The 228607-nt window shown below is 57.6% G+C and carries 214 protein-coding genes, 2 tRNA genes and 1 riboswitch (2 of these 217 cut by a window edge); of the genes, 119 read left to right on the top strand and 97 right to left on the bottom strand.

Annotation, left to right across the window (positions count from 1 at the left end; genetic code table 11):
- Positions 1-737, bottom strand: the 5' portion of a protein-coding gene (locus ACHZCJ_RS00585) for a TonB-dependent receptor domain-containing protein (RefSeq protein ID WP_321322967.1). It extends 1780 nt beyond the left edge of the window; only the first 737 of its 2517 coding nucleotides appear in the window; the start codon lies at positions 735-737; the stop codon falls past the left edge of the window.
- A gap of 366 nt (positions 738-1103) precedes the next feature.
- On the opposite strand from ACHZCJ_RS00585, the gene ACHZCJ_RS00590 reads away from it, so the two are divergent.
- A complete protein-coding gene (locus tag ACHZCJ_RS00590) occupies positions 1104-1478 on the top strand; it encodes a hypothetical protein (protein ID WP_321322969.1) in 375 nt (124 codons plus the stop codon).
- Positions 1479-1632: 154 nt separating this feature from the next.
- Complete coding sequence (locus tag ACHZCJ_RS00595) at positions 1633-1791, top strand: hypothetical protein (protein WP_321322971.1); 159 nt, start codon at positions 1633-1635, stop codon at positions 1789-1791.
- 48 nt (positions 1792-1839) lie between these two features.
- Here ACHZCJ_RS00595 and ACHZCJ_RS00600 read toward each other — a convergent pair whose 3' ends face one another.
- From ACHZCJ_RS00600 to hemW, 3 genes are all read right to left on the bottom strand, one after another.
- A complete protein-coding gene (locus tag ACHZCJ_RS00600; protein WP_321322972.1) occupies positions 1840-2772 on the bottom strand; it encodes a tyrosine recombinase XerC in 933 nt (310 codons plus the stop codon).
- A 406-nt stretch (positions 2773-3178) separates the two neighbouring features.
- On the bottom strand, positions 3179-4966 hold the full coding sequence (locus ACHZCJ_RS00605; protein WP_321322974.1) for a long-chain-acyl-CoA synthetase: 1788 nt from the start codon (positions 4964-4966) through the stop codon (positions 3179-3181).
- 86 nt (positions 4967-5052) lie between these two features.
- Entirely contained in the window at positions 5053-6240 is a 1188-nt protein-coding gene (hemW, locus tag ACHZCJ_RS00610; protein WP_321322975.1) for a radical SAM family heme chaperone HemW, read from the bottom strand.
- Here hemW and ACHZCJ_RS00615 point away from each other — a divergent pair.
- Complete coding sequence (locus ACHZCJ_RS00615) at positions 6235-6870, top strand: CAP domain-containing protein (RefSeq protein WP_321322976.1); 636 nt, start codon at positions 6235-6237, stop codon at positions 6868-6870. The two genes, hemW and ACHZCJ_RS00615, sit on opposite strands and share 6 nt — an antisense overlap.
- A gap of 73 nt (positions 6871-6943) precedes the next feature.
- Here the strand turns inward: ACHZCJ_RS00615 and rdgB are convergent, their stop codons facing one another.
- Both rdgB and rph read right to left on the bottom strand, forming a co-directional pair.
- Positions 6944-7570, bottom strand: coding sequence for an RdgB/HAM1 family non-canonical purine NTP pyrophosphatase (rdgB, locus tag ACHZCJ_RS00620; protein WP_321322978.1), 627 nt, complete (start codon positions 7568-7570; stop codon positions 6944-6946).
- A 111-nt stretch (positions 7571-7681) separates the two neighbouring features.
- Positions 7682-8395 carry a ribonuclease PH gene (gene rph, locus ACHZCJ_RS00625; protein ID WP_321322980.1) on the bottom strand — a complete coding sequence of 238 codons (714 nt, stop codon included), beginning with the start codon at positions 8393-8395 and terminating at the stop codon, positions 7682-7684.
- 49 nt (positions 8396-8444) lie between these two features.
- Between rph and ACHZCJ_RS00630 the strand changes: the two genes are divergently transcribed.
- From ACHZCJ_RS00630 to grpE, 3 genes are all read left to right on the top strand, one after another.
- Positions 8445-9041 carry a hypothetical protein gene (locus tag ACHZCJ_RS00630; protein ID WP_321322982.1) on the top strand — a complete coding sequence of 199 codons (597 nt, stop codon included), beginning with the start codon at positions 8445-8447 and terminating at the stop codon, positions 9039-9041.
- Positions 9042-9127: 86 nt separating this feature from the next.
- The gene (gene hrcA, locus ACHZCJ_RS00635) at positions 9128-10177 is read left to right on the top strand and encodes a heat-inducible transcriptional repressor HrcA (RefSeq protein ID WP_321322985.1); all 1050 of its coding nucleotides are present in this window, start codon (positions 9128-9130) and stop codon (positions 10175-10177) included.
- 23 nt (positions 10178-10200) lie between these two features.
- Positions 10201-10791, top strand: coding sequence for a nucleotide exchange factor GrpE (gene grpE / locus ACHZCJ_RS00640; protein WP_159643742.1), 591 nt, complete (start codon positions 10201-10203; stop codon positions 10789-10791).
- A 143-nt stretch (positions 10792-10934) separates the two neighbouring features.
- On the opposite strand, the gene ACHZCJ_RS00645 is transcribed toward grpE, so the two are convergent.
- The 3 genes from ACHZCJ_RS00645 to ACHZCJ_RS00655 form a co-directional block, all read right to left on the bottom strand.
- Entirely contained in the window at positions 10935-11477 is a 543-nt protein-coding gene (locus ACHZCJ_RS00645; RefSeq protein ID WP_321322989.1) for a hypothetical protein, read from the bottom strand.
- A 174-nt stretch (positions 11478-11651) separates the two neighbouring features.
- A complete protein-coding gene (locus ACHZCJ_RS00650; RefSeq protein ID WP_321322992.1) occupies positions 11652-12440 on the bottom strand; it encodes an SDR family oxidoreductase in 789 nt (262 codons plus the stop codon).
- Positions 12441-12530: 90 nt separating this feature from the next.
- Positions 12531-13658 carry a serine hydrolase domain-containing protein gene (locus tag ACHZCJ_RS00655; RefSeq protein WP_321322995.1) on the bottom strand — a complete coding sequence of 376 codons (1128 nt, stop codon included), beginning with the start codon at positions 13656-13658 and terminating at the stop codon, positions 12531-12533.
- A 227-nt stretch (positions 13659-13885) separates the two neighbouring features.
- Between ACHZCJ_RS00655 and ACHZCJ_RS00660 the strand changes: the two genes are divergently transcribed.
- Complete coding sequence (locus tag ACHZCJ_RS00660; protein WP_321322997.1) at positions 13886-14479, top strand: PadR family transcriptional regulator; 594 nt, start codon at positions 13886-13888, stop codon at positions 14477-14479.
- A gap of 174 nt (positions 14480-14653) precedes the next feature.
- On the opposite strand, the gene ACHZCJ_RS00665 is transcribed toward ACHZCJ_RS00660, so the two are convergent.
- Both ACHZCJ_RS00665 and ACHZCJ_RS00670 read right to left on the bottom strand, forming a co-directional pair.
- Entirely contained in the window at positions 14654-16009 is a 1356-nt protein-coding gene (locus tag ACHZCJ_RS00665) for a GntP family permease (protein WP_321323000.1), read from the bottom strand.
- A gap of 99 nt (positions 16010-16108) precedes the next feature.
- Positions 16109-17269 carry an indoleamine 2,3-dioxygenase gene (locus tag ACHZCJ_RS00670; protein WP_321323002.1) on the bottom strand — a complete coding sequence of 387 codons (1161 nt, stop codon included), beginning with the start codon at positions 17267-17269 and terminating at the stop codon, positions 16109-16111.
- Between the two features lie 216 nt (positions 17270-17485).
- On the opposite strand from ACHZCJ_RS00670, the gene ACHZCJ_RS00675 reads away from it, so the two are divergent.
- From ACHZCJ_RS00675 to ACHZCJ_RS00685, 3 genes are all read left to right on the top strand, one after another.
- On the top strand, positions 17486-17776 hold the full coding sequence (locus ACHZCJ_RS00675; protein WP_321323003.1) for a YMGG-like glycine zipper-containing protein: 291 nt from the start codon (positions 17486-17488) through the stop codon (positions 17774-17776).
- 69 nt (positions 17777-17845) lie between these two features.
- Positions 17846-19234 (top strand): MATE family efflux transporter, encoded by a 1389-nt coding sequence (locus ACHZCJ_RS00680; RefSeq protein WP_321323005.1) that lies wholly within the window; start codon positions 17846-17848, stop codon positions 19232-19234.
- 143 nt (positions 19235-19377) lie between these two features.
- Positions 19378-20058: an OmpW family protein gene (locus ACHZCJ_RS00685; RefSeq protein WP_159643724.1), complete on the top strand. Its 681-nt coding sequence runs from the start codon at positions 19378-19380 to the stop codon at positions 20056-20058.
- 69 nt (positions 20059-20127) lie between these two features.
- On the opposite strand, the gene ACHZCJ_RS00690 is transcribed toward ACHZCJ_RS00685, so the two are convergent.
- The gene (locus ACHZCJ_RS00690; protein WP_321323008.1) at positions 20128-20583 is read right to left on the bottom strand and encodes a vgr related protein; all 456 of its coding nucleotides are present in this window, start codon (positions 20581-20583) and stop codon (positions 20128-20130) included.
- Between the two features lie 9 nt (positions 20584-20592).
- Positions 20593-21045: a copper chaperone PCu(A)C gene (locus tag ACHZCJ_RS00695; RefSeq protein WP_321323010.1), complete on the bottom strand. Its 453-nt coding sequence runs from the start codon at positions 21043-21045 to the stop codon at positions 20593-20595.
- A 193-nt stretch (positions 21046-21238) separates the two neighbouring features.
- Here ACHZCJ_RS00695 and dnaK point away from each other — a divergent pair, with 193 nt between their 5' ends.
- Together dnaK and dnaJ are read left to right on the top strand one after the other, a co-directional pair.
- A complete protein-coding gene (gene dnaK, locus ACHZCJ_RS00700; protein WP_321323012.1) occupies positions 21239-23182 on the top strand; it encodes a molecular chaperone DnaK in 1944 nt (647 codons plus the stop codon).
- Positions 23183-23287: 105 nt separating this feature from the next.
- Positions 23288-24442, top strand: a complete 1155-nt coding sequence (gene dnaJ, locus ACHZCJ_RS00705) for a molecular chaperone DnaJ (protein ID WP_159647937.1) — start codon at positions 23288-23290, stop codon at positions 24440-24442.
- Between the two features lie 74 nt (positions 24443-24516).
- On the opposite strand, the gene ACHZCJ_RS00710 is transcribed toward dnaJ, so the two are convergent.
- Positions 24517-24921, bottom strand: coding sequence for a hypothetical protein (locus ACHZCJ_RS00710; RefSeq protein ID WP_159643716.1), 405 nt, complete (start codon positions 24919-24921; stop codon positions 24517-24519).
- A 275-nt stretch (positions 24922-25196) separates the two neighbouring features.
- On the opposite strand from ACHZCJ_RS00710, the gene ACHZCJ_RS00715 reads away from it, so the two are divergent.
- Entirely contained in the window at positions 25197-25913 is a 717-nt protein-coding gene (locus tag ACHZCJ_RS00715) for a helix-turn-helix transcriptional regulator (protein ID WP_268893897.1), read from the top strand.
- Positions 25914-26208: 295 nt separating this feature from the next.
- Here ACHZCJ_RS00715 and ACHZCJ_RS00720 read toward each other — a convergent pair whose 3' ends face one another.
- The gene (locus ACHZCJ_RS00720; protein ID WP_321323016.1) at positions 26209-26490 is read right to left on the bottom strand and encodes a hypothetical protein; all 282 of its coding nucleotides are present in this window, start codon (positions 26488-26490) and stop codon (positions 26209-26211) included.
- 235 nt (positions 26491-26725) lie between these two features.
- On the opposite strand from ACHZCJ_RS00720, the gene ACHZCJ_RS00725 reads away from it, so the two are divergent.
- On the top strand, positions 26726-27331 hold the full coding sequence (locus ACHZCJ_RS00725; RefSeq protein WP_321323018.1) for a DUF6445 family protein: 606 nt from the start codon (positions 26726-26728) through the stop codon (positions 27329-27331).
- Between the two features lie 134 nt (positions 27332-27465).
- Positions 27466-28413, top strand: a complete 948-nt coding sequence (locus tag ACHZCJ_RS00730) for an MBL fold metallo-hydrolase (protein ID WP_321323020.1) — start codon at positions 27466-27468, stop codon at positions 28411-28413.
- On the opposite strand, the gene ACHZCJ_RS00735 is transcribed toward ACHZCJ_RS00730, so the two are convergent.
- Positions 28414-30765: a patatin-like protein gene (locus ACHZCJ_RS00735; protein WP_159643708.1), complete on the bottom strand. Its 2352-nt coding sequence runs from the start codon at positions 30763-30765 to the stop codon at positions 28414-28416.
- Between the two features lie 174 nt (positions 30766-30939).
- On the opposite strand from ACHZCJ_RS00735, the gene radA reads away from it, so the two are divergent.
- The 4 genes from radA to ACHZCJ_RS00755 are packed head-to-tail and all read left to right on the top strand — an operon-like array spanning position 30940 to position 35045.
- Complete coding sequence (gene radA / locus ACHZCJ_RS00740; RefSeq protein WP_159643706.1) at positions 30940-32304, top strand: DNA repair protein RadA; 1365 nt, start codon at positions 30940-30942, stop codon at positions 32302-32304.
- Between the two features lie 9 nt (positions 32305-32313).
- On the top strand, positions 32314-32838 hold the full coding sequence (locus tag ACHZCJ_RS00745) for a CvpA family protein (protein ID WP_321323025.1): 525 nt from the start codon (positions 32314-32316) through the stop codon (positions 32836-32838).
- Positions 32835-33275, top strand: coding sequence for an iron-sulfur cluster assembly scaffold protein (locus ACHZCJ_RS00750; protein WP_321323027.1), 441 nt, complete (start codon positions 32835-32837; stop codon positions 33273-33275). Before ACHZCJ_RS00745 ends, ACHZCJ_RS00750 begins: the two co-directional genes overlap by 4 nt.
- A gap of 3 nt (positions 33276-33278) precedes the next feature.
- Complete coding sequence (locus tag ACHZCJ_RS00755) at positions 33279-35045, top strand: monovalent cation:proton antiporter-2 (CPA2) family protein (protein WP_321323028.1); 1767 nt, start codon at positions 33279-33281, stop codon at positions 35043-35045.
- A gap of 21 nt (positions 35046-35066) precedes the next feature.
- On the opposite strand, the gene aroB is transcribed toward ACHZCJ_RS00755, so the two are convergent.
- Both aroB and ACHZCJ_RS00765 read right to left on the bottom strand, forming a co-directional pair.
- Positions 35067-36167, bottom strand: a complete 1101-nt coding sequence (gene aroB, locus ACHZCJ_RS00760) for a 3-dehydroquinate synthase (protein WP_321323031.1) — start codon at positions 36165-36167, stop codon at positions 35067-35069.
- Positions 36164-36784, bottom strand: a complete 621-nt coding sequence (locus ACHZCJ_RS00765; protein WP_321323032.1) for a shikimate kinase — start codon at positions 36782-36784, stop codon at positions 36164-36166. Before ACHZCJ_RS00765 ends, aroB begins: the two co-directional genes overlap by 4 nt.
- 49 nt (positions 36785-36833) lie before the next feature.
- Between ACHZCJ_RS00765 and ACHZCJ_RS00770 the strand changes: the two genes are divergently transcribed.
- The 5 genes from ACHZCJ_RS00770 to ACHZCJ_RS00790 all read left to right on the top strand — a co-directional run bounded on the left by ACHZCJ_RS00770 (position 36834) and on the right by ACHZCJ_RS00790 (position 42355).
- The gene (locus tag ACHZCJ_RS00770) at positions 36834-36965 is read left to right on the top strand and encodes a hypothetical protein (protein ID WP_268893896.1); all 132 of its coding nucleotides are present in this window, start codon (positions 36834-36836) and stop codon (positions 36963-36965) included.
- A gap of 274 nt (positions 36966-37239) precedes the next feature.
- Complete coding sequence (locus ACHZCJ_RS00775; RefSeq protein ID WP_321323036.1) at positions 37240-38829, top strand: hypothetical protein; 1590 nt, start codon at positions 37240-37242, stop codon at positions 38827-38829.
- A 39-nt stretch (positions 38830-38868) separates the two neighbouring features.
- A complete protein-coding gene (locus tag ACHZCJ_RS00780; protein WP_321323038.1) occupies positions 38869-39765 on the top strand; it encodes a tyrosine recombinase in 897 nt (298 codons plus the stop codon).
- Between the two features lie 31 nt (positions 39766-39796).
- Positions 39797-40744 carry an acetyl-CoA carboxylase carboxyltransferase subunit alpha gene (locus ACHZCJ_RS00785; RefSeq protein WP_159643692.1) on the top strand — a complete coding sequence of 316 codons (948 nt, stop codon included), beginning with the start codon at positions 39797-39799 and terminating at the stop codon, positions 40742-40744.
- Between the two features lie 111 nt (positions 40745-40855).
- A complete protein-coding gene (locus ACHZCJ_RS00790; RefSeq protein ID WP_321323042.1) occupies positions 40856-42355 on the top strand; it encodes a M48 family metalloprotease in 1500 nt (499 codons plus the stop codon).
- 66 nt (positions 42356-42421) lie between these two features.
- Here ACHZCJ_RS00790 and ACHZCJ_RS00795 read toward each other — a convergent pair whose 3' ends face one another.
- Positions 42422-42586 (bottom strand): Flp family type IVb pilin, encoded by a 165-nt coding sequence (locus ACHZCJ_RS00795; protein WP_159643688.1) that lies wholly within the window; start codon positions 42584-42586, stop codon positions 42422-42424.
- 112 nt (positions 42587-42698) lie between these two features.
- Positions 42699-42872 (bottom strand): Flp family type IVb pilin, encoded by a 174-nt coding sequence (locus ACHZCJ_RS00800; protein ID WP_159643686.1) that lies wholly within the window; start codon positions 42870-42872, stop codon positions 42699-42701.
- 92 nt (positions 42873-42964) lie between these two features.
- Here ACHZCJ_RS00800 and mutT point away from each other — a divergent pair, with 92 nt between their 5' ends.
- Positions 42965-43387, top strand: a complete 423-nt coding sequence (gene mutT / locus ACHZCJ_RS00805; protein WP_159643684.1) for an 8-oxo-dGTP diphosphatase MutT — start codon at positions 42965-42967, stop codon at positions 43385-43387.
- On the opposite strand, the gene ACHZCJ_RS00810 is transcribed toward mutT, so the two are convergent.
- The gene (locus tag ACHZCJ_RS00810; RefSeq protein WP_321323046.1) at positions 43384-44262 is read right to left on the bottom strand and encodes a methyltransferase domain-containing protein; all 879 of its coding nucleotides are present in this window, start codon (positions 44260-44262) and stop codon (positions 43384-43386) included. The two genes, mutT and ACHZCJ_RS00810, sit on opposite strands and share 4 nt — an antisense overlap.
- 40 nt (positions 44263-44302) lie before the next feature.
- On the opposite strand from ACHZCJ_RS00810, the gene ACHZCJ_RS00815 reads away from it, so the two are divergent.
- The 5 genes from ACHZCJ_RS00815 to ACHZCJ_RS00835 all read left to right on the top strand — a co-directional run bounded on the left by ACHZCJ_RS00815 (position 44303) and on the right by ACHZCJ_RS00835 (position 46831).
- Positions 44303-45040 carry a ComF family protein gene (locus ACHZCJ_RS00815; RefSeq protein ID WP_321323049.1) on the top strand — a complete coding sequence of 246 codons (738 nt, stop codon included), beginning with the start codon at positions 44303-44305 and terminating at the stop codon, positions 45038-45040.
- Between the two features lie 78 nt (positions 45041-45118).
- Complete coding sequence (gene grxC, locus ACHZCJ_RS00820) at positions 45119-45376, top strand: glutaredoxin 3 (RefSeq protein ID WP_159643678.1); 258 nt, start codon at positions 45119-45121, stop codon at positions 45374-45376.
- Between the two features lie 6 nt (positions 45377-45382).
- Positions 45383-46216: a carbon-nitrogen hydrolase family protein gene (locus ACHZCJ_RS00825; RefSeq protein WP_321323052.1), complete on the top strand. Its 834-nt coding sequence runs from the start codon at positions 45383-45385 to the stop codon at positions 46214-46216.
- Positions 46213-46710: a DUF1178 family protein gene (locus ACHZCJ_RS00830; protein ID WP_321323054.1), complete on the top strand. Its 498-nt coding sequence runs from the start codon at positions 46213-46215 to the stop codon at positions 46708-46710. Before ACHZCJ_RS00825 ends, ACHZCJ_RS00830 begins: the two co-directional genes overlap by 4 nt.
- 44 nt (positions 46711-46754) lie before the next feature.
- Positions 46755-46831 (top strand) — tRNA-Arg (locus ACHZCJ_RS00835).
- Between the two features lie 37 nt (positions 46832-46868).
- Here ACHZCJ_RS00835 and ACHZCJ_RS00840 read toward each other — a convergent pair.
- Positions 46869-47987 carry a helix-turn-helix transcriptional regulator gene (locus tag ACHZCJ_RS00840; RefSeq protein ID WP_394699994.1) on the bottom strand — a complete coding sequence of 373 codons (1119 nt, stop codon included), beginning with the start codon at positions 47985-47987 and terminating at the stop codon, positions 46869-46871.
- A gap of 65 nt (positions 47988-48052) precedes the next feature.
- Here ACHZCJ_RS00840 and cysD point away from each other — a divergent pair, with 65 nt between their 5' ends.
- From cysD to ACHZCJ_RS00855, 3 genes are read left to right on the top strand one after another with little or no spacing between them, the layout of a single operon-like run.
- Complete coding sequence (cysD, locus tag ACHZCJ_RS00845; protein WP_159643670.1) at positions 48053-48967, top strand: sulfate adenylyltransferase subunit CysD; 915 nt, start codon at positions 48053-48055, stop codon at positions 48965-48967.
- Complete coding sequence (cysN, locus tag ACHZCJ_RS00850) at positions 48967-50892, top strand: sulfate adenylyltransferase subunit CysN (RefSeq protein ID WP_321323058.1); 1926 nt, start codon at positions 48967-48969, stop codon at positions 50890-50892. The genes cysD and cysN overlap by 1 nt, the downstream gene beginning before the upstream one ends.
- An 8-nt stretch (positions 50893-50900) precedes the next feature.
- A complete protein-coding gene (locus tag ACHZCJ_RS00855; protein ID WP_321323060.1) occupies positions 50901-51632 on the top strand; it encodes a 3'(2'),5'-bisphosphate nucleotidase CysQ in 732 nt (243 codons plus the stop codon).
- Between the two features lie 103 nt (positions 51633-51735).
- Here ACHZCJ_RS00855 and ACHZCJ_RS00860 read toward each other — a convergent pair whose 3' ends face one another.
- The gene (locus ACHZCJ_RS00860) at positions 51736-52521 is read right to left on the bottom strand and encodes a response regulator (protein ID WP_321323062.1); all 786 of its coding nucleotides are present in this window, start codon (positions 52519-52521) and stop codon (positions 51736-51738) included.
- A gap of 416 nt (positions 52522-52937) precedes the next feature.
- Here ACHZCJ_RS00860 and ACHZCJ_RS00865 point away from each other — a divergent pair, with 416 nt between their 5' ends.
- The 7 genes from ACHZCJ_RS00865 to ACHZCJ_RS00895 all read left to right on the top strand — a co-directional run bounded on the left by ACHZCJ_RS00865 (position 52938) and on the right by ACHZCJ_RS00895 (position 57996).
- A complete protein-coding gene (locus tag ACHZCJ_RS00865; protein ID WP_159643662.1) occupies positions 52938-53327 on the top strand; it encodes a PleD family two-component system response regulator in 390 nt (129 codons plus the stop codon).
- A 62-nt stretch (positions 53328-53389) separates the two neighbouring features.
- Positions 53390-55609 (top strand): CHASE domain-containing protein, encoded by a 2220-nt coding sequence (locus tag ACHZCJ_RS00870; RefSeq protein ID WP_159643660.1) that lies wholly within the window; start codon positions 53390-53392, stop codon positions 55607-55609.
- Positions 55609-55896 carry a hypothetical protein gene (locus tag ACHZCJ_RS00875; RefSeq protein ID WP_321323065.1) on the top strand — a complete coding sequence of 96 codons (288 nt, stop codon included), beginning with the start codon at positions 55609-55611 and terminating at the stop codon, positions 55894-55896. The genes ACHZCJ_RS00870 and ACHZCJ_RS00875 overlap by 1 nt, the downstream gene beginning before the upstream one ends.
- A gap of 126 nt (positions 55897-56022) precedes the next feature.
- Positions 56023-56538 (top strand): helix-turn-helix transcriptional regulator, encoded by a 516-nt coding sequence (locus ACHZCJ_RS00880; protein WP_321323068.1) that lies wholly within the window; start codon positions 56023-56025, stop codon positions 56536-56538.
- Between the two features lie 63 nt (positions 56539-56601).
- A complete protein-coding gene (locus ACHZCJ_RS00885; protein WP_159643654.1) occupies positions 56602-56940 on the top strand; it encodes a hypothetical protein in 339 nt (112 codons plus the stop codon).
- Positions 56941-57028: 88 nt separating this feature from the next.
- The gene (locus tag ACHZCJ_RS00890) at positions 57029-57424 is read left to right on the top strand and encodes a hypothetical protein (RefSeq protein ID WP_321323071.1); all 396 of its coding nucleotides are present in this window, start codon (positions 57029-57031) and stop codon (positions 57422-57424) included.
- Positions 57370-57996, top strand: coding sequence for a RadC family protein (locus ACHZCJ_RS00895; protein ID WP_394699996.1), 627 nt, complete (start codon positions 57370-57372; stop codon positions 57994-57996). Before ACHZCJ_RS00890 ends, ACHZCJ_RS00895 begins: the two co-directional genes overlap by 55 nt.
- Before the next feature lie 985 nt (positions 57997-58981).
- On the opposite strand, the gene ACHZCJ_RS00900 is transcribed toward ACHZCJ_RS00895, so the two are convergent.
- The gene (locus ACHZCJ_RS00900; protein WP_321323077.1) at positions 58982-59128 is read right to left on the bottom strand and encodes a hypothetical protein; all 147 of its coding nucleotides are present in this window, start codon (positions 59126-59128) and stop codon (positions 58982-58984) included.
- A gap of 868 nt (positions 59129-59996) precedes the next feature.
- On the opposite strand from ACHZCJ_RS00900, the gene ACHZCJ_RS00905 reads away from it, so the two are divergent.
- The 4 genes from ACHZCJ_RS00905 (at position 59997) to ACHZCJ_RS00920 (ending at position 64195) form a co-directional block, all read left to right on the top strand.
- Positions 59997-60269, top strand: a complete 273-nt coding sequence (locus tag ACHZCJ_RS00905; RefSeq protein WP_321323079.1) for a flagellar biosynthesis anti-sigma factor FlgM — start codon at positions 59997-59999, stop codon at positions 60267-60269.
- Between the two features lie 683 nt (positions 60270-60952).
- Positions 60953-62266: an FHIPEP family type III secretion protein gene (locus tag ACHZCJ_RS00910; protein WP_321323081.1), complete on the top strand. Its 1314-nt coding sequence runs from the start codon at positions 60953-60955 to the stop codon at positions 62264-62266.
- A gap of 18 nt (positions 62267-62284) precedes the next feature.
- Positions 62285-63004, top strand: a complete 720-nt coding sequence (locus tag ACHZCJ_RS00915; RefSeq protein ID WP_159643640.1) for a sigma-70 family RNA polymerase sigma factor — start codon at positions 62285-62287, stop codon at positions 63002-63004.
- 789 nt (positions 63005-63793) lie between these two features.
- Positions 63794-64195, top strand: a complete 402-nt coding sequence (locus ACHZCJ_RS00920; RefSeq protein WP_321323083.1) for a hypothetical protein — start codon at positions 63794-63796, stop codon at positions 64193-64195.
- Between the two features lie 10 nt (positions 64196-64205).
- Here ACHZCJ_RS00920 and ACHZCJ_RS00925 read toward each other — a convergent pair whose 3' ends face one another.
- Together ACHZCJ_RS00925 and ACHZCJ_RS00930 are read right to left on the bottom strand one after the other, a co-directional pair.
- Positions 64206-65306: a sigma-54 dependent transcriptional regulator gene (locus ACHZCJ_RS00925; RefSeq protein ID WP_321323085.1), complete on the bottom strand. Its 1101-nt coding sequence runs from the start codon at positions 65304-65306 to the stop codon at positions 64206-64208.
- Between the two features lie 235 nt (positions 65307-65541).
- Positions 65542-65988: a helix-turn-helix domain-containing protein gene (locus tag ACHZCJ_RS00930; RefSeq protein ID WP_321323087.1), complete on the bottom strand. Its 447-nt coding sequence runs from the start codon at positions 65986-65988 to the stop codon at positions 65542-65544.
- 526 nt (positions 65989-66514) lie between these two features.
- Here ACHZCJ_RS00930 and ACHZCJ_RS00935 point away from each other — a divergent pair.
- A complete protein-coding gene (locus ACHZCJ_RS00935) occupies positions 66515-67591 on the top strand; it encodes a diguanylate cyclase (protein ID WP_321323089.1) in 1077 nt (358 codons plus the stop codon).
- Between the two features lie 96 nt (positions 67592-67687).
- Positions 67688-68530 (top strand): class II aldolase/adducin family protein, encoded by an 843-nt coding sequence (locus tag ACHZCJ_RS00940; RefSeq protein ID WP_321323092.1) that lies wholly within the window; start codon positions 67688-67690, stop codon positions 68528-68530.
- Between the two features lie 24 nt (positions 68531-68554).
- Here the strand turns inward: ACHZCJ_RS00940 and ACHZCJ_RS00945 are convergent, their stop codons facing one another.
- The 4 genes from ACHZCJ_RS00945 to ACHZCJ_RS00960 form a co-directional block, all read right to left on the bottom strand.
- Complete coding sequence (locus ACHZCJ_RS00945; protein ID WP_321323094.1) at positions 68555-69181, bottom strand: DUF6969 family protein; 627 nt, start codon at positions 69179-69181, stop codon at positions 68555-68557.
- Positions 69182-69198: 17 nt separating this feature from the next.
- The gene (locus tag ACHZCJ_RS00950; RefSeq protein ID WP_159643616.1) at positions 69199-69456 is read right to left on the bottom strand and encodes a hypothetical protein; all 258 of its coding nucleotides are present in this window, start codon (positions 69454-69456) and stop codon (positions 69199-69201) included.
- A 172-nt stretch (positions 69457-69628) separates the two neighbouring features.
- Positions 69629-70042 (bottom strand): holin family protein, encoded by a 414-nt coding sequence (locus tag ACHZCJ_RS00955; RefSeq protein WP_159643614.1) that lies wholly within the window; start codon positions 70040-70042, stop codon positions 69629-69631.
- A 114-nt stretch (positions 70043-70156) separates the two neighbouring features.
- Positions 70157-70708 (bottom strand): glycosyl hydrolase 108 family protein, encoded by a 552-nt coding sequence (locus ACHZCJ_RS00960; RefSeq protein ID WP_321323098.1) that lies wholly within the window; start codon positions 70706-70708, stop codon positions 70157-70159.
- A gap of 189 nt (positions 70709-70897) precedes the next feature.
- Between ACHZCJ_RS00960 and ACHZCJ_RS00965 the strand changes: the two genes are divergently transcribed.
- From ACHZCJ_RS00965 to ACHZCJ_RS00990, 6 genes are all read left to right on the top strand, one after another.
- Positions 70898-71257, top strand: a complete 360-nt coding sequence (locus ACHZCJ_RS00965; RefSeq protein WP_159643612.1) for a hypothetical protein — start codon at positions 70898-70900, stop codon at positions 71255-71257.
- 28 nt (positions 71258-71285) lie between these two features.
- A complete protein-coding gene (locus ACHZCJ_RS00970) occupies positions 71286-71921 on the top strand; it encodes a hypothetical protein (RefSeq protein ID WP_321323100.1) in 636 nt (211 codons plus the stop codon).
- The gene (locus tag ACHZCJ_RS00975) at positions 71918-72505 is read left to right on the top strand and encodes an NAD(P)H-dependent oxidoreductase (protein WP_159643608.1); all 588 of its coding nucleotides are present in this window, start codon (positions 71918-71920) and stop codon (positions 72503-72505) included. The genes ACHZCJ_RS00970 and ACHZCJ_RS00975 overlap by 4 nt, the downstream gene beginning before the upstream one ends.
- 110 nt (positions 72506-72615) lie before the next feature.
- A complete protein-coding gene (locus ACHZCJ_RS00980; protein ID WP_159643606.1) occupies positions 72616-73428 on the top strand; it encodes a universal stress protein in 813 nt (270 codons plus the stop codon).
- Positions 73429-73544: 116 nt separating this feature from the next.
- Positions 73545-75068, top strand: a complete 1524-nt coding sequence (locus ACHZCJ_RS00985) for a PAS domain S-box protein (RefSeq protein WP_159643604.1) — start codon at positions 73545-73547, stop codon at positions 75066-75068.
- The gene (locus ACHZCJ_RS00990; RefSeq protein WP_159647934.1) at positions 75058-75696 is read left to right on the top strand and encodes a response regulator transcription factor; all 639 of its coding nucleotides are present in this window, start codon (positions 75058-75060) and stop codon (positions 75694-75696) included. The genes ACHZCJ_RS00985 and ACHZCJ_RS00990 overlap by 11 nt, the downstream gene beginning before the upstream one ends.
- A gap of 2 nt (positions 75697-75698) precedes the next feature.
- Here the strand turns inward: ACHZCJ_RS00990 and ACHZCJ_RS00995 are convergent, their stop codons facing one another.
- From ACHZCJ_RS00995 to ggt, 12 genes are all read right to left on the bottom strand, one after another.
- On the bottom strand, positions 75699-75932 hold the full coding sequence (locus ACHZCJ_RS00995; protein ID WP_321323106.1) for a hypothetical protein: 234 nt from the start codon (positions 75930-75932) through the stop codon (positions 75699-75701).
- A complete protein-coding gene (gene ccoS, locus ACHZCJ_RS01000) occupies positions 75929-76081 on the bottom strand; it encodes a cbb3-type cytochrome oxidase assembly protein CcoS (RefSeq protein WP_159643599.1) in 153 nt (50 codons plus the stop codon). The genes ACHZCJ_RS00995 and ccoS overlap by 4 nt, the downstream gene beginning before the upstream one ends.
- On the bottom strand, positions 76078-78201 hold the full coding sequence (locus ACHZCJ_RS01005) for a heavy metal translocating P-type ATPase (protein WP_321323109.1): 2124 nt from the start codon (positions 78199-78201) through the stop codon (positions 76078-76080). Before ACHZCJ_RS01005 ends, ccoS begins: the two co-directional genes overlap by 4 nt.
- Positions 78198-78674, bottom strand: coding sequence for a FixH family protein (locus ACHZCJ_RS01010; RefSeq protein WP_321323112.1), 477 nt, complete (start codon positions 78672-78674; stop codon positions 78198-78200). The genes ACHZCJ_RS01005 and ACHZCJ_RS01010 overlap by 4 nt, the downstream gene beginning before the upstream one ends.
- A complete protein-coding gene (gene ccoG / locus ACHZCJ_RS01015; RefSeq protein ID WP_321323115.1) occupies positions 78671-80128 on the bottom strand; it encodes a cytochrome c oxidase accessory protein CcoG in 1458 nt (485 codons plus the stop codon). Before ccoG ends, ACHZCJ_RS01010 begins: the two co-directional genes overlap by 4 nt.
- On the bottom strand, positions 80115-81050 hold the full coding sequence (gene ccoP / locus ACHZCJ_RS01020; RefSeq protein WP_321323119.1) for a cytochrome-c oxidase, cbb3-type subunit III: 936 nt from the start codon (positions 81048-81050) through the stop codon (positions 80115-80117). Before ccoP ends, ccoG begins: the two co-directional genes overlap by 14 nt.
- The gene (locus tag ACHZCJ_RS01025) at positions 81043-81204 is read right to left on the bottom strand and encodes a cbb3-type cytochrome c oxidase subunit 3 (RefSeq protein WP_159643588.1); all 162 of its coding nucleotides are present in this window, start codon (positions 81202-81204) and stop codon (positions 81043-81045) included. Before ACHZCJ_RS01025 ends, ccoP begins: the two co-directional genes overlap by 8 nt.
- On the bottom strand, positions 81201-81935 hold the full coding sequence (gene ccoO, locus ACHZCJ_RS01030; protein WP_159643586.1) for a cytochrome-c oxidase, cbb3-type subunit II: 735 nt from the start codon (positions 81933-81935) through the stop codon (positions 81201-81203). Before ccoO ends, ACHZCJ_RS01025 begins: the two co-directional genes overlap by 4 nt.
- A 13-nt stretch (positions 81936-81948) precedes the next feature.
- On the bottom strand, positions 81949-83607 hold the full coding sequence (gene ccoN, locus ACHZCJ_RS01035) for a cytochrome-c oxidase, cbb3-type subunit I (RefSeq protein ID WP_321323124.1): 1659 nt from the start codon (positions 83605-83607) through the stop codon (positions 81949-81951).
- A 99-nt stretch (positions 83608-83706) separates the two neighbouring features.
- Positions 83707-84402 (bottom strand): endonuclease/exonuclease/phosphatase family protein, encoded by a 696-nt coding sequence (locus tag ACHZCJ_RS01040; RefSeq protein WP_321323126.1) that lies wholly within the window; start codon positions 84400-84402, stop codon positions 83707-83709.
- A gap of 18 nt (positions 84403-84420) precedes the next feature.
- Complete coding sequence (locus ACHZCJ_RS01045; RefSeq protein WP_159643580.1) at positions 84421-84966, bottom strand: DsrE family protein; 546 nt, start codon at positions 84964-84966, stop codon at positions 84421-84423.
- Positions 84967-85012: 46 nt separating this feature from the next.
- Complete coding sequence (gene ggt / locus ACHZCJ_RS01050) at positions 85013-86803, bottom strand: gamma-glutamyltransferase (protein WP_321323128.1); 1791 nt, start codon at positions 86801-86803, stop codon at positions 85013-85015.
- Positions 86804-87036: 233 nt separating this feature from the next.
- On the opposite strand from ggt, the gene ACHZCJ_RS01055 reads away from it, so the two are divergent.
- Together ACHZCJ_RS01055 and ACHZCJ_RS01060 are read left to right on the top strand one after the other, a co-directional pair.
- On the top strand, positions 87037-87729 hold the full coding sequence (locus tag ACHZCJ_RS01055) for a sulfotransferase (protein WP_321323130.1): 693 nt from the start codon (positions 87037-87039) through the stop codon (positions 87727-87729).
- A 349-nt stretch (positions 87730-88078) separates the two neighbouring features.
- Positions 88079-89452: a DEAD/DEAH box helicase gene (locus tag ACHZCJ_RS01060; protein ID WP_321323132.1), complete on the top strand. Its 1374-nt coding sequence runs from the start codon at positions 88079-88081 to the stop codon at positions 89450-89452.
- Between the two features lies 1 nt (position 89453).
- Here the strand turns inward: ACHZCJ_RS01060 and ACHZCJ_RS01065 are convergent, their stop codons facing one another.
- The 3 genes from ACHZCJ_RS01065 to ACHZCJ_RS01075 form a co-directional block, all read right to left on the bottom strand.
- Positions 89454-90623: a CaiB/BaiF CoA-transferase family protein gene (locus ACHZCJ_RS01065; RefSeq protein ID WP_321323134.1), complete on the bottom strand. Its 1170-nt coding sequence runs from the start codon at positions 90621-90623 to the stop codon at positions 89454-89456.
- A 12-nt stretch (positions 90624-90635) separates the two neighbouring features.
- Positions 90636-92090, bottom strand: a complete 1455-nt coding sequence (locus ACHZCJ_RS01070) for a coniferyl aldehyde dehydrogenase (protein WP_159643556.1) — start codon at positions 92088-92090, stop codon at positions 90636-90638.
- A gap of 98 nt (positions 92091-92188) precedes the next feature.
- Positions 92189-93067 (bottom strand): CoA ester lyase, encoded by an 879-nt coding sequence (locus ACHZCJ_RS01075; RefSeq protein ID WP_159643554.1) that lies wholly within the window; start codon positions 93065-93067, stop codon positions 92189-92191.
- 146 nt (positions 93068-93213) lie between these two features.
- Here ACHZCJ_RS01075 and ACHZCJ_RS01080 point away from each other — a divergent pair, with 146 nt between their 5' ends.
- The 5 genes from ACHZCJ_RS01080 to ACHZCJ_RS01100 are packed head-to-tail and all read left to right on the top strand — an operon-like array spanning position 93214 to position 98770.
- The gene (locus ACHZCJ_RS01080; protein ID WP_321323137.1) at positions 93214-94230 is read left to right on the top strand and encodes a glycosyltransferase family 2 protein; all 1017 of its coding nucleotides are present in this window, start codon (positions 93214-93216) and stop codon (positions 94228-94230) included.
- A gap of 1 nt (position 94231) precedes the next feature.
- Positions 94232-95131, top strand: coding sequence for a hypothetical protein (locus ACHZCJ_RS01085; protein WP_321323139.1), 900 nt, complete (start codon positions 94232-94234; stop codon positions 95129-95131).
- Positions 95124-96032: a sulfotransferase domain-containing protein gene (locus ACHZCJ_RS01090; protein ID WP_321323141.1), complete on the top strand. Its 909-nt coding sequence runs from the start codon at positions 95124-95126 to the stop codon at positions 96030-96032. Before ACHZCJ_RS01085 ends, ACHZCJ_RS01090 begins: the two co-directional genes overlap by 8 nt.
- A 36-nt stretch (positions 96033-96068) precedes the next feature.
- Complete coding sequence (locus ACHZCJ_RS01095; RefSeq protein WP_321323143.1) at positions 96069-97715, top strand: hypothetical protein; 1647 nt, start codon at positions 96069-96071, stop codon at positions 97713-97715.
- 2 nt (positions 97716-97717) lie between these two features.
- Entirely contained in the window at positions 97718-98770 is a 1053-nt protein-coding gene (locus tag ACHZCJ_RS01100; protein WP_321323146.1) for a glycosyltransferase family 4 protein, read from the top strand.
- A 9-nt stretch (positions 98771-98779) separates the two neighbouring features.
- Here the strand turns inward: ACHZCJ_RS01100 and wecC are convergent, their stop codons facing one another.
- Both wecC and wecB read right to left on the bottom strand, forming a co-directional pair.
- Complete coding sequence (gene wecC / locus ACHZCJ_RS01105) at positions 98780-100078, bottom strand: UDP-N-acetyl-D-mannosamine dehydrogenase (RefSeq protein ID WP_321323148.1); 1299 nt, start codon at positions 100076-100078, stop codon at positions 98780-98782.
- A gap of 103 nt (positions 100079-100181) precedes the next feature.
- The gene (gene wecB / locus ACHZCJ_RS01110) at positions 100182-101312 is read right to left on the bottom strand and encodes a non-hydrolyzing UDP-N-acetylglucosamine 2-epimerase (RefSeq protein WP_321323150.1); all 1131 of its coding nucleotides are present in this window, start codon (positions 101310-101312) and stop codon (positions 100182-100184) included.
- A 110-nt stretch (positions 101313-101422) separates the two neighbouring features.
- Between wecB and ACHZCJ_RS01115 the strand changes: the two genes are divergently transcribed.
- Entirely contained in the window at positions 101423-101764 is a 342-nt protein-coding gene (locus tag ACHZCJ_RS01115) for a hypothetical protein (RefSeq protein WP_394699997.1), read from the top strand.
- Between the two features lie 34 nt (positions 101765-101798).
- Here ACHZCJ_RS01115 and ACHZCJ_RS01120 read toward each other — a convergent pair whose 3' ends face one another.
- Together ACHZCJ_RS01120 and ACHZCJ_RS01125 are read right to left on the bottom strand one after the other, a co-directional pair.
- Positions 101799-102866 (bottom strand): mannose-1-phosphate guanylyltransferase/mannose-6-phosphate isomerase, encoded by a 1068-nt coding sequence (locus ACHZCJ_RS01120; RefSeq protein ID WP_321324956.1) that lies wholly within the window; start codon positions 102864-102866, stop codon positions 101799-101801.
- Between the two features lie 10 nt (positions 102867-102876).
- Positions 102877-103680: a class I mannose-6-phosphate isomerase gene (locus ACHZCJ_RS01125; protein WP_321323154.1), complete on the bottom strand. Its 804-nt coding sequence runs from the start codon at positions 103678-103680 to the stop codon at positions 102877-102879.
- Positions 103681-104008: 328 nt separating this feature from the next.
- Here ACHZCJ_RS01125 and ACHZCJ_RS01130 point away from each other — a divergent pair, with 328 nt between their 5' ends.
- Positions 104009-105934, top strand: a complete 1926-nt coding sequence (locus ACHZCJ_RS01130; protein ID WP_321323156.1) for a nucleoside-diphosphate sugar epimerase/dehydratase — start codon at positions 104009-104011, stop codon at positions 105932-105934.
- Positions 105935-105982: 48 nt separating this feature from the next.
- Here ACHZCJ_RS01130 and ACHZCJ_RS01135 read toward each other — a convergent pair whose 3' ends face one another.
- Complete coding sequence (locus ACHZCJ_RS01135) at positions 105983-106840, bottom strand: LD-carboxypeptidase (protein ID WP_321323158.1); 858 nt, start codon at positions 106838-106840, stop codon at positions 105983-105985.
- A gap of 34 nt (positions 106841-106874) precedes the next feature.
- On the opposite strand from ACHZCJ_RS01135, the gene ACHZCJ_RS01140 reads away from it, so the two are divergent.
- The 3 genes from ACHZCJ_RS01140 (at position 106875) to ACHZCJ_RS01150 (ending at position 110927) form a co-directional block, all read left to right on the top strand.
- Positions 106875-108272 carry a glutamate ligase domain-containing protein gene (locus ACHZCJ_RS01140; protein WP_321323160.1) on the top strand — a complete coding sequence of 466 codons (1398 nt, stop codon included), beginning with the start codon at positions 106875-106877 and terminating at the stop codon, positions 108270-108272.
- Positions 108273-109382: 1110 nt separating this feature from the next.
- Entirely contained in the window at positions 109383-109997 is a 615-nt protein-coding gene (locus tag ACHZCJ_RS01145) for a hypothetical protein (RefSeq protein ID WP_394699998.1), read from the top strand.
- Between the two features lie 9 nt (positions 109998-110006).
- The gene (locus ACHZCJ_RS01150; protein ID WP_268893895.1) at positions 110007-110927 is read left to right on the top strand and encodes a PilZ domain-containing protein; all 921 of its coding nucleotides are present in this window, start codon (positions 110007-110009) and stop codon (positions 110925-110927) included.
- A 24-nt stretch (positions 110928-110951) separates the two neighbouring features.
- Here ACHZCJ_RS01150 and ACHZCJ_RS01155 read toward each other — a convergent pair whose 3' ends face one another.
- Positions 110952-112550 (bottom strand): winged helix-turn-helix domain-containing protein, encoded by a 1599-nt coding sequence (locus ACHZCJ_RS01155; RefSeq protein WP_321323166.1) that lies wholly within the window; start codon positions 112548-112550, stop codon positions 110952-110954.
- A gap of 228 nt (positions 112551-112778) precedes the next feature.
- Here ACHZCJ_RS01155 and ACHZCJ_RS01160 point away from each other — a divergent pair, with 228 nt between their 5' ends.
- The 3 genes from ACHZCJ_RS01160 (at position 112779) to ACHZCJ_RS01170 (ending at position 116983) form a co-directional block, all read left to right on the top strand.
- Positions 112779-114431: a tetratricopeptide repeat protein gene (locus ACHZCJ_RS01160; protein ID WP_394699999.1), complete on the top strand. Its 1653-nt coding sequence runs from the start codon at positions 112779-112781 to the stop codon at positions 114429-114431.
- A 202-nt stretch (positions 114432-114633) separates the two neighbouring features.
- The gene (locus ACHZCJ_RS01165) at positions 114634-115143 is read left to right on the top strand and encodes a PAS domain-containing protein (protein WP_321323170.1); all 510 of its coding nucleotides are present in this window, start codon (positions 114634-114636) and stop codon (positions 115141-115143) included.
- Between the two features lie 214 nt (positions 115144-115357).
- Positions 115358-116983, top strand: a complete 1626-nt coding sequence (locus tag ACHZCJ_RS01170; protein WP_321323172.1) for a hypothetical protein — start codon at positions 115358-115360, stop codon at positions 116981-116983.
- Positions 116984-117046: 63 nt separating this feature from the next.
- On the opposite strand, the gene ACHZCJ_RS01175 is transcribed toward ACHZCJ_RS01170, so the two are convergent.
- From ACHZCJ_RS01175 to ACHZCJ_RS01190, 4 genes are all read right to left on the bottom strand, one after another.
- Complete coding sequence (locus ACHZCJ_RS01175) at positions 117047-117859, bottom strand: universal stress protein (protein ID WP_321323175.1); 813 nt, start codon at positions 117857-117859, stop codon at positions 117047-117049.
- A 68-nt stretch (positions 117860-117927) separates the two neighbouring features.
- On the bottom strand, positions 117928-118716 hold the full coding sequence (gene lptB / locus ACHZCJ_RS01180; protein ID WP_321323177.1) for an LPS export ABC transporter ATP-binding protein: 789 nt from the start codon (positions 118714-118716) through the stop codon (positions 117928-117930).
- A 151-nt stretch (positions 118717-118867) separates the two neighbouring features.
- The gene (locus ACHZCJ_RS01185; RefSeq protein WP_321323179.1) at positions 118868-120166 is read right to left on the bottom strand and encodes an acetyl-CoA hydrolase/transferase C-terminal domain-containing protein; all 1299 of its coding nucleotides are present in this window, start codon (positions 120164-120166) and stop codon (positions 118868-118870) included.
- A gap of 90 nt (positions 120167-120256) precedes the next feature.
- Complete coding sequence (locus tag ACHZCJ_RS01190; protein WP_159643512.1) at positions 120257-120700, bottom strand: host attachment protein; 444 nt, start codon at positions 120698-120700, stop codon at positions 120257-120259.
- A gap of 181 nt (positions 120701-120881) precedes the next feature.
- Here ACHZCJ_RS01190 and ACHZCJ_RS01195 point away from each other — a divergent pair, with 181 nt between their 5' ends.
- On the top strand, positions 120882-121478 hold the full coding sequence (locus ACHZCJ_RS01195; protein ID WP_321323182.1) for a CC0125/CC1285 family lipoprotein: 597 nt from the start codon (positions 120882-120884) through the stop codon (positions 121476-121478).
- Between the two features lie 145 nt (positions 121479-121623).
- Here the strand turns inward: ACHZCJ_RS01195 and ACHZCJ_RS01200 are convergent, their stop codons facing one another.
- Positions 121624-122265, bottom strand: coding sequence for a murein L,D-transpeptidase catalytic domain family protein (locus ACHZCJ_RS01200; RefSeq protein WP_159643508.1), 642 nt, complete (start codon positions 122263-122265; stop codon positions 121624-121626).
- An 87-nt stretch (positions 122266-122352) separates the two neighbouring features.
- On the opposite strand from ACHZCJ_RS01200, the gene ACHZCJ_RS01205 reads away from it, so the two are divergent.
- The 4 genes from ACHZCJ_RS01205 (at position 122353) to ACHZCJ_RS01220 (ending at position 129878) form a co-directional block, all read left to right on the top strand.
- Entirely contained in the window at positions 122353-123522 is a 1170-nt protein-coding gene (locus tag ACHZCJ_RS01205; protein WP_321323186.1) for a L,D-transpeptidase family protein, read from the top strand.
- Between the two features lie 214 nt (positions 123523-123736).
- The gene (locus tag ACHZCJ_RS01210; protein WP_321323188.1) at positions 123737-125062 is read left to right on the top strand and encodes a tetratricopeptide repeat protein; all 1326 of its coding nucleotides are present in this window, start codon (positions 123737-123739) and stop codon (positions 125060-125062) included.
- 29 nt (positions 125063-125091) lie between these two features.
- The gene (locus ACHZCJ_RS01215) at positions 125092-128796 is read left to right on the top strand and encodes a hypothetical protein (protein ID WP_321323190.1); all 3705 of its coding nucleotides are present in this window, start codon (positions 125092-125094) and stop codon (positions 128794-128796) included.
- Between the two features lie 182 nt (positions 128797-128978).
- Positions 128979-129878, top strand: a complete 900-nt coding sequence (locus tag ACHZCJ_RS01220; protein WP_321323192.1) for an SH3 domain-containing protein — start codon at positions 128979-128981, stop codon at positions 129876-129878.
- Between the two features lie 75 nt (positions 129879-129953).
- Here ACHZCJ_RS01220 and ACHZCJ_RS01225 read toward each other — a convergent pair whose 3' ends face one another.
- A complete protein-coding gene (locus tag ACHZCJ_RS01225) occupies positions 129954-132851 on the bottom strand; it encodes a CHAT domain-containing tetratricopeptide repeat protein (protein WP_321323194.1) in 2898 nt (965 codons plus the stop codon).
- Between the two features lie 215 nt (positions 132852-133066).
- Here ACHZCJ_RS01225 and ACHZCJ_RS01230 point away from each other — a divergent pair, with 215 nt between their 5' ends.
- The 3 genes from ACHZCJ_RS01230 to ACHZCJ_RS01240 all read left to right on the top strand — a co-directional run bounded on the left by ACHZCJ_RS01230 (position 133067) and on the right by ACHZCJ_RS01240 (position 135718).
- On the top strand, positions 133067-133750 hold the full coding sequence (locus ACHZCJ_RS01230) for a response regulator transcription factor (RefSeq protein WP_159643496.1): 684 nt from the start codon (positions 133067-133069) through the stop codon (positions 133748-133750).
- Between the two features lie 2 nt (positions 133751-133752).
- Entirely contained in the window at positions 133753-135090 is a 1338-nt protein-coding gene (locus ACHZCJ_RS01235) for a HAMP domain-containing sensor histidine kinase (protein WP_321323196.1), read from the top strand.
- A 76-nt stretch (positions 135091-135166) separates the two neighbouring features.
- Positions 135167-135718 (top strand): hypothetical protein, encoded by a 552-nt coding sequence (locus ACHZCJ_RS01240; protein WP_321323198.1) that lies wholly within the window; start codon positions 135167-135169, stop codon positions 135716-135718.
- 6 nt (positions 135719-135724) lie between these two features.
- Here ACHZCJ_RS01240 and ACHZCJ_RS01245 read toward each other — a convergent pair whose 3' ends face one another.
- On the bottom strand, positions 135725-137164 hold the full coding sequence (locus ACHZCJ_RS01245; RefSeq protein ID WP_321323200.1) for a sigma-54 dependent transcriptional regulator: 1440 nt from the start codon (positions 137162-137164) through the stop codon (positions 135725-135727).
- 4 nt (positions 137165-137168) lie between these two features.
- Complete coding sequence (locus ACHZCJ_RS01250; RefSeq protein ID WP_159643490.1) at positions 137169-137699, bottom strand: heme NO-binding domain-containing protein; 531 nt, start codon at positions 137697-137699, stop codon at positions 137169-137171.
- A gap of 268 nt (positions 137700-137967) precedes the next feature.
- Between ACHZCJ_RS01250 and ACHZCJ_RS01255 the strand changes: the two genes are divergently transcribed.
- Genes ACHZCJ_RS01255 through ACHZCJ_RS01265 form a run of 3 tightly spaced genes read left to right on the top strand, consistent with a single transcriptional unit; the run spans position 137968 to position 141802 of the window.
- Complete coding sequence (locus ACHZCJ_RS01255) at positions 137968-139152, top strand: polysaccharide biosynthesis/export family protein (RefSeq protein ID WP_321323202.1); 1185 nt, start codon at positions 137968-137970, stop codon at positions 139150-139152.
- 2 nt (positions 139153-139154) lie between these two features.
- Complete coding sequence (locus ACHZCJ_RS01260; RefSeq protein ID WP_321323204.1) at positions 139155-140567, top strand: hypothetical protein; 1413 nt, start codon at positions 139155-139157, stop codon at positions 140565-140567.
- A complete protein-coding gene (locus ACHZCJ_RS01265; RefSeq protein ID WP_321323206.1) occupies positions 140522-141802 on the top strand; it encodes an O-antigen ligase family protein in 1281 nt (426 codons plus the stop codon). The genes ACHZCJ_RS01260 and ACHZCJ_RS01265 overlap by 46 nt, the downstream gene beginning before the upstream one ends.
- Positions 141803-142111: 309 nt before the next feature.
- On the opposite strand, the gene ACHZCJ_RS01270 is transcribed toward ACHZCJ_RS01265, so the two are convergent.
- The 4 genes from ACHZCJ_RS01270 to ACHZCJ_RS01285 are packed head-to-tail and all read right to left on the bottom strand — an operon-like array spanning position 142112 to position 146345.
- A complete protein-coding gene (locus tag ACHZCJ_RS01270) occupies positions 142112-143137 on the bottom strand; it encodes a glycosyltransferase family 4 protein (RefSeq protein WP_321323209.1) in 1026 nt (341 codons plus the stop codon).
- Complete coding sequence (locus ACHZCJ_RS01275) at positions 143134-144126, bottom strand: glycosyltransferase family 2 protein (RefSeq protein ID WP_321323211.1); 993 nt, start codon at positions 144124-144126, stop codon at positions 143134-143136. Before ACHZCJ_RS01275 ends, ACHZCJ_RS01270 begins: the two co-directional genes overlap by 4 nt.
- Positions 144127-144153: 27 nt before the next feature.
- Complete coding sequence (locus ACHZCJ_RS01280) at positions 144154-145083, bottom strand: glycosyltransferase family 2 protein (RefSeq protein WP_159643478.1); 930 nt, start codon at positions 145081-145083, stop codon at positions 144154-144156.
- Positions 145080-146345 (bottom strand): oligosaccharide flippase family protein, encoded by a 1266-nt coding sequence (locus ACHZCJ_RS01285; protein WP_321323214.1) that lies wholly within the window; start codon positions 146343-146345, stop codon positions 145080-145082. Before ACHZCJ_RS01285 ends, ACHZCJ_RS01280 begins: the two co-directional genes overlap by 4 nt.
- A gap of 282 nt (positions 146346-146627) precedes the next feature.
- Between ACHZCJ_RS01285 and ACHZCJ_RS01290 the strand changes: the two genes are divergently transcribed.
- Entirely contained in the window at positions 146628-148088 is a 1461-nt protein-coding gene (locus ACHZCJ_RS01290) for a WecB/TagA/CpsF family glycosyltransferase (RefSeq protein ID WP_321323216.1), read from the top strand.
- Between the two features lie 10 nt (positions 148089-148098).
- Here the strand turns inward: ACHZCJ_RS01290 and ACHZCJ_RS01295 are convergent, their stop codons facing one another.
- Positions 148099-150393, bottom strand: a complete 2295-nt coding sequence (locus ACHZCJ_RS01295; protein ID WP_321323218.1) for an ATP-binding protein — start codon at positions 150391-150393, stop codon at positions 148099-148101.
- A gap of 629 nt (positions 150394-151022) precedes the next feature.
- Between ACHZCJ_RS01295 and ACHZCJ_RS01300 the strand changes: the two genes are divergently transcribed.
- The 6 genes from ACHZCJ_RS01300 (at position 151023) to ACHZCJ_RS01325 (ending at position 162974) form a co-directional block, all read left to right on the top strand.
- Positions 151023-153215 carry a BamA/TamA family outer membrane protein gene (locus ACHZCJ_RS01300; protein ID WP_321323220.1) on the top strand — a complete coding sequence of 731 codons (2193 nt, stop codon included), beginning with the start codon at positions 151023-151025 and terminating at the stop codon, positions 153213-153215.
- Positions 153215-157429 carry a translocation/assembly module TamB domain-containing protein gene (locus tag ACHZCJ_RS01305; RefSeq protein ID WP_321323222.1) on the top strand — a complete coding sequence of 1405 codons (4215 nt, stop codon included), beginning with the start codon at positions 153215-153217 and terminating at the stop codon, positions 157427-157429. Before ACHZCJ_RS01300 ends, ACHZCJ_RS01305 begins: the two co-directional genes overlap by 1 nt.
- On the top strand, positions 157429-157647 hold the full coding sequence (locus ACHZCJ_RS01310; RefSeq protein WP_159643464.1) for a hypothetical protein: 219 nt from the start codon (positions 157429-157431) through the stop codon (positions 157645-157647). Before ACHZCJ_RS01305 ends, ACHZCJ_RS01310 begins: the two co-directional genes overlap by 1 nt.
- Positions 157644-158765 carry a YihY/virulence factor BrkB family protein gene (locus ACHZCJ_RS01315; RefSeq protein ID WP_321323225.1) on the top strand — a complete coding sequence of 374 codons (1122 nt, stop codon included), beginning with the start codon at positions 157644-157646 and terminating at the stop codon, positions 158763-158765. Before ACHZCJ_RS01310 ends, ACHZCJ_RS01315 begins: the two co-directional genes overlap by 4 nt.
- Positions 158766-159154: 389 nt before the next feature.
- Complete coding sequence (locus ACHZCJ_RS01320; RefSeq protein WP_321323227.1) at positions 159155-161353, top strand: TonB-dependent receptor domain-containing protein; 2199 nt, start codon at positions 159155-159157, stop codon at positions 161351-161353.
- 310 nt (positions 161354-161663) lie between these two features.
- Positions 161664-162974: a M24 family metallopeptidase gene (locus tag ACHZCJ_RS01325; RefSeq protein WP_321323229.1), complete on the top strand. Its 1311-nt coding sequence runs from the start codon at positions 161664-161666 to the stop codon at positions 162972-162974.
- Positions 162975-163240: 266 nt separating this feature from the next.
- Here ACHZCJ_RS01325 and ACHZCJ_RS01330 read toward each other — a convergent pair whose 3' ends face one another.
- The 3 genes from ACHZCJ_RS01330 to folK form a co-directional block, all read right to left on the bottom strand.
- On the bottom strand, positions 163241-165202 hold the full coding sequence (locus tag ACHZCJ_RS01330) for an acyltransferase family protein (RefSeq protein WP_394700001.1): 1962 nt from the start codon (positions 165200-165202) through the stop codon (positions 163241-163243).
- A gap of 622 nt (positions 165203-165824) precedes the next feature.
- A tRNA-Lys gene (locus ACHZCJ_RS01335) sits at positions 165825-165900 on the bottom strand.
- Positions 165901-165945: 45 nt separating this feature from the next.
- Positions 165946-166491: a 2-amino-4-hydroxy-6-hydroxymethyldihydropteridine diphosphokinase gene (gene folK / locus ACHZCJ_RS01340; protein WP_159643456.1), complete on the bottom strand. Its 546-nt coding sequence runs from the start codon at positions 166489-166491 to the stop codon at positions 165946-165948.
- A 117-nt stretch (positions 166492-166608) separates the two neighbouring features.
- On the opposite strand from folK, the gene ACHZCJ_RS01345 reads away from it, so the two are divergent.
- The 4 genes from ACHZCJ_RS01345 to ACHZCJ_RS01360 all read left to right on the top strand — a co-directional run bounded on the left by ACHZCJ_RS01345 (position 166609) and on the right by ACHZCJ_RS01360 (position 169551).
- A complete protein-coding gene (locus tag ACHZCJ_RS01345; RefSeq protein ID WP_321323232.1) occupies positions 166609-167160 on the top strand; it encodes a superoxide dismutase family protein in 552 nt (183 codons plus the stop codon).
- A 40-nt stretch (positions 167161-167200) separates the two neighbouring features.
- Positions 167201-167665, top strand: a complete 465-nt coding sequence (locus tag ACHZCJ_RS01350) for a low molecular weight protein-tyrosine-phosphatase (RefSeq protein WP_159643454.1) — start codon at positions 167201-167203, stop codon at positions 167663-167665.
- A 256-nt stretch (positions 167666-167921) separates the two neighbouring features.
- On the top strand, positions 167922-168656 hold the full coding sequence (locus tag ACHZCJ_RS01355) for a Bax inhibitor-1/YccA family protein (RefSeq protein ID WP_321323234.1): 735 nt from the start codon (positions 167922-167924) through the stop codon (positions 168654-168656).
- A 157-nt stretch (positions 168657-168813) separates the two neighbouring features.
- A complete protein-coding gene (locus ACHZCJ_RS01360; protein WP_321323236.1) occupies positions 168814-169551 on the top strand; it encodes a hypothetical protein in 738 nt (245 codons plus the stop codon).
- Positions 169552-169627: 76 nt separating this feature from the next.
- On the opposite strand, the gene ACHZCJ_RS01365 is transcribed toward ACHZCJ_RS01360, so the two are convergent.
- Positions 169628-170245: a glutathione S-transferase family protein gene (locus tag ACHZCJ_RS01365; protein WP_321323238.1), complete on the bottom strand. Its 618-nt coding sequence runs from the start codon at positions 170243-170245 to the stop codon at positions 169628-169630.
- Between the two features lie 62 nt (positions 170246-170307).
- Between ACHZCJ_RS01365 and ACHZCJ_RS01370 the strand changes: the two genes are divergently transcribed.
- Positions 170308-170652, top strand: a complete 345-nt coding sequence (locus tag ACHZCJ_RS01370) for an EthD domain-containing protein (RefSeq protein ID WP_321323240.1) — start codon at positions 170308-170310, stop codon at positions 170650-170652.
- Positions 170653-170800: 148 nt separating this feature from the next.
- Positions 170801-173623 (top strand): DUF3857 domain-containing protein, encoded by a 2823-nt coding sequence (locus tag ACHZCJ_RS01375; protein ID WP_321323242.1) that lies wholly within the window; start codon positions 170801-170803, stop codon positions 173621-173623.
- Positions 173624-173788: 165 nt separating this feature from the next.
- Here the strand turns inward: ACHZCJ_RS01375 and clpA are convergent, their stop codons facing one another.
- Together clpA and ACHZCJ_RS01385 are read right to left on the bottom strand one after the other, a co-directional pair.
- Positions 173789-176107 carry an ATP-dependent Clp protease ATP-binding subunit ClpA gene (clpA, locus tag ACHZCJ_RS01380; protein ID WP_321323245.1) on the bottom strand — a complete coding sequence of 773 codons (2319 nt, stop codon included), beginning with the start codon at positions 176105-176107 and terminating at the stop codon, positions 173789-173791.
- A 268-nt stretch (positions 176108-176375) separates the two neighbouring features.
- Positions 176376-176573 carry a DUF1192 domain-containing protein gene (locus ACHZCJ_RS01385; RefSeq protein WP_159643440.1) on the bottom strand — a complete coding sequence of 66 codons (198 nt, stop codon included), beginning with the start codon at positions 176571-176573 and terminating at the stop codon, positions 176376-176378.
- A 130-nt stretch (positions 176574-176703) separates the two neighbouring features.
- Here ACHZCJ_RS01385 and ACHZCJ_RS01390 point away from each other — a divergent pair, with 130 nt between their 5' ends.
- The 6 genes from ACHZCJ_RS01390 to ACHZCJ_RS01415 all read left to right on the top strand — a co-directional run bounded on the left by ACHZCJ_RS01390 (position 176704) and on the right by ACHZCJ_RS01415 (position 182334).
- Complete coding sequence (locus tag ACHZCJ_RS01390; RefSeq protein WP_321323247.1) at positions 176704-177684, top strand: NAD(P)H-quinone oxidoreductase; 981 nt, start codon at positions 176704-176706, stop codon at positions 177682-177684.
- Between the two features lie 25 nt (positions 177685-177709).
- Positions 177710-178129 carry an NUDIX hydrolase gene (locus ACHZCJ_RS01395; RefSeq protein WP_321323249.1) on the top strand — a complete coding sequence of 140 codons (420 nt, stop codon included), beginning with the start codon at positions 177710-177712 and terminating at the stop codon, positions 178127-178129.
- A gap of 94 nt (positions 178130-178223) precedes the next feature.
- Positions 178224-179141, top strand: coding sequence for a UDP-2,3-diacylglucosamine diphosphatase (locus tag ACHZCJ_RS01400; protein WP_321323251.1), 918 nt, complete (start codon positions 178224-178226; stop codon positions 179139-179141).
- Positions 179138-180202, top strand: a complete 1065-nt coding sequence (locus ACHZCJ_RS01405; RefSeq protein WP_321323253.1) for a glycosyltransferase family 1 protein — start codon at positions 179138-179140, stop codon at positions 180200-180202. Before ACHZCJ_RS01400 ends, ACHZCJ_RS01405 begins: the two co-directional genes overlap by 4 nt.
- A gap of 153 nt (positions 180203-180355) precedes the next feature.
- Positions 180356-181039, top strand: coding sequence for a DUF1013 domain-containing protein (locus ACHZCJ_RS01410; RefSeq protein WP_159647928.1), 684 nt, complete (start codon positions 180356-180358; stop codon positions 181037-181039).
- 176 nt (positions 181040-181215) lie between these two features.
- Complete coding sequence (locus tag ACHZCJ_RS01415; RefSeq protein ID WP_159643430.1) at positions 181216-182334, top strand: MBL fold metallo-hydrolase; 1119 nt, start codon at positions 181216-181218, stop codon at positions 182332-182334.
- Here ACHZCJ_RS01415 and ACHZCJ_RS01420 read toward each other — a convergent pair.
- Positions 182331-183617, bottom strand: a complete 1287-nt coding sequence (locus tag ACHZCJ_RS01420) for a TCR/Tet family MFS transporter (protein ID WP_321323256.1) — start codon at positions 183615-183617, stop codon at positions 182331-182333. The genes ACHZCJ_RS01415 and ACHZCJ_RS01420 overlap by 4 nt on opposite strands.
- A gap of 97 nt (positions 183618-183714) precedes the next feature.
- Here ACHZCJ_RS01420 and ACHZCJ_RS01425 point away from each other — a divergent pair, with 97 nt between their 5' ends.
- Positions 183715-185394 (top strand): long-chain fatty acid--CoA ligase, encoded by a 1680-nt coding sequence (locus ACHZCJ_RS01425; protein WP_321323258.1) that lies wholly within the window; start codon positions 183715-183717, stop codon positions 185392-185394.
- 21 nt (positions 185395-185415) lie between these two features.
- Here the strand turns inward: ACHZCJ_RS01425 and ACHZCJ_RS01430 are convergent, their stop codons facing one another.
- Positions 185416-186576 carry a diguanylate cyclase domain-containing protein gene (locus ACHZCJ_RS01430; RefSeq protein ID WP_321323260.1) on the bottom strand — a complete coding sequence of 387 codons (1161 nt, stop codon included), beginning with the start codon at positions 186574-186576 and terminating at the stop codon, positions 185416-185418.
- Positions 186577-186742: 166 nt separating this feature from the next.
- On the opposite strand from ACHZCJ_RS01430, the gene ACHZCJ_RS01435 reads away from it, so the two are divergent.
- Positions 186743-188722 carry a lipoxygenase family protein gene (locus ACHZCJ_RS01435; protein ID WP_321323262.1) on the top strand — a complete coding sequence of 660 codons (1980 nt, stop codon included), beginning with the start codon at positions 186743-186745 and terminating at the stop codon, positions 188720-188722.
- A gap of 51 nt (positions 188723-188773) precedes the next feature.
- Here the strand turns inward: ACHZCJ_RS01435 and ACHZCJ_RS01440 are convergent, their stop codons facing one another.
- Positions 188774-190066, bottom strand: a complete 1293-nt coding sequence (locus ACHZCJ_RS01440) for an NADH:flavin oxidoreductase/NADH oxidase family protein (RefSeq protein WP_321323263.1) — start codon at positions 190064-190066, stop codon at positions 188774-188776.
- 228 nt (positions 190067-190294) lie between these two features.
- Between ACHZCJ_RS01440 and ACHZCJ_RS01445 the strand changes: the two genes are divergently transcribed.
- From ACHZCJ_RS01445 to ACHZCJ_RS01455, 3 genes are all read left to right on the top strand, one after another.
- Positions 190295-190687 (top strand): hypothetical protein, encoded by a 393-nt coding sequence (locus tag ACHZCJ_RS01445; protein WP_321323265.1) that lies wholly within the window; start codon positions 190295-190297, stop codon positions 190685-190687.
- 87 nt (positions 190688-190774) lie between these two features.
- Positions 190775-192121, top strand: a complete 1347-nt coding sequence (locus ACHZCJ_RS01450) for a metallopeptidase TldD-related protein (protein WP_321323267.1) — start codon at positions 190775-190777, stop codon at positions 192119-192121.
- Between the two features lie 85 nt (positions 192122-192206).
- Entirely contained in the window at positions 192207-192995 is a 789-nt protein-coding gene (locus ACHZCJ_RS01455; protein ID WP_321323269.1) for a 3'(2'),5'-bisphosphate nucleotidase CysQ, read from the top strand.
- Here ACHZCJ_RS01455 and ACHZCJ_RS01460 read toward each other — a convergent pair.
- The 3 genes from ACHZCJ_RS01460 to crtY are packed head-to-tail and all read right to left on the bottom strand — an operon-like array spanning position 192992 to position 196630.
- Entirely contained in the window at positions 192992-193927 is a 936-nt protein-coding gene (locus tag ACHZCJ_RS01460; RefSeq protein WP_321323271.1) for a phytoene/squalene synthase family protein, read from the bottom strand. The two genes, ACHZCJ_RS01455 and ACHZCJ_RS01460, sit on opposite strands and share 4 nt — an antisense overlap.
- Positions 193928-193932: 5 nt before the next feature.
- A complete protein-coding gene (locus tag ACHZCJ_RS01465) occupies positions 193933-195444 on the bottom strand; it encodes a phytoene desaturase (protein ID WP_321323273.1) in 1512 nt (503 codons plus the stop codon).
- 13 nt (positions 195445-195457) lie between these two features.
- Complete coding sequence (crtY, locus tag ACHZCJ_RS01470; protein ID WP_321323275.1) at positions 195458-196630, bottom strand: lycopene beta-cyclase CrtY; 1173 nt, start codon at positions 196628-196630, stop codon at positions 195458-195460.
- Between the two features lie 110 nt (positions 196631-196740).
- On the opposite strand from crtY, the gene ACHZCJ_RS01475 reads away from it, so the two are divergent.
- From ACHZCJ_RS01475 to ACHZCJ_RS01490, 4 genes are all read left to right on the top strand, one after another.
- Entirely contained in the window at positions 196741-197505 is a 765-nt protein-coding gene (locus ACHZCJ_RS01475) for a sterol desaturase family protein (RefSeq protein ID WP_321323277.1), read from the top strand.
- Positions 197477-197905, top strand: a complete 429-nt coding sequence (locus ACHZCJ_RS01480; RefSeq protein ID WP_159643406.1) for a DUF2141 domain-containing protein — start codon at positions 197477-197479, stop codon at positions 197903-197905. The genes ACHZCJ_RS01475 and ACHZCJ_RS01480 overlap by 29 nt, the downstream gene beginning before the upstream one ends.
- Positions 197906-197975: 70 nt before the next feature.
- A complete protein-coding gene (locus ACHZCJ_RS01485; protein WP_321323279.1) occupies positions 197976-198686 on the top strand; it encodes an HD domain-containing phosphohydrolase in 711 nt (236 codons plus the stop codon).
- A gap of 96 nt (positions 198687-198782) precedes the next feature.
- Positions 198783-199649 (top strand): MipA/OmpV family protein, encoded by an 867-nt coding sequence (locus tag ACHZCJ_RS01490; protein WP_321323281.1) that lies wholly within the window; start codon positions 198783-198785, stop codon positions 199647-199649.
- A gap of 40 nt (positions 199650-199689) precedes the next feature.
- Here the strand turns inward: ACHZCJ_RS01490 and ACHZCJ_RS01495 are convergent, their stop codons facing one another.
- Both ACHZCJ_RS01495 and ACHZCJ_RS01500 read right to left on the bottom strand, forming a co-directional pair.
- Positions 199690-201486 carry a flotillin domain-containing protein gene (locus ACHZCJ_RS01495; protein ID WP_321323284.1) on the bottom strand — a complete coding sequence of 599 codons (1797 nt, stop codon included), beginning with the start codon at positions 201484-201486 and terminating at the stop codon, positions 199690-199692.
- A 90-nt stretch (positions 201487-201576) separates the two neighbouring features.
- Positions 201577-202203 carry a YqiJ family protein gene (locus ACHZCJ_RS01500; RefSeq protein WP_394700002.1) on the bottom strand — a complete coding sequence of 209 codons (627 nt, stop codon included), beginning with the start codon at positions 202201-202203 and terminating at the stop codon, positions 201577-201579.
- Between the two features lie 142 nt (positions 202204-202345).
- A riboswitch (TPP riboswitch) is annotated at positions 202346-202464 on the top strand.
- A 46-nt stretch (positions 202465-202510) separates the two neighbouring features.
- On the opposite strand from ACHZCJ_RS01500, the gene ACHZCJ_RS01505 reads away from it, so the two are divergent.
- From ACHZCJ_RS01505 to ACHZCJ_RS01520, 4 genes are all read left to right on the top strand, one after another.
- Positions 202511-202915 carry a hypothetical protein gene (locus ACHZCJ_RS01505; RefSeq protein ID WP_321323288.1) on the top strand — a complete coding sequence of 135 codons (405 nt, stop codon included), beginning with the start codon at positions 202511-202513 and terminating at the stop codon, positions 202913-202915.
- A 22-nt stretch (positions 202916-202937) separates the two neighbouring features.
- Positions 202938-204848, top strand: coding sequence for a phosphomethylpyrimidine synthase ThiC (thiC, locus tag ACHZCJ_RS01510; RefSeq protein ID WP_321323290.1), 1911 nt, complete (start codon positions 202938-202940; stop codon positions 204846-204848).
- Positions 204845-205315 carry a hypothetical protein gene (locus ACHZCJ_RS01515; RefSeq protein ID WP_394700003.1) on the top strand — a complete coding sequence of 157 codons (471 nt, stop codon included), beginning with the start codon at positions 204845-204847 and terminating at the stop codon, positions 205313-205315. Before thiC ends, ACHZCJ_RS01515 begins: the two co-directional genes overlap by 4 nt.
- A 275-nt stretch (positions 205316-205590) precedes the next feature.
- A complete protein-coding gene (locus ACHZCJ_RS01520; protein ID WP_321323294.1) occupies positions 205591-206043 on the top strand; it encodes a Rid family hydrolase in 453 nt (150 codons plus the stop codon).
- Positions 206044-206417: 374 nt separating this feature from the next.
- On the opposite strand, the gene ACHZCJ_RS01525 is transcribed toward ACHZCJ_RS01520, so the two are convergent.
- Positions 206418-206588, bottom strand: a complete 171-nt coding sequence (locus ACHZCJ_RS01525) for a CsbD family protein (RefSeq protein ID WP_159643391.1) — start codon at positions 206586-206588, stop codon at positions 206418-206420.
- Positions 206589-206838: 250 nt separating this feature from the next.
- Here ACHZCJ_RS01525 and ACHZCJ_RS01530 point away from each other — a divergent pair, with 250 nt between their 5' ends.
- Positions 206839-207654 carry a transcriptional regulator gene (locus ACHZCJ_RS01530; RefSeq protein ID WP_321323297.1) on the top strand — a complete coding sequence of 272 codons (816 nt, stop codon included), beginning with the start codon at positions 206839-206841 and terminating at the stop codon, positions 207652-207654.
- Between the two features lie 256 nt (positions 207655-207910).
- Here ACHZCJ_RS01530 and ACHZCJ_RS01535 read toward each other — a convergent pair whose 3' ends face one another.
- Positions 207911-208354, bottom strand: coding sequence for a GFA family protein (locus ACHZCJ_RS01535; protein WP_321323299.1), 444 nt, complete (start codon positions 208352-208354; stop codon positions 207911-207913).
- A 365-nt stretch (positions 208355-208719) separates the two neighbouring features.
- Between ACHZCJ_RS01535 and ACHZCJ_RS01540 the strand changes: the two genes are divergently transcribed.
- Together ACHZCJ_RS01540 and ACHZCJ_RS01545 are read left to right on the top strand one after the other, a co-directional pair.
- Complete coding sequence (locus ACHZCJ_RS01540) at positions 208720-209202, top strand: anthrone oxygenase family protein (RefSeq protein WP_321323301.1); 483 nt, start codon at positions 208720-208722, stop codon at positions 209200-209202.
- Positions 209199-209810 (top strand): N-acetyltransferase, encoded by a 612-nt coding sequence (locus ACHZCJ_RS01545; RefSeq protein ID WP_321323302.1) that lies wholly within the window; start codon positions 209199-209201, stop codon positions 209808-209810. Before ACHZCJ_RS01540 ends, ACHZCJ_RS01545 begins: the two co-directional genes overlap by 4 nt.
- On the opposite strand, the gene ACHZCJ_RS01550 is transcribed toward ACHZCJ_RS01545, so the two are convergent.
- The 5 genes from ACHZCJ_RS01550 to ACHZCJ_RS01570 all read right to left on the bottom strand — a co-directional run bounded on the left by ACHZCJ_RS01550 (position 209734) and on the right by ACHZCJ_RS01570 (position 215007).
- Complete coding sequence (locus ACHZCJ_RS01550) at positions 209734-210162, bottom strand: cupin domain-containing protein (protein ID WP_321323304.1); 429 nt, start codon at positions 210160-210162, stop codon at positions 209734-209736. The two genes, ACHZCJ_RS01545 and ACHZCJ_RS01550, sit on opposite strands and share 77 nt — an antisense overlap.
- On the bottom strand, positions 210159-210596 hold the full coding sequence (locus ACHZCJ_RS01555; RefSeq protein ID WP_321323306.1) for a hypothetical protein: 438 nt from the start codon (positions 210594-210596) through the stop codon (positions 210159-210161). Before ACHZCJ_RS01555 ends, ACHZCJ_RS01550 begins: the two co-directional genes overlap by 4 nt.
- A gap of 1 nt (position 210597) precedes the next feature.
- Positions 210598-212055, bottom strand: coding sequence for a S41 family peptidase (locus ACHZCJ_RS01560; RefSeq protein ID WP_321323308.1), 1458 nt, complete (start codon positions 212053-212055; stop codon positions 210598-210600).
- 199 nt (positions 212056-212254) lie between these two features.
- Positions 212255-213847, bottom strand: coding sequence for an isocitrate lyase (locus ACHZCJ_RS01565; RefSeq protein ID WP_159643375.1), 1593 nt, complete (start codon positions 213845-213847; stop codon positions 212255-212257).
- A gap of 278 nt (positions 213848-214125) precedes the next feature.
- Positions 214126-215007, bottom strand: a complete 882-nt coding sequence (locus tag ACHZCJ_RS01570) for a DUF4238 domain-containing protein (protein ID WP_321323311.1) — start codon at positions 215005-215007, stop codon at positions 214126-214128.
- A 280-nt stretch (positions 215008-215287) separates the two neighbouring features.
- On the opposite strand from ACHZCJ_RS01570, the gene ACHZCJ_RS01575 reads away from it, so the two are divergent.
- Positions 215288-216067, top strand: a complete 780-nt coding sequence (locus ACHZCJ_RS01575) for a hypothetical protein (protein WP_321323314.1) — start codon at positions 215288-215290, stop codon at positions 216065-216067.
- Positions 216068-216170: 103 nt separating this feature from the next.
- Here ACHZCJ_RS01575 and ACHZCJ_RS01580 read toward each other — a convergent pair whose 3' ends face one another.
- The 5 genes from ACHZCJ_RS01580 to ACHZCJ_RS01600 all read right to left on the bottom strand — a co-directional run bounded on the left by ACHZCJ_RS01580 (position 216171) and on the right by ACHZCJ_RS01600 (position 219755).
- Positions 216171-217964, bottom strand: coding sequence for an SLC13 family permease (locus ACHZCJ_RS01580; protein WP_321323316.1), 1794 nt, complete (start codon positions 217962-217964; stop codon positions 216171-216173).
- A gap of 246 nt (positions 217965-218210) precedes the next feature.
- Complete coding sequence (locus ACHZCJ_RS01585) at positions 218211-218405, bottom strand: hypothetical protein (RefSeq protein WP_159643363.1); 195 nt, start codon at positions 218403-218405, stop codon at positions 218211-218213.
- A gap of 27 nt (positions 218406-218432) precedes the next feature.
- Positions 218433-218870 (bottom strand): DoxX family protein, encoded by a 438-nt coding sequence (locus ACHZCJ_RS01590; protein WP_321323319.1) that lies wholly within the window; start codon positions 218868-218870, stop codon positions 218433-218435.
- Entirely contained in the window at positions 218870-219295 is a 426-nt protein-coding gene (locus tag ACHZCJ_RS01595) for an ion channel (protein WP_159643361.1), read from the bottom strand. Before ACHZCJ_RS01595 ends, ACHZCJ_RS01590 begins: the two co-directional genes overlap by 1 nt.
- 4 nt (positions 219296-219299) lie before the next feature.
- A complete protein-coding gene (locus tag ACHZCJ_RS01600; RefSeq protein ID WP_321323322.1) occupies positions 219300-219755 on the bottom strand; it encodes a hypothetical protein in 456 nt (151 codons plus the stop codon).
- A 424-nt stretch (positions 219756-220179) separates the two neighbouring features.
- Here ACHZCJ_RS01600 and ACHZCJ_RS01605 point away from each other — a divergent pair, with 424 nt between their 5' ends.
- On the top strand, positions 220180-220386 hold the full coding sequence (locus ACHZCJ_RS01605) for a cold-shock protein (RefSeq protein ID WP_089132154.1): 207 nt from the start codon (positions 220180-220182) through the stop codon (positions 220384-220386).
- A 77-nt stretch (positions 220387-220463) separates the two neighbouring features.
- Here the strand turns inward: ACHZCJ_RS01605 and ACHZCJ_RS01610 are convergent, their stop codons facing one another.
- The gene (locus ACHZCJ_RS01610; protein ID WP_321323325.1) at positions 220464-221612 is read right to left on the bottom strand and encodes a cupin domain-containing protein; all 1149 of its coding nucleotides are present in this window, start codon (positions 221610-221612) and stop codon (positions 220464-220466) included.
- 130 nt (positions 221613-221742) lie between these two features.
- On the opposite strand from ACHZCJ_RS01610, the gene ACHZCJ_RS01615 reads away from it, so the two are divergent.
- Both ACHZCJ_RS01615 and ACHZCJ_RS01620 read left to right on the top strand, forming a co-directional pair.
- The gene (locus tag ACHZCJ_RS01615; protein ID WP_321323327.1) at positions 221743-222288 is read left to right on the top strand and encodes a pseudouridine synthase; all 546 of its coding nucleotides are present in this window, start codon (positions 221743-221745) and stop codon (positions 222286-222288) included.
- A gap of 58 nt (positions 222289-222346) precedes the next feature.
- Positions 222347-223312, top strand: coding sequence for an alpha/beta hydrolase (locus tag ACHZCJ_RS01620; protein WP_321323329.1), 966 nt, complete (start codon positions 222347-222349; stop codon positions 223310-223312).
- A 24-nt stretch (positions 223313-223336) separates the two neighbouring features.
- On the opposite strand, the gene ung is transcribed toward ACHZCJ_RS01620, so the two are convergent.
- Positions 223337-224041, bottom strand: coding sequence for a uracil-DNA glycosylase (ung, locus tag ACHZCJ_RS01625; RefSeq protein WP_321323332.1), 705 nt, complete (start codon positions 224039-224041; stop codon positions 223337-223339).
- Positions 224042-224174: 133 nt separating this feature from the next.
- Here ung and ACHZCJ_RS01630 point away from each other — a divergent pair, with 133 nt between their 5' ends.
- Positions 224175-225308 (top strand): beta-ketoacyl-ACP synthase III, encoded by a 1134-nt coding sequence (locus ACHZCJ_RS01630; RefSeq protein WP_321323334.1) that lies wholly within the window; start codon positions 224175-224177, stop codon positions 225306-225308.
- 15 nt (positions 225309-225323) lie between these two features.
- Positions 225324-225728 (top strand): GFA family protein, encoded by a 405-nt coding sequence (locus tag ACHZCJ_RS01635; protein WP_159643349.1) that lies wholly within the window; start codon positions 225324-225326, stop codon positions 225726-225728.
- Between the two features lie 154 nt (positions 225729-225882).
- On the opposite strand, the gene ACHZCJ_RS01640 is transcribed toward ACHZCJ_RS01635, so the two are convergent.
- The 5 genes in view from ACHZCJ_RS01640 to ACHZCJ_RS01660 are tightly spaced (at most 15 nt apart) and all read right to left on the bottom strand, a layout consistent with a single transcriptional unit that may run on beyond the window.
- Positions 225883-226284: a VOC family protein gene (locus ACHZCJ_RS01640; protein WP_159643347.1), complete on the bottom strand. Its 402-nt coding sequence runs from the start codon at positions 226282-226284 to the stop codon at positions 225883-225885.
- 1 nt (position 226285) lies between these two features.
- On the bottom strand, positions 226286-227062 hold the full coding sequence (locus ACHZCJ_RS01645; protein ID WP_321323337.1) for an enoyl-CoA hydratase: 777 nt from the start codon (positions 227060-227062) through the stop codon (positions 226286-226288).
- Positions 227062-227886 carry an SDR family NAD(P)-dependent oxidoreductase gene (locus ACHZCJ_RS01650; protein ID WP_321323339.1) on the bottom strand — a complete coding sequence of 275 codons (825 nt, stop codon included), beginning with the start codon at positions 227884-227886 and terminating at the stop codon, positions 227062-227064. Before ACHZCJ_RS01650 ends, ACHZCJ_RS01645 begins: the two co-directional genes overlap by 1 nt.
- Entirely contained in the window at positions 227883-228275 is a 393-nt protein-coding gene (locus tag ACHZCJ_RS01655) for a hypothetical protein (protein WP_321323341.1), read from the bottom strand. Before ACHZCJ_RS01655 ends, ACHZCJ_RS01650 begins: the two co-directional genes overlap by 4 nt.
- Positions 228276-228290: 15 nt before the next feature.
- A protein-coding gene (locus tag ACHZCJ_RS01660) for a DUF3297 family protein (protein WP_321323343.1) crosses the window boundary here: on the bottom strand, positions 228291-228607 show its 3' portion. 1 nt of this gene lie beyond the right edge of the window; only the last 317 of its 318 coding nucleotides appear in the window; its start codon straddles the right edge of the window (only 2 of its three bases are visible, at positions 228606-228607); its stop codon occupies positions 228291-228293.

Below are 228607 nucleotides of genomic sequence, written 5' to 3' on the forward strand. Positions count from 1 at the left end.
TTTTTCAGCGCCTTGCCACTGTCGGCGAAAACCGAGGGCGTGCCGGCTTCCAGTTCGACATATTTGTCGATATTCTGATATTGCGCTGCGACGCGAATGCCGAGCGTGTCGCTCACCGGACCGGAAATATAGCCGCCGACCGTATAGCCTTCTTCCTCAAATTCGTAAGAGGCCTTGCCACCGACTTCCCAGTCCGCGGTCGGATTGGCGGAGCGAACCGAGAATACCCCGGCCGATGCGCTTTTGCCGAAGAACAGCGATTGCGGGCCCTTCAGGACATCGATCTGCTCGACATCGAAAAAGGAAGCCTGAACCAGTCGCATGGTGCTCATCGAGACGCCGTCGAAATCAAATGCCACGGCTGAGTCAAAGGCGGCGGAAATATTGGTTGTGCCTACGCCGCGCAGGCTGATCTGGCCGCCCGCCCCCGAACCGCCGACCTGGACATTCAGCGCCGGAATGCGGCTCACCACATCGGCGACTTCATTGACCTGGAATTTGTCGAGCGTGTCGCCACCGATCGAGGTGACCGTGACCGGCGTTTCCTGAAGCGTTTCATTCTGCTTGCGCGCCGTGACGATGATGATGTTGCTGCCGGCGTTATCCTCGACGGAATCCTGCGCCAGTACCGGCGTGCCCATGCCGGCTGTGCCGATGGCAATTGCCGAGCCCATCAGCGCGGCTTTGATTGATTTTCGTGTATAGATGGATTCGTTGTAACGTACTTTCCTGTTCATTTCAGACTCCTCACCTGGTGCAGAAAAAAACAATGATTGTTTCAGCGCTCATATTCATTTTTTTATAGAATTATGGGTGCTAATCTGCCCGTCGATCATGCGTGACGATACGGAAATCGCTACTGGCTAAAGAATTAGGCGCTATCGGAAAAGCGGCGGCTCGCCGTGAATTATAGCTATTCATTATGATAGGGTTTCTGATAATCCGCAGCGCCGGATCGGACCACTCAAGGCGGCGCAGCGATCTACCCTGTCCCTAGGTACATATTGTTGTCCATGCCGGCCATATATATCGCCACAGTCTAGCGGGATGTTTGGCTGGCGCGAACGCCACCAATCACTCCATCACAGAAACGGGGGAGGCATATGCGCTTTACCGATATTGCGAACGATCTTCTGGCCATGGCGGCAAAACGGCACCAGTTATTTGGCGACGAAATCTCCGACCTCGGAGAGGACACCTGGCTGGTGATGCTGACCCTGTATGCGGCGGGGGATAAGGCTCCCGTGGTGCGGGAATCGGCGCTGTCCGAAGCGATGCGCTTTCCGACCAATCTCGACCGGATTCTCTCCGTACTGGCGGGGCACGATCTGGTGACCGGCAATATCTCCGAAACCGGAGCAGACCGCAGCTTCAGAATAACCGACAAGGCGGTTTCGACGATCGAGATGGTGCTGGATGTCGCGGATAAACCGGCCCCGGCGGCAGTTGAAAATGAAGCTGGTACCGAAAGAGCCTGACCAGACTATCGGAAGTTTCTTCGTGGTTTTACAATATATAACATGTAAATTTTGACATTTTGCTTATGAAGTCTCACTATGTATCAGGGTAGTGATTTGTGAGTTTCAGGCTTCATAACCATTGATATTCGTATCAATAGCAAAAGTGTTCGGGATGAAAAACGAAGATCAACTGTCCGGCTTCATTCAGGTACTCAACGATGTGCTCGTCCAGCTGGATGAAATGCAGTTGAGCGTTCCTGCAGTGAAGGTTGCCGAGGCGATTGATGTGCTGACGCACGTTAGCCAGACCAGCGCTCGCGATGACGGCTGACAGCGGTTCAGTGACGTTACGCTGACAGCGTTGACCGCATCCTGACAATCACTCCGCCCTGGGATGGGCATTTTGGTAGACATCCAGCAAATGCGCCGCATCGACGGCGGTATAGACCTGCGTTGAACTGAGACTGGCGTGACCCAGCAATTCCTGCAGGCTGCGCAAATCCGCGCCACCAGCCAGCAGATGGGTCGCGAAACTGTGGCGCAGCGCATGCGGTGTGGTGGTGTCGGCAATGCCGAGCCTGGTCCTTGCCTGCTGCACCACGCGCCGGATCATATTGGGCGACAACGGCCCGCCACGCTTGCCACGGAACAGGGGTGATCCGCTGATATCATCATGCTTGCAGCGGGCAAAATCGGCAGCAATCGGATAGGGACACAGATCGATATAATGTTCGATCGCCTCGCGCACTTGCGGGAGCAGGGGCACGATTCTGGTCTTGCCGCGCTTGCCGGTGACTCGCAGGGTATCGGACAGGGGCAGGGCGTCTCCGGTGAGGCCCAGGGCTTCGCTGATCCGCAGGCCGGAGCCATAAAGCAGCAGCAGCACCGCCCAGTCACGGGCGCCGACCCAGTCGCTGCTGGCGCCGTCCTGCACGTCTGCGGCAATCGCCAATATATCATCGGGCGACGCGGGCCGCGGTACGCCGCGCTTGACCTTGGGACCCTTTATCTTCGGTATCTGTGCTTCGTCGCCGCCGACATGTTTCAGAAAGGCCCGCAAGGCCGACAATTCCCGCGCGGCGCTATTATTGGTCAGGCCGTCGCCTCTGCGGTGGGTGAGATAGGCGCGTATATCCGCCTGCGTCACCGCCTTGACCTCGTCTGCGGCCACACCGCCGCCGATATGGTCCATCAGAAAGGCGGTGAAACGCTCGGCCGTCGTCACATAGGCCCGCACCGTATGCTGCGACCGCCGCCGGTCATCGCGAAGATGGGCGGAGAAGGCATCGATGAGAGCGGCGGCGCTGTCCATGCGGGGAATCTAGCAGACCCGGAATCAATCTCCAAACATCCTCTCCCATAGGGAGAGGATTACCGTGCGCATTCAGGTCCCGTCATTGCGAGCGTAGCGAAGCAATCCAGAGCGGTGCGCGCCGCTCTGGATTGCTTCGTCGCATCCGCTCCTCGCAATGACGGCGAGGTCGGAGGCAGACATTTTCAAATGATTGTCCTGATTCGTATCCCTGCGCAGGCAGGGATCCATCTCCCGGATGATGATCTTGGCGCGAGTTGGAGATGGACCCCTGCCTGCGCAGGGGCACCAGACATCCTCTCCCTATGGGAGAGAATGAACGCAATGTGCTCCGCACGGGATGCGGAGCTCTGGCGGCAAGACCTGCACCGCCGAAAAACTCCGCATCAAGTGCGGAGCACACGCTTTATAACCGATATTCACCCGACAATATCTTCGCATGTTCCGCCTTGGTCAGCGCGGCATAGCCCTCTTCATCCGGTTTGCAGAACCAGATCGGGTCATCGATCGCGTTGACATCAAAGCCTTCCTTGACCAGCTCGACCTTGCGATATTTGAACGTGCCGGTGGTCTGCGCTTCCGGTTCGATCCGGATGAACAGGGGCACCGCATAAGGCGGCATTTCCCGGGCCAGAAAGGCGCGCAGGCCGGATATGTCGAAATCATTCGCCACCGTCAGCGAGGCCATGCCGGCGCGGCCATCGGTGCCGGAGACCTCGACGCCATAGACATTGGCGGTCTTGATCCCGGGATATTGCGACAGCACTTCGGACACTTCATTGGTCGCGACATTCTCGCCCTTCCAGCGGAACGTGTCGCCGATCCGGTCCTTGAAATAGATATAGCCGGACCGGTCGCGGCTCATCAGGTCGCCGGAGCGGAACCAGGCATCGCCTTTCTCGAACACGTCGCGGAGGATTTTCTTTTCGGTCGCTTCCTTGTCCTGATAGCCGGAAAAATCGGACGGGCTGTCCTTGAAAATGCGCCCGATCAGCTCGCCCGGCTCGTCCCAGTCTGCTTGGATGCAGAAGCCGTCCTCGCCGCGCACCGGCTGTTCCTCGGCTATGTCGAATTTGACGATCCTGGTATCGCCGAACTGCTTCTCCAGATATTTCGGGATCCGGCCGACCGCGCCAATCTTGCCGTCAAAGTTCATCAGGAAGATATTGCCCTCGGTCGAACCATAGATTTCGAGCAGCTTGGGGACCTGGAACCGGTCGACAAATTGCTGCCAGATGTCCGCCCGTAGGCCGTTTCCGATACCGACACGCACCTTGTGGGCGCTCTGTTTGGGATGGTCCGGCTGGTTGAGCAGATAGCGGCACAGCTCACCGATATAGACGACCACCGTCGCGCCATAGTCGGCGGCGTCATCCCAATATTGCGAAGCGGAGAATTTGCGCCGCAATATCGCCGATGCGCCGCTGAGCAAGGCGCCGCCCATGCCGATGAAACCGCCGGTCACATGGTAGAGTGGCAGGGTGATATAGATGCGGTCTTCCGGTGTCAGCGGGCAGGTCGAGATGGCAATGCGGAAGCTGCGCCGGGCGCGGGCGTGGGAAATGCGTGCTGCCTTGGGCAGTCCGGTGGTGCCCGATGTATAGACATAGAGGAAAAGATCCTTGCCGGTCATATGCGCGCGATGGCGTTTGTCCGGCCGATCGGCGGGCAGGGCGGCCAAGGCGCTGTTGAGGTCCTCACCAACCTCGCCGTCCCAGTCCCACAGTACCGGCGATCCTTCCAGCTGGGCAGCAATATGCGACACCCGCGACGCCAGATCCGCGGTGGTGATCACCGCCCTGGTCTCTACGATATTCAGGCAATGGGCCAAGCCGGCGCCTTCCAGATTGCTGTTGATCAGCGCGGTGACGATCCCGACCTTGGACAGGCCGAACCAGGTGGCGACAAAATCGGGTGCATTTTCCATGAACAGGGCGACTGTGTCACCCGCCCGATAACCCTGCGCCAGCGCCCAGTGCGCGATCCGGTTGGCGCGCTCCTCGAACGCCGCATAGGTCACGGTGTTGCCTTCGAAATGAAAGGCAATATTACCCGGAAACCGGTCGATTGTGGCTTCGATATCGTCGGTGATCAGGATCGGCGCGTCAGCATCGATATCCTTGACCAGAGCCATCACATTTTTCAGCGACCGCGTGAATTGGATCTCGCGCTTGATGACGCTGAATATTCCCATGGCATCTCTCTCCACATTTTTGTGGAGTGTGACAGCTATGCAGACAATATTCAACGCTCATGGGCGATAGAAAATCACATGTGATTTCAGATGTCTGCGATAATCTTTGGCAGGAGTGCATCAAGCAGCGGCATGCCCCTGGGCGATATCGTCAACCGCTCTTCTGCGGCGTCGAGCAAGCCCAGACCGGCGAGTTGGTGAATGGCTGCATCATCGACCAACTGCGCCACCGTCAGTCCGGTCTTGTCTGCCAGCGCGGCCAGATCGACTCCCTCGGCGAGGCGCAGCCCCATCATCAGCGCTTCCACCGCCCGCGTCTCCGGCGACAGCGGCTGTTCGACCTTCAGGCCGTTGCCGTTGCGCTCCACGGCCGACAGAAAATTCTCCGGCTTCTTGTGCCGCTCGGTTGCGCTGTCCAGCCGCCGCCCGTGCGCGCCGGGACCGATGCCGACATAATCCTCATAGCGCCAGTAGGTCAGATTGTGGCGGCTTTCCTGACCGGGTTTTGCATGATTGCTGATCTCGTAGGCGGGCAGGCCGGCTGCGGTCATGATGCTGCGGTTGAGTTCGAACAGATCGGCGCAATGGTCATCGTCGGCCGGGACCAGCTTGCCGGTGCGCACCAAAGTCTCGAACCGCGTTCCCGGCTCGATGGTCAGCTGATAGAGCGAGAGATGCCCGGTGCCGAAGGACAGCGCGCGCTCGAGCTCTTTCTGCCAGTCGTCCAGTGACTGTCCGGGGCGGGCGTAGATCAGATCAAAGCTGACCCGGTCGAACGCCTGTTGCGCGGTATCCAGCGCGGCCAGCCCTTCGCTGACATCATGGGCGCGACCCAGAAACGCGAGCGTCTGGTCCTCCAGCGATTGCAGGCCCAGCGACACCCGATTGACGCCCGCCCCGGCAAGGTCATGGAAGTTCGCCGCCTCGACCGAAGACGGATTGGCTTCCAGCGTGATTTCGATATCGTCGGCAAAGCCCCAATGGCTTTCCGCCGCGGCGATCAGCGTCTCGACCAGCGCGGGCGGCATCAGCGAAGGCGTGCCGCCACCAAAGAAGATGCTCGACAGCTTGCGTCCGGGCGCCAGCGCCGCTTCATGCGCCATATCGGCGAGCAGCGCGGCTTGCCAGACGGCTATATCCACCCGCTCGCGGACATGGCTGTTGAAGTCGCAATAGGGGCATTTGGAGACGCAGAACGGCCAGTGGATGTAGAGCGCCAGCGGTCCCGTAACGGACTTGTTAACGTCTGGCTCTCTATGGTGCGGATCATGCATAAGTTTCGCGCCCTTAGCCCTATCTTCGCGATCGCGCCACTATTTGCGGCCTGTTCCGCCATTCCGCCGCAAATTCCCTATCAGGAAATAGCGGTGGAAACGCCTGTGCAGGCCCCGCCGAAGCCGCGCGCGATGGAATATCGGCCACCGCGCGCCATGCCGGCCCCGGCAAGATGGGCCACCGGTCCACTGCAGAATGTGATGATGCGCGCGCATAACCAGACGCGGGAGAGGGTCGGTGCGCCTCATTTGCAGTGGAGCGACGAACTGGCGCAGGATGCTGCCGTCTACGCACGCTCAATGGCCCGGACCAACAGATTCGGCCATGACAGCCAGACTGGCAGGCGCGAACGGCAGGGCGAAAATCTCTGGATGGGGACGCGGAACGCCTATGGCCATGTCGACATGGTCGGCTCATGGGTCGAGGAGGATCGCTATTTCAAACCGGGGCGCTTCCCCGACAACAGCACCACCGGCAACTGGAGCGATATCGGCCATTATACCCAGATCATCTGGCCGACAACGCGACGGGTCGGATGCGCCATGGCGAGCAGCGCGCATTGGGATTATCTGGTCTGTCGCTATAGTCCCGCCGGCAATGTGATGGGCCGGGACCCGTTGCGGGGGTAGAACCATGTTCTCCGCATGTGATGCGGAGCCCTATCGGCGCCCCGTTCCGCATCACGTGCGGAGCACAGTCCGTTCAGAAACAGCTCTCGACCAGTTTCCGGAACGCGTCCGCCCGGTGGCTCATTGCCTGTTTCTGCGCCGGATCGAGTTCGGCAAACGTCTCGTCAAAGCCGACCGGTTGAAACACCGGATCATAGCCAAATCCCAGTTTGCCGCGTGGCGGCCAGACGAGATTGCCCTGAACGCGGCCTTCAAACACTTCCGAATGCCCGTCGGGCCAGGCCAGCGCCAAAGTGCAGGCAAAATAGGCGCTGCGGTCGACGTCCGGGCCTTGTTCGGCCAGCTTTCCCTCGACTTTGCCCATCGCCATATACCAGTCGCGGCCGGGCTCGCCTTCAAACCATTGCCGCTCGGCCCAGTCGGCGGTGTAGACCCCCGGCTTGCCGCCGAGCGCCGCGACGCACAGCCCGCTGTCATCGGCCAGCGCCACGCAATTCGCCCCCTCCGCGCTCGCGCGTGCCTTGAGCAGCGCGTTTTCGGCGAAGGTCGTTCCGGTTTCTTCCGGTTCGGGCAGATCCAGATCGCCCGCCGACACCGGCTCGATGCCATAAGGCTCCAGCAACGCCCGGATCTCGCGGACCTTGCCCTGATTGTGGCTGGCGATGACGAGGCGTCCGGGGGTGAGTTTGCGGTGGGTCATGAGTTTCTAACATTTTCGTCATCCTGAACTCGTTTCAGGACCTCCAACGTCTGTGCGCGCTCTCAAGGGGTCCTGAAACAAGTTCAGGATGACGACTATTTCCTCTAAATCCTAGCCGACCGCCTTGTCCTGCGCTTCGAAAATCCGGTCACAACCGATCTTCGCCAGCCGCATCAGCCGCATCAGGCCTTCGTCGTCAAAAGTCTGACCCTCGGCAGTCGCCTGCGCCTCGGCGATATTGCCGTCGCCGGTCAGCACGAAATTGGCGTCGGCGCCGGCGTTGCTGTCCTCGTCATAGTCAAGGTCGAGCACCGGCGTGCCGTCAAAAATGCCGCAGCTGATCGCGGCGATTTTCTGTTCGATCGGATCTTCGCTGATCAGCTTCATATCGAGCAGACCGTTAACCGCGAGGCGCAGCGCCACCCAGGCGCCGCTGATCGAAGCTGTGCGGGTACCGCCATCCGCCTGTATGACGTCGCAATCGACGGTGATCTGGCGTTCGCCCAGCTTCTTCATGTCGACGACTGCGCGGAGAGAGCGCCCGATCAGCCGCTGGATTTCCTGCGTCCGGCCGCTCTGCTTGCCGCGCGCCGCTTCGCGCGAATTTCGGGTATTGGTCGCCCGCGGCAGCATCGAATATTCGCCGGTGACCCAGCCTTCGCCCTTGCCGCGCAGCCATGGCGGAATGCGCTCTTCGATACTGGCGGTGCAGATCACCTTGGTATCGCCAAAGCTGATCAGGCAGCTTCCTTCGGCATGTTTGGTAAATTCGGTTTCGATGGAAATGGCGCGCATTTCGTCCGGCGCACGGCCCGATGGTCGCATGATTGATTCTCCTGTGGCTTTGAAGGGGGGTGGTAGCTAGATTGTTTGAATGAGCCAACTGAATTTCTTGCGGATCAAAATATGCGCGAAAATTGCCTTGTCAGCATGCGTTTTGATAGCATTCTCATCATGTGCGAAATCGGTATATAATCCACATATGGGCAAAGCAGAGCAAATTTTTGTGGCTGCAGGATCACCATGGGCTGGGGTAAGCGAGCAAGAATGGTCTAAAAACCCTTATAAGGGCAGTCTTTTTGAAGGCAACGAGGGTGCCGACCACCGCCCAGCTATGGGACAGCGCGCTCAAATCGAACTGAGCTCAGCCGAGTTCACTGCTATCGAGAAAAGTTTACGTCTTCTGGAAATCAGAGCCTTTCCGGCAAGTGCATTAGTGCAGCAGCTTTCAGGCGATTGGACTATGGGTTTCGACTGCAAATATGCGACCACGGACAACGCGAATTTGAATGTGATATGGGAGTATCCTAATGGTGAAAAACGCTATGCGATCTATTATCTGGGTTGCCAAAACTCTCTTTCAGAAAAACTCAGGGTTTCATATTTTGGGTTAGTCAAAAAATTAAGACAGAATATTGAGTCGAATCAGTGGGTTGAATCTGAAGAAAGATTTGAAGAATCGGTGGAATAGCCGACCATTCCATAAGACAAATATGCTGCACAGCAGCTCTCAATTGCGCGCTGGAAACCTCCCGACAATTCACCTATCTATAACCCATGACCACCACCCCGATCACCGAAATGACCACGCGGGCGCAGGATATTTTCCGCGTCGTGGTGGAATCCTATCTCGACACCGGCGCGCCGGTCGGGTCGCGGACCATATCGAAGGCGCCGGGGCTGGAGCTTTCCCCCGCCTCGATCCGCAATGTCATGCAGGATCTTGAGGAGCTGGGCCTACTCGCCGCGCCGCACACCAGCGCCGGGCGGATGCCGACCGAACTCGGCCTGCGGCTGTTTGTCGACGGCATGATGCAGGCGGCTGCCCCCTCGCAGCAGGAGCGCGACGCGATCGAGCGGCAGATCACCGAACAGGGGCCGGTTGAGGACGCCCTGCGCGCCACGACCTCGATCTTGTCCGGCCTGTCCTCCTGCGCCGGTCTGGTGCTGGTGCCAAAGCGCGAGCCGTTGCTCAAACAATTCAGTTTCGTCAAACTGTCCGAGGGGCAGGGGCTGGCGATCCTCGTGTCACAGGACGGCGCGGTCGAAAACCGTGTGCTTGACCTGCCGCCCGGCGTTTCGGAATCGGCGCTGGTCGAGGCGGGCAATTATCTCACCGCCCGCTACGGCGGGCAATCCCTGTCGCAGGCGCTGGTCCAGCTCGACCGGGAAATCAGTGCCGGCGAGCTGGCGATCGACAAGGCGTCGGAAGAGCTGGTCAAGGCCGGCATGGTGACCTGGAGCCGCGATCCCTCTGACCGGCCGGTGCTGATCGTGCGTGGACAGGCCAACCTGTTGCAAGACAATAGCGCGCTCGAGGATCTCGACCGGGTGCGGCGGCTGCTCGACGAGCTGGAGGGCAAGCAGGAAATCGCGCGTCTGCTCGACAATGCCCGCGACGCCGAAGCCGCGAAAATATTTATCGGCGCGGAGAATAAATTATTCTCCCTTTCCGGTTCATCTGTGATAGCGGCGCCCTACAAGGACAGCGACGGACAGGTGGTCGGCGTGGTTGGCGTAATCGGCCCGACAAGGTTGAATTACGCGCGCGTCGTACCCATGGTAGACTTTACCGCGCAGAGCCTGTCGCGTTTGTTGACCAAATGATAGAAATTAGAGTGATTTAGAACATGAGCGATACCAAGCAGAATCCCGGACAAAATGATGCCGATGCCGCCGCCGAACTGGAAGGCGTGCCGGAGTCGATGAAAGAGGGCGGGGAAGCGGAAGCCTCCCAGCCGGAAAATGCCGACAACCGTATCGAAGCTCTGGAGAATGAACTGGCCGAAGCCCAGCAGGCGGTGCTCTACGCCCAGGCGGAAACCCAGAATGTCCGACGCCGTCTGGAAAAGGACGCGCAGGACGCCCGCGCCTATGCCGCGACGGGCTTTGCCCGCGACATGCTCTCGGTCATGGACAATATGAACCGCGCCCTCGAAGCCATTCCCGCCGAAGTCAAGGACGAGGAAAAGTGGAAGGGCCTGATCAACGGCATCGAGGCCACTGGCCGCGAGCTGCAGTCCGTGTTCGAGAAAAACGGCATCAAGCGGGTCGCCTCGGTCGGCCTGCCGCTTGATCCCAACCAGCATCAGGCGATGGTCGAAATTCCGACCGACGATGAAGAACCCGGCACGATCGTGCAGGAAATGCAGGCCGGTTACATGATCAAGGACCGGCTGCTGCGGCCGGCATTTGTGGGCGTGGCGAAGAAGCCGGAGTAGTCCGCCGGCTGCACGCGTCTCTTTAGCCTGGTTGCCTGACTTTCGCGCACGAGGGCCAAACCGCCAATATTTTCCTATCAGGAACCGTCATGCCAGCGGAGGCTGGCATCCGGCCCGCCTGTATGTCTCTTGCTACCTTGAGATTAGATCCCCGCCTTCGCTGGGGTGACGGAGGTCTTCGCCGGCTGAGATGTGCAAGATGGTTTGAGGCCGATGTCCAGCATCGTCAGTTCGTTCTCCGCTTTTGCGATACCGATCCGAACATTTCTCAAGTCATCCATCGATATAGCTGTTATTTTGCGGACTGGAGGCTGGCAGATTTGGGCAGCATTTTCGAATAAGATAATGATTTCATATCCCCGCGTTGCCCAACTCATCTCGGAGTGCGCAATTTCGGATCTAAACTGAGCGAACGGTCTGAATGCGGTCAAGCGCACCTTCATCTTTTTAGCGAGCTTCGATGGATTTTCGTCTTGATCGAGCAGTTTTTCCATCTGATCGATTTTTTGAGAAAGCATCATTGCCGGTTTTTGGAACAGTGAAATCTGATTGAACAGCCATCGCTCCACAGATGCGCATTCAGCGATAATCTTGCTATGCAGAATATGTGCCTCATCCATATTGAATGTGGTTGAAATGCTGCTGATTTCCCGATCCGCTTCGATGTCTATGGACATTTCATTCATCGTCCATCTCTAGCGCAAATCATTGAAAAAATTCTAAACAACAGCGATGAAATACACATCCGTCATGTCAGTGCCAGCCGGTAACCGGCCCGCCCGCGACAATGTCGTCCAGCCGCAGCCCACACCGGGAAATACATCGTCTCGACGCGCGCGAATTAACCGCGCGGACCGCAGCTAGAAAATCGAATTGCCCATGCCGCCATCGACCACCAGACTCTGTCCGGTCGCATAGCCCGCCATCTCGCTGCAGAACATTGCGACAAACATGCCCATATCTTCCGCGTCGCCAAAGCGCCCGACCGGGATTCGGACCTGTTTGACAAATTTCGCGACCTCCTCGTCATAGCTGGTGCCATTGGCTTCGGCCTGGCTGTCGAACATATCCCTGATCCCGTCCGTGTGATGCATGCCGGGCAGGATATTGTTGATCGTCACCCCATGTTTCGCAACCTGCTTCGCCACCGCAACCGTGTAGTTGACCAGAGCGGCGCGTGGTGGTCCGGACAATACGCGCATCGCGGCCGGATATTTGGCCGCGCCGGTGGCGATATTGACAATCCGGCCCCATTTGCGCTCGACCATGCCGTCGATCACCGATTTGATAAACTCCACCGGGCTGAGCAGGGTCAGCGACAGCGCTTCTTCCCATTCCGCGCGGCCAACCGTGCGGAAATCGCCGGAGAAAGGGGGAGGGGAGCAGGTGGCGACCAAGATATCCGGGCTGGGACAGATGGAGAGGATAGTCTCGCGGCCTTCATCGCTGCTGTGATCGGCGACAATCGGCGTGATATTGGCACCGGTTTCGCGGGCGAGCTCTTCGCAGGTCTGAAGCAGTCGCTCTTCGCCGCGGGCGGTGACGAATAATTCGGTCTTTTCTCTGGCCAGTGCCAGAACCGCCCCGCGACCCAATCCGGCGCTCCCGCCATTGACCAGCGCAATTTTGCCCGCAATTCCCAGATCCATATCGGCCTCTATCCTGAAAGGTTGAACGGCTGTTCTAGCGGGATCGTCGCGCCGTGCCGACTAGCCATTATGGGAAACGCCAGCCTCTGGCTAAGCCATCGACATATACATGGCCGCCGCCAGCCCGAAGCCTCTCGGATCGCCAAGCAGGCCGGATTCCATCTTGTTCATGACATAGGAGAAGCACAGGCCTGCGTCCTGGTCGATGATCACCGACGATCCGCCATAGCCGCCCCAGAAAGCGGTGTTGGCATTGGGGCTGATCGGCGTGGCCGGGTTGTTCAGCCCATAGCCCATGCCGAAGGTCAGCGGCAGGCCAAGCACCAGATCCACGCCTTCGGTCTGTTTGTCGAAGATCCGCTTGGTTCCGGCTTCCGACAGGATGGTCTTGCCGAAGGCCTGGCCGCCGTTGGCCATCGCCGTCTGGGCGCGGACGATGCTGCGGGCATTGCCCTGGCCATTGGCCGCGGGAATTTCCGCCGCGCGCCAGGCGCGCTTTCTCGGCTCGGTGGCGTCGACGCCGGGATTGGCGAAGGTGCGGCCGGCGATCGAATCGGGGCTGGGGGCAGGGCCGCTCTTCGGCGGAACGAGATTGGTGATGCGCGCGTCGAGCGATTCATCCGCGCCGATATGGAAATCCGCGCCGGTTGGCTCGGCGATTTCCTGACGGAAGAAATTGCCGATCGTCTGGCCGGTGACCCGGCGGACGATTTCGCCGATCAGATGGCCCTGGGTGAGGGCGTGATAGCCCGATTGCGTGCCCGGTTGCCACCATGGTTCCTGATTCGCCAATGAGGATGTCATCCAGTCCCAATCATAAAGCGCGTCGCCCTCGACCTTGTCGTCCATGCCGGACAGGCCGGCACTATGGGAGAGAAAATGCCGGACTTCGACGTCTTCCTTGCCATTCTGGGCAAAGTCCGGCCAATATGTGCCGGCTTTTGCATATAAATCGACCTCGCCGCGATCGGCGAGCAGCAGCAGCGACATGGCCGCCATCGTCTTGGTGCTCGACCAGACATTGACCAGCGTGTCTTCCCGCCATTCTTCGGTGCGCGCCTCGTCAAGATGGCCACCCCAGAGATCGACGACAAATTCGCCGTTCAGCGTGATCGCCACCGAGGCGCCGAGATCGTCATGTTCGCTGAAATTCTTTTCAAAGGCCGCTTTGACCGGCGCAAAGCGCGGGTCGCAGGTGCCGTATATCGGGGCTGTCATTCTTCTCTCCATCCAGACTTTAACTGTTTGATTAACAGCTTGGGAGTGCGAGTCCAGTATCTTTGGGCCGGACAGGGTAGGCCGCGGGACGAAAGATTCCGCGAGATTTTCCGGCATATTCTCAAACAGTTGGAAATTTTTCGTCGTAACGCGCTTGTAAAGAGCTTATTAAGATATATCTTTAAAATATCTTAGAAAGGATGAAAGACCAGAATATGAGACATGGAATGAAATTTGGACCCGGCGGTGGCCGCGGTCGGGGCCGGGGACATGGTCGCGGGCCCGGCGGACCGGCCGGCGAGAAATTCGCACGGGCCTTTGCGCAGGCTGCCTTTGAAGGGGCCAGGGGCAAAAGACGCGCCCGGATGTTCCGGCGCGGCGAACTGAAGCTGCTGGCGCTGCATCTGATCGCCGAGGAACCGCGGCACGGTTATGATCTGATCCGTCAGATCGAGGATCTGACCGGCGGCCATTATGCGCCCAGCCCGGGGATCGTCTATCCGACGCTGACCCTGATGGCGGAAATGGACCTGATTGACGAAAAGGTCGATGGCGACGGCAAGAAGATCTACTCGATCACCGAAGCGGGTTCCGCCCGTCTGGACGAGGAAGCGGCCCATATCGAGGAAATTCTGGCTCGGCTGGAAGGCGTATCGAAAATGGGCGAGGCCAGCGATGGCGCGTCCGTGCGCCGCGCGATGCACAATCTGAAAAGCGCGATCCGCATCCGGCTGGCCGAAGAGGAAAAGGGATCGGACAAGATCCTGGACGTCACCGCGATCATCGACGAGGCCGCGAGCAAAATCGAGCGGTTGAAATAGAAATTCTCTCCGGACAATAGGCGTAATAAATTATATAAAACAAATAATAATGAGGGATAGTTAAGGTAAAATATTAACTATCCTTCTCGTTTGCCCGCAAGGCGCGACATGCTTCCAATTCTTCCAGTCGTCGACGGATTTTGGACTACGCGGCGGTAAAGGGCCGGCTGAGCGCTAGAAGATCCCGAACAGGATGACCGCCATGATCGTCCCGATTACCGGTATCACCACGGTCAGCGCGCCCACCGCGCCATAGGCATCCTTATGGGTTTCCCCGCAAACCGCGCGGATCGTGGTTACGACATAGCCATTATGCGGCAGGCTATCGAGCGCGCCGGAGGAAATGGCGACGACGCGGTGCAGCTCGTCGGGCTGCGCGCCGACATCGATATAATGGGGCGCGATCAGGGGCAGGGCGATCGACTGCCCGCCCGATGCCGAACCGGTGAGTCCGGCGATCACGGTAACGGCAATGGCCGCGCCAATCAGCGGGCTGCCCGGAATATTCTGCACCAGAATGAGCGCTTCCTGAAAGGCTGGTGATAGCTTGGCAACGGAGCCAAATCCTACCACGGCACAAGTATTGGTGATCGCCACCACCGCGCTGGTCGCGCCGCGCGAAAAGGCTTCCGGCATCGATCCGAGCTTCTGGTAGCCAACGGTCAGCGCGACCACCGCGCCGGATCCCAAAGCCGCCACCAGCGCCCATTTGTCCAGCGATTGTTGCGGCAGGATCGCCGAGAGCGGCCCCATATCCTGCGGATATTGGAAGATCAGAAAGATCGCCAGCACCGCGACCAGCGGCAGGATGCAGAGCAGGGGCGCAGGCAGATCGCTATAGTCGCTGTTCTGGTCATCCGTTTCGCGGCCGACAAAATGCTCGCCCTTGGCGACGGCGCGCTTGACCATATGGTTGAGCCAATATTGCCCGGTAACCGCCATGAACAGCGCGATCACCAGGCTGACCTGCCAGCCGGCATAAGCAGTGGTGCCGAGATATTCCATCGGGATCAGATTCTGGATTTCCGGGCTGCCAGCGCTGGTCATGGTAAAGGTCACCGATCCAAAGGCCAGCGCCGCCGGGATGAAGCGCCGCGGCAGATCCGCCTCGCGAAACAGATGCACCGCCAGCGAATAGACGCTGAACGAGACGATGAACACGCTGACCCCGCCATAGGTAAGGATCGCGCAGGCCGCGACCACGGCAAGCACCGCATGTTTGATCCCGATCTTCTCGATCACCCAGTGGGCGACGCTGGCGGCCGCGCCGCTGGCCCCCATGATCTCGCCGAATATCGCGCCGAGCAGGAACATGAAGAACCAGCTTTTAAAGAAGCCGACGAAGCCGTCCATATAGGCCGTCGCGAAATCAGGAGCGCCTGCAGCGGCCAGCGGTGGCAGCCAGGCAATGCCGCTGGTGAGCGCGACAAGTGCGGCGGCAACCGGCCCGGCGATCAGGATATTCACTCCCCGCACCGTCATCCAGATGAGCAGCGCCAGTCCGCCGATTAGACCGATTGTCGATAGCATGAACATCCCCCCGAAACTTGAGCGCTGCCTAATGGCAGAGGCCAGGCCCGGCGCGCAACTGCTAAAACCACCATCTCTAATGGACGGGCGCCGCCCTTATCAGATCAATTGCGCCCGGTTCTCGTCGCGGTGTTTCTTCAGATATTTCATAAACGGTGTGCCACCGGTGCCGACCTCGGGATCATTGCCTTTGCCGTTTGACGCCTGCTTGTTGATATAGCTTGCGGCATATTCGAGATGCCGCGTGCGGAAGCGCGCAACCTGCTCGACGCTGGCGTTGAAAGCCTTTCTGAGCGCCGTATCATCCCTGGCAATGGCAAATTCCCGCAACCGGCTCTGTGCGCGCAGATCCTCGATAAACCGCCGGTGCGGGACCGGCCGATAGGCGTGCAGTTCGTCGAGAAAACTGCGCAGCGGGTCATTGCCGTGTTGCACCTGGAACAAGGCGTCCATGCTCGGGACGATCGAGCTTTGCGATCCGGTCTGGCCGCGAAACGACTGGCCCTTGCCCTGATATTTATCGACGCCTTCGTAGATCAGGCCGTCGGGCAGCGCGGGATTATTGGCCCAGCCGTGGATATAGGGCCGCACCCGCTGATAATAGATATAGGGATCGCAGCGGTCCGGCATCCGGTCGAAGATCGCGTTTACCGCGTCCCAGTGGCAGTCCATCTCCTCGAGCAATGCTGTCGTTCTGGCAGTGTCTTTCGCACGGGCGGCTTCGACCAGATCGCAGGCAAGGCCGAGAAGCGGGCCGGCCGCTGCCTCGATTGCTACATGGATCAGGACGAACCAGTTCTCATCCGCTCCGCCGAAGAAATTCTGCACCATATAGACATTGTCGAGTGTGATCGGACCGTTGCGGTCCAGCCGCGCCCAATTGTCGAGCACATAGCCGCTATAGGGCAGCAACGGCGCCTGATCGAGCCGGTCGGCCAGCGCCACCATCGGCCGGGCGAGATTGGCGGGCAGGGCGGTCGGCGGCTCGCACTCGCCCCACACGTAGGCCTGCACGAGGAAAGAATAACGGACCATCGCCACCCGGACCTGTTCTTCGGGTGCATTTGCGGCCCAGTCGGAAAGATCGAGCGCTGGCAATTGCTTCAGCCAGTGTCGCACCCGGCCGGTGGTCATCAGGCCCGAGAGATTTTCCGCCGCCGTCACGATCGGGGCAAATATATCGGGAAGGTCGATATCGACAATTTCGAAATGCGAGAGAAATCCGCGGGAAGCGGACATATCATAATCGGACAATTTCATAAGGTCACCATTGGCGCAAGCGCGGGTTGGGCCGCTTGCTCAACGGGCATATGGTATCAAATGAAATCAATAGGGGCAAATGTATTCAAGCGGTCCGGTCTGGAGCAGTCGGTCGCATCCTTAAAGCGTTCTGCCTTGCAAAATTCGCCTGTTCAGGAACCATAGCGGGTTCCGGGTGTTGAATGGCTAACCGAACAAATCGCGAGGAGAATGAAGATGATCATCTGGGCTAGACAATTGGCGATCGCCACGACGGCGGCATTCAGCCTGACGGCCTGCGCGCAGAATTATGCGGCAGAAGGCGCCGGAGCGGGCGCGGCGGCAGGCGCTGCCATTGGCGCGCTTACCGGCGGGGATGTGCTGGAAGGTGCCGCTATCGGTGCAGCCGCGGGCGCAGCGGGTGGCTATTTTATCGACAAGAACGACGGCTGCGACGGCTATGACCGCAACGGACGGCTCGATGACGACTGTTACGGAACCCGCGGCTATCCCCGCGATCCGCGATAATATCGCGACTATATAGACCGAGGCGCGGTTTCACTGGCTTGATACCGCGCCTTGGTCTAACGCGCGCCTATGAGCGGCGTGTCTCCCGATCTGCGAGAGCAATATCCTTGGCGGCATGAACTGCGCGCCACACTGGCGCTTGCCTGGCCACTGATTCTTTCCAATCTGACAATGGCTCTGATCGGGGCGACCGACGTGCTGATGCTCGGCTGGCTGGGGGCACCCCAACTTGCCGGAGCCACGCTCGGTTACAATCTGGCGATGACAGCGGCGATATTCTGCATGGGGTTGATCACGGCCTCTGCACCGATGATGGCGACGCAAATCGGCCGGATGCAGCACAGCGTCCGCGATGTCCGGCGCACGTTCCGTCAGGCCATGTGGATGGCGGTGGCGGTTCTCGTGCCTTTCTGGATCCTGCTCTGGAACACCGAGTCCATATTGCTGCTGTTCGGCCAACAGCCCGATCTGGCGGTCATAGCCGGCACCTATATCAGCGCCTATATGTGGTCGATCCTGCCCTTTCTTTTCTTCCTCATATTGCGCAATTTTATTTCGGCGCTGGAACAGCCGGTCTGGGCGCTGGTCATCAGCGTCATCGGCGTGCTGTCCAATGCATTGTTCAACTATGCGCTGATTTTCGGCAAATTCGGTGTGCCGGCCTTCGGTGTTATTGGTGCGGGCATCGGCAGTGTTATCACCAATCTCCTGATGTTCGGCGGCATGGTGCTGGTGGTATTGTTGCACAAACGCTTCCGCCGCTACCATCTGTTCGGCCGGTTCTGGCGCAGCGACTGGCCACGCTTCCGGGCGATGTGGAAACTGGGGCTGCCGATCGCCATCACTATGGGGCTGGAAGGCTCGGTCTTTGGCGTCGCGGCCCTGCTGATGGGACTGATCAGCGCAGAATCGGTGGCGGCCCACGCCATTGCGCTGCAACTCGCCTCGCTGACCTTCATGGTACCGATGGGGTTGGCACAAGCCGCAACGGTCCGCGTCGGCATTCAATATGGCCGGAACAATCGTGAAGGGATCAAGCGTGCCGGCTGGGTCAGCTTCACCCTCGGCACGGCCTTCATGGCAGCGATGGCGCTGGTCTTCGTTCTGGCTCCCGATCTGCTGATCTCTATGTTCATTGACGCGAGCGCGCCAGGCAACGCCGAAGTCGCCGCGCTCGCGGTCAGCTTCCTTGCTATTGCCGCGATTTTCCAGATCGTCGACGGCGCGCAAGTCGTCGGCGCGGGTATGTTGCGCGGCCTGCATGATACCACTGTACCGATGCTGTTCGCGCTGATGGGGTATTGGTTCATCGGCATGGGCCTGGGTGCCGGCCTGGCCTTCTGGCAGGGCTGGGAGGGCGTTGGCATCTGGACCGGACTGGCTGGCGGGCTGGGCGTGGTTTCGGTGCTGATGCTGGCACGCTGGATGATGCGCGAAAGACTGGGTCTTCTGCCATAGGCGAGGGTGCCTGAACGGCTCCGAACTTGGCCAAGTCGCAATGGCTGTCCTGTCTCTTCTGCATATCAGGACTATTGCGTATGTCCCTCATTTTTCCGTCCCTTTAATGGCCTCGGTCAGAAACCATACAGGGATTGAAAGACATGAAAAACAGACTGAATCTGGTCGCAACAGCCGCAGCTCTGGCCGTAGGCATCAGTGGACCGGCAGTGGCCGGTTCGACCGACGGAAAAATCCAGGTCAAGGCTATGGCCACGCTGGTTGCGCCCGATGGCAAGATCACCTCGGTTGAACTGGACAATATCGGATTGCCCGCCGGCACCCAGACCGAGGCTGATGACAATTTCGTTCCGACGATCGCTGCCGAATATTTCTTCACTCCCAATTTCTCGCTCGAAACCATCTGCTGCGTCACCCAGCATGATGTGACCGGCACCGGGCCGCTGGACGGCGCGGGGCTGGTTTCGAACGCCAATATAATCCCGGCAACCCTGACCGCGAAATATCATTTCGGCGACGGTAGCGGGTTCAAGCCCTATGTCGGTGCCGGCCCGACCTATTTCATCTTCATCGACGAAAAGGCGGGAAGCACGGCCCAGGCGCTGGGCGCGACACGGCAGAAGATGAACGACAAGGTCGGTTTTGCTCTGCAGGCCGGATTTGACCTGCCGCTGAACGACAAGGGGCTGGGGCTGAGCGTCGATGCGAAACGCTATTTCGTCAATACGACGGCCCGTTGGTATGCTGGCGATACGGAAGTGTTGCGGACCCGCCACCGGATTGATCCCTGGGTGGTCAGCGCCGGGTTCGCCTACCGTTTCTGAAGCGGGGGCAGGCTGATTGCCACAGAATGGCCGGGAAGGGTGCTTTCCGGCCATTTTTATGTTTTCGAATCATCCGAAAAAGGGCAATAGCTCCTGAAAATCGGCGGTATGATAGCCATTTTTCAGTATCGCTCCATTTTTCAGCAGAAAATGGTGGCTGACGATTTCCGCTTGCTGTTCGATGCCATAGTCGGCGAAAGGCTTGCCCGGCTCCAGCGCATATTCATAGCGGCAGAAGGGATGGCGCGCGAGCGGCAGGAATATACCCTGCTGGTGCTGCCAGACATGCACCATCTCGTGGATGAACAGGGCCTGGATATTTCGCGACGATCCGCAGAAATCATCGCAGAACAGGTTGCTTTCCGGATGAAACCAGAGATTCCCGTCCGGTGCCATGGTGACGCTGCGAGGCTGGAACAACCACCATTTGCGATTGAATATCCGCACCCTGTCATAGTCGATGACCTGCCCGAACACGGACCGGCACAGCTGGACTTCGGATGGGGTCAGCGGACGGCCTGCCACCCGGACGTTCTATTCGTCGGCAACCGGCGCGGGTTCGCCGACTTTCCGGACCACGGCATCAATCTCGATCCGTTCGTCATTCGAATAGATCAGGGTCATGGTCAGCAATCCGCGTTTCTTCGAACCTTCGCCAACGCCCCAGATCATCAGATGCTTCCCGCCGGGTTCCAGCTTGACCGTTTCGCCGGCCGGGACCGGAATAGACTTGAGCTTGGCCATGCTCATCATGCCGTCTTCCTCGGTCGTTTCGTGCATCTCCATGCGCAATACATCGTCGGAAGTTACGCCGACCAGTTCGACATCGACACGGCCGCCGTGCAAATCCATGTAGCCGGAGGAGGGATTGCCTTCCACGGGGGACAGGTTAACCACGGCATTGTCTGCGTGAAGAAAGTCTCCCTGGCCGCATGAAGCGAGCAGCAAGGAGGCGGATGCGGTGAGCATGATAGAGAGCTTGTTCATAGTGACACCTCGTTAAACCACTGTATTTCTGTCCCGATAGGGGTGTTTTGCGTTGATTTTTTAAATGTAGAATGTCTCACGTCTTGTGCCAAGGAAAATGCCACCTATATCGCTTCACGAAGCCGTACGCGGTGCCACTTGAACAGGGCCGGGCGGCAATTTTGCTAATGTTAGAAAATTGATTGAGGGATTTATGGGTAAAGTTATCGGAATTGATCTGGGCACCACCAACAGCTGTGTTGCCGTTATGGACGGCGGCAAGCCGAAGGTTATCGAAAATTCGGAAGGCGCGCGGACCACACCGTCCGTCGTTGCATTCACCAAGGATGGCGAGCGCCTGATTGGCCAGCCGGCAAAGCGTCAGGCTGTCACCAATCCGGAAAGCACGATCTTTGCGGTAAAGCGCCTGATCGGTCGCCGGTTCGATGATCCGATGACGAAGAAAGACATGGAGCTGGTCCCTTATGAAATCGTCAAGGGGTCCAACGGCGATGCGTGGGTGAAGGCTGGCGGTGACGATTACAGCCCGTCCCAGATTTCTGCCTATACGCTGCAGAAGATGAAAGAGACCGCCGAAGGCTATCTCGGTGAAACGGTGACCCAGGCGGTTATTACCGTTCCGGCCTATTTCAACGACGCCCAGCGTCAGGCGACCAAGGATGCCGGCAAGATCGCTGGCCTTGAAGTGCTGCGTATCATCAACGAGCCGACTGCGGCGGCGCTGGCTTACGGCCTCGACAAGAATGACGGCAAGACCATTGCGGTTTATGATTTGGGCGGCGGTACGTTCGATATTTCGATCCTCGAAATCGGCGACGGCGTGTTCGAAGTGAAATCGACCAACGGTGACACGTTCCTCGGCGGTGAAGATTTTGACGCCAAGCTGGTCGAGTTTCTCGCCGCTGACTTCAAGAAAGCCGAAAGCATCGACCTCACGAAGGACAAGCTCGCGCTGCAGCGCCTCAAGGAAGCGGCCGAAAAAGCGAAGATCGAGCTTTCCAGCGCGCAGACGACCGAAGTCAACCTGCCGTTCATCACCGCGGACCAGAACGGACCGAAGCATCTCGTCAAGTCGATCAGCCGCTCCGATCTCGAAAAGCTGGTTGGCGATCTGGTCAAACGCACGCTCGACCCTTGTAAGAAGGCTCTGAAAGATGCCGGCGTCGAAGCCGGCGAGATCGACGATGTCGTCATGGTCGGCGGGATGACCCGCATGCCGCTGGTGCGCGAAACCGTGCAGAAATTCTTCGGCAAGGAACCGCATGTCGGGGTGAACCCGGATGAGGTTGTCGCCATGGGCGCTGCCATTCAGGCCGGTGTTCTGCAGGGGGACGTCAAAGACGTCCTGCTGCTCGACGTGACGCCTCTGTCGCTGGGTATCGAAACCCTCGGTGGTGTCTTTACCCGCATGATCGACCGCAACACGACGATCCCGACGAAAAAATCGCAGGTCTATTCGACCGCTGATGACAATCAGCAGGCCGTGACGATCCGCGTGTTCCAGGGCGAGCGTGAAATGGCGGCGGACAACAAGATGCTCGGCCAGTTTGACCTGGTCGGCATTCCGCCAGCACCGCGCGGTGTGCCGCAGATCGACGTGACTTTCGACATCGATGCCAACGGCATCGTCAACGTGTCTGCGAAAGACAAGGGCACGGGCAAGGAACAGCAGATCAAGATCCAGGCTTCCGGTGGTCTGAGCGATAGCGATATCGACCAGATGGTTCAGGATGCCGAGAAATTTGCGGAAGAAGACAAGAAACGGCGGGCCGAGGCGGAAGCCAAGAATAATGCCGAAAGCCTGGTCCACACCACAGAAAAGCAGCTCGAAGAGCATGGCGACAAGATCGACGCTGATCTGAAGGGCCAGATCGAGGCGGCGCTGAAGGAAACCAAGGAAGCCATTGAATCTGGCGATCCCGACGCGATGACGGCCAAGTCCGAAGCGCTGGCGCAGGTTTCCATGCAAATGGGTCAGAAAATCTATGAAGCCGAGCAGGCTGCCGGCGGGGACGCCGGTGATGCTGCCGCCGCCGATGCGGCGGCCAAGGCCGACGATGATGTGGTCGATGCCGAATTCTCGGAAGTCGACGATTCTGACGACGGCAAGAAAGATGACGCCAAGGCGGCTGAGTAAAGACAGGAACGTCGTTCCCGTGCAAGATGGAACCGCCGGATCCAGGTCCGGCGGTTTCGGCTTGCCGGGGGGCGACAGTCCTTCCGCTTTGGGGGAAGCATGAGTATGGCATCCGAAATCGATTATTATCAGCAACTGAACGTTTCGCGCGACTGTGACGGTGCGACGCTCAAATCATCCTATCGCAAACTGGCGATGCAATGGCATCCCGACAAGAATCCCGGCGACGCGGAAGCGGAAGCCAAGTTCAAGTCGATCAGCGAAGCTTATGATGTACTGAAAGACCCGCAAAAACGGGCGGCCTATGACCGCTACGGGCATGAGGCCTTTACCAACGGCGGCGGCAATAATGCCGGCGGCGGTGGCGGTTTCGGCGGCGCAGCCTTCAACGATATCGGTGACATTTTCGAAACGATTTTCGGCGGTGGTGCCGGTGGCGGTTTTGGCGGCCAGCAACAGCAGCGGGGCCCGGCACGTGGTGCTGATCTCCGCTATGATATGGAAATCACCCTTGAAGACGCTTTTCACGGCAAACATACCGAAATAGAAATTGATGTCTCGGTCGGTTGCGACGCCTGCGACGGTTCCGGAGCGGAACCGGGTACCGGTGTCCGGCAATGCCCGACCTGTCACGGCCACGGCAAGGTTCGCGCCCAACAAGGCTTTTTCGTCGTTGAACGGACCTGCGCCAGTTGCCAGGGCCGCGGCGAGGTGATCGAGAGCCCGTGCCATGTCTGTCACGGCGAGGGCAGGGTGGACAAGCCGCAGACGCTCGAAGTGGATATTCCCGCCGGCGTTGATACCGGCACACGGATCCGGTTGTCCGGCAAGGGTGAAGCCGGAGCACGGGGTGCGCCTCCCGGTGATCTCTATATTTTCATTCATCTGATCCGGCACGATATCTTCGAACGGGAAGGCACAACCCTGTTCACCCGCGCGCCGATCAGTTTCACTCTGGCCGCGCTGGGCGGAGAGATAACCATTCCGGGTCTTGATGGTGAAAAGCATGAAATCCGGATTCCCGCCGGGATCCAGAGCGGCAAACAGCTGCGTCAGCGCGGTGCCGGCATGCCGGTTCTGCAAGGGCGCGGCAGCGGCGATATGGTGGTCCAGATTGACGTTGAAACGCCGACCCGACTGTCCAAGCAACAACGGCAGATATTGCGCGATTTCCAGGCAACCGAAACCGGGGATGAAACGCCGAATTCAACCGGATTTTTCGGGAAATTGAAAGATGCCTGGGAAGATCTGACCGAATAATTGTCTTTTATCCTGTCTAACCGGCCGGTTGGGCTTCTGGTTGCCGTATCGGGGCAATTGGTGGTGCCGCCGGCCTAGACGTTCGGCATCGAAGTCAGGATTTTGCGGACCTGCTGCACGATGATGCCTGCATTTTCGAATCCGCTCCGGGTAAGCGACAATTTGTCGCGCGCCAGATCGAAACAATCGTCTTCCGCCAGATCATAGGCGCAGACAATATCGTCATTCTCGAGCGCGGTCAGATAACGCAAGACCGAAGATTGATCGATTTCGAGATGATTGGCGATCTCGGCAGAGTCGATCGGCAGTTCGTTGATCTCGTGGCTGTACAGGAGCAATATGATATCCCAGAACTTGTTGGTAAAATATTGTTCGTTGAACAGCTCGCTGCGCTTCTTTCTTGCCGCTGCCATCGCGGCAATATCCACTTTGACGTTGCTACAATTTGTCGGAAAAATCCGTTCGATTTCAGAAAGCATGGTTTCGATTCTTTTTCGCTTAATATTCCAGTTAAGGAGGTTCCTACAGGCTGATTGCTCGTGGCGCACGTCACGTTCCCGCGTGACAGGCGCTATAGGCACCGGAATTCAGGCGTTTCGCACCTCCGGCGAGATCTCTCGCCAAATGGCTTTTTTGTCCTATGAAAACCTGGATGCTCAATTATAGCATGTCATGTTGCGATGTTTTTACGGGGGCTGCTGATCGGATCCACGATGCGTGAAAACTCTCGCTGCCAGAAACGTGTGGTTCGCCTATGGTTTATAATTACAGCCCTCTCCAAGAAGGCTTTTCGGTTTCGTCGCAACTGAACGAATTATCGCATCAGTTGATGGCCAAAGGCGTGAAATCCTTGTCCTACCACATCACCCCGCCATTTTATTCACAGGTGTCAAAACGGACTTCGGTCTATCATTTCGGATATCCGGAGGAAATTGTCAGGACCTATCTGGATCCGGCGTTCATGGAAACGGATCCTGTCCCCGACCATGTCATGGCAATCGGTCATGCCATGACCTGGCAACAGGTCGTCGCGGACCAGAAGCTCAATGAAAAGCAGTTGGGATTTCTCAAAAGAGCCAAGGAACTGGGCTTCAAGGATGGTATTGCTGCACCGCTGTTCGGGCCGAATAGCAGAAATTCCTATTTCTCGATGAATTTCGAAAGGGATATGACAGCAGATGACGAAGCCATTATCGCTCCCCTGGTCGGGATCGCGCAATCCTGCCACAGAAGGATTTGCGCGATTATCAACCGCAGCAGCGAGGAAGAGCCGCCGCTCTCCGAACGGGAAAGCCAGGTTCTATACTGGATATCACGCGGCAAATCGAATGCGGACATGGCGATCATTCTGGATATTTCACAGGCGACGGTGGATTCCTACATCCGGCGGCTGTTCAAGAAACTGCAGGTCAATGATCGCATATCGGCAGTGATTGTCGGGCTGAGCAACTCCCTCATTAAATTGATGTAACCGCCGGTCGCGACCGACACCGCCGCAGGCGGTCTTTTGCCTGTGGTAAAGTCCGGATTTCGCTGGGGTAATAAGCGGGTCAGGAAGGGACCAGCCATCCTGACCCGCTGAATTGACGTACACGAGCCGGCATCTTTACCGCTCGGGATTGACCTGGGTGGGAAATGGGCCAATCGATCGGGAGACAGTCTGCTCAATCATCAATCTGGACTAGAAACGGCAGGAGCCGTGGACGATTAACCCGTCATGCCAAATTAATTGGCCGGAACGGCCGGCCGGGGCCGGGGAGCAGGATTCAGGCGGACCTTTCCCGTCCAGCAAAAGCCTTGGCCGCTTCGACCCTGTTCAGGAAATCGCGGAACATCAGCCATTTGTCGTCAGCGCTGATAAAACCGAGGCTGGCGCGGAGCAGGCCATAGCTGTCCTGCGATGTCGAATCGATTTTGAAGACGGTGAAGTAGATCTTGCTCTGCCAGTGATATTCGGCCCGAAACCCTGATAGCAGAGCGTTCGGTCCGGAGGCCCAGGAAAATGGCTGTCGCGTTGAGCCATATTTTGATGTCCTACAACTCGCCATTCATGATAGGGTCCTACCATGTTCGATATAGTGTCTGTGCTGTTTTTGTCGCGCCTTGCCAAGCGCTTGGCGGGCATATTTGATTGTTATGACGAAACCGGGTTTCTTTTCTTTGACACTGTAAAGTTCGTAAAGTTCACCGGGCGGCCGAATCATAATATGATTGGTGCCCGCGGATATTTTCCGGTGAGACTTCCGCAATGATTATTTGGTCGCGCCGCCGGAGCCTGTGTTGATGCTGCCATCGCTGCTCATAGTCGACGATTTTATCGCGGATCCTCTGGCGGCGCGTAAAGCGGCGCTGGGATTGAATTATGACCCACAGAACAAGCACGGCAATTATCCGGGGCATATTTCGACCAGACCACTCGACATTCAGGGACTGGACGAACGGATATCCGGGATCATCAACGCGCCGGTCAAGGCCGCTCCCGATACCAGCCATCTGCACTGCCGGGTGACGCTGAAGGGCGACAAGGGCCGCAGCGGTGTGCATATCGACCCGGCTTTCTACTCCGGCATTCTCTATTTGTCGCTGCCCGAACATTGCAAGGGCGGCACCGAGTTTTTCCGCCACAAGCGAACCGGCCTCGAACGGGTGCCGACGGATATGCCGGGCATTGCCAAGGCGGGCTATTCCGATATCAATGCGCTGATTGAGGATGTGGTGAATAAGGACACCAACCATCCTGCCAAATGGACGAAAGTGATGACCGTTCCGATGCGCTTCAACCGGCTGATCCTGTTCAGCCCGTGGATGTTTCACAATAGCGGCATGGCCTTTGGCAAGACACCGGAAGATGGTCGGCTGGTCAATCTGATGTTCTTTGCCAAGGGATAGTGCTGGCTGCCAATCGATGTTAGAACGACAGGACTGACGTTCACCCCTGACAAAGGCCGGGATTCAGCAGACGGAGCCATTCTGTGGCAGCCGTCGGAAAATACCGGTCTGCGCAGCTTAAGGAGAAAATTCACATGCCCAGGACGAAATCCGGAAGCTTGGCAGCCTTGTTGCTCGCCACATCTTCCCTGACGCTGTCCGCCTGCAACCAGAGCAACGCGCAGGAAACGGATCGTTTCGCTACTGTCGAGATCAAGGCGGAATCTTTGGCCGAGGGCGTTGCGGTGCTGTACGGGGCGGGTGGCAATATCGGTATCTCTTACGGCCCGGACGGAACCGTCTTGATCGATGACCAATTTGCGCCGCTGACGCCGAAGATCCAGGCCGCCATTGCCGAACTGGGCGCGGAGCCGGTGACCTATCTGATCAACACCCACTGGCACGGCGACCATAGCGGCGGAAACGAGAATTTCGGCAAGGCCGGCGCGCTGATCATGGCGCACGACCATGTCCGCGAACGGATGCTGGGGATTCAGAAAACGGGACGGGGCAATGATCCGGCGTCCCCGGTTGATGCCTTGCCCACGGTCACCTATCACGACGGTCTGAAGCTGCATCTTAACGGCGACGAGGTGCGGGTCATGCATATGAAACACGGCCATACCGACGGCGACAGCGTCATCTTCTGGAAGAAAGCCAATGTGCTGCACATGGGTGATCTGTTCTTCAACAAGATGAGCCTGCCTTTCATCGACCTCAACAGCGGCGGCAATGTGCGCGGCGTGCTGGCGGCGGCAGAGAAGGTGCTGGGCATGGTGGATGACGATAGCAAGATCATCCCGGGCCACGGACCGATGGCGACCAAGGCGGATCTGGTCGAATATCGCGACATGCTCAAAACGGTGATCGGCGCGGTGGAAAAGGCGCAGGCCGAGGGCAAATCACTGGATGCGGTGCAGGCGATGAAACCGGCGGCGCGGTGGGATATCAACCCCGATGCCTTCATCAAGGGCGATGCCTTTGTCGAGGCGGTCTACAAGAGTCTGGAGCAGCCGCCCCACCAGGAGGACCATCCGCACTAGTCAGAGAGTCGCGGCCTCGATCTCTTCGCGCAGCGCCGCGATCAGCGGTTTGACCCTGGTCAGCCGCGGCTCTTCCTCGTCGACGATCTTGCGGAAGATGGTCTTCTTGAAGCCGAGGATCGTGTCGCCCGCAGGGCGCTTGGAAGCGGGCAGGGTGGAGAAAATGATGTCGATCATCCGCTCGGCCCCGTGCAGGCGGCCCCAGAGATAGTCATTCTCGCGGTAGCTGCGGCTGAAAAAGGCGCCAAAATTGTTGAATTCTATGCCCTTCAGCGTTGCCGCCACGCCGCCTTTGCGGATCGTCTTGGCGTCTTCCGGCGAGATGCGGTCGACCTTGATCGGATCGAATTCGTCCAGCCCTTCGCCTTGCAGCAGCGGCAGCGTGGCGATGTCGTAGAAGGGGAAGCCGAGGAAGGCGAGCAGCATGGAGCGCTTCTCCGCCTTCGGGACCACCGCCAGCGCTTCGGCCAGCCTCGCGTCGACAATCGCATCGGCCGAGGTCAGGTCGCGGGCCTTGGCCAGCGCGTCGAGCATGGTTCCGGGATGCTCCTCCGCTTCCTCGGCGAGACTGACGAAATCGTCGCCAAGAAAGTCGATTGTCTCGCGTTCGATATAGAGTGAAAGGCAGTCATAGATGACATCGTGCATCCCCTCCATCACCTCTGCAGTGGCGGGATCGGCGCGATCGAGATCCTCGGCGAGCTGCCGCGCCATGAAGCGCAGCCGCCGCACCCGGAAACCGAGGTCATGCTGCCGGAAAAACTCGGCCGCCGGCTTGGTCGGGCCGCCGCTCTTCTGCCCGACATTGTCGAGGCCGAGGCGGCGTATCTCGGACCATAAAGCACTGCGAAGGCCGGGGTGGTTGTGCCCGTTGGGATCGGGTTTCGCGCGTCGGATGGTATGGGCGATATCCTCGATCACCGTCGCGAGCTTGAGATGGCCATAGGCGCTGTAGGAAAAGCCGGAAAGCTTGGCTGCCTTGTCTCGCGACTTGCGCCGCCAGGCAGCGACTCGTGCCGGCGTCGGCCGGTCGAGGAAAAAGGTGCGTCCGAACAGGCTCTCGACATGCTGCTCGACCTCGCCGCGCAGATTCTCGGTGATCAGCCGCATCTGGATGATCCGGTTCGACCGTCCGGCAATGGCATTGAGATTGTCGCGGATCGGCTGTTCGCGGGGGATGTTGGAAATCGCTCCGAAGATCGTCGAGAAGAAGCCGGGAAGCGCTTCGTCCTCCGCCTCCTGCGCCGCCTGCAGGCGCTGTGTCGCCCTGTCGCTCTTCGCTACATCAAGATCGGGGCGGGGGTCGATATAGACGAAACGCCGGTCGACCTCGCGTTTCGCCGGACGATTCTTCAGCGCCTCTATCGCCTGGGCAAAGGGCGCGTTGGCGAGGACCGAACCGTCGATCAGCACCGTATCCTCCGCCGTGCCGGCGCGAAACTGGTTGGGCAAAATCCGCTTGAGAAAGGCGGAACGTCCCTCCCAGACATAATCATGCTCTTCGAGCAGCCCGTCCAGCTCCCGCACCGTGAACGGCGGAAATGCGCCGGGGAAGCTGGCGGTGGCACGGCCGGCAAAGGTCAGGGCCGCCGGATCGGCAATCGCATCGTCTCTTTTGCCCCGGGTCGAAAAGCCGATGGTGATGCGATGTTCCATCTCGAGCGCTTCGGGCGGGCTGTGCAGTTGCAGCTTCTCCGGATGGCCGACGAAATCGGTGACCGTGACGAACAGGTCGAGCGGCTGCCCCGGCGGCAGCAGGCGCGGCCCGCGCTCGGTCGCCCGCACGGCGGCCAGCGCGTCCCAGATCAGACCGCTGAACACCTTGCCGCCAAAGGGCGGAGCGAACCAGCGCGCGCGGACAAAGCGCGACAGCTTCATCTTGACTTCTTCCTGCGCCTCTTTCGAGACGGTCTGTTCGACCGCACCGCCCTTGCGGCCCAGCGCCATCCAGGCGATCGGTTCGGCCCAGAATTTGGAGAAGCGAGAGAGCGGGCGGGCATCTGGGTCGAGCAGCTTGTCGACATCGGCGGTGTCGAGCCACAAGTCGGTCAGAGGATCGAGCGACTGGCCCGACAGGATCGCCTGAGACAGGAATATCCCGTTGATCCCGCCGGCGCTGGCTCCGGAAATTATGTCCGGCAGAATGCGCAGCCGTGTGCCCGTCTCCTGCTCCAGCCATTCGAGAATGTCATAATAGATTCCGCGGCTGCACTGGTCGATCCGCGCGCCGTCGTGGAAATCCCGGCTGGCCTGCGCCAGCTTCCAGATTTCCTTGGTGATGCCGTGCATATAAATGGCGAGGCTCACGCCGCCATAGCAGATCAAGGCCAGTCTGAGTTCTTTCTGCCGCATGGCTTTTAACTACAGGATGGATGGGACGGTGCAAGCCGTAATGCACCGCTTGTTCATTGAGGGGAGAAAGTGCCGGATGCACCTCCCACTTTGGCTGTGTGACCCGTGCAACCCCGCTAAAGATTTTGAGGCAAAAGCACTGGCGTTCTTTATTTGTTCTGATAGATAGGCCGTATGGCGAAACCGAAGAAAAAATATGTCTGTCAGAACTGTGGCTCCATCGCGCATCGGTGGGAAGGGCAGTGCGGCGATTGCGGCGAGTGGAATACGCTGGTCGAGGAAGCGGGTGAAACTGTCTTTGCCTCGAAGCATAATCTGCAGAGCGGCGGGCGCGAGGTGCGGCTGGTCGGGCTCGACAGCGAAATCGCGCTGCCGGATCGGAAAAAGACCGGTATCGCCGAATTTGACCGCGCCGTTGGTGGCGGTCTGGTGGCGGGATCTGCAACGCTGATGGGCGGCGATCCGGGGATCGGCAAATCGACTCTCCTGCTGCAGGTTTCGGCCCGGCTGGCCGATGCGGGACTTTCGGTGGCCTATATTTCGGGGGAGGAGGCGGCGGATCAGGTGCGGTTGCGGGCGCGACGTCTGGGGCTGGGCAAGGCACCGGTGAAGCTTGCCTCGGCGACGTCTGTCCGTGACATATTGACGACCCTGGGCCGCGATGCGCCGGATTTCGTCGTGATCGATTCGATCCAGACCATGCACAGCGATCTGATCGAAGGCGCGCCGGGGACGGTCAGCCAGGTACGCGCGTCGGCACAGGAAATCATCAAATTTGCCAAGGAACATGGCACGATGGTGATGCTCGTCGGCCATGTCACCAAGGACGGCAATATCGCCGGTCCGCGTGTGCTCGAACATATGGTCGATACGGTGATGAGCTTTGAGGGCGAGCGCAGTCACCAATATCGTATCCTTCGCTCGATCAAGAACCGCTTCGGCGGCACCGATGAAATCGGTGTGTTCGCGATGGAAGAAAAAGGCCTCACCGAAGTGGCCAATCCCTCCGCCCTGTTCCTCACCGACCGCAGCGAGGAAGTGACCGGCGCTACCGTGTTCCCGGCAATGGAAGGCACAAGGCCGGTGCTGGTGGAAATACAGGCGCTGACGGTCCGGCTGGCGAGTGGCGCAACCCCGCGGCGCTCGGTGGTCGGGTGGGACAGTTCGCGGCTGGCGATGATCCTGGCGGTGCTGGAAGCGCGCTGCGGGCTGAGCTTCTCCGGGGCGGAAGTCTATCTCAATGTTGCGGGGGGCTATCGGCTCACCGATCCCGCTGCCGATCTGGCGGTGGCGGCGGCGCTGATCTCGGCCCATGCCGAGCGTCCGATGCCCAGCGATGCCGTGATCTTCGGAGAAATCGCGCTGTCCGGCGAGATACGCCCGGTCTCGCGCACGCCGTTGCGGTTGAAGGAAGCATCCAAGCTCGGTTTCGACCGCGCCCTGATCCCGGCATCCGGCGAAAAAAGCAGCGACAGCATGAAGAAGCTGCAATTCGCCAAACTCGCCAATCTCGTTGACCATATGCTCGACCGTGACTAGCTAGAGCCCATGACGGGTCTTGATATATTTGTACTGGTTCTGATGGGCGGTGCCGCGGTTCTCGGATTCCTCAGGGGATTCGTGCAGGAGGCGCTTTCGCTGATCGTCTGGTTATTGGTCGTGATCGGAGTGCGGATGCTGCATATGCCGATCTACGAGCGGCTGATCAGCCCGGTGGGCAGCGAGAGCGGTGCCTCGGTGCTGGCGTTCGCCTCGATCGTGATTGTCATCTATGCGCTGGGCCGCTGGCTGGCCCGCTCGATTGGCGCGCGCTCTCGGAAATCCGTACTAGGTCCCATCGATCGCGTGCTGGGTTTCGGTTTCGGCATGATCAAGGGCCTGATAGGCGCGACGCTGATCTATCTGTTGGTGGTACTGGTCTATGACACAATCTATAGTGCGGATGAGCCTCGACCGGAATGGCTCGAGGCATCCCGCACATATCCACTGCTCCATGCGAGCGGAAAGGCGATGATAAACTTTGTCGAGGAACAGCGGAAAGCGGACGACGAGCAAGCGGTAACGGATCAATGAGCGGCGTGCTTTACACCCGCGAGATTCTGCGTCTGGCCGTGTCGATTCCGAATCAGCGAAGACTGGATAAACCCGATGGCACGGCCGAACTTCGGTCGCGGACCTGCGGCAGCAAGGTCACGGCGGACGTGATGCTCGGCGATGATGGCGCGCTGCGGGATATCGGTCTCGAAATAAGCGCTTGCGCGCTGGGTCAGGCCTCTGCCGCCACATTGGGGGCGCAAGCCATCGGCAGGACGGCCGCGGACATCAGCGCTGTGCGGGACAATCTCGCCGCCTTTCTTGACGGAGAAGGCGAGACGCCCGGACCATGGCCGAATATGGACAATCTGGCGGCGGCCCGGGATCACAAGGGCCGTCATGCCGCGATATTGCTTCCCTATGATGCGATGATCGCGGCTTGCGCCGATGCCGCTGCCAAACGAAAGGCGGCCTGATTGATGGAAAGCGAAACCCATATGGCCGATCTATTGCTGGGCGGCTTTGTCATGCTCGGCGCGGCTCTGGTGATGGTGCTGATCTTCCGGCGGTTCGGAATTGGTGCGGTTCTCGGCTATCTGATTGCAGGGGTCCTGATCGGCCCGCATGGCTTCCAGCTGATCAGTAACGCCCGCACGATCCTGGAATTTTCCGAGATCGGCATCATACTCCTGCTCTTCATCGTCGGGCTGGAACTGGCACCGGCGCGGCTCATGCGCTTGCGGCAGGCAATCTTTGGCTTGGGCATGAGCCAGGTGGTGTTGTGCGGTATCGCGCTATTCCTGCTGATCATGGCGACGACCAATTTTACGCTCGCGGCATCGATTGCCATCGGCCTGCCGCTGGCGCTCTCCTCAACCGCGCAGGTGCTGCCGATGCTGCAATCCTCCGGCAGGCTGAACACGCCGACCGGGGAAAAAGCCTTTTCGATCCTGCTGTTTCAGGATCTCTCGATCATTCCGCTTCTGACCATCATCGCGGCACTCTCGCGCGCGCCTCAGGACGAAGGCGGCCCGTCCGGATGGATGACCGCATTCTACGCGATACTGGCTATCGGCGGACTGATCCTGGCCGGCAAATATCTGTTGCAGCCGCTGCTCAAGGTGATCGGCCGGATTGCCGAGCGGGAACTGTTCATCGTCGCCGGTCTGGTGGCCGTCCTCGGTGGCGCAACGCTAATGGAATTTATCGGGCTTTCGCCGGCCCTTGGCGCGTTTATCGCCGGGGTGATGCTCGCCAACTCGCCCTATCGGCACGAGCTGGAAGCCGATATCGATCCGTTCCGCTCGCTGCTGCTCGGCTTCTTCTTTCTCGCTGTCGGCATGATGCTGGACGTCAATGTCGTACTCGAAAACCCCGGCTTCGTGCTTGGCGCGGCGATTGTGCTGGTTGCCGTCAAGATCGCGATCATATTCGGGCTGGGCAAGCTGTTCGGCATGGAAACCAATCCGGCGCTGGCGATGGGCATGTTGCTCAGCCAGGGCGGAGAATTCGGTTTTGTGCTGTTCTCCGAAGCCGAAAAGGCGCTGCTGATCGAACCCGAGGCAAGCAGCCTGTTCGGTGCGATCATCACGATTTCCATGGCCACGACACCCTTCCTGATGCTGCTCGCGCGCCGGTTCAGCAATGGCGGTACCAACTCGTCCACCAATCTCGAAGATCCGGCCAATGCAGACCGGGCGCCGGTGATCGTGGTCGGACAGGGACGGTTCGGGCAGACGGTCTCACAAATGTTGATGGCAGCGAAAATTCCGCTGACGCTGATCGACATCAAACCGGAACAGATCGATCTTCACGAACGGTTCGGCGCGAAGGTCTTTTACGGAGACGGGACCCGTATTGACCTCTTGCGACGGGCCGGTGCCGATGACGCGGACGCCATCGTCTTCTGCATGGACGACCAGAATTTCGGCCCGGAACAGGCGCGGGCCATTGTGCAGTCTTTCCCGGAAACCAAGATGTTCGTTCGAGTCTACGACCGCCGCCAGCTGATCGCGCTCAAGGGGCTTGGCATCGTCGGGATGAAGCGGGAGATGTTTGAATCGGCGATCCATCTCGCACGCCAGGCCATGTTCGCAATCGATCTGGACAGCAGCCTGATCGAAGAGGTCGAGGAGGAATTCCGTCAGCGCGACTGCGACCGGCTGGAAGCGCAACTGAAGTCGGGCGGTGACATGCTCGCTGGTGCGGAGCTCAGGTTCGAAAACAATCCGGGACAAAAATCCTGACGATCGGCCTGGCGGCGCTACTCAGGTCGATTCGTCCAGGAAGGCAGCAACGTCATCCAGGTCGACGTCCTTGGCGAGGAAGGACTGACCGATACCGTTGGCAAGCAGGAAGGGCAGGGTGCCGCCGCTCATTTTCTTGTCGTGCATCATATGGGCGACCAGCCGCTGGCCGGAAGCCCGCACCGAAGCGGTGGACAGGTCGTGCGGCAGATTGACCGCCTGTAAATGGGCTTTGACGCGCTCCGCATCCGCCGGATCGCAATGGCCGCGGCGGACCGAATATGCAAAGGCCAGCGCCATGCCGGCAGCCACGGCTTCGCCATGGACCAGCTTGTCGGAAAAGCCCGTCTCGGCTTCCAGCGCGTGACCGAAAGTGTGCCCGAGATTGAGCAGGGCGCGACGTCCGCTGAGTTCCTTCTCGTCTTCTCCGACGATCTGGGCCTTGGCCCCTACGCTGTGGATGATCGCCTTGCTGAGAGCTTCCGGGTCGCGGTTCAGGACCTTCCCGCCATTGGCTTCGCACCAGGCGAAGAAAGTGGCGTCGCTGATCAGGCCATATTTGACCACTTCGGCATAGCCGGCGCGCAATTCCCGGTCCGGCAGGCTGTTCAGCACGAGCGGGTCAATCAGCACGAAGCGTGGCTGGTTGAAACTGCCGATCAGATTCTTGCCGGCCGAGCTGTTGATCGCGGTCTTGCCGCCAACGCTGCTGTCGACCTGCGCGAGCAGGCTGGTGGGGATCTGGACGAAGCCGCAGCCGCGCTTGACGATCGCCGCGGCAAAGCCGGTGAGATCACCGATAACGCCGCCGCCGAGAGCGACCAGCGTATCGGACCGTTCGATGCCTTCGTCCAGCAGCCAGTCTGTTATCCGTTCCAGTTGACGCCAGCTCTTGCTTGATTCTCCCGCTGGCAGACTTTTTACAAAAAGCTCGATGCCGGTGCCGCCAAAGGCTTGCCGCAATTGCGGAAGAAAGTGGGATTCTACATTCCTGTCGGTCAGGATGAAAAGCCGGCGATTGCTGGCGAAATGCTGTAAATGTCCGGCGGCCTGTTGCAGAGCACCTGGTTCAACCAAAATTGGGTAGCTATGTTCGCCGAGTTCGACTGTGATCTGGGTCAACGCTGTAATGCCTCGATTATCTTTTCAACGGTTATCTCATGGGGCGAATCATTGCCCATGACATGAATATGGGCGGTGGCGTAGACAGGATTTCGAACCGCTGCCAGATCGGCCAGTATTTTCGCCGGATCACCCGATTTCAGCAGAGGTCTGGTGTTACGCCTGGCGACACGTTTCACTAACGTATCGAGATCCGCGTCCAGCCAGATCGAGAGAGCATTCTCCAGAATCAGCGCGCGTGTTTCCGGATTCATAAACGCGCCGCCGCCGGTCGCGATAACCTGGCGCTCACCTTCCATTAGCCGCGCGATCACACGCCGTTCCCCATCGCGAAAATAATCTTCGCCAAAGCGACTGAAAATTTCCTCAACTGTAAGGCCCGCCGCCTGCTCGATTTCCTCATCAGCATCGACAAAGTCCAGCCCCAGCCGTTTTGCAAGCCGCCGGCCCACGGTGGTTTTGCCTACTCCCATCAATCCGACCAGCACGATTGATCGATCGGGAACGTAATCCGGTGTTTCACCGGAATTTCCGTCTGATATGTCGAAAGAGGCTTTTATGTTTTTGTCCATTGGGGCAAAGGCTATACAAGGGTTGGCTAAGGGTGCAAATTCCAATGCTGGCTAATCTAGTTTTTTTAACCGTTTAGAAGATTGAGTTATATCGATGCCGCGTCAGTTGGTTTTTCTTATATTGTTCGTCGCTATCGTGATCGGTGCGGCATTGGCATTGGCTTCGATCGATGTCGAGCAGCCACTGCAACCGGTGGAAAAACCCGTCATCGGTGACGATCTGTAAAAAGATGCATATGCGGATCAAGCATATTACTCTGGCCGCTGTCAGCCTCGGCGCACTTTTTGCGGCAATTCCGGTATTGGGGCAGAACTCTCCCGAATCGCTGTTGCCACCCGGGTTTGGAGAGTCTCCACCCGCTCCGGCACCCGCCCCACGGCCGGCGCCTGCCAATACTCCTACACCTGCTCCTGGTCCGCTGCCGGTGCGGCCGGTCGGGCCGCCGGCCAGTAATCCATCTGGCGATATTGCCACAGAGCAAAATTCCGCGGCTACCGAGTTGGACAGATCGCTACTGGCCCTGGATGAAAACGGGGAACTGGACCTGAATGCGCTCGATGATGCGCTCCAGCCCCAATATAGCCTGTCTGCGGGTGAGCGGCGGTCGATGGCTGAAATCGGCGTTTTGACGCCGAAATTTGACGGTTTGCCCACAGACGCTTTCGGCAAGGAGGGCGGGCAATATCTGACCAACCTGATCAGAAACCTGGACGGCCCGATCATTTCGCGCTGGGGTTCTATCCTGCTCCGTCGCGCCTTGCTGAGCAAGGTGGCCAGCCCGGAAAATGTCAACCCGGCTGATTGGGTCGCCGAACGGGCTTGGCGCCTTTTGCTCATGGGCGAAGCGGACGCTGCCCGTTCGCTGGTTTTGAAGGTGGATGGTGGCAACTATACGCCGCGGCTTTATGAAGTCGCGATGCAGGCGCATCTGGCAACGGCGGATCCTGCGGGCATTTGCCCTCTGGTCGAGGCCGGTGCCCGCGTTAGTGATGCTCCCACATGGACCATGTTCCGGCCGATATGCGCTTCGCTCACCGGAGAGCAGAGTCGGGCGACCAGTTTGTTGCAGCAGGCTCGGCGCGATAAGGTTGCCACCGGTATTGACTATCTGCTGGCTGAAAAAACGATCGGAGCCGGGTTCGAAGGCCGGCGCGCGGTCACCATCCGTTGGGATGATATAGAATATTTTAACAACTGGCGCTTCGGGCTGGGTGCTGCAACCGGCGTGGAACCGCCGGATCGGCTTTATGCCAAGGCTGGTCGCCACGTTCAGGGATGGCGCGTTCGCGCGCCGATGCTATCGATTGATTCCCGCATGAAAGCTGCTGATTATGCAGCCGCGATCGGCGTGCTTTCCAGTCAGGCAATGGTTGATCTTTATGCTGCGGCCTACGATGACCCAGAGACCGGTGATGACCGGAAGGCGCTGGCTTCCACCTTGCGCCAGGCCTATACGGATGACACTGCGCAATCGCGGCTGGCGGCAATGCGCGATCTGTGGGGGCGTTCCAATGGTGCGCTAACCCGCTATTCAGCTAAAATATTGACGGCCCGTGCTGCGGCAAAAATTCCGCCGTCGGCCGAACTGGCCGAAGAGAGTTTCGAATTGCTTGCATCCATGCTGTCGGCCGGCCTTGATCGCAGCGCGGTACGATGGGCTGATATTGTCGATGAGGGGAGCGACGCATGGGCGTTGTTGGCTGTGGCTTCTCCGACCGGTAATGCCGTTTCCTATGACGCGCTGGACGATTTTGGTGGCAATGACAACAGCGATGAACAGCTTCGTAGCAAATTCTTGCTGGCTGCGGTTGCAGGCTTGGGAAAAGCAGACCAGCAGACGATTGATGAATTTTCAGCCGACCTCGATCTGAGTCTGAAACGGAACACCAAATGGACGAGAGCTATCCAGTCCGCCGCGCGGCGCGGGCAGTCGGGAACCGTGGCATTGCTTGTCGCAGTTGGTATGCAGGGACGAGACTGGCGGGCGATGTCGCCGTTGCACCTCTATCATATCACACAAAGCCTGAAACGGGTCGGACTTGAACCCGAAGCGCGGATGATTGCAGCCGAAGCACTGACCCGGACATAAGCTTTGCTTTGATCGCCATCAGGTCTATTCGAGCATGATATGAGCGATGATGCCAATCTGATAGAACGCTTTCTCGAAATGCTTGTGGCTGAAGCCGGTGCTTCTCAGCACACCTTGGCGGCTTATCGGACAGATTTGGAGCAAGCGTCGGCTATAACCGGCGGAAGACTATCCTGCGCGGATCGTGAACTGGTGAGTAAATTGCCGTCGCACTGGCGCAAGCTGCAGAATAGCACAGTCGCGCGCAAATCCTCCAGTTTGAGACGCTATTTCGGGTTTCTCGTAGAGGAGGGGTTTCGCGCCGATGATCCTTCTGACGCTCTCCCGAGGCCCGGATCGGCGCGATCTTTGCCCAAGACCCTTTCCCATGGCGAAATCGAAAGTCTGTTCCGGCATGTCGCGGAGGGGCTGGAGCGGGAGCCTGGAAAAGCTGCGATATCGAGACTTTCGGCGATAATGGAACTCCTTTACGGCTCCGGGCTTAGGGCTAGCGAACTCGTGACATTGTCGCGATCGTCGATCGCCGGCGACGAGCCCTTTTTGATCATCAAGGGAAAGGGAAACAAGGAACGGCTGGTGCCGATTTCCCAACAGGCCCGCAGCGCTGTCAGACGGTGGATGGAATTTGTCGACCCGATGGAAAAATGGCTCTTTCCCTCCCGAACCGGGCATATCAGCCGGATCAGATTGTTTCAGATCATCAAGGAACATGCCGCCAGGGCCGGGATCAATCCGGCAAAAATCAGTCCACATGTTTTGCGCCACGCTTTCGCAACACATTTGTTGGAAGGCGGCGCAGATTTGAGAGCCTTGCAGACGCTGCTCGGGCATAGCGACATCAGTACCACACAAATCTATACCCATATCGATAGTGCCCGCCTGGTCGAACTGGTGAATAACCGTCATCCTTTGAGTCAACTGGATCTCGTGCGTTGACGTTTCGCTTGTCCGGTTCTAACTCCTTTTTATGACATCATATCTCGATTTTGAAAAACCGATCGCCGCCCTGGAAGCCCGTATTCTGGAACTCAGAGATACGGCGGATGAAGGCTCTCTCGATATCGAAACAGAAATCGAGAAATTGCAGGTAAAATCTGCCAAAATGCTGAGCGACACTTATGGCAAATTGTCGCCTTGGCAGAAAACGCAGGTCGCTCGACATCCGGAACGTCCGCATTTCAAGGATTTTACCGCTGGTCTGTTCGACGAGTTCATTCCGTTGGGCGGAGATCGAAATTTCGGTAATGATCAGGCCATTATCGGTGGTTTTGCACGGTTGGGAGACCGCCGGATGGTTGTCATCGGTCATGAAAAGGGTGACGATACTGAAAGCCGCTTGCGACACAATTTCGGGATGGGCAAACCCGAAGGATATCGTAAAGCGATCCGCCTTATGGACATGGCCGACCGGTTTTCGCTTCCGGTTTTGACGCTCGTCGACACGTCCGGTGCATTCCCGGGGGTCTCGGCAGAAGAGCGGGGCCAGGCAGAAGCCATCGCCCGTTCCACCGAAAAATGTCTTTCGCTCGGAGTTCCGATGGTGGCAATAATCGTCGGGGAAGGCGGATCGGGCGGTGCTGTCGCCCTGGCGGCGGCAGAACGGGTCCTGATGTTTGAGCATGCAGTATATTCGGTCATTTCCCCTGAAGGCTGCGCATCAATTCTGTGGCGCACAGGAGATAAGGCTGATGTTGCCGCTGATGCAATGCAGATCACGGCCCAGAATCTTGCAAAGCTTGGGGTAGTTGACCGCATTGTCGATGAGCCCGTGGGTGGCGCACATCGTGACCGAGACTTGGCGATTGCATCATTGGGCAGGGCTATCGAAGAAGAATTTGAACAGCTCGGCAAGCTTGATCGGGAAGAGCTAAGACGGATGCGTCGCAAAAAATTTCTGGAAATCGGTTCGCTTTAAACCACGGACTCAACATCCTGCGTATCCCTGCGCTTCCGAAACGTCATTTTACAGGTGGAACTCTTTACCGATTGATCAGTTCTTATACATTGCGACCCGGAGGAGCATTATATGAGACAAATTACGACAAAGCTGATGAGTGCCGCGGGAGTGATAGCTCTGGTGGCCTGCACCGGCAGCGGAGCAGACGCCGGTGCTGTCAATTCGGCAGGAAGTCAGGCTGGGGAAGCCCGATCAATATCGGAAGCGGAAAAGCAGAAAGGTGCCGAAGCTCATCCCCAATTGCTGGAAGAATTTGGCGGTGCTTATTCCGGTCCGCAGGTAGGCTATGTTGTTGGAGTGGGACAGAATATTGCTGTCCAGTCAGGCCTGGGTAACGCGCGCAGCGACTTTACCGTGACCCTGCTCAATAGTCCCGTGAACAACGCGTTCGCCATTCCGGGAGGCTATGTCTATCTTACCCGGCAGTTGATGGCATTGATGAACGATGAGGCCGAGATGGCTGGTGTTCTTGGACACGAAGTCGGCCATGTCGCGGCAAGGCATAGTGAAAAACGGCAAAAAGCGGCCACGCGCAACAGCATTTTGGGGATTTTGGGACAGATCGGCTCGCAGGTCCTGCTCGGTGATTCTTCGCTTGGCAGAATTGGTCAGGAAATATTCGGCACGGGTAGCCAGCTACTGACCCTCAAATATTCCCGCAAACAGGAATATGAAGCCGACGATCTGGGTATTCGCTATCTGGCTTCAGCGGGATATGATCCTCAGGCGCTTTCAACCATGCTTTACTCGCTGGCGGCACAGTCCGCGATCGACGCAAGGGTGGCTGGACGAGATGCCCGCAGTACACCCGAATGGGCCAGCACCCATCCGGATCCGGCACGCAGAGTGTCGCGTGCGGCAAGCAATGCGAACAAGCTGGCGCAGTCGGGTGGTGTTCGCAATCGGGACCGGTTTCTGCAAAATCTGGATGGAATATTATATGGCGATGATCCCAAACAAGGGGTGATCGAAGGAAGCAGTTTCCTGCATCGTGATCTTAAACTGAAATTCACGGTTCCAAATGGTTTTTCGATGCAAAATGGTGCACGCGCGGTTTCAATCTCGGGATCCGGTGGCCAGGGACAGTTTACTACCGGCGTCTATAGCGGCAATATGGCAACATATATCGATGCGGCGTTCAAGGGACTAGCTGGCGAGGGCCAGAGCATATCCTATGGTGATATTCAGACGACAACGGTAAATGGATTGCCTGCAGCTTATGCGATGGCAAGGGTGGACAGCAGTAACGGTAAAGTCGATGTCACTGTATTTGCCTATGAATTTTCAAAAAGTAGTGCGTTTCACTTCGCCACAATCGCGCCAGCCGGAAGCGCTTCTGTTTTCTCTCCCATGTATCAGAGTATCAACAGGCTTTCCGCCTCGGAAGCGGCCGCGATCAGATCTCGTAAAGTTGATATTGTGACGGTTCAAAGCGGAGATACGATTTCAAACCTCTCTACCCGCATGGCGTATGATAATTATCAACTGGACCGGTTTCTGGTTTTGAACCGGATGGATGCGAATGACGGGCTACGCGTGGGGCAGAAGGTGAAGATCATCACTTACTAATATTGCAGGCACAAAAAAAGACGGCAGCCGTTAGGCTGCCGTCCTCTTTGCTTGCTTATCCGAAGATTAGCCAGCCATCGAGTTATCGACTTCTTTGAAGGTGTTGCTGAGGGTGTTACCCAGCTGACCCATTGCAACGATAGCTGCAACAGCGATCAGAGCAGCGATCAGGCCATATTCGATAGCCGTTGCGCCTTCTTCATTCTTGAACATTTTACGTACGAGTTTCATGTCTGGTCTCCTAGATTTGACAAACTTCACTTACCCAATTGGATCCAATTCACATCCAATGTTCAATAACTTAACCGAAAAACCTTACCAAGATTTTAAGCCCGCAATATAATTATGAAACGTCTGTAACCTCATTGGCAACGTCATCCCACATGCCGACTGTCCTGTTGGCGACGCCGGCAATCGAAACAAGCACGGTCAGTGCTATAAGAGCCAGTATCAATCCATATTCCACAGCCGTTGCGCCCTTGTCAGAAAGATATATTCTTTTCAAAAAATCAAACATGTCTCTCTCAACGCGGATAAAGTTCTGCTAAGTCGTGAACATTCCCCGTTTCACAGAAAGGGATTAACAAAATCCTTACACCGCCTAAAATAATGGAAAAAATCCCGACATATCTGTTTGTCGTCGCCGCTGCACTGGTCGACCAGAATGGCAGAATTCTGGTGCAGAAGCGCCCCGAAGGCAAGCCGATGGCGGGACTTTGGGAGTTCCCCGGCGGGAAGGTTGAACAAGGCGAGACTCCGGAGACGGCGCTGGTACGTGAACTGAATGAGGAGCTGGATATTGATGTAAAGGAAGCGGATCTGGAATCGGTTGCGTTCGCCAGCGAGGCACTGGGAGACCGGCATTTGGTTCTGCTTTTATATATAAGCCAAAAATGGTCTGGGAATGTCCGAAATGCGGAATCGCAGGACGTGCAGTGGCTGGAGATTGATGCCATAAAGCAATTGCCAATGCCCCCGGCTGACGGGCCATTGGTTCAAAAATTATCGAACAGTCTTGCAGCTCTGACTTAGCTGTCCGGATTGGTGTCCGCATTTCCCGAAAGCGTGGTGGTGAGCGATACCTGGCCGCTCCCCCGGCGCGCGGGTTTGGGCTGATCTGGGTGAGGCGCCCATGCACAGAGATATAACAGTGCGACGCGCTCAGTGAATTTCCCGTCAGAGGCTGCCTGTTTCTGGAACAGGGCTTTGATCTTCCGGTAGACATTCGGGCCTATCGCCGACGTGCCACCGGACAGAATATTACTTCCGCCGGCATCTCTTATATCCGAGATCAACCGCTCGAGACTGGAATATTTCATCTGCAATGAGTCGCTATCGGCCACAGGCATTGTCAATCCCGCGCGTGCCATCAGATCGCCGGCTGTGCGGACGTCGATCTGGGGATGGATATGAGCCGAAACCCGGTCGCCGTCGGCCACCATCATTATCGCTTTGAGCGCTTGAAAGCTTTCGGCACAGATAAAGGTTGCCAGCATCAGGCCGTCCGGGATCAATATTCTGCGGGCCAGAACGAATGCGCCTGGCAAGTCATTGATCGTATCGAGCGAGCCGATATTGATGATCAGATCGAAACTGTGATCAGAAAAAGGTAAGCGATCATCATCGCAGATCACACCACCGCACGCCTGTACCAAGCGAGCGCTGGAATCCGCAACAACAACCGCGATACCGCGGTCTTGCAGCGCTTTGCCAAGTTTTGGCGCCGAAAGGCCGACCAGCAACGCGCGCCGAAAATCGCGCTTCACTACATCAAGGCGTTCCAAAATCTCATCAACCATGATCTGGGAGAAGAAATCATTGCCTTGCGCCCGCGCATAGGCGCGATCGCGGACGATGCGTCGTCTCCCGCGATCAAAAACTTCCGGATAATTGACTGTATCGGTCATAGGGCCTTGCGGCTTTAGGAGTGCAAGGCGAAAAGATCAAATGCCGTTGCGCCCCCTGTTCAGACCGCTAGTCGATTTCGCCCTGCCGCCGAGATGTCCGATATGCGGCGTCACTGTCGAAACAGACAATCACTTCTGCCTGTCATGCTGGCAGGAACTGGATTTTCTGGCAAAACCCTGGTGCTCAGCTTGCGGAATGCCGTTGGTTTTCGACCATCCCGGCGAAAGTCTCTGTGTGAAATGTCTGGCGACCCGGCCTGTCCATGATGGGGTACGAGCAGCAGTGCGCTATGATGATCTGAGCGCGTTGATTGCGATGCGGCTGAAATATGGTACGCGGCTGGGACTTGCGAGACTGATCGCTGAGCATCTGCAGAAATATATCGCGGATTGCCCGGATGATGCCGTGATCGTTCCGGTTCCCCTCCATCGTTCGCGGTTGTGGAGCCGGGGGTTCAACCAATCGGTTCTGATCGGTCGGGAACTTGCCCGCAATTCGGGGATGCAAATGGACGATGATGTCCTCGTCCGCACGAAAGTTACGCCGCCGCTGAGAGGCATGAGCGGCAAACAGCGACGTAAGACTGTCAACAATGCGTTTGCGCTAAGGCCCGATGCGCAGAAAAGACTTGCCGGCAGACCGGTTGTGCTGGTGGATGATGTTTATACCAGCGGCTCGACCAGTAATGCTTGTGCGCGTCTGCTGAAAAAAGCGGGAGCCAACCAAGTGCTCGTATTCTGCTGGGCGCGGGTTATAAGCGATTCGGAAAATCTATGAATTAACGAAGCGGCAGCGATAGCTTGAATTTGCGGTCTGGACAGCCCATTTGCAGACTCAAGCGAGAAAGAGCGAAATATGGCTAAAGTTGAAATATATACCAAGTTTACTTGCGGCTTCTGCTTCCGTGCCAAAGCGCTGCTGGAAGGAAAGAATGTCAGTTTTGAAGAAACAGATATCAGCATGGACGGCGCAAAGCGTGAGGAAATGATCCAGCGCTCCGGCGGAAGAATGACAGTGCCTCAAATTTTTATCGACAATCGTCATGTCGGCGGATCAGACGATCTTGCTGCCCTGGACCGGTCGGGTGAGCTCGACGCGCTTCTTGCAGGCTGATCCAGTTTGAAAATCGCGCTGGCCCAAATGAATAGTGGCATTGTTCCCGAAGAAAATGCCCGTCAACTCTGCGAACTTATAGCGGATGCCGCCGCCGCAGGTGCCGTAATGATTTTTACGCCCGAGATGAGCGGACTGCTGGACCGGGATAGATCCAGGGCGAAGGCAGCGATCCGCGGTGAATCGGATGATGCCGTTCTTGCGGCGGTCCGGTCGGAAGCGCAAAAAGCCGGGATTTGGGTGCAGCTCGGTTCCTTGGCGATCAGCGATCCGGGCAATCCCGACGCCAAATGGTCGAACCGGTCTTATCTGATCAACCCTCGGGGCGAAATTACCGCTCGCTATGACAAGATCCACCTATTTGATGTGGATCTGGGGGAGGAGGAATCCCAGCGCGAATCCTCTGCCTATGCGGGAGGTCGCGACGCAGTGGTCGCCTCGATCCCTGAAGCTACTCTGGGCATGTCGATTTGCTATGATCTTCGGTTTCCGGGGCTCTACGAGGCGCTCACCAATGCTGGCGCCGATATTTTGTCGGTTCCCGCTGCCTTCACTGTTCCGACCGGTAAGGCGCATTGGGAAATATTACTGCGGGCCCGCGCGATCGAGGCTGGGGCTTTTGTCGTAGCGGCCGCGCAATACGGCCGGCACGAAGACGGTAGAGCAACTTACGGCCATTCGATGGTCGTCGATCCATGGGGTAAAATCCTGCTCGATATGGGAGAGGGGATCGGGCTTGGATTTTGTGATCTGGACTGTTCGCAGGTTGGAGCGGTGCGCTCGCGGATACCGGCTGTTGCCAATCGTCAAAATTTCGCGTTACCCGCGATGGTTCAATGATTGTATTTGACCTTGTTTGTGCCGATGGAGAACATCGCTTCGAGGGCTGGTTTGGCTCTTCGGAAGACTATGCAGATCAACAGGCCCGCGGATTGCTGGACTGTCCGATATGCGGCAGCACCAACATAGCCAAGGCCGTGATGGCACCAAGTCTGGGCCGTAAAGGGAATCAGGAACCGGTGGCCGCGAACCCGGTGGAGCAGGGCACCGAAGCGCCGGGCGCCAGCAAGCCGGTTTCCAATGAAGTTGCTGTGCCGGCCGAATATAGGGAAATGCTCGGGAAATTGGTCAAGGCGCAAGCGGAGATGTTAGCCAAATCCGAATGGGTTGGCGACAAATTTGCCGACCGCGCGCGTGACATTCATTATGGAGATGCGGAGGAAAAGCCCATCCATGGCACAGCTTCTCAGGAAGAAGTGTCCGATCTGGCCGAAGAAGGCATTGCTGCGCTTCCTTTACCTCTTCCGGTTATACCACCAGAATCCAAAAATTGACTGTAGCATGCGTACGCTGATGTGGCTAAACCCTCCGGTATCAAGCGCCCGTAGCTCAGTCGGATAGAGCACCAGATTCCTAATCTGGGGGCCACAGGTTCGAATCCTGTCGGGCGCACCATTTCCTTTTTCTTCTATGGGGACTCAGTTTTCCGCGTTCAGGTGAGCGCCACGATGCTCGCCAGAATAAGGCGGACAAGATCGGCCTGACCGCGCGTCCCCGTTTTTGCGTAAATCCGTTTCGAATAGAGGCGCGTGGTCTCGTGGGTAAGGCCCAGCAGAGTTGCCGCTTCCCGGATTGTCACGCCATGACTGATATGCAGTGCCAGACGGGCTTCCTGCAGGGTAAGGCCGAAAAGATTGGCGAGATGCCGGCTGCGCTCGGCGCTGCTGGTTCGCTCGCCATGAACGAAGGCAATGGCAACCGGCTGCAGCGCACCGGGCAGGTCGGCCGGCGGGTTGGTGAGCAGCATGTCCAGCCATGGTTCGTCCGACAGATGGACCGAGCGAACAACAGTTTCCCCCGCCTGACGCAATTTCAGGAATTTGCGCAGGATGCCCTGCGCATCGGCTTGTTCGGGGATCAGGCGTCCGTCCGGTGATTTACGCAAGGATTGCGCTTCCTGTACGAGCGCTTCGGCTTGTTCGCTCATGTCAATGATCCGGCCGGACCCATCAAGCATGAACCAGCCGAAATTGAGCCGCATGATCGCATCGGCAGAAATCCCCGCTTTCAGCCGTTGTCTTTCCAGTTCGGCATGGGTGCCGGCGGCAATCGCCAGATGATTGGCAAGCGATCCCAGCAGCGCGCCGTCGCTCGCCGAAAAATCGCTCTTCTTGCGCCCGAGCGAAATCCAGATCTGTCCGCCATTGGGTTCCGTCACACGCATGTTGCGGGCAAAACGGATGTTGGGATCCTGCATGAACAGCGTCTTGAAGCGGCTTTGCAGGGGGTCGCTCGAGTCGATGAATTCGTCCAGCGAATAGACCCGGTTTGGCCGCATGGCCTTGTGCGGGAGCGCTTGCGAATTGCCGAATTCCTGCCGGTAGATTTCGTTGATATCTGCCAGGTCGTCGTCGACAGCGGGAATCCGGACCGATTGCAACCAGTCATGATCGCCCTGAAACAGCAGTCTTGCATAATCGGCGGCGGTTCTGCGACGCAACTGCTCCAGAAATTCCTCCCACGGGGGCGCCCCGAGGGTGCCGCGATGCAACGCGGCGACCAGGTCATGTTCTTCGCTGTAGATTACGGCCATTTCCCGTGTATATCCCATTTGGGAACTACATGCCAGTCGAAAGCGGCTATTGTGTCCGGGAACGATCAAGGATGGAATGACAAGTGACCCGTATCTTAACCCATTTGGAGCGGCTTGAGGCTGAAGCCATTCACATCATGCGAGAAGTGATGGCCGATGCGCAGAAGCCGGTGATGATGTACAGCGTCGGCAAGGACAGCGCGGTGCTGCTGCATCTGGCCAAAAAGGCCTTTTATCCGTCGCCTCCGCCGTTTCCCCTTCTGCACGTCGATACAACCTGGAAATTCAAGGACATGTACGCGCTGCGTGAAAAGGCGGCGCAGGATGCCGGGATGGAGTTGATCGTGCATCACAATGCCGAAGCTCAGGAACGGGGAATCAATCCGTTCGACCATGGCCCGCTGCACACCGATATGTGGAAGACCGAAGGGCTGAAACAGGCCCTCGACCTGCACGGATTTGACGTGGCCTTCGGGGGCGCGCGTCGCGACGAGGAAAAAAGTCGGGCTAAGGAACGGATTTTTTCCTTCCGCACTGCCAGCCACGGATGGGACCCGAAAAACCAGCGGCCCGAATTGTGGAATCTCTACAACGCCAGGAAGGCGAAGGGGGAAAGCATTCGCGTCTTCCCGATCAGCAACTGGACCGAGCTGGATATCTGGCAATATATCATGGCCGAGAATATCGAGATCGTACCGCTTTATTTTGCCGCGCCGCGGCCAACCTATATCCACGAGGGTGGACTGTTCATGGCCGATGATCTCGATCGGCTCGAGAAGGTCATGGGCAAGAAACCGGAAATCACCACCCGCTCTGTTCGTTTTCGCACCTTGGGCTGTTTCCCTTTAACCGGAGCGGTCGAGAGTTCGGCGTCGACCCTTTCCGAAGTCATTCAGGAAATGCTGCTGACCACCACCAGCGAACGCCAGGGGCGGATCATTGACAAGGATGAAGGCGGCGCCGGCATGGAGAAGAAGAAGCAGGAGGGCTATTTCTGATGACCAAGCAGACCGGAAATGATCCGATTTACCAGACCGACGCGCTGATCGCAGAAGATATCGACGCCTATCTCGCGCAGCACCAGAACAAGGAACTGCTGCGTTTCATCACCTGCGGGAGCGTCGACGATGGCAAGAGCACGCTGATCGGTCGCTTGTTGTACGACAGCAAAATGATCTTCGAAGATCAGTTGTCGGCGCTGGAAGCCGACAGCAAGAAGTCCGGCACCCAGGGGCAGGAGATTGATTTTGCCCTGCTGGTCGACGGTCTCGCCGCCGAGCGCGAACAGGGTATCACCATCGATGTTGCCTATCGTTTCTTCTCGACCGAAAAGCGCAAGTTCATCGTAGCGGATACGCCGGGCCATGAGCAATATACGCGAAACATGGTGACGGGTGCATCGACTGCGGATGCCGCCGTCATACTGGTGGATGCCCGCAAGGGGGTATTGGTCCAGACGCGGCGCCATTCCTATCTGGCCCATCTGCTCGGGATCAAGAATCTGATCCTGGCGGTGAACAAGATGGACCTTGTCGACTTCAGTCAGGACATATTCGATTCAATCGTCGAGGATTATCGCCAATTTGCTGCCGAAATCGGCATCGAAAGCTTCACCGCGATCCCGATTTCCGGCTTCAAGGGCGACAATATCACCGAGGCCCCGTCGGCCAATACGCCTTGGTACGAGGGGCCCGCGCTAATCGCCCATCTTGAAAATATCGAGATCACGGCCACGGTTGCGCAGGATAAGCCGTTCCGGATGCCGGTCCAGTGGGTCAACCGTCCCAATCTCGACTTCCGCGGTTTCTCGGGGCTTGTTTCCGGGGGCACGGTGAAGCCGGGTGATCCTGTGCGCGTGGTGCCGTCGGGCAAGAACAGCCGGGTGAAGAGCGTCGTGACTCTGGATGGCGAACTCGATGAGGCGGTCGCTGGCCAGTCGGTTACGATCACGCTGGAAGACGAAGTGGACTGTTCGCGTGGCGATGTAATCGCGGCAGCGGGCGATCCGCCCGAAGTTTCGGACCAGTTTGAATCCACGATCGTGTGGATGAGCGACGAAGCGCTGAAGCCCGGTCGCGGCTACTGGCTCAAGCTGGCGACGCAGACGGTCAGCGCGTCGGTGCAGGAACCCAAATATGAGATCAACATCAACACGATGGAGCATCTCGCGGCCAAGACCTTGGAACTGAACGGCATCGGTGTCACCGAAATACACACCGACAAGCCGATCGTGTTCGAGGCTTATGCCGACAGCCGGCAACTTGGCGGTTTCATTCTGGTCGACAAGATTACCAATGCGACAGTAGCGGCGGGCATGCTGCATTTCAGCCTGCGCAGGGCCGACAATGTCCACTGGCAGCCCACGACGATCACCCGGGAAGAACATGCGTCTCTGAAAAACCAGACGCCGCGTGTATTGTGGTTTACCGGCCTTTCCGGTTCGGGAAAATCCACAATTGCAAACGAGGTCGAGAAGCAGCTCAATCTGATGAACCGGCATACTTTCCTGCTAGACGGGGACAATGTGCGGCACGGATTGAACAAGGATCTCGGCTTTACCGAAGCGGACCGGATCGAGAATATCCGTCGCGTGGGTGAGGTCGCGAAATTGATGACCGATGCCGGATTGATCGTGCTGACGGCCTTTATCAGCCCGTTCCGTGCGGAACGGCAAATGGTTCGCGAAATGTTGCCGGATGCGGAATTTATCGAGATTTTCGTCGATACGCCGCTCGAAGTTGCCGAACAGCGTGATGTGAAGGGGCTCTACAAGAAAGCACGCAGCGGTAAATTGAAGAATTTTACCGGTATCGATAGCCCCTATGAATCACCGGAAAACGCCGAAATTCGCGTGAACACCGTTGAAATGACACCCGCAGAAGCTGCCGAATATATCGTTCGCCAGATCATGCCTCTAAAATGAGTAAAATTATGACCGACGCTGACCTCGCAGCCCATCTTGCGCATATTGCCGGACGGATATTGCTTGAAGTTCGCGAAAGCGGAATGTTCGAAGGCAAGTCCCTCGGCAAAGCCGGGGACCAGACCGCCAACGAATTTCTGGTCCATGCCCTGCGTCAGCAGCGGCCCGAAGACGGCCTTCTTTCAGAAGAAAGCAAGGATACCGATGAACGGCTCGACAAATCGCGCGTCTGGATTATCGATCCGGTTGACGGAACCCGAGAATATGGAGAAGCGCGCTCGGACTGGGCTGTGCACGTTGCGCTTGCCGTGGATGGCATTGCCTCGACCGGTGCTGTTGCCTTGCCGGGGCAGGACGGGGGCGTCGTTCTGCGGAGTGATAAAGTGGTCGGGCTCAGCAGTCATGAAGGCCCTCCGCGCCTCGTGGTCAGCCGTACCCGGCCGGCTGCAGAAGCGGTCTCTGTGGCCGATCGTTTGGGTGGCGAGTTGCTGCCGATGGGGTCGGCTGGCGCCAAGGCCATGGCTGTGGTGCAGGGGGAGGCGGAAATTTATCTCCATTCGGGCGGGCAATATGAGTGGGATAGTTGCGCGCCGGTAGCGGTCGCATCGGCTTACGGCCTGCATTGTTCCCGGATCGACGGCTCACCGCTTATCTATAATCAGAAGGATACCTATATGCCGGACCTTCTGATCTGCCGGAAAGAGTGGACGGATGCTGTTTTTGGCGCTCTGAACGACTGAACAGCAATCATCTTTCCATCGTAGATGGCGAAGCCGTCGGGCGCATCAGTCTCGACCAGAACCCTCGGCGTCGCCTGAACCAGCGCGACGGGCGGCACTCATGTTACGCTGCTTCTAGCAACTGTTGCAGTGCGCTGCGCATTTTTTGGGGCCGTTCGGATATTTCCCACTGTTTCAGTCCGTCTTCGATCAGTCTTGCATGATTGCCCAGCTTCCGATCGCCGAACATTGCGGCGGTGCCGGCAAGCTTGTGCAGTTTTTCCCTGATTTGAAGCGATTCGCCATCGGAAAAAGTACCATTCTGTACGAAGCTGACGATACTGCTGATCGCGTCTCGCCTACGTGTCTGGTACCGTTCGAACAGGGCATCATCAAAATCCTTTGCTGATGCTGGCGCGGGTTGTTCTGTTCGGTGCGGCTTTCGAGGCTTGGTCCACTGTTGAAGAACGGTTTGAAGATTGGAGATATCAACCGGTTTTGAAATATGGGACTGCATTCCCGCCTCCAGGCAGCTCCGGATATCATCGCCGAATGCGTTTGCGGTAACCGCAATTATAGGCAGATTCTCGGCCGATATTCCGCTCGCCCTGATTATTCGGGTGGCTTCATATCCGTCCATGAACGGCATCTGGATATCCATCAGCACGAGATCATAGGGGATATCTTCGGATATCGACCGTGTGACTTTCGCGACGGCTTCGGTTCCATCCGCAGCCAATTCTGTCTCATAACCCAATTTTCTGGTCATGGCCTGAATAAGGATCTGGTTCACATCATGATCTTCAACCAACAGCAGGCGGGCGTTGGCAGATGATGATCTGCCTGTCGCGGCTTTGCCGTGGAGTGGCATGTCTGCGCCTGTCCTGATTTGATCCTGATCATGCTTCATGAATTCGTCTTTCTTCCTAGGCGATTAGCCGATCCATTTCCGATGCTGATCGGGATTATGCTTGGGCCAAAATGAAAGACGGCGATTTTGATCGGCGGTTAAGGACCAACGCGCGGGATGTTTGACAATAGACCTGTCGGTTAGCTGACGGCTTGTCAGGATTGCCTGATATCACCGCTCTGGCTGCAAAAGCCGTTCCTGCCAGATGAAATTACCGGAATTCCAAGGCTGATAATGCCAGCTATCCTGCGGGCTATTGCTGGTCCCGATGCATTTGTTGAACGCAGAATGGTTAATTCTGAAACGTTTGCTCCGTAACTACATCGAGACATGACCGGGACGGATTTGATCTGAATCCGTCTGTTTTGATTTTCCGCGCTGGGTTGTGCGGGGAATTTGATCCAAAGGAATTGAAATTGGCAACTATCCTGTTTGCAGATGATGATGCGCTTCTGGGCGACTTGGTATATCACAAGCTCGAGTCTTGCGGCCACAAGGTTGTGGTCGTCGACAACGGATATAGCGTTCTGTCTGCGGCGCTTCGTGCTCGTCCCGACCTGATTATTCTGGACAATCGGATGCCCGGATTGAGGGGGCCGGAGGTGCTGCCTGTTTTGAAGCGCCAGGCTAGAACGGCGGCAATCCCGGTGCTGGTTTTGACCAGCCAGACCGGTACAAACGCGATGGTCGAGGCCTTTCGCGGGGGCGCAGCCGATTACATGGCGAAACCATTTCTGCCGCAAGATCTGGCCGATCGGATATCGTCGCTGCTGGGATCGCGGGCATCCCTGCAACAGGTTGGATAAGCTTGATGGAACTGGCGTTAAAGCGAATAGCCCGCAGGCTAGGGGAAAACGAAATATTCCCGATGAACATCACGACTGGTGCAACGTTGTTATTCGGCACGGTCATATTGCTGGCCGTGACAATTTTCGCCTGGAACCTGACCAAGACAACTACATACGAGCGTAATCTGGCGGCTTTTGAAACCCTGTCCAAGGATAGCGAACTGGCACTTACGCACAGGATAGAGTCTTACCGGCAGGCGTTGGACAGCGGTGCGGCTCTGTTTGCCGCTTCGGAGCGGGTTGAGATAGGCGACTGGAAAACGTTCGTCGATATCCTGAAAATCGAGGAAACTTTGCCTGGCATCAACGGAATCGGATATATCGAGCAAATATTGCGCTCCAAGGAAGACGTATTTCTTGCTGATCTCGCTGCGCGGGGCGTCACCGATATTGAAGTCTATCCGCAGACACAATGGTCCGAAATATTGCCGATTACATATATCGAACCGATATCTATCAACAAGGAAGCGGTAGGTCTGGACATCGGCTTCGAAACCAATCGTCGTTCCGCTGCCTATCAGGCAAGAGATACGGGCAAGGCAACGATTACGAAACGCATTTTTCTGGTACAGGACAAGGAAAAAAGCGCTGGTTTTCTTCTGCTTCGGCCTATTTATGAATCCGGTCGGCCATTAAATTCGGTGTCGCAACGCCGTGCTGCCTTCCGGGGCTGGGTCTACGCTCCGTTCATCGCATCACGTTTTATGAAAGGGCTGACTGCTAGTCAGGGCACGAATTTCAAAATCACGGTCTATGATGGAACATCGACAAATGACTCCGAGCTGATTTTCGAGAATAGATCCGGCGTTGAAAAATCTCATCAACCCCGCTTTTCTGTCACCAAAGTACTGCCGATGATGGGGCAGCAATGGACCGTTTCATGGGATAGCACACCAGAATTCGAGGCCAATGTCGGCACGCAGGAGCCCAAATTTGTCCTGATCGGCGGATTGGCATTGGTGTTGGCCTTCGCCACGCTGGTGATGTTCTATGCCCGGCGGGAAGCCTATGTTCGGCAAGAGGTCAGAAACAAAACCCAGATACTGGTCGACAAGGAAAGAGAAATTGTCAGCGCTTTGGAAACTGCCAAGGCTGCAACCGGCGCAAAATCGAAATTTCTAGCGAATATGAGTCACGAAATCCGCACCCCGATGAATGGTGTTATCGGTTTCACTCAGTTGCTCGATGATGGCACGCTGAATGAAACACAAAAGAAATATGTCGGCCTGATAGCCGATTCCGGTTCGGCGATGATGACGTTGCTCAATGATATTCTGGATATTTCGAAAGTGGATTCCGGGTCGATGACAATTTCGCCCGAGCCATTCGATATCCGCCATTTGCTGACCAGTTGCGTCAAGATCTTTTCCCCAAATGCGGAAGAGAAAAACCTGACGATTCTGATCGAGGTCGACAAGGACCTTCCCCAGTGGATTGAGGTGGATGGTTTTCGACTGCGGCAAATAGTGATGAATCTGCTCGCAAATGCCATCAAGTTTACCGAGACCGGCTACATTACGATATCCGCATCGTTCAGGGAATCCGATGGACCGGAACTCTCCATAGCTGTGGCCGACACCGGGGTGGGGATCGCATTCGACCGGCAGGAGGCAATTTTTGAGCCGTTCATCCAGGAAGATGATTCAACCGCCAGAAAACATGGCGGCAGCGGATTGGGGCTGACGATCAGCAAGCAGCTGGTCGAACTTATGGGGGGGGAAATCCTCCTGGAAAGCTATGTCGCTCGCGGTTCCAAATTCACGGTGCAAATACCCGTGGACCGGCTTGAACAGGGCGCGCCCAGAAATCTTGTCAAATTCCCTGCCCAGCCGGGAGTGTCATGCGACAACAGTCCGGATGCGCTGCGAATTCTGGTGGCCGAAGATCATGACGTTAACCAGGTGTTGATCGGAGAAATGCTGACCCGGCTTGGTTATGAATATGAACTGGCTGTCGACGGAGCGGAAGCGGTGGCCATGATCAGAAAAGCAGAATATTCGGAAAATCAGTATGACCTTGCCCTGATGGATTTGCAGATGCCCTATGTTGACGGCATCAAGGCCACCCGCATGGTTCGCGAACAGGGTATCGGCGCTGAAACGCTCCCCATTGTTGCGCTGACGGCGAATGCATTCGAGCAGGATATCGAACGCTGTCTGGAAGCTGGAATGCAGGCGCATCTTGCCAAACCGCTGGCGATAGACTCGCTGCGTAAAGCGGTGCTTGACTGGGCGGCCTGATGATATTTCCCATTTTTGAGCTCGTCGCCATGCAAGGACCGTATGCTCACTGGGGCAGCAACCGTTCGTTTGCCGTGGCCGGGAAGCTTGGCGTTTCTTTTCCGGCGCTGTTCACTGTGCTCTCGGTTCTTTTCCCGGGTTGGGGCGTTGGTATTGCTGCACTGATGCGCCCTCATCCTTCCTTTGCAGCCATGGTCTCGAGTACTGCGTTGCTCTTTGCGCGGTCTTCGGCCAGCCTGATCATATGGTCGATCCACCCGGGACAGCATTTTGCTAAGCTGCAGTAGCGACTGATTGCCTCGATATTGATCATGGCTCCCCGGGCCAGTTATCGGTGATTTCCATAGCCTTGGAGCCGGTTGCGTTACATTGAGCTGTTCAGTATGAAGAAACCGAATTAACGGGATTTAACCTTGGACGAGATCGAGCCAGAAACAGCGCGCGTAGCCAATTTGACGGCTAAGCAGCGAGAATGTTTGCACCTTGTCGTTCTGCGTAAATCTTCCAAGGAAATTGCCCGTATACTCGAAATCTCCAAGCCCGCGGTGGATCAACGGCTGGTGAGCGCGCGACGGGTGCTGGGTGCAGCGACCCGTGACGAGGCCGCTTTGATATATGCCAGAGCCTCCGGCACCTATGACCGGATACTATATGATCCGGCAGGTGTTCCCTTCGATGGCGTTTCCGGTCCAGAAGGATCTCAAGACGAGCGGCCAGGTTCATCCATGCTCGAAGAAGTGTCGATCCCTTACGAGATAGATACTGAAAACGATCCGAATGTCTGGCCGCAAATCTTGAAAGAGCCGGAAGGGAATTGGGGAACCGCGCAGAGAATAGCCATCATGGTCATTCTGACCATAGGAATTTTGGCGATTGTTCTGATCGCCTTGTCCGTTTCGCAGTCCCTTTCCAGCCTGTTGACAGCCTAGCAGCCGGCCGGGCTCTCACTTTTTGAAACAGCAAAAAACCGTAATTTACGGAAAGGAACAACTATGTCTTATCCAATCAGAATCGCGTCTGATCGCATCAAGCAAGATATGCCGCACACCGAGGCCTCTATAGATCAGGCACTGATTTCGGTGTCCAGTCTGATGGTGACGCTGGTACAGGCCCGTGTCGACACCGGTGTTCCTGCGGCAACGGGACAGGTTGCCGTGCGAAGGTTGGCCAAGGCACAGATGGCGCTCGTCGAAGCCAGCAGTGATGTGCTGCGGGTGCATGGTGAATTGCAGAAAGTTGGACAGGAATATGCCGGTATGGATGTGCACGAGAACTGCCCGGCCGTCCAAGCCTCCGGAACCCCCGGCAATTTGCATTCCGTCGCCGCGTGAGCGAACAGTGGTTGCATGTCATGCGTGAGAATGGTCCATCTGGAACATGCGAACTCTCGTCTTTCTCTTGTTCCTCGGCGCAGTCTGCATGTATGCACTGTATCGGGGAGGCGGGCCCGAGCGCTGTGTTGCCGGCATCGTTATTGCGATGGTGCTACTGGATCCTGCCGTGCATATCGTCACCCCGCTTGAATATTCCGCTCTGGACCCGGGGCATCTGGTCATTGATTTGGCCGGATGGCTCGCGCTGGTCGCAGTTGCATTGCGCGCAAACCGGTTCTGGCCGCTATGTGTAGCGTCGCTTCAGACAATCGCACTGGTGGCTCACGTCACCAGGATGCTCGATGTGACGATTCATCCAAAAGCCTATATGATCATGCAAATAGCTTCTTCCTATCCTTTGTTGGTGCTGCTGATGGTGGGTACGATTTGTCATCAGAAGCGACTGAAAGCCATCGGGATCGACAGGTCCTGGCGAACCTGATCAGGATTGTCGAGCCGGACGAGGCTGCCAGGCTTTCCGGGGCATTGCTCGTCGAATTTGGTTCAATTGGTCGGATGCTGGGGGAATCCGAAGCGGCATTGCACCGTGTTCTCGGTAAAAAGCGCACTGTGGTGAAGCTGCTCAAGGCAAGCGAAGAATTCATGCTCGCCAGATTGCGCGAGGATCTGCCGAGAAAACTCATTTCGGCCACCGATCGGACTCTGGTGAAATATCTTCAAGCCCGAATGGGCTCCCGGAGCACAGAACGGATGCGCATATTGTTTCTGGATAGTTCGCACCATCTGCTGTGCGAGCAGGAATTCGGCGAAGGGTCTCCGCACCGGGTCTATATCCAGCCCCGGACGATCTTGAAACGAGCCCTGGAACTAGATGCCAGCGGACTCATCCTCGTTCACAATCATCCGGGCGGAAACCTTTCCCCCAGCACTTCGGATATTGAATTCACCGTTTCTATCCGTAGCTTATGCTTGGAACTGGATATAAGTCTGCTTGATCATATCATCATTGCGAACAATCGCTGGACCAGTTTTCGAAAGCTGAAGATAATATGAGTGGTCAAAGAGGAACCGATTATGTCACTCTTGCCACAACCGAGCTTCGGGCAGACCAGCAGCGAAATCTATATTTCGCGCATTCTAGAATCTTCGGTGATCCGGCCTGGGAACTCATGCTGGAAGCCTATGTCGCAACCGCTGCGAACCGTTGCGTGGACCTCTCTGACCTGAAGGGCAGCATATGCCGGCCAGCTTCGGTCATAGCCAGATTGGCTGCAATACTGGAAGCCGAAGGCTATCTGGAGCGATGTCCTTCCCGTGAATTGCAGAAAGTTGATTGCGTCAAATTGACCAAAGAGGCGATGTCCTGGTGCGAGCAATGTCTGGATTTCAAGCGCGCAAGGTACCGGCAATCACCTGACTAGCGTGGAAAATCTTTTGGCTATGAACACACGGTTGGCTGTGCGGGCAGGAGCATACAACGATGGACGAACGCGCAATTTACAGGATTGGACCGCCGTCTAATTGCGCAAGCGATCCTCACAGCGCCTGTGTTCCGGCCCCGTAATTTTCAACGTCTGCAATAGCTGGTTAAGGCCGCGCGATTTTTACCGTCATCATTCTCAAGGTCTGACATTCCGTCAGGTGCTGAAGAGGTGATCCCTATCGCGAGATATTCGGTTACGCAGACAATCTCCCCGGTGCTCCGGTTGATCTTGGCAATCGGCTGCTCGATGGTTGTGGGCGTTTATGGGCAGAACGGCAGGGGGCAGGCCGATGACAGGGCACGCGGGGCATCTGCAACGATGGCTGAGGCACAAGTCGTAATCCATCGTCGCATCGAACTCCGGGCGAATGGATCGATTGAGTCCGACAAGCTGCAACAGTCGGAGTTCTTCCAGGTTAGTGAACGCCAATGCGATGCTGCACTCGGGCGAAACTTGTCCCGATGCGTTTTTCTGGTTTACGAGATCCAGTAATATCAGCCGCGATCTTGCCTGATCCCCCAGTCAATGATCGAAGTACCGAGGCGTTCTGATGGTCAGTCTGGTGTTGTGGGCTTTTGGTTCTCCAATGCAATATCTTCCAATGCATCGATCGCCTCTTCGACTTTTATGGCAGCGATGGACAGATCGTTCTCGTCGAGAAAATTCAGTACTTCCTGAAGTTTTTCAACAAGGCTGAGCACATCACCATTCCTTTTATAAATTTCCGCGCCTTGGTTTTGGATGAGGGGCTTGATAGCTGCCGAATTCAAACGTTCTGCCGGATATCAGTCCGCGAAACCCACCCCGGACCTTCGGGCAGAGATTGTCTCCTGATCAAAATTCCCGATCCACAATTTTGCGTCCCGGCATAATGGCGGCGATCATGACCCTGGCAGGCTGAAATAGGGTTCAATCAACAGAACAAGCCAGAAGGCGACAGCGGCATCTTTAAGGGTCGGTTGGGTAGGATGATTACTCATCCTACCCAAACAGAGAACGCATTCCAGGTGTTCTACGTTCACCAAAGTTGGGGCCTGCGGGGGCTGATCAACCTCGGAAGAAAGTATTCAATCTTTCCTGTCGCTATCTATCCTGATCCGGTTGCCAAAGATCAATCTGTATCGCTCTCGATTTGGTGAGACAGTTCGAAATTAGATCCAAAGTGGGGAGAGTATAGTTTCATTCTAAATCAACTATAATGGTCATTCAAAGATGGAGCGGGTCATTCACGGAATAGAATCGACCGGGTGGCATTGAAGCAACCAAGCTGTGTTCCGGCTCGGCCGCGCTGCGGAAAAGGCTTTGTGGCTTGATGATCACGGGCGGTCCTGACTCCATCGCGCAATAGGACGCAGCTATCCAATCGGCTGACCGCCCCCTATATTGTCTGCCCGGATGAGGGGCGACCGGATGGTCAAGCCGGCGTCAATATTGTTCGATAAAATTCTGTCGCGAGACCTTAATTTTATCCTAACGCACCGTAAATGTCTGTGAAACAAGTCAGGCACGCCGATCGTCGCAATATCGCACGGCGCAACTGCTAGTTTGGCACAGCAACGTTGGAATGATATGGAATCAGATGATAGCTATTCGGTCATGATCAGACGACTGGAGAGTGCCGGCTTGAACCGGCGCTTGCCCTCTGCAGGCGCGGATAGAAAAGTCACGCAAATAGCGGCGGACCACCGAACAAAGCCTGCGGGTGACGAAGGCTTGTCGAGCGAACAGCGGGCGCTGAGCGCCCGCACAGTGGCCCGGATAAAATTGCAGATCGCGTTTGGTGTCTATGATGTTGATCCCGACAGGCTCGCGGACAAATTGCTGCGTGCGGGCATATTCTAACCGTTTTTGCGTTGATACCCGTGGCAGGCAGTTGCCTTCCGTCGGGAAAAACAGCAGGATATGAAAGCCGCAGCATTGAGGGGACTGCGGGCCTGTAAAGACGGCATTGGTTGGGAAGCAGCGCGCTCTGAATGCGGCCCCAACACATATTTATTCGTGTTTGTTCCGGTGACTGATCCGGAGATTGACCGGCAAGTCCAGTCCAATCGACTGCCCGATCATGGCCGATAGCAAAGATGCTCGAACGAACCGGGAATCATTCTCCACATAATATTCACCTTCGGCCGAGTGTCTTGCGCTCTAATTTTTGAAAATTCGATGCGCCAATAACTGGCACGATCATTGCTTTGCTCCTTTGCAGGAGATTTTGAGCAAAGATGTTTTATTTATCGACCACAACAAATAGCGGATGGCGCGTTCCCGTGCTCGCGGCCTCTCGTTCGACGCTGCACGAACGGACGCGTGTGGGCTCTGTCCCGGCGCACTCGCACCCTTATCCTGATTGCGCTGGGGATAGCGAAGCATTGGCTCGAACAGGGCCGGCGGAGCGCTTTCTGACATCGACCGTGCGCCACACCATCTCCTCGAGCAGGAGCAAAAGCCAGAATCGGCGGAACAAGGCGGTTGCGGCGGATCGATCGGCTGAACCCGCCACCGCGCTGCCCATCGGGCGGGAGCGGTAAATGGCCTCTTTTGCAAATATTTCGGTTCTGACCGGGAAGCTGGCCTGTGCAAGGGCAGTTTTTCTGCCGGCGGCGACGATTTCGCTATTGATCGTAATCTTGGCGCCGACGCAGCTTCATGTGGCGATTGTGTCGGCGATCGCCTTCGCCCTCGGCTTCACTGGTCACCAGTTCCGTGCAGTCAGCACAGCAGAATCCCGGTTTGAGCAGCAGGAAGCGAAGCATGCGGCGCCAATCAGCGAGGGCGCTGATCTTGAGAAACCGGGTCTTGCGGTCAAGATCGGATATGGCCTGTTTCCGCTGGTTGAAGATCGCAAAGGCGCGCCGCTGATGAGCCGGTTGGCCGAAACCCGGAACCAGATTTGTCGAGAATTCGGTTTTGCGGTGTCCCATATTCCGGTCAAAGTTGATCTGTCACTCGAGCCCAACAGCTACCGGATATCGATCGGAGGACTGGTGCTGGGTGAAGGCGTAGCTTGGCCTGACGAGATTTTGGCGGTCGATGACGGCGACGTGGAAACACCTATCGCAGGCCGTGCCTGCAAAGATCCGACCTTCGGAATGGATGCCGTCTGGATAGCAGCGAGACAGCGGACCTTGGCCCTCGCCAAGGGTTATCTGGTGGTGGATGCACCCACCGCCATAGCAACCCATTTACACGACATTGCGCAACGCCATGCGGCAAAATTGTTCGGTGCTGATGACGTGCAGCAATTGCTTGATTTCGTTGGACAATCATCGCCGAAACTGGCGGATAAACTTGCCGGCGAATTGCTGTCCCGGGACAAGATTACGACGATTTGCCGCGCCCTTCTCGCTGAGAATATTCCGGTCAAGGATTTTGGCCGAATATCCCTTGCGATGGTGCGGGCATGCGAGTCGCACAGCGATGCCGCCCATATAGCAGAGGCGGTCCGGGCGGAGATCGGCGACCTGATTGTCGGGAACCTCGTGCCGGCCTGTCTTCCTCTGCCCGTTATGACGATGGATGCCTCGCTTGATGCCATGGTCGTGAAGGCGCTCAAGGCCGGTCAGGGTGAAAGCTATCCCCTTGACCCGCGCCTGGCGCGGCAAATCATCGATGGAGTGCATGTTGCCATTGACGCCTTGCCTCGGGGCGTACGCCATATTGCCCTGATCTGCTCACCGACGGTGCGCAAGCCGCTCAGCGCGTTGTTGAGACCGCGGTTCCCGGACCTGGCGATATTGTCCGACGCCGAGTTGCCGGAGCGCAAAACGGTCGAGGTCTTCGCCAAAATCGGCGTTCCGCCATCCAGCCGGACGATGGCTGCCACCAGCGCAAATCAATTTTAACGACCAAGGGAACAGGATATGTTGAAAACAGAAAGCCGTACGTCGCAATCTTATGGGGCCTTGCAAATAGACGAGAACCGGCTGATTGCAGAAAACCATTCTCTGGTCACGAAAATTGCCTGGCAGGTCAAGTCATTTGCACCCGACCAGATGGAGATTGAGGACCTGATCCAGGTTGGTCTTGTTGCCATGGTGGAAGCGGCAAAAAAATATGTGGATCAAGGACATAGCTTTAGCACTTATCTATATGTCCGCGTTCGTGGGGCGATGATCGATAGCCTGAGATCAACCTGCAATTTGCGCAGAACAACGGTCGACTGGCAGAAGAAAGTCAGGCGCTGCCGGGCCCAATTGCTGCAGGAACTGGGCCATGAACCAAGCGATTCAGAGCTGGCGCGCGCGCTGAAAATGGACGCAAGGGATTTCCGCAAAAATGCCGACCGGGCGATTGCTGTCCATGTCGGGTCGCTCGACGAAATTTACAGCGATTCAAGCAGCTGGTTCGTCGATGAGGAAGAGGACCAGCACGAAAAGCTGGAAAAGTCGCAAATGGCCGCCTTATTGTCTTCGAAACTGAAGCAGTTAAACGAGCGGGAGCAATTGGTGCTCAATTGCTATTTCGTCGAGGAGCTGCAGCTTGATGAAATCGGAGCGATTCTTGATGTATCCGCGGTACGCATCTGCCAGATCAAAAAGCGCGCATTGGAAAAGTTGCAAGCCGCAATGACCGCGGCGTGAGCATCACGCGATCGATCCTCTGCGGCTTTCCGGACCCGGACATGTCGGAGTCCCGACAGCCGACCTTGGGAAATGTCGGTTTTTCGACAGACGTGATGGATTTCCGACATCGGTTTTGACAGTAATAGGCGAATATCGGTAAATTCAAAACTGGCACGCCTCTTGCTGATTATGATATTGAACGTCGGATTTCGGTTCGGTTGTTCAGTCGACAATATGAAGAAACGGCGATCGTCATATCGCGTTGAAGCCTGGTCTGGTCACTGGATTGCAACGAACGGACGATCTGCTGGCGATGGATGACATTATTCCGTCGCGCCACCACTACTCGTCTTCTGCCTGGCAAACATCCCCCGATAAAAGCAAGGCAGAAGGCGAGTTTGGTGGTTATTTTTTCTCTCTCATAGTCGCTCTGATCTTGCTTTCCCCAAATTTATACCGCCGCCGGCCCGTGCTACGGCTTGAGGGGCCCGCGCATCGTTCGGCAGGAAGAAGCGGAAACGGAGCAAATCTCCTCTATATCTGGCGAAAATTCGCTTGGTGCCGCCTGCGGAATGGTGACGGCAGATTTCCTGGATAAACTAACTTAATCCGCCGCCTTATCCGCCGTTATAAATTCTGAGAAAGTCGAGGATGTAAAAGCGTGCAAACGGTCTTTGCCGGTTGGGGGACGGTTGCGCTATTGTCTTATCCTCGGTGGACTCTCCGATTTGACGCCCAATACATTCAACTGTGGACCAGCACTTTTCCTTTCGACGACTATGAAAATTGTTCGGGAAAGCCATCAATATGACGTTTTCATGCCGCAATCCTCACACCGCAGGAAACAGGGGTTTCGCGAAGACAGGCAGTGCGTCGGCGACGGACTCTTATTGTCGGGCTGCAGGGCTGCTGGAGGAGCTGGGCGAGATTCTGGGCCTGATCACGGAAAGTGCCCGCCGCAGTGAGAAATTGGCCGTTATTCGTAACCGAACGATTGCTCGAAATTTGTTGGATGCGCTCGATAAGGAGCTGAAATTCGAACTGGCAGGCGACCTTTCGCAGACCTTGCGGATCATCTACTGCGAGGCGGCAAAGCGCATTCGATTGGAAGAATTGGAAGCATATATCGAACGGATGGAATCAGCGCGCGAAATGATTCTGGAGATCGAGAAAGTGTGGGGTGAAATCGCCGGGCCAAGCCGTTCATAGTCGAACCCAGTTAGGCTGAAATTGAAAAAACAGAGGAATTATCAGTAGTTTGCTGGATATTATGCTTGCGCATCTTGTCGATCAGCGTGGTTCTCTTGATGTTTATCGAGCGTGCGGCCTGCGAAACGACTCCGCGTGAACTGTCCAGGGCTGCCATGATTATCCGGCGCTCTTCATGCTGCAGGTGAACATTGAGATCCCGGACGATCGTTTCGCGCGGAGCGGCATGGGGGGCGGGCGCTTCGCCATGATGAGCGGCGGCTGAATCCTGAACCGGATTTTCGGATTGATGCGGTTGCGGGATGGCGCGTTCGGCCAGACATGGCGCGATGTTGGACTGGATTAGCTTGGCCACATCTTCTGCCAGCACCTGTTCGCCGGAGAAGAAAACGCAGGCCCGTTCGACGGCATTGCGCAATTCGCGCACATTGCCCGGCCAGTCATATCGCTGCATCCGTGCGAATGCTTCGGCCGTGAACATGGGGAGAGGGCAGCTATCTGGCTGGTTTTTCAGGAAATGGTCTACCAGCGCCGGAATATCCTCCAGACGCTCGTTAAGCGCCGGCACCTCGATCGGCACGACACAGAGACGATAATAGAGATCTTCGCGAAACGCCTTGCTCCTGATGGAGTCCGACAGATTTTTATGCGTCGCGGTGATCACTCTGATATCGACCGCAATGTCGCGGTTTCCGCCCACCCGGTTGACGATCCGGGTTTCCAGAACGCGCAGCAGTTTTACCTGCATGTCGATCGGCATGTCGCCAATTTCGTCAAGGAAGATAGTGCCACCGTTGGCCTGTTCAAACAGCCCGACGTGGCGGCTCACAGCGCCAGTAAAACTGCCTTTTTCGTGGCCAAAAAGTTCCGATTCTATCAATTGTTCGGGCATTGCACCGCAATTGACGGCAATATTGGATGCGTTTTTCCGGTCCGAAATAGCGTGGATGGCTTCGGCAACGACTTCTTTGCCGGCGCCGGAAGGTCCGGTGATCATGATCGAGCTGTTGCAGCGGCCGGCGAAGCTGACGATCGAACGCAACTGTTGCATCTTCGGACTGTCGCCGATCAGCTTCGCAGCAAGCATTGTCTCAATTTTTGAATCGGTCATTGAACTACCCAGATAACAATACGCATATCTCCCCGAAGATTTCGGGGGGAAGATGGTTCGAAGATCCCGCAATCGTCGAACCGTCACCTGGTACGGTCTGAAATGGACAAGGAACCTTAAATAAGGGTTAATGGATCCTTGCGGCATGGATGCTGTTCGTCATCGGGCAGTGTGCCAGGCCAAAAGATCCGGGACTGCGCCGGACCGGAAGCATAGCGGCGCGTTGCTATATTGTTCAGAAGGAAGCGCTATACAGCAGCTTTTCGATCTTGGCCTGGCACGCTTGGGAAACGGCTACAAATACCATGCGATTATCGGCCGGATTGGAGGATTTCTGGAGCAGTCCCTGTTCAACCATGACATTGATATAGCGCATGGCGGTTGTCATCGGAATGCCGGAACTATGCGCGATTGCCGACACGGTCACCGGCTGGTCCTTGAGGCCGCAAATATATATGTCGAGACACATATTCCAGCAGGAGTCGGTAAAAAGCCCGTTTCCGGTATCCAGCATGCCGGATTTCAATCGGCCCCATTGCAGAAATTGTTCGGCCCGTTCGACCAGATTAACACCACCCGTACCCTTGCCTTTGCTGTTATTTCCCTGACCGGGGAGATCACGAAATTCCGAGACCCTCTTGTCCAGATTATCAAGTTTCTGGTTCGCCTGATCTATTGTCAAGCGAAGCTCAGCCAATTCAGCTTCGACACTATCCATTGATATTACGCTGCAATATTAGAGTTCTCCGGTCCTGACTGTCTCAAGAAAGAAAATATTTGATCGGTTCTTTTCTCACCTATCACTGCACTTGAATATTCTTGCAACGTAGCAAAATCGCCGAGAGTGGTGACATGATTTTTCAGTCTATCCACGGAGTGGCTACGCTGTCAACTTGACCGTTCCCGCAGGTCCCGCCATTTTACATATTCTATATTTTTGGTTTTTTGGACTGGTTATCTCCCGATAATCGGGTGCTTGTACCGCCGCGGACAGGGCTGGATGTCACAGACAGGAATATATCCGGTCGGGTCAGGAGATATAGATGGAAATGCGGCTGCGTCCTCCCGTATGTCCGGTCGGCGGAAACCGGATTGTCGTCGGGCCGTTGCCGCAAAACCGATCCCGCTCCGAATTATCGAGAACCCGCTCTTATTTTTTGACGGGATCGGCCGTCTCTAATCTTATGATATCAAAATCGAGCAAATTCATGCGCAATGGGAAGCGTTTGCTGTTCGAGGCCGAAGCCGCGCGCCAGTTTGCCCTGGACCGTTATGACATCGTCGACACGCCTGAAGAAGAGTGTTTCGATCATATCACTATGGTGATGAAACAGACGCTTGATGCCCCTTTTGCGGGAATTGCATTCATGGATGGCGACCGGCTGTGGTTTAAATCGAAAGCCGGCGTGACTGCGAACGAAATACCAAGAGATATAGCATTCTGCGATTTTGCCATCGCCCGGCAGGGGGTTACGATCATTGAGGATGCCTTGCAGGATGAACGCTTCCGCGAAAATCCTGTAGTGACCAGCAGCCCGTTCCTGCGCAGCTATATCGGCGTCCCGCTGACGACGCCCGACGGCTATAATATAGGAACATTATTCGCGATTGATATTGTTCCCCGCCGATATGACGATGCCAAGGTCGAGCGGAACAGGCAGCTTGCAGAGCTGGTCATCCATGAACTGGAATTACGGCAGCAGTCTGAAAAGGACCGGCTCACCGGCGCGATGTCGCGTAGCGGTTTCGGTTTGGAAATGCAGAAGGCAATGTCTCTGTATGAACGTCAGGGCGTGAAGAGCACGATCGTGATTTTCGACGTGGATCTGGATAAAACCGCCAGCAAGCGCTTCGGCCATCCTTCCGGCAATGCGCTGCTGAAATCCATCATCCGGCCTCTGGTCCGGCGTTTGCGCCGGTCCGACCACATCGGCCGGCTGGGCGGGACGCAGTTCGCGGTGCTCTTGACCTATACTGTCGAAGCGCAGGCACGCGAGGCGTCGGAAAAAATGCGGAAGGAAGCGGAACTCGCCGATCGTGCGACATATGTCGATGTTGCCTTTTGCGAGGTTACTCCAGCGATGGGGGCCTGGGATGACTGGCTTGATCAGGCCAGTCTGAAACTGCTTGCGGCAAAAGGGACGGGGCGGATCGACACGGACGAAACGCCGGTCAGGCGGTATAATATGGCAGGGGGGCCGGCTGAAAAGAGAAGGCCGGGCAGGGCGATGACGGCCTTGCATTGCGAGGCCTGCTGCGCCCCGTACCCGAACGGGTCAGGATGATCCTGTCTCCCTGCACCGTGCGATAGTTTGGTTGCCAATTTCCGGCAGGCATGCCAGTCTGAACCGAAGAGGAAATGGCTGATAAAGGAACCAAATATGGCAACCGCGATCCCCAAAGAAGAAACCGCGATGGGCGTTGGACCGGGATTTTCGATCCCCGACCCGCATGATATACCCAGTCTCAAGGGCAAGGTGTCCGATGTCGAGTGGCAATTGCGCTGCGATCTCGCAGCGACATACCGGCTGTGTGCGATGCACGCCTGGACGGATCTTGTATTCACCCATATTTCCGCACGCCTGCCCGACGAAGATGGTGAAGAGCGGTTCCTGATCAACCCTTATGGTGTGCTGTTTGACGAAATGACGGCATCCGCACTGGTCAAGATCGATCTCGAGGGCAATATCAAGCAGGATACGCCCTATTTCATCAATCCCGCCGGCTTTACCATTCACAGCGCGGTGCACAGCGCCCGAGAGGATGCGGGGTGCGTTATCCATGTGCATACGCCTTATGGTATTGCGGTGTCCGTCCAGAAGGCGGGGCTCCGCCGCTACACCCAGTTTGCCATGCAGGTCCATGATGATCTGGCCTATCATGACTATGAAGGCATCGCTCTCGATCTAGACGAGCGGGACCGGCTGATCAACGATCTCGGCGAGAAGAACCTGCTGATCCTGCGCAACCACGGTACCCTGACCGTTGGCGAGAATTGCGCGATCGCCTTTCTCCGCATGTATATTCTCGAAAATGCCTGCAAGACGCAGATATTGGCGCAATCGGTCGGCGGCGAAGAGCATCTGCACGAGGATAGCGAAGACATGGGGCATCGCGTGTTCCAGCAGGCTTCTCCGGCGTTCCAGAGAGGGCTGGGGGACAATTTGATCTGGCCGGGCCTGATGCGCAAGCTGAAGCGTAGCAACCCGGGGCATGACCACTAGGTCTCGTCGCCCGGATCTTCCGCGCTAAAGGTCGAAGGGCAGTCGGGAGAGTATCTCGACCTGCTTGTCCGCGAAAACGGCAGAACCCAGTTCCTGTTTCTTCTCTTTCAGGAAGAGGTCGCGCTTGCGGACCATATCGATGATCGGGTCATGAAAATGTTGGACGGCGGCGGTCAGCCAGTCGTTGATCAAGGGATCGCCCGGTGCGCCGGTCATGTTGAAACTGTGTAGCCGGGAAGCAATCGCTTCGGCCGGCATCATATATTCGTAGGTCACCCAATAGTTGGTCGTGAACCAGGTCAGCGGCATGCCATCCAGGCCGAAGCTCAGGGCACCGAAATGGACTACGCCTTGAGTTTTCTTGCCATTGGGCAGTCTGGCCGGGGGCTGGTAATAGGGTTCGACACCATCAAACATGTTGAGCGGCAGGAACATGTGAAAATGGCCATGCTCGCCGTCTTCGCGCTCTTCCGGCTTGTGCGCATGGTAGAACCAGCGCGACTTGTTGCCGGGCGCGATACAATCCCCTTTGGGATAATGCTGATATTGAACGAAAGGGGCGTCTGCCGGCACCACTCTGGGTACTAGCGAGACGCCCTCACTGGCTATCTGGCCGGTAAGCTCAAACAGCCTTTCTAATGCATTTTCCAATGCGAAATAAGCTGAGCTTACTCGGCAACTTCTTCTTCAGCTACAGCTTCTTCAGCTTCGCCGGTAGCTTCTTCAACAGCTTCTGCAGCAGCACAGGTTGCTTCTTCAGCAGCACAGGTTGCTTCTTCAGCGGCACAGGTAGCTTCTTCAGCAGCGCATTCAGCAACAGCAGCAGCATCGTCAGCCTGTTCTGCACAAGCAGAAAGAGCAGGAACAGCGAGTGCCAGGCCGCCAGCAACAGCAAGCATTTTGCGGAAGTTTGTTTCGGTAGTCATTTAAAATATCCCCTTTGGATGAACTAGACTTGCCCCTTTATCTGGAAAGATACGGGCATGGCAAGTCTATTTCGTAAATATTGCATTAATCCGCTATATTGGCAGTCCATTGTCCTGTTTCGGGATGCGAACGGGTGTAAATCGGTTGTTTCCGCTGGATAATTTGACGTTCCTAACGCTCGCTGCCGCGAATCTTTCCCCATTGCCTGGCGACAGTATAGCCGAGATAACCGGTGCCGAAGAGCGCATAGAGCGGCTCCGGTATGCCGGAAAGATAAGCATTCATGCCGGCTGCAATATCGCGCGCCGCATCGGGACGGAATGCCGCGAGCAACCCCATAGGAATGGACCAGAGCAACAGCAGATACATGACATAGAGGAAGCTGGGTCGTGCGCGGCTGGTCCATGGATCGGATGACCGGGCCTCGGCCAATATTGCCGACATTTGTACGCGGACTTCCTCCAGTTCCTGGCTGCCTTCCAGTTTCAGCAGTTCCAGCTTGGCCCGGTCGCGGGCCTCCTTGTCGGGGATGATCCTGTCGATGATGTTCGATACCGGACCGATGAGGGAAGAGAGAATAGACATTGTACGGATTTCCTTTCGATATTTCAGAGGGATATTTCTGTTGCAATGGCGGCCGGGAAGGGCCGAACCTGACAAACTTTACACTGTTAAAGGCAAAGCTGTTTCCGCCAGGGGTCAGCCGATCCGGTTGGCCAGCCAGCCGTATAGAAAAGCCTCGTTGGCCGGACGGTTTTCCGCCAGCGTGATATAGCGGGCGCCTTGCAGGGCATCGATCGCCTTGCGCAGCACGGTTTCGCCCTGGCGCCCGCGCTTGCGGAGAAACGCGTCGAGCGCGGCCAGAGTCTTGGCGCCGATCACACGGTCTACGGCCAGATCGTCAAAGTCGCTGCCGTTGCGATTGAGCGCATTCAGAGCGCGCTGCAGGAAAGCGGTGGCGGTCGCTGTTCCCATGTTGATCCCGGTGTCGAACAGTTCGGCCGCGATCCGCGGCGCGCGCTGCGCGATCTTGTCAAAGCCGGGGCGGTGCCAATATTTGCGCTTGTAGATAGCCGCTGCCTGCGCCCGCGGGAAATGCCGCATGCTGCCGGCATAGCCATGCGCCCGCGCCACCGCTTCGGTCACCCCCCATCGCGTGGGACCGCCGCGGTCGGCAGGATGATCGGAATAGCCGCCTTCCAGACTGATGACCTCGTCAATCAGCCGGTCGATGTCGTGCATGTCGGACATGGGAAATCTCCTTTCGGTTCGAAAGACTGATATATAACCTATCTGGTTAGTTGTAGGAAAGCGCGCATTGCGGCATTCCGTCGGCTCAGGAAAGCAAGTCTCTGTCAGGATGCTTTCTGGCGCGCTTGTTTCTGCTTCTACGCAATATTGCGTATCGCGCCGAATTTGTTCGTGGTTCACATTGGCTGCATGACCTGGAAAACAATCCGCCTCGAACTGGCCCGAACCGCTGACCATCCCGACGGGTCGTCAGCCCATGCATATGTCTTTCGCGTTCCTCTGGATGATCAGGGGTTTATCGAGCCGAAAGCGCTGGCAAAGGCTGAGAAGCGGCCTGTCGTGCGGCGTTTCTGGCCGGGCGAAGCCGACCAGAGCGGGGTTGTGATAGCCTCGTCCAAGGGATGGGTATTTTCCTACAAGGTCGGTGACGAGGATGACGAAGCCATTTTCCGGCTCAAGGATCATCCGCTGAAAGTCGGTGAATATCTGACGATCACGGAAACCGACGGCAGCGAACTGCCGTTTCGCGTTGTCAGCTGCCATGAATAGGCGGGCGACTGACCTGAGGAGAGTTGAAATGCTGACAAAATTGAAACTGGCCGGACTGGCTTCCGCCGCACTGCTATCGCTGGCTCTTGCCGGCAGTCCTGCCACAGCAGAATGTATGGTGGACAGCGCGCCGCCGGCGGATTCGTTCGCACCATATCAGGAAACAGGCGCGATCATTCACAAGGAAAGCGGCTTTCTGTTCCCGGCAAGCATCGCCGGCTTTCGCCGCCAATGTGCAATGACCACCGATTTTTCCGGGAATAATTTCGAGATCGCTTATCTGCGCGATATAGACGATCATGAGATCGCGATCAGGATCGCGATCATCCATCTGGAAGAGCTGACCGCGCAGGACCATTATCAGATCGTGAAGCCGGATCTGCTGTCGCAATATTCCAGCGCTGCAGTTCTGTCCGAGGGGGACTATTTCGTCTCCGGCCGCCCCGATATCGCAGCCTATCAGGGCATTTTCGACGGCGACAAGGACAGTGTGCCCTGGCATTTCAGCGTGACAGCGCTCGACTATGGCTATTGGGACGCGCGGTTGACGGCTTCCTATCCGCTGGAAATCGATAGCGCCGCGCAAGAGGCGATCATGGAACTGATCACCGCCTTCCAGTGGCAGACGCCTGCTGGCGAAACGGCGGCAGCCGCAGCGCCGTGACCCGTATTGCGGTGATTGACGGTCATCCCGATCCGGCCCCCGGCCGTTTCGGTCACGCCATTGTCTCCGCTTATGCCGATGCAGCCCGTGCCGCCGGTCACGATGTGCGGGTGATCCGGCTGGCCGGCCAGAATATTCCGATCCTCGAAAGCCGCAAGCAATGGCTCGAAGAGGATGTTCCCGAAGCCGTCCGGCCGGGGCAGGATGCGATCAAATGGGCCGAGCATATCGTCTTCTACTATCCGCTCTGGATGGGCGACATGCCGGCCTTGCTCAAGGCGTTTATCGAACAGGCCTTTCGCCCCAATTTCGCGCTCGATTACGGGGTTGAAGGCAGCAAGCAATTGCCGAAAAAACTGCTCCGCGGCCGTTCGGCGCGGCTGATTGTCAGCATGGGCATGCCGGCGCTTTTCTACCGCGCCTATTTCGCTGCGCACAGCGTCCGCAGTTTCGAACGGAACATTCTCAAGCTCACCGGGATCGCTCCGGTCACCACATCGCTGATCGGAAATGTCGACAGCAGCGAGCGGCACCGGGCGCGCTGGCTCAAGCGGATTGCCACCCATGGCGCGGCCGGAAACTGAGCGGAAGCTTCTATCCGTATAAACCCGTATACAGGGTCCGGCGGGGTGCCGCTACGCTCCTTCCCAAGACATTCTACCAAAGCGAATGAACAGGAAACAGGAGACCGATTATGAAATCCGTGCTGCTATATATTGCCGATGATGCAGGGCTGGAGGCCCGGCTTCAGGCGGCACTTGATCTGACCCGTTCGCTCGGTGGCCATCTCCACTGTCTGCGCGCCAATCCCTACAGTTCACAGGTCGCCTTTGACGGCGTAACCGGCATGTCGGTGATGTATGATGTCAGCGAAATGACCCGCGAGCAGGACCGGAAGCTTCGCGCCGAGATCGAGAAGCGTTTGGCGGGAGAGGATGTGTCCTGGGATTATCGTGAGGAATATGTTGATCCGTCCCGCGGCCTGTCGAAAAATTCCGCGCTGGTCGATATCATCGTCCTGAGTTCGGCCGGAGGCAACAAGGAAAATGCGTTGCCGCTAGGCATATTGGGCGATGTTCTCCTCAACACGACAACGCCGGTCGTGGTGCAGCCGGACAATGTGCAGAAATTTGATGCCTGCGGTCCAGCGCTTGTCGCCTGGAACGGGAGTTTCGAAGCCGGGAACGCCCTGCGCGCCGCCGTGCCGTTGCTCAAAATGTCGAGCGATGTCCATATCCTGACCGTCGAGGAGGACAAGGATCACGATCTGCCACAGCTCGCGGCGTCGGAATATCTGGCCTATCATGGCATCAAATCCGAAATTCACAGCCCCCCGCCGGGCAGGGATTCTGTGGAAGCCACTTTACTGGCAGAAGCGCAAAAAAGAAATGCGGACTATCTGGTGATGGGGGCTTATGGCCATAGCCGCGCTCGCGAGTTTCTGTTCGGCGGAGTCACGCGCAGTCTTTTCAAGAACAGTCCCGTCCCGCTGGTTGTGTCACACTGAATGTGTTCTTCTCCCGCCACTGACAATTCAAATTTCCTTATGGCAATGCGCGCATCTTGTGTAGGGTCCGACCGCTCGCAATCGGCGACCGGACGGACAGGGGAAAGACAAAGCAAGTGCGCGAAACGATCGTTCAAGGCACGGACCGGGCATTCCATCCGGATATTGTCCTGTCCGCCTTCCCGCATTTCGTCATGATAGTCGATCGCAACCTGCAGCCTATCAATTGCAGCGCGGTCGGGCTGAAGATATTCGGTGTGTCCAGCCTTGCAGATCTGCCGGATGGTGCGCCTGCCGCCTGTGTGGCACCGGACCACCGCCCGCTGTTCGAAAGCCGGATGGATAGCGCGTTTGCTTCCAGCACCGTCGACCCGTTCGACGTGTCGCTGCAACTGCCGGACGGCCGGCGGATATATGCGGAATGCAATATCGCTGGTCTGTCCAGTCCGCAGGGCGAGATAGATGCCGTGATGGTCACATTCCAAGACGTGACAGCGCTGCGGAACACGAAAAGCAAGCTGGATCAGGCCAATTCGATCTTGCGATCGATCCTGACGACGATCCCCGACGCTATGGTGGTGATTGACGAGGCCGGAATGATCAGTTCGTTCAGTGCAACGGCTGAAAAAATGTTTGGCTATGAACAGCAAGAGATCATCGGGCAGAATGTCAAGCTGCTGATGCCCGAACCCTATCGGGCGGCGCATGACGGCTATATCGAACGCTATCTCGAAACGGAAGAGAAGCGGATAATCGGCATCGGCCGGACAGTCGTCGGATGCCGGAAAGACGGCACGACCTTCCCGCTGCAACTGGAAGTCGGCGAAGCGAAAATCGGCGACGAACGGTATTTCACCGGCTTCATCATCGATCTGACCGAAAAAACCCAGACCGAGGCGGAGTTGCAGTCGCTGCAGCAGGATCTGGCCCATGCCTCGCGGCTCAGCGCGGTAGGAACTCTCGCATCCTCTCTGGCGCATGAAATCAACCAGCCATTGACCGCGATAGCCAATTATCTGTCGGCCGCGCGCGACATGATGGATGGCGATCTGACCGAGAACCGGGAGTTTTTCCTCGAGGCGCTGCAGGAAAGCGTGTCCGAGAGCCTGCGCGCCGGTACGATCGTCCGGCGGCTGCGGGAATTTGTCTCGCGCGGGGAGATCAACCGGCGGATCTTGTCGATTTCCCAGGTGGTGGAAGATGCGACCGTATTGGGCATGATCGGCGCGCAGGAACGGGGCGTGAAATTCTCCATCGATATCGCGCCGGACACCAGTTATGTGTTTGCCGATCGCGTGCAGATTCAGCAGGTGATGGTCAATCTGATGCGCAACGGCATCGAGGCAATGACCGACAGCGCCGAGAAAAAACTGCATATCGGCGTTCGGTCCATCGACGACGCGCGGCTCGAAATTGCCGTATCGGATAGCGGGTCCGGCATTGACGAGGAACTGGGAGAACGGATTTTCGACCCCTTTGCCAGCACCAAGGGAACCGGTATGGGACTGGGACTTTCGATCTGCCGGACAATCATCGAGGCGCATGGCGGAACCATTACTGTGGAACCCAATCCGGAAGGCGGAACGATCTTCCGGATCACATTGGAAAAAGCGGAACGGGAGCAGAATGATGAGCAGTGAGCGGCTGGTCTATATTGTCGATGATGATGATTCCGTCCGGCGGTCGGCGGCATTCATGTTGCGGCACGCCGGGTTCAAGGTCGAACCGGTCGAGTCCGGCGTTGCCTTTCTGAAAATGGCAAAAGGCGCACAGCGAGGCTGTGTTTTGCTGGATGTGCGCATGCCGGAAATGGACGGGCTGCAGGTGCAGCAGCAGATGATCAAGGACGGCATCGACATGCCGGTGGTGATTCTCACCGGCCATGGTGATATCGAAATTGCGGTTCAGGCGATGCGGGCCGGAGCGGTCAACTTTCTCGAAAAGCCCTATGAGAAAGAAGCTCTGATCGCCGCTATGGAAGAGGCGTTCGTGCGGCTGGCAGACAGAGATCTGAAGGAAATGGCGGCTTCCGAAGCGAATGTCAGGCTGGCCTGCCTGACCGGAAGGGAACGGGATGTGCTCAATGGCCTATTGGCCGGACTGCCCAACAAGACCATTGCCTATGATCTCGGCATCTCGCCGCGAACGGTTGAAATCTATCGCGCCAACATGATGGAAAAACTGCGGGTGCGCAGTCTGGCCGAAGCCTTGCGGATCGGTTTTGCGGCCGAACGCATCGAGGATCACGACCCTCCGGTCGATAGCTGAGTTCAGCTTTTCGAATTTTTTTTGCGCGAAAGGCAGGCGTGGCAGGGCTGCGCGCAATCCTTGTCGCCATTGTCCCGCTTCACGGGAATGGAAATATCGCGCACGGTTCCATCGGCAGAACATAGTTTGATTGTCATCACCTCCGGACTGGCCGCCAGCGGCGTAGCGGCCATCGGCAAGGCGATGGCGATAATCGCATAGCGGCTCAATCGGGATATCCTGATGCGGCCTATCATGATGGCTCGTCTTCCTCGTCGATCAGCACCCGCTGCGCCGCGCCGTCCAGATCCTCGAACTGGTCGTTGCGCATCGCCCAGAAGAAAAAGCCCAGACCGCATAGCCCCATCAATAGAGCCACCGGAATCAGGATCGCCAAGCCACTCATTTTGCTGAGCCGTACAGACGCAGGGCGTTGCCGACGACGATCAGGGAGGACAAGGACATGGCGATGGCGGCGATCAGCGGCGTCACCATCCCGGTCAGCGCCAATGGTACGGCGATGATATTATAGCCGATAGCCAAAGCAAAATTCTGGTGGACGATCTGCATGGTCCGGCGCGCCACCGTTACCGACAGCGCTACCGGCATCAGCGAAGCGCTGGTGAAGACCGCATCGGCGGCCTGCTGGCCGACGTCGCTGGCCGAGCCCGGCGCAATCGAGACATGGGCCGCAGCGAGGGCAGGGCCGTCGTTCAGCCCGTCACCGACCATCAGCACCTTGTGGCCGCTGTCGGACAGCCGCGTGATCGCTTCGACCTTGTCCTGTGGCGAAACCCCGGCCTTAGCTGCTAGGCCCAGCGCATCTGCAACACGTGAAACGGAGCCGATATTGTCACCGGAAATTATCGAGGCGGGCAGTCCGAGGGCTTGCAGTCTCGCCAGCGCAGCCGCTGCGTCCGGCCGGATATCATCCTTCAGATGGAGGATCACTGTGTCGCTACCCACGCTTAGCTGGCTGGACAGATGATCCGCGGATTTCTCTGGTTTCCCGAGCATCACCGGCCGGCCGTCCCAGCGCGCCTTCATGCCTTCACCCGGCACTTCCTCCACATCGTCCAGCCTGGCCGGAATGATGTTTTCCGCCTGCAAGGCCGTGCGTATTGCTTTGCTGATCGGGTGATGGCTGGCCTGGGCGAGAGCGAGGGCAATTTGCTTCTGGTTGAGGCTCAGATCATCGAGATTGACCGGCACCGGATGACCCAGTGTCAACGTGCCGGTCTTGTCGAACAGTGCATAATCGGCTTCTGCCAGACGCTCCAGCGCGCTCCCGTCCTTCACCATCACGCCCTTGCGCAGTAGAGCACCCGAGGCGACGACTTGCGCTGCCGGTACCGCGAGCCCTAGCGCACAGGGGCAGGTGATGATCAGCACGGCGACCGCAATGAGCAGCGACTGGTGCCAGCCGGCGCCGACAATCATCCAATAGGCAAAGGCGAGCAGCGCGAGGCTGTGGACCGCAGGCGCATAATAGCGCGCGGCGCGGTCGGCAATGCGCACATAGAAGGAGCGGTGTTGACCGGCTTCATCCATCAATCGGGCAATGTCCGACAGGCTGGTGTCCTCGCCGGTGGCCGTGACCCGTACGACCACGGGTGAAGACAGATTCAATGTGCCAGCCAGCACCAGGTCTCCTTCGCCTTTCGGCTGCGCTTCGCTCTCGCCGGTCATCAGCGAGCAGTCAAAGCTGCTGCTTCCTTTCTCGATCACCCCGTCGGCGGCAAGATTGCTACCAGCTGCGACCATCATCCGCATGCCCGGACGCAGGTCCCTGGTGGCCACCCATTGGGTCGACCCGTCATCCATCAGCACCATCGCGCCCGGGGCCGTCTGTTTCAGCAACGCGCCGATACCTTCGCGCGCGCGATCGCGCATCATGCCGTCCAGAACCCGCCCGGCGAGCAGGAAGAACAGCAGCATGACCGCGCCGTCGAAATAGGCGTGGGCACCGCCGGTAGCGGTCTCGTACAGGCTCAGGCCAGTGGCCAGCAAAATGCCGATCGAGATTGGCACATCCATATTGGTCCGGCCGTAGCGCAGCGCCATTGCTGCCGATGCAAAAAACGGGCGGCCCGAATACGCGATCACCGGAACGGCAATCAGGGCGGACAGCCAGTGGAACAGATCACGGGTCACGCCGGTCGCACCGGACCAGACGCTGACCGACAGCAGCATGATATTCATCATACCGAAACCGGCGACAGCGAGCGCGCGGATCAGTTTGTCGGTGCTGCCCTTCTCCTCGGAGAGGGGATTGTCGGCGAGAATCTGGGCTTCGAACCCGAGCGCCTCGATTTTCTGCTTCAGCTGGTCTTCAGCCAGCTCGGGCAGATGCGAAATGGCGACTTGCTTGGTCGAAAAATTGACCCGTGACGAGAGGATGCCCGGTTCGCCGTTCAGACCGTTCTCGATCTTCGCTATGCACCCGGCGCAGCGGATCGCCGGTACAGCGAAGCGCGAAATGACCGCTTGCGCCTGGGCGTCGCCGAGGGGCGTGATCGCGTTCATCGGATATCCCGCACCACACGCATATCGTCGTCACCCCGTGAGATGATGATCTTCATTTTCCAGCGACCTTCCGGAAGCGGCTGGACGCTGCGATAATCTCCGGCAGCGCTCTGGAAAAAGTCGATTTCAAAAGGATCGGTACGGCCGACAGGATGCTCCGCAAGGGCGGTAATTGTAGCACCCTGCAGGGGCGTTCCATCAGCGCTGCTGACGGTGAGGCTGGCCCTGTCTTCCTGCCGGACGGCCGGGGATACGGTCCAGCCGTGCGCTTGCTGCTTTCTGGCCTGCTCCAGCCATTCGTTATATTTCTGGCTGGCGACATAGCTGTTATCGACGATCGTGCCGCTGAACGTCGAAAGGGCTGATCGCGCCATGAACAGGTTCACGCCCACCACCACCGCAAAAAAGGCGACGATCATCGCGGTGGCGTGATAGCCGGTAAATTTTTTCGTCACGCTTTCTTGCCCGCTCATTCGCCTGTCTCCGGTCGTTCGAAAAATACTTCGTCAATATCGTTCGCTTCGGCATCATCCGCTGCGGTCACGGTCAGGGCAAAGTCTTCCCGCACCGGACCTTCGCCTGGCGCCGCAACAAAGAGGCGCAGTCGCGCGACGCTGTCGGCGGGAACCTTGGTGACCAGGGTCTTGCCCGCACCGTCGCGGGATCCGGCGTTGGACCACATCACCGCGCCCTTGAGCTCGGTCATGCCGATGACCATGTCGCGCGGGCGGTTCTCCATATTGCGCAGATTGATCGTATAGCTGTTGCGGACATGGCCGTCGGCCAGCTGGACATAGACCGGGTTGCGGTCGTGATTGGCGCTGATATCGATGCGCGTCCGGTTGCCGACCGCGAACAGCATCGCCAGTCCGATCGCGCCCCAGATCGAGAAATAGAGGAGCGTGCGCGGCCGGAACAAGGTCTTGAGCACCGGATTATGGGCCTTGCCGGCTTTTTCCAGTTCGGCGTCTTCCAGCGTGGCATAGTCGATCAGGCCGCGCGGGCGGTTGACCTTCTCCATCACGGAATCGCAGGCGTCGATGCACAAGGCGCAGGTGATGCAGCCGATTTGCGGCCCCTCGCGAATGTCGATACCGGTCGGGCAGACCGCGACGCACTGGTTGCAGTCAATGCAGTCGCCAAAGCTGCCCGGCTGGGCCTCTGCCTTTTTCACGCTGCCGCGTGGTTCGCCGCGCCATTCCTTATAGGTGACGGTCAGCGATTTTTCGTCCATCATTGCGGTCTGAATGCGCGGCCAGGGGCACATGTAGATGCACACCTGCTCGCGCATGAAGCCACCGAAGATGAAGGTGGTGAGGGTGAGCACGCCGACCGTGGCATAAGCGACAAAGGCGGCCTCACCGGTCCAGAAGTCGACGACCAGCGTGGGCGCATCGGCAAAATACATGATCCAGGCACCACCGGTCCAGAAGGCGATGAACAGCCAGACCGACCATTTTGCCAGGCGCTTGCCGATTTTCTTTGGTCCCCAGGGCGCGTCCTGCAGCTTGAACTGGGCGTTGCGATCGCCGTCGATGGCGCGCTCGACATGCTGAAACAGGTCGGTCCAGACGGTTTGCGGGCAGGAATAGCCGCACCAGGCGCGGCCGACGGCCGAGGTGACCAAGAACAGCCCGATGCCCGCCATCACCAGCATGCCGGCGACATAATAAAATTCATGCGGCCAGATCTCGATGCCGAACATGTAGAAGCGCCGGTTGGCCAGATCGACCAGCACGGCCTGGTCGGGGGCGTAAGGTCCGCGATCCCAGCGGATCCAGGGCGTGATATAATAGATGGCGAGGGTGATCGCCATGATCACCCATTTCAGTTGCCGGAATTTGCCGTTAACCGCCTTGGGAAAGACACTCTTGCGTGACTCATAGAGTTTCAGCTCGGGATCGAGAACTTCGTCAGGACTGCTCATCACCGTCACTTTCGACCGGTGTTGTCGCCGTTGCCTCTAGCGCCGGCAGCTTTTCACCGCCACCAAGCGAGTAGACATAGGCCGCCAGCATACGGATCGTCGCGCTATCCAGTCGCTGTCCCCAGCGCGGCATCACGCCGTAACGGCTGTTGGTGATCGTGTTGGTCAGCGACGCGCGGTCGAGACCATAGAGACTGATCGCATCGGTCAGATTGGGCGCGCCCTGCGTGCGGTCGCCGGTCCCATCGGAGCCGTGGCAGATCGCGCAATTCGCTTCGAACAGCATCGCTCCGCGGGTGGCCGCAGCGCTCTGCTTCTCCCGGCCCGCGAGGACGCGGACATGGGAAACCAGATCCTGGATTTCGCCCGGCTGCAATATGCCGTCACGTCCGAAGGCCGGCATTTGCGAGAAGCGCGTCTGTTCGTGGTCCGGGTTACGAATGCCGTGGATCAGCGTGTATTCTATGGCTTCCAGATCGCCGCCCCACAGCCAGTCGTCGTCGTTCAGATTGGGATAGCCCGCCGAACCGGCAGCACCGGAACCGTGACACTGGACGCAGTGGACCTTGAATGCCGACCTGCCGCCTTCGACGGCCTGTTGCATCAGTTCCGGACTGCCGTGCAGCTTGCGGATATCGGTCGATACCAGCGCCTGCCGGATCGGCTCGAGTTCCCGTTCGCGAGCCGAAACGGCCTGTGCATATTCGCCGCGGCTGCTCCAGCCGAGCAGGCCTTCGCTGGCCGAATTGACCATCGGGATTGCGGGGTAGAGGATGACATAGCCAATCGCCCATATGATTGTGGCGTACAGGGTCCACAGCCACCAGCGCGGCATCGGTGTGTCGAGTTCCTCGATACCATCCCATTCGTGTCCGACGGTTTCGGTGCCGGTTGGTTTGTCGACGCGTTTGTTCTCAGACATCTGTTTTGTCCTCGTCAAAAATCATATGGGCGGCTTCTTCGTGGTTGCGGCCGGCTCCCGGGCGGAAAGTCCATCCCACCAGCGTCAGAAACACCAGGGTCATGAACAGCAGGCCCCAGCTGTCGGCGAAATGGCGCAGCGCTTCATAGTTCATCGGGCCTGCTCCTGTGCTTCGCCCGCCTCGAAGTCGACCAACGTGCCGATCATCTGCAGATAGGCCACCAGTGCGTCCATTTCCGTCAGCTTGTCGGGGTTGCCGTCAAAGTCGCGGATCTGCACCTTGGGATAGCGCTTTTCGAACTCTGCCGAACTTGCCATCGGGTCGGCCTGGGTCAGCAGATCTTCATTGGCCTTCTCGATTGCCTCTTCGCTATAGGGAACGCCGACCCGGGTCAGGGCGCGCAGATGGGCGCTCATGTCACCGGGTTCCAGCTCTTTCTCGGCGAGAAAGGCATAAGGCGGCATGATCGATTCCGGCACCACGGCGCGCGGGTCTTTCAGATGCTGGACATGCCATTCGTCCGAATAGCGGCCGCCCACCCTGGCCAGATCCGGTCCGGTGCGTTTGGATCCCCACTGGAACGGATGGTCATACATCGATTCTGCTGCCAGCGAATAATGGCCATAGCGTTCGACCTCGTCCCGGAACGGCCGGATCATCTGGCTGTGACAGGTATAGCAGCCTTCGCGGACGTAGATATTGCGGCCCGCCTGCTCGAGCGGCGTATAGGGGCGCACACCTTCAACTTCCTCGACCGTATTGTCGATCCAGAACAGCGGCGCGATCTCGACAATGCCGCCGATCATCACCGTTACCAGCGCCAGAACCGCCAGCAGCGTGATGTTGCGCTCGATCTTTTTGTGCTTTTGCGTGAGTGTGGTCATGTTTCTGTCTCCCTCACTCTGCCGGTGCCGCGACCAGCGGCTTGTCGGCGGCTTCGTCATAAGGCGTTTGGGTCATGGGCTTTTCGTCCCGGACCCGGCCGGCAAGAGTCATCCAGACGTTGTAGACCATGACAACAGCGCCAGCGAGATAGAGCAGGCCGCCGGTTGCGCGGATCATATACATCGGGAACATCGCCGAGACGACTTCGCTGAAGGCGTAGACGAGATAGCCGTCGTCGCCATATTCGCGCCACATCAGACCCTGCATGATGCCGGCAACCCACATCGAGGCGGCGTAGAGAACGATGCCGATGGTCGCGAGCCAGAAATGCCAGTTCACCATGCGCAGGCTGTACAGGCGCGGATGGCCCCAGAGGCGCGGCACCATGTAATAGAGCGCGGCAAAGGTGATCATGCCGTTCCAGCCGAGCGCACCGCTGTGCACATGGCCGATGGTCCAGTCGGTATAATGCGACAGGCTGTTGACGGCCTTGATCGACATCATCGGGCCCTCGAAGGTGCTCATGCCGTAAAAGGCGAGGGCAAGGACCATCATCCGGATGATCGGATCGGTGCGGATCTTGTCCCAGGCGCCGTTCAGTGTCATCAAGCCGTTGATCATGCCGCCCCAGCTCGGCATCCACAGGACGATTGAGAAAACCATGCCCAGCGTCTGCGCCCAGTCGGGCAGCGCGGTATAGTGGAGATGGTGCGGACCAGCCCAGATATAGAGGAAGATCAGCGACCAGAAGTGGATGATCGACAGACGGTAGCTGTAGACCGGTCGTTCCGCCTGTTTCGGCACGAAATAATACATCATGCCGAGGAAGCCCGCGGTCAGGAAAAATCCGACCGCATTATGGCCGTACCACCATTGGGTGAGCGCATCCTGGACCCCGGAGAAAGCGCTATAGCTTTTCGCGCCGAGCAGGCTGACCGGCATGGTCAGGCCATTGACCACGTGCAGCATGGCGACGGTCAGGATGAAGCTGAGGAAAAACCAGTTGGCGACATAAATATGCGGCTCGGACCGTTTGACGATGGTGCCGATATAGACAACCGCATAGCTGACCCAGACGATGGTCAGCCAGAGATCGACATACCATTCCGGCTCGGCATATTCCCGCGACTGGGTGACGCCCATCAGATAGCCGGTGGCGGCCAGCACGATGAACAGCTGGTAGCCCCAGAAAACGAAACGGGCGAGGCGGGGGAAGGCCAGCCTCGCCCTGCAGGTGCGCTGGACGACGTAAAAGCTCGTCGCAATCAGCGCATTGCCTCCGAAAGCGAAAATAACGGCAGAGGTGTGGAGCGGACGCAGGCGTCCGAAGGTGGTATATTCCAGCCCCAGATTGAGCACGGGAAAGGCCAGTTGCAGGGCGATATACAGACCGACGGCAAAGCCGGCCATGCCCCAGAACAGGGTAGCAATAACGCCCCAGCGGACCGGATCATCATCATATTTCCCGGGATCAGCGGGCGCCCTTAATATCCCGCGCCCGATGGCGGCATAATCAGCCTTGCTGATCGTCACCCATAGCGCGATCAGGCAGGCGGTCATGATAATGCCCATATGTACGGCGAAGCCGCCATCGGCGGCCATTACCATGGCAATGAATGATAAAAATACGAGCGCCAGCCATCCGCCGGCTTTCCCTAGTAAACTGTCCATAACGTCCTTCCCCGTTGTGTGGGAATGGCGCTACCAGCCAGTCGTGTCCGGCAATATAGGTAGAGTTACGTAGGCCGGAAAACTTTCCCGGCCAGGCGCCTAGCCGCGCATGAGATTGGCCCAGACGGGCAGATGATCGGAGGCTTTGCGCGCCGCCGGACTGTCATGCACGCCGGCGGTGGTGCAGTCGAAACTGCCGGAATGCATGATCCGGTCGAGCGTGGCAATCGGGCTGCGTGAATGAAAGCTGCGCCCGCAATCGACCATATCGAACGCCTTGCCGAAATCCTTCAGGCAACCGCCGGCTGCGCTCCATTCGTTGAGATCCCCCATCAGCACCACCGGCACCTCGCGTTCCTTTTCCTGTGCGAGCTTGATGATGGCTGCGGCTTGCCGCCGGCGCCACAGTCCGGACAGATCGAGATGCATGCCGAAAACCGCGAGTTGCTGGCCCGCCAGTTCACAATGCGCCATGATCGCCCCGCGCGGTTCGAGACAGGGGATGTGCATGATATCATGCGCAATCACTTCGGCGGAATTGCGGACAAGTATCGCATTGCCGTGCCAGCCCATCGAATCGGTCTGCACGTCGAGCGGAATCGCGCGATAGTCGCTGTGCATTTCCAGCAACTTCTCCGGTATCGCGGCGGCGCGTGCTCCAAAGCGGCGATCCGCCTCCTGTAGCGCGATGATATCGGCGTCTATCTCGTTCAGGACATCGATGATACGGCCCGGATTGCGCCGGCGGTCCGTACCGATGCCCTTGTGAATATTATAGCTTGCGACCTTCAGCATGAGGCGTGTGATGCCGTTTCAGAAAGGATTGATGCTATAGCCCTGCTGTTGCAGCAAGGCATGGGCGGTCATCGCGGACAGGGACATTTTTACGCCCGGCAGCAGGTCGGCAATGCTGATGCCATGGGCGGCCGCGCTCTGGCCGCAGAGATAAAATTCTACACCATGTTGCTGCAACCGGGCGATGGCGGCGGCGCTGGCATTGGTTCTGCCATCCTTGTGCGCCCCGAAAAATTCCTGGCTGGTGAGATCGAAGGACGCACCGCCATGGACGACGATGGCAAGACGGATATTTTCCTGCGGAACGCCGGCGGCGACATGCATGTTGATGAAGCGGGCGGCGCTTTCAATCGTGCGGTTGATCTTGTCCGGTTCGGCCGCCGCTGACACGTCAAAGGCTATGGCAAAACGGGTTTCGGCGGAAACGGGCTCGCTCTGCTGGACCGGTGCGGTCGGCCCGAATGTCTCGAATACCGGTCCGGTCTTGAAATTCTCCATCTGTGCGGCGGCGGGATAGCCCATCGTCAATAGAGGCAGCAGGATCGTCAGTCGTTTCTTGTACATTGTCATTCCCTTGAAAATTTCCTTTCGCACCGATCTCGCGCCGCCGTCAGTAACCGATCGCCTGACCGTCTTTCCGCATCTCCGTCGCACCGGTATAGACACCGCTTTCCGGATCCCGGCTGATCGCCTGATAACCACCAAACATGATTCCGTCGTCAACGGTTTTGACGATATGGCCCATGGCTTGGAGCCGTTCGACGGTTTCTGGCGAAATGCCCGGCTCGACATGGACTATACCCAGAAGATCGGCGCCGGTTCCCGCCAGATCGTCGGTCGGCTGGCGGCCGCCGTCATGGTTGAGGCGCGCGGCGTCGCCGGCTTCCTGCAGGTTCATCTCATAATCGACCAGGTTGATCATCACCTGGACATAGCCCTGCGGCTGCATGCCGCCGCCCATCAGGCCAAAAGACATGAAGGGTTTTCCATCCTTCTTCATGAAGGCCGGGATGATCGTCTGGAACGGCCGCTTGCCGGGCGCATAGGCATTGGGATGACCGGCATCGAGCGAATAGAGCTCGCCGCGGTCCTGAAACATGAAGCCGAGCCCGTCGGCAACGAGACCGCTGCCCATGCCGCGATAGTTGGACTGGATCAGCGAGACCATCATGCCGTCCTTGTCGGCAACGGTGAGATAGGTTGTGTCGCCTTCGCCTTCCAGCTTGGGCTCGCCCGGGCCGAATTCTGCCGTGGCTTTTGCCGGGTCGATCAGCGCAAAGCGCTCTTTGCCATAATCATCCGACAGCAGCCATTCCAGCGGGGCAGGGGAGGCCTCCGGATCGGCGTAGAAGCGCGCGACATCTTCAAAGGCCAGCCGTTTGGCTTCGGTAATATAATGCAGCACCTCGGCGCTGCCGCGCGGCCATTGGGCGAGATCGACATTTTTCAGGATATTCGCCATCTGCAGCGCCGCGAAGCCCTGCGAATTGGGCGGCAGTTCACACAGTTCATAGCCTTTGCGATAGGAAACGCAGCCGGGTTCGACCCACAGGCTGCTGTGCGCGGCAAAATCCTCGTAGCGGAGATTGCCGCCAATCCGCTTGAAATAGCTGTCGATGGTCTTGGCAATGTCGCCCTTGTAGAAGGCATCACGCCCTCCGGCGGCGATTTTGCTCAACGTATTGCCGAGATCGGGGTTTTTGAAAATCTCGCCGGCCTTGGGTGCGCCTTGTTTGAAATAGGTGGCCCGCGCATTGTCGAAATCACCGATCATATCGAGGCTTTGTTCAAACCGTTCCAGATTGCGTTCGAGATAATGACCGATTACCGGCGCGACCGGATGGCCCTCGTTGGCATAGGATATGGTCGGCGCAAGGATATCGGCCATGCTCAGCTTGCCGAACTTGCCGTGCATTTCGAACCAGGCATCGACGGTGCCGGGAACGGTGACCGGCATCGGGCCGAATGGCGGTATGGTCTTGCGGCCTTTGAGCTGCTTGATAAACTGTTTGTAGCTGGTCCCCATGGGGCTTTTGCCGGAGCCGTTCAGGCCATAGAGTTTCTGCGTCTCCGGATCCCAGATGATCGCGAACAGATCACCGCCAATGCCGTTGCCAGTCGGCTCCATCAGGCCCAGCGCCGCATTGGCCGCAATCGCCGCATCGACCGCGGAGCCGCCTTTCTTGAGAATGTCGATGGCGATCTGGCTGGCCAGCGGATGGGCCGTCGCCGCCATGCCATGCTGGGCATGGACCGGGCTGCGTGACCAGATCGCTCCAACCGGCCGCCCGCCCGCGCCGATCTCCAGTGCAGGCTTCTCCGGAGCCGCTGTTTCCTGCGCGGCGGCTGGACAGATTGTGAAGGCTGCCAGGGTCATGGCGGAGAGAATCAGGTGGCGCATAATTTCATCCATCTCGCTGAAAGATTTCCGCTATCATTGGCGGGTTGTCATGCCCGCCACTCTAGACACTATGCCTATAGCATCAAGCCGGAACTGTGGTGAAATCACCAGTCGCGCCAAGCGAACGCTCCGGGGTCGTTTAATTCCTGTAGAAGCCACGTGATTTTCCGGTTTGCAATCGCGCGACATTAACCTCATAACGCTATCGAGGGGTGGCAAGATCGGGGGATTATATGTCATTGAAAGTGATTGGTGCCGGACCGGGTAGAACGGCGACCTTTTCGATGAAATTTGCGCTAGAGCATATTGGTTACGGTCCCTGCTACCATATGGTTGAAGTGTTCCGGAACGCCCGGCGCACTATCCCGCTGTGGCAGAATGTGGTCGACGGCAAGCCGGACTGGGACAGCATTTTTGCCGGGTATAGCTCTGTTACCGATAATCCGGCCTGTGTCTACTGGCGCGAGCTGGCCGCATTCTATCCGGAAGCGAAGGTCGTGCTGACCGTGCGGGATGCTGATGCCTGGGTTGAGTCCTGCAACGAGACGATCAATTCCCAGCGCATGCTCGCTTCTCTTGAAGGCAGCGACCTGCTGCAGATGCTGCAAGGCACCTATTTGCGGCAATTTGGCGAGCATATGAATGATCCCGCATGGATGGCTGACTGGTACCGCTCGTATAACGAGGAGGTGATCAATAATATTCCGTCCGACCGTTTGCTCGTATTCCATCCGAAGGACGGATGGGAACCCTTGTGCGATTTCTTGGACGTGCCCGTTCCGCCGGAACCCTTTCCGCGGGTCAACAGCCGCGACGAACTTGGCGGCGCATCGGATGAACAGGGGGGCTTGCCCGCTGATCCCGAGCAGCTTGAGATCTTCGCCGGGGGGTATATCGACGAGCTTCGCCGGAAGGCGTTTGCGTGAGTGTCGTCGCGGCCAGCGAACCAGTCGACTGTTTCTGACCGGTCGTTGCGGGCCCCGTGTTGCCCGCACCATCGCCACGAAATCGGCAATATGGCCGAACCAGATCATCACAACGCTTGACTTAATCGCGGAACCACCTATGTTGCATCGCAGCAAGGGCGGCAATATCGATTGACCGTCTGGCGGAAGTTCTGCGTGAGAGGTGGCAAGATCATCTCGAACCTATCGCCTTCATTGCTTCTTTCTTTCCGGCAGCCTGATCACGCGGGTCGTCTTAACAGACGGCGAACACGCGTATAGCTTCCATGCTGTGCGCTGGACACTTGCTGCTATTACAAGGTATATACAATTGACCAAATTTTCTGATTTCGCACTGGCGGAACCTATTCAACAACGCGTGGCCGAAGGCGGCTACACAACTCCGTCCCCGATCCAGCAGCAAGCCATTCCCCCGGCGCTGGAAGGCAAGGACATTCTCGGCATCGCGCAGACCGGAACCGGCAAGACCGCCGCGTTCTCGCTGCCGTCGATCCATCATTTGCTGAACAACAAGAAACGTGCCGGCCGCTTTGAATGCCGGATGCTGGTGCTCGCGCCGACCCGGGAGCTGGCCCGCCAGATTGCCGACAGTATGATCGGCTATTCCAAGGGCCTGGGCATTTACGTGACCTCGGCTTTTGGCGGCGTGCCGATCAACCGGCAGAAACGCGTGCTCGAACGCGGCGTCGACGTATTGGTGGCAACGCCCGGCCGTCTGCTTGACCTGGTCGACCAGCGCTATCTGAATCTCAGCAAGGTCGAAATTCTGGTGCTCGACGAAGCCGACCAGATGCTGGACCTCGGCTTCATCGTACCGCTGAAGAAAATTGTGCCGTTGCTGCCCAAACAGCGCCAGAGCCTGTTCTTTTCGGCGACCATGCCGAAGACGATCTCGCAACTGGCCGACCAGTTTCTGACCAACCCTGTACAGGTGTCTGTTGCGCCGCAGTCGACGACCGCCGAGCGGGTCGACCAGAAGGTCACCTATATCAACCAGGACGACAAACAGCGTTTGCTGAAGGATTTCATCAACAAGGAGAATCCCGACCATATGCTGGTCTTCACCCAGACCAAACATGGCGCCGACAAGGTTGTGAAGAATCTGATGGCGGTCGGGATCCATTCTGCCGCGATCCACGGCAACAAGAGCCAGCCTCAGCGCGAGCGCGCCCTGGGTGACTTCAAAAAGGGCAAAATCAACATTCTTGTTGCCACCGATATTGCCGCGCGCGGTATTGATGTCGACGGTGTTTCCCATGTGATCAACTTCGATATGCCCAATGTGTCGGAACAATATGTTCACCGTATTGGCCGGACGGCGCGGGCAGGGGCGAGCGGCATTTCCTATTCGCTGGTCGCACCCGACGAGCGCCAGTTCCTGCGCGATGTGGTCAAGTTGACCGGTGTGAAGCCGGAGGTGATCGCTCTGCCAGAAGGCTATGACGAACCACCACGCGAAGAAGTTGCGCCGCGGATATACGGTCAGAAGCCCAAGAAATATGGCGCAAAACCGACGCGCAGCGGACCACCGAAAAACAAGCATAGCTCCCGCAAGGGACGTCCGGGTGGCGGCGGTTCAGGTCGTGGTGGCCCGGGTTCGGCTGCGAAGAGCGACGGACCGAAGCACTGGAACAATGGTGCAAAGTCGTTCAAACGCCGTCAGGCGCGCAAGGCCGACGCCTAGGCTAATCCGAGATCAGCGCCTTGCTTTGTGCAAGCGCGCTGATTTCCTGATCATCCATATCCAGCCAATCCCGAAGCGCGGCGACATTATGTTCGCCGCGCTTTGCGGTTCTGGCATTGCTGTCTATGCCGCTTTTCGATTTCGAGAAACGATAGGGGGACTGGATGGTGCGGCGTGGATTTCCGACATCATCGGTCACATCGACGACCACACCATTCGCTTTCACGCTGGGCTGCTCGTAGATTGCAGGCCCAAAGGGATGGACTTCGCCCCAGGCGAGATTGAGCCGGTCGAGCGTGGCGGTGAGCGCCGCAAAGCTCTCATGCCCCAGGATATGCTGCTCCATGGTCTCGCGCCTTAACCGAACCTTGGTTTCAATATCCGCTCCCTCCGGGGTCGGGTCGGCAAGGCCACCGCGGGTCGAGAACATCACCCACATCCATTTCATATCGCCGGTGATCAGTATCTTCCGGTTTTCGGGTGCATCCCAGACGCTATTTTCTTCCGGTTTCGGCCATGCGTCCTCTAGTGCCCAGTAGGCATAATCGTCGACGGAATGGAGCACGTTGATCATCGCCAGATCGATATGCTGTCCGTCGCCTGTCTTGTCCCTGACGCGCAAGGCGGCAAGAATGGCCACGATACCGTGGAGCGAGCTGTAGCTGTCTGCAACCGCAAGCTGGATATCGGTAGCTTGCCCGCCGCTCATTTCCTGCTGTCGCGCAATCAATCCGGTTTCGGCATGCAGCACGGGCGCATAGGCCGCCTTGTTCCGGTCCGGTCCGGTTTGGCCATAGCCCGAAATGGACAGCATGATCAGCCCGGGATTGACCTTCGAGAGGTCCTCCCAGCCAATCCCGAATTTGTCCATCACGCCCGGGCGGAAATTTTCGGCAACGATATCGGCCTCGGCGGCCAGCTTGAGAATCAGCGCGCGCGCACCATCGGCTTTGAGGTCGATACAGATATTCCGTTTGCCGATATTCTGTTGCAGATAATAGCCGCTGGCTCCTTCTACGGGATTTCCGAGCTTGCGCGTGACATCGCCTTCCGGCGGCTCGATCTTGAGCACTTCTGCGCCAAGATCCGACAGCATGCGCGTGGCATAAGGTCCCGCAACCACGCGCGTAAAATCAAGGACTTTCAGCCCCGCTAACGGAAAATCTGCCATATTTGCCTGACGTTATAGCTTCATCTGCTGTTTCATTGTCTTTTCCGTACCCGCGCCATAAGGGGGAAGGAAACCAGCAATTTTGGCAATATTGATCTTCGGCTGGCGGAAGACGGCTTTCGCATGGCTGAATTCCTTGAAGCCGTCCGGACCGGTATAGGCGCCCATGCCGGAAGGTCCGATACCGCCGAAGGGCAGATCATGCTGGGCGACGTGGAAAACCACGTCATTGACGGTAACACCACCGGAAATGGTCCGGTCCAGCACCTTGCGCTTGTCGCTTTCGGTGTCACCGAAATAATAAAGACCGAGCGGCCGGTCATGGTCGTTCACATAGTCGATCACTTCATCGAGATTGCGATAGGTCTTGACCGGCAGCACCGGACCGAAAATCTCTTCCTGCATCACGCGCATGTCGTCATTGACATTCTGCAGCACGGTTAGCGGCATCTTGTTGCTGTTGGTATTGGAGAAATCTTCGTCACCGGGATTGATCACGGTCTGCTTCGCGCCCTTTTTGACGGCATCGTCGATCAGCCCCTGCAAGCGTTCCTTGTGCCGGCCGTTGATGACAGATGTATAGTCGTCATTGCCGATCAGCGTCGGATATTGTTCCGCGACATTGGAGGCAATGCCTTCGACAATCGCTTCTTCCTTGTCCTGCGGCACCAACAGATAGTCGGGTGCCAGACAGATCTGTCCGGCATTCATCATCTTGCCCATGGCGATCCGCTGGGTTGATTTCTCGATATCGGCGTCCGGTCCGATGATGGTCGGCGACTTGCCACCCAGTTCCAGTGTCACCGGTGTCAGATTTTGTGCCGCGGCTGCCATCACATGTTTGGCGATCCCGCCACCGCCGGTAAAGATCAGGTGATCCCAGGGGATTTCGGAGAAGGCCTTGCCGGTATCCGGCCCGCCGGTGATTACGGTCATCTCCTCCGGCGCGAAATATTCGGCCACCAGCTTCTTTACCAGTTCGCCGGTTTCGGGCGTAAATTCGGAAAATTTTATCATGACCCGGTTGCCGGCACCAAAGGCGCCGATCGCTGGATCAAAGGCGAGATTGATCGGGAAGTTCCACGGAGAGATCACGCCGACCACGCCCTTGGGCTGATATTCGACCTGGCCGCTGGCTCCGAGCAAACCGAGCGGGAAATCCATTTTCCGCTTCTCGGGGCGCATCCATTTTTTCAGATTTTTCTTGTGATCCTTGGCATGGCCGACGATCGACATCAGGTCGGTCATCACGGTCTGGACGCTGCTGCGATGGCCGAAGTCGTTCGACACCGCCTGGCAAAGCGCATCCTGATTTTCGATGATCATCTTGGCAGTACGGTTGATCCGGTCCATCCGGGTCTCAAAGCTGACAGGCAGTTCGGCGTGAAACGCATCGCGTTGCGCCTGAAAAAGCTTCATGATTTCGTCTTTGCTGACTTCGCCGGCTGCTGCTTCCAATGCTTCCATATCTGCTCTCCAAAGGGCAGGGCTTCAACGCCCCGTCCCGTTCCATTTCAATTGGCCACTTAAACTATGTTTTTGGCGGCTTGTCGAGAGCGAAGCGTTTATTTTGCCAGTGCCTCGATGGCTGCGGCGGTGGCGACAAGCTGCCTGGCCTGCTTGAGGTGGAGCAATTCGGTCATTTTGCCGTCGACGACAATCACGCCCTTACCGGCATTGACCGGATCCCTGAACGCGGCGATGATTGCCTCGGCTTCGGCAAGGGCCTCTGCTTGCGGGGCAAAGATGCGGTTGGCGGTTTCTATCTGCACCGGATGGATTAGCGATTTGCCGTCAAATCCCAGTCTCCGGGCTTCCAGACATTCTGCTTCGAGACCGTCCGGATCGTTGAAATCATTATAGACGCTGTCGATCACTTCGATACCATAGGCGCGGGCAGCAATGACGGTCTGGGTCATGACCGAAGCAAAATTGGCGCGGTCGTGATCGGCATGCATCTCTTTGGCCAGATCATTGAAGCCCATGACAAAGCCGGTCAGCCGTTTCTGCGTCCCGAGCGCGGCAATTTGTGGCAGGTTGAGAATGGCGAGCGGCATTTCGATCATCGCCCAGAGTTTGCTGTTCCGCGCGGCGTCATATTCATCCATCAGATCGCTGATGGTCACGATATCTTCGGCAGACAGGATTTTTGGCACCAGCACCGCGTCGGCCCCGCTGCGGCAGGCTTTCTTGAGGTCCTGCGCAAACCAGGGGGTGTCGGTGGCGTTGATCCGCACGACCAGTTCCCGGTTGCCATAGGCACCGGACTGCAGGGCCGCGCAGGCTTGTTCGCGCGCGTCGTCCTTGGCATCCGGCGCAACGGCATCCTCGAGATCGAAGATAATCGTGTCGGCGGCGAGGCTTTTTGCCTTCTCCAGCGCCCGGCTGTTGGAAGCAGGCATGTAGAGGCAGGAACGGCGGGGGCGATAATTGGTCTGGGTCATGCTCCTTCCGTATCATCTCACCTGCCAGACGCAAAGCCAGTTATTCCGGAGATATATACGCTTTGTTAACCATAGGCTTTTAGGACATTTTTAACCGAATAATCCGGCGTGCGAAAACGGCCGAAAACCAGAGGAACCGGCGTCTTATGAAGCTGATTATCCAGATCCCCTGCTTTAACGAAGCGGAAAGCCTGCCCGAGACCCTGGTGGCGCTGCCGCGACAGATTGACGGTATCGACACAATCGAAATCCTGATCATCGATGATGGTAGCACCGATAATACCAGTGATGTCGCAACCCGCTTCGGGGTGCATCATATTGTGCGGCACCGGACCAATCGCGGTCTTGCCGCCGCATTCCAGTCCGGTATCAACCGGGCGCTGGCCGAAGGCGCCGATATCATCGTCAACACCGACGCCGACAACCAATATGAAGGCCGGGACATCGGCAAGCTGATTGCGCCGGTTCTGGCCGGTGATGCCGATATTGTTGTCGGCGACCGCGGTGTCCGGAACAATGCGCATTTCGGTCCGTTCAAACGGCTGCTGCAGAGGTTCGGCAGCGCGACGGTCAAGAGACTATCCAACACCCATATTACCGATGCGGTCAGCGGATTTCGTGCGATCAGCCGGGCTGCGGCGCAGAAAATCAATATCACATCCAGCTTTTCCTATACCACGGAAATGCTGATCCAGGCCGGTCGGAAACGGATGGCAATCGTCTCCGTTCCGATCCGCACCAATGGCGCGGTCCGCCCGTCACGTCTGTTCAAGTCGGTGCCGCAATTCATCACCAATACCGGCGCGACCATGATCCGCTCCTATGCGATGTATAATCCGCTAAAGGTTTTTGTGCTGGCTGGAGCTGTCTCCGCGCTGATCGGGGTGACGCCGATTATCCGCTTCCTCTATTTCTATGCAATCGGAGAGGGCGGCGGACATATCCAGTCGCTAGTGATCGGCGGCTCGCTCATCGTTCTGGGTGTTGTCGCAATCATGTTCGGCGCCGTCGCCGATCTGGTCGGCCGCAACCGTCAGCTGCTGGAGCAGACGCTGGAGAGACTGCATAAGCTGGAGGACAAGCTGGACGGCAAGACCGGCTTCATTAAGCCCGTCGAGACAGATATTGAGAAAGATATGCTGGCCGAGCAAAAGCGGGCCTGACATGGCTTCGATGCTCTTGGATATTCCCTATTGGCGCTCGCGGTCCCAGCCGATACGAGACTGGTTGCAACGCCATCGCAAGCCACTCACTCTGGTGGCGGGTGTCATCTTCTTTGCCGGTATCATCTGGTCGCTCCGTGACTTGCGGCTCGGATTGGATGATATCGCATGGGGACCGCTGGCGCTGCTGGCCTTCGTTCTTGTCCCCTTTTCGCTTCTGTACGGCGGGAGCGGGTTGCAGCTTCTTGCCAAGGTCGCTGGATTGAAAATGACCGCATCCTTTGCTTTTCGCCGGTCCGCTCTGGCTCAGCTCGCCGAGATCTTGCCAGTACCCGGCGGTGCGATAGTGCGTGCCGGAGCGCTGATGTCTGTTGGCGCGAAGGTCGGGGAGGGGGCTGTTCTGGTCCTCGCGGCGGCGTTTCTCTGGATTGCCATCGCGGCTTCGGGTGCCGGAATTGCCATTTATGCCAATGGTGAGAACTGGGGGTGGGCGATTATATTGTCCGGTACCATGGTCACCGCGTCCATTCTGATCTGGATCGGCAATCGGGCTGGCTGGATCGCGGCATTGCAAATTCTGGCCCATCGGCTCTTTGGAATCGCGCTTACCGCGCTGCGGGTCGTTTGTGCTTTTGCGGTCATCGGAACATTTCTACCTTTTGAAAGCGGCCTGCTCTTCGCCTTCGCGACGATCGCCGGGTCTGCCGCCGCCATCGCACCGGCCGGGCTTGGCATCAGCGAGATTTTTTCAGCGGCTCTGGCCCCGGTCGTTTCGATTCCTCCTGCGACGGCATTTCTGGCCGTTGCCATGAACCGTATGGTCGGATTGTCCGTCACCGCCTTGTTCGTATTGTTCACCGGCGGCGGCAAGCCCGAGCCAGGAGGCGAAGCCGTTGAGTAAAGATCTTGTTTTCATCGCTTCAGGCGGACGGACCGGCACCCAGTTCCTCGGCGATCTTTTGGCGACGATCATCGAGGATTGCTGGTCGGAACATGAAGCCGACATGTTCGCCGGATTTAACGCCAAATCCTGGCAACGGATCCAGGATTTCGGACTATGGCATATGGTCATTGGCCGGGCACTCGGCCAGACCGGGCTACGTGCGGCCGGCACGAAATTCCTCACCGGTGAGGCTGATATCAGCAAACTGGCGGAAAAACTCCGACGCCAGCGATCGTCTTATCATGCCCGGATCGACGAGAATCTGGTCATAGAAAGTTACTGGCGCTGGTGGATGTTCTCCGGTGAAATGGCACAAATCTGGCCAGGAGCAAAGACGATCGGGATCATTCGGGACCCGAAAAGCTGGATCAGTTCCTGGCTGGCACATGACAAGTCCCATTCGGGGACGCCCTGGACATATTATTTCCCTCCGGGGCCGATTACACCGGCCAGAATAGGGGATGCGGAATGGACGAAACGCTGGAACCGCCTCAGCCCGGTTGGCCGTTTGGCATGGGAATGGCGTGAAATTTACCGGCGTATCGACGCGGCGGCGCAGTCTGCCGATAATACGATGATATTCCGTTTTGAAGATCTGTTTGATCGGGAAACGGGCGCGATGGAACGACTGGTGACATTCGCGTCCTCGCACGGTGGCAGACAATATCACACCGGTAATGTGGACGATATCATGCCATCGGTCCGCAATGCGAGCGGCAACCGGAAGGATGCGTGGAAGAGCTGGTCCAGCCAGGACAAGGCTATCGTTGACGAGCTTTGCGGCCCGTGGATGGATAAATATGGCTATGCACGGATGGCCATCGCTTCACCGGTCCGGGAATCTTCCCTTGCTCAGTGATATTTGCCAGCCCAGCCTTTGGATCGAGATCGCCCGATGAATATTGTCCCTGAGCAAAATGCTGAAAGCGCAAAACAGAGATACCTCATTTCAGGCGTCCTGATTGCAGTTGTGTGCTGCCAGATCTGGCTGATCTTCCAGAAAGCGATAAACTGGGACGAGTTTCTCCACTTCGGGCAGATATACGAACTCGCCGACGGTCGGCTCAGTGGCAGTTTGCAATCCCTGCATGTACGGTTGTTTGGCTGGGCAGCGATGGCCGCCGAGAACGTGATCACGCAAATCCAGATTGCCCGAATCGCCATGCTGGTTTGCGTGTTGTTTACGACCGGATGTATTGTGCTTCTATCTCGGCGGCTGGTTGATGGTGAAACAGCCCTGTTGTCCGGGCTGGTCTATCTGACCGCAGGTTTTGTCTTTACAAACGCCTTTACCTACCGCCCCGATCCGGTTGCGGCGGCCGCCCTGATGGGGGCACTTTCTCTGCTGGTTTTCGGTTCATTTTCCTGGAAACGTGTCATTCTGTCGGGCCTGCTCGTCGGTCTCGCGGGGGCGCTTACGATTAAAAGCGTATTCTACGCGCCGTGCTTTGCCGCCGTTGCATATCTGCAGTGGCGCGACACCACCGATGGCCGGTTCCATATCGTTTATCGGTCGACGGCGGTGCTGGTCGTAGCCATGTTTGCGTTTGCGCTGATCGTCGGGTTGCACGGATCAAATCTGCCAGCGGCTTCAACCCAGGGGAGCAGTCTGGGTGGCAAGATAGACAGTTTCCTGCGCTTCTTCGAGTTTGAGCAGATACGATATGTTCTTGCGGAGATGGCTCTGGCCCCGCTGCTGACTCTCGGCCTCATCCTGCTTGTTCCGGTCGCGAGCGGATTGCCGAGAAACATCAAAATCCTGTTGTTGGGCCTGTGCGGGCCATTGCTTTGCATCCTGTTCTACCGCAACACATTCCCCTATTTCTTTACATTCCTGCTGCCACCGGTTTGCGTAGCAATCACGCCGGTGCTGGCACAGCTGGTGAGGCGCTATGGCTTCTTGCCCGTCATAATCGTCAGTCTGTTTGGTCCGGCATTCCTGCTGGTGAACGAGCCCTATGGCACCCTCGAACGGCAGCGGGCAACGATCAGCGAGATTGAGCGCCTGTTCCCCGAACCGACATCTTATCTGTCCTATTCCAGCTATATGCCGGAATATCCGCGCCAATTCCGGTCCCTTATCTCCGGGGTCGCTCTGGGTCGCTATTGGCAGGAGCGCGAGGGTCAGATCGCCCGGGATATAGAAGACGGCCGGATCGCCTTTGTCATCGCGACCGGCGATGCGCTTGATCTGGTCTATCAGACTGACGGACCAGCCCCGCTGTTGCCCGCCAGCGATGTAGCGGCGCTGCGCAGCAATTTTCTGCGCTACAGCGATACGATTTTTATCGCGGGCAAAAACGTCTGCTCGCAGGGGGAAGAGCAAGAATTGCGCATATTCCGCAGCGGGGTCTATTCGGTCGATGGGGGCGATCTTGTCATCGACGGCCGACATATCGCCGATCAGCATAGTGTTTCGCTCACCGCAGGAACGTATCTGGCGGGCCCTGTACAGGGCGGCTGCGTCAAATTATGGGCGCTCGATCATGTTCCGGAACTGCCGGAAGATTTTCCGGAAGGACCGATAGCGGGAGGATTTTGATCGTGCGCGAAAAACCAGAGGAACACGATGTCCGCTTCATCACCCGAAAATGGGCGCCGGCCATGGGTGGGATGGAAACCTATTGTCTTCGCCTGACGGAAGAACTCGGCAAAACCCACCGGCTGGACATAATCGCTCTGCCCGGACAAGCCGATGGCGCTGTTCCGTCAGTGGGCGCGCTGATCGGTTTCGGCGTGAAGACCGCGGTCCGTCTGCTTTTCGCCAGACCGGCGAAAATCGTGCATCTGGGCGACGTAGCGATCTGGCCGCTGGGTTGGATCGCATCGTTGCGCCATCCGCAGAGCCGCGTCATATTGTCGGCACACGGCTCGGACCTGAATCTTGCGACAAAGAATAATCTCCCGGGCAGGCTTTATGCGGCCTATGTCAAAACCGGTGCCCGGATGATGCGCCGGTCACGGTTGATCGCCAACAGCACGTGGATCGCCGAACTGGCGGAGCAATTGGGCTTTGCGAATGTAGACAAGGTCGCGCTCGCCACGGATATGCGCTCCGATAATGTCTCTGATGCGCATAACGGATGTCTGTTTTTTGCCGGCCGGATTACGCCCAGCAAAGGTTTGTCCTTCGTCGTCAACGAGGTACTGGCGCGGATGGAATCTCCACCGGGAATAAGGGTTGCGGGCACAATCTGGGATGAAAAGGAGGCGCAGACGCTGGATTCGCCTCTGGTCGAATATCTGGGCAAGCTCGCACCCGAAAAGCTGATGGCGGAATATGGACAAGCCATGGCTGTCATCGTGCCCAGTCTGGGCAAGGAAGGTTTCGGACTGGTAGCCGCCGAAGCTGCCGCTTGCGGGGCTGTTGTCATTGCGTCCGATCATAGCGGTCTGGCAGAGGTGGTTACGCCTGATATTGGTCTGGTCGCAGATATTGATTCGCCGGATCAGTGGATCGCGGCGATCGAGAAAGTTCGCTCCTGGACAAGCGGCAAACGTGCTGCCTACACCCGGGATGCGCAGTCAGTGGCCAGCGCGCGCTACAACTGGGACCGGGTAGCCGAGGAAACGGTGGCGGTTTACGAAAAAGCCTGAGTCGACTGATCAGCTCGCCAGTCTCAATCCGCCGACCGCGTCCCGATTGTCCGGCTGGTCCGGCCAGATTCCGCGCGTGTCATAGACGACCTTGTCGGCGCGCTCGTCGAGCGGGATCGATTTGAACATGTCGTGATCGGTAAGCGTGATCATGATCGGGCAGTTTTCCAGCGCCTGGTCGATGTCGATCAGTTCCGCGCCGGTGCCCTCGAACGCGGCTGGCAGTTCGCTGGCATAGGGCTCGACGATCTTTATCCTGCCGCCATAGCGCCGCGCCAGTTTGGCGGCGATCTTCAGGGCAGGGCTCTCGCGGAAATCATCGATATTCGCTTTGAACGCCAGACCGAAACAGGCGACGGCAACCCCGGGCAATTCGTCGATCAGCAGCGAAGCCTGTTCGAGGACATGGCCGGTCTTGCCGTCATTCACATCGCGAGCGATGCGGATCAATGGCGACTGTTCGGGTGCGCTGTGGATGATGAACCAGGGGTCGACCGCGATACAATGGCCGCCGACGCCGGGACCGGGTTGCAGAATGTTGACCCGAGGGTGACGGTTGGCGAGGCGGATAACTTCCCACACATCCAGATCCATATGATCGGCGATGATCGACAGCTCGTTGGCGAAGGCAATATTGACATCGCGATAGCTATTCTCGACCAATTTCGTCATTTCGGCGGCGCGCGCCGATGTTGTCACCAGTTCGCCGCGCACGAAGCGGCGGTAAAATCCGAGTGCCTTGCGCGCGCACCGCGGCGTGATACCACCGATGCTGCGGTCATTCTGGATCAGTTCCTCGAGTATCTTGCCCGGCAGCACCCGTTCAGGGCAGTAGGCGATGGCGATATCGGGTATCTCGTTGGACAGGCCGGGAATTTTCAGGTCCGGACGCAATTTCGCGATCAGGTCCCGCATCTTCTCGGTGGTACCGACGGGGCACGTCGACTCCAGAATCACGGTATCTCCCGCTTTCAGCGCCGCGGCGATATTGGTGGCCGCTTCCATCACATAGCTGGTGTCCGGGATATGGTCGGCGCCAAAAGGCGTCGGGACGGCGATCACAAAGACATCGGACGGTTCGACAAGCAGCGAGGCGCGCAGCGTGCCGCGCGAAACAACGCCTTGTACCAGTCCGTCCAGATCCACTTCCTCGATATGGATGCGACCCGAATTGATCGTTTCGACGACCTGTTCGTTGACGTCGATGCCGAGCACCGGGCATCCTGAACGGGCGATAACGGCAGCGGTTGGCAGGCCAATATAGCCGAGACCCATGACGCAGACGCTTGGTTTTTCTTCCGATAACATATGAGAGGCCACTCCACAGTGCGCCGATCCGGCGCGTTTTCTGCCGATTGCCTAGCCAATCATTGTAAATATTTAGGAAATATACGGATGGCCTGAAAAATATTCAGGTGGCAAGGCTGTCTTCGATGATGTCGGCAATCTGCCGGCTGGCCGTGCCGTCGCCAAAGGGATTGTGGGCCCGTGCCATGGCGAGATAATGCGCCTCGTCATCCAGAAGCCTGCTCGCTTCCGCTACCAGCACCGCTTCATCGGTTCCGACCAGCTTGGCGGTACCGGCCTCGACGCCTTCCGGCCGCTCGGTTGTGTCGCGCATCACCAGCACCGGTTTGCCGAGCGCCGGCGCCTCTTCCTGTACACCGCCGCTGTCGGTCATCATGAAGTGGCAATGGTTGAGGAGGCTGACAAAATTCGGATAGTCAAGCGGCTCGATCATCGCGACATTGTCAAGACCGCCCAGGGCATCCTGCATGATTGTGCGGACTTTCGGATTGAGATGCACCGGAAAAATCAGCGCAACATCGTTTCGCTTCGCGATTGTCCGGAGCGCGCTGGCAATATTGGTCAGTCCGTCGCCCAGATTTTCCCGCCGATGGCTGGTTACACCGATGATTTTCCGATCGCAAAATTTTTCATATAACTCGGCAAGACTCTGGTCCAGGCTATCGGAATCATTATATTTTTTGACGGTGGCTAGAAGCGCATCAATCACGGTATTGCCGGTGATATATATCTGATCCGCCGGAATATTCTCTTTTGCCAGAGCGTCGGCAGATGTCTTCGTCGGGGCGAAATGCTGATCGGCAATCGTGCCGATGATCTTGCGGTTTACCTCTTCCGGCCAGGGATGATAGATATTGTAACTGCGCAGGCCCGCTTCGACATGGCTGACGGGAATCTGGCGATAATAAGCGGCCAGCGCGCCGCACATTGCGGTGGCCGTATCGCCCTGGACCACGACCCGCTGCGGCTTTGTCTCGTCCAGTATCTGGCCGATCCCCGACAAAAGCCTGCCGGTAAGATCGTCGAGGTTCTGGTTGGCCTTCATCAAATCGAGGTCGAAGTCCGGGCGGATATCGGCAATATCCATCACTTGGTCGAGCATTTCCCGGTGCTGGGCGGTTACGCAGGTCACGGTTTCCAGACCGGTTCGTCCGGACAATGCCTGAACCACAGGAAACAATTTGATGGCTTCCGGTCTGGTGCCGAAAACGGTCAATATTTTGGGTTTTCTCATCGTCTCTTTTGTCATTCCGGCTGCCTAAACGCGTTTGGCTAAAATTTTCATAATGATATCATCTGCGATAATCGTTGACCCCGATCTCCGGCTAGCCCAATCGCGTGATGATGGATTGGTTTGAAATCAAAAACTGGCTGGAACTGTCAACCGGACTGCCGCGCGATTCGCTGCACATATACGCGGGCATCGGGGTTCAGCTGGCTGCGGCCCTCGTCTGTCGGCGATCGCTGGCTAGTCCGGTGCCATGGCTGTTCGTCGCGGTCGCGGCTTTTGCCAACGAATTTTATGATTTTAGTCAGATCGACGCCCCGCAGGATCGGAAGATTTCCTACATTGACGAAGCGGTCAGCGATATCTGGAATACATTGCTGTTGCCGACGTTATTTTTGATGATCGCGCGGTTCTGGCCGGATTGGCTGACCGGCAAGGCCGATGGCGACAGAAACTAGCGCCTGGCAGGCAGGGTAGCAATGCCTGACCCGTCTAGTCTTCGGCCTCAACCGTCTGCGCAATCGCTTTGACATTTTGCGACTGGCCGCGCGGCAGGATCATGACTTTGTTGCCGTGGGTTACAATGATCAGGTCATTCACGCCGTGAACCGCAACCTGGATGTCTTCGCTGTGAATCAGATTGTTGCCGGAATCGATAGTCACCGCATTGCCGACGATCGCGTTTGAATGTTCGTCCTTGTTCGAGATGTCGAAAAGGGCATCCCAGCTTCCCACATCCGACCAGCCGGGATTGACGGGGGTCACCGCCACTTTGTCCGCCCTTTCCATGATTGCATAGTCGATGGAGTCGCACGGGGCCGAGGCAAATGCATCCGGATCGGGATAGCAAATATCCCCGTCGCTTTGGTGCTTGTCCATGGCAGACCGGCAGGCAGCGAGAATTTCCGGAGCATATTGTTCCATCGCCGCCAGATAGCTGTCGGCTCGGAACAGGAATATCCCGGCATTCCAGTGATAGCCGCCTTCCGCCAGCATTTTCTCCGCATTTTCCCGGTTCGGTTTTTCGACAAATTTTCTGGCCGACAGGCTTCTGGCGCTGCCGACAATTCTGTCGCCCTGCTTGATATATCCATATCCGGTCGCCGGGCCGGTGGCTTCGATACCGAATGTCACCAGCCAGCGGGATTGCGCAACCGGTATCGAGGCAATCACGGATTTGCGGAAGGCTGCGAGATTTTCGATCATATGGTCGCTCGGCATCACCAGCAACAGATCCGTCGGATTTTCAGCCGACAGCGCGGCGAGGGCGATCGCAGGAGCGGTATTGCGAGGGCAGGGCTCGAGGATGATATCGCCGGACATCACGCCGACTTCCTGCATCTGGTCCCGGAGAAGTTCGATATGGCTGGCAGAACCCACGATGACCGGATTGCGGTACAGGCTCTGGTCCGCACAGCGCTGGAGGGTCAGTTGAAACATGCTCAGCGGGCCGAACAGGTTGAGAAACTGCTTCGGCTTTTCCGGGGTCGAAAGCGGCCATAGCCTTGTGCCGGAACCACCGGACAGGATGACGGGCGTTATCAGCGGATTTGAATGCATGGTCACTATCTCAACCTGTCACGCAGGCGATGAGGGTTTTTTTGTTTTTGGCCAGATCAATATCGGAATAATGCGCACAAATGCCGCATTCTCCCGCCTTGATAAGCTTGCCGCGGACGGTAACGGAACCTTCCAGCGGAATGACCTGCCATTCCTTGCTTGCGGTCTCCGCAACGATCCCATCGTCTGTGCCGATAATCTGAAACAGTCCGATCGGGGCATTGCTGATGAAGCTGCCGGTCTCGTCAGGCGCAATCTCGCTTGCATATTTCATGTCATAAGGGGCCAACTTGGCCACGCCGATCGCTTCGTCCAGATGCAGTTCGCGTGGCCGGCCATAGTCATACATACGGTATGTGATATCCACGTTTCGCTGGACTTCGACAAGTGAAATTCCCGGGCCGATGGCGTGGATCGTACCGGCCGGCACATGGAAAAAATCTCCCTTCTTGACCGGCTTCCAGTCAAGAAGTTGTTCAATCTCGCCCAATATTGTCGCAGTTTTCAATTTGGTCGCGCTGACGCTTTTCTTCAATCCAAGGCCGAGAATGGCATCCGGTTCCGCGTCCAGGATATACCAGCATTCGTCTTTGCCATGGGGAAACCCGACCCTGCGCGCCTGCCGGTCATTGGGGTGGACCTGAACGGACAGTTTTTCGCTGGTGAACAGATATTTCACCAGCAACTGCGGCGAGATACCTTTTGGCGCTTCATACCAGATTTCGCCAATCTTCTTGCCGTTCCCGCCATTGAATATGTCGGGCAGGCCTTCCTGCCCCCAGGGCTTCTCAACAAATTTTCTCTTCAGCTTCATATTCTGAAATTAGCGCTCACTGGTTTCAATCGATACTCGCATCCACGCGATCTGTTTGCGCAACTTCGAGCGGATTGTAAATGGCTCGCAAGGTGTCCGCTACGTTTCTGTTGCCGACCAAGGCGGATGTCTTTCGGAATTTTCCGGCCCAAAGACAGTATGATCTGCATAATTTCAGGTTTCTGGCTGGTTGGGCAGGGAGGCACTGCCGTCTTTTGGATAACAGAATATTAGTTGCTTTAAGTTGTTGGCTAAACAGCGCCTGTTGGGTAAATGCCTGTTTCGGCGTTGCAGCTTCAAGAATCCAAAAGCCAGCTTTGAGAGCCACATGATCGAGAATGTCACAGCCGTCATCACGTCGTTGCTGGAAAGAATAGCCCAGCTGTCACGATGGAAAAAAAGAGCAATCGTACTTTTGCTGGACGTCTTGCTTTGCGTGCAGTCGATCTGGATCGCTTATTCCCTGCGCATCGGTGTTTGGGTCTTGTGGGATATCGCCATTCAGAAAACCGTGCTGGTCTGCCTGTTGCTGATGATCCCGATTTTTATTCTGAGTGGCGTATATAATGCCATTTTCCGCTATGCCGGTACCGGCATGATGCGAACATTAGTGCGTGCATTCGCATTCTATTCAGTGGTGACGGCCATTGCATTTGCGGTTGCCGGAATGGACGGTGTGCCACGGACCATCGGGCTCATCCAGCCGGTGGTATTTTTCATCCTTGTCGGCTTTTCCAGGGTCGCCGGACGCTATCTCATGGTCGATATCCTGGGCCGGAACAGGTTCGCCGGTGTGGTAAGAAACGTACTGATCTACGGAGCAGGAAGTGCCGGCCAGCAATTGGCGGCATCGATGCGGTCGGAACCCGCCATGCGGCTTCGCGGCTATATTGATGACGATCACCGGCTGAATGGACAGCGGCTGGATGGCGACAAGGTCTTCTGGAGCGGTCATCTTCCTGATCTGATCCGCAAATATGAAATCACCGACATTCTGCTCGCCTTGCCGCGGATCAGCCGGAGAAAGCGCCGGGCAATCGTCGACCAGGTCCGCGAGTTCACGGTGCATGTCCAGACATTGCCGAACATGCAGGAAATAATCTCCGGAAAAATCGCCTTCAGCGATATTCGCGAACTGGAAATTGAAGATTTGCTCGGACGTGAACCGGTCAAGCCCAATGAACTGCTGTTCGGACGGACGATTGTCGGAAAGACGGTATTGGTTACGGGGGCCGGTGGATCAATCGGGGGTGAGTTGTGCCGGCAGATCGCGAGATCGGGTGCCCGTCGCCTGGTGATGCTGGATATCTCCGAATTCGCGCTTTATGAAATCGAGAAGGAACTGAAAAAGCTCGTTGCCAGTCAGGCTGCGGTGAATCTGGAACTGATCCCCGTTCTCGGTTCGGTCGTCGATACCAAAAGGCTGGATGAAATACTCGGCCTGTGGAAGCCTGACACCGTTTTCCATGCCGCCGCTTACAAGCATGTACCGCTGGTCGAGGCCAATCCTATCGAAGGCATCCGCAACAATATATTGGGAACAAAAGCTCTGGCTGCCGCTGCAAAAGCTGCCAAGGTCAAGGATTTCATCCTGATCAGCACCGACAAGGCTGTGCGCCCGACCAATGTCATGGGGGCGACCAAGCGGGCTGCCGAACAGATAGTCCAGAATTTTGCCGACGGTGCAGACGACACCAGATTCTCCATGGTGCGTTTCGGCAATGTCCTGGGCTCCAGCGGCTCCGTCGTACCGCTTTTCCGCAAGCAGATCGAGCAGGGCGGTCCGATCACCCTGACCGATCGCAAAGTCACCCGCTATTTCATGACCATCCCCGAGGCGGCGCAACTGGTGATCCAGGCGGCCGGCATGGCCAAGGGCGGAGAAGTTTTTGTGCTGGACATGGGCAAGCTGGTGAAAATCCAGGACCTTGCCGAAACATTGGTGCGGCTCTCCGGTTTGACGGTTCGCAACGAGACCAATCCCGACGGCGATATTGAAATTGTCGAAGTGGGGCTACGCCCCGGCGAAAAGCTCTATGAAGAGCTGATCATCGGCAACGACCCGCAAAAAACCCTGCATCCGCGGATTATGAAAGCGCATGAAACATTTCTATCTCAGGACATGCTGGACGCGCTGATCGATGACCTGCTGGATTGTCGTGATCCCGACCGTGCGATTGACACTCTAAAGTCGCTGGTGCCGGAATTTGACCACGGCCGGGACAATGAGGGCAATCTGGACAAGGCGTCCTGATCCCGGAACGAATGATTAGTCGACGCTGATAATCTCGTGACCGCTTAATCAGTTTTCCAGTCGCCCGAACGGCACGACCCGGTTCCGCACATCATGGCCGATTTCCGCCCGCCCGAGATAGGGGATTTCGTTGCCTTGGGCCCATCGTTTTACGATTTCTTCGGGATTCTCGCCAAACGGACGATCATTCTCGGGAATGTCGTCAACGCGTCCCAATTTTATTCCGGCAAGGCCCTGATCCGCAAGATTGCTGCACAAATGAAACATGGCGCGATCAAAGGCGTAGAGATATTCCGATATTTCCTCGATAATCAGGATATGATCCCGCAGATCCGGCATCAGCCTTGTTCCGGTCATCATGGCGAGCGTGATCAGATTGAACGCAACGTGATTCTGGCCGCTGATCAGGCCGGGTTCGATCGCATCCGGCTTTCCGTGCACGATCCAGTCAAGCGCTCTCCTAACGGCGACCTCGCCGCCGGACCTGCCAATGTCGGATGGCATCGGGCCATGCGCGACGTTGCCGATGCCGGCGCGATAGAGTGCGCCAAGCATATTGCCGGCATCGCTATATCCGAGATAGATCTTGTCACTGGCAATATCGTTCAGCCGGTTGACTGCGGCCTCCGCGATTCGGGCCGCGCCATAGCCGCCCCGGACGAACCATATGGCATCTATACCCGGATCATTGGCCAAAGCGACGAAACTGTCGGTCCGTTCTCTGTCGCTGCCGGCGAAATGTCCTTGCGTGAAAAAACATTGCTCATGGAACAATAGTTCCGCCTGTGGGTGGCTTTGCGCCGCAAGCGCGAGGACGCGATCAGCGGCGTCCCTGGTGAAAGGCGTTGATGGCGCACAAATGCCGATGCGGACTGGTCGGGAGATCGATTTTGTTCCTTGCGCCATTGCCAAACAGATGGAGAAGCAATAGCGCGAAAAAATGACCGAAGACAAATCCTATTATTTTTGCGGAATCGGTGGTTCCGGCATGTTGCCACTGGCAATGATCGTCAAAGCAGCGGGGGCGCAGGTCGCCGGATCGGACCGGGCTTTGGACCAAGGCCGATTGGCGGACAAATTCCGGTGGTTGCAGGACAGGGGGATCAAACTGTTTCAACAAGACGGCAGCGGTCTTGGCGAAGGCAGCCAGATACTGATTGCTTCCGCAGCCATTGAAGAAACCGTGCCCGATGTTGCGCGGGCGACGGCTCTGGGGTGCAAGCGTATGACCCGGGCGGAATTGCTGGCAGAGCATTTCAATGCCATGGCGAGCAGCATCGCCGTGGGCGGCACCAGCGGGAAATCCACGGTTACCGGGATGATCGGCTGGATATTGACCGAAGCCGGCCGCGATCCGACCATCATGAACGGGGCGGTGATGAAAAATTTCGCCAATGATGATGCGCCCTTCGCCAGTTCCCGCGTCGGGAGGAGCGCGCTTATGGTCAGCGAAGTCGACGAAAGCGACGGTTCCATCGTGTTGTTCCATCCCGAAGTCGCGGTGCTCAACAATGTCAGCCTTGATCACAAGAGCCTGGAAGAACTGAGAATATTGTTTGGTAATTTTGTCGCTAAGTCGCGCCATGCAATCTGGAACCATGATGACGTGGAATCGCAGGCTCTGATGGACGGGCTTGTGCTGCCGGACAGCAGCAGCTTCGGATTTCTCGAGGGTGCGGATTATCGGGCGGAACACGTCGAGGAGAAACCGCTCGGCAGCACCTTTATATTGCGTAATGGCGGTACCGACCATGCGGTATCCCTCCAGGTGCCCGGACGGCATAATATCGCCAATGCCCTGGCAGCGATCGCGGCAAGTTGTGCGATCGGGGTGCCGGTGGCAACGGCGATATCGGCGATCGGCACGTTTCAGGGACTGGCCAGGCGTTTCGATATTGTGGGGAGCGCGGAGGGCGTCACCGTGATCGATGATTTCGGTCACAATCCGGACAAGATCGCTGCCACGCTCAGGACATTGAAGGCGTTTCCCGGCCGGGTCATAGCCTTTTTCCAGCCGCACGGTTTTGGACCGATACGGAAAATGGGGGCAGAACTGGCATCGGTTTTTGCCGAATATCTTGATGGTGACGACCGCGTCATTCTGTGTGATCCGGTTTATTTTGGCGGCACGGTCGACCGGTCGCTGGGTAGCGAAACAATTGTCAACGCCATAAATGCGGCTGGCGGCAGAGCGGAATATATTCCGGTTCGCGAGGATTGCGGTGACCGAATGGCGGAACTCGCCGAATCAGGGGATAGAATCGTCGTCATGGGGGCCCGCGATGACACGTTGCACGGCTTTGCCGAGTCGATCCTGGCAAAAAGCGCCCGGAAATGATCTGGCTTTCAGACCGAGAAACGCGGGGCTTGGCAAATTCAGCCAGCGGATTTTGTCTCGGCCGGATATCTCCCCTTGTCGGCAGACCGGCGCGTAGCAACCACTACCGCTATCCTGCACCGGTGCAGAGCCAGTGATGGTGTGGCGAACGCTATTGGCCTTTTCCCGCGGCCGTTGATGTTGTATATTCAGCCATATCGCGAGTCATATGGCCATAATCCTGTGACACACGCCTTTTTCGATCCCGAGTAACCGTATCACAAGGCAAATTTTTGCGAGGATTTTGTTAACTATTGTGTAAAAAGAGTTAATCTTTCCGCCTTGTTATCTTAAGCATCTTGCAAAAAACCCATTTTTACAGTGACTTAAAAATCTGCTACCGTAACATTGTGTAACTTTAGCCGTGTCTAACTGCTTTTTCCGGCCGTGCTCCGTCACAAAGGATAGGCAAGTGGGGCAATACGGCTTTTTGCCTGTGGTAACCCAATCAAGCGCCACAGTTGCCCCGGCACTGGTGCGATATTCTGGTCAATATCGCACCGATTGTTCCTGATGGAGCGGGTAGACATTCTATCCGCTCCATCATCGGACAAGCGTCTGTCGGGCTCCCTCTTGCAAACCAATAGGTGAGATGCGTGATGCAGGTAGGTGGTTCGATAATGTGGAAAGTGAAAACCGATTTTTCTCGGTTGTTCCGCTCTTCCGAATTGCTCTCACTCTCTATTCTTGCAATCATGATACTGATCATATTGCCCGCTCTCGCTTCTGAAGCTTTTGCCACAGACCCGGCATCCGGCCCGCAAACCGGCCGCGCCACGGCGGTGGCTTCTGCCCGGGTTGTCAAACCATTCACCATGACTTCTGTAATGCAGGACACCCCTGATTCAGCGAATGCGGCGATAATGGTCTCGCACAGCACGAGTTTTCGGAATTGTGAAATTCTATTGGGTGCTGATGCCGGCAGAAGTCCCGGGGAATCCTGCGAGCTCCGTCTGGTCGAATTGCACTGAGCGGTCAAACAAGGGGAATGGTTATGTCGGTAAAAAATATTGGGGGCGGTAACCTTAATCTTCCGCTCAAACAGCAGTAAACAGGATATAACGGGATAAGATGATGCAGATACCGAGTGCGAAATACAGGTCTTCAGCGGTCCAGATCGACCGCCGGACCATTCGCGCTACCGCCAGGCCTGGCGCTTTGCCATGTGCGATCGCGCTGGCCCTGATCGCTGTTCCCCTGCCGGCTTTTGCCGAAGCCGACCCGAGCGAAAATGTCGCCATTGCACTGTCCAGCAATATCGTCGGCGGTCCAGCCGGCAACCGCGGGACGAACGTTGCTCTTCCGGGATCGGTAATGGATTTTTTCGTATCGGTCAGCGGCCCGGGACAGCACGGAACGCCAGCGGCATCCTTTGCGGTTACCGACAAGGTCCCCGAACATCTTATCCTGTTCGTCGGTGATCTTGATCAGGCCGGAGCCGGTCCTGCGGTGTTCAACGACCATGACAGCGGTTTGAAATTCAGCTTTGCCGGTCTCTCCAGCGCCGAGGATTCGATCGAGTTCTCGAACGATGGCGGCAAAACATTCGACTATGTCCCGGTCGCCGACAGTGACGGCTTTGATGCGGCGGTCACGCATATCAAATTCCGGCCGACCGGCGCCCTTCTGCCGGCGGCAGGAAAATATGAACGGTTCTCCCTACGTTACCGAATGAAGGTCAAGTAAATGACAAATATGATCGAATCTGGAGCTTCCCCATCTTCATCTTTTCCATCGGATAATATCGTTGTGGAAGAGGATCGCAGAAAACAGGAGCGGCATATTGCAATGCTGCGGCTTGCCAAGATCAAGGGAGCAGCCGGTGAAGGCTGGGGGTTCATCAAGAATCTGTCCGCAACAGGCATGATGGTCGAAGTCCATCCCAATTTCGAACTGGGCGATACGGTTTCCGCCATGCTGACCGAAGAACAGGAACTGACCGGCACCGTGCGCTGGCGCAAGGAGGCCCTTGCCGGCGTCGAATTTTCCTCACCGATCGACATTGCCACTGTGCTGACAAAACCCAATGAGTCCAAACAGGGCCGGGTTGCGCGGCTGCCAAGGATCGAAATGAAGCATCCGATCAATATCTACCAGGGATCGCGCCTGATCCATGGCGATATTTGCGATATTTCTCCTGCCGGAATCTGCATCAGAACAGATCATGTTTTCGAAACCGGCAAGAATCTTCGGCTGTCGGTCCCCGAACTACTGGATATTAACGGTACGGTTCGCTGGCAGTCGGGCGCGCGCGTCGGAATCGTATTCTCACGGCGGCTGCCGCTGGATGACCTGATGGTCTGGTTGTCCACCTTTTACCGGGCGACGCGTGTCGATAGCGATGATCTTGCAGATCTCAGCAAGGATACTCAAAAAAACGGTTCGGGCGAAACGGCGGCCGATCGTCTGCCCTACAAGGTTATCGGACATGATGATCTCGGCAAGGAAATCCTGATCGACACGCTGGATTCGGCAACCGAAGCCCTGACCCAGTTCAAAGCGACGTCGAAATTTTTCTATCGGGTCAGTATCCGCAATGCGGACAATGAAGAATTGTCGATCGGCACAATCGTTTTGCGGGCATTTGACGAAGAACGGGCAGCGGCGAAGGCATAGCCGGATCTGTTCGTTCAGGCTGCGTCATCGCTCTATTCGAACGCTGGAATGGTCCTGATCTGAGCCAAAATAATGAGTGAAGGCCCGGGTGATTTGGTCTGAAATTTCCGCAGCGCTGTCCGGAAAAGTCCGGAGAACATTTATTCTCGGCTCAATCCCTGTCGATAATATCCGGGCCTGTATGCGCCTGGCTTCGCTTTCACTGCCCAGATGATGGAAAACGGTCATGGCCGCGATCAGGGCCAATGGGCTATGCTGTGAAAACTGAGCAAGTCTGCGCGACAGCGACAGCGCTTCCTCTTCCAGCCCCAGATTGAATGCGGCGTAGGTCTGCGTGGTTTCTGCCTCAAACCGCATGGGACAGTTTGGACTCAGTTTTATAGCCAGCTTGGCCGATTTATAGGCAGCGGAAAAGTCACCCTTCAACATCAGGGAAACCGCTTGTGAATTATAGGCTTCGGCATAGTTTGGACAAAATGAGATTGCTTTCTCATAATGGTCCAGCGCGCTGTCGATGTTGCCCGAAACCCGTTCCGCGCGGCCGTTGACGAGATGGGCAAAAGGATCGAGCGGGTCACAGCGCAATGCCTGCTCTCCCGACGTCAGCATATTCCGGATTGCGGCATCCTGGTCTCCACCGCGCGCAAGGTGGAAAAGCCCCAGACCATGAATATAGGCGGTGGCGGCATGCGCGCGCGCGAATGTCGGTGCTTGCGCACGGGCGAATTCGAAATGATCGAGGGCCTGTTTCAAGTCCATCTTCGCTCCGTTTACGCTCGACATGCCGAGGTGATAGGCCTCCCATCCGGTAAGTTGATCGGGAGCCCTCAACTTCGCATAGGATGCTTCGGTATCGCTGATCGACAGGTCGATCGCCGTGATAATATCCCGCACCATCTGCGCCCGCATCACATGGATGTCGGCAAGCGGTGCCTCATAGCGTTCGGCCCAGACGACGCGATGTTGTCTGGTCTCGGTCAACTCGACCCCGACCAGCATTTGACGTCCGATCAGTTCAATCCAGCCGGTCAGCACATAGTCCACATCAAGCTCTCTGCGCATTTTTTCAAGGTCAGGGAGATTGGCCTCAAACCGGAAACTGGAGGCGCGGGCTATAACGAATAGCCAGCGCAACTGCGACAGGGCGGTCGTAATATCGGCCGGCAAGGCTTCGGACAGTCCGGCATGTTCATTCATTTTACCGATCTTGCAAAGCGGCAGCACAGCCACGACGGGGGGCTTGCCTGCTTTTTCGGTCAACGCGTCCGACACCAGCGGTCGTGATTGCGCTATATCCTGTCCCACCTTTAATGCGTGCGTTTCGACACGGGTAACAAAGCGGAAACCCCGTCCATAGACAGTCCGAATCACATGTTGCTCATGACCGCTATCGCCGAGAATGCGGCGTAGTGCCTTGATCTGGCTGGACAAGGCGCTGTCCGAGATGGAGCGGTTGTTCCAGAGTTGCCGGACCAGTTCCTCTTTCCGGACCAGTTTCCCGTGGTTGCGTACAAGTATCCCCAAAATGGCGAGAGCTTGGGGTTGTATCAGGAGTTTCTCCCCCCTACGGAGCAGCTCGAACCGTTCGGTATCAAGCTCAAAATGCAGGAAACGATATTTCATGTCATTGCTTCAATTTTCATCTTCCATGCCCGAATCCAGATTCTATCCAGATTTGATGGTTTGAAATTTCCTCCCGCCCAAGCTATGTTACAATTAGTTACACCTGTCATGTGGGGCAGTCTTGCATCCCCAGATTGCCATTGCCCGTAGATTGAATCAGGGGAGGACATAAATATTATTATGGACGATTCCTCTGCATTACAATTATGTCTGGAACGCGATCGGTTGTTGAGTGATCCTGAATTTGTTCGCGCACCGAGCATGTCCAAATTGTTGCGATATCTGGTCGACTATAAACTGTCCGGAAACAGCGTCCCGCTCAAAAGCTATACGATTGCGACCGAAGCGCTTGGCCGTGATGCCGATTTTGATACCCAGACGGATAGCTATCCGCGTGTGCAAATGGGGCGCCTGCGGCGTATGCTCGATAGTTTCTATTTGCGGAAAGGCGGAGAAAACCGGCTGTCCATACCCCCGCAAAAATATGAAATCATGCTCGAGCCCAATATTACCCCTTCCGGCGATCAGGATAACCTGATCGGCGAGGGCACAAATTCGTCCACAACCGATGGCAGGCCGTCAATGCGCGCGGATACCGACGCCGGTCCATCAAATGGAAAAGGTGCGGACGGGCCATGGGTCTGGAACAGGGGACTGTTAGCCATTCTGGCTGTGGTCGTGCTGTTGGTCGGAAGCAGCATTCTGACATATTATCTGTCCACCGGTCGGACTGGCAGCGAGATTGCCTATCCGCGTTTGGCACTGGATATGGCGGATGGCCCTGCCGGTGCGGGGCGATCACAATTTTCCGAATCCGTCGGCAATCAGCTGGTTCGCGGCCTGAACGGATTTGGTGGAATACGGATTTTCGAAGAGCAGGCTGGCGAATCCGGAATGTCCGATTATCTGCTCCGGCTGCACTTCCTTGAAGCGGCAGAAGACAAAATCGGTTTGCGTTTGCTGGATCAGCAGAGCGGCGAGATATTATGGTCGAGGGAGCTGGATACCGTTGATGACGACGCGTTCAGGCTAGAATTGGATCAGGCCATTATCGCATTGGCAGGACCGAATGGGAAAATTGCCCAGACCGAAATATCCAGGCTGGGAAATGATTATTCGGCGGGATATCCCTGCCTGCTGCAGTTTGATCTTTTTATCCGCTACCGTGATCCGGAAAAGCGTGCGCCCCTGCAGAAATGCCTGCAGAAATCGGTAGTGCTGTTCCCCACCGATGCCCATGTTCTGAGCGTGGCTGCCTTTGCCCTGAATATGGCGGAACGCTTCAACACTAACCCCGCAGCCCGAAGCGCTGGAATGTTACTGGCCAGGAGGGCGGAAGCATTGGACCACAACAGTCCTGCGGCGAATTTTGCTGTAGCGCAGTCTGCCTTTTTTGCCGGTGATTGTGCAACCGGCGTGGCCTGGGGCAAGAAGGCCGTTGCATTGAATCCACTGAATTCCCGGATCATCGGATATCTCGGTCTTTATATGATCGGCTGTGATAACCCGGAAGGTGAGGACTATGCTGCACGAGCGCTGAAGCTGGATCCCAATGCGGATCTGTCGATCGCAGCGGCTGTCGCCCTGCAAATGCTGAAACGGGGGGAAGCATCGGCAGCCCGCAAACTGACCAGCGAATATATGGCGTCCTCGCCCCGCAAGGAACCGGCGCTCGAACTGGCCTATATGTTGTCTTCGGCTATGCAGGGCGAAAAAACAGAGGCGCGACGGGTCTGGAAAACCATGGCCGCGGACTACGGGCTGACAGAAAACAGCCCGCCGCGGGAAATGCTTCAAAAATGGATCGACAGTCCCACGCTGATCAATGAGATATTGGTGATTATCAACCGTTCGGGCATGTTCAGAAATAACGGTAGCTAAGCCGAAGCCTGTTTCTTCTGTCGCCCGCAAACTTTCGGGACATGTGAATCCACCCTGAATTGGCATCAAAAGCCATTGCTGTTTTCAATTGCAAAAAGATATCGAATTTATTGGTTCGATTTGTTACTAACCCCGTCACGTCAAATCAATGCTATTTGGCTTGCGTTTAGGAAAGCGGCTCCGAACGACAGAAGGACATGTAATGCAAGAAATACTATTGGCGTATTTTCCTTATTTTCTGGCGTTTGTTCTGCTTCTGGTGATTGCCTATCTGTGGCTACGATTGCGAAATGTCCGCGCTGATTTAACGACGGCAAGGCTCGACCTCGACCGGTGTCAGCTAACACTGGAAATTTCGGAAGACGTTGGACGCTTCGGTTCCTGGCACCTCGATGCGGCAACAAATATCGTGAAATGGTCGGATTATGTTTTCGACATGCATGAGCGCCGTCACTCGCTCGGCAATCCGATGCTTGAAAATGCCATTGACTACTATCACCCGGATGATCGGCCCATGGTAGAGGAAGCCGTTGCACGTTCTTTGGATGAAGGCGCGGATTTTGAATTTCGCGCGCGCATCCTGACCGAAAATGGTAACGAGCTTCCGGTGCTGGCCAGAGGCACATGCCAGATTGGCGGAAACGGGGCAGTTCTCGGGATTTTCGGTTGTTTTGTGGATCTGAGCACACCCGAAGAGCGGCAATACGCATGATATCCGGCATTTGATCGCGACCTTGTCGCAACCATCCTATGAAATATGCGTATATCGGGGCACAGCATATCGCTTGCGGCCAGATAATTTTTCCGGTTATGTTACCGTATCTTGAGGAGGAGATTTGCGAAACTTAACCGAAGCGGAAAAGCTCCAGCTTTGTTTGGAGCGCGATCGGCTGTTGTGCAGTTCCGAATTCGCCCGCTCTCCGACCATGAGCAAACTGCTTCGTTTCCTAGTCGATCACAAGTTGCGGGAAGACGGCAAGCCCTTGACGGCATATGCCGTAGCCGTTGATGCGCTTGGCCGCGATGACAGTTTCGATACACAGATTGACAGCTATCCGCGCGTCCAGATCGGCCGGCTGCGGCGTATGCTTGACCATTTTTATCTGCGCGAGAATTGCGCAAACCGGCTGTATATTCCCTATCATAATTACGAGATCATTCTGGGGGCCAACGAGGCATCGGGCAGCGAGTCCGAAGGCGCAGAGCCCGAAGGGCAACCGGCGAAAAAGCCTGTACCAAAAAGCCGGCGGACCGAAGATATGTTTGGCAGACGGGTGGAGCGACCCGCATTTGTACCGGAAAGCCCTGTCAAGCGGCAGGGACCGGTCAGTCGGCGATATATCTGGACGATTTTCGCTGTGTTTCTCCTGTTGGCCACTGCGGGAATATTCTATTTTCAGAAGAGCGACAGCAAAGCTGGCGTCGCTATTGGCTATCCCGCGATTATCGTGAAAGCGACCGACGGGCCCACCAATCCTGCCTCCCGCGCCAGATTGGAAGCCATTCACAGTCATCTGGTCGGAGCACTGGGAAAATTCGACCAGATTCGTGTATTCAACGAGACGGCCGAGCCATCCGTCGGATCGCGATATCTGCTCGAATCCTCGAACCTCAATGATTCTGCCCGCCCGGTGCAGCTTCGTCTCGTCGACAGCGTTACCAGAGAGGTGATCTGGTCGAGCAGGATAGGAAATTCGAGCGATCAGGAACGCGCCGCAGAGCTCAACCAGGCCGTAATTGCTATGGCCGGTCCTCACGGTAAAATTGCCCAGCACGAACGGTCCAAATATCGTGTCGATTTTACGCCCGGCTATCCGTGCCTGCTGCAATTTCATCAATATATGCGCTACCGCGACGAGGCGGTGCTACCACGAGTATTGCAGTGCATGAATGAATCGGCGAAACAATTTCCGAATGACTCCTATTTGATGAGCGTGCTGGCATCGGCCAAGAATATCGCGGAGAAACAGGGCTTAGCCGATACGATAGAAGGCAGGCGTGATGAATTTGCAGCCAAGGCCGCAAAAATTGACAGCAACAGCGCATCAGCCACTTTCGCCGTGGCGCAGAGCGCGTTCTACAAGGGCGATTGCCGCAGGGGTGTCTTGTGGGGAGAGCGCGCGGTTGGTCTGAATCCGCTGAATTCCCGGATCATGGGTTATCTGGGCATGTATATGCTCGCCTGCGACATGCCGGAAGGGGAAGCCTATGCGGATCAGGCCTTGCGGATGGATCCTAATGCAGAGCTGGCCATCGCGGCGACCGTAGCGATGCGTCAGTTGCGGCGCGGCGATGCACAGGCTGCACAGAAATTGTCCTTGAAATATCTCGATTCGATGCCGGGTGCCGCCGTGGGACTGGAGATCAGTTTCATATTGTCATCGGCGATGCTCGGTGAAAAGGATGAAGCGCGGAGGGTGTGGCGGCAGTTGGCAGAACGTTCCGGCTATCCCGCAACCGCTGCACCGGCTGATGTACTGCAAAAATTGATTTCGGACCCGGACATATTGCGCAAGCTCGTGGCCGACTTCGAGGCTGCGGCGCTCTACTAGACAGATAGCGATCGCGGTCGCCGCAAGGTCATTCGCAGACGATATGCCGTGGCTAGAGAAAGACTAATGCGCGACGACCAGCGGAACCGGGCAATCCCAGAATAGGTTGCGCGTTACCCCGCCGAACAGGAATTCCCTTGCCCGGCTATGGCCATAGGCACCCATCACCATATAGCTGGCGTTCAACGTATCAATTGTCGATAGCAATATCGCGTGGACCGAGGATTTCTCGGCGGCAAGTTCGTGAATCCGAGACTTGATGCCATGTCTCGACAGATATTCCGATGCCTCCAGAGGGGGCAGGTCGTGTTGCTTCTCTTCCTCGACGACGACGATGTGCACATCGTTCGCAAGCCTGAGCAGCGGCACGGCGGCACGCAATGCATTGCCGGCTTCGAAGCTGCCGTTCCAGGCGATGATGGCGGAACCGGCTGCATCGAATTTCTGCACGCTGTCGGGCTGCACGACGATGGGGACATTGCAGCTGAAGATCACATCACCCAGAAGGCCGAACGGCAGGGTGTTGTCCTTTATTCCGCTGCACGAACTGAGCACCATGATGTCGGTCAGTGCCGAATTGCGGGCAAGGCCACGGGCCGGTTCCGCATTGGCTTCCTGATAGTCCCAGGGCACATCTTCACCGGTGAGCCGTTTTTCCATTTCGGTTTTCAGCAACAAATCGGACTCGCTCGCATATTTGCTGATATCATACATGACAGACATTCCGGTAACGCCGTCAAATGCCATTTGTGGTCTGTAAGGATCGGGGCGCAGGCAATGGAGATGTCCCTCCAGCGCGCGGGTGAGATCCAGTGCCGCCTGATAGCGGGCTTCTAGCCCGGAATCATCGTTGATATAAAGAAGCACGGATTTCATCTTGTCTCTCCCTTGTTGACCTTCCCGCTGCAATTGCAAGAAACAGCGAAGGCAAGCCATCCGTAGTGTTACCTAGCGGCAGCATGAAATTCCTCGCCCAGATATACATGCCGCACCAACTTGTTCTCCAGCATTGCCTGCGGCGTACCTTCAAACACGATACGCCCCTCGTGCAGCACATAGACCCGGTCCAGAATATCGACCATCTCGCGCACATTCTGGTCGGTGATCAATATGCCGACATCATGGCTTTCCAGATTGGCAATCATCGCCTTGATATCCTTGACCGACATCGGATCAATGCCGGCAAAGGGTTCATCGAACAGCATGATGGCCGGGCTGGCCGCCATCGCCCGGGCAATTTCACAGCGGCGTCTTTCACCGCCCGACAACGCGCGTGCCGGTACCTGACGGACATAGTCTATATGAAACTCCTGCAGCAGGTCATCCAGCTTCTGCGCCCGGGCGGCGGGATCCGGGACGACCGCTTCGAGTACGGTCATGATATTCTGTTCGACCGTGAGGCCTCTGAAAATCGAGGATTCCTGCGGCAAATATCCCAGGCCACGAAGCGCACGCCGGTCGAGTGACAGTCCGGTTATGTCCTCGCCATCAAGGAAAATATGGCCGGAATTGATCCGAAGCAATCCGAGGATCGAATAGAATGTCACGGTCTTGCCGGCCCCGTCCCGTCCAAGCAGACCCACAACCTCGGAAGGCCCGACTTCAAACGATATGTCGCTCAGGACCGTTTTTTTGCCAAATTTCTTGTTGATCGAGACAACCGAAAGGCCATGCTGTTCGCACGACCTTGCTCGGTCTGGTTGAGACAGGATGGATGGAAGAATATGTTTCAAAGTCCTGCGTGATCCCGATTGGAAAGCCTTTAGATAAGCGGCGACGGGATGCGGCTACATCAGGGAGTGTACGTATCCTGCCGTGGCCCTCCGGTGCATGGCTCGGGAGAAGCGGCAACCAGACGCGACGGCCGGCCAGTTCATTCTGCCGTCATAGCCCGTTGGCAAGTTCGTCCCTGAATTTCGGATGGGCGAGGCCGATCAGAGCGTCGGCGCGCTGGTTCAGCGATTTTCCCTTCAGGTCTGCCGATCCATATTCGGTTACCACGATATGCGTGTCGTTGCGCGGCGTAGTTACCGGTCCGTCCAGTCTGGGAACGATGCGGGAGATGGTGCCGTTGCAGGCGGTGGACTGGCAGGCGATGATCGACTTGCCGCCTTTGGACGCTGTCGCACCACGAACAAAGTCCAGCTGACCGCCCGAACCGCTATATTGCCGCCCCATTAAATGTTCCGAATTGCACGCGCCGCCAAGGTCGATCTGCAGGGTCGCATTTACCGACACCACATTTCGGTTTTTCGCGATATGGCGAGGATCGTTGACAATATTCACCGGGGCGCTGTGCATCGCCGGATTGTCATCGAGAAAATCGTAGAAAGGCTTGTCCCCCATAGCGAAGGTGAAGACGCTGCGGCCACGATAGGTGGTCTTGGCCTGATTGGTGACGGCGCCGCACTGGATGAGGCTGGCGAGGGCAGGGGTCATCAATTCGGTATGGATTCCCAGATCCCGGCGGTCCTGCAACAAGGCGCAAACAGCGCCGGGAAGTGCGCCGATGCCCATCTGGAGACAGGCTCCGTCGTCAATCATGTCGGCGATGGTGGCTGCTACCCTTGCCTCTTGCGGTGACATATCGGGTGCATGGACCTCGGCCAGAGGCGCGCGATTCTCCACAATGGCATCGATTTCGGAAATGTGCAGAAGCGAGGCGCCGAATACCCGCGGCATATTCGGATTAACCTCGACCACGAGCTTTTTCGCGCTGCGCGCCGCGGCAGTGGAATAGTCGTTGCTGGTGCCAAAGGTGAACCAGCCATGTTTGTCCATCGGCGACACGGTCGTCACAAACAGATCGAGCGGAACCTCTTTTTCGAACAGTCGCGGGGAATCGCTGAAGGCGACCGGCACAAACTCGATCGGGCTTTTCTTGCCGGGCTCCTGGGTGCTTAGCAATTGGCGCTCGATCGAGCTGAGGAACATGCAGCGCGGGCGTATCCGGCCGAGCAGGTCGGGTCGCAACACCGTTGCGCCGGCATGGTCCATCGAATGGAAATACCAGAGTTTGATATCGTCGATATCACCCCTGATTGCCATGTCCGCCAGTGCGCCCAGCAGCGCAGGCGGTTCTGCGGTGGCCATGCCCATGGCAATATGCGCTCCGGAGTGTAATCCCTGCACGGCCCCGTTGGCATTCGTCAGGCGGGATTGGTAGGCCTCAATATGCGTCATATCCTACACCCCGGCTGAAGGAATAACATGGATTGGCAAAGGGAGCTTTGCGTAGCGCAAGTCCGGGCGAGACTATCGACCGCGCAGCTCTCAAACTTCATGCGCGGCCAGCATCTTTGCCAGTGGTTCCGCTGCATCCGGTCCAAAATCCTTGGCGATTTCGGCAAGCAATCGCGCGCTCGTCTCGGGCCCGAGATGCTTGCGGATCACGCCCAGCGCGCGCGGCGCGGCAACCAGAATTATGCCTTCTTTTGTTCCCGACATGAGTTGCTCGACCCGCTGGGCCATTTCCGACACAAACCGGTCCTCTTCCTGCTGTTGCAGATCGGTTTGCTCATGGGCACCGCGGCTGGGCGACTTGCTCTGGAAACTGCGGCCCGGCTTGTCGGTGCCGAGTTCCGAAGTGCGCAGGGAAGGGTTTTTATGTTCCTCGATCAGCTCCAGTACCGGGGCGAAAGCTTCGCCACGATTCTTGAACATCGCCATGCGAGAGCCATCCACGGCGATCACCCTGCAATCCTTGCGCACCAGCATTTCATTCTCCCATCAACTTGTCGGCTGCAAACTTTCTAGGAAGCAGAAACCCCGCGGACGATAGGTATTGTTACGGACCGAAGACGGGTCTTACGAATAATTACGTAACGACAAATGGCAGAAATTTGCCGACAATCACGCATTGTCCGCCGCTATCGCGGTAATATCAGGAGTATCGATCATGACGGATCACAAAAACATCGCGAAACCCGTCGCCCGTATGACGGCGATGCTTATGACATTGTTGCTCCTCGCCTGTGCTACCGCAACGCCCTACCAGCCGCAAATCCCGGGGCAGCGTGTTTCCGGCGGCTATTCGGAAGAGCGCATTGATGAAACCCATTTTCGCGTGCGATTTGCCGGCAATACCCTGACTGCACGCGATACGGTCGAAGGCTATCTTCTGTACCGGGCAGCGGAACTCACGATCCAGAACGGCTATAACTGGTTCCGGATTACTGATCATACAACGGAGACCGATCGTCACACGTATGTCGAGCGCTTCCCCCGCTACCAGCCTTATTACGGATCTCGCTATCTGAACTGGCGTCCGCACTGGCGCTATTATCGAGGCGGTGTCTGGTCGACGTGGCATCCCTACGGTCGCGATCCGTTCTGGTCCTTTGACACCGATGTGCGGACGGTCGAGCGGTTCGAAGCTGAGGCGGAAATCGTGATGGCCCGGGGGTCGATGCCTGCCAATGCTGCACGCGCTTTTGATGCAAGCGAGGTTCTCGCGGACCTCGGACCTTCGATCAAATGGCCTGACGAGAAATAGGAAAGCCGCCCGCCGCTGATCGCGCGAGAATGATCTGCAAGCTATATACGCGAATGGGTTGGATGCATTTCTGCCGGGCCTGTGCTGCCAGCGTCAGAGAATTTGCTGCTGCCGAGCGTAGACGGTGGGGATTGCCAGGCGCGCGTTACACCTTGTCGGCATAAAGCAGGCGGCCGGGTCCCAGGCGCTCCAATATGACCGGGAGATCGCTTTCAGAAAAGGCAAAGCAGCCTTGGCTGCGGCCCAACTTTCCGTGGGATTCGACCATTTCCGGTTCTGCATACCAAGCGCCGTGGATCACGATAGCGCGCGGTTCGGCCATATTGTTGCTCGGGTCGAGACCCTTCAGCCGACGGGACGTGCCATGTTTCCCGACATAGCTTTCGCTGGTCATATAACTGCCGCCGGAAGACGCTTCCGATCCCGGAACATTGGAAAATTCCTGAAGCCATCCGGTATGCTTAGGGTCGGACCCCTTGCCATGGGCAACGAGAAAAGACTGGATAGCCCCGCTCGCCATGTCGACGATATGGAATCTTTCTTTCGCAGAATGCAGCGAATAATCGGCAATCCCGATCCGGTCGGTGTGCAAAAGGGATGACTCGTGGACCGCCATGGCCTGTTTTGCGCGATCAATCAGCGCGATCGAACCGTTACGCGCAATGTTTTTCGGGCGCGCCGGTATGGATGTTAAAGTCCTGCTGGCGGCCTGGGATCGGCTGCCAAGCCCATAAGCCGCGCCGGTCAGGCCAACCAGTCCGCCAGCGATAAAATTTCTTCTGTTCATCCTTCATGCATAGCATATTATTCCTGTACCCGGGATTAAGTATCAATACTTATTGTTTCGCCCGCCGACAGCCGGAAGAGAGACTGGATGAAAATATGCATAGCATTACTGAGCGGATTTCTGTTTGCTTCCGCCGCATTGGCCCAGTCCGCCGATCAGCGGGCAGATGATCCGCAAAACCATCTGATCTGGACCGAATCGCAAATCATCCAGTTGCAACAACTGGTCGATACGCGTGCATCCGAGGCGCTGGCACATTGTAACATCAGCGATTTCAGTCAGCCGAATTCCGCAAGCGATCCCTATCGGCGGTCACGGCTCGCATCGGTCGCTGCGAATGAACTGATGCAGGCCTATCTCGAGGGATGTTCTCCGGCCTCCGCCCGGGCGAAATGGCATATCGGCAGCGATGACCGCTATATCGACACACAGCAATTGCTGATGAAGGCTCTGCTGCATGATGATCTGGCCGGTTATTTTGACGCGCTCCGTCCGCGCAATCCGCATTACAAGGCGCTTCGCGCGGCTTATTCGACCGAAAGCGATGAGGAAAAGCGGGCGACCCTGGCGGTGAATTTGGAACGCTGGCGCTGGATGCGGCTGGTGATGGGCGAGAAATATCTGCTGGTGAATGCCGCCAGTTTCGAGGTCACTTTGTGGGAGAATGACCGAGCGATTAATAGCTGGCCGGTGATCGTCGGCAAGACCACATCGCCGACGCCGGTTTTCGAAGCCACGGTCAGTGGCGTCATTCTCAATCCCTGGTGGGAAATTCCGACATCCATTGTTGCAGAGGGCATCGGCTCTCTGGTCCGCAACAACCCGGCTGCGGCACGGCGGAAAGGCTATGTCGTCCAGAACGGGCGCTACCGTCAACGGCCGGGGCCGGGCAATGCGCTGGGACAGATGAAGCTGGTCATGCCCAATCCCTATAGCATCTATTTGCACGACACGCCGAACAAGGAGCGGTTTAGCGAAGCCGTACGTACGTTCAGTCACGGGTGCATCCGGGTGGGCAATGCGATTGATCTGGACAAGACCTTGCTCGAGGGCAGCGCGACGCCGGCGCAGGTTGACGCAATATTGGCGAGCCGGAAGACGACCAAATTGTCGCTTCTCAAACCGATCCCGGTCTATATCGCCTATTTCACTGCCGAGGCAGGAGAAGGTGGTTCGATACGCTATTTTCCCGACATCTATAAGCGCGACAGTCTGAAACTGGCGCAGAACGAACCACGTCTGGATTGTGCTGCATAACGAGTTCTGGCGGTCAGGCGCCGATAGGATCCGGTAAGGCCACAACCGACCCATAAATCTGTCCGTCCGGGTTCAGGCGCGGGCACAGCGGCCATAGTCCGTGGTTCCTTGTAATAACCGTCTTTGTCATCTTTCTATCTGTTCTTGTAACAAGCCTGCGGCGTCGGGCTGGCCTATCCGATTTTCATATTCAATGGATTTACAGGGGGCCTGAATGCGCTTTTCCAAAACGGTCGCGATCTCGACAATTGCGTTGAACACTTGCTTGCTGGCTTCCGCGCCTGCCGCTGCGCAAAGCGATCAACTTGTCAAAACTGCTATGGAACAATTGGACGCGGGGAAGGCTGAAACCGCCTATGCCGAACTCAAGGCTCGCGAAGATGATCGAGCGGGAGAACCGGACTATGATCTCGCCCTGGGGCAGGCCGCACTGGAAAGCGGTCGCTATGGCGATGCGATCATCGCATTCCAGCGGATATTGGCAACGCAACCGGAGAATGCGCGCGCTCAAGCGGAACTCGCACGCGCTTATGCTGCGGCCGGTGACATAGACACGGCGCGTGCGGAATTCGCAACCGTCCGCGGCGATCCTTCCATTCCCGACCCGGTGCGCAACCGGATCGATGGCCTGGTCCGGACACTGGATCAGCAGATCGCCGGCGGCCCTTCGGAGATTACCGGCTATCTCGATGTGGAAGGCGGCTACGACAGCAATATCAACACCGCAACCGATGCGACTTCGATCACATTGCCGCTTTTTGCTTTTCTCGGGCCGGCAACATTAAACGGTGCCGCGCGAGAACAGGATGCCGGATTTTACCAGATTCAAGGCGGACTATCCGGCTCTACCCCGCTGAGCCGTCAGACGCGTCTGTTCGGCTCCGTTCTGGGAAACTGGCGCGACAATGTCGACACGCGTTTCGTCGACCAGGCATCGGCGGTCAGTACGGTAGGCGTCTCTCATAGCCTGGCCAACGGCGACGTGATCTCCCTTTCCGGACAAGGGCAGCGATTCTGGCTCGGGCATAGCGGTTATCGCACCAGCATCGGTGGAGATGTACGCTATACCAAACGGCTCTCGGGCAATCGCGCCTTATCGGTTAGCGGGCAATATTTCCGGCTGAACTATGATGGCAACCCACTGCAGGATGCAGAGCGTTTCTCCGGCAGTATCACTTATGCCGATGACAGGATTTACGGTGGCATCGGTGGCGGCAAGGAAGATACTCGCCGTCCCGGAGCGGACCAGCTCAGCTATGGCTTTTTCAGTGCCCAGATGGGCGGCGAATTCGGTCTGGGCGCAAAAGCGGCGATTATCGCCGGCGCCAGCGTGGAACATCGTAACTATGATGCCAGTGACCCGCTGTTTCTCAAAGGTCGCAAGGATATGCAATATGATGCGTCGCTGGGGGTCCGGTACAAATTCACCGAAACGCTGAGCGTCCGACCCCGCGCGACCTATACCCGCAACGACAGCAATATCGGCCTGTACGACTATGACCGCTGGACCGCCTCGGTAGGCTTGCGCCTGAGCTTCTAATTTCAACAGAATTTTTCGGGAGACATATCATGACCCATGACAATCAGAGAAATACCAGCTTGCTGACCGACGCTAAACTGGCTGGTGCCAGCGCGCTGGTCACGACCCTCGCGGCCTTGCTCATCCCCTGTTCCCCGGTATGGAGCGCGGAAATGGTTTTTGCTTCCGCCGATGCCGGTAATCCATCGGTACAAAAGGGAGGGGGCGAGCAACAGATTTCGTCTGGCACGGTGCAACTGAAGCTTGATGACGGGAGCATGATAAGCATCGTCGGTCCTGCCCGCTATTCGATCGATGCCAAGGGGCAACTGAAAATAGCAAGCGGCAGTTTTACCGCATCTGCGCCCAAAGGCGGGACTTCCATGCCGATCCTGGTGGGGAATGGAAGCCAGCTTTCGTTGCGCTCCGGCAGCAGTGGCAGTGGAAAAATCGCCGCGGACGGGAGCTTTTCCGGCTTTGCGCTATCCGGATCGATGCAAATCAGCAGCAACGGTCGCAGCCGCAATTTCAGTGCGGGCAATGCATTTCGTGCCAGCGCGGGATCGGGACCTGCCGCTGTGGTAACCGCTGGCGTCCAACCCAATCGCAGCGGCGGACGAACCGCTTTGCAGCAGGTCCAGCGGGCCCAGACAGCGGCAGCCCAATATCTTGCAAACGCCAGCCAGACCACCCCGACATCGCTCGGATTTGCCGGCGTGTCACAAACCCAGAATTTCACACCCGGAACGTTGCAGTCTGCGACAACGCCAAGCCAGATTCAGGCGCTTGTTCAGGCCCAGACCGGAGCGATTGACCCAGCGCTCGCCGTGCAAATCATTCTCGATATTTTGACAGCGAGCGGAAGCGGCAGTCTTAACTCGTATAGCGGGCTGACTCCCGCCCAGATTCAGGCCTTCTTGCTCAATCTGCAAACCTATGGCGTGCCATCGGCCATTTCCCAGTTCCAGCTGGAAGAATTTCTGCGGGCGCTGGGGGCTGCCGGTTATACGATCACCGGTATTACCGGCAGTGGTCCGAGCTTCGGCTCGCTGGCAGACCTGCTGGCGCTGGTTGCTGCCGGCGGTACGATCCCGCCCGGCGATCCGACCGTGCAGGCGCTGATCGATATTCTGTTTGCCAACGCCTTCCCGGCGGGTCTCGATCCGGACGAGCTGGCACGCCTGTTCCGGCTGGCCGGATATACGGTTCCCCCACAGTTTGGCGGTAACACGGGGGGTGGCACGCCGACACCGTCGCCGACGCCTACACCGCCTCCGGTGTTGGTGGATTCGGACGGGATCCGGCCGGATAACAGCCGCGGCGATATCAATCTCGCTTTTGCCAAAATCACGGAGACCGGCCAGGATAGTCAGGTCACCCTGATCTTTGAAGGCGATGAATTTGTCGGCTACCGGCTCCGCAGTGGATTTGAAATCAAGTTTGCCGATCGAGATGAAGTCGAAAAAGGCGGGGATCAGGGTATTATCGGCTGGTCGCGCCTCGCAGGCGGGACAAAGCTATTTGGCGCGCAGCGGGGTCCCGATAGCGGCGACCATTTTGTCTATGGCGTGCCGATGATCAATCCGCCATCGGGCGGTCTTCTGACTTATGACCTGATCGGCTATACCAGTCCGACGCTGCGCGACGACAGCATCGCACCCGGCACGTTTGACGGAAAATTCTCGGTCAACTTCGGTACCGCGCAAATTCGGGCAGGGCTCGAAGCGACGATATCCATATCCGACTCTGTTTATCAGGTTTCTTCGGCGGGCGGTGTGCTGGCGCCGAGCATTTCTGTGCTGAGCGACGGCCGGTTCAATGGTACAATCGATCTGGAGGACGGCCTGGGTATAGCTTGCAACGTCGGTGATTGCCGTTTTGTCTATAACGGATTCCTCGCCGGTGACGGCGCCAGCCATGCGGGTTTTGCTTATACGATCCGCGATGATGCGCTCGACGTCTTCAAGTGGATTGACGGCAGCGCCGCCTTTGCCAAAGGAGACAATAGCGGCGGGACGCCCAATCCGATCACGAAAACTTTCCGCGGTGTCCGGATTGACGAGAGCTTCAGCCAGCCTGTGGCCGGCGACTTTGCTTCGGCAATCGGGGTTTCCGCGAATTTCATGACCCGTGGAGAAATACAGGGCGATGGTCAGGCTACCCGAATCTCCGACTATGTCGATGGTGTATCGACCAACAAGTCGGCTCTGTCCGAGGTCAGGGTCGAGACCGGAATCGGCGGTGCATTCCGCAATATCGGAACGGCCAAGAATGTCGACAATGGCGGGCTTGGCAATGTGTTGGGCTGGACCCGCTGGGCAGATGGTGAATATGACAATATCGATGGCGGCAAGCGGGTGCTGTCCGGCAGCGAATCCATCCATTATATTTACGGCGAACGCACCACCGGCATCTTGCCCACCGGTCGTGCGGAATATGCCGTAGGCGGCGGGACGCGTCCGACCCGGGTCGACGGACTGGGTGATCCGGGCTCATTTGAAGGCGAGATCGCGATCGATTTTGCGACCCTTAAAATGGGATGGGATACGGTGATTGGCATGGGCAATGACCGGTTTAATTTTCTTTCGGCCGGTGGCCTCGACGATCTGTCGATTGATGTCGTCAATGCCGGCAATGGTGTCTATGATTTTACTGGTGAGGGCATGGTCCTCTCCGAACTCGGTCGCTGCGAAGGATGTACGGGGACTGCCAGCGGCTTCCTGAGCGGCAAGGATGGTCGCTATATTGGCTTCAGTTATGAAATCGGGACCGCTGATTTTGGTGCCATTCACGGTGTCGCCGGCTTCGAACGCGCCGATCTGGAGGATGAGCCGGAAGAAATTACCCGCAATGAGCAAGTCATCAATGGCCTGGGTAACCGAATCCAGACGACAGGGTTCACCGATGGCCGCTTGGGCGAATATCGAGGCCTGGGCGGTGTGTCCGGCGTTCGTGATACAGCCGGGAATGTTGATTTTGGCAGCGCCGGGAACGGTGTTATCAACTGGACTCGCTGGGCGGATGGCACAGCAACGCTGTCAGACGCAAATGGCGCCAGAAACTTCGATTATCCCGAAAATGGCGGGGTGCATTTCGTTTACGGCAGCGCCGCGACAAATCTCCCGGCCAGCGGGACCATCGCCTATGATCTGGTGGGTTCCACGGCGCCGACATTGCGGGATGGATCACAAACACCCGGAACCTTTGCCGGGCAGTTGGCCATCGCTTTTGGCAGCACACCAAAAGTCGGACTGGAGTTTGCAGTCGGCATCGGCGGTTCGACTTATGGGATCGCCACAGAGGGGGGCATAGCGGGTACCGCTACCAATGGCCTGGTCATCTTTACCGACACCAGCACGGGCTTTGCCAATCATACATTTGCGAGCTTCAATGTTGCCGTTTCCGGCGATGGCCCCGTCTGTACCAGCGGCTGTCGCGCAACCATCGACGGATTCCTGGCCGGCGATGGAGCGAGCCATGTCGGAGTCAATTATACGTTCGGCAGTTCCGGGCAGATAGTGGAAGGGGCCGCAGCATTTGGCAAGGCCGGGGCAGCGGCAACTACAAGCCAGCCTGTTGGCAGCGACTGGTCCGCGTGGACTGGTGTGAATGGCAGAATCCTTCCGGGGATCGCTAATGCCAAGGGGATCGGCTCAACGCCGCGCATCGGAAGGCGGCTGGAAGCTGGTCTCAACCCTGGGGACGGTATCGCCGCTATCAGGGAACGGCTCGGCCCGAACTTTTCCTTCCACTAGATGTTGGGACGATCGGGTCCGGCCGGCTGTTCGCGCCTTGGCGGGGTAGGCCAGACCCGGTTTCTGCTGGAGTTCGCTGAATCTAACAGCGTCTGTCACGTCTCTAACAATATCTGTAACTGGCAAAAGGGCAGGCTTCCGCCCAATTTCTCTTTGTACAGAGAGCAAGGGGAACGGAAATCATGACAAAATTCAAACCAGTTACATCGATGTTGGCGGTCACCGCGATTGCATCGCTTGTTGTTTCGGCGGCGCCGGCTGCCGCGAAAGAGAAAAACGTCGAAGTGGTAAAATGCGAGGCCTCCTATGGGACGATCGCGATTACCGATGGCGACACCCAGGGCTGGAGCAAATTCGGCCTGTCCAGTCCGCGTGGCATGCTTGGCGCGATCGTTCAGGAATCGGGTTGCTTCACGCTGCACAGCGGTGCCGGTGGCCAGCCTGCGGACTATCTGATGTCCGCCATTGCCGGTTCCCAGGAGGAAGTGGACCAGACGATGAATGTCGCCAAGACGGCGCTGACCGAGGGGCTGGTACGGTCGGGCGCAGCCGGCACCGTTCTGAGCAAGGTTCCGATGGGCGGCGCGCTGATGGGCATGTTTGGCGGTCTCGGCGGCAAGAAGAAGACGATCACGGCGGGCCTGCGGCTGATGAACCCGGCCAATGGCCAGACATTGATCGCTGGCAGCGGTCAAAGCAAGAAATCGACTATAAAGATCCTGGACCGGGCCGACTGGGTTGCAGCCAGCCAAGGGCAGTTTGGACAATATGGCCGTTCCAAAGACGGAAAGATGGTCACCAGCGCATTTATCGAGGCGTTCAATGGCCTGGCTTCGCAGGCCGGAGCTCTCGCAACGGTGCGTCAGACCGCGACCGTCGTTTCTCCCGCAGCCGCCAGCAGCGGCTATACGGTAGCCGTGGAAACCAAAATGCTGGCCAGTGCTTCGGCCACGGCGGCAGAGGTTCGGGCCCTGCGCGCGGATACCGAACTGCTTCCGACCGGCAACAAGGCCGGTCTGTTTGTCGAAGTTACCGACAATTACGGCACCAAAGGATGGGTTTCAGTCGAAGACTTGCGCTAGTGCGACCCGTGCGCAGGGACATCGCTGATTAGGAAGGGCGTCCTCCATCCCGGAGGACGCCCTTCTGTCTCGGCTCTAGTCGCCGATCAAGATGAATGGAGCCCAGACGGCAGGATGTGATGCTCCGGGGACAGTCGGGTCGGCCATCAGATCCAGTTGCGCCTGGCGCAAGGCTTTGGCCCGGTCCATTCCGCCGGCGGCGTTCTTGACGGTGTCCACCGTCAATCTCGCCGCGGCATCGTCACGAACGCGCCAGTGAGAGAGAAGCAGAGATCTGGCGCCGGCATAGGCGAATGACTTGGCAAGGCCAGAATAGGTGGGTGTGCCGATGCCGGAACCGGACGCCGAATTGCAGGCGGACAGAATTACCCAGTCGGCGTCGAGCCGCAATTGACCGATTTCCGAAGCCGTCAACAGACCGTCGTCCCTGCCGTCGTCGCTTTCCGGCGGGGTGAATACCAGCGCGGGCTCCCCCAAACCCCGCAATTCTCCGCTAACGAGTCCGTGCGTCGCGAAGGCGAGAACCGAATAAGGCCGCAGATCCATTGATTTGATCAGCGCTTCGGTAGCGGCATTGCCGGTGACGACCCGCGATCTGTCTTGCCCCAGCGCTTCCCCGATATTTTTCAGCTCGAGCGTGGCGGACGGCAGGCTGGGAAGATCGCGCACTTCGCTGATATCGACATTTCCGCTCCGTAACAGACTGGCAAAGGTTACCGGACCGTCTTTGGCACCGGAAAGGGAAGGCGCGCCAAATCCGGCAAAACGGATTTCCCGTTCACCGGCAGCTGGCGGCCGGACGAGATCATTCACGCTCATCGGATTGCTGACGGCGAAACGCTTGATCAGCCACGCTATCTCCGCATCGGCGGTCCGGTCGGACACCGGTTTGGTGATCAGCAACGAGGCGGGGATGGCCGCCAGAATACCTGCGCTAATCAGATGTATCTCGCTTTTGTCCTGCAACAGCTGCTCGACCTTGGGCGGGAAATAATAGCGATAGAGAGCATGCGCGCTTTGCATCGCGAAGTCTGTGGTCGAGCCATTTGTCTGGGCAACGCTGTTGCGGATGTCCATAACCCATTGCCTGAGTTGTCCGGGCGTGGCCGTAGTTTTGTGCCAGACATAGTTATCCTGCGTGACCGCCGCGACATAGACACCATCCAGCGCCGGGGTGACCATCAGGAGCGGCGCAGACCCCAGCGAAGCTTGCACCATTTCCAGGGCGACCGGCTCGGGTTTCACCAAGGACCAATATTGGGGAAGGGCGGTTTCGATCCTTGCCGACAATTCGACAATCGCTCTGCTATTGTCTTCCCGCTCCCGAAGAAGAGCGGTTTGCCCGGGCGCGTCGCCATCGGTTGTTGCCTTGGTGAAGCTGGCATCAATTTTCTTGCCGTTTTGCACCAGGTCCTGAAGCTTTCTGACCTCGTCCCCCAGACCGGCTTTCTCGGCCATCGATCTGGCTGTCAAACTGCCCGATATGCTGCTCAAATCGGCGAATTGGGCCAGTTGCATGGCGTCGAAACTTCCCGCTATATTTCCTTCGCTGGCCAAGATACCGGCAAAACGCGCAAACTGGTCTGTCAGTCCGGTATCATCCGCGAAATATTCCTCGCTCGATATGGCACGATCCAATATGCTCTGGCGGACTTCACGATAGGCGGAAACTGCCTCCGATGACTTGTTGTCGATATGCCCCAATGCATTGGCAATCTCGGTTTGCATCAATGCGAATTTGAATTTTTCGGTTACCGCAAATTTGGCGACTACATCCTCTTGTGCTGCGATCTCGTTCATGACGGATCGAGCGGAATCGTAATTCCTGTTCAACAGATAGTTGTTGGCAAGTTCCAGACGCAGCTCGGCGACGGCAGGATGGTTGTCCGGCAGCGCGGACAATGTTAGCGTCACCGCTTTCTCAAGATAGGTCTGGCCTTGTTGCAACTTTCCGAGACGGGTGCTGAGCAATCCTGCTTTTGCAAGGCTGTTGCCGGTGAATCGGTTCTGGCTGTTGCCAGGACTGCTCCCGAAAATTCGCGCGGCTTCATCGAACATGGCCACCTGATCCGGGCCTGGCTCGGTTTTGGACAGGCAGTCGGCAAGATTGGTCAGCGTGATGGCCGTATCACGCTTGTCGCGGCCCAGAATCTCACTGCGCAGATCCAGCGCCCGGCGGAGCAGGGGGATCGCCTCTCCGCAGCGTCCCGCGCTGCTCAGGGCCGAACCCAGATTGTTCAATGCTCCGGCATAGACGGGGTGGCGGTTTCCCAGCCGGTTCTCGGCATATTGGGTAGCCAGACGATTTTCCCTTAGTGACAGTTCGGTGTTACCCGTTGCATTGACGACCGCTGCAAGAGACATCCAATAGGTCACGGCCAGCGTATTGTCTGCGTCGGTCGGATTCTCGATGGCCTGCGCAATGTTCACCGCCTGCCGGATTTCTGCCACGGCTGATTCATAGTCGCCCAGCCGGTATTTGGTACTACCGATATTGAACAGCGCCGCTGCATAGGCGGAGCTTTCTGTCCCTTCGGTTTCCCGCCGGATATCCAGGACTTTCTGTTGTATCGCGAGCGCCTCTTCCGCTTTTCCGGTCATGCTCAGAACAACGCTTATATTGTTCAGTATCGAGATCATCTGCTTGTGGGTGTGCAGATTGTCCGCTTCCAGCAGAGCTTCCGCGGCCCGGAAATTGCTGAGGCTTTCATCGAAATCCTGAATGTAGAAATAGGCACCGCCCAGAGCGCCCAGCGCTGCGGCCCGGGCGAGCGTGCTGATCTCTTCGTCGGATTGAGATTCTTCCAGCATCGCCCGGATTTCATCAATAGCAACCCTGGGTTGCCGCGAAACATCGCGGTCGACCAGGGCCGTCATTCTGTCGTTGAGCGTCGCGCCATTTTCCGCTTGCGCGATGCCGGGCAGCACTCCGGCGGAGAGCAACAAAGCCAGTTTCCAATATCTGAGTGCCATTTTCTGCAACCTCTTCCAACAATGCTGATTATCGCCTGGCCATTGCTGGCAAAAGTCGAAACCGGTAAGCGTCCGCGCCAATTCTATGAAAGAAAACGCATGTTTGCAAACTGTTGGTTGGCATTTTCTAACAGCATTTGTCACTGCTCCATCTTGAGCTGAAGATGCTATGGGTCTAGCCATGAATCGATCATATCTGAAGATGAGCCAATTTCATGCCGGGTCTTAACATTCTGCATATCGAGGATGACGCGCAGACGGCGGAGATGGTTTCCGCCGCACTGGCCAAGACCGGCGCCACAACAGTCTGGGCGGCTGACGGGAGTGACGGTCTGCGGCTAGCTTCCGGTTCGCAATTCGACCTCGTGATTCTCGACCGGATGCTACCGGACATGAGCGGTATCGAGATTGTCGGCAAATTGCGCGAGGCCGGTGTCGATATTCCGGTGCTGATGCTGTCGGCCTTGGGCCGCACGGAAAACCGGATCGAGGGCCTGGATGCCGGGGTCGATGACTATCTCGCCAAGCCGTTTGAGCAAGAGGAACTGATCGCACGGGTTCGGGCTTTGCACCGGCGGGCCAGCGGGCAATCCCATAGCGCGGTGATCATTTTCGGTGATATGGAATGCCATATCAAGGCACGAACCGCGCACCGCCAGGGCAGGCATCTCGCACTCAGCCCCAAAGAATTCGATCTGTTCCGGTATTTCATGCAGAATGCCGGGGAGATCGTCACTCGCGAAATGCTGTTGCTGAACGTCTGGAACCTGAAATTCGATCCGCAAACAAACGTCATAGACGTCAATGTCGGGCGGCTCCGGCGCAAACTCGAAGAAGGTTTCGACCAGCCGGTGCTCGAGACGATCTGGGGCGCAGGTTACCGGCTCCACGCCGTCTGATCATGAAATTACTGTCATCCTTGTTCGGTCGATTGAGTCTGGTCGTCATCATCGTGTCGATATTGTCTTCCGCAGCCCTGTTCGCGATGACGGAATGGATCGTACGAAGCGAATTCCGCGAGCAGATGGCGCGCAGCGTCGATACGGATATTGCCGGTCTTGCCGATATTTACATCACCGGGGGCGGCGGCGAACTGAGCCAGCGGATTTCGGACCGGCTGGCATTGCAATCGCCTGACGACAAGCGCTATTATCTGCTCGCGTCGCCAAGCGGGCGCGCAATCATTGGCAATCTACACTCCTGGCCGGAACTGTCGTCGGAAAATTCCGAAGCAGGGTTTTTCCGGCTGGCGGACGGAACGCAGGTCTACGGGCGTGCCACGCAGCTGAATCCTGACCTGAAACTGCTGGTCGGGCGCGACACGTTGGCCCGTTCAGCCTTGCTGGCGCGGATCAGAACCGCCTTTCTCGTCGCCGGGGTTCTGCTGGTGCTGATCTTCAGCATGATCGGCCATTATGCAACCCGTCGGCTCAGGACCCGGCTTGACAGCATGAATGACGCATTTCGCGAAATCGGCAGCGGCAATCTGGCCGCAACCATCCCGGTCGACTGGCGGGGAGACGAACTGGACCAGTTGTCGGAGCATGGCAATGCCATGATCGAACGTGTTGCGTCGCTGATTTCCGCGCACCGGGATATTTCGGATCACACTGCCCACGAATTGCGGACGCCGCTGATGCATCTGGACAACCGTCTGGTCACGGCCATCGGCCAGAGCACGGACCCGCTGCACAGCGAAGCGCTCGGACGGGCGCGGCAGGATATTCGCGATATTATTGCCATGCTGGATTCGCTGCTCGACATAGCTTCGAGTCGCGCTCAAATTGGGGACCGTAGCGGATTATCGGAGTGCGACATCTCGAAAATCGCAGCCGAAATCACCGAACTGTTCGCCGAAAGCGCCGAGGATCTGGAAATAAAATTTGGCACCGATATTGCGCCCGGGGTCAAGATGATGGCCAATCCCGCCCATATCCAGCGAATTCTGTCCAATCTGCTCGACAATGCCCTGAAATATACGCCCAAAGGCGGGGAGGTCGAACTTGTCCTGCAACCGGGGCCGGTTATCACTGTGCGGGACAATGGTCCCGGTGTTCCGGAGAATATGCGCGAGAAGATTTTCGAGCGTTTCGTTCGTATCGATACCAACGGGGCGCAGGGGCACGGCCTCGGTCTCGCTCTTTCACAGGCGCTGGCCGAACGGAACGGGCTGATCATAGTCTGCCGGGATGCCGGACCGGGAGCGTTGTTCGAGATCAAACCGGAAGGGAGTGCCTGATGTGAAGAACCGGTCGATTGTGGCCCTGGCGGGGGCGCTATGGTTTCTCTCAGCGTGCAATGGCAGGGCAACGAATGTGGCTGAGAAACCATCGCCGCCCCAGTCCGAACCTGTCGTGGCACCGGATGCTACCAGCGCGGTGACTCGCACGGCCGACGCGATCATTGCCGGACAGGTGGCCGAGAGGAATGCCGACGCGGCCGGGTTGCGCGCGGCTGCTGGGAAGCTGGACAATCTGGGTGCCAGGCCGGACGATGATCAGCATGACGATCTGTCGGAAAGCTGGAGCCGGCAGGCCAGCGTCATCGATCCATCGACTCCGCCAGCAGTCTATCGCGGCAGGGCGCTAGGTCCATCCTATAAAAAGGGGGTGGTCTCGGCAACGTCGCGGGTCAGTATCAACCAGATATTTCTCGCGGGGAAAAAGGCATCTGTGGCGCTGGTGCCGGCTTCATCGAAACCGGTGTCGATCGAGATTAGTGACGGCGAGGGAAGGAAAATCTGCAGCCGGCTTACGTCGTTGAAGCCGGCGAACTGCGAATGGCTGCCGCTGTTCACCGAGCGATATCAGATCGATATCCGGACCAGTGAGAGCCGCCCCGTGTCTTATTATCTCGTGTCGAACTAGCTTGCGCTAGGCTTCCGACGCAGCCATATCCCACTTTTCACGTTTCCGGTAAAGCGTCGACGGGCTTACGCCCAGTTGTCTCGCCGCTTTGGTCAGGCTGCCATCGCATCTGCGAACCGCTCGTTCGACGACCAGTTGCTCGATCTGGTCCAATGTCATGCCATCCAGTTTGCTCAACCCGTCGAACGGTTCCGGGTCGATAGACGCTGCCCGCGCGATTGCCGGCTCCGGCGCTAAAGAGGGGCGTTCGGGCACCGGCGCGGTCTGGTCGACAAATTCCGGCAGCAGGCTCGAGTCCAGATGCGGGCCGGGAAACATGACTGCCGCCCGGCGCATCAGATTCTGTAACTCGCGGACATTGCCGGGCCAGTTGTGGCGCTCGAAGCTTTCTGCCAGGCTCGCGCTCAGCGGCAGGAATTTCTTCCCTTCCTCTTCTGCAAATCGCATCAGGAAGGAATTGGCGATCAATGTGATATCGCTGCCTCTTTCCCGCAGCGGGGGAAGGCCGATCGGAACTACGGCGAGCCGATAGTAGAGATCTTCCCGGAAGCGCCCCTGTTCGACTTCCCGCGCCGGATTGCGGTTGGTCGCGCAGATGATGCGCACATCTACATCCTCGGCTTGGGTTGCGCCCACTCTCTGAACCGTACCGGTCTGAAGGAAGCGCAGCAGCTTGACCTGCAGCTTCAACTGCATTTCGCAAATCTCGTCGAGAAACAATGTGCCACCGTGTGCGGCCTGCACCGCGCCAACCCGATCCGTGATCGCGCCGGTAAAAGAGCCTTTCAAATGACCGAAAAGTTCTGATTCCAGAAGATCCTCGGGGATCGCACCGCAATTTATCGCGACAAAGGGTTTTTTTGCTCTGGGTCCCGCCTTGTGGATCGCGTCGGCGCACACTTCCTTGCCGGTGCCGCTTTCGCCGGTAATGAACACCGTAGCCTTTGAATTGGCGACATTCTTAATCTGGCGATAGACTTCCTGCATGGGCGGGCTGGCGCCAATAAAACCTGCAAAGTCGTTGGCTCCCGAACCGGTCTCCGGCGCCTTATCCTCATCAGTACGAACCGATTTTGTGACTTCGACAGCGCCTTTCATGACCGTTACCAGACGGGTGGGGGAGAGCGGCTTGACCATGAAATCATAGGCGCCGAGACGCATCGCATCGATGGCCCGGTTGATCGAACCGTCCGCCGTGGCGACGATCACCGAGACTTCCGACAGGATAGCCCCGTTATTCTCGAGCCAGTCCAGACCGTTGCCGTCGGGCAATTGCAAATCCAGCAAGACTGCTGAAAAGCCGGAATCTTCGCGACCCAGTTCGATATTGGCATCGGCAAGATTGTCGACAATGACGCAATGGAATCCCGCCGTTTCCAGATGGCCTGCATAGGCGATCGACAGCGACGCGATGTCTTCGATGATCAATATCTTGTGACTGGACACAAATTTATCCCTTTATCGTGAAAATGGCCGACTTCCCATCAACGGCACATTCCCAGTCGAGTGAACGCCGGTCATCATAATGTTCCATGCATCCCTGGACCAGTCCATGGGCGATCGCGGCCATGGGGCGATGCGACTGGTAGCGAATGACCGTCTGGCCTTCCTGTACGTCCGCCGTGACCTGGGGAGGCCGCGCATCGGGGTAGAGCACACAGACTTCGGTATGAATATGGCTGCCGACATGGGTCAACAGTGCTTCGGCCGACTTGTAGGATTCCATGATATGCGGGTATAAGATGTTGAATCGATCATAGAGATATTTGCCGAACAGACGGCAGAGCTCGGTGGCTTCGATACCGGATTGTTCGGACGCCTGGCCAACCATGGCGAGGGCATAATCTGCCGGATAATTGCCGATCGAGGTAAACGCACCATCATTGGGAAGCGCGGCTCCGGAGATTACCTGATCGGCGAATTCCGGTGACTGGACCTGTTCCATGAACCGAACCAATTCCGTAAAAATTATACCCTTCATCTTGTTCCATTCCTTTTTATTCCGGTTGTTAACCGGTTCAAAGCATCTTCCATGCCAAAATGCGAATGGCTGAATTCCGCGAAGTCTTGCTCGAGACCTGCATTTTGCAACAAGATCTATTCGCAATATGCGATAAAACCTTTGCAAATTGCAAATACCGACCAGAATAATTCGCATTATCGGAATGTTAACCATCGTAAGTCCTGCAAAACAGCTACTGGCACGGCGATTGCAAAGGATGACCTGAACTCAATTTGCAGGTGACATCATGACCCACAAGACTATCGCAATCCTGATCACGGCTTCGCTTCTCGGTGGCTGTGCGACCATGGAACGGCCGGCGAATGCCATTGGCAGCCAATATGCGCCGCAGCAGGTCGAAGCGACCGGCGAGGGCTTTCGCTCATGCCAGGCGACGATGACTCCGGCTGATCTGCTTGCGGGCGGCCAGGTCGCATCGCGTATGTTTGCCAGCACTCCGGATCTTCTGGCATCCGGCGATCGGGTCCGTTTAAAAGTGGCCGGCGATGAGGACAGCCTGTCACGAACCTATGTGCTGGCCGCGAACGGCACGATCACGCTGGACGGTCGTGTAACAATCCGATTGGCCGGACGGTCCATCGTCGAGGCGGAAAGGGCCATTGCAAGCGAACTGGTCGAGGCGGGGCTCATCCGGGGCTTGCGGAACAGCGTCCGGCTGCAACTGCTCGAACTGGGCGGAATTAGCGTTGCCGTCAGCGGCGCGGTGTTCGAGCCGGGAATGATCCGGGTGGGCGAACGCAATCCGGAAACCCGCGGTGTCAATCTGAGCAATAGCGATTCCGGCGACAGCAATGCGAACCGGTCATTGACGACCACATTGCGCGCCGCCGGGGGTGTCCGGCCCGATGCCGATCTCTCCGCTGTATATCTTGTTCGGGGAAAGCAATGGACGAAGATAGATTTGAATGGCGCGATCTATGGCAGCGCAATTGAGGATATCGCGCTGACGGCCAACGACCGGGTGATTGTCGGATCGCGGGCCTGTTTTCAGGATGATCTGGTCAAACCATCGCAAATCACGGCTCCGGGGATCAGGGTCTATATGTCCAACCTGTCTCGGCCAGCCAGCAACAACGCCTCGTCCGCGATAAACCGCGACGCGACCAACCTGCCATATGGTACCCGGTTGTCCCAGGCGATGGTGGCCGCCAATTGTGTTGGCGGATCGGCGATGAACGCGGCGCGAAAAGTAGTGCTGATGTCCCGCAACCCGATCAGCGGCCAATCGGTGGTGATCCAGCGCTCGGTTGAAAAACTGGTCCGTCAGGACGATCGTGACGGCAGGGATCCTTATCTCATGCCGGGGGACAGCCTTGCCTGCTATGACAGTTTCGCGATGAATATGCGCGATGTGATCAGCCTGGTCGGCGAAACCGCATCCCCCTATTTTCTGCTGAAGAATCTGGACTGATCATGAAACAGGAATTCATCGAGCAGCCGGGCCTGCACACAAGGCTCTGGCACGCTTTGAAGAACCGCCGGCCGATGCGCCTGCGCCACAAACGCTATCTGAAGACCGCGGCTGTCTGGATTGTGGTAATCTGGGTTCTGACAGGTCTGTTTCTGGCGCTGGCTCCCGATCAGTATCGCAGCAAGTTCACCCTGATCCTGCCGGGTTCGGGTGCTGGCGGGTCTCTGAACGTGGAAAGTATCGGACAGGCGCAATCATCCGTTTCATCGGCCTTTTCCAGCGCGACGCTGAGCCCGACCGAGAATTACAAGCGTCTGTTGATGACAGATAAAACCTTGCGGCAGAGCGCCGGGAAATCCGGTGATGAGATGGACCGGTTTCCCGCGCCCAATGTGAAGCTGATCGACCAGACCAACCTGATCCAGGTGGAAGTGGTGGGCGCGAGCGGCGAACAGGCGAACAAACGCGCGCTTGCCCTGAAAGACACATTTCTCAACCAGCTCGATGAACTGCGTAAAAACGAAGCGGAAATGCGGGAAAATTCCGACAATAAAAACCTCGTCGTGCTGGAAAAGAAAGTCCGGACGACGCAACAGGCGCTACTTGATTTTCAGGCGAAAACCGGGCTGGTTTCCCTGGACCAGTTCAATACCCGGATTGCCAATATGGATGCGCTGCGCCAGCAGGAGCGGGAAGCCCGCATAATATTGCGCCAGAAATCCGCGGAATCAGGCCGCTTTGCTTCGATACTCGGCAAGAGCGTGAACGGGGCCAATAGCGCGCTGCGGCTGCGTTCGGACCCGGTGTTTCAGCAGCTGGCCGATCAATATGCCAAAGTGGAAGTCGATACCCGGGAAAAGGAAGCGACGCTTGGCGACAATCATGGTGATATGGTGCAGGCCAGATCCGAACGGGACCTGCTGAAAAATGCGCTGGTGCGTCGCGGTCGCGAACTGACCGGACTGGGCGCCAATGCAATTCTGAAAAATGTCGATATCGCGGTCGCGGACGGCAGAGCCAACATGATGCAGGGCATGATCGTCGCGAATTCGCAGAGCGCAGGCGCACAGGCTGGCCTTGCTGAAATCCGCAAAGATATTTCCAATGAGTCGCTGAAAAGCGGTGAACTGGTGAAACAGGCTTCGCAACTGGCGGATCTTGTGCGGGACCACCGCGTGGCAGAGGCCGTTTTTTCCTCGGCGCTGGCGCGGGTTGACACCAACAAGCAGGATCCCTTTGCATCTTACCCGCTGGTCCAGACACTCGAGCAACCTTCCTTGCCGCTATCGCCGTCGAGCCCCTCGGTCCTGCTGGCTCTGGCTGGCGCGACAGGCGCGACTATCATCATTCTTGTAGGACTGGCATTGCTATGGTTCAGACAGCCGATCATCCGCAGAATAGCTCCGAATATCTAGTCTATTACACCATATTGGCGACATGGCTTCTATGGCTGGTAGGCGGGCTCTATATTGCGGGGCCGGTGCTCGGCTGTGTGCTTTGCCTGCAGGCGCTATATTTCTACTATATCGGTCCAGTCTTGCCCGAGTCCAAGCGTCTGCAGATGCCGCGCTGGCCAATATCTGTCTGGCTTGTCGCAATGACGGTCATGCTGGTGATATTGATCGCCGGGCATCTCAATTTCAGCCTCGGGACCGGTGCAACCATCAAATCTTCCATAGGCTGGGCCAAGGGATGGCTGCTCATTGCATTGTTCATCTTTGCCGGTGCGGTGCTGCCGATCAGGCGGGAAATTGTCTATCGTGCCATTTGCCGGACCGGCAAATATACGATTATGCTGCTGCCGTTCTTTCTTGTCGCGCCCTTTGCCGGATTGCCGGCGACCTTGTGGGTTTCGCCGCTTCAGATTATCGGCGGATCCGGACCGGAATATTTTGCCACCATTCTCTATACGCTGGAGCCCGGATCGGGCGCGCCCCGCTGGCAGTTTTTTGCACCCTGGTCGCCAGCGGCGGGGATGGTAGGACTGGTCTATCTGATCTGTGCCTGTCAGGAGCAGGATCGTCGCTGGAGAAACTGGGGCATTGCCGCGGCTCTGGCCATGATTCTGTTATCCCAGTCGCGGCTGGCGCTTGTCGGACTGGTCATCATCGCCCCCGTACCGCTGCTTTTCAGCCAGGCGACCCGTCCTCTCCTGTGGTTTCTCATATTGCCGATCGTTCTGCTCTCGGGCTGGTTCGCACTGGATATTCTTGACGCGCTGGATATGGCCAAATCCGAATTTTCCGGCGCGCGCGCGGATTCCACCAGAGTCCGGGAAACGCTGGGCCGGATTGCCGTGGAACGCTGGCAGGCGGAAGCTTTCTGGTTTGGCCACGGTGTTGTCGAACGGGGCCCCCATCTGGTCGAATATATGCCGATCGGCAGCCACCACAGCTGGTATGGGCTGTTGTTCGTAAAGGGTCTGCTCGGCCTGCTCGCGCTCGCGGTGCCGCTGACCATCACTCTTGCTCTGCTATTGCGCTCGGCCCTGCTTTCCCGTCTGGGACAAACGGGATTTGCCATGACCTTGCTGCTGTTCATGTACAGTTTTGGCGAAAATCTGGAGTCGCTGGCCTATCTTTACTGGCCGGCGCTGCTGCTGATCGGCATGGCCCTTCAGGCTGCAACACAACGCAGAACCGCGAGCTGAAATCTCGCCAGTCCGCGGTTGTCCTGCGGCTGGGACCTGCCACCGATCCAATCTTCCTCTCATGGGGATGCCGGACATCTTTGCCAACGGCTGAGACAATAGTCGCTACCGGTGTGCCAGGCCTACCATCCCTCCGATATCCTGATCTGGCTGTCGGAATGTGCAGTAGCCGATCTGGGGGGATGAGAAGGTTGGCATTGGCAGCCGTCATCGGTCGGGCGCGCGGCGTATCCGCAGGCAAAAAAAGAGCCCCCGCTTTCGCAGGGGCCCTGTTGCTGTCCGCCGGGGAGTCTGTACCAGACCGGCGTCTTAGGCTGCGCGGGGCATAGTCCGGCTGGACGCGATATCCCCGAGCAGCTGTAACCAGGATTCGATGCGATGTTCGGTGATATCGAGGCAGGCGTCGCGGCCCGAGACCGACATTTTGACCAGCGGTAGATGACGGATGTTTTCCAGCAGTTTGACCGTAGCTTTCTCGTCGCCGAAGTCGGTAACCATGCCGGCCTCGCCGACCTGTTCCGACAGCCCGCCAACGCCGGATACAAGGATCGGGCGGGCCGCCATGCGTGCTTCGGTGGCTACCAGGCCATAAGTTTCGAATTTCGACGGGACCGCAACCAGGTCGCATTTGGCGAGAAAGTCGTCGACCCGGTCTATCTGCCCATAAAACGATATGTTGGGATTTGATCCGGCCAGACGTCTCAGCTTGTCCTCGTCGGGTCCAAAACCACCGAGCAACAGGCCGACCGCTTGCTGGTCGCCCAGCGCATTGATCGCGCCGATCAGCCGTTCAAAGCCCTTGTCCTCGACAAACCGGCCATAGGCACCGATGATTAGCGGTGCTTTCAACGAAAAATGCGGCCGTGGCAGCTGCGCCAGGCCCTGCATGTCGCTCCAGGGATATATGGTCTGACGCTTGGGGGCCCGGAGCCCGGTCGATTCCTCAAGCCAGACGGCTTGGGCGTCAGAAACGCAAATCACCCGATCGAACATCCTGTGGGCCAGCTTCAGCATCGATCGGAAACGGGTCTGATCCGCGACATAAAGATTTTCCCATTCCCGCGAATAGCTGTGCTCGACCAGCACCAGCCTGGCCTGTGCATTGCGCGCCGCGAGCGAGTAGAGAAAGGGCAGGGTCTTCCAACTCATCGAGAAATGAACGACAATCACCGCAGCATCCATTTTTGGCGCAATGCTCCAGTCGGGATGAACCTCTTCGCTCGAGCATTCATAGTGGCGTTGCAGGGCAGGGTGCTGAAACAGCGCGAGATTGCGCGTCACGCCTCCGATAGACAGGTCGTCGAGCAGATGAACGATTTTCGGCAAATTGGTCATCTCAGAACCCTCCCGCCGGTCCAGCCGTCCGCGAGCCTGTTCACGAAATCATTCGGCAGATAGCGCGCGGCAGCGGCGGCGACAAAAGTGAATGCCGACTTCACGGGCTCTCTGACAAGCGGTTTGAACGAGACGGCGAAAGCTTCTTTCAACAATATGAGAGCGAAGGCTCCATCACCCATCTGTACCGCGCGACGGGCCAGATAGCGGAGCTGAAATGCCCGCGCCTCGTCTCCGTACCGGGCGACAAATTCCGGGGCATGGGCCATGGTCTTCACCAGCACCCGGTTCCAGCTGTCATATTGTGCAGCGATGTTGGCCGACAGGCCACCGGAGACGATCCGATAATGGGTGAGCAAGCCGTCAATCCCTTCAAAACGGAACCCGCCGGTCAGCGCCATGCGGATCCACAGTTCGATATCTTCGGACTGGCGAAACCCTTCGTCGAAGAAACATTCGCGTCCGCGCTCGTCAGGATGTTCGAACGCGATAGTGGCCAGAGCCGACTTTCGGATTACCGGAGCCGATCCGTTGCCGATGGGATTGCGGGTCAGGATATCCCGGGCGGTAATATTTTCCAGCTTCGGACGCTGTGCCTGACGGAGCAGCGTTCCTTCTGCATCCATGAACCGCGAACCGCAGTAACTGACGCCTACATAAGGGTTGTTGTCCAGATGGATTTTGTGCAGCGCGAGCTTTTCCGGACTCCAGCTGTCATCGGCATCGAGCAGCGCGATATATTCGCCGCGCGCGGCCGATATGCCGCTGTTGCGTGCGCCGGCAAGACCGCGGTTTCTCTGGGATATGATCCGGATCCGCGGATCCGCATAAGATGCGCAAATCTCCACGCTCCTGTCTGAACCGCCGTCATCGACAATGACAAGTTCGAAATCGCCAAATGTCTGGGCAAGCACGGATTCAATCGCCGCGGCGACATAGCGCTGGACATTGTAGACGGGCATGATGATCGAGATGGATGGTTTGGTCATAGGATTGTCCTTTTTCAAGAATATGGTTCAGGCAAAGAAGTGAATTCTGGCGGAGCGCGGGATCAGCAGGGCAGCAACCGCACTGATCAGGGTCAGCCAGCCGCGCCGGGCATCTTTCAGAAACGCCAGATGGTCCGACCTTATCCCCTGCATTGCGTAGGACAGGGCGACCCTCGCCGGGGCACCCGCCCGCAGCGCCCGACGGGACAGGTAGCGGCAATAAATCGCTTCGGCGGCAAGCACGGTGCCGCTATCTGCATATTGGCTCGCCAGCGAACGCCAGCCGGCGTACATGGCCGGCAGATCGACCGACAGGCCATTGGGGCTCATACGATAATCAACGAGATGATGATCCAGTCCGCAGACTTCATGACCATGCGAGACGATGCGGGCGATCCATTCCTGGTCTTCGGCATAGGACATTTCCGATCGAAAGCCGCCGACGGCGTCAATGATCGCTTTTGCCACCACCAGGTTCGACATGGTGCAGGTCGGGTTTTCCGCAATCACCTGCTCCACAGACAATGGAGCGGTTGTGACCGTGGAATAGGTCTTCGCTTTATCATCCGGTTTTGCGTCATGATCGATGAAGGCGATCTGGGCGTAGCTTGCAGCGACCTGGGGGTGCTTGGCATGAAAATATCCATGCATCTCGAGCTTCTCGGCTTTCCACAGATCATCCGAGTCAATGAAGGCAACAAGCTTGCCCCGAGCCTGAGCAAGGCCGAGATTGCGAGCGGCTGACACACCCTTGTTGGATTGTGCAAGCAGCTTTATCCGGTCGTCCTCGCCGGCCAGCGACAACATGATCGACAGGCTTTCGTCGGTTGAGCCGTCGTCGACCAGGATAAGTTCAAGGTCACCGTCCGTCTGCGTCAGAACAGATTCTATCGTCGCATAAAGATGCGATGCGGCGTTATAGACCGGCATGATCACGGAAAAATGAGGATGGTTCATAGGGAAATTTCCTGTTCGGTTTTAAAAAATTTGGTCATGATGACGAGGGAATAGGCCGAGATGACGGAGGCTGTGCCGATCACCCAGCCTGCTGCGGCTTGCTGCAGCCCGAAATGAGCGCCGACGAACATCGCCGAGAGCGCCGCGACACAGACCGCAAGGCCGAGCCATGCATCGAGAGCCGCTCGGCCCGATGCCCGCAGATAGGCGGACGCGATGGCTCCGAGCAGCAGCGGGATGCCGGCGAGTGACAGGATCTGGATCAGTGGTATGGCCTGGAGCCATTTTTCTCCAAAAATCAGCGGTATATAAATGGGTGCCAGAATATATTGTGCGAGTGACAGGCCGCTGAAGATGATCAGTCCAGCGCCGAGAATGAAACGCAAGGTGCTGCCGGCATCAGCCAGCGATTTCTGGTTGCACAAATAAGGGTAGATCACTGTGCCAAACGCGGTGGCCAGCGTGCCGATAATGCCGATGCCGGCGTTGAAGGCAAAATAATAGCTGCCAAGAGCGGAAACGCCGAGCAGCGCGCTGATGATCAGCTTGTCGAGATTGTTGCGCAGGGCGAGCATTATATCGGTCGCCAGCACGGCCGCGCCGAAATTGATCATCTCAGACCGGTTGGCGTAACCATGGACCGGGTTGACGGACCAGTCCTCTGCCCGTCGCATCATGACCAGCCACAGCGGGGCTGTGAGCAGCTTTGGCAATATGATTGCCCAAGGGTTGGCCCAGGCGAGTATCAGGGCGCCGGTGAGCAAATGGTCGGAAATTGTCTGGACCGCGCCGATTTTCGCGACAGTCGCCATTTTTCTGGCACGCATCAGACGAAAGCACTGGACCAGACCGCCGGGCATGAAAAAATAGACGCCGCACAGGACGGCCAGCATCTGTGCGGCCAGGCCCTGTTGAAAGAAAGTGAAAAGCACCACGGCAACAACCAGCTGAATGCAGGCCACCATCGAGCACCAGAACCAGAATATGCGTCTGGCCGAATTGCAGACCGCTTCGAGGGTCCGGTCCGGCGCCGCGATGATTTTCTGGCCCACACCGATATTGGCTATCACCCGGGTCAGTTCGAAAAGGCTGAGGGTCAGTGCCGCGACACCGACCAGTTCGGGAACCAGCTGGCGTGCGATGATGACGACAACCAGTATCCGGACAATGCGATTGACCAGTTCTGCCGATCCATAGGCCAAGAGACCCTCTATGATGGAGCGCTTGCTGCTATGCTGCTTATCTGATGGTGCGGCGATCATGTTGCAATTCCCAAACTGGTTCGGAACAATCACTTCAATTGCCGTGCCAGTTTTGGGAAACGCCGGTTTTTCCGGCGTGATAATGCTTATCGCAAATTTAACGGTCTGCGGGTTGTTGCAGAGTGGGTGGTATTGTTCGCATTTTGCGAAAATTTTCGCATTTTGAACAAGATTGATTAGTAGCGAACGGCCGATTAACCAAATAGCTATTTGAAATATAACAATAATCATATTCTGGCACGCGAAGTGCGAAGATGGGGGCAAATGAAATGGAGTCCCACAATGAGTATGTATCAATCTGCTGCCAGTTTTTCCGCCAATGACAGCCGCCGCATTTCGCCGCTTATTATAGGCCGTGATCATATCAGCGAATTGGCTGTGTCGACTTATGATGAATATGCCATTTCTTTGTTCGGGCTGGACCTGGCCAATGGCTGTTTGCCGGAGATTGCCGAAAAAATCGTCCGGGCGGCGTCGCAAGGCGATCGCAACGCAATTTATTTCATAAACGCCCACTGCATCAACATTGCAAAACGGGACAGACAATATGCGGCCGACCTACAATCGGCCGATCTGCTGCTTCCCGATGGCTCCGGTCTCCGGCTGGCAGGCAGGCTGGCGGGGACAAAGCCCGTCGACAATCTTAATGGTACGGATCTTTTTCCGCATATTTGTGAAAAGGCAGCGGAGGCCGGGCAGAGCATTTTCCTGCTCGGCGGCAAACCCGGCATTGCCGCCGCAGCCGCGAAAAATATGCGCAACCGATATCCGGGCCTTCGCTTTGCGGGCACCCAGCAAGGTTATTTTGACCATGGAACGGACGAACAGATCATCGACCAGATCAACAGATCCGGCGCGTCGATCCTGATGATTGGCATGGGCGTCCCCGTGCAGGAAAAATGGATAGCCAGATATCGCGACCGGATCACGGTACCGGTAGTGATGGGTGTCGGAGGTCTGTTCGACTATTATTCGCACAGCATTCCGCGTGCTCCGGCGCCGGTACGGGACCTGGGTCTGGAATGGTGCTGGCGCCTGGCCATGGAGCCGCGTCGGCTGGCCAGTCGCTATCTGGGTGGCAATCTGCGTTTTATCGGCCACGCCATCGCCAACGCCTTTGTAGCCCGCGGCCATGCCGAGCGCTATGCGGCCGCTTCAAAACGCACGCTGGATCTGTCGATCGCACTGGTCGCGCTATTGCTGCTCGGACCATTGGCCGCCGCTATATGTCTGTTGATCACCCTGGAAGACCGGGGATCGCCATTTTTCCGGCAGACCCGGATCGGTGCAGACGGCAAGCCGTTCCAGATTTGGAAATTCCGCTCGATGTACAAGGATGCAGAATCTCGAAAGGCGCAACTGGCAGAACAGAATGAACGCGATTCCGTCTGCTTCAAGATGAAAAGCGATCCGCGGATCACACGGATTGGTAAGTTGATCCGTCGCACTTCACTGGACGAGTTGCCGCAAATCCTGAATATTCTGGCCGGACAGATGTCGGTCGTCGGCCCTCGGCCGGCGCTGCCCGACGAGGTGTTGGCCTATAAGGACAAGGAACGGGGCCGGCTCACCGGAAAGCCGGGGCTGACCTGTACCTGGCAAGTTTCTGGCCGTGCGGATATTCCGTTTGAAAAGCAAGTCGACATGGATCTTGACTATCTTTCCAGACAGTCTTTGGTGCGCGATCTGATCCTGATTACCCGGACGGTGCCGGCGGTGATTACGGGCAGGGGGGCCTATTAAGGCTTCCCGGTCAATCGGTCCCTTCACCGGCCGTCTGTAGCTGCGCCCGGTGAAGGGCCGCGATAGTGTAATCCAGCATGTCCTGAATCGGCAATAGCTCATCGGATGCGCCAAGTTTGCCACTTTGCCGGATGGAATCAACCTTCTCCAGCAAGGCATAGGCACCAAAGCCGGTGCAGATGCCACGCAATGCATGATGGGCTGCGTTGACACCCTGCTGGTCCCGGGAAGTCCAGGACTGGCTGAACCTCTCGCACCATTTCCCGATATCATTGCCTACCGCATCAACCAGTGCCGCGCGGCGTCCTGCCGGCACGGCATCAATCTGTTCGGAAAATTTGGTCTGGTCGAGAAACGCGACCTCGCCGAAATCGGGAATGCGCTTCTGATGGTCCGACGCGCCCGTACCTTCCTCGATATCCAGCCCGCAAATCTGGCCGACGACATAGTGCAGGCCGGACAGGTTGATCGGTTTGGCAATAACACCGTCCATGCCGGAAGCGAGGATTGCGGTGCGTTCGCTGTCCGCGGCAAACGCGGTCACACCGAAAATCGGGATTTTTGCATATTTGCGGTTTGCTCTGACGAGACGCGCCGCGTCCATGCCATTCATCGGCATCCACACATCCATCAATATCCCGTCGAAATCCTCGCGGGCCAGCGCGTCCATCACTTTCGATCCGTCATCCACGACTGTGGTCTCACAACCCATATTCTCCAGCATCGCGGTAATCACGATCTGGTTTGCCTCTACGTCCTCGGCAACCAGCAATTTGGGTGCCCGGCCATCGATCCGGAACTTGGGGGTGACAAGTGCCTCGCTTTTTTCCGCAGCCAGTTCCGAACCGTCACTCATGGCGACAGGGATCATGAACCAGAAGACACTGCCGAAACCGATCTCGCTCTCCACGCCGATCGTGCCGTCCATCTTCTGGACAATACGTTTGCAGATCGACAGCCCAAGGCCGGTTCCCTCAATCGCGCTTTCCTTGGCAATGCCGCGGTCCAGATCTTCAAACAGGCCGGCCTGGACATCCTCCGGGATGCCGCATCCGTCGTCCGACACGGAAAATTTCAGAAATGTTCCTTCGGCTTCGCTCACGATGTCCGCAATCAGTTCGATCCGGCCATCGCTGGTATATTTGATCGCATTGCTGACGAAATTGTCGATCATGTTCCGCACCCGCGTCGGGTCCGTCGTGATATGTTCGGGACAGTCGGGCGGCAGGCTGGTGAAGATTTCCAGATTCTTTTTTCGGGCGAGCGGCTGCCAGGTGGCGGCCGTCTTTTCCACCAGATCGGGCAGGGCGACCTCGCGCATCTGCAAATCGAGTTTCCAGCCGTCGGCGCGGGCATATTCTATGATATCGGCCAGCAGGGACAACAACTGGTCACCGCTGTCCCGCGCCAGCTCGACATGTCTAAGCTGTTCGCGGGTCAGGTCGGTGATGCTGAGCAGCTCCAGCGTGGCCAGCACCGCATTCATGGGCGTGCGGATATCATGGCTCATCATCGCCAGAAACCGCGATTTCGACTTGTTTGCTTCCACAGCAGCAGCCCTGGCTTCTTCCAGCGCCGAGCCCATCAGTTCCATCTCGACAAGGCGTTGTGCGAGCTGCTTGCTCTTGTGCTCTTCTTCCTCGCGCGCGATTTTCAGGTCATTGGTCATATTCTGCAGCTGCCGCGCCCGGCGTTCGCTCAGTTTCCGCAAGATCTGTTCCTGCCGCTCGGCCTGACGATCCTTGGTGATATCGCGAACGGCGCCAAAGCCGAAGAAGCGGACACCGTCCGGCGACCTTCGCTGTGTAACCGACCATCGCAGCCAGCGGATCTTGCCATAATCATCGCAAAAGCGAAAATCGCCCTCGACATTTTCGTCCACCAGCCGCCCCTCGGATGCGGCGATCAGGATTTCCGTTGCATTGGCCTTGTCGTGCGGATGCACCATGGCGGCAAATTGCATGAAACTGGTGACCGGCTTTTTCGAACCGATCACGCTGGCGAAATTGTCCGATCCAATGAATTTCTGGTTCTCGTCTCCGTAAAAAGTCGCCACATTGGCCAAATTCTGGGCGCTGACATGCGACAGAGTCTGCCGGTTGACATGTTCGAGTAACTCGACTTCCTTCTGGCGCAACTGTTCCTGCGCCTGCGTGAGGGAACGGCTTTTCGATTCCAGTAACTGCTCGGCCTCTGCGCGCGCCGCCTCGCTGCGGGCCAGTCGCCGTTCAATCAGCCGCATTTGCTGTTCTGCATCATGCGCCGGAGCATTTTCCGAGAGCTTCGCCATGGGGTTCGTTACCACATATTCGTTTATCCTTGGTGAACCAGCCTATCGTCTTGGCAGCAGAAGCAAAAGCCCGTTGCTCCATTTTACCGGTTGAAGCGTGGCGCTGCCTGCCTCGGGCAACCTGTCAACCGGACTGTGTGGACTCCAGGCGCCGCCGGATCAAAGCCATTGTAGGACAATAGCAGGAACGTGCTCCCGATCAGACGCGGCGTTGATAGTTGGCCAGAAGGTTTAACGTCGATGACCGGCCGGATCTAAATCGCCGTCCCTGGTGGTTCGGGGGTCCTTGAAATTCATATCCCTGGTTCGCTTTTCTCGCTCCGAAGATATAAGCTTCTGTAACAACCGGCTGGCTGTAATCAAGCGAGCCGGTTACCGGTGCTCGCTACCCATCGCCGTGAATCGAACGAGCCGTTTCCCCTAAGATCCCGTGCCTGCGCTCCTGCATATGGCCAGCAACAGCAACCTGCATAAATATTGATAGGGGAAAATATATTCTCGACCGGGAACCCGATGCGGATCTGAACGTAGACACGCTGAGGCTATTAATTGTGGAAATCTGCGACTAGCTCATTTTAACAGACGAAATCACGGCATTTGCTCTCCGAATGCGTTGAAACAGGTGCGGCACCCGAATGCGTTACATGAACAAGATACCGGCCTTCACCGCAATATTTTCGTTGGCCGGAATGAACGCAACGACCGTCCTGGCCCAGTCTCAGGATAGCGCCGGGACGACGGCAGAACGGCGCGCGCCGATTATCGATGACGCCGAATTTGACCGGACGATCCCGGCGATCGAAGAGAATATCGATGCCGCGATGGGAAGTGTCGACGACTGGGAGGCCGAGCAGCAAAGGCTGGAACGCGAGACCCTGCGGGACGATGCGGAGGCTGGTCTGTCCGCCTTGCCCGCGTTGCAGGACGAAGATACGAACGAGTTGATTGCCGATGCACCGGTCGATGATCCTGAAATAGATGATCCGCTGACGCCGATCGACAGCTTTGATGTCGAGCCGTTCGACGAGAGCCAATATACCGAAGCGGACGAAAGCGGGCAGACAGCCGAATTGCGATATGATTATCGTATAGAGGGTCTCGACAGCCTTGGCGAAAGCGGCGAGGCCCAGGTTCGCCCCGTGCGTGCCGATGATATCCGCAGCCTGTTCAAGGAGCTTTCTGCGCTGGAGGATGCTGACGGCAAGGCCGTGAACGGCGCCATGGTCTCGGCCCGGATGCAGGAGGACCAGCAATTGCTGGTCGACATTATGACCGGGCAGGGATTTTTCGACGCCGTGGTGAACGGCACGGTAGAGCTTCCCGAGACGGACGGCGAGAGGCTGGCCGTGGTGCTGCAGGTCGAGCCGGGCCGGCGCTACAATCTCGGCACGCTCAAATTTGATGCCGACAATCCCGTTCCCGCAGATCTGATTGCCAGAAATTTTGCTCCCGCGACCGGAGAGCCGATCGTCGCCGAACGGATTCTGGCCGCCGAAGCGAATATTGCGGTGGTTCTGCCGCAGCAGGGCTATCCTTTTGCCGAAACGGGCCAGCGGGATATTCTGCTCGATCCCGAAGCCGGCACTGGCGATTACACGCTCCCCGTCGATATCGGCCCGCGCAGCAGCTATGGTGAAATCATAACCACCGGCACCACCGCTTTCGATGCCGATCATATTGCGGTGCTGAGCCGGTTTGACAAGGGCGAGCTATATGACAGCCGCATGGTCGATGACCTGCGTCAGGCTCTGGTCGCTACCGGCCTGTTTTCCATCGTATCGGTGAAGCCGACCGCAAGCGGAGAGACGGGACCGGACGGGACCGAATATGCAACAATCAATGTCGAACAGATGGCCGGACCGCCGCGCACTCTGGCAGGCAGCGCTGGCTATGGCACGGGCCAGGGATTTCGTCTGGAAGGCAGCTGGACCCACCGCAATCTGTTTCCGCCGGAAGGCGCCCTGATCGCCAGTGCAGTCGCCGGGACCCAGGAGCAGGGGGCTTCCCTGACATTCCGCCGCAGCAATGCCGGTCGCCGTGACCGGACGGCTGAACTGGGTATCTCGGCGTTACACAGCGACTTCGACGCCTATGAGGCCTTTACCGGCAGACTGGCCGGGCGCATCTCCTACGACAGTACCCCGATCTGGCAAAAACGGTTGAGCTACAGCTATGGTTTCGAGATTCTCGGCACCAATGAACAGGATTTCAATTTTACCACCGGTGAACGGGACCGGCGTACCTTTTACGTTGCCGCGCTACCCGGGCAGGTGACATTTGATACAACCGACAGTTTGCTGGATCCGACCCGGGGCTTTCGCCTGTCCGCGAAACTGTCGCCGGAGGCATCGCTCGGCAGCGGTACGCAGATCTATGGCCGTGGCTTGCTGGAAGGTACCGCATATTATCCGGTTGATGACGGCATCGTCATCGCGGGCCGTGCGCGCGTCGGATCCATAGCCGGTGCGGACCGCGAGCTGATCGCGCCGTCCCGACGCTATTATGCCGGTGGCGGCGGCTCTGTTCGCGGTTTTGGCTATCAGGAGCTGGGCCCGAAAGACACCGAAAATCGGCCGATTGGCGGGCGAAGCCTGGTCGAAGCGGCCGCGGAAGTCCGTTATCGCTTCGGCGATTACGGGATTGTCGGCTTCGTCGATGCCGGACAAGTCTACACCAGTTCCACGCCGGGCTTCGACAATCTGCGCTACGGCGTTGGCATCGGCGGGCGATTCTATACCAATTTCGGGCCGCTCAGGGTTGATGTCGCGACCCCGATAAACCGGCAGCCGGGAGAATCGCGCGTGTCGGTCTATATTTCTATTGGTCAGGCCTTCTGATGGCGGACAGCGAAACCATGGCTGAGCCGGAAAGCCAGTCCGGTATGGCTCGCAATGTCGCAATCGGCTCGGGCGTTCTGGTCACGTTTGTTCTGGCGTTCCTGATTGCCGCCTATCTCTGGCTGGACAGCAGCAGCGGACATCGCTTTGTCAAAGAACAGATCGAGGCGCTGGAGTTCGAAAATGGCATGCAGCTGGAAGTGGACCGGATTGATGGTTCCATCTATGGCGGCATGGAAATTTCCGGTGTGAAAATTCACGATCCGGAAGGGGTTTTTGCTACTGCCGAGACGGTCGCGCTGGACTGGCGCCCGTTCGCCTTTATCGGCGGTCATGTCGACATTCGCTCGCTGGCCATTCCCAGGGCAAATCTGCTCCGTCTGCCGGAGTTTCTGCCGACAGCGTCAGAGGGACCGCTTCTGCCCGATCTAGATATTGATGTCGGCAGATTGGAAATCGGTGAACTGGATATCGCCAACGCAGTCACCGGCGAACGGCATCTGCTCAGTCTCGCGGCGGATGTTAAGATAGCGGATGCGCGTGCCATATTGAACGGCCATGCCCGGGCGCTGTCCGGTCCGGACATCGCGGGTGGCGACAAGATCGCATTCGCCATCAATGCCGTACCGGAGCAGAATATACTGGACCTTGCGCTCGAACTGGATGCTCCGGCCGACGGATTGCTGGCCGGATTGTCCGGCACGGCCAGGCCGATAAGCCTTGTCCTTAACGGCGAGGGCGACTGGACGAAATGGGACGGCGTCTTAAAGGGAAGCAGTGGCGCGGACAGGCTCGCCGATCTTGCGATATCGGCGCGCGAAGGAACATTTGCGCTGCGCGGCGATGCGCGACCCGGATTGCTGGTAACCGGTCCCGGCCGGAACATGCTCGAGCCAGTCACGACAATCGACTTTACCGCTGCCGGCGCGGAACGGAAATTCGAAATCAAGGGACGGCTCGGCAGCGACAATTTCGTTCTGGCGACCGATGGATTTGTCGATCTGGGTAACAACAGGATGCAGGATCTCGATGTCGATTTCCGGCTACTTCAGCCATCGGCCATTGCAACCAATATCAGCGGCGCCGGTGTCGCCGCCAAAATGACCTTGAACGGCGATTTCGCCGCTCCGTCTGTCAATTATATGGTCGATGCAGCGCAGCTGGGCTTTGACGAGACACTTGTGATCGGCTTGCGTGCCAGCGGTAATGTTAAGCTGGAAGAGGATCAATGGCGCATTCCCTTGCAGGCCCGGGCGGAACGGATCGCCGGGCTGGACGAAAGCGTCGGCGCGTTGCTGACCAATGTCCGGCTGGAGGGTGATTTCGGATATGCGAATGGCAAGTTGCTTTCCGACAATCTCCAGATTGCCTCAGACAGGATTGACGCGACTGCGATCATCGTCGCCGACCTCGACGAGGGGCTCTACACGGGCGGGCTCAAGGGGCGCATCAACGGCTATCGCGTCGAAAGCGTCGGTGTCTTCAATATCGACAGCGATATCGATCTGATATCCGGGAACGATGGAGGCTTTGCTTTGACCGGTACGGTCCGCGCGCGGTCGAGCCAGATATTCAACGACGGGGCACGGGAGTTTCTCGGCGGAAACAGCTTGATCGTCGCGAGATTGTCTTATGATACCAGCGGACTCGCGCGGATCAGAAGTCTGAATGTTGCCGCGCCGTCTTTCCGGCTGACGGAAGGCAGCGGTCGCTATTCGCCGTCAGGCGGGATCGATTTTACAGCCAGGGGCATGTCCGACCAATATGGACCGATCGGTGTGAAAGTGAGTGGCAGCGCGGCTCGTCCGGTTGCCACGATCGCCGCCGCACGGCCCGGTCTTGGCGTCGGCATGACGGATCTTCTCGCCACCGTCAGGGGCAGTGCGAGCGGCTATGCCATCGTTGCCAATGGCAACAGTGATTATGGTCCGTTTGATGCCGATATCGATATTCTCGCGGGTAGCGGGCCACTAACCGTCGACGTGAACCAGGGAACGCAATTTGCTGGTGTCGGCTTGTCGGGCCGCATCCGGCAGGCCGCGCCCGGCCCGTTTTCCGGACAGCTGGTCGCGAACGGTTCCGGGATAGAGGGGAAAGTGGTCCTGAGCGCTTTCAGCGGCAAGCAGCGAGCGGTTGTCGACGCGACCGCCGCGCAGAGCTTATTGTCCGGCCCAGCTCAACTGGCCATCGAGCGGGCGATTATTGATGCGGATATCATTCTCTACGACCAGCCGCAGATTGTCGCCGATATCCAGCTTCAGGGTCTCGACATGCAAGACCTGCAAATTGCCGCCGCGCGGGCGAAAATCGACTATCGGGGCGGGCAGGGTACAGCGAAAATCATGGCGGAAGGCCGCAATCAGGTGCCGTTCCGATTTGCAGCCAATGCTGTGCTCGCGCCGAAGCTTTGGCGCGTGGCACTTGATGGCAGGGCCAATGGCATTGACTTCAAAACCCGAAAAGCCGCGCGCATCATTCCCGGAACCGACAAATATAGCCTGCTCCCCACAACCATCGAATTGTCGGCAGGCAGCATACAGTTGGCCGGCGACTACGGGAGGGGCTTGCATATTCAAAGCCGCTTGAACAACGTCAATCTGGCGCTGGTCAACCCGATGATGCCCGGTCTGGGGCTCGGGGGAACGGCCACCGGCAGCCTCGACTTTTCACAGGATTCGCCGGATGTCTTCCCGGAAGCGGATGCGCGTTTGCGGATCGACAATTTTACCCGCACCAGCCTGGCCTCGGTTTCGCAACCGGTTGATCTCCACCTTGTCGGGCGTCTGCTCGCAGATGGTGGCAATGCCCGTGCGATAATCCGGCGGAGGGGCGCCGCGATCGGCCGGATGCATGTCAATCTGACGCCGCTGCCGCCCACCGCCGGACCGTGGACGACGCGATTGCTGGCCGCGCCCTTGTCGGGAGGTCTGCGTTATAACGGACCGGCCAGCACTTTATTCTCTCTTGCAGCGCTGCCCGATCAGGATCTGCAGGGGGCGATCGGCGTCGCGGCCGATTTCTCCGGCCGGGTGCAGGACCCGACCCTGACCGGGATCGTCCGAGCCAACAAGCTGGTCTACGAGAATAACGCTTATGGCACCCGCCTGACCGATATGAAGATACAAGGCAATTTCACCAACGACCGTCTCGAGGTCACCGCGTTAACCGCCAAGGCCGGAGACGGAACCATCAGCGGCAAGGGCTTTGTTTCTCTGAGTTCTGCCAAGGGCTATCCGTTGCAACTGGCGCTCGATCTGGACAATGCAACATTGGCACAGGGTAGCGATCTGGCCGCTCGGGCTACCGGTGAAATACAAGTCGTCAACAATTCGAATAATCCGGCGACAATCCGGGGCCGTATCCGCCTGCCCGAGACGCGGTACAAGATCGTCTATGAGGGATCGACGAAGGTCGCTACGCTAAGCGGCGTGCGACGCAAGCCCGCTCTGGGCCGCAAGAAAATCACCGGTGATGCAGAGCCGGTCAGCGGCGTACCCGGCAACTGGAAACTCGATATCGATCTGGTCGCCGACAACCAGATTTATGTCAGTGGCATGGGGCTCGATTCCGAATGGTCGGCCGATATCAAGGTTCGCGGCACCACTGGCAAGCCGGAACTGACCGGCGGCATCGACCTGATCCGCGGAACGCTAGGCTTTGCCGGCCGGTCGTTCGACCTTGAAACGGGGCGGCTGCGGTTCAATGGCGGGTCTATGACCAATCCGGCGCTGACGCTGGTCGCGAGTGGCGAGGCGGACGATGTTGATATCAGCATCAACATCACCGGCAGCGCCGAGAATCCGGAAATCGCCTTCAGTTCCACGCCCGGCCTGCCGCAGGACGAAATCATGGCGCGGATATTGTTCGGCAACTCCATCGGCGAGTTGACTCCGATCCAGGCTGTGCAACTGGCATCATCCCTCAACGGGCTTAGGGGCGGTGGCGGCGGCCTCAATCCGCTCGGCGTGCTGCAGTCCTCGGTGGGCATCGATCGCCTCCGCATATTGGGCGCAGACGAAGACACGGGGCGCAGTACGTCAATCGCCGCCGGTCAATATATATCCAATGACATATATGTGGAGATTGTCACGGACGCGCGCGGCTATACCGCGACACAGCTGGAAATCAGCCTGACACCGGCGCTGTCTGTGCTGAGTTCGGTCGGCAGCTTCGGCGGTTCGAATGTTAATCTGCGATACCGGAAGGATTACTGATGCACAGGACCATTATCTCGCTGGCCTTCCCGTTGCTGTGCTTGAGCGCATGCGAAAAGGATTTTGACGAGAAATATCAGGATAATCTCGATCAGCTCAATGCAGAGGCCGAGGCGATTGAATCTGGCGTGAATAGGCACCTTTCCGAAGGGCGCAAGGCGGACGAGATCATGGAGTCGGCAAAACAGACGGAAGAGGCAAGCGGAGCGACGCAATGAGTGCTGCCCGTCGCGACGAAAATATTTCCGATAACCACGATACAGACAATTCGAAACTGGAAGATATCGCTGCGCGGACTCCGGGCGCTAAGGCCAGAACCCCGCTCCATTTCCCGCTGAAAGCATGGTGGGTAATTTTGAAGCGTCTATATGTGATGAACGATTTTCACAATCTGCCGCTGCTGGCGGCGGGCGTTGCTTTCTTCGCCTTTCTCGCATTTGTCCCGCTGATTGCCGTTATCGTGCTGCTCTACGGTCTTGTCGGTGATCCCGATACGGTTACCAGAAGCATCGATCAATTGGCTCCGATTCTCCCCTCTGCCGTGTTGTCGATCTTGCGCGAACAGCTGCTGTCGATCGTCAACACCAGCAAGACCGCGCAGGGGGTCGGCCTGGCCCTTGCTCTGCTGGTATCGACCTATGGTGCGATGCGAGCGGCCAATGCGATGATGAAAGCGCTGAATATCATCTATGAAGAACATGAAACGCGGAATATTTTCGTGACGACACTGGTTGGCGCGCAGATTACCATCGGCATGGCGGGCGTCGCGGTCGTCGGTCTGGCAGCGATATCGATATTCACCTATATCAGCAACTTTCTGCAGGGCTATGTCGGTGATGCCGCTCTGATATTCCTGAAACTGGCGATCTGGGTAACGGCCGGATTTCTGGTCAGTTTCACGTTCGGACTGTTCTTTCGCTATGCGCCGGACCGCCGGCCGGCCAAATGGCGATGGCTCTCGCTGGGGTCGGTGGCGGCGACGCTGCTATGGCTCGCGATAACCGTCGGCTTTGGCTATTATGCCGCGAATATCAGCGACTATAACGCGACCTATGGATCGCTCGCTGCTGTTGTCATTTTCCTCATGTGGCTGTTTTTGTCCGCCTATTCGGTGTTGATCGGCGCGGAAATAAACGCGGAAACCGAAAGGCAGACCTTCCAGGATTCGACCATCGGAAAAGACCGGCCGATTGGCGAGCGCGGCGCGGTCATGGCAGATACCGTTCTGCTTGGCGAGGCCAGCCGCAAGATATTGGAGAAGAAGCAGCGGAGACGAGCCGACAGGTTGGCTCGGAAAATGGCGGACGAAAATACCGAGGATGACGGTCGTCAGTAGATCCCGCACTATGGCGCCTGCGCTAACATTATTGCGTTTGTCCAATTCCGGCCAGATACTGCCGGGTTGTCCGCATCGAGATATCCTCTTTGGCGCTGCAGACGGCAATTCATACCGGGTCGGATAGCGCAGGGACCACGCCCGCTTCTGATATGCGTCGGCGAAGCCACTTTCTTCGAATATCGGCAGGATCGGTCTCCCCTCGATACACGTTTTTACAATCGGGAACGGGGCGCTGATCCGCGTTTACAATGCAGAATTTCACGGGAATCCAGGCCTAATGAGGGCTCTCTACCCGCCTGTCGGATAGACTTCAACGCGGTGATATCAATCGGAATCGGCCTTCATATTTTGATGGGCAAGGATATCAGGGATAAAAGGACATTGATATGAACCATAAAAAAATAGTCGCGCCATTGACAGCCACAACAATCCTGTCCGCATTCGCTCCATTAGCAGCGCAGGCACAGATTCAGACCGAAGAAGCCGAGACATCATCATCAAATGTGATCGTGGTGACGGCGCAACGGCGAGAACAAAATCTGCAGGAAACACCGGTAACGATCACGGCGCTGGATTCCGACGCGCTCGATCAACAGGGCATTGTCGATGTTCAAGGTCTTGCCCGGGCGGTCCCCAATCTTCAACTGCTGCCGGCAACTGCAAACCCCTCTACACTGCAAATCGGTCTGCGTGGAGGGGCTGAACAAGTTGGCGGCCTGATCGTTTCCGAACCGGTGGTCGGCATATATATCGACGATGTGTATCGTGCTAGGCTACAAGGTTCCAATTCACAATTGGGCGATGTCGAGCGGATCGAGGTGCTGCGCGGACCGCAGGGAACTTTGTACGGGCGCAATAATTTTTCCGGCGCGCTGAAGATCATTACGCGCACACCGTCCGCCACGGATGAGTGGGTGAATGGTTCCATCGGATACGGCAGCTATGACGAAGTGAAAGCAACCGCATCAGTCGGCACGGGGCTGACTGATACAATGGGCGCTTCGGTGTCAGTCCTCTACCGCGATGTCGGCGAAGGTTATATCTACAATCGCGCCACCGGCGAGGATATCGGCAAAGAAGAAAATATCGCTGTTCGCGGCAAACTGGCGTTTCAAGACGGTCCGTTTGAAGCAACCCTCTCAGCGACTTATTCGCGGGATAAAAATGATGGATATATTGCGGTCGCCGGCAATCTGCCGCGTGTGCCGACCGGCCGTACCGATTTTGTCACGACCGATGATATCACACCCCGGTTCGGCACCGATCCCTATATTGTCGAATATCCCCAGGAATCTAGCGGGCGGACGGAAACCATCGCTGTATCGCTCAACGCAGCTTATGATTTCGGCGATATCACTTTGCGTTCGATCACGGGATATGTCGATCTCGAAGATGACTGGAGATGGGATCTGGCAGGCGGTTTTGAACCCAGCCCGGGTGTCTATTCGGCTGCGTTTGATCGAAGTGCGGAGTCGACTGCGGACCAGTTTTCTCAGGAACTTCAGCTTCAGGGCGAGGCGCTTGACGGCAAGCTCAACTGGATTGTCGGCGGCTTTTATTTCCGCGAAACCGGGGATCAATCGATCACGGACGATATACCACTCTTCGGTCTGAACAATCTCGATCCGACATATCTGTCGATCAAGACCGAAAGCTATGCCGCGTTCGCGCAGGTGGATTATGCCGTGACCGACAGGGCGACGATTACCGTGGGCGGGCGATATAGTGTGGATCATAAGGATTTTGATGCGAGCATCCAATCCGGCTTTGGCACGCCCAATCCGCGAACGGCCGTGTCTTTGCGAGAAAAGTTCAGTTCCTTCACCCCGAAAATCGGGCTGGATTACGAAGTGAGCGATGATCTTTTTGCCTACGCCTCCATTTCGAAGGGATTTAAGGGGGGCGGCTTCAACGGCCTGTCGATCCTTGATCCGTCCGTATTGGCAACGGCCTATGAACCACAGAGTGTCTGGGCCTATGAAGGGGGTCTCAAAAGCACGTTCATGAACGGCTTCGGACGCGCCAATATCACTGTTTTCTACAATGATATCTCGGGCTTGCAGCAATCTAGCCTTATCAGCCCCGGCTCTTTTGCCATTCAGAATGTCGGCGATGCCACGGTATTTGGCGTAGAATTCGAATTGTCGCTGTCTCCGATCGAGGGTTTCAACCTGTTTGCAAATGTCGGTTATCAAGACGGAGACTACAGCTTTCTTGATCCGACATCACAGGCCGCCGCTGCCGGCGGTACCGATCTTCCTCTCGTGCCCGACTGGACATTTCAGACCGGTATGAATTTCGAGGAGAATCTGAATGACGATCTGGTGATGCGCATCGGGATCGACGGGTCCTATACGGGCGATTCCTTTTCTGAAGTTACCAATGCGATCGAGACGAAGGCCTATTTCCGATCCAACGCTTTTGCCGCCATTGCTACGGATGACCGGCGCTGGGAGCTGAAGTTCCAGGTCGATAACCTGACCGATGAAGCTACTTATGTTGCCGGTTTTACGGGAACGACCAGTCCCGGTTTTACCATCCTGAAACCACGGACGTTCCTCGCGAGCCTGTCCTTCGCGATGTAGGATCGTTCGATTAACGTTAGACCGGGGTGCCGATAAAGTGCATGATCAACTTCATATGACGAACATCGTGCAGCCCGAATTGACCTCCGCAATTGGCAAATATGCCATTTGCGGAGGTCTGCGACCGATGACCATTCGAAGGCTGGATGGTCGTCCGGATGGTGGCGGAGCCAAGTTGACAACCGGTATCGCGGGTTGGCGAGATCTGGTCAGCAGTGGTTCCTATCCGCGATAGGGTCACTTTGAACACGGTCTGACCGGACCATCACACCGGCCAATGGATCGGATCATATTTGAGGAATCGGCTTTTATGGATCGCAGAACATTTTTGGCAGTGAGCGCCGTATCGGCGTCAATCGGTGCGACCAGGCTTGATGCAGCGGCACCCGCAAAACTTCCCCCGATGACGGCGCCGGATGGCATTGACCGGGACCGGGCAAGCTCCCTGATGGAAAAATTCGGATTTTCTTTGCTGGTGCTAGAGCAACCGGTCAATGTCTATTATTTTACCGGCATCAGATCCGGCATGCACCGCCTCGGGTTTGAGAACCAGAGTTTCGCGGTTGTCGCCAAAGACAAGACCGCCCCAATCCGCTTCATCACAGCCCAGTTCCCTTATTATTTCATGTCGGCCGATGTGGGACTTGCCCCCGGTGTCGAACCGATGCTGGTGACCGGGCCGGATGGAGACGAGGCCGCCGATGCCGTCATGCTGGCCACGCCCGAAGGGGAGAGCAAGACCGCCAGAGAACAGAACCGGCGTCGTGAAATACTGGGTGCCGCGCCCTATTATCAATCGACAGAGGATGCTTTCAAGGCTGCTCTAGAGGGCGTGGACCTATCAGGCGGTATCGTTGGATATGACACCATTCACGCGCATAATCTTGTCGCGAAATCCCTACCCGGAGCGCGGAAAGGCAACGGCCTGGATCTGGCAAAGCATATCCGCCTGATCAAAACAGAGCGGGAAATCGGCCTGATGAAGGCGGCATCGCGGGCCAATATTGCAGCCGCGCTGGAGACGACCGGCCAGTTCCGCAATCTCGGCACATTGCGCAACATCCGCAATCACTTCAATTCGCAAGTCGGTCTGTTGGGCAATGTGCCGGGATTTCTGGTGCTTAACGGCGCAATCGACGAAGCCTATGATGAAGATATTGTCGAGGGCACGGCGATCTTGATCGACGGGGTCAGTTCGCGGGCCGGCTATCATGGCGATTATGGCCGCACTGTTTTCATCGGCGAACCTGCATCCCATATGATCCGCAAGGTTAAAACCATCGGCACCGCATGGGATGAAGTGCGTAACGGGCTGAAGCCGGGTATGCGTTTTTCCGACATTCGCGCGCAGGGGCAGGCGGTGTTACGCAAGCTGGGAAGCAGCATCCAGGTTCCGTTCAATCCCCATTGCGTGGGACTGGCGCACACGGAACATCCCGAATTTGATAGCGATGGCTCGGCGCTGGACCTGGTGCTCCAGCCCGGTATGATCATCAGCGTCGATTGCCCGTTGTTGGAAAGCGGTTCCGCCGGTACCGCTCACCTCGAGGACCTGGTGCTGATCACGGAATCGGGAAGCGAGGCGATCCACGATACCGGCAACCAGATCATCATTGCCTGAATAACAGAATTAGCCGCCGTGCGTCGGGCTGGCCGGCCCGGTTGCTGTCATTTCATTCGTAGCAGATTCAATCTGCAGGATGGCCATTTTGTCGTCGAGCCAAGGCTTTGATCGGGTTCGTTCTGGGCATCTTCGCTCACCGAAGCGGGACGAGCTTGATATGGAGTTCGCCCGCAAGAGAACAGGAAAGGCACAAATTACGGCGCGTCACAGCGCCCGTCACCGGATCATTGGCCGCAGGCCAGAACAATACCCCGCCCCGGTCGTCAACCCGCGACGGAGGCGGGCTGCTCCAAAAGGCCTTGTTCAAGGGCGCGCCGGACAAAGTAGCGCGCGCCGTCCAACGTCCAGTGATGCCCGTCAAACATCGCCTTTTTCCCGTCGGGCGTGATGAGATGACAAGACCCGACCGCATCGTCACACACCAAATCCCTGCGCGAGACAAACCGGATATCCAGTTGCTGGGCAAGATTACGCAAAGTCAGGTTGAGCGGCGCGACGCTGGCAACCTCATAGCGCGGAGCAAGCGCATTCAGTTTCTCAAGGCTCGCGTGATCCCCGGAACGCCGCAAGTACCAGTCGAATATTGGCAGCACCCCGGGTGATTCAAACTCTGCCGTGTTTCCAATCAGCAGAACCCTTTTTTCCCGCGCGCGCATGCCCTGGAGGGCGGCGGTCAGTTTCGCGATCTTGGTGGAATCATATTTTGTCGCGACCATGACAAGATCGGCTGCGGCAAAGTTCGGCGAAGCGAACAGTGCCTCCACGTCGGACTTGGCAAAATTGCTGCGAAGGCCATAGCGCGCGACTTCATACCCATTTGCGTTCAGGTACAGGCCATTGAAGAAATCTTTGCTGTGGGAATTTCCGACAACCAATATCTTCGGACCGCCTGTATCTTTGAACCAAAGATCCTCTTTCTCGTGGCGTGACGCCACATGGGCCAGTGGTTCGCCTTCACTAGAATTTTGATACAAACCCTTCAGGATGGACCAAGATTGTTTTTGCAGCACTTCGTTGTCGTAAGTGTTATCCTGATAGAGCGCGTCGAGCTTGGCGAGCCGATGCTGCGACAGCATATCGGTGAAACTGCTTAGCCCGGCAAAAATCGCGATTGCGAGAGTGGCCATGCATGTCGTCGCCACAAAGGCCCGACCCGGTATGCGAAAGCGAAACGGCTTTTCGACCGCATAGTAGCCCGCAGCCGAGAGGGCGAGGGTGACAACAATCCAGAGCGCGTGGTCCGCTGCGGTCACGCCGTCCAGGTTGGTCAGCCGACCGAAGGCAAACACAGGAAAATGCCAAAGGTAAATTGAATAAGAGAGCTTCCCGATGAACACGAAGGGAGAGGTGGACAGCACCTTCGTCAACGGCTCACCCGGCTGAGCAAACCACAAAAGCCCACAGCATGCCAAGATGAAAGGCAAAGTGGGTAGGCCAGGATGTGCGTGTTGGTCAAAGTGAAAGGCGACGAAATAGCCGATGATAACGATAAGAGAAAAGAGGGGAACAAAGCCCGCGAACCGCCTTGTGCGAAGAGCATCCGGTCGTTTTTGGGACAGATATGCCAGCCCGGAGCCGGCAAGCAATTCCCACGCCCGACTAGCCGGCGAGAAAAAGGACAGGTCTGCCCGATGGAGTGTGGTCAGATGAGCGATGACAAGACTGATAAGGGCCATGGCAACGATACCGATCCAGATCGCATTTCGTCTACCGATTTTGAACAAACCAAACAGAGCCAAAGGGAAAAGAAGGTAGAACTGCTCTTCGATCGCAAGGCTCCAGGTATGCAGGAACGGTTGCAGCAGGCTCGACTGCGCTCCATAGCTGCCAAGCTGATCTGCCCAGAAAAGGTTGCTGACGAAGAATAGATTGGTGAGCAGCGACATGCCGAAACGGCTTAGCTCGCTCGGAAGCAAAACGGCCAAGGCCACCGGAACGCTGACCAGCATGACCAATAGCAGGGGAGGGAGAATACGTCGCGCGCGCCGCGCATAGAACCGGCCAAAGCCGATCCTGCCCCGCGTTTGCAATTCTTCCAGAAGGATTTTGGTAATCAGAAAGCCAGAAAGAACAAAGAACAAATCAACGCCAAGAAAGCCCCCTGGCAGAATAGAAGTTCCTGCAACCGTTATCTTCAGGTGATAAATCAGAACAGCCGCAACCGCGATGCAGCGCATACCGTCGATTTCCGGGCGATAGGTAAGTTTATGTCCTGAGCTATGCATTGGGAAACCGTTCCGTAAATGCCCAGCCTCTTGCCGAATTCCCCCGGCAAATGCAACTTCGACCTGCCCCCTATTCAGCGTCGCGCTCAGGCTTGTGTGACACATGCCTGAAAGCGGCCGTATTTCGACAAAACGAAGATTGGCCAAACCGGGACATTATGCGCAAGCCTGTTCGGCAAAGGAAAGATAAATATGTCGCATGGACTATGTCGCCTGCCGATTTTCCCGGGACCATTCCTGAGCATGTTTTTCGCATCGCGAACCGGATTGGCGTCCCTTCGGAGGCTCTTGATCTCTCGTTGACCAGAACCTTGTTCTAACCATCGCACGCCGTGGGGTCACGCGGGAGTGTCGGCTTCGGTCAACTCGGATATGTGGAGTCGGCCCTGAATGGGCAGGGCTGCCCACAACACTCTGGCAATCGAAGCGCTCTGCCAATCCCTGACCCTTCCCTCCCGGATAAGCAAGCGAGGCGCGCGAAAGCCACCGCGCTCTTACAGAGAATATCGGGGATGTTGTGCGCTGGGCGCAGATCGGGATGCTTATTCGGTTCTGGACCGCGCCATTGAATGTCGCAAGCAGTTCAAAGCCTGTCCAACACACTAATCTATATAGATAAAAGTGGTGAGCCCTGCTGGGTTCGAACCAGCGACCTACTGATTAAAAGTCAGTTGCTCTACCGACTGAGCTAAGGGCCCCCTCAACAGGCTGTGCGGTGCACGATGCCTTCGGGAAGCGCTTCCCTAGTGGCGCTTTGTTTCATGGTCAAGCGGCTTTGGCGCTTTTTCCGGACGTTTTTTGGGTCGGTGGTTGCGGGCGGCCAGCTGGGCGATGGTCAGGCCGGTCAGCGGGTCGCGCCAATCGGCAGCGATTTCCGTGGCTGGCCCGAGCACGAAGCTGCGTTGGCGCAGCATCGGGTGGGGGATTGTCAGGGCAGGGGAGGCGCCGGCGAAGGCGCCGCCGTCCCACATTATGATATCGAGGTCCAGAACCCTGCGCGACCAGGCCTGGCCGCGGCGCTGGCCGAATCCGGCCTCGATCTGCTTGAGCAGTGCCAGCAAAGCGGGCGGCTGCGCCCGTGTCCTGATGATCGCCGCGGCATTGGCATAGCTGCGCTGCGAGGGGCCGACCGGGCGAGACGTGATGGTGGAGGACGTGGCGCAGACTGTCAGGCCGTCATCGCCCATCCGCTCCAGTGCGGCGGTCAGCACGGCGCGCGGCGCGCCGAATCGCCGGTGGCGCTGGTTCGAACCGAGGGCGATCAGGTAGAGCATGGGCCGGTCGGGCATGGACGTTTATCTGGTTCCTGTGCGATGCCGGAAGGAAATTGCCGGAACAAATGGTTCCAAGCGGGCGGATCGGCTGCTATCATGCAAGCAATGCTATGGAAATCAAGGAGAAGCTTTGTGGGTCAGCTTAATGTCGGTTTGTCAGCCATGGTCCTGTTGTCGCTATCCGCTGCGGGGTGCAGCCAGAATGGCGTATCCCCGGGCGAAGTCAGCGGCAATGTCGCGCGCGCGGCGCTGGCGGCAGCGGACGAGACGCCTCATGGCGAGGTGATTGTCGCCCAAGGTGACAATGGTCTGCTCGTCAATATTACGGCAAAGGGCCTGCCTCCGGGGCCTCATGGCGTGCATATTCACGAGACCGGCAAATGCGAAGCGCCTGATTTCAAATCGGCCGGTGGTCACTGGAATCCTTCCGACAAACAGCATGGCTTCGACAATCCGCAAGGCGCGCACGCGGGCGATTTCTTCAATCTGGATATTGGTGCGGATGGCAGCGGCGCGCTGGAAGCGACCATTTCCGGTGCATCGCTGAGCGACGGCGAGAATCCGCTGCTCGATGCCGACGGTGCGGCATTTGTCGTGCACGCCGGTCCGGATGACCTGAAGACGGATCCGTCCGGTGAAAGCGGTGGCCGGCTGGCTTGTGGCGTATTTGTCGGCGGACGCTGACCCCGCCCGTTTCGTTGTTTGCAATTTGTAGAGTAGTTTGATGAGTGCGTCTGTCCTGTTTGTCTGTCTTGGCAATATCTGCCGGTCGCCGCTGGCCGAAGCGGCCCTGCGGCGGGAGTGCATGAATTCCGCGCTGAATATCATCGTCGATTCCGCCGGCACCGGCGACTGGCATGCCGGGCAGCCCCCGGACGAGCGCGCGCAAGCGGTGGCGGCGCAAAATGGCGTGGACATCGGCCATTTGCGCGCGCGTCAGGTCAAGACATCGGACTTCCGCGATTTCGATCATATCATCGCGCTGGACAACCAGAATCTGCGCGATCTGGAAGCGCTGCAACCGGTGAAGGCGGTTGCGAAACTGTCGCTGCTCTTCGATCATGTCGAGGGCCGGGCGGGCGAGGATGTCGCAGACCCCTATTATGGTGGAGACCGCGATTTCGAGCAGACCTGGGCAGAAGTGACCGAGGCGGCGCGCAATATCCGCAGATGGCTGGAAGCCGGCTGAGGCAATTGTGTTCTGGCCGCGGGGAACCCCGCAAAGACTGCCGGCCACAGCGGACCGGTGCTGATCCGGCAGGGTCCTGTCGTTTGCCGAAGATTTCATTTGATTGACCATCTGGCCATAGATGGTATCTATCGAATCCGGCGGGAATATTTTATCCAGGCGCAGCGGTTTCCCTTGAAAAAAATGCGCTGTTACCCGATATTGAAGCTAATCAGAGCCCGTTTTTCCGGCTCGCTTATTTGAGGAGTATGCAATTATGGCTTGGCAAGATCCAAGAACAACCTTCGGGCAGGCCCCTGTGGGCACCGCTCCACAGACGCAGGTCGCGTTTGATGCCGGCCTGCGCAGCTACATGCTCAAAGTCTATAATTATATGGCCAGCGGCGTGTTGCTGACCGGCATCGTCGCGATGCTGTTCGCCAGCTCCGGCCTTGCGCAGGATATCATGTTCGGCGGCGGACTGCTGAAATGGCTGATTATCCTTTCACCACTGGCGATCGTCTTTGCGATGACGCTCGGGCAGAACAAATTTTCCACGACCGCGCTGCAAGCGATGTTCTGGGGGTTTGCGACGCTTATGGGGCTGTCGATGTCGACCATCTTTCTGGTCTATACCGGCGCTTCAATCGCCCAGACATTCTTTGCCACGGCAGCGGCCTTCCTCGGCCTGAGCCTCTATGGCTACACCACCAAGAAAGACCTGTCCGGCTGGGGCAGCTTCCTGATCATGGGTGTTGTCGGTCTGCTCGTCGCGATGGTGATCAATATCTTCCTGCAGTCGACCATGATGCAGCTGGTGATCAGCGCGATCGGCGTACTGATCTTCGCAGGTCTGACCGCCTACGACACGCAGCGGATCAAGAGCATGTATGCTTATGTCGCAGGCACCGACATGGTCGGCAAGACCGTGGTCCTGAGCGCACTCAGCCTCTATCTGGACTTCATCAACATGTTCCAGTTCCTGCTTACCTTCATGGGCAGTCAGGAATAGGCCTCGTACCGACAGGCAATTTATTGATAGGCAAAGAGCCCGGCAGGAAACTGTCGGGCTTTTTCTTTTGGCGCTTCGTCGAGATTTGCGCGCAAATGCTGGACATTCATTTCCGTGAATCATAAGGAATTGGCAGTTGTTCTGGGAGAAAATCACAATGCCGCGTTTGAAGGATTTGCGTCTTATTTTGGTAGCTGGCGGAGTGGCTCTGCTCGCGGCCTGTCAAACACCGGCACCGCCACCCCCGGCTCCGGCTCCGGTCGTCCAGCCGCAATATACGCCGCGCGCACCGACACCGCCGTTCGGCGCGAGCCATCTTTCGGTTATACCCGCGCTTCGCGCTGACGGCCTGCGCGAAACGATCAATCGCGATCTCGGACCGCTGGAGACTTTGTGGCATGTTCGCGCGGCTTTGAATGTCGCGGCGCTGAGCTGTACCGGCCCGCTCTACGAACGTCTGGTGGACGACTATAATGCGTTCATCAAGAATAACAGCGCCTCGCTGCGCAACGCGAATAACGCGATCATCAGGAAGTTCCAGCGGGATATAGGCAGCGGCTACAAGACCGAGCATGACCGTCACCAGACTCAGCTGTATAATTACTGGTCCTTCTCGCCGCTGCGCCGGCCCTTCTGCGACCAGGCCGTGCAAATCAGCCAGCGCGCTATCGTGACCAAGTCGGCGGATCTCAACCTGTTTGCGGCAGAGGCTTTGCCGGAACTGGAAAAGCCGTTCACCGATTTCTACCTCGCATACGAGGAATATGAACGCGACCTCAACGCGTGGCAGGTTCAATATGGCGATCCGACGACAGTTGCTGAGCAGCCGGCAGAGGGGCAACCGGTTCTCGAACAGCCCGTTCTCGGAGAAGATCAACCCGTTTCCGGTGAATGATTCATTCTTGAGCGGGCAAGAAAAAAGGCCAGACGGGAACGCCCCTCTGGCCTTTTTCGTCGCCCTGAACGGCTGGTCAGCTGTTCTCGGCAATCAGGCCGTCATCAATAGCCTTTGCTGCCTTATAGGCGTCACGATCGGTCAGTCGCGCCGCATAGGCGACGAAGCTTTCCCGGGTGGGCAAAGTGCCGAATTGCGTTCCCCAGATAACCTGCGCGCCGACATAGACATCCGCCATGGTGAAGCGAGAGCCGCAGACATAGGGATCGCTTTGAAACTTGTTGTCCAGAACGTCGACCACGCGATCATAATTGCCGTAACCGGCGGTCCTCTCCTTGTCCGGTGGCACGTCAAAACCTAGCGTGCGGTTGGTGATCGCTGCTTCGACAGGGCCGGCGGTAAAGAACAGCCAGCGGAAATAGTCCGCCTGCTCGTCGACGCCCGGAGCGAGGCCCGCTTCCGGGAAGGCCGCTGCAAGATAGGCACAGATGGCGGGGCCTTCGGTCACCACCTTGCCGTTGTGCGCTATCGCCGGAACCTTGCCCATCGGATTGATGGCGAGATAGTCATCCGCCTTCATCGTTGTGCCATAATCAAGCAAGACCTGCTCATAATCTGCCCCCGCCTCGTGCAGCGCCCAGCGCGCTATCTGGCCGCGTGACATCGGGTTGGTGTAAAAGCTGATAGTGGACATATTAATCTCCCTCCTTTGGGATGGATGATTAACAGAGGACAGCAGCAAACGGGAGACCCTTAATGATCAAGCATTTCTTTCTGATATCGAAAAAGCCGGAGGTGTCGGAGGCGGATTTTCGGGACTATTATGAGACCCGTCATGTGCCGTTGATCAAGCGGCTGCTGCCGATGTTCGCCCATTATCAGCGCCATTATCTGGACCGGTCGCAAAGCCGGATAGATGCGACGCAAGCCGATCCCGGATTTGATGTGATCACGGAAATCCATTTTGCGGGGCAGCAGGATTATGATCTGTTTCTGGCCAGGCTTTCCGATCCCGAGGTGATTGCCGCGATCCGGGCGGACGAAGCCAATTTCCTGATCAGCAATGCGACCCGCTCCCTGCGGATCGACAGCAGCGGTTGAATGCCGGGCTGTCGCATCCGCTATGCGCTGCCGGTAACGGCGACGCTGTTGGCGAATATATCCGGATGGCCCCGATTTAGCCAACAACGACTTGTTATTACTAGTGATCCGAATAAGATGGGGAAAATATAGGGGCAAAACACAGCTAATGAAGCAATTTTATCTGGCGCTTGTCGGCGCTTTTTACTTGATGTCGGCATCCTCCGCGACTGCATCTGCCGACCTCCGGTTCGATCAGCCGGGATCATGGGTGGAATCCGCGGATATTAATCGTGTTCTCGACGATAATCCCGGGAGCGAAGCCATATTGGTAATTCTGGATATCCAGCGGCAACTGGAACATGGCAAGGTCTCTTCCTATCACGACGTAGCCGTGCGTATCGATTCTACCAAAACCATGGCGAATATGCTGTCGCTGTTAAGCCCTAGCTGGCATCCGGACCAGGGCGATCTGACTGTTCACCGATACCAGATTATCCGCGGTGACGACGTGATCGACCTTACGAAAGTCGACAATATTTTCGATGTGATCCGCCGGGAAAAAAATCTGGAGCGGCAACAGATCAACGGTATGCTCACCGCCATTTCGCAGGTCGAGGATCTGCAACTGGATGACATTGTCCGGATGAGCTACACCGTTACCTCGGCCAATGATGCGCTTGCCGGGCGGGTACAGGCCGCTGGCGGCTTCGCTAGCGAGGATGTCAAGGTCGATTTCGTTCGCCAGCGGATTCGCTGGCCGGTCGAGATGGATGTCAAATGGCGCGGTTCCAAGGCCGAAATCGTGCCGGTGATCACGAACGAGGCGGGCTGGACGAATCTGGAGGTCGATTATCGCTCCAAGGCACCGGACGTTGAAATCCCCAAAGATGCGCCAATGCGGTTCAAGGACCGCAATCTTTTTGAAGTGGCCAGCTTTGCATCGTGGAAAGATGTCTCGCGCGTCAATGCGGCCCTATATCCCCGCAAGGACGGCATCGTGAAGGGGGGTGCCCTTGATCAGGAAATCCAGGCGATTGCCGCTCAGACGCGTGACAAGAAGCAGCGGACGGCGCTCGCGCTACGGCTGGTTCAGGACAAGATCCGCTACCTTTATAACGGCATGGGATTTGGCAATTACACTCCGCAGCAGCCGGAGGAAACCTGGAAGCTACGCTATGGTGACTGCAAGGCGAAAACCTATTTGCTGCTCGCAATTCTGCGCCGGCTCGATATCAAGGCTGTGCCGATGCTGGTCAGCGCCAGCCAGCGCGATATCGTCAAGGAAAGACTGCCTTCGTTCCAGGCCTTCGATCATATCATTGTGAAGGCGGAAATAGACGGTACGGATTATTGGCTCGATGGCACCGGCAGCGGTACGCGGATCGATGACATGGTCAACTCTCCGACCCATCGCTACGGCTTGCCGAGCGTCCGAAATGGTGCCGAACTGGAAGAAATTCCCATTCGCCGCCCGGGCCGGCCCTTCCAGACGGTCATCGTTACCTATGACGTGACAGCGGGTACCGATCTTCCGGCCGCCTTCGAACTCCAGGCCACACTTCGCGACAGCGATGCCACCGCACTGAAAAATGCCATGGCGCAGTTTTCGGAAGAGAAGGTGAAAGAACTGCGCGAGGAAACCGCCCTGGGGTACGTGCTCGACGGGCTTGTCTACGAAACCAGCTTCACCTTTGATGAGGAAGAGGAAACCGGATATCTGACGGCCAAGGGGCTGTCCTATCTTGACTGGGATATCAAAACCGGCAGGCACCGGCATGAACTGTGGAGCGTGTCTGACAATTTCAAGGTCCAGAAAACCCGTGATGAAGAAGAATTGCGCGGCTTGCCGGTCAATATGAGCTATCCGATATATTTTCAGTACCGGACCAACTACATCCTGCCCGAGCGATATAACGGAGCATCCCTCGAAGGTCTGGCGGAAAGCAGTTCGGAAATTGCCGGTTTCCAGTTCAGCCGCTCGGCATATAAGGACGGCAACCAGATTGTTTCGGAGGAAGAATATCATACCGGCCGTTGGGAATTGCCGGCGGAAGCGTTCGAGACCGAACGGCGAAAGCTGGCGCGCCTCAACCGGGATGGAGTGAAAATCATTCTCCCCGAGGACCGGGTATTACCGTGGCGCGAGGTAGAAGATTTCAAGCGGTCGGGACAAGTGGAGGGGCATCGCGCGGCTTTCGATCAGCATGTCGCCAATGCCAGGGAGGACGATGACGACGCCCTAATCAATCGCGCCTATTTTCATCAGATATTGGGGGAATATGATAATGCGATTGCCGATGTGGAAAGCGCTCTGGCGATCAACTCAGATGCCGAAAATTATAAATGGCTTGGTGACCTGAAGCTCGGCTCCGATCCGGCGGCCGCAATTGCCGCTTATTCCAGTGCGATCGAGATCAAGCCGGCCTATTTTGACGCCTTGCTTGATCTGATCAGGTTGCATGTGCGTCTGGGAGATTATGACGAGGCCCATGCGGTGCTGGAACGGGCAAAAGATGCCGGCCTCACCGAAACCAGCTTTGATTCGATCCATATCGAGATATTGCAGGCCGAAGGCAAATTCGACGAGGCCATGGCGATCATCAATGATCTGGTCGACGAGGAACCGGATAATGCGGGCTATCTCGCCGACCGCTGCCTGTTGCGGGCGATGGAGAAAACCGCTCTCGATCTGGCGCTGGCCGACTGTACCAATATGATCGAACTGGCCGAACGCAGTTCCTATTATCATTTCATCCGCGCTCTGGTCTATTACCAGCGCGGGGAATATCAGCTGGCCATCGATGATCTGGACAAATCGATCAAGGTCAGCGACCGCCGCGGCTATGTTTATCATCTCCGGTCGCGCGCACATCGCAAACTGGGGCAGATCGACGCGGCCGAAAATGACGAAAAGACCGCCCGGTTCCGCTACAAATATGCCGGCTGGTACTGGGGCCATTTTTCCGAGGATGCGGCGGCGAAGCAGTAATCGGCATCGTTGCGGGATGGACGCTTAGGTCCGTGATGCGGAACTGATTGGAATGGCCTTCCTGCCACCGGAGCGGTTGGCGCGGCATTATGACATATAAAAACGGCGCGGGATCAACCGCGCCGTTTTCGTTTTCAGGGGCTTGCCAGCCGTTTTCGGGGCGAATTACTTCGCCTTGCTGTCGGCGGTTTTCTTCGCCGGCTTTTTCTTCTTCTTCGCCTTGGGTGCGGCGGCGGTGACTTCAAATGTCAGTTCATTGTCCTTCAAATGCACCTTGACCTCGCCGCCGTTCTTGAGCTTGCCGAACAGCAGTTCCTCGGCGAGCGGCTGCTTGATCTTTTCCTGGATCAGGCGGCCCATCGGACGGGCACCGTAGAGCTTGTCATAACCACGCTCGGTGAGCCATGCCTGGGCATCCTCGTCCAGCGTGATATGCACATTCTGGTCGGCCAGTTGTAGTTCGAGTTCGAGAATGAATTTCTCGACAACCCGCGACACCACTTCCGGCGGCAGATAGGCAAAGGGCACGATCGCATCCAGACGGTTGCGGAATTCGGGGGTGAACATTTTCTTCACCGCCTCGTCGCCGGCATCTTCCTTGGACATATTGCCGAAGCCGATGCCTTCCTTCGCCATGTCGGACGCGCCGGCATTGGTGGTCATGATCAGCACGACATTGCGGAAATCAACGGTCTTGCCGTGGTGATCGGTCAGCTTGCCGTTATCCATCACCTGCAGCAGGATGTTGAACAAGTCCGGATGCGCTTTCTCGATTTCGTCGAGCAGCAGCACGCAATGCGGATTCTGGTCGATGGCATCGGTCAGCAGCCCGCCTTGGTCATAGCCGACATAGCCCGGAGGCGCGCCGATCAGGCGGGAAACGCTGTGGCGTTCCATATATTCCGACATGTCGAAACGCTTGAGCGGAATGCCCATGATCGATGACAATTGCCGGGCGACTTCGGTCTTGCCGACGCCGGTCGGGCCGCTGAACAGATAGTTGCCGATCGGCTTGTCCGGTTCGCGCAGCCCCGCACGGGACAATTTGATCGCGCTGGACAGCTTGCTGATTGCAGCATCCTGACCAAAGACCACCCGCTTGAGGTTCCGTTCGAGATTCTCGAGCGTCTGCTTGTCGTCTTTCGACACGGATTTCGGCGGGATGCGCGCCATCGTTGCGATCACGGCCTCGATATCCTTGGTGGTGATCATCTTCTTGCGACGCGAGGGTGGCAACAGCATCTGCATCGCGCCAACCTCGTCAATCACGTCGATCGCCTTGTCCGGCAGCTTCCGGTCGTTGATATAGCGGGTCGACAGTTCCACCGCCGATTTCAGCGCGTCCGGTGCGTAACGAACCTTGTGATGCTCTTCAAAGGCACCGCGCAGGCCGGCGAGAATCTTGATCGTATCCTCGACCGACGGTTCGTTGATGTCGATTTTCTGGAAACGCCGCAGCAAGGCGCGGTCCTTTTCGAAATGGTTGCGGAATTCCTTGTAGGTGGTCGACCCGATGCAGCGGATGACGCCGCCGGACAGTGCCGGTTTCAGCAGGTTGGACGCATCCATCGCGCCGCCGCTGGTGGCACCGGCACCGATCACCGTGTGAATTTCGTCGATGAACAGAATCGCATCCGGCATTTTTTCCAGTTCCGACACGACCTGCTTCAGCCGTTCCTCGAAATCGCCGCGATAGCGGGTTCCGGCCAGCAGCGCGCCCATGTCGAGCGAGTAGATGACCGCCGGTTTCAGGACGTCGGGGACATTTTCTTCGACAATACGCAGCGCCAGTCCTTCGGCGATGGCGGTTTTGCCAACCCCGGGCTCGCCGACATACAGCGGGTTGTTCTTCGAACGCCGGCACAGGATCTGCACCGTGCGATCGACCTCTGCCTGCCGCCCGATCAGCGGATCAATCCGGCCTTCTTCGGCCTTGGCGTTCAGGTTAACCGTAAACTGGTCGAGCGCTGTCTCTTTCTTGTTCTTGTCCTTTTTGTCCTCTTCGTTCTCCATGCCGGACAATTCGGCCGGCTCGGGCGTGTTGCCGCCCTTGCCGACACCGTGGCTAATGAAGCTGACCGCATCGAGGCGGCTCATATCCTGCTGCTGCAGAAAATAGACGGCATAGCTTTCCCGCTCGGAAAAAAGCGCGACCAGCACATTGGCGCCGGTGACTTCATCCTTGCCGGACGACTGGACATGGAGAATTGCCCGCTGCACGACCCGCTGAAATCCGGATGTCGGGGATGGGTCGATTGCTTTTTCCACTTTCAGCGAATCCAGTTCGCTGTCGAGATAGAGAATGACGGCGTCTTCCAGTTCACCCAGATCGACGCCGCAGGCGTTCATGACCTGGGAAGCATCGCCATCGTCAACCAGTGCGAGAAGAAGATGCTCGAGAGTCGCATATTCATGGTTGCGATCGGCGGCATTTTTCAGCGCCTGATGCAGGGTTTTCTCGAGCGATTCCGCGAATGATGGCATTAATATTACTCCAAATTTGGGACGTCTTGAGCGTCCCGCTTGCCGGAACAGATGCGGTTCATCCGGTTCCGGGCTTTAACCAATGACTTGCTTTCTAGATCGTGCGCCGCGCCCCAAAGATCAAGGGCACCGGGCTTGTGATCTGCATCCATCCGGCCAAAGCTGCCAGTTTTTCGTCCCTCTTCTCCTATACGGTCCAAAATGAAACGTCTGAACCCGACTATTATTAAACAAGGTTAACAAATGCTTTAGCGAAAGCCAGCCTTTATCACTTTTTGAACAGATTTTCCGCGCTCGCGCGATGGCTTACCGCGAAGCTTTTCTTGGCTTCGCAACGGCTTATTTCCGATTTCAAAAGCGAAATCCGCTGGTCCAGTTCGTCCACCGACAACGGATCGAGATCCTGTTTGACCAATAAGGCCACGGGGTCGTTGGCGTTGCGGGGTAAATCCTCGTTATCATCCATGAATCGACAAACCTCCTGCATCGCAATGTTGACCGCTCGTGCTTTGCTGTCAATAAGGGCCGGGATTAAGGGAGCTCGCAAATTTCCTGGGGGACATTCAATGCCTGTATCTGAACTGTTGCAAAAAGAGATGACCGCTATCGCAATCAGCGAGCATGGCGGACCGGAAGTCCTGAAACCGGTGACCGTTGAAGTCCCTGAACCCAAGCCGGACGAGGTGCTGATCCGGGTCGCGGCCGCAGGCGTAAACCGGCCCGATGTGGTTCAACGCATGGGCTTTTATCCGGTACCGCCCGGTGCTTCGCCGCTGCCCGGACTGGAAGTGTCCGGAACCGTTGTTGCGATGGGCGAGGGTGTCGGGCCGGAATGGATCGGCCGCAGGATTTGCGCTCTGACCAATGGTGGCGGCTATGCCGAATATTGCGTTGCCCCGGTGGGACAATGTCTCGAGGTGCCCGACAGCCTGACCATGGAAGAGGCAGCCGCGCTGCCGGAGACCCTGTTCACCGTATGGGGCAATCTGTTCAACCGCGGCTTCGCGCGTGAAGACGAAACCGTGCTGGTCCACGGCGGCACCAGTGGCATCGGCACAATGGCGATCAAGCTTGGCAAGCTGTTCGGTCTCAAGATGATCGTGACCTGTGGCAGCGACCAGAAATGCACCGCCGCCAAGCAGATCGGCGCCGATCATGCGATCAATTACAAGAGCCAGGATTTTGTCGAGGAAATCAAGAAAATCACCGACGGGCAGGGCGTCGAAATCGTGCTCGACATGGTGGCCGGCGATTATGTCGCGCGCAATCTGCAATGTCTGAAGGAAGACGGCCGTCATGTGACCATCGCGGTGCAGGGCGGGTTGCAGGCAACCATAAACATGGCGCACGTCATGATGAAACGGCTGACCCTGACCGGTTCGACGCTGCGGCCACAGTCGGCCGAGCGCAAGGCGCTGATGGCGGACGAAATCTATCGCTATGTCTGGCCGGATGTCGAGGTGGGCAAGCTGAAACCGGTGATGGACGAATGTTTCCCGCTGGCCGATGCCGCCAGGGCGCACGCCCATATGGAAGCGGGCGACCATATCGGCAAGATCGTCCTGATGGTCGAATAGAAGCGGCAATCAGAATGATATGGGGATGACCGGCGAGCCTGACTTTCATGGCGCCAAGGTCGCCCTGTTCATCGATGATCATATCCTGGTCTATCGCCGCGACAACCGGCCGGATATTCCCTTTCCCGATATGCTCGATCTGCCCGGTGGCGGACGCGAAAATGGCGAGAGCGGTGCGGAATGCGTCGCGCGTGAGACATGGGAAGAATTTGGCATAAGCATCGCGGTCGCCCGCTTCGAGCCGGTTCAATCCTATCCGAACTGGCGCGGCTCGGGTCATCAGGCCCTCTTCTTCGTCTGCCGCCTGTCGCGGGAGATACTGGACGACATTAAATTCGGCGACGAGGGGCAAGGCTGGACCACTATGCCGGTCGCCGATTTTCTGGCGAGCGATCAGGCTGTTCCGCATCTCCAGACTCAGGTGCGATTATATCTCGAAACCTGACTTTTCCGTCACCAAAGCTTCATAAATTCGGGACTTTGCTGTAATAAACGACTGCTAGGGGCGGGGCCATGGGATAGTCTCCATGGGAGTTTTTATGGCCAAATATTTTCCCCCCTTCAACAAAGCTGATGTTCCGCTGCTCGATGTCGATCGCTACGAGGCGCGGCTCAAACGCAAACCCAGCGTGTCGGCAAGCGAACGGACCCGTTACCGGACGATCTGGATATCCGATATCCATCTCGGCACCCGCGGCTGCAACGCGGATCTGTTGATCGATTTTCTCGACCATGTCGACAGCGACACCCTCTATCTGGTCGGGGATATCATCGACGGCTGGCGGCTGAAGAAGAAGTTTTTCTGGCCGGACGGCCACAATGATATCATCTGGCGGATATTGAAACGGGCGCGGCGGGGGACCCGCATCGTCTATATTCCCGGCAATCACGACGAGATGTTTCGCCAGTTCACCGGGCTGAATTTTGGCGGTGTCGAAATCCGGCGGTCGGCGATCCACGAGACGGCTGACGGGCGGCGCCTGCTGGTCCTGCACGGCGACGAATTCGATACGGTGATGCTCGCGCATCGCTGGCTCGCTGTTATCGGCGACGCTGCCTATGTGTCGCTGATGCGGGTCAACTGGCTGGTCAACAAGGTCCGCAACTGGCTGGACCTGCCTTACTGGTCGCTTTCCAAAATGGCCAAGCACCGGGTCAAGAACGCAGTTGAATTTATCGGGCGTTATGAGGAAACCGTGGCCAAGGCTGCGGAAAGTCGCGGCGTCGACGGCGTTGTCTGCGGCCATATTCATACCGCCGAGCACCGTGTGATCAAGGGCGTCGAATATTATAATGACGGCGACTGGGTCGAAGGATGCACGGCGCTGGTCGAATGCGACGACGGCACGATGCAGATCCTGCATTGGGCCGATGAAGTCAACGCACGCAAGGGGCGCGAGGAGCGACCGGCCAGGCTGGTGTCGGTCGACGGCAATGGCATGGACCAGGCGGCGTGAAAATCGCGCTGGTGACCGATGCGTGGCATCCGCAGGTCAATGGCGTCGTTCGAACCCTCGATATGGTGGTCACATTGTTGCGGGCCAGAGGGCATGAGATATTGGTGATTTCGCCCGATCAGTACCGGTCTGTCGCCGCGCCCAGCTATCCGGAAATCCGGCTGGCCTTTGCCCGGGCCCGAACCATTGGCAGGCGCATAGAGGATTTTGGCGCGGATGCTGTCCATCTCGCCACCGAAGGCCCGCTATGCATCCAGGCCCGGCGCTGGTGCCGGCGCAACAATCATCCTTTTACAACGGCTTATCATACACAGTTCCCGGAGTATATCGCGCGACGCACGAAGTTGTCACCGCGTCTTTTCTGGCCCTATATCCGCTGGTTCCACCGGGCGGCGGAAGCAATCATGGTTTCGACCCAGAGCGTCCGTGACCAGCTGAAGCGCGAAAGTCTGTCCCATGTCCATCATTGGAGCCGCGGCGTCGACCTCGCAAATTTTTACCCCGACGCGCCTCGGCCGCCGGAATATGAACATCTCGCGCGGCCGATCCAGCTCTATGTCGGACGCGTGGCAATCGAGAAGAATATCGAAGCTTTTCTCGACAGCAGTGAGCCGGGCACAAAGGTTGTGGTCGGCGATGGGCCGGCGCTGGAAGGACTGCAGGAGCGCTATCCCGGGGTGCATTTTGCCGGCAGAAAATCCGGTCAGGAACTGGCTGGCTATTATGCCGGCGCGGATGTTTTTGTCTTCCCCAGCAAGACCGACACCTTCGGTCTGGTGATCATCGAGGCGCTGGCCAGCGGCACGCCGGTTGCGGCCTTTCCGGTAACCGGACCGGTTGATATCCTGACGCCGGAAAGCGGCGTCATGCAGGATGACCTGAATCTGGCTATCCGGAATGCCCTGGCTCTGGATCCCGTCGATTGTATTGCCCTTGGCGCCCGATATAGCTGGGATGCAAGCGCCAGCCAGTTTGTCAGCGGGCTGGTATCGCAGGACCAGCGCGTCGATTGCCACATGTCCCGCAGGATCCTCGCAAAGGCAATATTTGCGCGGGTTTAGCCAAATATCTTGCCGACTCCCTCCGGATAACCTACATAGGTTCCCAACAGGCCGTCTCCGCAAGGGGGCGGCCCTTTATTTTTATAGTATCGCTGGCACAAAAACGCCAGTTATCAGAAGGATGCCATCATGGCCGAACAAGCAACCCCTCTTATGCCGCATGCAACCGCCAGCTGGCTTGTGGACAATACGGCGCTCAGCTTTGACCAGATCGCCGAATTTTGCGGTATTCATATTCTCGAAGTCAACGCGATGGCGGATGATCTCGCCAGCTCCAAATATACCGGACGCGATCCGGTGCAGGCGCACGAACTGACCCACGAGGAAATCGAGAAAGCAGAGAAAGACCCGGATTACCGCATGGTTATCCAGAAAGGTCCGGAGCAGGTACGCCGCACCAAGGGACCCCGCTATACGCCGGTTTCCAAGCGTCAGGACAAGCCCGACGGGATTGCCTGGCTGCTGCGCAATCATCCGGAAATTTCCGATGCGCAGGTCGGCAAGCTGATCGGCACAACCCGGACCACGATCAGCGCAATCCGCGATCGCGAGCACTGGAACATCGCCAATATCTCGCCCAAAGATCCGGTGACCCTGGGCCTCTGCTCGCAGCGAGAGCTCGATGCCGTGGTTGCCAAGGCCGCCAAAAAGGCCGGTATCGAACCGGATATCGCCGATGACGCCAAATTGGGCGGTGACAAGGAAGCGCTGATTGCCGAATTGCAGGAAGAACGGGCGCAGGCGGTCCGCGATGCCGAAGCCGCGCTGGCGGGTGAGGGCGAGGAAGAAGCCGCACCGGTCGAACATACTGCAGAAACGCTGTTCAAGGACCGTTGAGCAACAGGTCTGGCTTCGCGCCGCAATACAGGAATATTGAAAGAGTCGGTGCAGAAGCGCCGGCTTTTTCTGTTTGCGCAGAACGCATTGCGGGTTTTTGTCCTATCAAAAACAGGGTTTAACTAACCGGTTAAACTGCCTTGCGCTTGTCCGGGCGATAGGTCTATGATCAATTCATGGATGCACCCCGAAAACCGCCTGCCTATGACGCCATGCTCGCCGATCACGGCTTTGATCCGATTGAATCGGATGGACTGACCTATCCGCTCGGCGACTATGAACCGAAATTCGGCGAATATTTTGAACTGATGCCCGGCATCGGCTGGACCCGGACGCCGGTGCCCGGGCCGCTTGGCCATATCAACAACTGGGTGCTCGCCGACCGGCATGCTGATGGCAGCACCGGCTTTGCGATAGCCGATACCGGACTGTTCATGCCGCAGGTGATCGACGCCTGGAAACATCTGTTCGACGAGGGCGCGCTGCACGGGCAGAGCGCCACCAAGATCATCGTTACCCATTATCATCCCGACCATGTCGGCTGCGCCGGCTGGCTGGCCAATCGGTTCAAGGCGCCCTTGCACATGAATCGCACCGAGTGGCTGCTGACCCGCATGCTGCTGGCCGACAAGCGCGATGGCGTGCCGCAGGAGGCACTCGACGAGTGGCAATTTTGCGGCTGGGAACAGCCTCTGATCGACGATTTCGCCAAAAAAGGCTGGGGCCGTTTCGCCCGCGCCGTGTCCGACCTGCCGATCGGCCATATCCGCATGGAAGAGGGCACTAGGCTCAAAACCGGCGATCATGAATGGCGGGTAATGATCGGTAATGGCCACACCCCCGAACATGCCTGTCTGATCGACGACAGCGCCAAGGTGATGATTTCCGGTGACCAGATTTTGCCGCGGATCACGTCCAATATCTCGACCATGCTCAGCGAACCGACCAGCGACCCGCTGGGCGAATGGCTGGCCAGTATCGACCGGTTCCGCGCGGAACTGGACAATGATTTGCTCATTCTGCCCGCCCATGGCCGTCCGTTTCTCGGTGCGCATCAACGGCTCGATGCGCTGGCCGAGCGGCATAATGAAGCGCTCGATGATCTGGAACAGGGGCTGCGCGAAAGCCCCAAGCGCGTGGTCGACAGCTTTCCCTATCTGTTCCGCCGCCCGATCACTCCGGACGTCATCGGCATGGCCAGCGGCGAGGCAATGGCGACGCTCCGGCATCTCGAATATACCGGCCGCGCCCGTCTGGAAATGAAGGATGGCACCGCCTGGTATAGCGCTGCCTAGCTGGTGATCGACCTGGCGTCGACCGGTGGCTCGACCTCGTCGCTGGAGCAGTGCATCGCATAGCCACGCAGGAAAACGCCCAGCGCGACGAGGGAAACAATCCCGGCCAGACCGAAGGGGGCTCCGGGCAGATAATAGAGAGATCCAGCCACGGTGAAAGCGGCGAACACGCCAGCAAACACTGGCGGTCCGATCACCGAGGCGGTGCTTTGCAGACTGGCGACCGCGCCCTGCAATTCGCCTTGCGTCTCGTCCGACACGGCGTTGCTCATCAGCCCGTTGATCGACGGCTGGAACAATCCCTGCAGCGATCCGACCGGTATCGCGATGAAGATCAGCCAGCCCTGATCGGGACCGGCCACGACATAGAATATCGAACTGGCGGCCATGGATATCGCGCCGAGAATGACCGCATTGCGTTCGCCGATCCGCGGGATCAGGACGCGGATCAGCAGGCCCTGGACGATGGCGGCACCGACGCCGACACAGGCCAGCGCCATGCCCACGGTCCACTCGCTCCAGCCAAAGGCTTCGATCGCATAGAAGGCAAATATGATCGGGTAGACGACATGGGCTGTCATCCAGATGGTCAGTGCGGATGCATACCACAGAACAATCCTGTTCTGGCCGCTCAGGCCTTTCAGCGCGACCAGCGCATTGGCGCGGGCCAGCTTGAAAGGCCGCCGTTTTTCGGCCGGCAGGCTTTCCTTGAGCAAGAAATAGCCGAACAGCAGATTGAGCGCAGCGAGCGCGCTGGCCGCGAAAAAGGGCAGACGGGCGCCATATTCACCCAATAGGCCGCCGAGCGCCGGTCCGATAATGAAGCCTAGTCCGAAGGCTGCGCCGATCAGGCCAAAATTCTGCGCCCGTTTTTCGGGCGGGGAGATGTCGGCAATATAGGCATAGGCGGTGCTGAAACTGGCGCCCATGATCCCGGCAATGATCCGCGCGGCGAAGAGCCATATTATCGAGGCGGCAAATCCCATCAGCAAATAGGCGATGGCATAGCCGCCCAGCGCGCCGAGCAACACCGGACGCCGGCCGAAACGGTCGGACAGATTGCCGATCACCGGACCGAAGACAAATTGCATCGCCGCATAGGCAAAGGCGAGCCAGCCGGCATAGACGGCCGCATCGGATATCGTGTCGCCGGTGATGCTGGTGATCAGCTTCGGCAGGACCGGCATGATGATGCCAAAGCCCAGCATGTCGATGAGCACAACGAGAAACACGAAGACCAGAGATGATCGGCCGGCGGCAGGTTGGGGAGCGGATTCGTTCATGGGCTTTGCCCTCTACACCCGAAGCCGCCGAAAAGGGAGCCATTTAGCGGCGCAATTTCCATTGTCAGACCAGCCGGTATCACTTACATGAATGTCAATGACAGACAGCAATTCCGACCAGCCACCGATCTGGAAATCGCATTATAATCATCCCACGCCCTGGGATCAGTTTTACTCGCCCCTGTCGATGCCCGGCATGTTTTTTCGCTCTGCCGGCCGGCGCGGGGAGGCCAATCTGCTTGATTTTATGGGCCGCAAATATAGCTATAGCGAAGTTGCGGCCGGCGTGGTCCGCGTGGCCAAGGGGCTTCAGGACATGGGGATTGGCAAGGGCGACCGGATCGGCCTGTTCCTGCCCAATGTGCCGCATTATGTGAGTGCCTATTACGGTGCGATGGCAATCGGCGCGACGGTCGTCAACTTCTCGCCGCTCTATACGGTGGAAGAACTCAATCATCAGGTAGAGGATAGCGGAACAAAAATTCTGTTCACGCTATCGGCTACCGCGCTGTTCCCGACCGCTTACAAGGTGCTGGAACAGTCAAGCCTCGAACGGCTGGTGGTCGGCAGCATCGCCGGGGCTCTGCCGGCGGGAAAGTCGCTGTTCTATTCGCTGTTTCGCCGCAAGGAGAGCAGTCCGCAACCCGAAGATGAGCGGATCACCACTTTTTCCGACCTGATCGACAATGATGGCGTTTACAAGGCGCCCAATATCCGTCCGGAACGGGATATCGCCCTGCTGCAATATACCGGCGGCACCACCGGTACGCCCAAGGGCGCGATGTGCAGCCATCAGAATCTCACTGCCAACGCGCGGCAGATCAACAATATCGATCCCTATATTGACCAATCCGACCGGCTGATGGGGGTGCTTCCGTTTTTCCATGTTTTCGCCAACAGCGCCGTGCTCAACCGCACGGTCCAGCGGGGCGGCGAAATCGTGATGCTGCCGCGCTTCGACGCGAAGCAGACACTGAAGGCCATCGGCCGGAACAAGATAACCGCCATGCCGGGCGTGCCGACCATGTATCAGGCACTGCTCGACCATCCGGACATCGACAAGACGGACTTTTCCTCGCTCAAGGTCTGCGTCTCGGGCGGCGCGCCGCTGCCGATGGAACTGAAGGCCAAATTCGAGGCCAAAACCGGTGCGAAGCTGGTCGAAGGCTATGGCCTGACCGAAAGCTGCGGCGTGGTCAGCGCCAATCCCTACGAAGGGCTCAACAAGCCCGGCACGATCGGCCAGCCGGTCCCCGGCACATTGGTCAAGCTGGTCGACAAAGCCGATCCGACAAAGGCCGCACCGGATGGCGAGCCGGGCGAATTGATTTTCTCCGGACCGCAGGTGATGCAGGGCTACTGGAATCTGCCCGATGAAGACGAGAAGGTCTTTGTCGACGGATTTCTGCGCACCGGCGATGTCGCGACGATTGACGAGGACGGCTATATAAAGATTGTCGACCGGCTGAAGGACATGATCGCGGTTGGGGGTTTCAAGGTGTTTCCGAGCCAGGTCGAGGAAGTGCTGTACAAGCATGAGGCGGTCAGGGAAGCGCTGGTAATCGGCGTCCCCGACGACTATCGCGGAGAGAGCCCGAAAGCCTATGTCTCGCTGGAGCCGGACAGCACGGTGACCGGCGAAGAACTGAAAGACTGGCTCAACCCGCAGCTGGGCAAGCATGAGCGCGTCGTCGGCGTGGTGGTCCGTGACAGCCTGCCCAAGACGATGATCGGCAAGCTGGACCGCAAGACGCTGCGAGCCGAAGAGCTGGACTAGGGCCGCGGCGCCGGGCCGGGATCATCCGGTAGTGGTGCGGAGTTTTTTGGCTTTCTTTGCCACGAAATGCTGCGCTTTGGCGCTATAGTCTTTCACGGCATAAAGCTGTTTGTCAGCGGCTTCGAGCAGGCTGTTCGCGCTTTTGCCGTCGACCGGCCAGGTGGCAATGCCGATACTTGCCCGTACGCGGATAACATGATCCTGAACGACGCAGGGGGGAACCAGCGCGGCCAGCAAATGGTCTGCGCAGGCCGTGTCGGTAATGGCCGATTCCGGTGACAGCAGAATGGCAAATTCATCGCCGCCCATGCGTGCAACGATGCCGTTGTCGCCGCAGGTCTGGCGGAGACGCCGCGCGACTTCGACCAGCAATTGATCGCCGACCGGATGGCCGAACTGGTCATTGACCGGTTTGAACCCGTCTAGATCCAGCAGGGCAACCGAAAATGGCCGTTCGTGATCACCCCCGTCGATCTGGCGAGCAAGCTTTTCGGCGAGAACCCGGCGGTTGAACAGGCCGGTCAGCGGATCGGTGTGCGCCAGTTCGCTCATGTCATTCTGCAGGATCAGCATATGAATGAACTGGTCATTCTGCTGGGTGATCAGTCGGTACAGGAAGGTCGTTACCATGATCAGGCTGGCGGCGGCCGACCAGTCGAGGGGATCACCCGACAGCAGCAGGATGATCGTGATCGGCATGATCCCTATGATGATGTTGAGAATTGCCGCGAGCCTGATCGTCGCCAGCGTGTAAATAGTCGTGAGCGAGCCCATGGCGAGGGTGAAGGGATAGAAAAGCTTCATATTCTCCGGTGCGTGGACATAGCTGAGCACGCACCAGATGCTGACGAGAACGCATATGGTGGCGGAAAAAAACGTTGCTTCGGCAATGAATTGCCGGGCCTGGTCCGGGCTGCCCGAAGCGTTGCGGTCCTTGATCAGCGAGATATAGCCGATCAGGCAGCAACTGCCCATGGCGAGCGGCATGCCGTAGCGAATCCACGGTTCGGCGCCGACGCTGGAGGCGTAGAGCACGAAGGGAATGGTCAGGAACATGGCGAGAAAAAGTGCCCGAGACTGATTCTGCAGCCTGGTCGCGCTCAATATCGCGAACTCGTCCCGGACAGCTTCCGGGACCGGCGGTATAAGACGTTGTAAAAACTGTCGGATGAATGACTGCATGCAGCGTTGCTAGCGTCTAAATGTAAACGTCGCGTTAAGCCTGGTAAATTGTGCTGAACCCCAGCTTTTGAAGGGTCTGCAGGGGAAATGTAAAATGCCTGTTTACGGCAAATTAACCAGAAATATTTAGCATGAGCCGGTCTCAAATCCAACGGGGGAGGTCATCATGTCCTTTGAAAATGCCAGCTCGATTATCGCCAGTCACACTGTCTCGGGAGGGCCGGTCAAACGCGGCCCAAGCGATCCCAGCCTGCCACAGAATGACACGCCGGAGCAGCGCGCGCAGCGCCGGGCACAGATCAATGCGACATCGACGCAATATCAGTGGACGACCGATATCGCCAGCCTGCCTGGCGTGCCCCTGGCCACGCATGTTCCGCCCGACGACCAGCCGTCGATCGAATGGTGGTTCAAGGTGCTCGAAGTCAGCATCGCCATACTCGAGAACGTCAAGGCGGTGCTGCTGAAACCGATCTATTCCGGTCTCGACGACGCGGCGAAGACAGTCATTGACGACGCGCTGGCCGATGCCGGCGAGATCAGGTCGAAGGTAGAAGCCCTGCGTGAAAAACACCGCGTGGCCAAAGCCGGTCCGGGCCTCGAAAGCAGCATCGAGGAAGCGGTACAGGGCGCGGACATCGAGGAACTGGAATCGCATGACAGCGCCCTGCGCGACATTCTCACCGTGATTATCGATGTGCTGAAGGCCGAAGAGGTCGCGCATAGCCGTTCGATCGAGGCCTATCGCGATCTGTACCAGACGCTGCCGGTCCCCGGTATCGCCTATACATTCCAGGATGACGACCAATTTGCCCGCTTGCGGGTTGCCGGCCCCAATCCGATGCTGCTGCAGGGGATCGACCGGATGCCCGACAATTTCCCGGTAACAGCCGCTCAATATGCGGCGGTCATGGGGGATGACAGCCTGAGCAAGGCGCTTGCCGAAGGACGGGTTTTTCTCTGTGATTACACCGATCTGGAAGTGCTTGTTGCCGGGGTCTGGAAAGGTCACGCAAAATATGTCTACCGGCCGATGGCGCTGTTTGCCGTGCCGCCGGGCGGATCGTCGCTGAAGGCGGTCGCGATCCAGTGCGGTCAGGACAACAGCCAGTATCCGGTGATGACACCCTCGGATGCCGCGTCGGAAAAATGGGGCTGGGAAATGGCGAAATTCGTCGTCCAGGTCGCCGACTGCAACTATCATGAACTGTTCGTCCATCTGGCCGGCACCCATCTGGTGAGCGAGGCGATTGCCGTGGCGACCCGCCGCAATCTCGCCGAAGTGCATCCGCTCTGGTCGTTGCTGGTGCCGCATTTCGAAGGCACATTGTTCATCAACAATCTGGCGGTCGAAACGCTGATCAACAAGGGCGGTCCGATTGACGATTTCTTTGGCGGGACGATCGAGTCCAGCCAGTTGGCCGCCGTCCAGGCGCGCCTGTCTTTTGACTTCTACCGGAAGATGACGCCGGTCGATTTTGCTGCGCGCAAGGTCGCGGATCCGGCGATCCTGCCGGACTATCCCTATCGCGATGATGCCTTGCTGGTCTGGGATGCTATCCACGACTGGGCCTCGCAATATATCAACATCTATTACAGCGATGACGAGGCGGTGACCGCTGACAGCGAACTGGCGCTCTGGGCTTCCTCGATCGCGTCGGAGGGCCATATCGCCGGTTTCAGGCCGATCACCTCCCGGGCCCAGCTGATCGACGTTTGCACGATGATCATCTTCACCGCCAGCGCCCAGCATGCCGCGGTCAATTTTCCGCAGCGCACGCTGATGACCTTTGCGCCAGCGGTGACCGGCGCCGGCTGGACCGCCGCGCCGACCGAGCAGCAGAATCACAACAAGGAAGAATGGCTCGAATATATGCCGCCCATGTCTCTGGGATTGCTGCAATTGTCATCGCTGGAACTGCTGGGTTCGGTCTATTACCGACCGCTCGGCGATTATCGCACCAACCGTTTCCCCTACAAGCCATGGTTCCAGGATCCGGCGATCACCGGTGATGAAGGGCCGCTGGCACGTTTCCAGGCCGGGCTACGCGCGGTGGAGTCGCGGATCGTCGCGCGCAACCAGCGCCGGATGCATCCCTATGTCTATCTGCAACCGAGCCAGATTCCCACGAGCACCAATATCTAGGGTGCGGGGCCTTGGCGGGGTCAATCTCCAGAAGCCTGGCGCAGTCCCGGATCAGTCCGGGCTGCGCATGGCCAAAATGCGCTTGTTTCGTTTCTCTACCGCCAGAAATGCCTTGAAAACGCCAAGTTTTGCGTCGGTTTTGCCGCTTTTTCCCAGATTTTCGAGCTGTTCATAGAACCAGAAAATGACCGCGAAACTGGCGACGGCCTTGACCGTCTGGAAACGCATCAGAAAGCCCAGCCAGTCGGGAAGCAGGTGAAGCCTGTCCTCGAACCGTGGCAATGCTTCCAATCCTTCCAGCAATTGCTTCGGCGCATCGGTTATCACGCACATCGGGCGGCCCAGTCCGATCAGGTCGGCAGCACCGTCGGCAAGCGCGGATTCCATCGCTTTCCGGGTCCGGAAACCGCCGGTCACCATCAGCGGCACCTTGACCGCATCCTGCATTGCCTTGGCGAAATCGACAAAATAGGCCTCGCGAGCCTTGGTCGAAGGCGCGAGATTCTGCTCCTCTTTTTCCTCGATTCCGTCAGACCCCATTAGCGCCGGCTGTTCATAAGTGCCACCGGAGATTTCCACCAGATCGACACTGGCGTCCTCCAGCCAGCGGACGACCTGCAGGCTGTCCTCGAAGTTGAACCCGCCCTTCTGGAAATCGGCGCTGTTCAGCTTGACCGAAATCGGGAATTCGGGACCGACGGCTGCGCGGGTCCTCGCCACGACCGCGAGCAGAAAACGCGCCCGGTTTTCAAGGCTGCCGCCATAGTCGTCAGTGCGCTGGTTGGATCGCGGGCTGAGAAAGCTGCTCAGCAAGTAACCGTGGGCGGCGTGGATCTGCGCGCCGGTAAAGCCGGCTGTCTGACAGGTTTTGGCAGCCTGGGCGAAGCGGGCGACGAGATCTTCAATCTCTTCGATGGTCAGCGCTACCGGTTCGCCGAACTGGCCTCCGGGCAGGCCAAGCTTGACCGCCGATGGCGCCTTGGGATGTTGGTTGACATTGCTTTGTGTTTGTCGCCCGGCGTGGCTGATCTGTGCCCAGAAATGATTGCCGTTGCGCGTTGCCGCCTGGGCCCAGCTGGCGAGCGCTGCCATCATGGCGTCATCCGCCGGCCGGTCGATGACAACATTCCCCGGCCGTTCCAGATGGTCGCGGTCAATCTGGATATTGCCGCTGAGCAACATGCCCGCGCCACCGTCGGACCATAATCCGTACAACCGCTCCAGCTTCCTCGTTGGCGCCCCGTCCGGCGTGGCCATGCCCTCGGTCATCGCGGCCTTGGCGATCCTGTTGGGCAGGGCGGCGCCACAGGGAAGTGTCAGCGGGTCGGAAAGTGAAACGGTCATGGCAGGGCTCCCAAAATTTGCATTGCTTTTAAAAACTGATTCTGTCCGAAGTCGTAATTTATGGCAAGCAGAAGCGTAATTTTCCGACATATAATGCCGGAAAAACGGACTATTTGGCTTTTCTGATAATTGGGTTATAGTACTATCAGAAATTTGCATGGGGAACAGGATGTTGCACGGGGAAAACGTCCGGCAATCATCGGAGATGTTATTCTGAGGGGAATAGAAATGGTCGCAGCAGCGTCTCGAAATTCGGCAAGCAAGCATCCGGCGCACCATCACGGAAATCCGGATGTCGTCCGCTGGGACAAGAAAATGAGCAACAATTGCGCTGCGGCGTTGCTTGTCTATACGATGATGCAAATCTATTTCGTACTTGGTATGATCGAAACCCAGGGCGTTTCGATCGCCCCCTATTTCGGACTGATCGTACTCGTTGCCATTATCATTCCCTTTTGCCGCAATTTTGAAAAACGCTGGCAGACCATGAGCAGCAGCGGTCTGTCCCATCAAAGCATCGCGGCGAAGTTCCGGATGGACCAGTTGCTTCTGTGGTCATTGACTCTCGGTCTGCCATTTGTCTTTTGCGCCCTGATCAAGGCCGCCGGGACGCTATTCTAGAAACCGGCATTCCCAATCCGGCTTCCTTTCTTTCGCATTCGCGACCAGATCGTTGACCTTGCTGGGCGCCATACCTATGTCCAGCTTATGCTAAAACCTACAGAAGCGCAGGATCGCGCCGACGCCCTGATCTCCCAAGCCAAAAAAGCCGGCGCCGATGCGGCGGATGCCATCTATGTATGCGATGCCGCAACGCAGGTGCAGATGCGTCTCGGCAATCTGGAAGATGTCGAAAGGTCCGAAGGCGAGGAAATCGGCCTCAGGGTGTTTGTCGGCAAGCGGTCGGCGACGGTATCCTCCTCCGACATGGACCCGCAGACCCTGTCCGATCTGGTCGGCCGTGCGCTCGACATGGCGAGGGAGGCTCCGGAAGATCAATATGCCGGTCTCGCACCCGAAGAATTGCTGCTGAAAACCGAACCCCATGCGATCGAGGGCGATGACGGGCAGGATCCCGATCCCGAATTTCTGCGCGAACTGGCGCTGACAGCGGAGGATGCCGCTCGTGCCGTAAAGGGTGTCACCAACAGCGAAGGCGGCGGCGCCAGCGCCGGCCGAAGCATTGTTGCGCTGGCCACCAGCCATGGCTTTTCCGGTGCCTATTCGACCAGCGGCTACAGCCTGTCCGCCAGCGTTATCGCCGGCGAAGGCGATGGCATGGAACGCGATTACGCCTATGACAGCGTGCGTTTTCTCGAAGATCTCGACGCGGCCGAGGATATTGGCAGGGAAGCCGGAGAACGCGCCGTTTCAAGACTGAATCCGGTCAGTTTCAAATCGGGGGCGATGCCGGTGGTTTACGATCCCCGCGTCGGCAACAGCCTGCTCGGTCATTTCATCGGTGCCATTTCGGGTAGCGCCATCGCGCGCAAAACCAGTTTCCTGCTCGATGCGCTCGATAGCCAAGTGTTTGACAGTTCCGTGTCGATCATCGACTGTCCGCATCGCAAGCGCGGTCTCCGCTCCAAGGCCTTTGACGGCGAGGGATTGCCGACTGCGAAAACCAGGCTGATCGACAGTGGCCGGCTGACCCAGTGGATCATGGAAAGCGCGTCGGCGCGCCAGCTTGGACTGCAACCCACCGGCCATGCCTCGCGCGGGGTCGGCGGCGCACCGGGTGTGAGTGTCACCAACCTGCATATGGGCAATGGTTCGGTCAGCAAGGCGGAATTGATCAAGGATATCAAGCACGGTGTCTATATCACTGAACTGATCGGCATGGGCGTCAATCCGGTCACCGGCGATTATAGTCGCGGCGCCGGCGGTTTCCTGATCAGCGACGGCGAGATCGGTCCGCCTGTGTCGGAAATTACCATTGCTGGCAATCTGAAGGACATGTTCAAGAGCCTGGTAGCGGCGGATGATCTGGCATATCGCTATGCCGCCAATGTACCGACCTTGCGGACGGACAGCATGACGGTGGCAGGCGGCTGAGCAAATGCGCTAGTAGCGTGACGCCCGGATCAGGCCTATCGCACCGGATAGGCTGGTGACAGGCTTGCACCCGATGGAGACACAATTGGCTGACATAGATTTTGACCGGGTTATCGCGATCGCCAGGGAAGGCGGGGCGCTTGCCATGCGGCAGTGGGCGCTGGGCAAGAAAGAAGCCAATATCTGGGAGAAATCCCCCGGTCAGATTGTTAGCGATGCCGATCTCGCGGTTGACAGCTTCCTGCGCGCAGAGCTGGAAAAGCTGGTGCCATCCGCCGGTTGGCTTTCCGAGGAAACCCATATCGACCATAGCGGGGCCGGTGATGAATTGACCTGGGTGGTCGATCCGATTGACGGGACCAAGGATTATGTCGCGGGCAAGACCGGCTGGTGCGTATCAATTGCCCTCGTCCAGAATGATGCGCCGATATTCGGAGTGCTCGATGCGCCGGCGATGCGGGAAACCTGGGTCGCCAGGGCCGGCAGCCATACCGAGGTCAACGGCCGAAAGCTGGTCGCCAGCTTGCGCTCCCAATATGACGGTTGCCGCATCCCCGCCGAGAGCCTGCCGCCGGACATGAAGTTCACCATTGTGCCAAAGCCGAACAGCATCGCGCTGCGCATGGCGATGGTCGCAGATGACCGGGCCGACGTCGTTGCCTCGACGCGCTGGGGCCATGAGTGGGATATCGCCGCCGCCCATGTTATCGCCACCGAAGCAGGGGCCAGCGTCACCGATGCGCTGGGCGAGCCGCTGGTCTATAACGGCACCCACGGCAAGGCGCTCGGCGTCTTGTGCTGTTCGCAGAATCTTTATCAGGAAGCGGTGCAGCGGATCGGCAAATATGTCAACGAGAATGGTGCCAGCCACTAGGCCAGCCGGGTGGTACGCGCTCTCGTCCACAGACCCTGACGGTCCCGTTGCGGTGCACTGAAAAGGGCCTGGCCAAGGGCTTTTAATATCGAGCCCAGTTTCTTGCCCTTACTTGTATATATCCGGCGCTCGAGCGAAGCGCCGCCGCTTTTTCTGATCGCTCTGGCGATATCGCCATAGATGCCCGTCGCGGCCAGCACCGCCCAGCGCGACCGGAAGGGCAGGCTGGCTGCACCAACCCGCGCAGAGGCTTCATAGTCTCCCGCCAGATCGCAGATCCGGTTGACCAGCAGCACCAGTGCATCCCTGTTCTCGGGCTGCAGCAAATGGTCCGGATCTACCCCGGATTCCGCAAGCCATTTTTGCGGCAAATAGCACCGGCCCGCCTGCGCATCTTCGGCCACGTCGCGCGCAATATTGGCAAGCTGAAAAGCAAGGCCCAGATCGCAGGCGCGATCGAGTATCTCCTGGTCCCGTGACGAGACGCCCATCACCAGTGCCATCATGCATCCGACCGTACCGGCGACATGATAGCAATATTGATATAAGTCTTCTTCCGTTTCCGGCCGCCAGTCTCGTGCATCCAGCGCGAAGCCGTCGATCATGTCATCGGCAAGATATTTGGGAATATGACATTCCTGCGCGACCACACCAAACGCGTCGAAAGGCGGATTGCCGGTTTGCTCGCCGCCATGCGCACGTGCCGTCATCATCCGAATCGCGGCGATGGTTTTTTCCGGGTGGGCTACGGTCGACATGCCGTGGCCATGATCCTGGCCATCGGCGAGATCGTCGCAGGCGCGGCACCAGTGATAGAGCAACCACGCTCGTTCGCGGGTTTGTTTCGAAAAGAGCTTCGAGGCCCGGGCAAAGGATTTTGATCCGCGTTCGATACTGTTTCTGGCGTGGAGGACAAGATTCTTGCGGTTCATCGTGGCTATCCGAGATCTTCCAGCATCAGTTCCGCGGTTGCCTTTGCGCTGCCCACCACGCCGGGGATCCCCGCTCCGGGATGGGTGCCGGCGCCCACGAAATAGAGGTTGTTGATGATATCGTCGCGATTGTGCATCCGGAACCAGGCGCTCTGGGTGAGCAGCGGCTCCAGGCTGAAAGCGCTGCCGAGATGGGCGTTGAGATCACTGCCGAAATCCTGCGGGGTGTAATGAAAACTGGTGACGATCCGGTCGTGGATATCGGGGATCAGGCGGTGGCCGATTTCATCGAGAATGCGCTTCTCGTAGATCGGCCCCATTTCCTCCCAGTCGATCGGCAGCTTGCCCTGATGCGGGACCGGCGCCAGCACGTAAAATGTGCTATGCCCTTCGGGGGCCATTTCCGGGTCGGTGACCGTCGGATGGTGGAGATAAAGCGAAAAGTCGCTGGGCAGCACCCCATTGTCGTAAATATCCTCGAGCAGCCCTTTATAGCGGGGGCCAAACAGGATCATATGGTGCGGAATTCCCGGCCAGCTGCCCTTCATGCCGAAATGGACGACGAACAGGGAGGGTGAATAAGTCTTTCGTTTCAGCTTGCCGGTGACGGTCGCGCTGCGATGCTTGTGCGTCAGCAGATCGCGATAGCTGTGCATGACGTCGGCATTGGAGGCGACTGCATCAAAGCGTTCGCTCCAGCCCGATTTGCAGGTGATACCGGACACGCGATCACCGATCGTATCAATGCTGGTCACCGGATCATCAAGCCGGATCACCCCGCCGATCCGTTCAAAATGCTTGACCATTGCGGCAACCAGCATGTTGGTCCCGCCCTTGGCGAACCAGACTCCTCCTAGCCGTTCCAGCTTGTGGATGAGGCCATATATCGCGCTGGTCTTCATCGGATTGCCGCCGACGAGCAGGGTCTGGAACGAGAGGAATTCCCGCAGTTTTTCGTTTTTGACAAAGCCGGAAACCTTGGCATAGACCGAACGATAGGCCTGATATTTCATCAGTGCAGGGGCCGCCTTGATCATCGACTTGAAATCGAGAAACGCCTTGGTGCCCAGCTTGACATAGCCTTCTTCGTAGAGCCCGCCGCTATATTCGAGGAATTTCTTATACCCTTCGACATCGTCGGGTTCGATCGCCGCGATATTGGCGTAGAGCTCCTCCGGATCGTTGACATAGTCGAAATTCGTGCCGTCGGGCCAGTTGAGCCGGTAGAATGGCGATACCGGCATCAGTTCGATATCCTTCGCCATGTCATGTCCAGTCAGATCCCATAGCTGGGAAAGACAGTCGGGATCGGTGATGACGGTCGGTCCGCCGTCAAAGATAAAGCCTTCCTTTTCCCAATAATAAGCGCGCCCGCCCGGCTTGTCGCGACCTTCCAATATGGTCGTCTGGATACCGGCCGACTGCAGCCGGATGGCAAGCGCCAGGCCGCCGAAACCGGAGCCGATAACGGCGGCTTTCTTGAACAGTTCATTCTGCGATTTGGCGAGATCACTCATCGGACAATCATACTCATCTATATTTCAACAAAAGCGGGATGGCGCGGGACACGGGGATCGGTGGTTTGCCGGTCAGCAGGCTGAGCTTGTCCATTCGGGTGGATTTACCGGAATAGAAACGGGCAAGCAATGGCTCGTCCTTGGCATAGGTATGTTGCAGAGTCTTGTAACGTTTTGCCGGATCGGCGCCGAGGAACAGGAATGCGCAGAGCAGACGGTAGAATTTGCCGTCCTTCCAATGTTTTCGGGCAAGATTGCGCAGCATTTCATCCAGCTTCTGCTGGTCGATCTCGGGCGTTTCGGCAATCAGCATCGCGGTCCGGACCGCCATCGGAAGCGAATAGCTGGTGATCGGCTGGATCAGCGCCGCCCGCGCCCCGGCGCGCGCGTGGAGCGTCCCGTTGGCCTGCCAGAAAGCATCGAAATCGCCGCCGTAAATGACGGGAAGCTGACCCTTCTCCTCGCTGAGCACCGCTTCGATTTCCCATCCCCGCTGCGCCGCATAGTCGGCAATCCGGCCGTGGGAAGTCGCGCTGTCGAGATCGGGCATGTCGGCATAATAAGTGTCTTCGACAAAAATCTCGGTCTCGCTGAAGGGGAGGCAATAAATGAACCGGTAGCCGTCAATCTGCTCGACCGTCGCATCCATGATCACAGGATGTTCCAGTCCGTGCGGCCGGCGCAGTTTCAGCATCTGGCCGCAGAATTTCTGCCAACCGGTTTCCAGCGCTGACATATCCCCGCCACCGCGCACATCCAGCACCGCATTTGCGGTGATTTCTGTACCATCTGCCAGCTGAATCCGGCTGCTTTCCACGCTCTCGGCCCGTTGCCCGCTGAGCAATGACTCTGGTGGTAATCGCTTTCGCAATTCGGCGTCGAGTTTGACCGATTCGATCGAAAAATAGCCGTTGTTCAGTCGGCGGCTATATTTCGGGAAATGGACGTCATAACCGTCCCATTGGCGAGAGATCAGCGGATCGAGCAGCCAGCGGTGCTCCGGCTCGATGTCACTTTCGAAAAAGGACCAGATATGGTTGCCGCCGAACTGGTTCTCCGCCTCGACCAAGGTGATATGCAGCTCCGGCCGCAACTTTGTCAGAGCAAGCGCAATCAGTCCGCCCGCCAGTCCACCGCCGGCAATCGCCAGATCATATTGCAGGGAGGAGGGCGCTTTCTTCGGCATTACCGTGCCTTAGCCGATGGGGGAAGCAGGGGAAAGCCTGTCTGAAAGCCGGTAGTGATGATAATCTATTATCGCTTGCTCCCGACCGGTGCGCGCCATATTCCGGTGTCATGAACTACGCGCTTCCCGTGCTGCTATCAGCCGTTGCCATGACGATCATCGTCGGTGGCCGCTATCTGCTCAGCAGCGGCTTTTTTGCCTGGCTGACCGGGCGGGTGCATCCTGGCCAATATGAAACACTGAGACCGCAAATCGGCCGGGAAATTCGCTGGTCACTGCTGTCTGCCGCCATTTATGGCGTGCCTGCGGGTGTCGTTGCATGGGGCTGGCAAAATGCCGGCTGGACCCGAATTTATACCGACCTTAATATGTACCCCTTGTGGTATTTACCGCTTTCCTTTTTTCTCTATCTTTTTTTGTATGACACCTGGTTTTACTGGACCCACCGGTTGTTTCACCGGCCGAAATGGTTCCGGATCGCCCACGCCGTCCACCACGACAGCCGACCGCCGACCGCTTGGGCCGCGATGAGCTTTCACCCGGTCGAAGCGATCAGCGGGGCGATTGTCATTCCGGCTCTGGTGATCGCGATCCCGATTCATGTCGGCGTTTTGGGTTTGGTATTGTTGACCATGACGGTTATGGGCGTATCCAATCATATGGGATGGGAAATGTTTCCCCGCTGGATGGTTCGCGGGCAATTGGGCCAGTGGCTGATCACCGCGACCCATCATGAGAAACATCACGAATTATATCGAGGGAATTATGGGTTGTATTTTCGCTTTTGGGACAAGGTTTGCGGCACGGATATCGGGCTTGCCGATATTGGGGGCCGTTTCGGCGCTTATGCTCGGAACGACCGCGTCCGCAAGTGAAGCACCGGCCGGTCCGGTACCTGGCATCTCGGCCTCGATCGATCTGGCGATCACCGGGCTCCGTTCCGACAAAGGCAATGTGCTGGTATGTCTGAGCGCAAATCCGAAATTTTTCCCGGATTGCAGTAAGGATAAGCAGGCCCGCAAACTCAAGATATCCGCGGTCAAGGCCCAGACCATCCAGATCGCCGACGTGAAGCCGGGGACCTATGCCGTGGCGCTGGTTCATGATGAAAATGCCAATGGGAAAATGGACCTGCGGCTGTTTCTGCCGCGCGAAGGTTTCGGCTTTTCCCGCAACCCCAGGATCGGCATGGGGCCACCGAAATTCAAGTCCGCGCAGTTCACTATCGGCAGCGATGATGCCCATTATGCGGTGCAGATGAAATATATCCTGTAATCGGATCGAAATTAACCGTTACCTAGGACTCTCGCGGCATTCTCCTGAGACCGATCAGGAGCCGCGTATAATGTATCAATCCCGCCATATGCTATTCAACCAGAAAGATGGGACGCAACAGGCCCGCCTGCCGGAGATTGTCGATGCCTTTTTCTTGGCGCTGGATCTCAGCGAGGGACAGTCCGCCGGACCAAGTATTCGCTCCTGCTGGATAGGCATCCAGATAGCAATGGCCAGGGGGATGAAGGGTGATAATCTGCGTGATGTCTGTTGCGCAGTGCTGTTGAAGGAACTTGACGATTACTGGACGGGTGTGGCCGGCGTCGGTGCGCCCGTCCACAGACGGGAGCAGCCGCAGGTTCCGAATGCCGAACATGGCGGCGGGAACAGGCCGGGAAGCATGGCGCATCGTCGCGTGTTCGGATCCGATCTCGCCCGGCAGCCGGACAGTTCAGAAGATGTTGCCATCGCCCTCGCGCATGTCGGTGAACATTGGGACAGCGGTGGTCGGCCGCTTGGACTTGGCGGTCGTGATATCCACATCGCTGCCCGCATTGCCCTTCTGGCGCAGACTGTTGATGATGTGTACAGCGCCCATGGGAGGGAAGCCGCGCTGGCCGAGGTCCGGAACCGGACCGGAAGCTGGCTTGATCCGGAGCTTTGTGTTTTATTCGAGAAATTGTCGGAAGCCAGCGGATTCTGGGAGGAACTCGCACTCGATGATCTGGCGGAACAATTTTTGGGACTGTTGGCGATGATGGCAGAGAGACAACCGGCCTAGCAAAGCTATGCCTTTCTGGTTTCGGGCTTTATAGCGGGATGGAACCGTTCGGCGGTCCGCGCGTTAAACCAGCGCGCAACCAACAGGGAAACAGTCTTGAAACAATCGAAAATCTTCCGCCATGCCGTCGCACTCTCCCTTGGGCTCGGCTTGTCTTCTCCGCTTTTCGCACAGGAGGAGCCGGCACCGATGCCGGCCGGGCAAACGGTTTTTGACGGTGACTATCTGACCGCCGGCATCGGCGTGGCGGTGGGGTCCAGCTATGAAGGATCCGACGACTATACCGTATCGCCTCTGCCGGTGGTGCTGGGCAGTTTCGGAGGCGTGGATTTTCAGCCGCGGGGACCGGGCGTAGCCCTAGACTTCATCCCCGATCGCGATGGCGCAAAAGTCGATTTCATTTTCGGTCCGGTGGTCCGGGCGCGGTTTGACCGGCACAATTCCATCGAGGACGAGGTGGTCAAATCGCTCGGCAAGCTCGATTTCGCGGTCGAGGTCGGACCGTTTGCCGGCGTTCAGGTCAATCGCCTGCTCAATCCCTATGACTCGCTGACGGCGCAGGTTGATGTGCGCTGGGATGTTGCGGGCGCGCATGACGGCATGGTCGTCTTCCCCAGTCTGACCTATTTCACGCCGCTCAGCCGCGGCATCGCCACCAGCTTTTCGATCAACGCGGAATATGTCGACGATGATTATGCCGACTATTATTTCAGCATATCCCCGACCGGCTCGGCGGCCAGTGGCCTGCCGACCTTCTCCGCAGACAGCGGCTGGAAAAATGTCGGCGCGACGATGCTGACCGCGGTTGATCTGGACGGCGACGTCACCAACGGCGGTTTCAGCATGATTTTTCTCGGCGGCTATTCCCGCATGCTCGGCGACCCGAAACGGTCTCCGGTGACCTCGATCCGCGGCAGCGCCAACCAGTTTTTCGGTGCTGTCGGCGTGGGATATACGTTCTAGCAGACCCGCAAATGGGGCGGCCCGTTGACGGGCCGCCTGTTCAGTCCGCCTTCGGTTTTTCTCCAGGATCGCTTTCCGGAGCCGCTGCCTTGGCTGCGGCCGGGCCGTCATCCTTTTTGTCCGAGCGGAGCGCCGCTTTGGCCGGTTTCTCCTCCAGCGCGGTTTTGGCTGGAGCCTCAGCAGCGGATTCCTGCGTGACCTTGGTCGCCCCCGATACCAGATTTTCCAGCGAGGATCCGTCCAGGCCCAGTTCCTTCATCAGGCCATCAATGACCGGCGCTTGGGCGCGATAGGAGAGGGCGGCAGAAACCGCATCGGTTGCCAGATTGCCGCTGCTTCCATTGCCGGCTCCGCCCTTGCTGGCGACACCATTGCCGCCGCTGCCATTCTGGTTGATCCCGTCGAGCTGGACGATTTTGATCGAATCGATCGCCTCCATTGGCTTGGCCGATTCCCGGATGACTTCTGGCAGGACCTTGAGCAAGGCCATTTTGGTCTGCAGCGAGATCTGGTCGGAGGACAATATGTTCGCCGCTTCGTTGATCGCGCGTTGACCGGCAGCTTCGACCTCGAAACGCACCCGCGCCGCTTCGGCGCGAAGCTTCTCTGCTTCTGCTTCGCCTTCGGCATCGAGGCGCATGGCGGCGGCCCGGTTCCCGGCGGCTTCCTTTTCCGCTTCGGCCTGGACCTTTACGCCAATGGCCTGACGCTCGGCCTGTTTCGACGCCTCGATCAGTTCGATGCGCTTGTCGCGGTCGGCGATTTCGGTTTCCCGCGCGCTGGTGACCTGTTCCTCGGCGGCGACGGCCTTGGCGCGGGCCGCGTCGGCTTCCGCCTTGGCCTGGCTTTCCTCGCGCGACTTGTTCTGGATCGCGATCTGCTGCTCCTGACGGGCGATTTCGATCGCCTGGGTCTGGGCGATCCGCGCCTCTTCGACAGCCCGGTCGGCCTCGATCTGGCTGCTGTCGACCTGCTGTTTCGCCTTGATCTGCGCGTCCTTGGCGTCGCGATCGCGACCAGCCTGTTCCTTGGCCACCTCCGATGCCTGGATGGCCCGGCGAACCTCGACCTCGCGCTCCTGCTCGAGCCGGGCAAATTCATTGTCCCGGCTGATTTCGAAAGAGCGCTGGTCGGCCTGGAGATTCTTCGTCTCGATCTGCACGCGGGTATCCTGTTCGATATCGTTGCGCGCTTTCTTGCGCAGTTCGATCTGCTCGGTCAGCTTGGTCAGACCCTCGGCGTCAAAGGCGTTATTGGCGTTGAAATGTTCGATGCTGGTCTGGTCCAGCCCGGTGAGCGAGACCGATTCCAGTTCCAGGCCGTTCATCGCCAGATCGCTAGACGAGGCCTGTTGCACCTTTTGAACGAAATCGGCGCGCTGTTCGTGCAATTCGTTCATCGTCATGCCCGCGGCAACCGAACGAAGCGCGTCGACGAACTTGCCCTCGACCAGGTCCTTCAGCATCTCCGGCTGCATCGTCCGCAGGCCGAGAGTCTGGGCCGCCATTGCCAGCGACTGGGCATCCTGACGGACGCGTACGTAAAACTCCGCCTTCACATCGATCCGCAGGCGATCCAGCGTGATCAGCGCGTCGACATTGTTGCGCTCGACCGCCAGCCGCACCGTGTTCATGTTCACCGGCATGGTTTCATGGAAGACCGGGAACACCATGGCGCCGCCGTTCATCACGACTTTCTCGCCGCCAAAACCGGTCCGCACGAAGGCGATTTCTTTCGACGCGCGCTTGTACAGGCGGGTGAGGATCAGTGCGAAGATGAGCAAACCGACCAGGGGAGCGCCAGCATAAATTGCAATCTGGCTTACATTTTCAAGCATATATTCTCTCTTTCTTTCGACGATGCTCGTTGATCCGGCATGGCGTCTTCTTCATCTGCTGTCCGGCCCGGCTGGATGCCGTCCGGTCGGTCAATTTTCGTTCAGCCAATGGGTACCCACGGCTACGGCTTTGAAAATATCGCCCTCGCGCCGCACCAGCAGTATTTCTTCCCCGGCGAGGAATATTCCATCCTCATTGTCCGGTTCCACCATCAGCACATGGCCGTGACCGTGGCGGTCCCTGACCTTGGCGCGGGCCGGATAGCCGGGTTTGGCCGTGCCGATGTCGATGATCGCGCGGCGTCCGGTAAGATCATCGATTGATACCGCCGACGTCTCGTCCCCGGGAATGATCCTGGCCAGAGGTCTAGACAGCAGGCCGGTCAGTGGCAGCGCCACAAGCAGCGCGCCGAGCCCGGCCAGAAGCGGCGGCAACAGGGTGCCGGTGAGAGACTGTATGAACTGTTGCCCGGCATATCCGGTCAGACCGAAAAGCATCAGGAACAGCACCAGCAGTATCATGAACGGCAATCGTCCCCATCCAAGGAACGAGAGCAGTCCGCCCGCGACCCCGGTGCCATCGACATCGGCATCCATGTCGAAGTCGCTGTCGAACCCGCCAAAGCCGATCAGTTGCAAGATACCAAGCGCGACCATCAGAACCAGGGCTGCTGCGAAAACGATGTTTTCGTCTGCCAGCCAAAAGTCGATCACCATCCTGCTCCCTGAAAAAATTATAGTATTGATCGGTTATTGGATAGAATATTCAGGATTCGGTCAATGTAATTCGATCATCATTTTCCTGTTTTGCCAAAGTGACAGTGGCTCTCGACAGACGCGATTATACTGCCTAAACTGGGCCCATTCCCCGGGGAGTCGTTTGACTGAGAGGGGCGCGTAACGTCGCCCGACCCGCAGAACCTGATCCGGCCCCGCTCGTGCGGGCTTACCGGCGTAGGGAGGGAGCGGTTATTTGGGCATCCCGGATACGCTCTTTCTCCCTCAGGACAGAAGGAGAGACGCGATGGGCAGTGCAGGCAATATTACCGGTTGGATCACCCTGTTTTTTGGTCTTTACGGTCTCGCCGCTGGCGTCGGCGAATTTCGCAATCCCGGCTTCTGGGGACGAATGGTGCGCGAAGTGCAGGCGAGCAGCGCGCTGCAATTTCTGACCGGCTTCATCACCCTGATTCTCGGCGCGACCATCTATCTGGTCAATCCCTTTGATCCAGGTGACTGGCTATCGATCCTGATCACCGTGATCGGCGGCTGGATATTGGTCGAAGGCATGCTGATCATGGCGGTCGGTGACTGGTTCATGGGCTTTGCCGCTCGCCTGATGGGCAAGGGCGGACGCGCCTGGGCGATGCTCGCCATCATATTCGGCCTCGCGGCCGCCTTCGCCGGCTTCGTCCGGCTCCAAGTTTAACCCGAAAAAGAAAGCAATATCTATGGCTGATCTTCCAGCAAAGACCGAAATTGGCGTAACCACCGGCCCGATCAGTGGCTCGAAAAAAGTCCATGTTGCGGCCCATAGCGGCAGCGGCATCCGCGTTGCGATGCGCGAGATCCATCTGGAAGGCGGCGAGGCGCCGGTGCGGGTCTATGACACCAGCGGGCCCTATACCGATCCTGAAGCGCTGATCGATATCAACACCGGCCTCAACGAATTGCGGTCCCCGTGGATCCGCGCGCGCGGCGATGTCGAGGAAGTGACCCAGCGCGAGGTCAAGCCGGAAGACAATGGCCAGCTTGGCCCCGATCGCTCGGGCGGTGTCGCGCCTTTCCCCAATGTCCGCCGCAAGGTGCTGCGCGCCAAACCGGGCGCGAACGTTTCCCAGATGCATTATGCGCGTCAGGGCATCATCACCCCGGAAATGGAATATGTCGCCGAGCGCGAAAATCTCGGGCGCGAGCGGCTCAAGGAATATAAGCGCGACGGCGAAAGCTTTGGCGCGTCGATCCCCGATTATGTCACACCCGAATTCGTCCGCGACGAAATCGCGCGGGGCAGGGCGATCATCCCCAATAATATCAACCACCCGGAAAGCGAACCGATGGCGATCGGGCGCAATTTCCTGGTCAAGATCAATGCCAATATCGGCAACAGCGCTGTTGCGTCCGATGTCGCATCGGAAGTCGACAAGATGGTCTGGTCGATCCGCTGGGGCGCCGACACGGTCATGGATCTCTCCACCGGCCGCAACATCCACGACACCCGCGAATGGATCATCCGCAACAGCCCGGTTCCGATCGGCACCGTGCCCATCTATCAGGCGCTGGAAAAAGTCGGCGGCGTTGCCGAGGACCTGACCTGGGAAATCTTCCGCGATACGCTGATCGAGCAGGCCGAGCAGGGCGTCGACTATTTCACCATCCACGCCGGCGTCCGTCTGCCTTATGTGCCGATGGCGGCCAAGCGCGTCACCGGCATCGTGTCGCGCGGCGGCTCGATCATGGCGAAATGGTGTCTCGCCCACCACAAGGAAAGCTTCCTCTACGAACATTTCGACGACATCACCGAGATCATGAAGGCCTATGACATTGCCTATAGTCTCGGCGACGGTCTGCGCCCCGGCTCAATTGCCGACGCCAATGACGAAGCGCAATTTTCCGAGCTTTATACGCTCGGCGAACTGACCCACCGCGCCTGGAAGTCGGACGTGCAGGTGATGATCGAGGGCCCCGGCCATGTGCCGATGCACAAGATCAAGGAAAATATGGAAAAGCAGCTCGAAGTCTGCGGCGAGGCGCCTTTTTACACGCTCGGCCCCCTCACGACCGACATCGCGCCCGGCTATGACCATATCACCAGCGGCATCGGCGCCGCCCAGATCGGCTGGTATGGCACGGCGATGCTTTGCTATGTCACGCCCAAGGAACATCTGGGCCTGCCCGACCGCGACGATGTGAAAGTCGGCGTTGTCACCTACAAGCTCGCCGCCCACGCCGCCGATCTCGCCAAGGGCCATCCGGCCGCGCAGGTCCGCGACGACGCCCTGTCCAAAGCCCGCTTCGAGTTCCGCTGGCGCGACCAGTTCAACCTCAGCCTCGACCCCGAAACCGCGATGCAATATCACGACCAGACGCTGCCCGCAGAAGGCGCGAAAACCGCGCATTTCTGCTCAATGTGTGGGCCGAAATTCTGCAGCATGAAAATCTCGCAAGAGGTGCGCGACTTCGCCTCCAAGCAGAACCAGAGCGCCGAAGGCTTTATCGCCTCGGAAAAACTGGGAGCGGACACCGCAGCGGCGAGCAAGGCCGCAGCGGAAGAAGGCATGCGCGAGATGGCCAAGGTCTACAAGGACAAGGGGGACCGCTTGTATCTGCCCGAGGATGAGGTGAGCGAGCCGGCGGAGTGATCAGCCGGACATGCGGGCTGGTTTTGTGCTCCGTGGCACTGGCCGGCTGCGCCGCACAAATGGCCGACGTAAACTGGAGCCTTGCCGGCCGCGACTTTAGCGCCGGAGAAGCGGTCGCCCCGATGGTCTTCGACCGGAAGGACGCTTCCCGTTGTGCGGGCCTGTGGATGCTGCACGGCGATGCGGTGGATGATGGCGCATTTTCGTTGGAAGCCCACCGCGTCTTTCCGGAGGAATTGCGATTGCCCTACGCGGTCTATGCGGCCAGATTTTTCGGCGAAGACGGGTTGAACGAAGTGGCCTATCGCGAGGCCGCCGATCGGGCCGAGTCACAATTGCGCAAGCTTCTGGCCGGAGACAGAAAGGCGTTCCGGCGCTATTTCGATGCCCTTGGCCGGTGTTCCACCAAAGCGGAGGCGGTCGGTGATGAAGCCGGCGATGCAATAGATGCGCCGGCGGGTGGCTAGCTTGGGCGCGCCATAAAACTGCCCGTCATCCTGATCTGTCCCCCGTCATCTTGACATATCCCCGTCGTCATCCTGAACTCGTTTCAGGATCCATTTCTCCTGTTGCGCAGGCCTGTGACAGGGGCACGATGGATGCTGACACGAGTTCCGCATGACGGTTCGCACTCCCGCACCCCACCGCTTGACGACAGCCAGCCGAAGAGCGCAGTATAACCCCCCAGCAACGGCTGGCCTTTTCCGCTAGCGAGTCGGTACAATCAAAGGGGAGAAACAATATGCGCAAATTTCTGATGGTCCTGCCACTGCTGGCCATGGCCGCACCGCTACAGGCGAAGGACGCGAAAGACGTCTTCATGCCGGAAGATGCCGAGAATCTCGCCTTCCAGACAGCGGTCGGTTACGCCGATGCGGTGATCGCCGGGGACAAGGTCTATCTTTCCGGCGTGATTGTCACGCCAAAGCCCGGCGAGAGCGACCTGAAACCCGCCTTCACCCGCGCCTTCGACCGGATCGGCCGGACGCTGGAGCGGGCCGGAGTAAGCTGGGACGACGTCGTCGACCTGACCAGCTATCACACCGACCTGCAAAGCTCGATCAACGAAATGGTCGAAGTGAAGAATCTTTATGTCAAAGCCCCGTTCCCCACCTGGACCGCAATCGGCATCAGCGCGCTCTACGAGGCGGACGGCGTGGTCGAGATCAAGATTGTGGCGCAGCGGGGGGAGTGATCCACTAAAGCCCTTCCTTTTTAGAGGATGGGTTGGGGTGGAAGATGTCGAGTGACCGCTAACTGTGATGTGGAAATTTCTCGGTAAAATGCGATAGTGCTATGATATCGATTAGCGCTTCCTTGAACTCCACGCCATTGATGTCGCTAGTGCTTGAGACTGGGCACCAGCTTCTCCACCAACGCCCTTAGCTCGCGTTCATCTTATGCCCCGCCAACCAGTCCATGGCATTCAATCTTCGTCTAGCGCCGCGTTTCCACCAGTTTACCACCACACAGAAAAAGCCGCCCCGCGAGGGACGGCTTTTCCGGGTGGCACTGCTGCATGGGAGGGAGTGGGAGAGCGAGCAGCGCCGGTTCAGGGAGGGATCGGATCTAGACCTTGTCGCCCAGAGCGCCCTTGACGGAGCCCTTGACTTGCTGGGCCTTGCCCTTGGTTTCCTGAGCCGCGCCTTCGGCACGGGTTTCCGGGTCATTGCTTTTCTGTTTGGCCTTGCCAACGGCTTCGTTCACATTGCCTTTTACCTTGTCTACCAGTTCGCCCATCGTCATCATCCTTCTGTTGTGGCCGGTTGTCCGGCCGGTGGGGGAGGCAGGCGTTGCGGCCTGCACAGTCTATCTATGCACGAGACGGCGGATCGTTCCCGCCGCAAATTCGGGCTGGCGCTCGTAAAAAACGGCTGGGCGCTCCGGCGGCATATTCCGGGGAAAACGCGGCGCGGGACCGCCGAAGATTTGGATTATCTTAACCAGCAGCCACTATCGCCACAGGCCAGACGAGCAGCAGGATTACAAATTGCACAGCCAGCCTTTCACGCCCGAGACTATCGCCGCGCTTGCCACCGCCTATCCGCTGGCTCCGCGCCATTTGCAGCACCGGATCGCCGGCCATCCGCTGCTGCAGTTGGACGCGCTGGCGGCGCTGGCTCACCGGCTGCGCCCGGAATCGATCGAGTTTAACGCCGCCACCGACCTGCCGCTGGGCATCCGCAATGACGAGACGCCCTATACCGGCCTCGACGTCCACCAGACGATCGCGCAGATCGAGAGCGCCGGCTCCTGGGTGCTGCTCAAGACCATCGACCAGGACCCCGCCTATGCGCAGCTGATGCGGGACGTGCTGGCGACGATCGAACCGGTGGTGGAACCGCGCACCGGAAAAATGATGCGGCTCGAGGGGTTTATCTTCATTTCCTCGCCGGGCGCGGTGACGCCGCTGCATTTCGACCCCGACTATAATATCCTGTTCCAGGCGCGCGGCAGCAAGACGATGACCTTCTTCCCCGCCGGCGATACCGAGATGATCCCGGATCCGTTTTTCGAGCAATATTTTAATGGCGGCCCGCGCAACCTGTCTTGGCGCGAGGAATGGGCGGATCGCGGCCAGCCGATCCGGGTCACACCCGGCGAGGCCATTTATGTGCCGATCCTCGGGCCGCACTGGGTCAAGGTCGATGACGAAGTCTCGGTCTCGCTGTCGCTGACCTGGCGCAGCGAATGGAGCTTCCACCACGCCGACGCCTGTCGCTTCAACAGCCGTCTGCGCAAGCTCGGCCTCAGCCCGTCTCGGCGCGCGGCTATCCGGGCGGAACGGATGCTGGGGCGGGGTTAGGAGAGAGGGGTGTTGTGGGACAAGTAAAACCGTTCGCCCTGCGCTTTGTCGAAGGGTTGGCGTCTACGAGGAAGGTTCGGCTCGCGTCGTCATCCTGAACTTGTTTCAGGACCCCGCAAGGCAAGCGCGCAATCGGTGGAGATCCTGAGCCGAAGGCCACCGCAGGCAAACAAGTTCAGGATGACGAGCATCAATCACCCCCACCCCCGTCTTGCTGAGCCTGTCGAAGAACCCGGCACGAACCGGACCGGAGTTCCTATTCCCCCTCCGCCTCGATCATCGCAAACAGCTCCGCCCCGGTCAGCGTCTCGCTGTCCCCGGCAAAGCTGTAATAAGACGGCTTCTCGTCAATAAACACCTGCCGCCGGAGCGCCAGATCGGCCTTGTCGGTCGCGTCGTCGAACAGACCGGCGCAGACCATATGCTCGCCCGAGCCCTTCAGGCGATAGAAGAGATGCGAGCCGCACTCCCGGCAAAAGGCCCGCTCCGCCCATTCCGACGAGCTGTAGACGGTCATCCGCTCCGCCCCGCCGATCACCACATCCGTCCCGCAATCAATCTCGACAAACGGCCCGCCACCCCAGCGCCGGCACATCCGGCAATGACAGGCATCGACATGGCTGGCCGCCTGTGTCGCGGTGATGGTGATGGCACCGCAGAGGCAATGGCCCTGGCGGTGGGTCGGTTGGGGGGTGGTCATGATGGGGCCTCCTGTTGTGGTGGGTGGAGAGGAAGATATCATAAAGCGGGCTGCTTTTGCACGGGGCTATTCAGAGGAGTGTCGCGCAGCAGGGAGGGGAATGCAATCGGCTTTGTGGGGGTGGGGGCGGAGCACTCGTCATCCTGAACTTGTTTACCTGCGGTGGCCTTCGGCTCAGGACCTCCACCGATTGCGCGCTTGCCTTGCGGGGTCCTGAAATAAGTTCAGGATGACGACGCGCACAACCGAAAAAACCCGCGTCTGTGTGAAGTTCGCGGAGCGGCGTGGCGGGAAAAACGTGACTCGGACTTTTTTTCGCCGCAATATGGGCCGGTCCCCCGCGCAACAGACGAGGAGAATATCCGATGGAAGACGTGATCACCGCAACGCTCTGGTTCGCCGCGCTGTCGGTCGGGATCATGGCGGGGGTCTATTTTGCCTTTTCCGCTTTTGTCATGCGATCGCTCGATGCAACGGAGCGGCCCGTCGGCATGGTGGCGATGCAATCGATCAACCGGATCATACTGCGGTCGCTGTTCCTACCGCTATTTTTCGCCAGCAGTCTAGCCTGCCTGTTGCTCGCGGTCTTTGGGGTGATGGAGTGGGGCTCGCCGGGCGCTTGGCCGATGGTGGTGGGCGGGGCGCTCTATGTCATCGGCATGCTGGTGGTGACCGCGGCGGCCAATGTCCCGCTCAACAATGCGCTCGAGGCGACCGACGCGGCGGGGCCGGACGCCGAGGCGATGTGGCGCCGCTATATGCAGCGCTGGCTGCCGTGGAACCATGTACGGACGGTGAGCTGCACCGTCTCGCTGGCGCTGCTGATCGGCGCGATTGCCGCGCGATGAGCCTGGTCATTCGCCCGGAAAAGCCCGCCGATCAGGCCGCGATCCACGATATTACCCGGCGCGCCTTTGCGCCGATGGACTATGCTGGTGGCAATGAGCAGGATCTGATCGACCGGTTTCGCAACGCCGGGGCGCTGGCGATCTCGCTGGTCGCCGAGCGGGACGGGGTCGTCGTGGGGCAGGTGACCTTTACCGAAGCCTTTGCCGCGGATGGCAGCCCGGGGTGGTATGCGCTCGGCCCGGTAGCGGTGGAACCGGACTTGCAGGCGCAGCATATCGGCAGCCGGCTGATCGAGGCTGGGCTTGCCATGCTGCGCGAGCGCGATGCCGCGGGCTGCGTGCTGACCGGCGATCCCGCTTATTACAGCCGCTTCGGCTTTCGTCCGTATCCCGACCTCTGCCCCGAGGGCGAGCCTGCTGCTTATTACCAGATGTTGCCCCTGCGGGTGGCAGTGCCGGAAACGGTGCTCGCCTTTCATCCGCTGTTCTACGGGTCATCCCGAGAAGGCGGGGCGCCATGCTCCGCGATGCTCAGCCGCCGGGCGACCAGTCTTCCGGAGCCAGTTCGAAGCCGGAAAATTCAAAGCCCGGCGAGACGATGCAGCTAACCAGCGCCCAGCCCTGATCGGCCTGCGCGGCCTGCCAATAGCCGGTCGGGATGCGATGCTGGGGCCTGTGTCCGGCGATGATATCGGGACCAAGGCGGATCGTCGACACTGGCCCGCTATCCTGTTCCGCTATGCCCAGCGCAAGCGGGCTGCCCGCGTGCCAAAGCCAGACTTCGGTGGCATCGACCCGGTGCCAGTGCGATCCTTGGCCCTCTGCAAGCAGGAAATAGATCGCGGTTGCACTCGCCCGCTCGCCATCCGCCGCGTCTGCGCGCCAGGTCTCGCGATACCAACCGCCCTCGGGATGCGGTTGCAGGCCGAGCTGTTCGATGATGGTCCGCGCCTCGCTCATGGCCGCACCGGCACTTCGGCGTTGCGCGCGACGGTCGCAACCCTGGCGACCAGTCCGTCGGCCTGCCGTTGCCACGCGGCGCTCGCGCCGGCGGGCCAGTCGGCACCGGCGCGCCTGGCTATTGTATCGATCACCAGCGCAAACCAGGCGGCATAGTCGTGCGGGGTGAAGTCGGCATAATTGTGATGCAGGTCGATGAAATTGGTGACCGCATGGTCGACCCACCATTCGTCCGCCGCCAGCCCGAGCATCGCCTCGAGCGTCTCCCGGGTCATCCGCTCGCGCGCCGCTTCGGGGTTGAGAAAAACCGGGGCATAATGCGGATGGTCGGCAATGAACCGGTCGAACAGTTCGGCGGCCATGCCGTCATAGCGGTCGCCGGGTATCTCGAGGCTGTCCTCCATCACGGCATGGTCGGTCTGGTGCGCGGTCATCTCAAAAGGATCCCGGAACCTCGCGCTGGGCCGGGGTTGGTCGCGCCGGCATCAGCAACTGGCGGGGCAGGGACAGGGCTTCGCGCTGTCCGGCAATCGTACCGGCTCCCGCGCTGCTGATCGGCGTGCAGGCGGCGCCGGACAGGAAGCCGAGAGCGCGGGCGGTAGAGGCTTCGCCCGGATCGCCCAGCGGCAGACTGACATCATCGGCCGCCTGGCAGCTGTTGGTCAGCGAACCGGCGAGACCGTCGAAATAATTGGCATTGCCGTCGGCATTCTCGGTGGCAAAGGCAACGATCCGCAACCGGTCGTCGCAGGCACTCCGGTCCAGCCCGATCTGGCCGACCGGCTTGCCATAGGTATTGCTGCCGACCAGCGCCATGTCGGCGTCGAGATAGGGGATCATCGCGTTGATCACCAGCTCGCTGGCCGAGGCCGAGCCTCCGGTGGTGATGAAGGCGATGCGGGTCGGGGCGATCGACTGGGCCTGGGGCTGGAAATTGCGGGTCTCGTTGTTCGCCGCCTTGCTGGCGCGGAAACGGGTCACGCCCTGGACCTGGTTGGTGAAGCGGTCGCGGCCGAGCAGATCGGCGAACAGCTCGGCGGTGCGGACCAGCCCGCCGCCATTGTAGCGCAGGTCGATGACCAGCTCGGTCACACCGGCGTTGCGGAACTGCTGGAACGCATCGCGCAATTGCGGCTCGGCGCTGTCGATGAAGGTGCGCAGGTTGACATAGCCGGTCTGCGTGCCGCCATTGTCGATGATCTGCACGCCATAGCGCGGAGAGATGGGCTGGATCGCATAATCGGCTTTGCTCACCGTGGTGGTGGTCTCGACACCTGCTGCGTTGCGGAAGCGCAGCACGCGGCTGGTCCCCGCTGTCGAGGGACCGAGCGCGTCGCTGATCGCGTTGGCGCCACCCTGGGCGAAGAGCGCGGTGACGGTCTGGAGATTGCTGCTGCTGGTTCCGATCGCGAGCAGTTCCGCGCCGCGGTCGATACCGGCGGCAAGCGCGGGCGCGCCTTCATAGGCGTCGAGAATATAGACCCGCGAGGCATTGCTGTCATAGCTCAGCCGGATGCCAAAGCCTGCGGTCGCGCCGGAGTTCAGGAAGGCGTTCTCCTCGGCGATCGAGGTAATATAGGTGAAATAGCGATCCCGCCCCTGACCGCGCGCGGTGGCGGTGAGCGCGTCGATATAGTCCTGCACCGATGCATAAGGCGCGGGGCTGAGGCTGGCAGGCAGGGTCTCGGGGAAGAGATACCATTCGTCGAGCAGGTCGAAGGCCCAGTTCTGGCGGCTTTGCAACGAGCAGGTCGTTCCGGTCGGCGTCGGGGTTGCGCCGCCCCCACCGCCGGATGGCAGGCTGACATTGTTGCTGCTGCCTCCGCTACCGCCGCCGCATGAAGCGAGCAACGCTGCCAAGGCCAGAATCGAACCGGATTTCCGTAATGTCATGCTGCCCCCATTTGCCAGACCGAACCCAGGCTAAGCGGACCAGGCTTAACCGGAGATGATCGATCCTGATGGCGTTCGGGGCATTTGTCCACACAGAAAAAATCCGCCGGCATTGCTGCCGACGGATAGTTTTTCCTCCCCAGGAAAACTGGTTTGGTCGGATGCCCCGAAAGGGGATGGGGCACCCGACCCGTCTGAATTATCCGAACTGGTTCATTGTGTTTTGCGCACCGCCAGCTTTCAGAGCGGCTTCACCGGCGAAATATTCCTTGTGGTCATCGCCAATGTCGCTGCCGGACATGTTCTGGTGCTTCACACAAGCGATGCCTTCGCGGATTTCCTTGCGCTGGACGCCGAGAACGTAGCCCAGCATGCCGGCGTCGCCGAAATATTCCTTGGCCAGATTGTCGGTCGACAGGGCTGCGGTGTGATAGGTCGGCAGGGTGATCAGGTGATGGAAGATACCCGCGCGTTTCGAACCATCGGCCTGGAAGGTGCGGATGCGCTTGTCAGCCGCTTCGCCCAGTTCGGTGTCATCATATTTCGCGTCCATCAGATCGTCGCGATTATATTCGGACACGTCGAGACCTTCTGCGGCCATCGCGTCATAAACCTGCTGACGGAAGTTCAGCGTCCAGTTGAACGAAGGCGAGTTGTTGTAGACCAGCTTCGCGTTCGGAACGACTTCGCGGACCCGGTCCATCATGCCGGCAATCTGCTCGACATGAGGCTTTTCGGTTTCGATCCAGAGCAGGTCGGCGCCATTTTGCAGCGAGGTGATGCTGTCGAGAACGCAGCGGTCCTCGCCGGTGCCGGGACGGAACTGGAACAGGTTGGAAGGGAGGCGCTTCGGACGGAGCATCTTGCCATCGCGGTTGATGATGACATCGCCGTTCTTCGCGGTGGCCGGGTCAATTTCCTCGCAATCGAGGAAGCTGTTATACTGGTCGCCGAGATCGCCTGGTTCATTGGAAACCGCAATCTGCTTCGTCAGGCCAGCACCCAGAGAGTCAGTGCGAGTGACGATGATGCCATCGGTGACGCCCAGTTCGAGGAAGGCATAGCGGCAGGCGCGGATTTTCGCGAGAAAGTCCTCGTGCGGCACGGTAACCTTGCCATCCTGATGGCCGCACTGCTTTTCGTCGGAAACCTGGTTTTCGATCTGCAGGGCGCAGGCACCCGCTTCGATCATCTTCTTGGCGAGCAGGTAGGTTGCCTCGGCATTACCGAAACCGGCGTCGATATCTGCGATGATCGGAACGACATGGGTCTGGAAATTCTCGACCTTGTCCATGGCCGCTTTCTCGGCCGCTGCATCGCCGGCTTCGCGCGCCGCATCAATATCGCGGAACAACAGGTTCAGCTCACGGGAGTCGGCCTGACGCAAGAAGGTGTAAAGCTCTTCGATCAGTGCAGGGACCGAGGTCTTTTCGTGCATCGACTGGTCGGGCAGGGGACCGAATTCGCTGCGCAGTGCGGCAACCATCCAGCCGGACAGATAGAGATAGCGGCGTTTGGTATCGCCGAAATGCTTCTTGATCGAAATCATCTTCTGCTGCGCGATAAATCCGTGCCAGCAACCCAGCGACTGGGTGTATTTGGAGCTGTCGGCGTCATAAGCGGCCATATCCTCGCGCATGATAGCGGCGGTATATTTGGCGATGTCGAGGCCGGTCTTGAACCGGTTCTGCAACTGCATGCGGGCAACGGACTCGGCGTCGATGCCGCTCCATGTACCATTCTGGCTGTTGATCAGGCTGTCGGCGTTGTTCTTGAGATCTTGATAGGACATGTTGCTCTTCCTTCACTGGGGAGGGGTTGAAATAAGATAGGCTGTCAAAAGATTTTCAGCTTCTGGAAGAGTGTTTGGCGGAGTTTCGGGGTTATAGCGAGTGCTATTTGTCAATTTTCGTGTGTGATTGTCGGGGCAGACGGCATATTTAGTGTTAATATGTAAATAAATTTACAGTGGCTCTGCTCTTCTATCGAGTCTGGCTGGCTAACCGTTAAGCACCCCAGTGTCTTCGTTCACGAACCCGACAGCTGCCGCTCTCTGGGCGTAACTGCGGTTCATGGGACGATCCAGCGTATCAGACCATCATCGCCGGCGCCGTCAGGGGCTGTAAAAGGGTTAAACCTTTCCTCAATGAAGGCTCGCTCTACATCGTCAGCCGCAATTATCACTTGTTGGGCTTGGCGAATGATCGCATCATTCAAGCCATTGACTAAAACATCATGCTCTTGGGTCGAAAATGCGAGCGCGACATTCTCTTCGCGAGCGAAGATTATCAGACGGTCCGGCGCGTAAGGCAGCATGATGAACGCGCCTTGATTTCGAGTGCCCTGCGACAACATGATCGGGATGTCCGAGGTCACAAGTCGACGCATCGAATGCACCGGAACTCGAAATACCTTCATGCCGACCAACTCTGGTAGGACCGTGTCGGATGAAATTAGGTCGACAAGCAAGTCGTTGACGTGATCGCGTATCATGTTCTGATCGCGAGTGCGCGAGGGGTCGAACCCAGTCACATCCAGCATGCGCTTCGTCAATTCTTTCCGGAGGTAGTCCATGCGACGAGGACTTCGGTGCAAGAGCGAGATCACAAACTGCACCAAGCCCACGTGGTCAATCGCTGAACCGGGCTCCATATTCTCGAGTTTCACTAGAGCCTTGGCGGCGCGGTCATCAATAAGCTGGAAATAGCTGTGTTCGAGCCGTGTCCGTTCATGGTCGCTGTCACCTGTGGTGTAGGAATAGAGGTGCGACTCATACCCTACGGCGGCTGGCGACACCTTTTTTTGATGAATGCGAGCACTCTCGATCGGTCGAACGTAGCGATAAAGCTTTCCGGCGCGCGTCCACCTGCGAAGATAAAACTCTGGAAGATAGTGGTGATCGACAGGAATGCTCACAGGAGGGAGATAACGCGCCCGCGCCTCAAGCGCCACCGAATTGGCCAACTTTTGTAGGGCGCTACGTCAACTCTTCGCATTTGATCTCGATGGCTGAAATGGAGAAGTCAGCGAAATTGTCGTTTCTCGAAAAATTGAATCGGAAGTTGACTGTCCGCTAGACCTATTTTTCAGATAATAGCTGCCTTTGCACAATCGGCCCAACTCCCGCCAGAAAGATCAAGACCGCAAATAGTAAGCCCCAAAGCTCGTCACGAATAATTCCCAAACGCACAAACTCTTTCCTACAACCAACCAAATAGGTTAGGCTCTGCCCATGACAGAGAAGCCCAGCCCCCAAACCACACCCACTACCACCACTCCCGACGCATCCCAGCTGGACGCCCCCCAACTGGACGCCCACGGTCACGACCCCGCCGCCTATGACTGGGTGCCGGTGCTCCGAAAGCGCCGCAAGGATGGCTGGACTCCGGAAAGGCAACGCGCCTTTATCGGCGCGCTGGCGGATTGCGGGGTGGTGGCGGAGGCGGCGCGCAGTGTCGGGATGTCGGACCGGGCCGCCTATACGCTGCGCCGCGCACCTGGGGCGGAGGGGTTTGCGGCGGCCTGGGACGCGGCGCTGGCAGCGGCGTCGCGGCGGTTGATCAATATTGCCTTCGACCGGGCGATCAACGGGGTGGATGATGTGGTGCTCGATAAAGAGGGGCGGCATCTTTACACCAAGCGTAAATATAACGACCGGTTGCTTATGTTCCTGATCCGTGCCCATGCGCCGGAACGCTATCGGCACGGCAACCGCGATGGCCTTACCGCCGGAGAGGGGGCGCCGACCGTCCCCGCGCAACCGCCAGTGGCCGAGGCGCTGAAGCTCCTTGGTCCCGAACCGCCGGCCGCACCGGAAAAATTGCTCTCGTCCGAAGCGCTCGACGACGCGCTGGAGATTGCCGATATCATGGACGGCGAACTGCCCCATTGGCAGCGTCAGGACGGGACTGGCGAAGAAGATGCGGCGATCCGTGACCATCAGTTAACAAGGCTTACCGCAAGTAAGCTTCAAGTCTCTGATAGGAATGATGAAACTGGCGACAGGGATTGAATGCATCGATTGCGGGAAACAGTGTTCTTGGCCTGAACTTTGACGAACTTTGGACCTGCGCTCGACAAGCTTTTTCCGCCGGATTTTCCGGGTGCCTGTCTTGTTACAATGGCCAGATGAGCGGGATGACTGTGATCGAGGTGACCGCGATGACCAGTGTCAACGGCAGGCCGTAGCGGGCAAAATCGAGGAAACGATAGCCGCCGGCGCTGTAGACGAGCGTATTGGTCTGATAGCCGATCGGAGTGAGAAAGCTGGCACTGGCGGCGAACATCACAGCGACAACGAAGGGGCGGGGATCGACGCCCAGGGAAATGGCGAGCTGGATAGCAATTGGGGTAACAACGACGGCGACCGCATTATTGGTGACCAGTTCGGTCAACAGCAAGCTGAGCAGGTAGATGGCCGCCAGCGCGTAGACTGGCGGGAATCCGGAAAGCCAGGGCGTTGCCGCTTGGACCAGCATCTCGACCAGGCCGGCGTTTTCAAGGGCCGTGCCGATCGCCAGCATGGCGACAATCAGGCCGATGATCCGCCAGTCGACCGAAGCAAATGCTTCGTCCGGTTCGATACAGCGGGTGACCAGCACAGCGGCCATGCCAAGCACTGCCAGGCCGGCAATCGGCATGATGTCGAGCGCGGCGGCAAATACCACTGCAAGAATGACGGCGATGGCGATCGGCGCCTTGTGACGACGATATCCGCGTGTTTTGGGTTCGCTGACATTCATCAGATTTTCGCCCTGGACCAACCGGCGAATATTTGTCTTCGCACCCTCCAGCAAGAGAGTGTCGCCGACCTGCAATTTGGTGCTGTCATATTGTTCGGGTAGCTTGCTGCCTCTGCGATGCATGGCGATGGGCTGGACTCCATAGCGTTGCGACAGGGCTGCCTCCTTCAGCGTCTGGCCGATCAGATGTGCGCCGGGGAGCATTAATATTTCTGCCATCATCGACCGGTGCGAGGACATCGGTACGAAACGGTACGGGTCATCGCTATTGATCAGTGGCAATTTACCGCGTTCACGAATGGTCATCACGTCTGTTTCGTGGGTGTTCAGCACCAGAACATCGCCTTGCCGGAGCGTATATTCCGAAAGCGCTGTCCGGACCGGCGCATCGTTGCGGATGACGTCGACCAGTCGCCGTTCGCCGCTGCGGAAGAGATCGATATCGCTCGCAATCTGGCCCAGATAGGGTGACGTTACCCCGATGAAGATCGACATGGTATAGCGTTTGCTTTCGTTCTCATCCAGCAGAGAGGACATCGTATCTCGATCCGGCAGAAACCGCCGGGTCAATGCGAGATAGGTGACGCCAACGATGGCGATGATGATTCCTGCTGGTGCGATCTCGAAGATCGAAAAACCGGTCATGCCGTTTTTCTGGGCGACACCATCGACCAGAATGTTGGTCGAGGTGCCGATCAGGGTGCAGGTGCCGCCCAGAATGGCGGCGAAAGATATCGGCATCAATATTTTGGAGGGACGATCGCCGAGTTCTTTCGCCAGGGTTATTCCGATCGGAATCATCATCATGACCAGCGGTGTATTGTTGGTAAAACCTGACAAGATGGCAATTGCGACCAGGAGCAATCCGGTCGCAAGCATTGGGGACGCTTTGGCAAGACCAGTCACCCTGAGCGCAAAAGCCTCCAGCGTTCCGGTCCTGACCAGTGCTCCGGAAATGATGAACATCGCGGCGATGGTCAGCGGGGCAGGGTTGCTCATCGCCACCAATATGTCGTCGGTCGAGATCAGGCCGAGCACGAGCAGAAGGCCGGCTGCTCCGATGGCGGTGACCTCCGGGGGGCGGATTTCGGTCGCAAAGGCGATCAACAGCAGAAACAGGATCAAGGCGACGAGGGCAGGAGAGTGAGGCGCCAAAACAGCAAGCATCAACAGGTCCGATCAAAGGAGCGCGCGGGAAAATAAAAGACTTAATAAAAGCCTCTATGACAGGGTGCTAGCCAGAAAGAGCAGAACCGCACAAAATATTGTTTCGATAGCTGAAGTTCTGGTTCATTAGCGACCGCTTCAGCCAGCCGATGTTCCTTTGTTTTATCGACTGGTTTTCGCAGAGCTCGAAGGAGGGAACACTGGCGGCCCCGTTCCTGTTATTGCTGAATGTTTATACGGAGCGAGCTAGCTCAGTGCCGGAATGATCCACGCCATGGACATCACAATGACCGCAAGCAGCAGCGATGCGGCGAGCACGATTCTGACATTGTGTGGCGCCCGCGGTTTGTTGCCCGCCTCGCGCTCGGTCACTTCGATCTGATCGCCATGCTTTTCCATCATCTGCTCCTTTGCCGTTGTCAAAATAGCGAAAAGCATCATATCATAAATACCTGCCAAGGGGCAGGTTTACGAATTTTGTCGTCGAAAAGGCCAGTCGGTGACTCCGCCTGCAATCAGAGCCCACCAGATAATGACAGGCTGAAAGGCCAGACGGGGTGCATGATAGAGCCAGCTCGCTGTTTGGCCGCTGATGGGGATATTGTTGATTGCGTGGTTGATATTGGCAGGAAAGACGAAGAGCGCGTAAAGCGCGAGGCCAATGCCGGCAGCATAGCGAAGCCTGGGTATCGTGCCGGGCGGAATTAGCAGGCCGATTGCCCCGGCAATCTCGGCAACGCCGGTCAACAGAATGACCTGTTCTGCAAATGGCACCCAGTCCGGCGTTATCGCCAGAAATCCGCCCGGAGAGCGAATGTGGGCTATTCCTGCAACGAGATAGATAAGCGCAAGCAGCCCTCGGAAAAACCGTCTGGCGAGACTTTCCTTGTGTTGGGCGCGTTGCACTAGCGACGTCCCATACGGGCAACAACAGTGACAAAAAATGCGGTTGACCAGCCCAGCAGGATAAAGCCGTTCAACCCTTCAATCGCGGCAATCATCTGCCATTTTGTGTCAAGGGCATCGCTATTGTAGCCGGTGGTGGAATAGGTGATTGTGGAAAAATAGACCGCCTGTTCAAACGTCGCTATGGCATCGACAAGCCGGTAGACGATTGCATAGGCCCAGATTTCTATGCCGTGGAGTACGAACAGGCCGAATACCAAGGCAAGCGTCACGACAATTCCGTGCGGCGACATCGGGTGGATATGCTCCGCCGACTCTTCGCGCGCTTCAATCCGCAGAAAACGACCAAGGCCGAATATACCCATACCATGGATGAGAACGGTCAGGAGAACCATGAAACCACCGACGGCTAGTTCTGCCAACATCGGTTCATCCGCCCCAGGGCGGGGGAGGAACGGCGACGGGTCTGGACAGGTCGAACTCGACGCGGAAATATCGTCCGTCTGCAGATTGCGGCCGCCGCAATTCGTAGGCGAACCGGGCATCACCCTGGCCGGGTTCGCTGACCTCGACGGCCCAGATGTTGGTGACCGACTGTTCCAGACCATTGGCGTTGAAGGATGTGATTGATTCTGCGTCTACCGGGAATTCCTGACGGTCCGCAGATCCTTGACCGGTGGTGTCGCCACCATAGTTGGTGACGCTGTCGAGACTGCCATCCTCATGCCGGTGCCGGTGCTTGAGCCGGAGGCCGTCATTGGTGCGCGAGATGAACCATGTCCGCGACCGGTTCCACCTGTCAGGCCCTTCTGCAATGTGGAAGGGAATCTGGATCTCGTTCAGGTCGCAGGATGCCGCGTGCATGATCATTGGTTTGCCCGCCATATCGGCGTCTGCATCCTGATCCGACACCAAAGTTCCCGCATAGGCTTTGCCGCAGAGGAGGCTTAGTCGCTCGAAAAACTGGTCTTGCGGGGACGGTTCCGGCACCGGAGGAGGCGATGAATCGCACGCAACAAGCGGGATACAGAAGAAAAGCGCTGCCGAACCAGTCAATATAGATTTTTTCATCGGCGCTATTGCTACACAATTTCGGTGACCCGTGAAACCTTGGAAATTGATATGTTTGCTTATTGAGGAATTGGTTGCTATAGAGCGAATAGCTAATAAATCGCGTTACGACGAAATCTAGGTCTCGCTACCCCTAAGGTTGCATACTCTTTTTCCCATTTCTCGAAGTTGGCCAATCCCGTTCGGTTCTGCATTTTGCAAAATCGGACATAATTAAGTTATGAATAGGAATAAGACTATGCCTACAGGCACCGTAAAATTTTTCAACACCGACAAGGGCTATGGTTTCATTGCTCCTGAAGATGGTGGCGATGACAGCTTCGTACACATTACCGCAGTTCAGGCTGCCGGAATGCAGACGCTCGAAAAAGAACAGCGTTTGACCTATGATGTCGAAACCGGAAATAACGGCAAGAAAGCCGCTGTGAACTTGCAGCAGGCTTAAGCCCAATACCGAATTTTGAAAAAGGGCGGTAGTGCTTGGCACTGCCGCCCTTTTTTTATCCTGATTCCGATACCATATTATCCCCAGTCGAAGGACAGGCTGCCCCGATTATAGAGCTTGGCGAGCAATTTTATCGCAGCGTCGGATGTTCTCCACTCAGGATCTATGACAAATTTGTCTTGTGCGCACAGTATTTCCGCGAACGATGCGGCTTCATCCTCGCACGGGAAGCACTCCCCGTCGACGAACAGCAACAGGCTGCGATCGTCTTCCCGAACAAAGGAAAATCGGCTGGCGGGATTGCGGAATAGCATTTGATCGCTTTTTAGCAGGTGCCGCAGATGCTCTGTCTCAATCGGTTGCTCGGGAGACCAATTGGTTTCCGGATACCTCGGCGTGCTGCTATATTCGCCGAACCAGCGCGCGAATTCCGCGCGATCCGCCAGTTTCTCCATGATCATGGCATGCAGCCGGTCGAGGGCCATGGCGGGTATCTCGCCGGGATTGTCCTGTAATGTCATGTCGGGATCGCGATAGCGGTCATCATCACCCAGTCCTGGAAGCAGGTCGTCGCACCAATGGCCGATCAGTTCCTTGCGCGACGGTGAACGGAAGCCGATGCTATAGGTCATGCAGTCCGTCCCGACCGCAATGCCATTATGGGCGATGCCAGGCGGGATATAGAGCATGTCGCCGGGGTTTAGAACCCATTCTTCCACGGCTTCGAAATTGGCCAGAAGCAGTAAATCCTCGTGCTGGCGCAAAGCGGTTTGATCGTCGCACATGCCGCCAATCTGCCACCGGCGCTGGCCGAGTCCCTGGACCAGGAACACATCATAATGGTCGAAATGCGGTCCGACCCCGCCGCCATCGCTGGCATAGCTGACCATCACATCATCGATCCGCCAATTGGGGATGAAACGGAATGGTGCGATCAGGGCGGCAACGTCCGGGACATGGTGGTCAACCGCCTGAACGAGCAAGGTCCATGGCGTCCTGCCCAGTTCACCAAAGCGCGCCTCCGGCAGGGGGCCATGTTCGGCGTTCCAGTCGTCGCTCGACTGGGTGATCAGGCGCGATTCCACATGATCCTCGCACGCAAGACCGGCCAGTTCATCCGGAGTCAGCGGATTGTGCCAAGAGCGCCAGGGATTTCTGATCAGGAGCGGACGTTTCTGCCAGTAATCGCGCAGGAAAGCGGCGGTATCGAAATTGTTCAATTGCATGGGCATGCGCTACACAATTTCGAGCCGGACCGGTAGTGATACCGGTCATCCACATCAGGCAGGCACATTACTTTATCGGCGCTGCTGATGTTCCGTTGCCCATTCCGCTCGCCACTGCCAAAGGAAGAGCATGGCAAAATTGATCCTTTTCAACAAACCCTTCGGTGTATTGCCGCAATTCACCGATCGCGGCAGCGCAACCAAACGTCCGACGCTGTCGAATTTCATCGATGTACCCGGCGTCTATCCGGCCGGCCGGCTGGATCGGGATAGCGAAGGGCTGATGATCCTCACCGACGATGGCAAACTGCAGGCGCGGATATCGGACCCCAAATACAAGTTGCCGAAAACCTATCTTGTCCAGGTTGAGGGAGAGGCCGCGGAAGAGAGCCTCGACAAAGTGCGGAACGGTGTCGAATTGAAGGACGGTCTGACCAGACCGGCCGTTGTGGAACGCATCTCCGATCCCGATCTTTGGCCGAGAGACCCGCCGATCCGTGTGCGCAAGAATGTGCCCGATTGCTGGCTCAAACTCACCATAAGCGAAGGCCGGAACCGGCAAGTGCGCCGGATGACGGCTGCTGTCGGCCATCCCACGCTGCGGCTGGTGCGGTGGAGAATCGGAGATTGGACGCTAGAGGGATTGCAGCCCGGCGAATGGCGGGCCGGCGAATAGGCCATTTGCGCCTGCCCGCTTTTTCGATAGAACAGCCTATCGGGAGAGGGCCAAAATAATGAAAAAGATGATCCGCATCATTCTGCTGTTGCTGGTCGTGCTGGGGGTGGCCTTCTTGGTTCTCCGGACGCCGGATACCGACCGCACCGAGATGATCGCCAAATATGGCAATGAAGCCTCGCGTTTTGTTGAAGATGGCAAAGGCGCAAAAATCCACTATCGCGATGAAGGAAACAAGGATGGCCCCGCGCTGCTGCTGATCCACGGGTCTAACAGCCTGCTCCACACATGGGAGCCGATGGTGGCTCTGCTGGGCGACAAATATCGCCTCATTTCGCTGGATCTGTACGGCCATGGCCTGACCGGCCCTCATCCGACCGGTGCCTATGATGCCGACACCAACATTGCGGCGGCGGTCCGGGTGCTTGATACTGTCGGTGTCGACAAGGCCTATTGGGTAGGCAACAGCATGGGTGGCTGGCTGACCTGGCGTGCCGGTCTGTCGGTGCCGGAGCGTATCTCGGGTCTGGTTCTGATTGACGCTTCAGGCGCGCAGGTCGCAGAAAAGGTCAAACCCTATCTCGGTGCGAGACTGGCCCGGTCATCCATCGGGCAAATCTTGCTGCCGGAAATTACGCCGCGCTTTCTGGTCAAATCCTCGCTTGCAGAAAATTTTGCCCGGCCCGAGCGGCTGACGGAAGAACAGGTAGACCGCTATTGGGAATTGCTTCGCTTTCCCGGCAATCGCAAAGCGGCAGTGGATCGGGGCAAGACTCCGCGCCAGCCGGAAAAATGGGACGAGATCGGTACTCTGGAAATGCCGGTGTTGCTACTCTGGGGGGAACAGGACCGGGTCATTCCCGTGTCTCATGCCCGCGCATTTGAAGCCGCTATCCCGGACAGCAAGCTGATTACCTATGCCGACGCCGGCCATCTGCCTATGGAAGAAACGCCGGAGCAGGTGGCAAGGGATATTGATGTCTGGATACAGAGTCTGGACGGAGCGGCGGTTGAACCGGAATAAAATCCAAATCGTGTCGTAGCTGGGCTAGACGCCGACGTCGGGCAGGCTCCAGTCAATCGGTGCTATGCCGTTTTGTTCCAGAAACGCGTTGGTTTTGCTGAAATGCTTGCAGCCGAAGAAACCGTTATAGGCGGATAGCGGCGAGGGGTGGGGGGCTTTGAGTACGAGATGCCTGCCGCCCTGTTCAACGCTCTGAACGAAAGCGGCCTTTTTCTGGGCATAGCTTCCCCATAGCAGAAACACGACCGGTTCCGGCTTTGCCGCGATCAGACGGACGATGGCATCGGTAAATATCTCCCAACCCTTTCCGCGATGGGAAGCGGCCTTGGCCATTTCGACCGTGAGGACGCTGTTGAGCAGCAGCACGCCCTGCTCGGCCCAATGTTCGAGAAAACCATGGGCTGGACGGGGCAGGCCGAGATCGCTTTCCAGCTCCTTGTAGATATTGACCAGCGATGGCGGCGGGCGAACACCCGGTTGGACGCTGAAGCACAGGCCGTGGGCCTGTCCCGGACCATGGTAGGGATCCTGGCCCAATATCACGACCCGGACCTTGTCGAGCGGGGTGAGGTCAAGGGCGCGAAAATATTCCTCGCCTTTCGGGTAAATCTGTTTGCCGGCCGCTTTTTCCTCCAGCAAAAATTCCCTTAAACCGGCCATATATTCACTGGCGAATTCTTTGGCGAGCGGCTCTTTCCAGCTATCGTTCAATTGGACACGGTCGTTCATATCCGGTTGATAGCAAGCCCGAATTGATAGGCAAGGCATGATCGACCCGGCTTGCCAGTTTCGTCCGGGGAGATTACCGTCGCCTTTCAGACGCCACCAGAAGGCGCGAGCGCAAAAGGAACAAGTTCTTCCCATGACCGACAGCAATATTCCCGTCATTTCCGCAACCGGCCTGTTCACGCCGGAGAACAGCATAAGCAACGAGGAGCTGGTGGCCAGTTTCAACGCCTATGTTGATCTGACAAACCGTGAAAATGCCAACGCTATCGCAGCAGGGGATGCGGAAGAACTGCAGCACAGCTCGGTTGAATTCATCGAGAAGGCGTCGGGGATCAAATCGCGTTTTGTGCTGTCCAAGGACCCTATTCTTGATCCCGAAGTCATGTGCCCCCGCTTGCCGGAGAGACCCGACAGCGAAATATCCATCTTGGCCGAAATAGGTGTCAAAGCCGCGCTGCAGGCGCTGCAACGGGCAGGGCGCAAACCGGAGGATGTCGATGCGGTGCTATGCGCATGTTCGAACCTTCAGCGCGCCTACCCGGCGATTGCTGTCGAAATTCAGGATGCTCTCGGCATGGAGGACGGTTTCGGTTTCGATATGAATGTCGCCTGTTCCTCCGCGACCTTCGGCATCCAGACCGCAGCAGACTATATCCGCTCGGGCAGCGCCCGATCGGTGCTGGTGATCAATCCGGAGATTTGCTCCGGTCATCTCAACTGGCGCGATCGGGACAGCCATTTCATCTTTGGTGACGTGGCCACGGCGATCCTTGTCGAAGCCAAGGATATTGCGCCGGCCCAGCATTGGGAAATCGTCGGAACGAAGCTCAAGACCCAGTTTTCCAACAATATCCGCAATAATTTCGGGTTTCTCAACCGTACCCATCCGGAAACCCGCGACAACAAGGATAAGCTGTTCGTTCAGGAGGGGCGAAAGGTTTTCAAGGAAGTGGTGCCCATGGTCGCCAATATGATCAATGAACAGACGGAACGGCTCGGTATCGAGGCCGGAGCATTGCGCCGTCTCTGGCTGCATCAGGCCAATGCCGGGATGAACCGGCTGATTGCCCAGCGGGTACTTGGCCATGAAGCCAATGGTGATGAAAGTCCGACGGTTCTCGACACCTATGCGAACACGTCATCCGCAGGTTCTATCATCGCATTCCACAAACATAGCGATGATCTGGCCGACGGGGATATGGGGCTGATCTGTTCTTTCGGAGCAGGCTATTCGGCCGGCACGGTTTTCGTGCGCAAGGTTGCGTGATCAGGGAGAATTGAGATGACAATGACAGGCCAGTGCCTATGCGGTGCGGTGAGCTACACAATCGAGGGCGATCTGCAGATGTGCGGCGTATGTCATTGTAAGAACTGCCAGCGACAGGCAGGCAGTTCCTATTCGGTTCTCTTCGCCGTTGCGGACGAGCAGATCGTGATCGAAGGTGTTCTCACGACCTATGATGATCAGGCCGACAGCGGTAATGTGGTCCATCGCCATTTCTGCGGCACCTGCGGGTCGCCGGTGAAGACGTCGCTACCGAACCAGCCGGGTATTACTTTCATCAAGGCAGGAACGCTGGACGATAGCAGCGTTCTTGATCCGCAAGTGCATTTCTGGACCAGCAGCAAGCAAGCCTGGGTCGAGATTGACCCGAAAATTCCCCAGATCGAAGGAAATCCTGGCTGATCAGAGACAGCATGCCTGGTGTTGAAATTTTATCAGGCTCTGGCGAGGACGGATTTATCGGCGGTTTGCAACCGGACAACGGCGAAAATGCTGCGGTCCAAAATCTCTGTTCCGGCACAAACTGCTTTTTCCGCCGAGCGGCGATTGGTGCATATCATTCGCCGTGGAAATTCAGCTCGAGCAGCACACCATTGGGTTCGCAAAAGAACAACTGTTTGAGCTGAATGGAGGGAATGTCGTTGAGACGATAGTCAATTCCGCGGGCTTCCAATCGTTTGGTGAACCCCAGATGATCGCTACAGTCCAGCGCGACATGGTGAATCGCACCGGTGCTAGGGCCGGCCTGCGTGTCTCGTTGATAGGCCTGCGTCATCTCTCTGGAATTGATATGAAAAATAGCGCGGCCGCTGTCGTCATATAGCCATTGTACCAGTTCTGGCGGTAACGGTGCCGGACCGTCCCGTACATCAAGGTCAAACATGTCGACGAAGAAGCGGGCAGTCCCGGCGAGATCATCGGTAATGATGTTGATATGGTCCAGCGCGTTGAGTTTCATATCAGGTCGTCAGCTTGCGGCCCCGTTCGATGACAGCCTGCCGGCGCTGTTCGACATCTTCCGCTGACACATTCCCGTTCCACGCATCAGTCGTCTCTTTTTCCAATGCCAGCGCGTCTCTGAAATTGCGGTCATAGCCGTCGAAGATCAGCTTCTTGTAGGCTTTGAGAAATTGGGGATCGATGCTCGCCATATCCGCTGCAAGGGCGCGCGCTTTGGGCATCAGTTCTTCTGGCGCGTGGACATTGTTGACCAGACCCCAGTTACACGCCGTCTGGGCATCGAGAAACTGGCCTGTAAAGCTCAGTTCGCAGGCTCGGGAAAGGCCTATGAAACGCGACAGTTTTTGCGACAATCCCCAGCCGGGTATGATCCCGACACGCGCGTGGGTGTCGGCAAAGCGGGCATTGGTCGAGGCGATACGGATATCGCAGGAGAGGGCCAGTTCAAAGCCGCCAGTGATCGCGACACCGTTGATCGCGCCGATGACAGGAACGTTCAGTGATTCCAGCGCCCGACAGGGATTGCGCGCCGGATTCTGGTCGGTGGCCGCGCCAAGGCCCTGTTCTCCCAGTTCCTTGAGATCAAGACCGGCGGTGAAGGCACGCTCACCCGCACCGGTGACGATAACAGCACGAATATCTTCATCCCGGGCAATATCCTGGCAAGCGTCGAACAATTCTGTCCGCAATGCATGGGACAGGGCGTTCATCGCCTCCGGGCGGTTGAGCGTGATGGTTGCAATTCCGTCGGCCTTTTCCAGCAATATCAGGGCCATCAGTCGCTCTCTCCCGCTTCATATTTTTCCGCTATCTGTGCGCCCAGCGCTGCCGTCATGGCAAAACATTGCTCCGGATCGCTCTGCCGCAACAGTGCAATTTGCTGTTCCATTCCTTCGGCGATCAGCAGTTCCGGGACATTATTGGCTACAGCCTCCAGGATCTGCCGCGCGCATTCGTCCGGTTCCATGCCATTGTCGATCGCCGCATCGGATTTTCCGCGGCGTTCGCCTTCATTGGTCAGCGCGTTGCGCGAGACGTTGGTACGGATCGAACCCGGCAGGATATTGGTGACATGGATATTGTGCAGCTTTTCCGTTTCGGCGCGCAGGGCATCCATATAGCCGATCAGCCCGTGTTTGGCGGCGCAATAGGCGGTGCGGAGCGGCACACCGACACGACCCGCCACAGAACTGATCCCGACTATATGGCCGCCACCCGCGGCAATCATGTGCGGCAACAAAAGCTGGGACAGCCAGATCGGCGCGAGCAGATCGACATTGATGATCTTGTGATGCACGTCGGGATGGGTGTCGAGCGCCAGGCTCCGCTGGCTGATGCCGGCATTGTTGACCAGGATGTCGACCTTGTCCCTCCAGCCGCGGGCTTTCTCGACCTTTGCGGGCAGGGTGTCATAGTCGGTGGTTTCGAAGGGCAGGATGAGAGTATCGGTCTTGATACCGGCAGCGACTTGTTCCAGCGCATCGGTGCGGCGGCCCGATAAAATGATATGCGCGCCCTGATCGGCAAAGGCCTTGGCCAGCGCCTCGCCAATCCCGGAGGATGCTCCGGTGATCCAGACGATTTTCCCGTCAAATGTCATAAGTCCGCTCCTGTTTCTGCCGCTTTGGATTTTTTCCAGCCGACATAGCATAATGCCAGCATGATCACATTGCCCACAGCGTCAAGCAGCCCCATGCTGGTGAACACAGGATCGTGGAAGGTGAAATAATAGTTGAAACCGAAAAACGGCACCAGCGCGATTCCGTAAACCAGAAAGGTCAGCGACGAAAAGCGGGAAAAAGCGGCGAACAGGCCCGACAGCAGCGCTTGCGCGCCAAAACAGGCGACAACGAACGGCAAGATACGCCCGTCTTCGCGATATTCGGGCAGCAATGTTGTATCGATCACATGCTGCGGGAAAAAGGCGGCCCAGCCGCCCCGAATGAAGAACACCAGCGCAATGAAAAACTGAATGCGCCTCGGTGTCATGTCGCGTTCCGTCAGCTACGCGCTTTTGGCTGTCTTCGGGGCATCTTCGCCCAGGTCTTCAAACCAGGCTTCCACTTCGCCGTTCAGCTTGATCAGCAAGGGATTGCCCTTCCGGTCCATGGTCTTGCCGGCCTGTACCTTTACCCAGCCTTCGGAAACACAATATTCTTCGATATTATGTTTGCGTGTCCCGCGGAAGTTGATCCCGATACCGCGCGATAGCAGTTCGCCGCCGTAATGCGGGCTACGCGGATTGATCGCCAGCCGGTCTGGCGGGATATCCGGTCCGGAAACTGCGCTATCGGCCTGATCGGGCTTTTGGTCTTCGGTCA

This window comes from uncultured Parasphingorhabdus sp. (assembly GCF_963677535.2).
GTDB lineage: Bacteria > Pseudomonadota > Alphaproteobacteria > Sphingomonadales > Sphingomonadaceae > Parasphingorhabdus.

Bases quoted from the DNA above. Each gene is read 5' to 3' on its own strand.
- ACHZCJ_RS00590 (WP_321322969.1), top strand. From the start codon at position 1,104: ATGCGCTTTACCGATATTGCGAACGATCTTCTGGCCATGGCGGCAAAA.
- ACHZCJ_RS00595 (WP_321322971.1), top strand. From the start codon at position 1,633: ATGAAAAACGAAGATCAACTGTCCGGCTTCATTCAGGTACTCAACGAT.
- ACHZCJ_RS00600 (WP_321322972.1), bottom strand. From the start codon at position 2,772: ATGGACAGCGCCGCCGCTCTCATCGATGCCTTCTCCGCCCATCTTCGC.
- ACHZCJ_RS00605 (WP_321322974.1), bottom strand. From the start codon at position 4,966: ATGGGAATATTCAGCGTCATCAAGCGCGAGATCCAATTCACGCGGTCG.
- ACHZCJ_RS00615 (WP_321322976.1), top strand. From the start codon at position 6,235: ATGCATAAGTTTCGCGCCCTTAGCCCTATCTTCGCGATCGCGCCACTA.
- hemW (WP_321322975.1), bottom strand. From the start codon at position 6,240: ATGCATGATCCGCACCATAGAGAGCCAGACGTTAACAAGTCCGTTACG.
- rdgB (WP_321322978.1), bottom strand. From the start codon at position 7,570: ATGACCCACCGCAAACTCACCCCCGGACGCCTCGTCATCGCCAGCCAC.
- rph (WP_321322980.1), bottom strand. From the start codon at position 8,395: ATGCGACCATCGGGCCGTGCGCCGGACGAAATGCGCGCCATTTCCATC.
- ACHZCJ_RS00630 (WP_321322982.1), top strand. From the start codon at position 8,445: ATGAGCCAACTGAATTTCTTGCGGATCAAAATATGCGCGAAAATTGCC.
- hrcA (WP_321322985.1), top strand. From the start codon at position 9,128: ATGACCACCACCCCGATCACCGAAATGACCACGCGGGCGCAGGATATT.
- grpE (WP_159643742.1), top strand. From the start codon at position 10,201: ATGAGCGATACCAAGCAGAATCCCGGACAAAATGATGCCGATGCCGCC.
- ACHZCJ_RS00645 (WP_321322989.1), bottom strand. From the start codon at position 11,477: ATGAATGAAATGTCCATAGACATCGAAGCGGATCGGGAAATCAGCAGC.
- ACHZCJ_RS00650 (WP_321322992.1), bottom strand. From the start codon at position 12,440: ATGGATCTGGGAATTGCGGGCAAAATTGCGCTGGTCAATGGCGGGAGC.
- ACHZCJ_RS00655 (WP_321322995.1), bottom strand. From the start codon at position 13,658: ATGACAGCCCCGATATACGGCACCTGCGACCCGCGCTTTGCGCCGGTC.
- ACHZCJ_RS00660 (WP_321322997.1), top strand. From the start codon at position 13,886: ATGAAATTTGGACCCGGCGGTGGCCGCGGTCGGGGCCGGGGACATGGT.
- ACHZCJ_RS00665 (WP_321323000.1), bottom strand. From the start codon at position 16,009: ATGCTATCGACAATCGGTCTAATCGGCGGACTGGCGCTGCTCATCTGG.
- ACHZCJ_RS00670 (WP_321323002.1), bottom strand. From the start codon at position 17,269: ATGAAATTGTCCGATTATGATATGTCCGCTTCCCGCGGATTTCTCTCG.
- ACHZCJ_RS00675 (WP_321323003.1), top strand. From the start codon at position 17,486: ATGATCATCTGGGCTAGACAATTGGCGATCGCCACGACGGCGGCATTC.
- ACHZCJ_RS00680 (WP_321323005.1), top strand. From the start codon at position 17,846: ATGAGCGGCGTGTCTCCCGATCTGCGAGAGCAATATCCTTGGCGGCAT.
- ACHZCJ_RS00685 (WP_159643724.1), top strand. From the start codon at position 19,378: ATGAAAAACAGACTGAATCTGGTCGCAACAGCCGCAGCTCTGGCCGTA.
- ACHZCJ_RS00695 (WP_321323010.1), bottom strand. From the start codon at position 21,045: ATGAACAAGCTCTCTATCATGCTCACCGCATCCGCCTCCTTGCTGCTC.
- dnaK (WP_321323012.1), top strand. From the start codon at position 21,239: ATGGGTAAAGTTATCGGAATTGATCTGGGCACCACCAACAGCTGTGTT.
- dnaJ (WP_159647937.1), top strand. From the start codon at position 23,288: ATGGCATCCGAAATCGATTATTATCAGCAACTGAACGTTTCGCGCGAC.
- ACHZCJ_RS00710 (WP_159643716.1), bottom strand. From the start codon at position 24,921: ATGCTTTCTGAAATCGAACGGATTTTTCCGACAAATTGTAGCAACGTC.
- ACHZCJ_RS00715 (WP_268893897.1), top strand. From the start codon at position 25,197: ATGGTTTATAATTACAGCCCTCTCCAAGAAGGCTTTTCGGTTTCGTCG.
- ACHZCJ_RS00720 (WP_321323016.1), bottom strand. From the start codon at position 26,490: ATGGCGAGTTGTAGGACATCAAAATATGGCTCAACGCGACAGCCATTT.
- ACHZCJ_RS00725 (WP_321323018.1), top strand. From the start codon at position 26,726: ATGCTGCCATCGCTGCTCATAGTCGACGATTTTATCGCGGATCCTCTG.
- ACHZCJ_RS00730 (WP_321323020.1), top strand. From the start codon at position 27,466: ATGCCCAGGACGAAATCCGGAAGCTTGGCAGCCTTGTTGCTCGCCACA.
- ACHZCJ_RS00735 (WP_159643708.1), bottom strand. From the start codon at position 30,765: ATGCGGCAGAAAGAACTCAGACTGGCCTTGATCTGCTATGGCGGCGTG.
- radA (WP_159643706.1), top strand. From the start codon at position 30,940: ATGGCGAAACCGAAGAAAAAATATGTCTGTCAGAACTGTGGCTCCATC.
- ACHZCJ_RS00745 (WP_321323025.1), top strand. From the start codon at position 32,314: ATGACGGGTCTTGATATATTTGTACTGGTTCTGATGGGCGGTGCCGCG.
- ACHZCJ_RS00750 (WP_321323027.1), top strand. From the start codon at position 32,835: ATGAGCGGCGTGCTTTACACCCGCGAGATTCTGCGTCTGGCCGTGTCG.
- ACHZCJ_RS00755 (WP_321323028.1), top strand. From the start codon at position 33,279: ATGGAAAGCGAAACCCATATGGCCGATCTATTGCTGGGCGGCTTTGTC.
- ACHZCJ_RS00770 (WP_268893896.1), top strand. From the start codon at position 36,834: ATGCCGCGTCAGTTGGTTTTTCTTATATTGTTCGTCGCTATCGTGATC.
- ACHZCJ_RS00780 (WP_321323038.1), top strand. From the start codon at position 38,869: ATGAGCGATGATGCCAATCTGATAGAACGCTTTCTCGAAATGCTTGTG.
- ACHZCJ_RS00785 (WP_159643692.1), top strand. From the start codon at position 39,797: ATGACATCATATCTCGATTTTGAAAAACCGATCGCCGCCCTGGAAGCC.
- ACHZCJ_RS00790 (WP_321323042.1), top strand. From the start codon at position 40,856: ATGAGACAAATTACGACAAAGCTGATGAGTGCCGCGGGAGTGATAGCT.
- ACHZCJ_RS00795 (WP_159643688.1), bottom strand. From the start codon at position 42,586: ATGAAACTCGTACGTAAAATGTTCAAGAATGAAGAAGGCGCAACGGCT.
- ACHZCJ_RS00800 (WP_159643686.1), bottom strand. From the start codon at position 42,872: ATGTTTGATTTTTTGAAAAGAATATATCTTTCTGACAAGGGCGCAACG.
- mutT (WP_159643684.1), top strand. From the start codon at position 42,965: ATGGAAAAAATCCCGACATATCTGTTTGTCGTCGCCGCTGCACTGGTC.
- ACHZCJ_RS00810 (WP_321323046.1), bottom strand. From the start codon at position 44,262: ATGACCGATACAGTCAATTATCCGGAAGTTTTTGATCGCGGGAGACGA.
- ACHZCJ_RS00815 (WP_321323049.1), top strand. From the start codon at position 44,303: ATGCCGTTGCGCCCCCTGTTCAGACCGCTAGTCGATTTCGCCCTGCCG.
- grxC (WP_159643678.1), top strand. From the start codon at position 45,119: ATGGCTAAAGTTGAAATATATACCAAGTTTACTTGCGGCTTCTGCTTC.
- ACHZCJ_RS00830 (WP_321323054.1), top strand. From the start codon at position 46,213: ATGATTGTATTTGACCTTGTTTGTGCCGATGGAGAACATCGCTTCGAG.
- ACHZCJ_RS00840 (WP_394699994.1), bottom strand. From the start codon at position 47,987: ATGGGATATACACGGGAAATGGCCGTAATCTACAGCGAAGAACATGAC.
- cysN (WP_321323058.1), top strand. From the start codon at position 48,967: ATGACCAAGCAGACCGGAAATGATCCGATTTACCAGACCGACGCGCTG.
- ACHZCJ_RS00855 (WP_321323060.1), top strand. From the start codon at position 50,901: ATGACCGACGCTGACCTCGCAGCCCATCTTGCGCATATTGCCGGACGG.
- ACHZCJ_RS00860 (WP_321323062.1), bottom strand. From the start codon at position 52,521: ATGAAGCATGATCAGGATCAAATCAGGACAGGCGCAGACATGCCACTC.
- ACHZCJ_RS00870 (WP_159643660.1), top strand. From the start codon at position 53,390: ATGAACATCACGACTGGTGCAACGTTGTTATTCGGCACGGTCATATTG.
- ACHZCJ_RS00875 (WP_321323065.1), top strand. From the start codon at position 55,609: ATGATATTTCCCATTTTTGAGCTCGTCGCCATGCAAGGACCGTATGCT.
- ACHZCJ_RS00885 (WP_159643654.1), top strand. From the start codon at position 56,602: ATGTCTTATCCAATCAGAATCGCGTCTGATCGCATCAAGCAAGATATG.
- ACHZCJ_RS00890 (WP_321323071.1), top strand. From the start codon at position 57,029: ATGTATGCACTGTATCGGGGAGGCGGGCCCGAGCGCTGTGTTGCCGGC.
- ACHZCJ_RS00905 (WP_321323079.1), top strand. From the start codon at position 59,997: ATGGAATCAGATGATAGCTATTCGGTCATGATCAGACGACTGGAGAGT.
- ACHZCJ_RS00910 (WP_321323081.1), top strand. From the start codon at position 60,953: ATGGCCTCTTTTGCAAATATTTCGGTTCTGACCGGGAAGCTGGCCTGT.
- ACHZCJ_RS00915 (WP_159643640.1), top strand. From the start codon at position 62,285: ATGTTGAAAACAGAAAGCCGTACGTCGCAATCTTATGGGGCCTTGCAA.
- ACHZCJ_RS00920 (WP_321323083.1), top strand. From the start codon at position 63,794: ATGACGTTTTCATGCCGCAATCCTCACACCGCAGGAAACAGGGGTTTC.
- ACHZCJ_RS00925 (WP_321323085.1), bottom strand. From the start codon at position 65,306: ATGACCGATTCAAAAATTGAGACAATGCTTGCTGCGAAGCTGATCGGC.
- ACHZCJ_RS00935 (WP_321323089.1), top strand. From the start codon at position 66,515: ATGCGCAATGGGAAGCGTTTGCTGTTCGAGGCCGAAGCCGCGCGCCAG.
- ACHZCJ_RS00940 (WP_321323092.1), top strand. From the start codon at position 67,688: ATGGCAACCGCGATCCCCAAAGAAGAAACCGCGATGGGCGTTGGACCG.
- ACHZCJ_RS00950 (WP_159643616.1), bottom strand. From the start codon at position 69,456: ATGACTACCGAAACAAACTTCCGCAAAATGCTTGCTGTTGCTGGCGGC.
- ACHZCJ_RS00955 (WP_159643614.1), bottom strand. From the start codon at position 70,042: ATGTCTATTCTCTCTTCCCTCATCGGTCCGGTATCGAACATCATCGAC.
- ACHZCJ_RS00960 (WP_321323098.1), bottom strand. From the start codon at position 70,708: ATGTCCGACATGCACGACATCGACCGGCTGATTGACGAGGTCATCAGT.
- ACHZCJ_RS00965 (WP_159643612.1), top strand. From the start codon at position 70,898: ATGACCTGGAAAACAATCCGCCTCGAACTGGCCCGAACCGCTGACCAT.
- ACHZCJ_RS00970 (WP_321323100.1), top strand. From the start codon at position 71,286: ATGCTGACAAAATTGAAACTGGCCGGACTGGCTTCCGCCGCACTGCTA.
- ACHZCJ_RS00980 (WP_159643606.1), top strand. From the start codon at position 72,616: ATGAAATCCGTGCTGCTATATATTGCCGATGATGCAGGGCTGGAGGCC.
- ACHZCJ_RS00990 (WP_159647934.1), top strand. From the start codon at position 75,058: ATGAGCAGTGAGCGGCTGGTCTATATTGTCGATGATGATGATTCCGTC.
- ACHZCJ_RS00995 (WP_321323106.1), bottom strand. From the start codon at position 75,932: ATGATAGGCCGCATCAGGATATCCCGATTGAGCCGCTATGCGATTATC.
- ccoS (WP_159643599.1), bottom strand. From the start codon at position 76,081: ATGAGTGGCTTGGCGATCCTGATTCCGGTGGCTCTATTGATGGGGCTA.
- ACHZCJ_RS01005 (WP_321323109.1), bottom strand. From the start codon at position 78,201: ATGAACGCGATCACGCCCCTCGGCGACGCCCAGGCGCAAGCGGTCATT.
- ACHZCJ_RS01010 (WP_321323112.1), bottom strand. From the start codon at position 78,674: ATGAGCGGGCAAGAAAGCGTGACGAAAAAATTTACCGGCTATCACGCC.
- ccoG (WP_321323115.1), bottom strand. From the start codon at position 80,128: ATGAGCAGTCCTGACGAAGTTCTCGATCCCGAGCTGAAACTCTATGAG.
- ccoP (WP_321323119.1), bottom strand. From the start codon at position 81,050: ATGTCTGAGAACAAACGCGTCGACAAACCAACCGGCACCGAAACCGTC.
- ACHZCJ_RS01025 (WP_159643588.1), bottom strand. From the start codon at position 81,204: ATGAACTATGAAGCGCTGCGCCATTTCGCCGACAGCTGGGGCCTGCTG.
- ccoO (WP_159643586.1), bottom strand. From the start codon at position 81,935: ATGACCACACTCACGCAAAAGCACAAAAAGATCGAGCGCAACATCACG.
- ccoN (WP_321323124.1), bottom strand. From the start codon at position 83,607: ATGGACAGTTTACTAGGGAAAGCCGGCGGATGGCTGGCGCTCGTATTT.
- ACHZCJ_RS01040 (WP_321323126.1), bottom strand. From the start codon at position 84,402: ATGCTGAAGGTCGCAAGCTATAATATTCACAAGGGCATCGGTACGGAC.
- ACHZCJ_RS01045 (WP_159643580.1), bottom strand. From the start codon at position 84,966: ATGTACAAGAAACGACTGACGATCCTGCTGCCTCTATTGACGATGGGC.
- ggt (WP_321323128.1), bottom strand. From the start codon at position 86,803: ATGCGCCACCTGATTCTCTCCGCCATGACCCTGGCAGCCTTCACAATC.
- ACHZCJ_RS01055 (WP_321323130.1), top strand. From the start codon at position 87,037: ATGTCATTGAAAGTGATTGGTGCCGGACCGGGTAGAACGGCGACCTTT.
- ACHZCJ_RS01065 (WP_321323134.1), bottom strand. From the start codon at position 90,623: ATGGCAGATTTTCCGTTAGCGGGGCTGAAAGTCCTTGATTTTACGCGC.
- ACHZCJ_RS01070 (WP_159643556.1), bottom strand. From the start codon at position 92,090: ATGGAAGCATTGGAAGCAGCAGCCGGCGAAGTCAGCAAAGACGAAATC.
- ACHZCJ_RS01075 (WP_159643554.1), bottom strand. From the start codon at position 93,067: ATGACCCAGACCAATTATCGCCCCCGCCGTTCCTGCCTCTACATGCCT.
- ACHZCJ_RS01080 (WP_321323137.1), top strand. From the start codon at position 93,214: ATGAAGCTGATTATCCAGATCCCCTGCTTTAACGAAGCGGAAAGCCTG.
- ACHZCJ_RS01085 (WP_321323139.1), top strand. From the start codon at position 94,232: ATGGCTTCGATGCTCTTGGATATTCCCTATTGGCGCTCGCGGTCCCAG.
- ACHZCJ_RS01095 (WP_321323143.1), top strand. From the start codon at position 96,069: ATGAATATTGTCCCTGAGCAAAATGCTGAAAGCGCAAAACAGAGATAC.
- wecC (WP_321323148.1), bottom strand. From the start codon at position 100,078: ATGTTATCGGAAGAAAAACCAAGCGTCTGCGTCATGGGTCTCGGCTAT.
- wecB (WP_321323150.1), bottom strand. From the start codon at position 101,312: ATGAGAAAACCCAAAATATTGACCGTTTTCGGCACCAGACCGGAAGCC.
- ACHZCJ_RS01115 (WP_394699997.1), top strand. From the start codon at position 101,423: ATGGATTGGTTTGAAATCAAAAACTGGCTGGAACTGTCAACCGGACTG.
- ACHZCJ_RS01120 (WP_321324956.1), bottom strand. From the start codon at position 102,866: ATGCATTCAAATCCGCTGATAACGCCCGTCATCCTGTCCGGTGGTTCC.
- ACHZCJ_RS01125 (WP_321323154.1), bottom strand. From the start codon at position 103,680: ATGAAGCTGAAGAGAAAATTTGTTGAGAAGCCCTGGGGGCAGGAAGGC.
- ACHZCJ_RS01130 (WP_321323156.1), top strand. From the start codon at position 104,009: ATGATCGAGAATGTCACAGCCGTCATCACGTCGTTGCTGGAAAGAATA.
- ACHZCJ_RS01135 (WP_321323158.1), bottom strand. From the start codon at position 106,840: ATGGCGCAAGGAACAAAATCGATCTCCCGACCAGTCCGCATCGGCATT.
- ACHZCJ_RS01140 (WP_321323160.1), top strand. From the start codon at position 106,875: ATGACCGAAGACAAATCCTATTATTTTTGCGGAATCGGTGGTTCCGGC.
- ACHZCJ_RS01145 (WP_394699998.1), top strand. From the start codon at position 109,383: ATGATGCAGATACCGAGTGCGAAATACAGGTCTTCAGCGGTCCAGATC.
- ACHZCJ_RS01150 (WP_268893895.1), top strand. From the start codon at position 110,007: ATGATCGAATCTGGAGCTTCCCCATCTTCATCTTTTCCATCGGATAAT.
- ACHZCJ_RS01155 (WP_321323166.1), bottom strand. From the start codon at position 112,550: ATGAAATATCGTTTCCTGCATTTTGAGCTTGATACCGAACGGTTCGAG.
- ACHZCJ_RS01165 (WP_321323170.1), top strand. From the start codon at position 114,634: ATGCAAGAAATACTATTGGCGTATTTTCCTTATTTTCTGGCGTTTGTT.
- ACHZCJ_RS01170 (WP_321323172.1), top strand. From the start codon at position 115,358: ATGAGCAAACTGCTTCGTTTCCTAGTCGATCACAAGTTGCGGGAAGAC.
- ACHZCJ_RS01175 (WP_321323175.1), bottom strand. From the start codon at position 117,859: ATGAAATCCGTGCTTCTTTATATCAACGATGATTCCGGGCTAGAAGCC.
- ACHZCJ_RS01185 (WP_321323179.1), bottom strand. From the start codon at position 120,166: ATGACGCATATTGAGGCCTACCAATCCCGCCTGACGAATGCCAACGGG.
- ACHZCJ_RS01190 (WP_159643512.1), bottom strand. From the start codon at position 120,700: ATGCTGGTGCGCAAGGATTGCAGGGTGATCGCCGTGGATGGCTCTCGC.
- ACHZCJ_RS01195 (WP_321323182.1), top strand. From the start codon at position 120,882: ATGACGGATCACAAAAACATCGCGAAACCCGTCGCCCGTATGACGGCG.
- ACHZCJ_RS01200 (WP_159643508.1), bottom strand. From the start codon at position 122,265: ATGAACAGAAGAAATTTTATCGCTGGCGGACTGGTTGGCCTGACCGGC.
- ACHZCJ_RS01205 (WP_321323186.1), top strand. From the start codon at position 122,353: ATGAAAATATGCATAGCATTACTGAGCGGATTTCTGTTTGCTTCCGCC.
- ACHZCJ_RS01210 (WP_321323188.1), top strand. From the start codon at position 123,737: ATGCGCTTTTCCAAAACGGTCGCGATCTCGACAATTGCGTTGAACACT.
- ACHZCJ_RS01215 (WP_321323190.1), top strand. From the start codon at position 125,092: ATGACCCATGACAATCAGAGAAATACCAGCTTGCTGACCGACGCTAAA.
- ACHZCJ_RS01220 (WP_321323192.1), top strand. From the start codon at position 128,979: ATGACAAAATTCAAACCAGTTACATCGATGTTGGCGGTCACCGCGATT.
- ACHZCJ_RS01225 (WP_321323194.1), bottom strand. From the start codon at position 132,851: ATGGCACTCAGATATTGGAAACTGGCTTTGTTGCTCTCCGCCGGAGTG.
- ACHZCJ_RS01230 (WP_159643496.1), top strand. From the start codon at position 133,067: ATGCCGGGTCTTAACATTCTGCATATCGAGGATGACGCGCAGACGGCG.
- ACHZCJ_RS01235 (WP_321323196.1), top strand. From the start codon at position 133,753: ATGAAATTACTGTCATCCTTGTTCGGTCGATTGAGTCTGGTCGTCATC.
- ACHZCJ_RS01250 (WP_159643490.1), bottom strand. From the start codon at position 137,699: ATGAAGGGTATAATTTTTACGGAATTGGTTCGGTTCATGGAACAGGTC.
- ACHZCJ_RS01255 (WP_321323202.1), top strand. From the start codon at position 137,968: ATGACCCACAAGACTATCGCAATCCTGATCACGGCTTCGCTTCTCGGT.
- ACHZCJ_RS01260 (WP_321323204.1), top strand. From the start codon at position 139,155: ATGAAACAGGAATTCATCGAGCAGCCGGGCCTGCACACAAGGCTCTGG.
- ACHZCJ_RS01265 (WP_321323206.1), top strand. From the start codon at position 140,522: ATGGTTCAGACAGCCGATCATCCGCAGAATAGCTCCGAATATCTAGTC.
- ACHZCJ_RS01270 (WP_321323209.1), bottom strand. From the start codon at position 143,137: ATGACCAATTTGCCGAAAATCGTTCATCTGCTCGACGACCTGTCTATC.
- ACHZCJ_RS01275 (WP_321323211.1), bottom strand. From the start codon at position 144,126: ATGACCAAACCATCCATCTCGATCATCATGCCCGTCTACAATGTCCAG.
- ACHZCJ_RS01280 (WP_159643478.1), bottom strand. From the start codon at position 145,083: ATGAACCATCCTCATTTTTCCGTGATCATGCCGGTCTATAACGCCGCA.
- ACHZCJ_RS01285 (WP_321323214.1), bottom strand. From the start codon at position 146,345: ATGATCGCCGCACCATCAGATAAGCAGCATAGCAGCAAGCGCTCCATC.
- ACHZCJ_RS01290 (WP_321323216.1), top strand. From the start codon at position 146,628: ATGAGTATGTATCAATCTGCTGCCAGTTTTTCCGCCAATGACAGCCGC.
- ACHZCJ_RS01300 (WP_321323220.1), top strand. From the start codon at position 151,023: ATGAACAAGATACCGGCCTTCACCGCAATATTTTCGTTGGCCGGAATG.
- ACHZCJ_RS01305 (WP_321323222.1), top strand. From the start codon at position 153,215: ATGGCGGACAGCGAAACCATGGCTGAGCCGGAAAGCCAGTCCGGTATG.
- ACHZCJ_RS01310 (WP_159643464.1), top strand. From the start codon at position 157,429: ATGCACAGGACCATTATCTCGCTGGCCTTCCCGTTGCTGTGCTTGAGC.
- ACHZCJ_RS01315 (WP_321323225.1), top strand. From the start codon at position 157,644: ATGAGTGCTGCCCGTCGCGACGAAAATATTTCCGATAACCACGATACA.
- ACHZCJ_RS01320 (WP_321323227.1), top strand. From the start codon at position 159,155: ATGAACCATAAAAAAATAGTCGCGCCATTGACAGCCACAACAATCCTG.
- ACHZCJ_RS01325 (WP_321323229.1), top strand. From the start codon at position 161,664: ATGGATCGCAGAACATTTTTGGCAGTGAGCGCCGTATCGGCGTCAATC.
- ACHZCJ_RS01330 (WP_394700001.1), bottom strand. From the start codon at position 165,202: ATGCATAGCTCAGGACATAAACTTACCTATCGCCCGGAAATCGACGGT.
- folK (WP_159643456.1), bottom strand. From the start codon at position 166,491: ATGCCCGACCGGCCCATGCTCTACCTGATCGCCCTCGGTTCGAACCAG.
- ACHZCJ_RS01350 (WP_159643454.1), top strand. From the start codon at position 167,201: ATGAGTGCGTCTGTCCTGTTTGTCTGTCTTGGCAATATCTGCCGGTCG.
- ACHZCJ_RS01355 (WP_321323234.1), top strand. From the start codon at position 167,922: ATGGCTTGGCAAGATCCAAGAACAACCTTCGGGCAGGCCCCTGTGGGC.
- ACHZCJ_RS01360 (WP_321323236.1), top strand. From the start codon at position 168,814: ATGCCGCGTTTGAAGGATTTGCGTCTTATTTTGGTAGCTGGCGGAGTG.
- ACHZCJ_RS01365 (WP_321323238.1), bottom strand. From the start codon at position 170,245: ATGTCCACTATCAGCTTTTACACCAACCCGATGTCACGCGGCCAGATA.
- ACHZCJ_RS01370 (WP_321323240.1), top strand. From the start codon at position 170,308: ATGATCAAGCATTTCTTTCTGATATCGAAAAAGCCGGAGGTGTCGGAG.
- ACHZCJ_RS01375 (WP_321323242.1), top strand. From the start codon at position 170,801: ATGAAGCAATTTTATCTGGCGCTTGTCGGCGCTTTTTACTTGATGTCG.
- clpA (WP_321323245.1), bottom strand. From the start codon at position 176,107: ATGCCATCATTCGCGGAATCGCTCGAGAAAACCCTGCATCAGGCGCTG.
- ACHZCJ_RS01385 (WP_159643440.1), bottom strand. From the start codon at position 176,573: ATGGATGATAACGAGGATTTACCCCGCAACGCCAACGACCCCGTGGCC.
- ACHZCJ_RS01390 (WP_321323247.1), top strand. From the start codon at position 176,704: ATGACCGCTATCGCAATCAGCGAGCATGGCGGACCGGAAGTCCTGAAA.
- ACHZCJ_RS01395 (WP_321323249.1), top strand. From the start codon at position 177,710: ATGACCGGCGAGCCTGACTTTCATGGCGCCAAGGTCGCCCTGTTCATC.
- ACHZCJ_RS01400 (WP_321323251.1), top strand. From the start codon at position 178,224: ATGGCCAAATATTTTCCCCCCTTCAACAAAGCTGATGTTCCGCTGCTC.
- ACHZCJ_RS01410 (WP_159647928.1), top strand. From the start codon at position 180,356: ATGCCGCATGCAACCGCCAGCTGGCTTGTGGACAATACGGCGCTCAGC.
- ACHZCJ_RS01415 (WP_159643430.1), top strand. From the start codon at position 181,216: ATGGATGCACCCCGAAAACCGCCTGCCTATGACGCCATGCTCGCCGAT.
- ACHZCJ_RS01420 (WP_321323256.1), bottom strand. From the start codon at position 183,617: ATGAACGAATCCGCTCCCCAACCTGCCGCCGGCCGATCATCTCTGGTC.
- ACHZCJ_RS01425 (WP_321323258.1), top strand. From the start codon at position 183,715: ATGACAGACAGCAATTCCGACCAGCCACCGATCTGGAAATCGCATTAT.
- ACHZCJ_RS01430 (WP_321323260.1), bottom strand. From the start codon at position 186,576: ATGCAGTCATTCATCCGACAGTTTTTACAACGTCTTATACCGCCGGTC.
- ACHZCJ_RS01435 (WP_321323262.1), top strand. From the start codon at position 186,743: ATGTCCTTTGAAAATGCCAGCTCGATTATCGCCAGTCACACTGTCTCG.
- ACHZCJ_RS01440 (WP_321323263.1), bottom strand. From the start codon at position 190,066: ATGACCGTTTCACTTTCCGACCCGCTGACACTTCCCTGTGGCGCCGCC.
- ACHZCJ_RS01445 (WP_321323265.1), top strand. From the start codon at position 190,295: ATGGTCGCAGCAGCGTCTCGAAATTCGGCAAGCAAGCATCCGGCGCAC.
- ACHZCJ_RS01450 (WP_321323267.1), top strand. From the start codon at position 190,775: ATGCTAAAACCTACAGAAGCGCAGGATCGCGCCGACGCCCTGATCTCC.
- ACHZCJ_RS01460 (WP_321323271.1), bottom strand. From the start codon at position 193,927: ATGAACCGCAAGAATCTTGTCCTCCACGCCAGAAACAGTATCGAACGC.
- ACHZCJ_RS01465 (WP_321323273.1), bottom strand. From the start codon at position 195,444: ATGAGTGATCTCGCCAAATCGCAGAATGAACTGTTCAAGAAAGCCGCC.
- crtY (WP_321323275.1), bottom strand. From the start codon at position 196,630: ATGCCGAAGAAAGCGCCCTCCTCCCTGCAATATGATCTGGCGATTGCC.
- ACHZCJ_RS01475 (WP_321323277.1), top strand. From the start codon at position 196,741: ATGAACTACGCGCTTCCCGTGCTGCTATCAGCCGTTGCCATGACGATC.
- ACHZCJ_RS01480 (WP_159643406.1), top strand. From the start codon at position 197,477: ATGCTCGGAACGACCGCGTCCGCAAGTGAAGCACCGGCCGGTCCGGTA.
- ACHZCJ_RS01485 (WP_321323279.1), top strand. From the start codon at position 197,976: ATGTATCAATCCCGCCATATGCTATTCAACCAGAAAGATGGGACGCAA.
- ACHZCJ_RS01495 (WP_321323284.1), bottom strand. From the start codon at position 201,486: ATGCTTGAAAATGTAAGCCAGATTGCAATTTATGCTGGCGCTCCCCTG.
- ACHZCJ_RS01500 (WP_394700002.1), bottom strand. From the start codon at position 202,203: ATGGTGATCGACTTTTGGCTGGCAGACGAAAACATCGTTTTCGCAGCA.
- ACHZCJ_RS01505 (WP_321323288.1), top strand. From the start codon at position 202,511: ATGGGCAGTGCAGGCAATATTACCGGTTGGATCACCCTGTTTTTTGGT.
- thiC (WP_321323290.1), top strand. From the start codon at position 202,938: ATGGCTGATCTTCCAGCAAAGACCGAAATTGGCGTAACCACCGGCCCG.
- ACHZCJ_RS01520 (WP_321323294.1), top strand. From the start codon at position 205,591: ATGCGCAAATTTCTGATGGTCCTGCCACTGCTGGCCATGGCCGCACCG.
- ACHZCJ_RS01525 (WP_159643391.1), bottom strand. From the start codon at position 206,588: ATGGGCGAACTGGTAGACAAGGTAAAAGGCAATGTGAACGAAGCCGTT.
- ACHZCJ_RS01535 (WP_321323299.1), bottom strand. From the start codon at position 208,354: ATGACCACCCCCCAACCGACCCACCGCCAGGGCCATTGCCTCTGCGGT.
- ACHZCJ_RS01540 (WP_321323301.1), top strand. From the start codon at position 208,720: ATGGAAGACGTGATCACCGCAACGCTCTGGTTCGCCGCGCTGTCGGTC.
- ACHZCJ_RS01545 (WP_321323302.1), top strand. From the start codon at position 209,199: ATGAGCCTGGTCATTCGCCCGGAAAAGCCCGCCGATCAGGCCGCGATC.
- ACHZCJ_RS01550 (WP_321323304.1), bottom strand. From the start codon at position 210,162: ATGAGCGAGGCGCGGACCATCATCGAACAGCTCGGCCTGCAACCGCAT.
- ACHZCJ_RS01555 (WP_321323306.1), bottom strand. From the start codon at position 210,596: ATGACCGCGCACCAGACCGACCATGCCGTGATGGAGGACAGCCTCGAG.
- ACHZCJ_RS01560 (WP_321323308.1), bottom strand. From the start codon at position 212,055: ATGACATTACGGAAATCCGGTTCGATTCTGGCCTTGGCAGCGTTGCTC.
- ACHZCJ_RS01565 (WP_159643375.1), bottom strand. From the start codon at position 213,847: ATGTCCTATCAAGATCTCAAGAACAACGCCGACAGCCTGATCAACAGC.
- ACHZCJ_RS01575 (WP_321323314.1), top strand. From the start codon at position 215,288: ATGACAGAGAAGCCCAGCCCCCAAACCACACCCACTACCACCACTCCC.
- ACHZCJ_RS01580 (WP_321323316.1), bottom strand. From the start codon at position 217,964: ATGCTTGCTGTTTTGGCGCCTCACTCTCCTGCCCTCGTCGCCTTGATC.
- ACHZCJ_RS01585 (WP_159643363.1), bottom strand. From the start codon at position 218,405: ATGATGCTTTTCGCTATTTTGACAACGGCAAAGGAGCAGATGATGGAA.
- ACHZCJ_RS01595 (WP_159643361.1), bottom strand. From the start codon at position 219,295: ATGTTGGCAGAACTAGCCGTCGGTGGTTTCATGGTTCTCCTGACCGTT.
- ACHZCJ_RS01600 (WP_321323322.1), bottom strand. From the start codon at position 219,755: ATGGCGGGCAAACCAATGATCATGCACGCGGCATCCTGCGACCTGAAC.
- ACHZCJ_RS01605 (WP_089132154.1), top strand. From the start codon at position 220,180: ATGCCTACAGGCACCGTAAAATTTTTCAACACCGACAAGGGCTATGGT.
- ACHZCJ_RS01610 (WP_321323325.1), bottom strand. From the start codon at position 221,612: ATGCAATTGAACAATTTCGATACCGCCGCTTTCCTGCGCGATTACTGG.
- ACHZCJ_RS01615 (WP_321323327.1), top strand. From the start codon at position 221,743: ATGGCAAAATTGATCCTTTTCAACAAACCCTTCGGTGTATTGCCGCAA.
- ACHZCJ_RS01620 (WP_321323329.1), top strand. From the start codon at position 222,347: ATGAAAAAGATGATCCGCATCATTCTGCTGTTGCTGGTCGTGCTGGGG.
- ung (WP_321323332.1), bottom strand. From the start codon at position 224,041: ATGAACGACCGTGTCCAATTGAACGATAGCTGGAAAGAGCCGCTCGCC.
- ACHZCJ_RS01630 (WP_321323334.1), top strand. From the start codon at position 224,175: ATGACCGACAGCAATATTCCCGTCATTTCCGCAACCGGCCTGTTCACG.
- ACHZCJ_RS01635 (WP_159643349.1), top strand. From the start codon at position 225,324: ATGACAATGACAGGCCAGTGCCTATGCGGTGCGGTGAGCTACACAATC.
- ACHZCJ_RS01640 (WP_159643347.1), bottom strand. From the start codon at position 226,284: ATGAAACTCAACGCGCTGGACCATATCAACATCATTACCGATGATCTC.
- ACHZCJ_RS01645 (WP_321323337.1), bottom strand. From the start codon at position 227,062: ATGGCCCTGATATTGCTGGAAAAGGCCGACGGAATTGCAACCATCACG.
- ACHZCJ_RS01650 (WP_321323339.1), bottom strand. From the start codon at position 227,886: ATGACATTTGACGGGAAAATCGTCTGGATCACCGGAGCATCCTCCGGG.
- ACHZCJ_RS01655 (WP_321323341.1), bottom strand. From the start codon at position 228,275: ATGACACCGAGGCGCATTCAGTTTTTCATTGCGCTGGTGTTCTTCATT.